Origin of the sequence: Stenotrophomonas sp. TWI1183 (assembly GCF_039673115.1) — a bacterium.
Lineage (GTDB): Bacteria > Pseudomonadota > Gammaproteobacteria > Xanthomonadales > Xanthomonadaceae > Stenotrophomonas > Stenotrophomonas maltophilia_AA.
This window is the reverse complement of record NZ_JBDJKZ010000009.1, coordinates 1-168338: the sequence shown is the minus strand read 5'-3', so window position 1 is coordinate 168338 and position 168338 is coordinate 1. Positions and strand designations below refer to the sequence as shown.

Sequence of the window (168338 nt, the reverse complement as noted above, 5' to 3'; positions counted from 1 at the left end):
GCTCTACTGCGGAGCCACTGCGGAGCCGGCCAGCGGCCGGCACTACCGGAGCCGGCCAGCGGCCGGCACTACCGGAGCCGGCCAGCGGCCGGCACTACCGGAGCCGGCCAGCGGCCGGCACTACCGGCTCACGACCCAACCTGCGCTCACGACCAGCGGTCGTGAGCTACCGGGTGGAGGCGGGCCGGCGAGGGATCAGGCTTCGCCATCCAGCTCCGGGTAGTGCCGGAAGATGCCGTTGGTGTTGAAGGCCAGGCGCCGTTCCGAGGCCAGGTAGGCGGCGATGTTGGGCCGGGTTTCCACGCGGTCCTTCAACGCGCGCAGCTGCGGCAGCGTCGGCCACAGCGCCTGCATGCGGCGCGGGAACATGTACTCCAGCCCGCTCAGCAGCTGGAACAGCGACAGATCGACGTAGGAATGCTCGCGCAGGGGATGCCGGCCGCCGTTGTGCTTGAGCACGTTCTCGAAATACCCCAGGAACTTCGGCATGCGCTCGCCGCGCATCGATTCGGCGCGCGCCTTGGCTTCGCGCTTCTGGTCGTCGTAGTACTTCGAGGCAGCGATCGGGTGGTGGGTGTCGTGCACTTCGGCGACCAGATCGGCGATGGTCAGCTGCAGCTGCAGCGCCTGCTGTCGCCGCGAGCTGGCATCGGGAACGAGGCCCAGTTCCGGGCCCAGATGATCCAGGATCGCACCGACCTGGGCGATCACCTGCCGCCCGGTGCGCAGAAACGGCGGGGCAAACGGCTGCAGGCCTTCGACCTTGCCATCCAGGTACGGCTGCATCACCGCATCACCATGGACGCGCGCCATGTCCGTGTAGCCTGCACCAGCGTCTTCCAGCGCCAGCCGCACGAACTCGCCGCGGCCCTGGATGCCGGTCCAGTAATACAGTTCGTAATGCATGCAGTCACTCCGTGCGGAACCGGCCCCCAGCATCGCCCTCGCCGACGAAAGCAGGCGTGAGCGCAGCGTGGTTCCCGTGCTAGGGTCGAGCGGGGACGTCGACGGGAGTACGGGATGCGGATGTGGGTACTGGGCGCGTGCGTGGCGATGCTGCCGGTCACCGTGGCGGCCGATCCGGTGGCGCTCCACGATGGGTTCGGCTACAGCGATGCGGTGCTGCGCGCGGAGCTGATGACGCTGCGCGACATGAGCGGGGCGTCCGGCCCGCGCCGCCATCTCGGCGCGGCGGGCTACCACCGCGTCCGTGGAGAGCTGGATGCCTCCAACCGTGCCGCACGCCAGTGCCTGGCCGAAACCGCCGATGCACCGCCGGCGCTACAGGGCCTGGCCTTCCTGTGCGAATCCACCCTGGCCGGCAATGCGCTGATCGAGGGCGACATCGCGCAGTGGGCGAGGCTGATGCTGCGTGTGCGCGAGGACTACCAGCGCACCATCGTGCCGATGCTCGCGCCCGGTGATGAAGTGCCCGATGTCACCCGGCCCGCGTTCGCGGCGTTCACCGCCTGGCCGCGCAGCGCGCTGCCGGTGGCCGGGCGCGCGCAGGACGTGGAGGTCCCGATCCAGTTCAGCAATGAGCTGCCCTCGGTGACGGTGACGCTGCATGGCAGGCGCGATGGCGCTGTCGTCGCCCACGAAGCCCCTTTCATCATCGACACCGGTGCGCCGCGCTCGCATATCAGCCGCGCCTTGGCCGAATCGCTGGGACTGGTGGTTACCGGCAACTTCGTGGTGTCGCGCATCGTCGGGGACGAGATCCAGCAGGCGGGGCTGGCCGCGCCGATCGATATCGAACTCGGTGGCCAGCGCGTGCGCGATGTGTCGTTCAACAGCGAAGCCGCGCGCGAGATCAACCTGATCGGCCTGGACGTGCTGCGCGCGCTGGGACCGGTCCGGCTGTCCCGCGAAACGTTGACGCTGCTGGGGTCGCACACGCCGGCTGCCTGCACGCGCCGGATGGTCTACACCTCGTCGCTGTGGGGGCCGTTCCAGCAGGCCCGCTATCCGATCCGGGGCCGCGAGCACCACCTGATGCTGGTCGATACCGGCTTCCACGGGGCCTTCCAGATGCGCGGCGCGCCGCGCTCGTCGGTGCCGGCCGCGGCGATCCAGCGCCGGAACGTGATCACCACGCGCGGCGCCGAGGACATCGAGTACGCCCCGGCCAGCACGCCGCTGCAGATCACCGACACGGTGGCGGCGATTCCGGTGGATATCGCCTTCCAGCCGCCGGACCTGTTCCCGTCGTCGTGGCGGATCGGCTACGGCGTCACCGGGGGCTATGACGTAGTGCTGGACCTGCCCGCCAGCCTTGGCTGCCTGGTGCCGCGCGCGGCCGCGCCGCCTGTGCTGGAGCGGCCGCCCAGCGCGTGAAGGCCCGCGCGGGCGGGGGCGGAAAGGCTGTGCGAAGGCCGACGATGGCTGAATCGGCATCTCATCCACCCTTGAAACACGCCCGCGTAACCGCATCTGACAGAGAGTGCTGGCAAGGCCAGCTCCCGTTTACATCGAGGACAAGAATCATGCGGATGGACAAGCTCACCTCGCGTTTCCAGCAGGCGCTGGCCGACGCGCAGTCGCTGGCCGTGGGCCGCGACCACAACATCATCGAACCGGTACATGTGTTCAGCGCGCTGCTGGACCAGCAGGGCGGCAGCACGCGCCCGCTGCTCGCCCAGGCCGGCGTCAACGTGCCGGTACTGCGCGAACGTTTGAACGAAACCATGGAGGCCCTGCCCAAGGTCTCCGGGCAGGAAGGCAACCTGTCGATCGGCAACGATCTGAACCGGCTGCTCAACAACACCGACAAGCTGGCCCAGCAGCACGGCGATGCCTTCATCGCCAGCGAGTGGTTCGTGCTGGCCGCGGTCGACGATGGCGGCACCCTGGGCATGGCGCTGCGCGCCGCCGGTGCCGACAAGAAGAAGATCGAAACCGCCATCGAAAAGGTGCGCGGTGGCGAGACCGTGCAGTCGGAAAATGCGGAAGACCAGCGCCAGGCGCTGGAGAAATACACCATCGACCTGACCGCGCGCGCCGAGAGTGGCAAGCTGGATCCGGTGATCGGCCGCGACGAGGAAATCCGTCGCACCATCCAGGTCCTGCAGCGCCGCACCAAGAACAACCCGGTGCTGATCGGCGAACCCGGCGTGGGCAAGACCGCGATCGTGGAAGGCCTGGCCCAGCGCATCATCAACGACGAAGTGCCCGAAGGCCTGCGCGGCAAGCGCGTGCTCTCGCTGGACATGGGCGCGCTGATCGCCGGCGCCAAGTTCCGCGGTGAGTTCGAGGAACGCCTGAAGGGCGTGCTCAACGACCTGGCCAAGAGCGAGGGGCAGGTGATCCTGTTCATCGACGAGCTGCACACCATGGTCGGCGCAGGCAAGGCCGATGGCGCGATGGATGCGGGCAACATGCTCAAGCCGGCCCTGGCGCGTGGTGAGCTGCACTGCGTCGGTGCGACCACGCTGGACGAGTACCGCAAGTACATCGAGAAGGACGCCGCGCTCGAGCGCCGCTTCCAGAAGGTGCTGGTGGGCGAGCCGAGCGTGGAAGACACCATCGCGATCCTGCGCGGGCTGAAGGAAAAGTACGCCGTGCACCATGGCGTGGAGATCACCGACCCGGCGATCGTCGCGGCGGCCACGCTGTCGCACCGCTACATCGCCGATCGCCAGCTGCCGGACAAGGCCATCGACCTGATGGACGAAGCCGCGTCGCGCATCCGCATGGAGATCGATTCCAAGCCGGAAGAACTGGACCGCCTGGAGCGGCGCGTGATCCAGCTCAAGATCCAGCGCGAAATGCTCAAGAAGGAAAAGGATGACGCGTCGCGCCAGCGCCTGGCCGATCTGGAAACCGACATCGATGCGCTGGAGCGCGAGTTCTCCGATCTCAACGAGATCTGGAAGTCGGAGAAGGCCACGCTGCAGGGCGCGACCCGGATCAAGGAGCAGATCGAGCAGGCCAAGCTGGAGCTGGAGTCGGCGCAGCGCCGCCAGGACTTCGGCCGCATGAGCGAAATCCAGTACGGGCAGTTGCCGCAGCTGGAAAAGCAGCTGGCTGCCGCGCAGGAAGTGGAAACCAGCGAGTTCAAGCTGGTCCAGGACCGGGTCACCGCCGAGGAAATCGCCGAGGTGGTGTCGCGGTGGACCGGGATTCCGGTCAACCGCATGCTGGAAGGCGAGCGCGACAAGCTGCTGCGCATGGAAGAGGTGCTGCACAACCGCGTGGTCGGCCAGGAAGAGGCGATCAAGGTGGTCTCCGATGCGGTGCGGCGCTCGCGTGCGGGCCTGTCCGATCCGGATCGCCCGAGCGGCTCGTTCCTGTTCCTTGGCCCGACGGGCGTGGGCAAGACCGAGCTGTGCAAATCGCTGGCCGAGTTCCTGTTCGACAGCAGCGACGCGATGATCCGCATCGACATGAGCGAGTTCATGGAGAAGCACAGCGTCGCGCGCCTGATCGGTGCGCCCCCGGGTTATGTGGGCTACGAGGAAGGGGGCTACCTGACCGAGGCGGTGCGTCGTCGCCCGTATTCGCTGATCCTGCTGGATGAAGTGGAGAAGGCACATCCGGATGTGTTCAACATCCTGCTGCAGGTGCTCGACGACGGTCGCCTGACCGATGGCCAGGGCCGCACGGTGGACTTCCGCAATACCGTCATCGTGATGACCTCCAACCTGGGCTCGCACCAGATCCAGGACATGAGCAGCGATGACAGTCCGGAGGCCTATACGCAGATGAAGGCGGCGGTGATGGGCGTGGTGCAGGCGCATTTCCGCCCGGAATTCATCAACCGCCTGGACGACATCGTCGTGTTCCATCCGCTGGACAAGGTGCAGATCAAGCAGATCGCCCGCATCCAGATGCAGGGCCTGGAGAAGCGCCTGGCCGAGCGTGGCCTGCGCATCGAGGTCAGCGACGCCGCCTTCGAGCTGCTGGGCAACGTCGGCTTCGATCCGGTGTACGGCGCCCGCCCGCTCAAGCGTGCGATCCAGTCGCAGCTGGAGAATCCGCTGGCGCAGAAAATCCTGTCCGGCGAGTTCCTCAACGGCGATGTGATCCGCGTCGATGCGGCCGAGGGCAAGCTGGTGTTCGTGAAGGGCTGAGCCCCGCACGCGCCGGCGGCCTGATAACCGTTGCGCCTCAGACCATGCTGGTTTGGCATGAACCCCCGCCTCGGCGGGGGTTTTTTGTTCGGTATCGTCGGCATTCACCTGGAGACGATGCGATGTCCGAACACGGCAGTCCCGAATCACAGTGGCGCGCGGAGACCATCGCCGTGCATGGCGGCTACCGGCCCGACCCGACCACGCGCGCGGTGGCGGTGCCGATCTACCAGACCGTGGCCTACGCCTTCGATGACACCCAGCACGGCGCGGACCTGTTCGACCTGAAGGTGCCGGGCAACATCTACACCCGCATCATGAATCCGACCACGGACGTGCTGGAGCAGCGCATCGCCGCGCTCGAGGGCGGCATCGGCGCGCTGGCGCTGGCCTCGGGACAGGCGGCGATCACCTACGCGATCCAGACCATCGCCGAAGCGGGCGACAACATCGTCTCGGCCAGCGCGCTGTATGGCGGCACCTACAACCTGTTCGCGCATACGCTGCCGCAGTTCGGCATTGAGACGCGCTTTGCCGACTACCGCGATCCGCAGGCGTTCGGTGCGTTGATCGATGACCGCACCAAGGCGGTGTTCGTCGAGTCGATCGGCAACCCGCGCGGCAACATCACCGACATCGAGGCGGTGGCGAAGATCGCGCATGCGCATGGCGTGCCGCTGATCGTCGACAACACGGTGGCCACGCCGTACCTGCAGCGCTCGTTCGACTTCGGCGCGGACATCGTGGTGCATTCGTTGACCAAGTACCTCGGCGGGCATGGCACCAGCCTGGGTGGCGCCATCGTCGACTCCGGGCGCTTCCCATGGGCCGAGCACAAGCAGCGCTTCCGTCGTTTGAACGAGCCGGACGTGAGCTACCACGGCGTGGTCTACACCGAAGCCCTCGGCCCGGCTGCCTACATCGGTCGGGCGCGGGTGGTGCCGCTGCGCAATACCGGCGCGGCGATCTCGCCGTTCAATTCCTTCCTGATCCTGCAGGGCATCGAGACGCTGGCGCTGCGGCTGGACCGGATCAACGCGAATACCCTGGCCGTGGCCAACCATCTGCAGGGGCATCCCAAGGTCGCCTGGGTGAACTACGCCGCATTGCCCGACCACCCCGAACATGCGCTGGTGCAGAAGTACCTGCGCGGCCACGGCTCCGGCGTGCTGACATTCGGCCTGCCCGGTGGTCGCGCGGCAGGCGCGCGTTTCCTGGATGCGCTGCAGCTGTTCACCCGCCTGGTGAACCTGGGCGATGCCAAATCCCTGGCCACGCACCCTGCCTCGACCACCCACCGGCAGCTGGATGCGGCCGAGCTGGAAAAGGCGGGCGTCAGCGAAGACACGGTACGGCTGTCGGTGGGCATCGAGCACATCGATGACCTGCTGGCGGACCTGGAGCAGGCGTTGGCCAAGGCGTAGAGGCAGGACCCACGGCGGCCGGTGCGGGCCGGCTGCCGTGGGGTTTTTTGGCGTGGCTCTACCGGCAGGGTTAGGATCGGCTGACGATTCCCCAACTGCGCAAGATCGGCCACGCGCCGGGGTGGGGCACGACGCACGCTGAGCGTCACCCCGAGATGGAGCCCGCCATGAGCCGCATTGCCCAGGTACGCCAGCGCCACGGTATCGACCGCGTCATCGCCCATCTGCAGGCGTGCCTGCGCGCTGGCGATCCTTTGCCCGATCTGGAGGCACTGGCCGCGATTGCGCACCAGTCCCCGTTCCACTTCCATCGTCTGTACCGCGCGCTGACCGGCGAAACCCCCGGGCGTACCGTGGCCCGCCTGCGCCTGCTGCAGGCGCTGACGCTGCTGGGCCAGGCGGACAGCCGGGTCACCGAGGTCGCCTTGCATGTCGGTTATGAGAGTCCGCAGGCGCTGGCCCGTGCCTGCCGCCAGGCGCTGGATGCCACGCCGAGTACCCTGCGCGAGGATGCCGGGCTGCGCAGCCACTGGCAGCAGCAGCTGTCGCTGCCGGCCGGCGATCACAGCGGCGACGCGGTACCCCTGCAGGTGACAGTGACTACACTGGAACCCTTCGACGTGGTCGCGCTGCGCAGGGAAGGCGCCTTCGATGATCTCGACCAGGCGTTCGGCGAGATCTTTACCTGGGCGGCCGAGCAGGGCTGGGCCGAGCAGTTGCAGCAGCTGGTCGGCATCGCACGCACCGATCACCGCGATGTCCCGGTGCGCGAGTGCGTGTTCGACTGCGGCATGGGGTTCGGTCGCACGCCGCACGCGCTGCCGGCGCCGCTGCGTGCGCTGACGCTGGGCGGAGGCGCGTATGCGGTGCTGCGCCATGTGGGCAGCTATGCAGGGCTGGAGGCCGCCACCGACGTGCTGCTGCGGGACTGGCTGCCCGAGAGCGGCCACACGCTGCGCGATGCCGAGCTGTATTACCACTACCTCGACGATCCGGAAGAGGTCCCTGAGGCGATCCTGCGTGCGGATATCTGCGTGCCGGTCGCGTAGCGTCCCTCACACCACCGGAATGCTGTGCTGCTGCCTCATCGTGCGGTACGGCGGGGTGGACATCACCATCTCGGCCAGCGAATAGGCCAGCTCGCGCTCGGCCATCACCGTGCCATCGGCGCCGTGGGCGAGCAGGTGTTTCACCTCGGCATCGCTGTGCGCACGTGCCAGCAGGGTCAGGCCGGGATTGAGCGCGCGCAGCTTGGCCAGGGTTTCACCGGCTTCCAGCGGCTGCGGGATCGCCAGCACGGCGATCTTGGCGCGCTCGGGATGTGCTTCGGCCAATACGCGGTCGGAGGCGGCGCTGCCACGGATGCCGGGCAGGCCGGCCGCATGCGCTTCGGCGACGTGTTCCTTGTTGTCGTCGATGATCATCACCGGCACGCCACGGTCGCGCAGCACCTGCGCCAGCGCGCTGCCGACGCGGCCGTAGCCGATCACGATGGCATGGTCGTGCAGGTCCAGCGAGGGGCCGGGTGGGAGCTCGGTCTCCACCGTGGTCGGGGCGGTTTCCTGGTGCTTGAGCAGCCAGCGGTCGAGCAGGCCGAACACCAGCGGGTTGAGCATGATCGAGATCAACGCACCGGCCAGCACCAGCGCCTGCCCGGTCGGCGGCAGGATCTTCAGGGTCACGCCGAGGCCGGCGATGATGAAGGCGAATTCGCCGATCTGCGCCAGGCTGGCCGAAATGGTCAGCGCGGTACCGGTCGGGTGGCCGAAGGCACGCACGATCACGAACGCAGCGGCGGACTTGCCGAACATGATGATCGCCGCGGTGGCCAGGACCTGCCACGGGTGCTCGATCAGGATGGCCGGATTGAACAGCATGCCGACCGAGACGAAGAACAGCACCGCGAATGCATCGCGCAGCGGCAGCGAATCGTTGGCGGCCTTGTGGCTGAGTTCCGATTCGTTGAGCAGCATGCCGGCGAAGAACGCGCCCAGCGCGAACGACACGCCGAACAGCATCGCCGAGCCGAACGCCACGCCCAGCGCGATCGCCAGCACGGCCAGGGTGAACAGCTCGCGCGAACCGGTGCCGGCGATGCGCTCCAGGATCCACGGGATCACGCGGCGCCCGACCACCAGCATCACCGCCACGAACAGGCCCAGCTGCACGAAGGTCCAGCCGATGCTGGCCAGCACGCTGCCGACGGTATGGGTTTCATTGGCCGCGTCCGGGCCGAACACGCCGGCCAGGACCGGCATCATCACCAGCGCCAGGACGCAGGCCAGGTCTTCCACGATCAGCCAGCCAATGGCGATCTTGCCGCGCGTGGTCTCCAGCAGGCGCCGTTCTTCCATCGCGCGCAGCAGCACCACGGTACTGGCCGTGGCCAGCGAGAAACCGAACACCACGCCGTAGATCACCGGCCAGCCCATCAGGGCAGCCAGGCCCCAGCCGAGCAGGGTGGCGACCAGGATCTGGCCGATCGCACCCGGGATGGCGATCGCTTTGACTTCCATCAGGTCTTTCAGCGAGAAGTGCAGGCCGACCCCGAACATCAGCAGCATCACGCCGATCTCGGCCAGCTGGTTGGCCAGCGCCTGGTCGGCGACGAAGCCGGGGGTGAACGGGCCTACGCAGATGCCAGCAACCAGGTAACCGACCAGCGGGGACAAACGCAGCTTGTTGGCCAGCGCGCCAAGGATGAAGGCGAGCCCAAGGCCAACGGCCACGATGTTGATCAGGTCGGTGTCATGGTGCATCGGGGCTCGCAATGTGGGGAATGCCCCGATTTTCACCGATGCGGCCGGTCCGGGCAAACATCGGCGAGTGCAATGCTGCTATGTCCCCGTGGTCAGGTCATGTGCTGTCCGGGACAGCCCGTGCGTTGAACGGTGAATGCGCGGAATCCCGGTTTCCTGCGGCCAAAACGCACATGCCCCGGCGAACCGGGGCATGGGGTTTATCAGGCGGTTGCCGGCCAGCGGCCGGCACTACCTTGGGTTACCACTTGTAGGTCACGCGGCCATAGACGTACGCACCATTGAACCCGTACGGCGAGTAGTTGCTGTACGGCAACATGCCCCAGGTGGAGTTCTGCAGGTCCACGGTGCGGTCCGGGTATTCGTCCAGGATGTTGTCCGCGCCCAGGGTCAGGGTCCAGTTCTCGCTCGGCTTGTAGCTGGCCGAGGCATCCAGCACCCACGAGGCGTCGTAGGTCTGGTCACGCAGGGCGGTCGCCGAATTGCGCACGGTGAATGAGCCATAGCGGGTGGCCGCCAGGTTCAGGTCCCAGCGGTCCGAACGCCAGGTACCGCTGAGGATGGTCTTGTCGCGCGGGTAGCTGTCCTCGATGCGGCCGATCTCATCGCGGCCGATCAGCGACTGGGTGATGCCCAGCGTGCCGAACACCGGCGGCGAGCCGATGAACTTCTTCACCTCGGTTTCGTTGTAGCTGTAGGCAGCGGTCAGCTCCAGCGAGCTGGCGGCGAAGGGAATCGTGTAGCTGGAGACCGCATCCACGCCGCGGGTACGGGTGTCCACGCCGTTGGTGAAGTAGGAGAACGCAGTGACGCCCGGCAGCCCCAGTCCGCCCAGCAGCGCATTGGCCGCGGCATTGGTGGTGATGTTGGTGGAGAGCACGATGCGGTCATCGATGTCGATCTGGTACGCATCCACGGTCAGGTACAGCCGATCGACCGGCTGCAGCACCAGGCCCAGGCTGTAGGAGGTCGAGCTCTCGGCCTTCAGCGGGCTGGCACCCAGCGCCTGCGCGGCAGGGCTGGTGGTCGGGAAGGTGCCGCGTTCGACGAACACGCCGTTGACGATCGTGCTGGTCACCGCCTGGTAGCTCTGCTGGGCCAGCGACGGAGCGCGGAAACCGCTGGAGGCGGTGGCGCGCAGGGCGACCTTGTCGGTGAAGGCGTAGCGTGCGGAGAGCTTGCCGGAGAACTTGTCGCCGAAGTCCGAGTAGTCCTCGTAGCGGCCGGTCACGCCGGCGGAGAACTTGTCGGTAAGGTCGGCTTCCAGTCCGGCATAGACAGCGTAGTTGTCGCGGTCGGCGTCGACGGCGTTGAGCGGGGTGAAGCCGCCGAAGCCCTGCGCACCGCTGCCGGTGTAGGAGTTCAGTTCACCGGCCGACTGCTCCCACTTCTCCTTGCGGTACTCACCGCCGAAGGACAGCGTGACCGGGTAGGCCAGGCCCCAATCCAGGGTCTTGGTCACATCGGCGTTGACGATGTTCTGGGTGTACTCCAGCGCGCCGTCGTAGAACGAGCGCGGGCTGTTCACGCCGAGCGCGTAGTTGATGCTGTTGCGGGTGTGGAAATCGATCTTGTTGGCGCCGTAGTTGTAGCTGACGTCCCAGTTCCAGCCGCTGTCCGTATCGCCCTTGACCCCGGCGACCAGCGAGCGGTCCTTGGAGTACTGGTTGATCTCCGGCACGAAGCCGTCCGGGTAGGTCTGGGCCAGCAGCGGGCCCTGGTTGCTGTTGTTGCGCGAGCGGTAGAACGCGAACGAGGTGATGTCGCGGTTGCTGGCCATCGCGGTGGCGTAGGCCGAGACGTGGTCGCTGAACTGGAAGCTGGCGTTGGCCGACGCGGCGGTCGCATCCACCTGCGGGTCGCCGACCACGAAGGTGGTCTGGCCGATGTTGGGGAAGTTGCCGGTGTTCGGCGCGGTGCCCTGGTACGGGCCGGCCCGGTTGCTCTCGTCCTGCTGGACGATCTGGCCGGCCACATGGACGCTGCCGCGGCCGTCGGCGAAGCCGATGCCGGTATCGCCGGAGAGCTGGTACTTGTTGCCGTCACCGGCCGAGTACTGGCCGGCGTCCAGCGCCAGGCTGCCGCCGGAGGACGAGCCCTTGAGCACGATGTTGATGACACCGGCGATGGCGTCCGAACCGTACTGCGCCGAGGCGCCGTCGCGCAGCACTTCCACGCGCTCGATCGAGGCGATCGGGATCGCGTTGATGTCCACCGCCGAGGAGCCACGGCCGATGCTGCCGTTGACGTTGATCTGCGCCGAGGTGTGGCGGCGCTTGCCGTTGACCAGCACCAGCACCTGGTCCGGGGAGAGGCCGCGCAGCTGCGCCGGGCGGATGCCGCTGGTGCCATCGGTCAGCGCCGGGCGCGGGAAATTCAGCGAGGGCAGGGCGCGGGCCAGCGCGGTGGCCAGCTCGGTGGTGCCGGTGGACTGCAGCGCCTCGGGGGTGATGATGTCGATCGGCGACTGCGACTCGGCCACGGTACGGTCGGCTACGCGGGTACCGGTGACGATGATGGTGTCCAGGGTGTTGGCCGTCGTGCGGGCGGGTGCCTCCTGGGCGGTGGCGGCGAAGCTGGACATACCGAGCGCGACAGCTACGGCGGCGGCGAGCGTACTGGTCTTGCGGTTCATCAGGATGTGGCTCCGGTAGGGGCGGTGCTGCACCAAAGCGACATCACGACATCGAGGATCGGGTCTGCGAAGGCGGTTGTTGCGGTGCGCAAGAGACGGATTAACGGGATATTCATCGCTTGTCAAATATTTGCCATGTTCGTAAAAAACGTTGCAGCAGCAACCATTTACGTGAGGTCGAGGATCTGACAGGAGGGTCCCGGGGGAGCGCAGGCAGGGTCGTGGGAGAGAGAAACGAGGCCTGCCGCGCATCCCGGGGCCCGTCAAGTATTCGTTAACGCTAGAATTACGTCGCAGGAAAGGTGCTCACGAGCACATTCCATTCCGTTATATGGACCCCCAAGATGATTTCCCTTCGTAACTTCGCCTTGCGCCGTGGCGAGCGGCTGCTGTTGTCCAACGTCGACCTGACCCTGCACGCGGGGTACCGCGTCGGCGTGGTCGGCCGCAATGGCGCTGGCAAGTCCAGCCTGTTCGCCGCCGTGAAGGGCGAGCTGGAGGCGGACAAGGGCGACGTCGATCTGCCCGGCAAGATCCGCATCGCCAGCGTGGCCCAGGAAACCCCGTCGCTGCCCGACCCGGCGCTGCAGTTCGTGCTGGAGGGCGACACCGAGGTGGCCGCTGTCATGCGCGAGGAAGCCGCCGCCGCCGCGCGTGAAGACTGGGAAGCGGTCGCCACCGCCCACCAGCGCATGGCCGAGATCGGCGCCTATGACGCCGAAGCGCGTGCCGGCAAGCTGCTGCACGGCCTGGGCTTCCCGGCCGAGACGCACTCGCGCGCGGTCTCCTCGTTCTCCGGCGGCTGGCGTGTGCGCCTGAACCTGGCGCGCGCGCTGATGATGCCCAGCGACCTGCTGCTGCTCGATGAACCGACCAACCATCTGGATCTGGACGCGGTGTTCTGGCTGGAACAGTGGCTGCTCAAGTACCCGGGGACCCTGCTGCTGATCTCGCATGACCGCGAGTTCCTCGACAACGTGGCCACCCACACCCTGCATCTGCACGGTGGCGGCGCCAAGCTGTACGTCGGTGGCTACACCGATTTCGAGCGCCAGCGTGCCGAACAGCTGCGCCAGCAGCAGCTCGCCCACGACAAGGAACAGGCCGAGCGCGCGCATCTGCAGAGCTTCATCGACCGCTTCAAGGCACAGGCCAGCAAGGCCGCGCAGGCGCAGAGCCGCATGAAGCGCCTGGCCAAGCTGGCCGGCACCGAAGCCGTGCGCGCCGAGCGCGAGTTCCGCATCGAATTCGCCCCGCCGGCCAAACTGCCGTTCTCGCTGATCCGCCTGAACCATGTCGAGGCCGGTTACGGCGCCGATTCGGTGATCCTGCACAACGTGGGCTTCGGCCTGGAAGCCGGCCAGCGCATCGGCCTGCTTGGTCCGAACGGCGCCGGCAAGACCACCCTGGTGAAGACCCTGGTGGGCGAACTGGACCCGATCAGCGGCGAGCGCGCCGCGCATCCGGACCTGCGCATCGGTTACTTTGCCCAGCACACCGTGGAGTCGCTGCACGAAGGGCAGTCGCCGATGGAGCACTTCCGCGACCTGGCGCCGGATGCACCGAACCAGTCCTTCCGCGATTTCCTCGGCAAGTGGAACTTCGCCGGCGACCGTGCCTTCGAACCGGTGGACGGCTTCTCCGGTGGCGAACGCGCGCGCCTGGCGCTGGCGCTGATCGCCTACCAGCAGCCGAACGTGCTGCTGCTCGACGAACCGACCAACCACCTGGACCTGGAAATGCGCGAAGCGCTGGCCGAAGCATTGGCCGACTTCGAGGGCGCGATCGTGATGGTCTCGCATGACCGCCATCTGATCGGCCTGGTCTGTGACACGTTCTGGCGCGTCGCCGATGGCGTGGTCGAGCCGTTCGACGGCGATCTGGATGCCTACGCCGCCTGGCTGCGTTCGCGTCCCGCCGCGCAGGGCACCAAGCAGAAGATGGCCGCGGCTGCCCCGGAGCCGGTACCGCCGACCCCGCCGCTGCCGCCGAAGAAGCCGGTCAATCCCCACAAGCTGGCTGCTGCCGAAGCCAAGGTGGGCGAACTGGAGGCGCTGCTGGCCGACCTGGACCGCGAGCTGGCCAACCCGGCCAACTACGCCGATGCGACCCGCATGGCAGTCCTCGGCCGCGATCGTGAAGCCACCGCGACCCTGCTCAGCAAGGCCGAGCAGACGTGGATGGAATTGCTGGACGCGTAAACGGCATGCCGACCAACGGTCGGCATCTACCTGGCACCCTCAGGCAGCCGGTAGGTGCCGACCGTTGGTCGGCACATCGTCCTGCGCCTCCAGCCATTCCCGGAACCTGCGCGCCGCATCGCTTTCGGCGCGCGAGCGCAGCCGCGTCAGCCAGTACCGCCCCAGGTCCAGCGTCTGTGCAAACGGCTGGATCAGGCGCCCCTGGGCCAGGTCCTGCTCGAACATCTTCAACGGCAGCAGCGCCACGCCGGCGCCCGCGGCGGCGGCACTGGCCAGCGTCAGGGACGAATCGAACACCGGCCCGCGCGCTTCCAGCTCCGGTGCCCCGGCCGCCTGCAGCCAGCGTGGCCACTCGTCGCTTCGGTAGGAGCGTAGCAACGCCACATTGGCCAGATCGCGCGGCTGCCGCAGCGTACGTGCCAGTGCCGGCGCGCACAGTGGCGCGAACGGTGCCTCCAGTACGGCATCGCTGACCTGCCCCTGCCAATCGCCGTCGCCGAACCGGATCGCCAGGTCCAGCCCTTCACCGGCCAGATCGATGCGGTTGTTGTGGGTCTGCAGGCGCAGCTCGATATCCGGATGCCGCGCGTTGAAATCGCCCAGGCGTGGCAGCAGCCAGCCGGTGGCGAAAGTGCCGACCACGCCCACGCTCAGTACCTCGCGGAAGTGCCCGCCGACGAAACGGTCCAGGCTTACCGCGATGCGGTCGAAGGCCTCATTGAGCACCGGATACAGACGGGCTCCTTCATCGGTCAGGGCGACCCCGCGCGGCAACCGGGTGAATAGCGACACACCCAGCCGGTCCTCCAGCGCCCGGATCTGATGGCTCAGCGCGGCTTGGCTGACGCACAGCTCCAACGCGGCGCGGGTGAAATTCTGGTGCCGTGCAGCGGCCTCGAAGGCGCGCAGGGCATTGAGCGGCAACTGGGGGCGGAGCATGGGCCGAGCCGTGAGCAGGAGTGATGCATCTTCGCACTGAGGGGGCTGCTGCGGGGAGCAGCTGGCAGGGATGAGGGCAATTCCTGCGTTCATTCCCAGAGGTTGGTCCCCGTAGACGTGAGGGCAGGTAATGGCTCCCGCTGAAAATCCTCGCTGGTGGCGGCGCCGCAACCTGCCAATACTCAGGCCTTCGCCACGGAGAACCGCATGATCGCTCGACGACAGTTCCTGCAATGGACCGGCGCGGCCGCCGCCTCGGCATTGGCCGCTACCGCCTTTGCCAAGACCCCGCTGCCCTCGCCGACATCCGTCGCCGCGGCGAAGGACTTCGCGGCGTTGGAAGCCGCGAGCGGCGGGCGCCTGGGCGTGACCCTGCTCAACACCGATACCGGCTGGCGCACCGGCAATCGGCAGGACGAACGCTTCCCGATGTGCAGCACGTTCAAGTTCGTGTTGTCCGCGGCTGTCCTGCATCTGGCCGACCAGGGCAGGCTCTCGCTGGACCGGCGCGTGGCCGTGCGCCAGCAGGACATGCTCTCGCATGCCCCGGTAACCACGCGGCATATCGGCAAGGACGTGACGGTGCGTGACCTGTGCCGGGCGACCGTGATCACCAGCGACAATCCTGCGGCGAACCTGCTGCTGGGCGTGGTTGGCGGGCCGGCCGGCGTGACCGCGTTCCTGCGCGCGAATGGCGACGCGGTGACCCGCAATGATCGGCTCGAGCCGGAGATGAACCGCTTCGCCCCGGGCGACCCGCGCGACACCACCAGCCCGGCCGCGATGGCGGCCAGCCTGCAGCGTTTCGTGCTCGGCGACGTCCTCAAGCCCGCCTCGAAACAGCAGCTGGCCGATTGGCTGATCGACAACGAAACCGGCGATGCGCGCCTGCGCGCCGGGCTGTCCAAGGCGTGGCGGGTCGGAGACAAGACCGGCAGCAATGGCGAGGACACCACCAACGACATCGCGATCCTGTGGCCGCTCGCCGGCGGCGCTCCGTGGGTGCTGACCAGCTACCTGCAGGGCGCGACGGTCGATGATGCCGGCCGCAACGATGTGCTGCGCCAGGTCGCGGTGATCGCCGAAGGCATCATGCAGCACGCCGGGTAGACCACGCCGCCCGGTAGGCACCGACCGTTGGCCGGCGCACGAAAGGTAGGCGCCGACCGTTCGGCAATGCAGACCCGGTAGGCACCGACGGTTCGGCAATGCAGACCCGGTAGGCACCGACCGTTGGTCGGTGCGCACTGAGGGTAGTGCCGGCCGCTGGCCGGCTCCCCATGAAGCCGTCACCGTCCACGGCCGTGATCGCTCGCCGCCGGCACCGCCTGGAGCCGGCCAGCGGCCGGCACTACCCATGAACCGGCACCGCCTGGAGCCGGCCCGCCGCCGGCACCACCGTTCCCGCGTCAGCCTTCGGGGTGGCTGTTGCGTACCGCCTCCAGGAAATCCCGGCCCCAGCGGTCCACGTCGTAGTACTCCACGCTGCCGAACAACTGCCGCATGCGGCCGGTCGCTTCGTCGTCGGGCATCGACAACGCCTGCAGCAGCCCGGCCGTCAGATCGGCCGGATCATGCGGGTTGGTCAGCACTGCGCCCTTCAGCTCAGCGGCCGCACCGGCGAACTCGCTGAGCACCAGCACGCCGTTGCTGCCTTCGATGCCCTGCGTGGCCACGAACTCCTTGGACACCAGGTTCAAACCATCGCGCAGCGGAGTGATCCACATCACCTGCGCGGCCGCGTAATGCGCCACCACTTCCTCGAACGGCAACGCCTGCGCGAAGAAGCGTACCGGGGTCCAGTCCAGCCGCGAGAAGCGCCCGTTGATCCGCCCGACCGCCTGTTCGATCTGGTTCTGCAGCGTGCGGTAGATGGTCATCTCGCGCGCGGCGGGGACGCAGATCATCAGCAGGGTGACCTTGCCTTGGCGATCCGGATGCTGTTCCAGCAGCCGTTCGAAGGCTTCCAGTTTGGCCAGCGTGCCCTTGGTGTAGTCCAGCCGCTCCACCGACAGCACCAGCTTGCGCGCGCCGATCTCGCGGCGCAGCTTGAAGATGTCGTTGCGCACGTCGCTGCGCGCGAGCACGTTGTGGATGCGGCGCAGATCGGTGCCGACCGGATGCGCACCGAGCGCGACTTCGCGATCGCCCACGCGCAGGCGCGTGGTCATGGTGTCCAGGCCGACGGCACACCCGTAGGTGAGGAAGCGCGGCGCGCAGCTTTCCCAGGCCAGCCGCTCGGCCGGCATGGCGCCGCGGACCACGTCCACGAAGTTCTCCACCTGGCGCGGAATGTGGAAGCCGATGTAGTCGCAGCTGAGCAGGCTGCCGATGATCTCGCGGCGCCACGGCACCACGTTGAACACATCGGCCGAGGGGAAGTAGGTGTGGTGGAAGAACGCGATCTTCAGGTCCGGGCGCAGCTCGCGCAGCGTGGCCGGCACCATCCACAGGTTGTAGTCGTGGATCCACACGGTCGCGCCATGCGCGGCTTCGGCAGCGGTGGCCTCGGCGAACTTGCGGTTGACCTTCAGGAATACCTGCCAGTCATCTTCGCGGAACTTCGCGCGCTCCCAGAACACATGCAGCATCGGCCAGAACGCTTCCTTGGAGAAGCGCTTGTAGAAGATGTCCACCTCCTGCTTGCTCAGCGGCACGCGCGCGGCGGTCAGGGTGGGGTAGCGCTCGGCATCCACCGCCAGATGGGTCTGGAACGGGCCGCGCTTGGGCTCGTCGATGCCCCAGGCCACCCACGACCCTTTCTGGCCGCCTTCGAAGAAACTCAGCAGCGAGGGAATGATGCCGTTCGGCGAACGTGGTGGGCGCTGCACCAGCACGCCGTCTTCCATCACTTCATCGAAGGGCAGGCGGTGGTAGACCATCACCAGGTCCGCACCGTCGGCGCGCGCCTGTGCCGGCGGGCGCAGGAAGGGATCGTCATCGGCGAGCAGGCCGAACTGTTCGATCGCCTCGAGGATGCCGCCGCAGCCGGGCGCCTGCGCGTGGTAGGTGTGCTTCAGGTCGGCGGTGGCGGCGGTCAGTGCCGGCTCGGAATCGCCGACGCACACCCCGCGGAAACCGGAGGTGTACATCGACAGGTCATTGAGGGTGTCACCGGCCACCAGGATGCGGTCGCGCGGGAGTTCCAGCAGGCGCGCAAGCGCGGCCAGGGTACGGCCCTTGTCGGTGTCGGGCGGCAGGATGTCCAGGTAGCGGTCGGCCGAGTACAGCACGTCGCAGCCCAGCGCCTGTGCGGCAGCCTGGATCTGCGCGCGCAGCGGCGCCAGCGTGTCGGGATCGCAGAAGTACGAGCAGCGGCGTTCCTGCGGAACGTCCTGGCGCTGCAGCGCGGTGAACGGGCGCATCGCTGCGGCGACCACCTGCTCGCCCGGCCAGTGCGCATCGATCATCGATTGCAGGGGCTGCAGCGGCTGCAGGGTGTGGCCGTCGACGACGGTGGCGCCGACATCGCAGACCACGTAATCCGGACGCGGGATGGCCGGATCGGAGAGCAGGGGCATCACCGCTTCCAGGCCGCGGCCGGTGATGAAGATCAGGCGGATGCCGGGGTGCTGGTCGACCAGCCGGTAGAGCCGATGGCGCGCGGCGGGATCGCCGGCGAGGAAGGTGCCATCCAGATCGGTGGCGAGGATCAGTTGCGGTGCCGGCGGGGCCGGCGGTGTACGGGTTGGAGTGAGGGAGGTCGGTGTCGAAACAGTCAATGCACTTCCTTATCGGAGTCAGAGGGGAGGGGGGAATCGGAATCCGGCGGCGCGGTGTCGGTCTCGGGCATCAGCTCCAGCGCCGACGGCGTGGTGCGCAGCATCAGCCGGAACCCGACCGGATGCGTGCGCAGGCGCTGGAAGCTGAGCAGGCGCGCGGTGGTGAACAGCGCAAGCAGCATCAGCACCACCGCGAAGTACAGCGGCAGTGCCGGCGCACCGAAACGCTGCATGGCTGCACCGGCCAGCGCGGGGCCGAGCGCCGCGCCGACACCATGCACCAGCAGCAGGCTGGAGCAGCCGGACAGCAGGTCCTCGCGCGGCAGGTAATCCAGCATGTGCGCGACCGCGAAGGGATACAGCGCGAAGGCCAGCCCGCCGTAGAAGAAGAACAGCCCGAACAGCAGATGGGTCTGCAGCTGGATCATCGGCAAGGAGGCCACCACGGCGATTCCGGCCGCGGCCAGGCTCAGTGCGACCAGTCCGCTGCGGCGGTCATGTCCATCGCTGATGTGGCCCAAGGGCCATTGCAGCAAGGCACCCCCGGCGATGGCGGTGAGCATGAACAGAGCGACGCCGTTGCCATCCAGGCCGACCTCGCCGGCGTAGACCGGCAGCAGGCCCCAGAACGCGCCCATCGCCAGGCCGGAGAGGCCGGCGGCAACCGTCGCCACCGGTGCCATCGCATACAGCCGCGCCAGCTTCAGGCGCGGCACCGAGGGAATTTCCGGCGGGCGCAGGCGCGTAGCGGTGACCGGCAATACCGCCGCGCAGACCAGGATCGCAGTGAGCATGAACATCGATGTCGCGCCGGCGTCGCCGAGCATCAGCAGCACCTGGCCGAGCGCCAGGGCCGAGAGGTTGACCACCATGTAAAGCGAGAAAGCGCGGCTGCGCAGGCGCGGGTCGGGCTCGGCGTTGAGCCAGCTCTCGATCACCGTGTAAAGGCCGACCAGTGCGATGCCGGTGAGGATGCGCAGCACGCCCCAACCCACGGGATTGATCCACAGAGGGTGCAGCAGCACCGCGATGGCGGCGAGGGCGGCAAAGAAGGCAAACGCACGGATATGGCCGATGCGGCCGATCAGCGAGGGGGCGAAGAAGGTGCCGATGAAAAAACCGGCGAAATAGCCGGACATCACCAACCCCAACGTACCGGCACCGAAGCCGGCCTCACCACCGCGCACCGCCAGCAGAGTGCCGAGCAGGCCGCTGCCGGTCAGCAACAGCGCCACGCCGGCGAGCAGGGCGGTCAACCGCAACATGCGTGCGTCCTTCGTGGGGAAGAAGGCGAACGAGTCACGTGACCGACCATAACACAGGGGGGATGAAGCCCTGGTTGCAGCGCTGCGGGTGCGCGTGCGCGCGTCGCGGTGGGGCTGGACGCATGGTTTGCGCTGGTCGTTCGCGCCCGTTAGGGTGGGGCCATGAATGTAGTCAAACTTCTTCCCTTGGCGGCTGCACTGGCGATCACCGCCTGCAGTGGCTCCAACGATACCGTCGGCCATGAAGTCTCCATGGCGCCGTCCGATGCCTTCATGGCTGCCGTCGCTGCGCATTGCGGCAAGGCGTTCGAAGGCCGCATCGCGGTCAACGAGCCGCGCACCGATGCACCCGATCCCTTCGAGGGCAAACGGCTGGTCATGCATGTGCGTGGCTGTGAGGATCCGGCACATGAGCTGCGGATTCCCTTCCATGTCGGCGACGACCACTCGCGCACCTGGGTGTTGAGCCGCACCGAAAATGGGCTGCGGCTCAAGCACGATCACCGCCACGAAGACGGCAGTCCGGATGCGGTCACGCTGTATGGCGGCGACAGCAAGCCGCCAGGCACCGCGCAACGTCAGTCATTCCCGGTGGATTCGGACTCGGTGGCGATGTTCCGCAAGGCCGACATGCTCGCCTCGGTGCAGAACACGTGGGCGATGGAGGTCGAGCCGGACCAGCGTTTCGTCTACGAATTGACCCGTCCCGGCGGGCGCCACTTCCAAGTGGTGTTCGATCTGAGCAAGCCGGTGGCCTTGCCGCCGGCGCCGTGGGGCAGCGAGACCCCTGCGCCGTAATTCCGTCCGGTAGCACCGGAGCCTGTTCTCCGGCGCCGTGAGGGGAGGGTGCCGACCAACGGTCGGCACCACCGCGAGGGGGCGTTCAGCGCGCGCCGAAGCGGGCGCGGCAGCCGCCGCTGACCCACAGGCTGCCGTTGCTGTAGCCCCAGCTGCGGCCTTCCACGCACGCCGTGCCGGACAGTTGCTGGACCAGTGCCGGACGTCCCTGGCGGTCGTCCCAGGCGCAGGTCTGCTGGCGCTTGTCGTTGCTGCTGCAGGTCACGCTGTAATTGCTGTTGCCGCCGCCACCGCCCCAGTTGCCGCCGCTGTTGCCGCGTGCTTCCGCGAACTCGCCGCGGCAGCCGCGGTTGACCCAGACCGCACCATTGCGCACGCCCCAGGTCTGGCCCTCGACACAGGCCGTACCGGAGATCTGGCGGACCAGGGTCGCATTGCGCCAGCCGGTGTTGCAGCTCCGTTCGCGGTTGTCCTGGCTCTCGCAGCGGATCGTCGCGCCGGTGCCACCGCCGCCGCCGCCCCAGTTGCCGCCGTTGCCGCGGCCCTCGACGAACTCGGCGCGGCAGCCGCCGCTGACCCACACCGTCCCGTTGCGCGAGCCCCAGTTGCGGCCCTCGGTACAGGTGGTGCCGGAGATCTGGCGCGACAGCCGGGCGCTGCGCCAGCCGGTGTTGCAGACCCGCTCGCGGTTGTCCTGGCTTTCGCAGCGGACCGTGCCGCTGTTGCCCGGGCCGTTGCCGCCGCCATTCCAGCCGCCCCCGCTGCCATTGCCGCGCAGCGACGTGGCAATGTCCTGCTTGATCCGCGAGAAGTTCCAGCCCGAATTGACCTGGGCCAGGTAGAAGCGCAGCTGGTCGTCCGGAATCCTGCGGCCATTGGACTGGTCGGCGTATTCCTGGGTGATGACCCGGCTGCGGTCGCTGCTGGACAGCTGCGACAGGTTTTCCGGGGCGTAGGCGCGGGTGCTCATCTGGGCCTGGGCGGCCGGGGCGGTACAGGCCAGTGCGGCGGCCAGGCAGGCAACGGTCAGACGTCTGTTCATGGCGGCATCCCTTGCGGTCGTTGGTGCGCGGACTATAGGAAGAGTCGGGGTTCAAAAGGCGTGATGCCGCCCGGACGGGCCATCCGGGGCCCCCGGGCCGGGACATGGCGCAGGGGATTTGCCCCGGCCGGGCCGACGCCGCAGAATAAAGGGCTGTCCGGCGCAACCTGGTGCCGGCATTCTCCTGCGGAGCTTTACCCCCATGCGTACCCACTTCTGTGGCCTGGTCGACGAGACCCTGATTGGCCAAACCGTTACCCTCGCCGGCTGGACCGACGTCGCCCGCAACCAGGGCGGCGTGTGCTTCATCGATCTGCGCGATCATGAAGGCATCGTGCAGGTGACGGTGGAAGTCGACAACGCGGCCGTGTTCGCCGTGGCCGCCAGCCTGGGCTACGAGGACGTGCTGCAGGTGGAAGGCGTGGTGCGCGCGCGCCATGCAGCCAACGACAAGCTCCGCACCGGCAAGGTGGAAGTGATCGCCACGGCCATCACCATCCTCAACAAGGCCGAGCCGCTGCCGTTCCACGCGCACGAGAACCCGGGCGAGGAAACCCGCCTGAAGTACCGTTACCTGGACCTGCGCCGCCCGGAAATGCAGCGCATGCAGCGCACCCGCATCAAGCTGGTGCAGGCCCTGCGCCGCCACCTGGACGCCACCGGCTTCCAGGACATCGAAACCCCGATCCTGACCAAGGCCACCCCGGAAGGCGCCCGCGACTTCCTGGTGCCGGCGCGCATGCACCCGGGCGAGTTCTACGCCCTGCCGCAGAGCCCGCAGCTGTTCAAGCAGATCCTGATGGTGGCCGGCTTCGACCGCTACTACCAGATCGCGCGCTGCTTCCGCGACGAGGCCCTGCGCGCCGACCGCCAGCTGGAGTTCACCCAGCTGGACATGGAGTTCGCCTTCGTGCGCGAGCAGGATGTGCAGGACTTCGTCGAGAACATGATCCGCGCCATCTTCAAGGAAGTGGTGGACGTGGAACTGGCCGCCAGCTTCCCGCGCATGACCTGGGCCGAGGCGATGCGTCGCTATGGCTCGGACAAGCCGGACCTGCGCATCGCGCTGGAGCTGGTGGACGTGGCCGAGCTGGTCAAGACCAGCGAGTTCCCGGTGTTCACCGCCGCCGCCAACGATGCCGATGGCCGCGTGGCTGCGCTGCGCGTTCCGGGCGGTGCCAGCCTGTCGCGCAAGCAGATCGACGAATACGCCGCGCATGCCGCCAAGTACGGCGCCAAGGGCCTGGCCTACATCAAGATCAGCGACAGTGGTGAAGTCAGCTCGCCGATCGCCAAATTCTTCAGCGAAGAGGCCTTCGCCGCGCTGGTCGCCCACGTCGGTGCCGGCAACGGCGACATCGTGTTCTTCGGCGCCGGTGGCTACAACAAGGTCTCCGACTTCATGGGCGCCCTGCGCCTGAAGGCCGGCAAGGACTTCAACCTGGTCACCGCCGGCTGGGCACCGCTGTGGGTCACCGACTTCCCGATGTTCGAATACGACGACGAAGCCCAGCGCTACGTCGCCCTGCATCATCCCTTCACCGCACCGGCGGTGGACGACATCGCCGACCTGCGCGCCAACGCCAAAACCGCCGTGTCGCGCGGCTATGACATGGTGCTCAACGGCAACGAGATCGGCGGTGGCTCGATCCGTATCCACCGTTCGGACATGCAGAGCGCGGTGTTCGAGCTGCTGGGCATCGGCGCCGAAGAGGCCGAGGGCAAGTTCGGCTTCCTGCTCGATGCGCTGCGTTTCGGCGCGCCGCCGCACGGCGGCATCGCGTTCGGCATCGACCGTATCGCCGCGCTGATGGCCGGTACCGAATCGATCCGCGACGTCATCCCGTTCCCGAAGACCACCGGCGCGCAGTGCCTGATGACCGGCGCGCCGTCGCCGATCCCGGACGAGCAGCTGGCCGAAGTGCACGTGCAGGTCCGCCCGCGCGCCGTCAAGGAATAAGCCGGGACGCGCCGGCCCCTGGTCGGCGTCGACACGTGGCAGGTACCGACCGGTGGTCGGTGCCTGCTGCGGATCCTGGCCCGCCATGATCGACAGGTTCGCGGGTCGTGGGGCGCCATCGCCGCCACGTTCAGGTAAATTGGCGGTTCTCGCCGATGCCGATGCTCCCGCCGTGACCCCAGGCCGCTACACCATCCGCCGCGCCACCCCGGACGACGCCCAGACCCTGTCGGTGCTGGCCACGCGCACGTTCGTGGAAACCTTCGGCCATCTGTACCCGGCGGAGGACCTGCAGGCCTTCCTCGATGAGGCTTACCCGGCGCAGCGCCAGCGCATCATTCTTGAACACCCCGATTACGCGGTCTGGCTGCTGGAGCTGGACGGTGTTGCCGTGGGCCATGCCGCCGCCGGTCCCTGTGGCCTGCCGCATGCCGAGGTGCAGCCCGGCGATGGCGAGCTCAAGCGCCTGTACCTGATCAAGGACCAGCAGAGCTGTGGCTGGGGCAGCCGACTGTTCGAAACCGCGCTGGCCTGGCTGGAACGCGAGGGACCGCGCACGCTGTGGCTGGGCGTGTGGTCGGAGAACTTCGGCGCGCAGCGTTTCTACGCCCGCTACGGCTTCAGCAAGGTCGGTACCTATGAGTTCCCGGTTGGCAAGGTGCTCGACCTGGAGTTCATCCTGCGCCGCCCGCCCACGGCGGCCTGAGCGTGACACTTTCACGGCCTGCAGCGGCTTCACCTGCCGTTGTCCGGTCCATTCGTCTAATGACGCTGTTTCCTTCTGCAGGCGCCCCGCCCATCGGGCTAGGCTGACACCATGAATCCCCCTGTTTTATTGCTGCACGGCATCTGGAACGCACGCGCCTGGGTCGGCCCCCTGGCCTGGCGCCTGCGCGCCCGTGGCTTCGCCGTGGACACCTTCGGCTATTCGAGCGTGTTCGGTGGCCCGGACGTGGCCGTGCCCCAGCTGCTGGAGCGGCTCCAGGGCAGTGGCCCGATTTCCCTGGTCGGCCACAGCCTGGGCGGGCTGGTCGCGCTGGAGGCCCTGCGGCGGGCGCCCGACCTGCCGGTGTCGCGGGTGGTCTGCCTGGGTTCGCCGCTGCGCGGCAGCGTGACCGCGCGCTCGTTGAGCGATCACGGCTGGTCGCTGGCGCTCGGCCGCAGCTCGGAACTGCTGCTGGATGGCCTGCCGGCGTGGGAGGGCAGGGCGCAGGTCGGGCTGATCGCCGGCTCGGTTCCGCACGGGCTGGGCAGCCTGCTCGGCGCCTGTGGCGATGCCTCCGATGGCACCGTGGCGCTGGATGAGACGCAGTTGCCGGGCCTGGCCGACCACTGCGTGATCCCGGCCAGCCACAGCGGGCTGGTGTTCTCGCCGGATGCCGCGCGCCAGACCGCCGCGTTCCTGCGCGATGGCCGGTTCCGGCGTGATGATGCGGCCCACGCCGCCTGAGCGGGCTGGGCAGTGACACGGGCCGGCCGGCGGATCAGGTAGAATTCGCGCCCTGTTCCTGACAGAAACACGAGAGTCACCCCATGGGTAGAGGCCCCTCCATCGAGAACCGCAAAAACGCGTCTGACGCGAAGCGCGGCAAGATTTTCACCAAGATCATCCGCGAGATCGGCGTAGCCGCGCGCGGCGGTGGAGGCGACCCCAACAACAACCCGCGCCTGCGCGTGGCCATGGACAAGGGTCTGTCCTCGAACATGTCCAAGGACGTGATCGAGCGCGCCATCAAGAAGGCGACCGGTGAGCTGGAAGGCGTCGAGTACGAAGAGATCCGCTACGAGGGCTATGCCCCCGGTGGCGTGGCCGTGATCGTGGACTGCCTGACCGACAACCGCGTGCGCACCGTGGCCGATGTCCGCCATGCGTTCAGCAAGTGCGGCGGCAACATGGGCACGGAAGGCTCGGTGTCGTTCATGTTCAAGCGCCTGGGCGTGCTGCACTTCGCCGCCGGTGCGGACGAAGAAGCCGTCACCGAAGCGGCGATCGACGCCGGCGCGGACGACATCGTGGTCTACCCGGAAGACGGGGCGATCGACGTGGTCACCGCCGCCGACAGCTACCACGCGGTCAAGGATGCGATGGCAGCCGCCGGGTTCACGCCCGACCACGCCGAAATCACCTACCGCGCCGACAACGACATCAAGGTCGAGGGCGACACCGCCCTGCAGGTCAAGAAGCTGCTGGACATGCTCGAAGACCTGGACGACGTGCAGGACGTGTTCTCCAACGCCGACCTCGGCGCGGACGCCTACGCCTGAGCGGGCGCTTCACCGGTCGCTTTGCGCGACCGGTGAGCGGACAATGCGGACCATGATGACCCCAGGCGTTCCCCGTTATCCCCGCCGCATGTGTCCCTCCCGGGCCGCGGGCGGCCGTGTGCGTGCCGCATGACGCGCATTCTTGGCATCGACCCCGGTTCGCAGCGCACCGGGGTGGGCATCATTGATGTGGACGCCGCCGGCAAGGTGGTGCACGTGCATCATCTGCCGCTGGTCCTGCTGGGCGCCGACGACTTCCCGCAGCGGATGAAGCTGCTGGTGGTCGGCCTGACCGCCCTGGTCGAGGAATACCGCCCCGACGAAGTGGCCATCGAAAAGGTGTTCATGGCGCGCAATCCGGATTCGGCCCTGAAACTGGGCCAGGCGCGCGGCGCGGCGATCTCGGCCGTAGTGATGCGCGACCTGCCGGTCAGCGAGTACGCCGCCACCGAGATCAAGCTGGCCGTGGTCGGCCGCGGTGGCGCGGAAAAACAACAGGTCCAACACATGGTCGGGCTCATGCTCAACCTGAAAACCAAGCTGCAGGCCGACGCTGCCGATGCGTTGGCCGTGGCCATCACCCACGCCCATGTCCGGGCCACGGCGCTGCGCCTGGGCGTCAATGCGCGCCAGGCCTGGAGCCGGAAATGAGGAACACTGCATGATTGGTCGTCTGCGCGGGATCGTGGCCTACAAGGCGCCGCCGTGGCTCATGGTCGACGTCAATGGCGTCGGTTACGAACTGGAGGCGCCGATGAGCACCTTCTACGACCTGCCCGAGCTGGGCCGCGAGGTCACCCTGTTCACCCATTACGCGCAGAAGGAAGACAGCGTGTCGCTGTACGGCTTCCTGCGCGAGGGCGAGCGCCGCCTGTTCCGCGATGTGCAGAAGGTCAGCGGGATCGGCGCCAAGATCGCGCTGGCGGTGCTGTCCGGCGTGAGCGTGGACGAATTCGCCCGCATGCTGCAGGCCGGTGACATCACCGCGCTGACCCGCATCCCGGGCATCGGCAAGAAGACCGCCGAGCGCATGGTGCTGGAACTGCGCGACCGCGCGGCCCATTTCGGCGGTGGCGGTGCGCCGATCGCCGGCGCCGCCCCGGCGACCGATCCGGTCTCCGAGGCGACCGTGGCCCTGCAGCAGCTGGGCTACAAGCCGACCGAGGCCGCACGCATGGCGCGTGACGCCAATGCCGAGGGTGACGACGTCGCCACCGTCATCCGCAAGGCCCTGCAGGCCGCGCTGCGCTGAGCCGCGCGCCTGTCTTTCCCTAGCCAACGACACCAACGACCGCGTCCGCCCGGAGCCCCATGTCCACCACTTCCCCCCAGCACAGCGACGGCCAGGCCCCGCACGGCCACGCGCCGGCGGCCGGCGGCATGGCGCTGATGATCGGCGCCATCGGCGTGGTGTTCGGCGATATCGGCACCAGCCCGCTGTACACGCTGAAAGAGGCCTTTTCTCCGCACTACGGCCTCAACAGCGACCATGACACCGTCCTGGGCGTGCTGTCGCTGGCGTTCTGGGCGCTGAACATCGTGGTCACGCTCAAGTACGTCACCATCATCATGCGCGCCGACAACGAGGGCGAGGGCGGGATCATGGCGCTGATGGCGCTGACCCAGCGCACTCTGCGGCACGGCTCGCGCTCGGCCTACGTGGTGGGCATCCTGGGCATCTTCGGGGCCTCGCTGTTCTTCGGCGACGGGGTGATCACCCCGGCCATCTCGGTGCTGGGTGCGGTCGAAGGCCTGGAGGTCGCCGCGCCCGGGCTGCATGCGTTCATCGTGCCGATCACGGTGGTGGTGCTGCTGGCGGTGTTCGCGGTGCAGCGCTTTGGCACCGAGAAGATCGGCAAACTGTTCGGGCCGATCACCTCGATCTGGTTCATCTCGCTGGCCGCGATCGGCATCTGGAACATCGTCGATGCGCCGGAAGTGCTCAAGGCCTTCAACCCGATGTGGGCGCTGCGCTTCTTCATGGAGCACGGCTGGCATGGCATCTTCATCCTCGGCGCGGTGGTGCTGGCCGTCACCGGTGGCGAGGCGCTGTATGCGGACATGGGCCATTTCGGCGCCAAGCCGATCCGCCATGCCTGGTACTTCTTCGTGCTGCCGTGCCTGGTGCTGAACTATCTGGGGCAGGGCGCGCTGGTGCTCAACAACCCCGAGGCGGTGAAGAACCCGTTCTTCGAAGCGGTGCCCGACTGGGCGCTGTACCCGATGATCATCCTGGCCACCATGGCCGCGGTGATCGCCTCGCAGTCGGTGATCACCGGCGCCTTCTCGGTCTCGCGCCAGGCCATGCAGCTGGGCTACATCCCGCGCATGCGCATCACCCATACCTCGCACGACACCATCGGCCAGATCTACATCCCGGGCATCAACTGGGGCATCGCGGTCATGGTGATCGGGCTGGTGCTGGCCTTCCGCAGCTCGTCCAACCTGGCGGTGGCCTACGGCATCTCGGTGTCGGCGACCATGCTGATCGATACCCTGCTGCTGGCCCTGGTGGCCCGCGCGCTGTGGCCGACCTCGCGCTACTGGATCATCCCGCTGTGCGTGATTTTCTTCGTCATCGACCTGGGCTTCGTGATCGCCAACGGCGCCAAGCTGCTGCAGGGCGCGTGGTTCCCGGTGGTGCTGGGCATCGTACTGTTCACCATGATGCGCACCTGGCGGCGTGGGCGCGAGCTGCTGCGCGATGAGATCCGCAAGGACGGCATCCGCATCGACACCTTCCTGCCGGGCCTGATGCTGGCCCCGCCGGTGCGGGTGCCGGGCACCGCCGTGTTCCTGACCGCCGACCCCTCGGTGGCCCCGCATGCGCTGATGCACAACCTCAAGCACAACAAGGTGCTGCACGAGCGCAACGTGTTCCTGCACGTGGTGACGCTGCCGGTGCCGTACGCGCCCTCGGGCCAGCGCCTGAAGATCGAATCGGTGGGCGATGAGTTCTACCGGATCTACGTGCGCTTCGGCTTCATGGAGACCCCGGACGTGCCGCTGGCGCTGATGCGCTCGTGCGACCACGGCGGGATCTACTTCGACCCGATGGACACCACGTTCTTCGCCAGCCGCGAGACCATCGTGGCCACCGCCAACCGCGGCATGCCGATCTGGCGCGACAAGCTGTTCGCGCTGATGCACCGGAACGCGGCCCCGGCGACCGGATTCTTCCGGATTCCGGGTAACCGGCTGGTCGAACTCGGGGCGCAGGTGGAGATCTGACCGGACGGCCGACCAACGGTCGGCCGCTACCCCACGGGTTGCGATGCAACCCGTGGGCCCCGGCGGCATTCCCCCTTATCCCCGCGCCTTCGGCGCGCCCCCTTGAGCGACAAGGGGGCTCTTCCTCCGATGCGATCCCGGTAGTGCCCGCCGCTGGCCGGCTCCTCATGGCATCTGCATCGCGCGGCGCCGGCCAGCGGCCGGCACTACCGGACGCGGATCGCGCTGCTTTTGCCGCATAATTGCCGAATGACCGACGACCGCATCATCGCCGCCGGTGCCACCCGCGAAGACGAGGGCACCGACGCCAGCATCCGCCCCAAGCGCATGGCCGATTACCTGGGCCAGGCGCCGGTGCGCGAGCAGCTGTCGATCTACATCGAGGCGACCAAGGCCCGTGGCGACGCGCTCGACCACGTGCTGATCTTCGGGCCGCCGGGCCTGGGCAAGACCACCCTGAGCCATGTGATCGCCAACGAGCTGGGGGTCGCGTTGCGCGTCACCTCCGGCCCGGTGATCGAAAAAGCCGGTGACCTGGCCGCGTTGCTGACCAATCTGCAGCCGCACGACGTGCTGTTCATCGATGAGATCCACCGCCTCTCGCCGGTCGTGGAAGAAGTGCTGTATCCGGCGATGGAAGATTTCCAGATCGACATCATGATCGGCGAGGGCCCCGCGGCCCGCTCGATCAAGATCGATCTGCCGCCGTTCACCCTGATCGGCGCGACCACCCGTGCAGGCCTGCTGACCGCGCCGCTGCGCGACCGCTTCGGGATCGTGCACCGGCTGGAGTTCTATACGCCCGAAGAACTGACGAAGATCGTCCGGCGCTCGGCCAGCATCCTCAACATCGACTGCACCGCCGAAGGCGCGGCCGAGATCGCACGGCGTTCGCGCGGTACCCCGCGTATCGCCAACCGGCTGCTGCGCCGCGTGCGCGACTTCGCCCAGGTGAAGGCCGCCGGCCACATCGACCAGGAGGTCGCCCAGGCCGCGATGCAGATGCTCAAGGTGGACCCGGAAGGCTTCGACGAGCTGGATCGGCGCCTGCTGCGGACCATGGTCGACTACTTCGACGGTGGCCCGGTCGGCATCGAATCGCTGGCCGCCGCCCTGTCCGAAGAACGCGGCACGCTGGAAGACGTGGTCGAGCCGTACCTGATCCAGCAGGGGTTCCTGATCCGGACCGCGCGGGGCCGCATGTGCACGCACAAGGCCTACCGGCACATGGGCCTGAAGCCGAAAAACCCGCCGGCCGACCTGTTCGCGGAGGTCCCGGATGTCGGTTGATCCCCGGGTTGAGCCGCGATTCAGTTGGCCGACACGCATTTACTGGGAAGATACCGACGCTGGCGGGGTCGTGTACCACGCCCGCTACGTGGCCTTCATGGAACGGGCGCGCACGGAATGGATGCGTGCACTGGGGTATGGTCAGGAGCGCATGCGCTGCGACCACGGCCTGGTGTTCGCGGTGCGCAGCATGACCATGGATTTCCTCAAGCCGGCGCGCCTGGATGACGCGCTGGATGTCACCGCCACGCTGGTGCAGTGCAAGCGCGCCAGCATGGTGTTCGCCCAGGCCGTGTGCCGGGGCGACCAGACATTGCTGACCGCGCAGGTGAAGATCGCCGCGCTCGATGCAACCACCTTCAAGCCGCGTGGCATGGACGATGCACTGCATGCCGCGCTGAAACACCTCGAATTTCCAGAATCCGCACACTGAGGAACAACGGATGATCGCAATGCTCCTGGCCCTGCAGGCCACGGTGACCGAAGCGCTGCCGCAGGAAGTCACCAGCGCCGCGGCGCAGACTGTCGCCCAAGCCGCGCATGGCGGTGGCATCAATTACCTGGACCTGATGATCAAGGCCAGCATCCCGGTGAAGATCATCGTGCTGCTGCTGTTGGCCGGCTCGTTTATCAGCTGGGTGATCATCTTCCGCAAGGCGCGCGTGTTCAATGCCGCCAACCGTGAGGCCGACGAGTTCGAAAGCCGCTTCTGGTCCGGTGCGGACCTGGGCAAGCTGTACAGCTCGGCGACCGACCGCAACCGCAAGGTCGGCGGCCTGGAAGCGATCTTCGAAGCCGGTTTCCGCGAGTTCACCCGCCTGCGCGACAAGCGTCGCCTGGATGGCCGGGCCCAGCTCGAGGGCGCCCAGCGCGCCATGCGCACCACCTATACGCGTGAAGTGGACCAGATGGAGCGCAGCCTGGAGCTGCTGGCCAACATCGGCTCGACCGCCCCGTACGTGGGCCTGGTCGGTACCGTGTTCGGCATCATGGTGACCATGCACGACATGATCAACAGCGGTGAGCAGGCCGGCATCGCCTCGGTTGCCCCGGGTATCTCCGAAGCCCTGTTCGCCACCGCGATCGGCCTGTTCGTGGCGATCCCGGCCGTGTGGGCCTACAACCGCTTCACCACCCGCGTGGAGCGCATGTCGGTGCGCTTTGAAACCTTCGCAGAAGAGTTCAGCTCGATCCTGCAGCGCCAGACCGCGGGCGACGAGTAAGCGCCCAGCACAGGAGTCCTGCCATGACCGCAGCCATTGGCCGCCGCAAGCGCCGAAAGCTCAAATCCGAAATCAACGTCGTGCCGTATATCGACGTCATGCTGGTGCTGCTCATCATCTTCATGGTGACCGCGCCGCTGCTCACGCTGAGCTTTGAAGTGGATCTGCCGACCTCCCAGGCCAAGGCGCTGGAGAGCAAGCAGGATCCGGTCGTTGTGTCCGTCCGCCTGGATGGCCAGCTCAGCCTGAAGCTGCCCGAGGCCAAGGACCCGGAGCCGATGGATGCGGCCCGCCTGCAGGCCCAGCTGTCCGCGCTTTCCTCGCAGGACAAGAACCTGCGCGTGATCGTCGCCGCCGACCGGGCCGTGGCCTATGAAAAGGTGGTCGCGGCCATGGACGTGATCAAGCGCGCCAACGTGGAAAAGGTGGGCCTGGCGACCGATGCACACTGAAGCCCTGCCACCGCAGCGCGCACGGGATGAGGAGTGGGGCCTGCCGATCGCGCTGGCGCTCGGCGTCCATCTGCTGCTGGCACTGATCTTCATCGCCGCCTGGTTGTGGTCGCCGCAGCGCACCACCGAAGCGGCCGCCGGCGATCCGGCCATCGAAGCCAGCCTGCAGTTGTCCGCGTCCGAAGCCTCGGCCGCGCGCCAGGCCCTGCGCGCCTCCGAATCGCTGCCGGACCTGCCCGAGCCGGTTGCCGAGCCCGAGCCGATTCCGGAAGACACCGTGCCGCCGCCGCAGCCGTTGCCCGAGCCGCGCCCGCAGGACGCGCCCACCCCGCAGCAGTCGCAGGCGCAGGAGCGCATCGCCCAGCCCGACACGGTCGACCAGGAAGCGGTCAACGCACTGGCGATCTCGGCTGAAAAGGCCAAGCAGGAGCAGGAAGCCAAGCGCCGCCAGGAACAGATCGACCTGACCGAGCGCAAGCGCCAGGAACAGGCCGAGCAGAAGCTGCGCCTGGCCAAGCAGCAGGAAGAGGCGGAAAAGAAGAAGCTGGCCGAGCAGGAACAGAAGGCCAACGACGCCAAGGCCGACGCCGAACGCGACAAGAAGCTGGCCGAAATCCGCCGCAAGCGGGCCCAGGCCGAGAACGAAGCCAAACTGGCCGAGCAGAAGCTGCGCCAGGTCACCGCCGCGCGGGCCGCCAATGCCTCGGCCTCGACTGCCGGTGCCACCGGTGCGGCCAAGCCGGCGGCCGGGGCAGGGGGCACCAGCGACGACCTCAGCGCCAAGTACGCCGCCGCGATCCAGCAGAAGGTCTCCGCCCAGTGGACCCGTCCGGACTCGGTCCCGTTGGGCCAGCGCTGCCAGGTCTCGATCACCCAGATCCCCGGCGGGCAGGTCATCCAGGCCAAGGTCAGCGGCAACTGCCCGTTCGACGAGGCCGGCCGCCGCTCGATCGAGGCCGCCGTGCTGAACGCCCAGCCGTTGCCGTACCGCGGTTTCGAGTCGGTGTTCGCACGCACGATCAATTTCACCTTCACCGCCCAGGATTGATCCCGGGCGGTGCCCTGTCGTTAACGGCTCGTGAGATTTGTGCGCCCGGTGACTCGGAATTCACACGGCCTTGGTTCATGATTGCGAAACTGTTCACCGCCGTCCTGTTATCCCTCGTTCTGGTTTCTCCCCTATTGAGCGCTCCATGAAAAAGATGCCTCGCTGGTTTGCCGTTGTTGCGGCCCTGTTGTTGCCCTTTGCTGCCATGGCGCAGCAGAAGGGGCTGGATATCGACATCATCGGCGGCAACGCCTCCGCCACCCCGATCACGGTCGTCCCGATGCCCTACCAGGGTTCGGCAGGTGCGCCCCAGACCGACGTCGCCGCGGTCGTGCGCGCCGATCTGGACCGTTCGGGCCAGTTCCGCAACCTGCCTGAAGCGCAGATCGTCGAAAAGCCGACCCGCGGCAGCGAGATCCAGTTCGCTACCTGGCGGGCGCTGAAGCAGAACTACATTGTGGTCGGCCGCGTCATGGACGCCGGCGCCGGCGCCTATCGCGTCGAGTACGAGCTGTACGACGTGCCCAAGGGCGAGCGCCTGCTCGGCCTGGCGATGACCGCCCGTGGCAACGCCATGCGCGATGTCGCCCACCAGATGGCCGATGCCATCTATGAAAAGATCACCGGCGTGCGCGGCGCCTTCTGGACCCGCATCGCCTATGTCACCGCCAGCGGCAAGGGCGATGCCATGCGCTATGCGCTGATGGTGGCCGATTCGGACGGCTTCAATCCGCAGACCATCGTGCGCTCGGCCGAGCCGCTGCTCTCGCCCAGCTGGAGCCCGGACGGCAACAAGCTGGCCTACGTGAGCTTCGAGCGCGGCAACTCGGCGATCTACATCCAGAACATCTCCAGCGGCGCCCGTGAGCTGGTCACCAGCTTCCGCGGCATCAACAGCGCCCCGTCGTTCTCCCCGGACGGCCGTCGCTTGGCCCTGTCGCTGTCGCGCAGTGGCAATCCGGAGATTTACGTGATGGACCTGGGCAGCAAGCAGCTGACCCAGCTGACCAACCACTTCGCCATCGATACCGAGCCGACCTGGAGCCCGGACGGCAGCAGCGTCTACTTCACCTCCGACCGTGGCGGCCGCCCGCAGATCTACCAGGTGGCCTCCAGCGGCGGCAGCGCCTCGCGCGTGACCTTCCAGGGCAACTACAACGCCACCCCGAGCCTGTCCTACGACGGCAAGAAGCTGGTGGTCGCCCAGGGCAGCGGCAACACCTACAAGATCGCGATGATGGACAGCAGCACGGGCTCGGCCCGCTGGAACACGCTGTCGCCGGGGTCGCTGGATGAATCGCCGAGCTTTGCGCCCAACGCGAGCATGGTGTTGTACGCCGCCCGCGAGGGTGGTCGTGGAGTGTTGTACGCCGTTTCGGCCGATGCGCGCGTGCGCCAGCGGCTGGTTCTGGCTGACGGTGATGTTCGTGAGCCTTCTTGGTCGCCATACCGTACAAAGCGCTAACAGAGTGTTAAGATTTCGCCGTATTCATCCCTCATCCGGCTTTAGGAGCCTCAAAGGTATCGCCATGAACAAGACCACCCGCGTTCTGCTTGTCTCCCTGTTGTCCGTGGCCGCCCTGGCCGGTTGTTCCAAGAAGGTCAAGGAAGTGCCGGCTGCCCCGGTTGATACCGGCAGCACCACCGCTCCGACCGGCCCGTCGACCTCGGGCCTGTACGGTCCGGGTGATCTGGATACCGATTCCTGCCTGCGCCAGCGCGTGGTGTACTTCGACCTGGACAAGGAAGAAGTGAAGCCGGAGTTCCAGGCCATCATGGCGTGCCACGCCAAGTACCTGCGTGACCGTCCGTCCTCGCGCATGACCCTGCAGGGCCACACCGATGAGCGCGGTTCGCGCGCTTACAACCAGGCCCTGGGCGAGCGTCGTGGCAACGGCGTGTCCTCGGCACTGCAGGCCAATGGTGGCTCGGCTTCGCAGCTGACCGTCGTGTCCTACGGTGAAGAGCGTCCGGTCTGCACCGAGTCGGGCGAGTCCTGCTGGTCGCAGAACCGTCGCGTCGAGATCGTGTACACGGCTCAGTAATAGATGCGCTTTCGATTTCTATCGATGATCGTTGCGGCAGCCCTCGTGGCTGCCGCACCGGCCAATGCGCAGCGCCAGAGTCTGGCCGACCGCGTCGGCGCGCTTGAGCAGCAGGCGAACAACAACCAGTCCAACATGGACATGCTCAATCAGCTGAATCAGCTGCGTACCCAGTTGCAGGCCCTGCAGTCGCAGGTCGAGCAGCTGCAGCACGACAATGAGCAGCTCAAGCAGTCCGCCAAGGACCAGTATCTGGACCTGGACAGCCGCCTGAACCGCCTGGAAGGTGGGGCCCCCGTGCTTCCCGCCGCCCCGGCCGCAGCCGCACCCGCTGCCTCCCCGAAACCGGCAACGGCCGCTTCCGAGCGGCCGCCCTCCGTGCACGGCGATGCCGGCAGCCTGGCTGCCAGTGGCGACGAGCGCACGGCCTACAATGTCGCCTTCGATTCGCTCAAGGCCGGCAAGTACGATGACTCGGCGCAGCTGTTCATGAGCTTCCTCGAGCTGTATCCCAACGGCGTCTATACCCCCAACGCGTTGTACTGGTTGGGCGAAAGCTATTACGCCACCCGCAATTTCCCGCTGGCTGAGGCGCAGTTCCGCGACCTCCTCTCGCGCTACCCGACCCATGACAAGGCGTCCGGTGGCCTGCTCAAGATCGGCCTCTCGCAGTATGGCGAAGGCAAGGTCGACCAGGCCCAGGCGACCCTCGAACAGGTCGTGTCCACGTATCCCGGCTCGGACGCCGCGCGCACCGCGCAGGACCGTCTGCAGTCGATCCGGCTGGGTCAGCAGATCCGCTGAACCCGCCCCGGGCCGCTGGAGCGGCCGGGCCCGGTATAATGTCTGATCGCCAACCGGGCGCTGCCCGGTCCTCCGTGCCGGGCCATGCCCGGCTGTTGTCGTTTCCGAAGCCGTCCCCCAAGAATCACCGCCATGACCACGACCCTGTCCGCTGCCGCCGCTCTCCCCAGTGAGATCGTGCAGTCCCCGCTGCCGCGACTGAAGATCACCGAGATCTTCCTGTCCCTGCAGGGCGAAGCCGATACCGCCGGTTGGCCGACCGTGTTCGTGCGCCTGACCGGCTGCCCGCTGCGCTGCACCTATTGCGATACCGCCTACGCCTTCCATGGCGGCACCTGGTGGGACATCGACGCGATCGTGGAAGAAGTGCTGGCCCAGGGCGTCCACCACGTCTGCGTGACCGGTGGCGAGCCGCTGGCGCAGAAGCGCTGCCTGGTGCTGCTGGAGAAGCTCTGCGACGCCGGCCTGGACGTCTCGCTGGAGACCTCCGGTGCGCTGGATGTCAGCGGCGTGGATCCGCGCGTCTCGCGGGTGGTCGACCTGAAAACCCCCGGCTCCGGCGAGATGGCCCGCAACCGCCTGGAGAATCTGCCGCTGCTGACCAGGCGCGACCAGATCAAGTTCGTCCTGTGCAGCCGCGAGGATTACGAATGGGCCCGCGGCATGGTCCGCGAGCACCGGCTCAACGAGCGCAGCATGGTGCTGTTCTCGCCGAGCAAGAGCGAGGTCAGCCCGCGCGAACTGGCCGACTGGATCGTCGCCGACCGCCTGCCGGTCCGCTTCCAGATGCAGCTGCACAAGCTGCTTTGGGACGACGAGCCCGGAAGGTAACTCCGTCTCGACGTACCCTGATGTACCCGGCGCGGGACAGCGTGCTGGTCCCCCGCAAACCACCGGAAACACCCCATGAAAAAAGCAGTCGTCCTCCTGTCCGGCGGCATGGACTCCGCCGCCGTCGTCGCCATGGCCCGCGAACAGGGCTTCGCCGTCCACGCCCTCAGCGTGCGCTACGGCCAGCGCCACACCTCCGAGCTCGATGCCGCCGCGGCGGTCGCCAGCGCGCTGGGCGTGGTCGCCCACAAGACCGTCAACATCGATCTGCGCAGCATCGGCGGTTCCGCGCTGACCGACGACATCGACGTCCCCGAAGCGGGCGGCGAGGGCATCCCGGTCACCTACGTGCCGGCGCGCAACACCATCATGTTGTCCGTCGCGCTGGGCTGGGCCGAAGTGCTGGGCGCCAATGACATCTTCTGCGGCGTCAATGCGGTGGATTACTCCGGTTACCCGGATTGCCGCCCCGAATTCATCCAGGCGTTCCAGGCGCTGGCCAACCTGGCCACCAAGGCGGGCGTGGAAGGTGCCGGCATCCAGGTCCACGCCCCGCTGCAGTTCCTGAGCAAGGCCGACATCGTGCGTGAAGGCGTCCGCCTGGGCGTGGATTTCGGCTTGACCGTGTCCTGCTACAACGCCGACGACCAGGGCCGCGCCTGTGGTCACTGCGACGCCTGCCGCCTGCGTGCGCAGGGGTTCACGGAGGCCGGCGTGCCGGACCCGACCCACTACGCGTGATGCCGGACGGGTACGCATGAGCGCCAAGATGCGTTAGAATGCGCACCCCCGGCGTCACGTCGGGGATGCAATGGGCCGTTAGCTCAGTTGGTAGAGCAGAAGACTTTTAATCTTTTGGTCGATGGTTCGAATCCATCACGGCCCACCACTGCATCAACAACTTAGGCGCCCGATGGGCGCCTTTTTTGTGTCTCCTGAAAACCTGTCGCTGGGCTGATGCGCGTCAGGGTGGCGAAGGACTTCCTCGTGGCCGTGGCGACCCGCGCGGACGCGTGGCCGGCGTGCCGGCGGGTTGCTCGCGCGCTGCGCCTCGATCCCACGGTGACGCTCGAGCACGACGAGTCCGCTGACCGTTGGCGCGCGTGTTTTGTGATCCATGACGCAGTGCGAGGCCTCTTGTGGCCGGAACGGAAGGTGTCTACCGCGCTGGCCGCAAAGTCCGCTCGATTGCGCAAGGGCGACTACCTGCGTGTCCGCCGGTCTTCCTACAGCACGCTACTGAACGCCCAGGAAAACGGCACGGCGAATTTCGCACCAGGCTCTTCTCAAGCTATGAGGCGTGACTCTTTTCAGTAGATTAGACGTCTGAGCAGACAGGCCTGGAAGACAGTGACAAGAGATGGAATGCAGCGACGGAGAATTCGCGAAGGTAAGCTGCGCCCCCCTGATGGACTCAGCTCCAGTGTTTGAAGAGTGGGTATATTCTGACAAGAATGCCGGCTTTATCTTGCATCGGCGACGCTGGATATGATCCACGATCAGTTACCCCCACATCTCGTTACCGGTGCTAGCGGTGGAGCTTGTCAATCGCGAAATGCCTGGTATTACTTGATCTTGGTAGAGAACTATTGGGCCTCTGTATGCAATGGCGAACGCTCGTGTTGTCTTTGCTATTCCCTCTGCTCTCAGCCTGCGGTTCGCAACCTCGAAGCGTGCCTCCACAGGTGTCACCAGCCGGCTTTACAGCCCTCACATCTTGGAAATCTGGCGGTTGGATCTATCTGGAAAACGAAACGTATGTTCCCGGTGCGATTGCTGTATCAAAAAAGCCGGTCATCACGAAATGCAGATCTGTGTCGCATGACATTAGGGTCGAACACTACGGCGCTTCCATCTCCGACCTTGAAAGCACATGCCTTAACGTCAGCTCTGCAGCCAGAGAGGCAGAGCATTGGTTTCCAGGGCGCAGCGCCAAGTATTCCATCATTGTCGTCCCGGAAGGGCACTCGATATACGTAAAGAGGCGTAGCCTCGTGATCAACTCGATTCACGTAACATTAGCGACAGCTGACTTCAGCGCGCGCAATAGATACGACGGTAACTTGGTGGATTTGGTCGCGCATGAGTCTTATCACGCGCTTGGCATCCTGGCGAATGACCCGCGGGGCGGAGATGAGTACACTGCCTACTACGCTGGGTTATGTGCACAGCTTGAGGTGATCGGATCAATTCCGGCATCCGCCTTACCCGGCGCCCCGTTGATGGACGGCGCGGACGAGGCGACGCGAAAATCCTCAGAGACTGCGTACTTGGTAAGACGCGAGGTTTTTCCTCTGCTGCATGACGGCTCCATCACTTCAGATAGTGACGGAGGCAGGATTTTGGCTAAACGTTGTCAGGAACTCAGGAGTGGCATTCATAACTCCGACGACTAGCTGCAGCCATGGATGCCTCACGCGTTGAAAAGTATCCGTACCTGTCCCGCATGCGGAAGAAATCAAACGCATGCGGAATGCAATTGCCCTGGGAACCTGCTTTGTGCCCTGATCCCTACCGTGAGCTTGCTGCTGCGGTAGTACGCCAGCATGCGGCGGGCGGAAGACACTCGGGTCGGCAAGTCGAACTGGCAGCGCGGGCTGCCGTTGACCGTGGCCAGGAAGGGCACTACGGAGCTGTATCACATCGCGTTGCGCGTTTCACCGAGGCGCAGCAGGGCAAGGACCGATGCCTGTCCATCGCCCGGACGTGCACGCTATACCTCCCGACCTTAAGCACGACATGCCGCCTCCCGGAGAACGCGTGCATGCCGGCGGTCGATCCGGAGCACCGCAATGGCACTGGTGATCGATGTCCTGCAGACCGCCGCCGTCTTTGCGACGGTGCTGTCCCTGTTTGGCGTGCTGCTGCGCGCTCGGCATTGGCACGCCGGCAGGTCGGACGGCCTGGCCGGTTCCACACCTGTGACCGACACCGACGCAGTGCCTCCCAAGCGTCGGTCAGGTGCGGGTGGGCATCCGCGCAACGGTGCGCAGCGAGCGCAACAGGCACATCGCCGAGACCAGGCAGGCCGCGATCACCGTCATCGACAACGGCAGGTGGAAAGTGCGGTGGCCGAACATGGCGAAGCCGAGGTGGATGAGGAACGTCGCGATGCCCAGCACCGCGCAGACCATCGCAAAGCCACGCGCCTTGCGGGTCTGCAGCAGCACGTGGCGGTAGCCGAGCAGTACCACGCCGACGGCCAGCAGGTTGAAGACCAGAAAGCCCTGCACGCCACCGGGCAGCAGGAACATCTCCCACTCACGCCAGAACGCGGCGTCGATCTGATGAAGGATCAGGGCGAGCAGGGTGGCGAAGTAGCTTCTTTCCATGGGACAGGCGATGCCGAAGGCTGCGGATCCTGCAGCGTGCACAGTGTAGCGGCGCTCCATCGTGTGCCTGCCTATGCGCCCGCTTCGCCGCGGTCCGGGCTCAATGCAGCGCGCTGTCGGCGCTGTCGGCGATGAGCGTATCGATCAGGCGCTGCGCGCGGGACCGTGCGCCTTCGCCACGACGCGGCGCGACCGGCAGGTCCGGGCGGATGCCGGCCACCTCGTCACTGCCATCGGCACGCAGGCGCACGCAGTTCGGAACGCGCAGGCGCAGATGCGAATGGGGTAGTTCAGGCATCGCCTGCGCACTCATGAAGCCGCAGCCGTACCCTCCGCTGTGCGTCCCGACGATGCGGGCGATGTGGTTGTCCTGCATCCGCGCTGCGAACATCTCGGCGGAGGACGCCGTCTTCGCATTGGTGAGTACATATACCGGGCCTTTCCAGGCGCTCCAGTGCTCGCGCACATCCTGTGACCAATCCAGGCGGTGCGCGATGAGGAAATCATCGAGGGTGTCCACGGCAGCGCTCGGCAACGGGCCGCCGGAGGTACCTGCAGGCACCAGGCGCCGGCATGTTGGGCCGTTCCAGTCGTGCTGCACCCGCCAGGCCCAGGACAGATCGCAGGCCGGCAGTGCCGCGGCCTGCCGCGACGCCTGGAATGCTTGCCGCTCTGTAGTGAGCAGCCTGCGCGCCACGGCGTTGGGGCGGTGATTGCGCAGTGCGTCGTCCAGCCGCGCGTATTGTTCGTCCAGATAGGGCTTCCCGGCCGGGGACTGGCTGACCTGGAGCACGGCCGAGGCAACCGGCCGCGGGGTGAACAGCCGCGCCAGCGTATCGCCACTGTCGTCGCCGCCCGGGTTGTCGCCGACGTCCACCAGCACGGCGTCCACCCCGTCCTGTTGGAAACGCCGCAGGCTGGCGGCGATCACCGCGACCCAGCCACGGGCCAGGGTGCCGCGCATGTCGTCGGTGGAGTCCGCATGCCGCAGTTGTGGCCACAGCGCGTGGCAGAGGCCCGGATAGCGCAGGGCATCGAACTCATGCAGGCGCAGCAGCCCGATCGTGTGCCCATCCGGCAGCGCGAGAATGCCGGCGCGCAGCACAGGATCGGCGTCGTCGTTGAGGGGGTGGTAACCGGCCAGCGTTTCCAGCGGCAGGCTGAAATCGTGCCGGCCTTCATCGGCCATGCCGAGCGCGGCACACCCTGCGCTCGCGCCCAGCGTGCGGGGGTCGACGACAGTGGGCGAGGCCGCGTCGGGCGCCTGTTCAAGCGGGTCGAGCAGGCTGAGGTGACCATCCTGGAACCCGGCCAGGAAAGTGCGCAGGGCTTGGCGCGCCTGCGTATCCGTACGTGCTTCAGCGAGCGCACGCCGCGCCGCGGCATCCAGTGCGGGAAGGTCCACGCCGCTTTGTGGCGAGGCGGCCCATGCCAGATGCGCGTAGTCCTGCTCCAAGGCGCGCTTGAGCGCCACATGGTCGCCCTGCCAGGCACTGCGATCGAATGCCGGCGCGGCAACGGATGCCCCCGGTGCGGCGACACCCAGCATCGCGAGCATGAATACAGTGCCCCTCATCCCTGCCATACAGCCTCCTTGCGACCCCGGCATGCCCGTACGGGGCAAGGGTGACGGGATCGTGTGTGCGATCGACTCCGGTCGATCGTAGCCAATGCGCGTGGCCGCCGGAAGCCCCGGTGTCGCATCACGCCACCGTCCCCACGACGCGCGCACGATCAGGCCATACCCGGCCACAGTGGGCCCACGATCCCACGGAGCGGTGTGATGAGTACCGTCCAATCCGGCCACGCGATACGCGAACTCAACCAGATCATCGGCATCGCGCGCGATGGCCACGACATCTACGCCAGAGCCGTCGCCGACGGGACGCAGGATCCGCAGTTGAACGCGTTGATGATGCGGATGGCCGCAGCGAAAATGCAGGTCATCGATGGGGTCACGCGGCTGGTGCGCGACGCCGGTGGCCATCCCGCACGCCACGGTACCTTGGCTGGCAGCCTCCGTGGCGGCTTCGGCAGGTTGGGTACCGTACTTGGGGATGCGGGCATCCAGTACGCCAGCGAGAGCCAGGCAGCTGAAGCGCGTCTGGTAAGGGCACTGGAAGTGGCCGCGCGCGATGGCGCACTGACGGCACATGCGCGACGAACGCTCAACGGCATGCTGCTGGAGACGCGGCTCGGTTGGGACGACATGCGCCAAGAGGTAGATGACCTGCGGGGCCGGGATGTGTAGTAACACACACCGAAATCCACACCGAAACCAACACCTTCAAAGAAGCACGCTCATGCGCAGCGTCGCGAATCGACAGCGTCGCGAATGAGCTTCGTAGTGAAGGATGCAAGAGAGTGAAGGGCGCTAGAAGTTGAAGGGTGCGAGGGCGCGCCGAGTGCGCCAGCTCGCCGCCTGCATGTGAGGGCTGCGCGGATGCGCAGCCCCACCATGCGGCAGACGAACTACTTCTGCTGCGGCTTGTTGCCCGCGTCAGGGGCGTTCTTGGTGTCCTGTTCCTGCTTCTGCTGCTTGGCTTGCGCGTCCTTGCGATCCTGTTCGGATTGCGGGCCTTTCTGCGCTGCAGCGGCATTCTTGACGTTGTTTTCGTTGTTCTGCATGTTGGACATGGTGTGACTCCAAGGCGACGTGATGTCGCAACCCCAGCGTGGACCTGGCGCTGTTACGCGGGGGTCGCACTGGGATGAGCATCGGGTCAGGGTCGTCTCATGTCGAAATGGAACACCACACGGAGGCAGTTGCCGAGGGCGTTCCGGGTCTACATCAGGGCTCTACCTTGGACGTGTCTGGAAATGCTCTCCCTTCCTGTACTCATATCCCGTCAGGCTCCATCCGCCTCCGTGACCCGTACGAGGCTGAACCCACCTGTAGGTCCAGGACTGGAGCGTGCCATCGGGAAGCGTGTTTTCGACCTTGTACTCCTCTCCCGGGATGCCTCTCTCCGGGAGCCTGCCGGGCGGCTGGGGCGTGCTGGAGAGGGTGTTAGACAGCCCATCAGCGAACAGTTGCATTCTCTCGGTGGTGACCGTTCCCCGCCCCATGGGAGCGTGGTCCGGAGAGACCGTCGCAATCCAGTCGAGTAGCTCCGCGGCGTGTGCGTCCTCACTGGCGTATGTCCGCGTCGAGACAACGACTGTAGACAGGTGGGGCGACGATCCGGCGGCCGACGCCGTCGATGATGTCCCTGTTGAAGAGAGCAGGGCGATCAGTAAAGTGACAAGTGCGGATTTCATGTGCGTTCCCGTTTTTAATGTCCAAGGCTGGCGACTTGGATGATTCCGCAGAACATCGTCGATGTTCATCAGGGAATGCCGTCGTCTTCGGGTGTGAAATCCACATTTTCGTATACCACCAGCGCGGGCCGGATCCAGCGTGCGGAGGTGACGCTGATCGACAGGCCGCTACGTTGCCGCGATGAGTGCACGGTGTGCGGTCGGGAACGTATGTCAGCGCACGTCGTTGACCGAGAGGCGGTGTCTGATCGCCGCTGGCCGTATCAGGATCGGCAGAGTGTGCCGCAACGGTCGCCGCTGAACCCGGCAATGGCCTGCTGCAGGAGCGGAACGTCGCTTGGGTCCACCTGTTCCAGCGCGTCCTTCAACGCGTCACGCACTGGCTGCCGTTGCTCAAGCTGCAGCATCTGCGCGTAAGGCGCCGCCGTTTCCGCCAGCGCGCGGACCAGGGTCCGCTTCAGCGTGCTGCCCGCCGGCTGGGCACGCATCACCTCCAGCATCTCCAGATACTGGCGTTGCGCATTGCGGCGAAGGGTGTCGGTGCCGCCCGGTCCCAAACCGGCGAGCTCTTCGGGCGTTGCAACGGTCAGCCACGTATCCACCAGTGGCTGCATCCGTGCACCGCACTGCAGCAGGTACGGCAGCAGCAGGCCCAGCTGTGCCTGGAAGCGCTCGGCGTTGCGGTTGCCTTGGCGGGCCTGCTCGCCGGAATGGAGGAGCACGGCTGCTGGCATCGCACCCATGCCGAACTGCATCAACCGGGTGGACAGCGTTACGCCGTACTGGCACGCGTTGGTCAGCAGACCCAGGTCCGCCGTCGCGTAGTCCGGCGCCAGGACGTCGGTCTTGTTGGTCACCGCCGCCAGCAGCTGCATGGCGCGTGGGCTGTCGAGCTGCTCCGGTGCGTTGTCGGCGTCGGCTTGCTGCAGCAGTTGCAGGTAGTCGCGCGTGGCTTCGTACTGCGCCATGAACTGCGGCGGTATGTCATCGGCACGTGCGGGTGAGGCGACCAGCAACATCACGAGGAGGGCCGCGCCCAGCGGTGTCCGTGCAGGCGCACGCGCCGGCCATGCCAGTCGTCGCGTGAGAGAAGAAAACGGGCTGCCACTCATCCGGGGCATGGTCCTTGGATCGATTCGGGCATGGAGCGTAGGTGACTCGGGGCAGGGCGGCAACCCGGTGCGCAACATGCGTTGCCCGGGCATCCTGTGGGTGCCCGGCATTCGGTTGTCCTCGAATGACGGTGAACAGAGATCCAGGCGTGGGCCGTGAGCGGTCTGCCTGTGCACACCGCAGAACCGGTTACGGGGGCACAATAGCCAGTCATTCGTTGATCGTTGTTGGAGGTGCCATGAACCGTTTCGTCCTGCTGGGTGTGGGGGCGCTTGCGCTCGCGGCCTGTTCCAAGCCGGCGCCGTCCGATACCGCGACGCCGGCAGAGCCTTCCGCGCCGGCCACGTCGGCCGCCGCTGCCAGCGCGCCCACCGCACCCGCCAGCCCGACCCTGCAGCCGCCGTCGTTCGATTGTGCCAAGGCGCAGTCCGAGGCCGAGCAGCAGGTGTGTGGCGACGCACGCCTGGCCGCGCTGGACCGCCAGCTGGCCGCGCTCTACAAGCGCGTGCAGACCAGCCCGGATGAGCTGGACATCGCGGCCGAGCAGCGTGGCTGGATCAAAGGCCGCGATGCCTGTTCGCGTGCGGTGGATCCGCACCGTTGCCTGGTGGAGTCCTACCAGACGCGTCTGGTCGAGCTGACCATCAACGGCGGCGGCATCCAGGTGCCGGCCAAAGTCGAGTACCGCTGCGATGACAACAGCAAGCCGGTGACCGCGGTGTTCTACAACGACATCGATCCCACTGCGGCCGTGATCAGCTGGGGCAATGACCAGGCCATCGTGTTCCCGGTGCCGGTCACCCGCGAGGAAAACAATGGCGGTCGCTGGGGGCGCGAAGGCGTGGACCTGCGGACCCACAACGACCAGACCACGCTGGAGTTCTACGGCACCACGCTGCAGTGCCAGGTTGCCAGGTAGGGGCGGGCGCCGCCGTGTTGCTCAGCGCACGCGGCGGTAGCGCACCTCGTTCTGCCGGTCGCCCACTTCGGTGGTGACGAAGCCGTCGCGGCTCTGGCTGATGTCGAACACGCTGCTGCCGACGTTGAGCTGGCCGCCATTGACCCAGCCGTTCAACGACTGCCCGCGTGTCTGTGCGCTCATGCGGCCGTCGCTGTCGATGCGCATGCGGATGTCGGCGTTGAAGGTCGGGTTGTAGCCCTCGAACTCGCCGACCATCCAGTCGGGCACATAGGACGTGTGGCGGGCGCCCTGGTAGTTTTCGTCGTCGTAGCGCGCGTCATCCTTGTTGGCGTTGTGGGCCAACGCGCCGAGAATCGCCGCGCCGATCAGCACGCCGGCGGCGACCTTGGCGTCGTGGTTGTCATCGTCATGGCGGTCATCGCGATCGCTGCCGCCATGCACCCGGAACGAGGCGCGGCAGCCATCATCGACCCAGACCTCGCGGCGGTCGTAGTCCCAGGTGCGGCCCTGGCGGCAGTCCGCACCGGACAGCTTGCGGTCCAGGGTGACGTAGCCCGCGCGGGGCAGGGTGCAGGACTGATAGCGGTTGTCGCGGCTCTCGCAGGTGACGAAGTCGTCCGCGCGCGCGTTTTCCAACGGCAGCATCAACAGCAGGGGCGTGGCCAGCAGCATGCGGAAGAGCATGTCGTCGATTCCGGCAGGGAAAAGGAGCGCGTCGCATCGTATGGGAAGCGGGAAACCCCCGTTCCCTGGTACCGACGATGGGCACGCGCACATGAAATCCGGATGAAGGTCGCCCCGCAGGTAGGTCGCCTCAGGCGCAGGCCGCCAACGGGTGCTGGAAGCAGGCACGGATCGCGTCGAGCAGTTCGCTCATGGTGTAGGGCTTGGGCAGGAAATGCATGCCTGGGCCGAGCTGCGGCACCACGACGGAGGGCTCCAGGCCCGAGGTGACCAGCACCGGCAGACCGGGCTGTTCCTGCTTGACCCGATGCGCCGCCTCGATGCCGCTCACTTCGCCCAGGCAGACATCGGTGAACACCAGATCGAAGCGCTCGCCGGCCTGCAGCAGGCCGAGGGCGGCTTCGGCGGAGCTGACCGCAACGACCTCGCAGGCCTGGCTTTCCAGCGCCATGCGGCTCAGTTCGCGGGTGTCTTCGGTGTCTTCGATCAACAGCACGCGCGGTTCGGGATGGTGCTTGGACAACAACATGGAGCGTGGTTCCTGCTTACCCCCGGAGAGGGGCGCGCAAGTATCGCGGGCCGCCGGTGAGGAGACCGTCGACGGCGACCAAATGCCGGGTGAATCGAGGGCGGGATCGTACCGCCCGTAGCGCCCACGGCGCTCAGGCAACGGCCGCCGACCGCCGGCGTCGACGGTGCCAGGCCCACACCAGCCCGACCGCCAACCCCGCCGCCGACAGGCGCAGCACCGTCGCCGGCCAACCGACCGCAGTGGCCTCGCTGATCACGAATACGTTCCAGGCCAGGTTGAGCGAGACATGCAGGGCCAGCCCGCTCCACAGCGTGTAGTCGTCCAGGGTGTTGAGCCAGGCGAATACCAGCCCGCCGATGCCGGTGATGGCGAACACCTGCAGCGCCATGCCCCCGCCGCCGCCGAACGACCACCAGTGGATCGCACCGAAGATCACCGCCTGTACCAGCGAGGCGGCCAGCCACGGCCAGCGCTGCTGGCGATGGGCGAAGATGAAGCCGAAGCCACGGAAGATGATTTCCTCGGCGAAGGGGAACAGCACGCTGAGCATCAGCAGCGCGAGGACATCCTGGCTGGGATTCACTCCGCCCAGCCACCACAGGCCGAGCCAGCAGGGCAGCGTGGCCAGCAGCGCCAGCCCCGGCCCCTGCCAGCCATTCCAGCGCAACCCGAGCAGTGCGTGCAGGCGTTGCCCGGGGCGCAGCAGCAGCGCAGCCACGGCCAGCACCAACAGCACGCCCAGGCCGTTGTCGAGGATGGCGCCGCCATAGGGGATCGGCAGCTTGGGAATCGGCGTGCCCAGCCACGCGGCGAGGTCGCGCAGATTGATCGACACGGCCAGGGTCAGCACCACCACGCAGGCGGCCAGCCAGGTCGGCAGGCGAAGGGACGGCATGGGACGCTCCATATCCAGGGACGGCGTGGATTGTTCGTGATTCCCTCGCCAGCAGCATGGGGCATAGGTCGGGGGGTCATCGGTCATGGCCGCGTTGCACCACGGTCAGGTATGACCGGCTAGAGTGCGGCTTTGCCCCTTGGATTACCGCCCATGCAATGCCCCGTATGCAAAACCCAAGCGCTGCAGATGTCCGAGCGCCAGGGCATCGAGATCGACTACTGCCCGCAGTGCCGTGGCGTGTGGCTGGACCGTGGCGAACTGGACAAGATCATCGAGCGCTCCGCCGGTGCCGCCGCGCCTGCATCCGCTCCGGTACGCGCTGCCGCACCGCCGCCGCCGGCTGCCGTGCAGCACCGTGATACCCGCCACCTGGGCCAACAGCCGTACGGCGATCAGCACGGCTACCGCAAGAAGAAGAAAGAGAGCTTCCTGTCGGACCTGTTCGACTTCTGATGCACGCGTGCGCGGCGCTCAGGCGCGGCGCAGGATGAACTCCCGGTCGACGCTGTCGCCGACCGGGAAATGGTATTCGCCCACCTTGCTGCAGCCATAGCGCGCATAGAAGCGCTGCGCACCCAGGTTCTCGGACCACACGCCAACCCACAGCGTGCGCCGCCGTGGTTGATCGAGCCAGGCCAGGAACGCGTCCATCAGGCGCGTGCCGTGGCCGCCACTCTGGTGGCTGGCGAGCAGGTAGAGGCGTTTGAGCTCGATATCGCCCTCGCTGGCCTCGGCATGTGGCAGCCCGTTCGGCCCCGCCGCGAGATAGCCCACCGCGCGGCCGCCATCCTCGAGCAGCCATGCTGCGTTGCGCGGATCGGCCAGTTCGCGGCGTTGCGGTTCGACCGCGTAGTGACGGTCCAGAAATTCGCGCAGATCCTGCGGCGGGTAGGAATCGCCGAAGGTTTCGGTATAGGTGGCGATGGCGATCGCCGAGAGCGCATCGGCATCGGCAAGCGTGGCGCGGCGGAGGGTCAACGTCATGGCGCAAGGCAGGCAGATCGGGCCGGCAGCTTACGCCATCGCTCCAACCGGCAGGAGGTCCGGGTACCTGCGGCACCCGGAACCTGTCACGGCTGCGGGATCAGAACCAGACCCGCACGCCCGCCACCCAGCGGGTATCGCGTGCGCGCTCGCCGGCCGCCTCGTGGTAATCAGCGGTATCGCCGAACAGCCGCTCATGGCTGATGCCGATGTAAGGCGCGAAGCGGCGGCTGAACTCGTAGCGCAGGCGCAGCCCGGCTTCGACCTTGTTGAGGCCCGAACCGTTGCCATACTCCGGCTCGTCCTTGGCCGAGAAACTGGCTTCCACCAGCGGCTGCAGGATCAGGCGGTTGGTCAGCAGCAGCTCGTACTCCACTTCCACCGTGGCCGCGAACTGGCCGCTTTCGCCGACATAGGCCATGGCCGAGGTCTCGAACTTGTACGGCGCCAATCCCTGGATGCCGAACGCCGCCCAGGTGCGTGAATCGGCCGGACGGAAATCCTGCTTCACGCCGACCAGCACGTCCCACCACGGCGACACGCTGCGGCCGTACATCACTTCCAGATCGGCCGATTCGGTGCGGCCGTCGCTGCGCTCGCCTTCGCTGCGCAGCCATAGCCTGTTGATGTTGCCGCCCACCCAGCCGCTGGCTTCCCAGGCCTGGCCGGTGCCGTGCTGACCGTCCCAGTGTTCGAGGCGGTTGAGCAGCAGCATGCTGTGGATCTCCGGCGCATGCTCCATCGCGCCGTGGTCGATCGGCGGGAACGCGGCGAGGCGGTCCGCGGCCGTCACGGCCGGAATCGGCTCGAGCGGCGCGGTGGGCGCAGGCGCCTTCGGCACGCCATGACCCATCGCGGCGTGGTCCATCTTCGAATGGTCCATCTTGCCGTGATCGGTCGTGCCGTGGTCCATCGTGGGATGGTCCATCTGGCTGTGATCAGTGCTGCCATGGTCCATCGTCGAATGATCCATCTGGCTATGATCAGTGCTGCCATGGTCCATCTTCGAATGATCCATCTGGCTGTGATCGACGTTGCCGCCATCTGCCGGTGGTGTGTCGGCCGTGGTTGCGGTCGGCGTCGTGGCATGGCCAGCATGCGACTGCGCCCAGGCCGGTGCCGACAATGCCAGCAGCAGGGCGGTGCTCAAGGCCGACGTCGCGGTGAGAGGAGAGCGGCTCATTCTTCGATCCTCACTTCGCGCATCATGCCCGCTTCCATGTGGTACAGCAGGTGGCAGTGGTAGGCCCAACGGCCGAGCGCGTCGGCACGCACGCGATACGTGCGGCGGGTGCCCGGTGGCATGTCGATGGTGTGCTTGCGCAGGTGGAATTCGCCGTCCGCATTTTCCAGATCGCTCCACACGCCGTGCAGATGGATCGGGTGCTGCATCATGGTGTCGTTGACCAGCACGATGCGCATGCGCTCACCGTAGTTCAGGCGTAGCGGTTCGGCGCTGGCAAAGGGAATGCCATCGAAGGACCAGCTGAATTTCTCCATGTGGCCGGTCAGGTGGAGCTCGACCTCGCGGCCGGGTTCGCGGCCATCGGGATCGTCGAACAGGCTGCGCATCGCGCCGTAGGTGAGCACGTCGCGGCCGTTGTCGCGCAGGCCGATGCCGGGGTCATCCAGTTTCGGCTCGGTCGCCATGCTCTGCATGTCCACCAGCGGATTGCCCGTTTCGCTGGCCGGGTGACGCGGTGCCTTGGGATCGGCGCCGTGCGCGCCGTGGCCCATGCTGGCGCCGCAGCCGCCTTCCATGCCCTTCATGTCGTGGCCCGCCATCCCGTTCGAGGCATGGCCCATGTCATGTCCCATGTCGCTCATGGTCAGCAGCGGGCGCGCGTCGCGCTCGGGAATCGGCGCCTGCAGGCCGTGGCGGACCGCCAGCGTGCCGGCGGCATAGCCGGTGCGGCCCATGTCCTGGCAGAAGATCGTGTACGCGTCCTGGCCGCTGGGTTCGACGATCACGTCGAAGGTTTCAGCCGGGGCGATGCGGAATTCATCGATGCTGACCGGGTGGATGTACTGGCCATCGGCGGCGACCACGGTCATTTTCAGCCCGGGGATGCGCACGTCGAAGTAGGTCATCGAACCGCCGTTGATGAAGCGCAGCAGCACCTTCTCGCCACTGCGGAACAGCCCGGTCCAGTTGCCGGCCGGGGCGGTGCCGTTGAGCAGGTAGGTGTAGGTGTGGGCGTTGATGTCGGAGATGTCGGTCGGCGTCATCCGCATCCGGCCCCACATGCCGCGATCGGCGGTGGCCGCGGCCCAGCCGTCCCTGCGCACATCGCGCAGGAAGTCGGGCAGGGTGCGCTTGTAGTAGTTGTCGTACTCGGCGAGTTTCTTCATGCGCCGGAACAGCGCACCGGGGTCCATGTCGGTCCAGTCCGAGAGCAGGATCACGTGCTCGCGGTCGAAGTGGTACGGCGCCGGCTCGAGCGGATCGATGATCAGCGCGCCGTACAGGCCGGCCTGTTCCTGGAACATGGAATGGCTGTGGTACCAGTACGTACCCGACTGCTTGAGGGTGAAGCGGTACTGATAAGCCTCGCCGGGGGCGATGCCGTTGAAGCTCAGGCCGGGCACGCCATCCATGTTGGCCGGGAGCAGCAGGCCGTGCCAGTGGATGGAGGTGGGATGGCCCTGCAGCGTATTGGCCACCCGGATGCTGACGGTCTGGCCCTCGCGCCAGCGCAGGATCGGTGCCGGCAGGCTGCCGTTGACGGTGATCGCCGGGCGGGTGCGGCCGGTGAAGTTGGCCAGCGATTCGCCGATGCTCAGCTGCACGTTCTGGCTGCTGAGCACCTGCGGGGCGCCGACCAGGCCGGGGCCGGCGGCGGCGAACGCCCGCGGGCTCAGGCCGGTGGCGGCGATTCCGGCGACCACGCCGCCGGCAGCCACGCCCTGCACGAACAGGCGACGTGACGGCATGGGCGGGGTGCCCGTGCCGGGTGTTTTGGGGAAAGACATTGCAACTCCGAATCCGGTTCGAATGGCACACGCGGTGCCGTCAACGCCCGCACACCGGGGCGCGCGGGCAGAGCTCAGGCGGGCGCTCGCAGAGCGCGGCGGATCAGGCGATCGGAGGGCGGGTGATGCGGTCCAGCGGCGGGGTCGGCAGCGTGGGATGCGCGGCCATCAGCGGGGCCATCGACACCGGCGGCGGCGTGGCCAGCCAGGCGACCTGGACGGTCAGGCTGGGCTGCTGGGCGCAGCTGCGCAGGCAGTCCTTGATCTTGCAGTGGTCGCCATCGTGCGGCGCCTGTACGTCGGCATCGGCGGCCGCCATCGCGTGGTGGTCGTGTGCGGCGGGGGGCGGCGCGTCGCCGTGGCAGGGCGGTGCCGCACTGCTGGCGGGGGTCGGCTCTGCCAGGGCCAGCGCCATCGGGCCGGCCATGGCCACGTTCAGCCCGTTGAGCAACAGGCTGAGCATCAAGACCACTCGCAGGAGAAGGCCACTGGCGGACATGGGGCTCACCTTACTGCCAAAGCCCGGCGACCGCACCTGCGGCTGAACGCCTGGTTCAACTCTGGAGCCGGGTCTGCCTGGACGTGCCGGGGCATCACCCTTCCTCACGGACGATCTCGACCAGGCGGTCGCCGTAGCGGGCCAGCTTGGTGCCACCGATGCCACCGACCCGCCCCAGCGCATCGACGCTGGTGGGGCGCTGTTCGGCGATGTTGCGCAGGGTGCTGTCGTGGAAAATGACGAAGGCCGGGACGTTCTGTTCGCGGGCGAGTTCGGCGCGCAGGCCGCGCAGTGCGTTGAACAGGGCCAGGTCCTGCGGCAGCACCGACAGGCCGGTGCGCTGGCCGCTGCGGTCGCGCTCGCGGGCTGCCTTGGGGGTCTCGCGGCGCATCATGACCTTGCGCTGGCCTTTGAGCACTTCACGGCTGCCATCTGTCAGGCGCAGGCCGCCATAGGCGCTGCTGTCCACTTCGAGCAGGCTGGAGGCGACCAGCTGGCGGAACACGCTGCGCCAGGTGCGGGCGTCGAGATCCTTGCCGATGCCGTAGGTGCTCAGTTCGGTATGCCCGAACTGGCGCACCTTCTCGTTGTCGCCGCCGCGCAGGATGTCGATCAGATGACCGACGCCGAAGCGCTGGCCACTGCGGTAGACGCAGCTCAGCGCCTTCTGGGCGGCGACGCTGGCATCCCAGGCATCCGGCGGCAGCAGGCAGTTGTCGCAGTTGCCGCAGGGCTGGGGGTAGGTCTCCCCGAACCCGGCCAGCAGGACCTGGCGGCGGCACTGCATGGATTCGCAGTAGCCGAGCAGGTGATCGAGCTTGGACCGTTCCAGCGTTTTGCGGTCTTCGCCGGCTTCGGACTGTTCGATCATCTGCTTGAGCAGCACGACATCGCCCAGCCCGTAGCAGAGCCAGGCTTCGGCAGGCTCGCCATCGCGGCCGGCGCGGCCGGTTTCCTGGTAGTAGCCTTCCATCGATTTGGGCAGGTCGGTATGCGCGACGAAGCGCACGTCCGGTTTGTCGATGCCCATGCCGAAGGCGATGGTGGCGCACATGACGATGCCATCCTCGCGCAGGAAGCGGCGCTGGTTGGCGGCACGCACCTCGGCGGGCAGGCCGGCGTGGTAGGGCAGGGCGTTCATGCCCTCCTTGCACAGGAACTCGGCGGTTTCTTCGACCTTGCGCCGCGACATGCAGTAGACGATGCCGGCTTCCTGGCGGTGGACCTTGAGGAAGTCCAGCAGCTGGCGCTTGGCGTTGTCTTTCTGGACGACGGTGTAGCGGATGTTGGGGCGGTCGAAGGAGCTGACGAAGTGCTGGGCGTTGGTCAGGTCCAGGCGTTCGGCGATTTCGCGCTGGGTGGGCGGATCGGCGGTGGCGGTCAGCGCGATGCGCGGGACGTCGGGCCAGCGTTCGTGCAGGACGGTGAGCTGGCGGTATTCCGGGCGGAAGTCATGACCCCACTGCGAGACGCAATGGGCTTCGTCGATGGCGAACAGGGCGATCCTGCTGCGCGAGAGCAGGGAGAGGAAGCGGCCGGTAAGCAGGCGCTCGGGGGCGACATAGAGCATGTCCAGTTCGCCGGCGAGGAGTTCGCGCTCGACCCGTGCGGCGGTGTCGCCATCGAGGGTGGAGTTGAGGTATTCGGCGCGGACGCCGAGCTGGCGCAGGGCTTCGACCTGGTCCTGCATGAGGGCGATCAGCGGCGAGATGACGATGCCGGTGCCGTCGCGGAGCAGGGAGGGCACCTGGTAGCAGAGCGATTTGCCGCCGCCGGTGGGCATGAGGACGAGCGCGTCATTGCCGGCGGCGACATGTTCGACGATCGCCTGCTGCGGACCGCGGAATTCGTCGTAACCAAAGATGCGGCTGAGCAGGTCGTGCGCGGGGCGGGAAGACATCGCGCTAGTTTACCTTGCCCGGGCTACGGGCCGTGTCCTCTGATGCCGGGTCGGCGTGTAGGGATGCCAGGAGCCAGGGGCTTAAAGCCTCAGAGCCTCAAAGCCAGAGCTTCAAAGCGCCGGACGTTCCGTCTTACGGGTTTGGCGCGGTGTGGGTGGGTTTGCTGGACCCGCCGTGAACCCATCCATGGGGGCTCGTAGTGCGCCATCCATGGCGCCCAACGGTCCTGCAAACCCACCCACACCGCGCCTCCGACACTTGGCTGGTGTCCGGAGGAGAGCCAGTCGAGAGGCAGTCGAGAGGCAGTCAGAGCCAGTCGAGCGCGGGTCAAACGCACACAGGCGCCAATCGGCGCCTGTGGGTTGTTGCCTGTTGCATCTCGACGTCGTATCTCGACGGGGCGACGTGGCTACTTGCGGCGGGTTGCTTTGGCTTGCCCCACCGTCCATCCAGATCTGTCTGGCGAGTGGGGGCCAGGCCCTGACGGGACCGTCGGGGCGCCAAGGATGGCGCCCACGAGCCCCCAGGGATGGGTTTACGGCGCGTCCCGGCAGGGCCTGGCCCCCGCTCGCCAACACGGAGACCCCGGCAGCCAATGCCTTTGACTTTGCTTTCAGTCAGCAAAGCCCGCCAAAAAACAAACGCTTACTGCAGCAGCGAACGCAGCATCCAGGCGTACTTTTCGTGGGTCTGCAGGCGCTGGGTCATCAGATCCTCGGTCGGTGCGTCGTCCGCATCGTCGGCCACGTCCAGCACTTTGCGCGCCGTCCGGCACACCGCCTCGTTGGCGGTGACCAACTGGCGTACCATTTCACGCCAGTCCGCGCTGTCGGTCAGGCCCGGCTCCTCGGCGATCGAGGTCAGGGCCGCGAACTCGCGGTAGGAGCCCGGGGCGTTGAAGCCCAGTGCACGGATGCGTTCAGCCACGTCATCCAGGGCCGCCCACTGTTCGGTGTACTGGGTCTCGAACATGGTGTGCAGCGAGTTGAACATCGACCCGGTCACGTTCCAATGGAAGTTGTGGGTCTTCAGGTAGAGCGTGAACGCATCTGCCTGGAACGCCGACAGTCCATCGGCGATCTTCTTGCGATCGCCCTCCTTGATCCCGATATCGATGTTCGGGGCCGATGGGGCCGCCGCGCCGAGCTTCTGCTTGGCCGTCTTGGTCTTTGCCGGGGTCTTGGTCGTCTTCGCCATGGGAGAACTCCTTATGGATGGGATGAATCGGATGGCCTCCACAATAGATCAGACTACCCTTTCAGTAGTAAACAAAAGTTCTAAACGAATCGATTGATGAGCGCTATCGAAAAACCACAAGCAGCACGCCTGGCCCAGCAGCAGGCCGCGATCAACGGGGCCATGAGCCGCGACCGCGGTCGTTTGCTGGGGATGCTCTCGCGTTGGCGGGCCAAACCGGCGGATGCGGGTCTGGCGGCGGCGTTCGAGCAGGCGTTGCGGGCATCCGTGCAGCGCCGCGAAGCGCGCGCGCTGAATCAGCCGGCCATCACTCTGGACGAGCAACTGCCGATTGCGCGTGAAGCCGAGGCCATCACCGCGCTGATCCGCGACCATCAGGTCGTGGTGATCGCCGGTGAGACCGGCTCGGGCAAGACCACCCAGCTGCCCAAACTGTGCCTGGCCGCCGGCCGCGGCACGGCCGGCATGATCGGCTGCACCCAGCCGCGACGGATTGCCGCACGTGCGGTGGCGACCCGCGTCGCGCAGGAGCTGCAGTCCGAACTCGGGACGACGGTCGGCTACCAGGTGCGCTTCACCGATCGCGTCGGTGACGATACCCGCATCAAGTTCATGACCGACGGCATCCTGCTGGCCGAGATCAGCAGTGATCGCTGGCTGTCCAGCTACGACACGATCATCGTCGACGAGGCGCACGAACGCAGCCTCAACATCGATTTCCTGCTCGGCTATCTCAAGCAGCTGCTGAACAAGCGCCCGGACCTGAAGCTGATCGTCACCTCTGCCACCATCGACACCTCGCGCTTCGCCCAGCATTTCGACGATGCGCCGGTGATCAGCGTCGAAGGCCGCACCTTCCCGGTGGAGGTGCGTTACCGCCCGCTGGAAGGCGAGGGCGGTGGCGAGGCCGAGGGCGGCCGCGATGGCGAGCGCACCGTGAATGATGCGGTGGTCGCGGCGGTGGATGAAATCACCCGCATCGACCCGCGTGGCGACATCCTGCTGTTCTTCCCGGGCGAGCGCGAAATCCGCGATGCGCACCAGTCGCTGGAGCGGCGCAAATACCGTGGGACCGACGTGCTGCCGCTGTATGCGCGGCTGTCGGTGAAGGACCAGGACCTGGTCTTCAACCCGGGTGCGAACCGTCGCATCGTGCTGGCCACCAACGTCGCGGAGACCTCGCTGACAGTGCCGCGCATCCGCTATGTGATCGACCCCGGTTTTGCGCGCATCAAGCGGTACAGCCCGCGGCAGAAGCTGGATCGGCTGCACATCGAAGCGGTCTCGCAGGCCAGCGCCAACCAGCGCAAGGGCCGTTGCGGCCGTGTGTCCGAGGGCATCTGCTACCGGCTGTATTCCGAGGCGGATTTCCAGTCACGCCCGGAATTCACCGATCCGGAAATCCGCCGCTCCAGCCTGTCCGGGGTGATCCTGCGGATGCTGCAGCTCGGCCTCGGCAGGATCGAGGATTTTCCGTTCCTGGAAGCACCGGATGAGCGCGCCATCGCCGATGGCTGGCAGCAGCTGGGTGAGCTGGGCGCGGTCGATGCGGAGCGCCGCCTGACCCCGATCGGCCGCCAGATGGCGCGCCTGCCGGTGGACGTCAAACTGGCCCGCATGCTGGTTGCCGCGCAGGCCCAGGGCTGCCTCCGGCCGATGCTGGTGATCGCCTCGTTCCTGGGCATCCAGGACCCGCGCGAGCGCCCGCCGGAAGCGCGCGCCGCCGCCGACAACGCGCACGCGCTGTTCGCCGATGGCCGCTCGGAGTTCGTCGGCGTGCTGCGCCTGTGGGACGGCTACCGCCAGGCCCACGAAGACCTGACCCAGTCCAAGCTCCGCGACTGGTGCGGGCGGCATTTCCTCGGCTTCCTGCGCATGCGCGAGTGGCGCGAACTGCATCGCCAACTGCGCGTGCTGTGCGAGGAGCTGGGCTGGACGGAAGAAGCGGCCGAGACCTCCCTGGCACCGCTGCTGGCCGGTTCGTCCGCGCCTGCACCGGCGCGCGATGACGAGGCGAAGATCAAGGCGACGCGCGGTCAGCAGCACCGTGCCGCACGCCTTGCCCGCGAAGGGAAATCCGAGCCGGCGCCCGTGGAGAGCACGGCATCGGTCAAGGGTGCCGACACCGAGGCGCGCAACGCCTTCAGCGACAAAGTCCGCGCCGCCGCCTACCAGACCCTGCACCGCGCGCTGATCGCCGGCCTGCCCACGCAGATCGGCCACCGCAGCGAGAAGGGCGACTTCCTGGCACCGCGCCAGCGCCGTTTCCTGCCGTTCCCGGGCTCGACCCTGGCCAAGCGGCCGCCGCCGTGGCTGCTGACCGCGACGCTGCTGGACACCCAGAAAATCTGGGGCCTGACCAATGCCGCGATCGAGCCGGACTGGGTGATCAACGAACTGCCGCACCTGCTGCTGCGCAAGCACTTCGACCCGCACTGGTCGCGCGCGCAGGGCCAGGTGCTGGCCTCGGAGCAGATCAGCCTGTTCGGTCTGGTGCTGGCACCGAAGAAGCCGGTGCACTACGGCCGCATCGCGCCGGGCGAGGCGCACGACATCTTCGTGCGCCAGGCCCTGGTGACCGGCGAAATCAACACCCGCGCCGGCTTCGTTGCCGACAACCTCAAGGTACTGGAGCAGGCGCGCGAAGAAGAAGCCAAACTGCGCCGCGCCGGCATCGTCGCCGATGAGAGCTGGCAGGCGCGCTGGTACCTGGACCGGATTCCGGCCGAGATCCATTCGGCGATGGGCCTGGATACCTGGTGGAAGGCACTGGCGCCGGAGAAACGCCGCGCGTTGTCGTGGACGCTGGCCGATCTGCTGCCGGGCGAAGGCAGCGACGCCGAGCGTTATCCCACGTACCTGCCGCTGGGCGACGCACGGTTGCCGCTGCACTACACCTTCGAGCCGGGCGCCGACGAAGATGGCGTGACCCTGGAGGTGCCGCTGCACCTGCTCAACGCGCTGGACCCGGCGCGCCTGTCGTGGCTGGCCCCCGGCTTCGTCGCGGACAAGGCCGCCGCGTTGATCCGCAGCCTGCCCAAGGCGATGCGACGCAACTACGTGCCGGCACCGGATTTCGGTCGTGCGTTTGCCGAAGCGTTCGCCGAACCCACCGCCGATGACATCCGGGGCGAACTGGCGCGGTTCCTGTCGCGCGCCACCGGTGCCAAGTTGGCCGCGACGGATTTCGACGACGCCTCGCTGGAGCCGCACCTGCGCATGAACCTGCGCCTGCGCGATGCGGATGGCAAGGTGCTGGCGACCTCGCGCGATCTGGACGCGCTGCGTGCGCGCTTCGGGGCGAAGGCCGGTGATGCCTTTGCCGCACGCGCCGGGCGCGCGCTGGCGGCGGAGGGACTGCGCGATTTCCCCGCCAGCCCCATCCCGCTGCAGGTGCCCGGCGAAGCCGGCGTGCCGGCCTACCCGGCGCTGGTGGACCAGGGCGAAACCGCCGCGTTGAAGATATTCGCCGACCGCAACGAGGCGCTGGAACAGCATCCGCGCGGCGTGCGTCGCCTGCTGGAGATCGCGCTGGCCGACAAGGCCAAACACGCGCGCAAGCAGTTGCCGGTGCCGCCCAAGACCGGCCTGCTGTATGCCGCGATCGAATCGCAGGAGCGCCTGCGTGGCGATCTGGTCGATGCGGCGATGAATGCCGTGCTCGCCGAGGGCCTGGGCGATATCCGCGATCCGGCCGCGTTCGCCAAGCGCAGTGCGGAGGCGGGCAAGGCGTTGTTCAGCGAGGCGATGGCGCGCCTGAAACTGGCCGAGAACATCCTGGCGCACGTGGCTGAACTGAAGCCGCAGCTGGAAGCGCCGCTGATGGGCTGGGCGCGTGGCAACCTGGACGACATGGAGCAGCAGCTTGCCGCCCTGGTCCATCCCGGGTTCCTGCGTGAGACGCCGGCCGATGCACTGGCGCAGTACCCGCGCTATCTGCGCGCGATGATCCTGCGCACCGAGCGCGCCAAGCGCGATCCGCCGCGCGATCAGGCGCGGATGCTGGAACTGCGCCCGTTCGTCGATGCCCTGGCGCAGGCCGATGCACGTGGACTGCGCGCGCGGCCGCAGTGGCAGGACCTGCGTTGGGATCTGGAAGAGCTGCGGGTCTCGCTGTTTGCCCAGGAGCTGGGTGCCAGGACCGGCATATCGGCCAAGAAACTGGCCCAGCGCGTGGCTGCGCTGCAGGCCGCCTGATCCGGCCAACGCCCCGTGCCGATGTGGCACGGGGCGCAGGGATTACTTGACGCGGCGGACCTTGGCGCGGGTGTTGATGCCTTCCACGCGCAGATACCACACACTGGAAATGCCCGGAATGACCGAGACGTTCGCGTCGGTCTTGCGCACGCCGCCCACGGTCACCGCATCGGTCTGCTCCCACACCTGTCCATTGGCGAGGGTATACGTGCGCCCTTTGCCGAAGCCCGTGAACTCGCCAGGCAGCGTGCTGTTGATGGGGTCCTTGCTGCCGAAGTCGAAGAAGCCACGGTTCTTGACGATCACCTCCTGGCGGCCTTCTTCGCGGGCCTGCTCGCGCACCTGCTCGCGTGCATCGGCGGCTGCCGCGGCCACCTTGCCCTGCAGCCAGTTGTTGAGCGAGGCCATTTCCTGCGGGCTCAGCTTGTCCAGTCCGGCCGCCTTGAATTCGGCCGGCGACATCTGCTGCTGGAGATCGCCGTCGACCACGCGCTGGGCCAGGGCCGGCAGCGAAAGACTCATCAGAACGGCCGCACAGGCCAACAACCGCAGACGGGAATAGCGCATGGCAGGGTTTCTCCTAGGGATGGCCGCAGTGTAGTGCCAGCGCCCCGGCATGTGCACATGCCGGCGACGGCGATTGTCGGTTGGGCGCCGCGGCGCTAGTGTAGGTGGCCTCTGTCTTGTCTGTACGATGCTGTGAACCGCGCTTCTGCCCCCGGCCTGGATGCCTTGTTGAACCGACCCTCGGTGGCCTCGCTGCCGGCTGAACTGCGCGACGCGTTGCTGCAGCGCTGGCAACAGCCCGAGGCCGATCTGGACATGCGTGCAGGCTGGTCGGTGCTGGCCGACACCCTGGATGCGCTGTCGTTGCTGTCGGCCGACGAGTCGGCATTGCTGGCCACGCTGTTGTTCGATCTGCCCTGGCTGCGCGCCGGACTGGACGCGTTGCCGGTCGGCGCGCTCAAGCCGGTGGTGGTCGGCCTGCTCGACGGCCTGGACGCCGCCGACCAGGTGTGGGCGCTGCACGCCGGGCGTGAGGCCGGGCGCAACAGCGAAGGCCTGCGTCGCCTGCTGCTGTCCATCATCCGCGATCTGCGCGTGGTGCCGATCCTGCTGGCCCGCCAGTTGGCCCGCATGCGCGGTGCCGATCGGCTGCCCGCGGAAGAGCGGCGCGCACTCGCCCAGCTCACCCGCGACATCCACGCGCCGCTGGCCAACCGGCTCGGCATCTGGCAGCTGAAGTGGGAACTGGAAGACCTGGCGTTCCGCCACCTGGAACCGGACACCTACCGCCGCATCGCCCGCGAGGTCGACGAAACCCGGTTGGCCCGCGAGCGGTATGTCGAGGGCGTCAAGAAAGCGCTGTCGCGTGAGCTGATGGCCCAGGGCATCCGCGCCGAGGTCAGCGGTCGCCCGAAGCACATCTACAGCATCTGGCGGAAGATGCAGAAGAAGCGGCTGGCCTTCGAGCAGCTCTACGACATCCGCGCCGTCCGCGTGATGGTCGACGACGTGGCCGCCTGCTACGCCGCGCTGGGCGTGGTGCATGCCCTGTGGGCCCCGGTACCGAGCGAGTTCGACGATTACATCGCCCGCCCCAAGGCCAACGACTACCGCTCGCTGCATACGGCAGTGGTCGGCCCGGAAGGGCGCACCATCGAAGTGCAGATCCGTACCCACGACATGCACGCGCAGGCCGAGCTCGGCGTGGCCGCGCACTGGCGCTACAAGGAAGGCAGCAAGGGTGCGGAGAAGGCCTTCGACCGCAAGATCACCTGGATGCGCCAGCTGCTGGAGCACTCCCAGGAAGGACATGGCGGCGAACTGGCCGGCGCGCTCGACGCCGAGCTGACCGAGGACCGGGTCTACGCGCTCAGTCCCAAGGACGAGGTGATGGACCTGCCGCAGGGCGCCACGCCGCTGGATTTCGCCTACCACGTGCACACCATGGTCGGGCACCGCTGCCGTGGCGCGAAGGTCAATGGCCGCATCGTGCCGTTGACCTACCGCCTGCGCAGCGGCGACCGGGTCGAGATCCTGACCGGCAAGGAAGCCGATCCCCGGCGCGACTGGCTGCTGGCCTCCAGCGGCTTCCTGGCCAGCAACCGCTCGCGCGAGAAGGTGCGTGGCTGGTTCCACAAGCTGGACCGCGCGCGCAACGTGCTGGCCGGCCGCGAGCTGCTCGAGCGCGAACTCAAGCGCCTCGGCCTGCAGCACGCCGACCTGGCCATCGCGGTGAAGAAGTTCCACGCCGACAGCGTCGATGATCTGTACATCCAGGTGGCGCTGGGCGATACCGGGCCGAACCAGGTCAGCCGCACGCTGCTGGAAGCCGAGCGCGCCGCCAGCCAGCCGGCGGCGCCGGTCCTGCCACGCCCGACCGCGCGGCGCGACAGCGTGCGCAGTGCCGACTTCACTGTCCAGGGTGTGGGCAATCTGCTGGTGCAGCTGGCGCGCTGCTGCCAGCCGGTGGCCGGTGAGCCGATCGTGGGCTACCTCACGCGTGCGCGCGGCGTGACCGTGCACCGCACCGACTGCGCCGCGCTGGCGCGGCTGGCGGCCGCCAGTCCGCAGCGCATCCTGCCGGTGGAGTGGGGCCAGGCCGGTGGTGGCTACGAAGTGGACGTGGTGGTCGATGCGGTCGACCGGCGCTGGCTGCTCAAGGACATCACCAACCTGATCGCACAGGAAGATGCGTACGTGCTGGACATCCACAGTGACAACGTCCGCAACAGCGGCCGTGCGCACCTGCGCCTGCGTTTGAAGGTCAGCGACTACGGGCAGCTCTCCACCCTGCTGGGCAAGCTCGATGCACTGCCCGGCGTCAGCGAAGCCCGGCGTCTAGGCTGAGCTCACGTGCCCCACGCTAGGCTCGCGCCATGAGCCGGGACGATGACAGGCATGAGGCCGCCCACGAGGCGTTGCGACGCGTGCGCCGCGAGGGCCGCTGGTGGTGGGTGCAGGCGCGTCATGCGCGGCGGATCTGGCGCTGGGCGCTGCTGGTCGCGGTGCTGCTCTTCGTCGGCCTGGCATTGCTGCGCCGGCCGCTGGCCAACTGGTTCTGGAACGAGCCGCAGATCGAACAGCTGCTCGACCAGGGCGATCGCGCGCTGGCCGCGGGCCGATTGAGTGCTGCCGATGGCAGCGGCGCACGCGAGTCCTTCGAGGCGGCGCTGGCGCTGGACAACGACCGCCTGCAGGCGCGCAGCGGCCTGGCCCGTACCGGCCAGGCCGCCCTCCAGCAGGCCCGTGATGCGCTGGAGCGTGGCGACGTCCCGGCTGCGACGGCTGCGCTCGCGCTGGCGCGCGCGTTGCAGGTGCCGCAGCGCGACGCCGACGCGGTGGCGCAGCAACTGCACGCACACGACCAGGCACGCGCGGGGATCGGTGCCTTGCTCGGCCGTGCCGAAGCGGCCCTGCAGGCGCAACGGCTCGATGGCAGCCCGGACAGCGCGTTGCCACTGTTCCAGCAGGTGCTCACCCTGTCGCCCAACCAGCTCCGCGCGCTGGAAGGGCGCGAGGATGCCCTCTCGGACCTGTTGCAGCAGGCACGCACCGCCGCCGATCGCGGCGATGTCGCACGCGCGGCGGCTCTGGTGCGCAGTGCCCGGGGGTTCGATGCCGGGCATGTCGATCTGCCCGCCACCCAGGAGGCGGTGAACAATGCGCTGGAGCGCCGCCAGCGGGACGGCGAAGCCGCGGTCCGTCGGCAGAAGCTGGACGTCGCGGCGGAGGCCTTCGCCGCGGTGCTCTCGGCGTTGCCTGACGATCCTGCCGCGCGCCGTGGCCAGCTGCAGGTGGCCGATGCGCAACTGGCACGCGCGACGCGGCTGGCCGGCAACTTCCGCTTCGACGAGGCCGCGCAGGCCGTGCAGGCGGCTGAAACAGTGGGTGCGTCCACGCGTGCGCTGGAGGCGACGCGGCATGCGATCGAGCAGGCCCGCCGTTCCCAGGCGGCACTGACGACCCCGGCAGTGCCGCGCGCGCAGCGCGAGCGCACGCTGCAGCGCCTGCTCGCACGCCTGGAGGAAGCGGAACGCGGTGGCCAGTTCCTCGAGCCGCCCGGACGCAGTGCCTATGACGCCCTGCGTGAAGCCCAGGGCGTGGCGCCGCAGGATCCGCGGGTGCGTGCCGCGGCCAGGCGTCTGCTGCCGGCAAGCCGGCAGTGCTTCGAGGATCGCCTGCGCGAGAACCGTGTGCTGGCCGCCGGTGCCTGCCTGGACGCCTGGCAGACGCTGTCGAACAACGAGGCGGGCCAGGCGGCCGCACGGCGTCGGCTGGCACAGCGCTGGCTGGCCATCGGCAGCGAGCGCCTCGGCTCGGGGGACATCGCCTTCGCGCAGCAGGCGCTGCTGCAGGCCCGCCGTTGGCAGCCGGACCTGCCCGAGCTGCCGGCGTTCGCCGAGCGCCTGCGCAGTGCCGGCGGTGGCGCAGGCAGTTAGTCCCCGAACACCCGCTGCACGGTGGCGCGGGCGGCATCGAGCGAGAAGTGGTCCACGATGTTCTGCAGACCGGCGGTCGAAAGCCGGCGCCACAGCGCCTCGTCCTGATAGAGCCGGATCACGGCCTGCGCGAACGCCTCGGCATCATCGGCAACCAGCACATCCTCGCCATCGCGCAGGTGCATGCCTTCCACGCCGCAGGTCGTGGCGACCACCGGCTGGCCATGCGCCATGCTCAGGTTGACCTTGCCCTTGACACCGGCGCCGAAGCGCAGCGGTGCGACCGCGATGCGGACGCCATCCATGTACGGCACCACGTCCGGCACGAAGCCATGGATCTCCACGCCCGGCTGGGTCGCGGCGAGGTCGCGCAGCGTGTCCGGCACCGCCGCGCCGATGCAGTGGAAACGGATGTCGGGGAGCTGTGCGCGGATCCGCGCGAACACGTCGCCGATGAACCACTGCATCGCATCCAGGTTCGGCGGATGGCGGAAGCCGCCGACGAACACCAGGTCGCGCCGCTCGGCCCAGTCCGGGCCCGCCCCCGCCACTTCATGCAGGTTGGAAATCAGTTCGACCATGGCGGTCGGTGCATCGATACGCAGTTGTTCGCGCTCGGCCGCGCTGACCAGCACGGTCACATCCACCTGCTCCATCACCGCCAGCTCGCGCGCACGGGTGCGCTCGGCGTTGCGCAGCAGGCCGGCGTCGCCGGCGATCTCGGCCCCGCGACGCTCGCGCAGGTAATGCAGGTCGACCGTGTCGAACACGGTGCGGGCCTGCGGCGCGAAGCTGCGCAGCAGCGGCAGGCACTCGTGGGCGACGTGGTAGCGCACCATCATCGCCACGTCGAAGCGGGCACCGTTGGCGCGCAGCCACGGCGCCACGCCGGCCAGATAGGGGGCGTACCAGACTTCCACGCCGAGCGCCTGCAGCGCCTCGGTCGCCGCGCCGCCATGCTCGCGCCGGGTCGGCACGAACACCACGTGGATGCCGTCGTCGAGCAGCATCCGGATCAGGTTGTACTGGCGCAGCGAGGCCGAGTCGCGGTCCGGCTGCGGCACTTCCTCATCCAGGATCAGGACCTGGCGCTGGGTGCGGTGCAGCAGCGCCGGCGAGGGCACGCTGCCCACCGCGGGCTGCGCCTGCAGTGCCTCGGCCCATTTCGCCGCGAACACACTGCGGTTGCGGACCTGGTACGCCTTGATCCCGCTGCCGGTGTCGGTGCCGTTGCTGGTGCCTTCGTCATGCACCACGCGGCTGGCCGGCTGCACCAGCACGCGGTGGCCACGGGCGCGGACCGCGAACGCCAGGTCGGTATCTTCGTAGTAGGCCGGCTTGTAGCGCAGATCGAAGCCGCCGAGTTCGTCCCACAGGGCGCGCGGGATCATCAGTGCCGCGCCGGAGCAGTAGTCGGCATCGCGCAGCGCGCTGTAGCGGGGATCCTCGGGCGACTCGAAGCGGCCATAACTCCAGCCGCTGCCGTCCTGGAAGATCACCCCGCCCGATTCCTGCAGGCGGCCGTCGGGATAAAGCAGCTGTGCGCCGACCAGGCCTGCGCGCGGCACCCGTGCGAAGGTGGCGAGCAGGGCATCGAGCCAGCCCGGTTGCGGCACGGTGTCGTTGTTGAGCAGCACCACATACTGGCCGCGGGAACGCGCGACGCCGTCGTTGCAGGCCTCGATGAAGCCGCCGTTGCTCGCGCGCACTTCATAGCGCAGGCCGCCGATCCGTGGCATCCAGGTCGTGGTCTCGTCGCTGCTGCCGTCATCCACCACCAGGATCTCGCAGTCGACCTGCGGCGGATGCGAGGCCAGCGCCCGCAGGCAGGCGAGGGTGTGCGCGGCGTGGTTGTAGACCGGAATCACGATGCTGACCACCGGGCGTTCGCTGGTCGGGACCGTGAAGGGCTCGAACGGCGTCGCCGCGGGCAGGTACAGCGGCGCGCCGCGCGGGGCCGGCACGGCCTGGGTGTGGACACGGATCCGCTGCCAGGTAGCGCGCCAGCCCCGGGTGCGCAGGCTGGCCAGACTGCGACGGAACAGGCCGAGCATGCGGTTCAGGAAATAGCGAGCATCGGCCAAGGACATCGACATCCCGTTGCAACTCCAGCTTAAGCGGGGGAACCCGGGAGAACGCGCCGCTCGCGGTGGCTGCGTTAGACTCGCCGGAATCCATATTCTCGCATCCCCGTGCCCCGACGCTACGATTCCGACGACATCGACGAGTTCGACGACGACACCGAAAGCCGCGGCCCGCTGTGGCGGCGCCGGCTGATCACCTGGAGCATGGCGGCTGTCGCGCTCGGGCTGGGCTTCCTGATCCCCTATACGGTGTACCTGAACCAACAGGTCACCCAGCGCTTCGGTGAGCTGCGCTGGCAGATTCCCACGCGTGTCTATGCGCGCCCGCTGCCGCTGGCGCCCGGCGTGGCGATGGATGCGGCCACGCTCAAGACCGAGCTGGCGGCCTCGGCCTACCGCGATGACGGGATCGGCAAATCGCCGGCCACCTATTCGCAGGAAGGCGGCCGCTTCGTCATCTCCAGCCGCGGCTACAACGACGTCGACGGCCGGGTCGCCCCGCGCCGGGTCGAGCTGAGCCTGTCCGGCGGGTCGATCGCTTCGCTGCGTGACCCCGACAGCCGCAAGGCGCTGAAGGCCGCGCGCCTGGATCCGGCCCGTATCGCCACGCTGTACGGTCAGAAGCAGGAAGAGCGTCGGCTGGTCCGGATCGAAGAGACCCCCGAACTGCTGGTCACCGGCCTGCAGGCGGTGGAGGACAAGGACTTCAACCGCCATCACGGCATCGATCTGAGCGGCATCGCCCGCGCGATCTGGGTGACCGTGCGCTCCGGTGGCCAGAGCCGCCAGGGCGCCTCGACCCTGACCCAGCAGCTGGCCCGCAGCGGCCTGCTCGGGATCGGCAAAGAGCAGACCGTCACCCGCAAGTTCAACGAGGTGCTGTACGCGCTGATCATGGAGGCGCGCTACGACAAGCGCACCATCCTGGAGGCTTACCTCAACCAGGTGTACCTGGGCCAGCGCGGCAGCCAGGCGATCCATGGCATGTCCTCGGGCGCGGAGTTCTGGTTCGGTCGCGACCTCGCCTCGCTCAATACCGAACACGTCGCGCTGTTGATCGGCCTGGTCAAGGGGCCGTCCTATTACGACCCGCGCCGCAACCCCGAACGCGCGCTGGACCGGCGCAACTTCGTGCTGGGCAAGCTGCGCGAAGCCAACCTGATCGACGATGCCGAATACAAGCGTGCGGTCGATGCGCCGCTGGGCGTGCCCAAGACCCCGGGCCTGATCGCGGCCAACCGTTTCCCGGCGTACGTGGATCTGGTCCGTCGCCAGCTCGGCCACGATTACCCCGAGTCGGTGCTGCAGGGCGCGGGCCTGAGCGTCATGACCGGCATGGCGCCGTCGGCGCAGGCGTATGCCGAAGGCGCGGTCACCAAGACCATCAAATCGCTGGAGAGCAAGCGTCGTCCCGCACTGCAGGCCGGCCTGGTGCTGACCGACGTGCACAACGGCGACGTGCTGGCCGTGGTCGGCAGCCGCGATGTCTCCGAACCCGGTTTCAACCGCGCCATCGAGGCCCAGCGTCCGGTCGGTTCGCTGCTCAAGCCGTTCGTCTACCTGCTGGCGCTGGCGCAGCCGGACCGCTATTCGCTGTCCAGCTGGGTCGACGATTCACCGGTGACGGTGCAGCTGAGCCGCGGCAAGCAGTGGTCGCCCGGCAATGCGGACAACCGCAGCCACGGCACCGTCCGCCTGATCGATGCGCTGGCCCATTCCTACAACCAGGCCACGGTACGGGTCGGGATGCAGGTCGGTCCGGAGCGGGTCACCCAGTTGATCCATGTCCTTGCCGGTCTCAAGGCCGATCCCAATCCGGCGGTGATCCTGGGTTCCACGGACCAGAGCCCCTACGCGATGGCCCAGCTGTACCAGTTCCTGGCCTCCGGTGGCGAAATCCAGCCGCTGCATGCGGTGCGCGGCGTGCTCGACCCGCAGGGCAAGCTGATGAAGCGCTATGACAAGACGCCGGCGCCGGCGCAGGAAGGCGACTCGATCGCCGCCAACCTGATCAGCATCGGCCTGCAGCAGGTCGTGGCCAGTGGTACCGCACAGCGCCTCAATGCCGACGGCCTGGGCCGCCTGCAGCCGGCCGGCAAGACCGGCACCACCAACGACGGCCGCGACAGCTGGTACGCCGGCTACACCGGTGACCATCTGGCAGTGATCTGGATGGGCAACGACCAGAACGAACAGGCGGGGCTGTATGGCGCCACCGGCTCGATGCGGGTCTGGTCGGGCATCTTCCAGCGCCTGCCGAGCTCGCCGCTGAAGGTGAGCAACAAGGGCCTGGACTGGCAGTATGTGGAAGCCAGCGGCACGGCCACCACCGATGAAAGCTGCCCGGGCGCGCGTCGCTTCCCGTTCGTGGTCGGCTACACCCCGGCCTACGTACCGTGTACCGCGCCGAGCGCGTTGCCGGAAGGCGAGGGCGGCGAACAGAGTGAAGGCGGTGGCTGGCGCAGCTGGTTCGGCCTGGAGAAAAAGCCCGAGCCCGCCCCCGAACCGGCGCAGAATGCACCGGCCGCCACCCCCGCGCGTCAACCCTGATCGAGGCCTGCCTGCATGACCACCCGATTCCTGATCCGTTCCGCTTCGCTTGCCATGCTGTGCCTGGCCCTGGCGGCCTGCGTCACGCCGCCCCCGGTCGTGAAGGCCCCGGTCGACACCACCACGCCGGCCCAGCGCCTGGCCGCCGTGGATGCCGCTGCCGGCAATGACGACAAGGAACTGGCCGTGCAGCCGCTGCGCGACAGCGAAGTGGAGGACCTGCGCCAGGCCGCGCACGCCCGCCGCCAGGCCAATGATCTGGCCGGCGCCGCGGTCGCGCTGGATCAGGCGCTGGCGATCATGGCCTCGGATCCGTCGGTGCTGCAGGATCGCGCCGAGATCGCGCTGCTGCAGGGCGACTGGGCGGCAGCGGAAACGTTCGCGCGCAAGTCCATCGAACTGGGCTCGAAGACCGGCCCGCTGTGCCGTCGCCATTGGGCGACCATCGAGCAGTCGCGTCTGGCCCGTGGTGAAAAGGAAAACGCGGCGTCGGCGCATGCCCAGCTGGAAGGCTGCACGGTGCCGGGGATCATGCGGTATTGAGGTAGCGCCGGTCGGCCAACGGCCGGCACTACACTGTCGTCATGTCCCAACTTGCCCACGCCAGCCGCGATGCCCTCAGTGAGGGCGGGGCGCTCGCCAGCCAGCTCGATGCCTTCGTTCCGCGCCCGGCCCAGCTGCGCCTGACCGCGGCGATCGCCGAAGCGTTCGACCAGCGCGACGTCCTGCTGGCCGAAGCCGGCACCGGCACCGGCAAGACCTATGCCTATCTGGTGCCCGCACTGCTGTCCGGGCTCAAGACCATCATCTCCACCGGTACCCGCGCGCTGCAGGACCAGCTGTATCACCGCGATCTGCCGCGCGTGCGTGCCGCGCTCGGCGTGGGCCACAGCAGCGCCCTGTTGAAGGGGCGCGCCAACTACCTGTGCCGCTATCGGCTGCAGCAGGCGCGCGGCGAACCGCGCTTCAGTTCGCCGGAGCAGGTCGCGCAGTTCCAGCGCATCCTCGCCTGGTCCGGGCGCACGAAGTTCGGCGACATGGCCGAGTTGGAGGCCCTGCCGGAAGACTCGCCGCTGTACCCGATGGTCACCTCCACGGTCGACAACTGCCTCGGCACCGAGTGCCCGTTCTGGGACGACTGCTTTGTCGTGCAGGCCCGGCAGCGGGCGCAGGCCGCCGACGTGGTGGTGGTCAACCATCATCTGCTGCTGGCCGACCTGGCGCTCAAACAGGAAGGCTTCGGCGAAATCCTGCCCGGCGCCCAGGCGTTCGTGATCGACGAGGCGCATCAGTTGCCGGAGCTGGCCGCGAACTTCTTCGGCGAAGGCTTCGGCATGCGCCCGTGGCAGGAGCTGGCACGCGACTGCCTGGCCGAGAGCCGCAGCGTGGCCGGTGCACAGGCCGCGTTGCAGGAGCCGGCTGCCGCACTCGAACAGACCCTGCGCGACCTGCGCGTGGCGATGGATGGCCTGCCGCCGCGCGGTACCCAGTGGCGTGCGCTGACCGTACCGCAGGTACGCGATGGCTTCGATGCGGCGATGAGCACGCTGGTGCAGCTGCGCGATGCGCTGGCGGGCGTGCGTGAAGCATCGCCCGGCCTGGATGCCTGCCATGCGCGTGCGATGGAAGCCGTATCGCGCCTGTCGCGCTGGCTCGGCGACGACGCACCGATGCTGGACTTCGACACCGATCCGGACGAGGCGCCGGCGCCGGCCGAGGTGCTCTGGTATGAACTGACCCCGCGTGGCTTCCGTTGCCAGCGCACGCCGATGGATGTGTCCGGCCCGCTGCGCGAGCACCGGCAGCGCTCGATGGCGGCCTGGGTATTCACCTCGGCCACGCTGACCGTGGACGGTGGGTTCGAGCACATTTCCCAGCGGCTGGGCCTGGACGATCCGGTCAGCCTGCTGCAGCCCAGCCCGTTTGACTGGGCCCGGCAGGCGCTGTGCTATCTGCCGACCGATCTGCCCGATCCGGCCGCACGCGGCTTCGGCACCGCGTTGATCCGCGCGCTGACGCCGGTGCTGGAGGCCTCGCATGGCCGGGCGTTCCTGCTGTTCGCTTCGCATCGCGCGCTGCGCGAAGCGGCCGAGGCGCTGCGCGATGCCCCGTGGCCGCTGTTCGTGCAGGGCGAGGCCCCGCGCGCGACCCTGCTGCAGCGTTTCCGCGAGTCCGGCAACGGGGTGCTGCTGGGCTCGGCCAGTTTCCGCGAAGGCGTGGACGTGGTCGGTGATGCGCTGAGCGTGGTGGTGATCGACAAATTGCCATTCGCCGCGCCGGACGATCCGGTGTTCGAAGCGCGGCTGGATGCGATCCGCCGGGACGGCGGGAATCCGTTCCGCGACGAGCAGCTGCCGCAGGCGGTAATCGCGCTCAAGCAGGGCGTGGGCCGCTTGATCCGCAGCGAGACCGATCGCGGCGTGCTGGTGCTGTGCGACCCGCGCCTGCTCAGCCGCGGCTACGGGCGGATCTTCCTGGATTCGCTGCCCCCCTTCCGCCGCACCCGCTCGCTGGGCGATGTGCAGGCCTTCTTTGCGCCACAATGGCCCGTCGCTGGACCCGCGCCCGCACCTGCGCCTGCGGCTGCGCAGCCGGTGCAGGCCGTGCAGGCCACCGATGACTTTCCCACTTCCCTGTTCTGACCGCCATGAAACTGCTCGCCTTTGAAACCGCCACCGAAGCCTGCTCCGTTGCCCTGTATGTGGATGGGCAGGTCAGTGAGCGCTTCGAAATCGCTCCGCGTCGCCACGCCGAACTGAGCCTGCCCTGGGCCGAGGCGCTGCTGGCCGAGGCGGGCGTGGCGCGTTCGCAGCTGGACGCGATCGCGCTGGGGCGTGGCCCGGGCGCGTTCACCGGCGTGCGGCTGGCGATCGCCATCGCGCAGGGCATCGCGCTCGCGCTGGATCGCCCGTTGATCCCGGTCTCCACGCTGCAGGCGCTGGCACTGCGCGCGCCGGCCGAGGCCGATCACGTGTTGGCCAGCATCGATGCGCGGATGGGCGAGGTGTACGCGGCGCGCCACATCCGGGTGGACGGGCAGTGGCAGCTGCAGGGCGAGGAAATCGTCTGTGCGCCGGAGGCCGTGGCGCTGCCCGATGGCACGCGCTGGTTCGGCGTCGGCACCGGCTTCGGCGCGGCCGAGGGCGTACTGGCCACGCGGCTGGCCGATCAGCTGACCGGCGTGGATGCGCTGGCACTGCCGCGTGCGTCCGATGTGCTGGCGCTGGCGGTACCGGCCTTCCAGCGCGGCGAGGGCATGGCGCCGGAGCGGGTGGAGCCGGCCTATCTGCGCGACAACGTGGCGCTGACCCTGGTGGAACAGCAGGCCGCGCGGGCCGCGAAGCTGGCCGCCTCGTGAAGCAGGTCACCTCGTAAGGCTCCAGCCACGCATGGCGTGACTCTACCTGCGCCCTCCGCCCGATCAGCGGTCGTCGCGCAGCTCACCACCCGGCAGGAACACCCAGGTGCGGGTCACCTGCAGGATGTCGATCGCATCCTCGGTCCTGGGCAGCGGCGGGAACGGCTGGGCCAGGGTGATCACCCGCAGCGCGGTTTCATCCAGCAACGGCGTGCCGCTGGACTGCAGGATGCGCGCGCTCTCCACCGTGCCATCGCGGCGCACCCCGACCGTGATCACGACCTGGCCGCCGAGCCGGCGGGCGCGGGCCTCATCGGGGTAGTTCAGATTGCCGACCCGCTCGGCGCGGTCGACCCATGCGCGCAGATAGTTGGCGTAGGCATATTCGCGGGTGCTGGCCGAGACGAACTTGCGGTTCGGGCGCTTGGCGTACTGCGCCGAGCGCAGATGTACTTCGGCCGCCAGCCGCGCCATCTCCACGTCACGCTGCTCGCGCGCGGTCATCGGCGCGTCCGGGCGGGGCTGCTCCGGCAGCGGCTGTGGCTGCGCCTCGGCGATGGTGTCGGTGCCATTGCGGCTGTGGACCACGCGGGTCTGCGGCGGCGGCACGCTGGCGGCCTCCTGGCGCTGCTGCGGCACCGGCGACAACCCGGCCTGCGCCTGCGGCACGATCCCGGCCTGGTTGTCGCGCGGGCGCTGCGCCTTGTCGTGGTCGCCACCGCCCTGCTGGTTGGCCTGGGCCAGGAAATCGGCCTGCTTGGGCGTCAGCGGGGTCTGGGTCTGGCTGAAGATCACATCCAGGGTCGGCACCAGCGGCGCGCTGTCGCTGACCGCGAAACCGACGCCGAGGATCAGCAGCGCATGCACGAGCACCGACAGCGTCAGGGTCGCGCCCAGCCGCTGGGATTCGCGCGCCTGCCACGTCGGCACCGGGACGACGCTGGCGCTCATCGCGGCAGGCCGGCCTCGATCGCGTCGAACAGGGTGCCGGCGATGTTCAGCCCGAACTGGGCATCCAGCTCGCGCACGCAGGTGGGGCTGGTGACGTTGACTTCGGTCAGGTAGTCACCGATCACGTCCAGGCCGACGAAGCGCATGCCGCGGCGCTTCATTTCCGGCCCGACCTGGGCGGCGATCCAGCGGTCGCGCTCGCTCAGCGGGCGGCCTTCGCCGCGGCCGCCGGCGGCCAGGTTGCCGCGGAACTCATCGCCCTGCGGAATCCGTGCCAGGCAGTAGTCGACCGGCTCGCCATCGACCAGCAGGATGCGCTTGTCGCCGGCGGTGATGTCCGGGATGAACTTCTGCGCCAGGGCCAGCGTGCGCTCGCCGTTGGTCAGGGTTTCCAGGATCACGTTGAGGTTCGGGTCGCCGGTGCCGCTGCGGAAGATCGAGCGCCCGCCCATGCCGTCCAGCGGCTTGAGCACGGCCTGGCCATGTTCGAGCACGAAGGCCTTCAGGTCGGCGTTGCGGCGGCTGACCAGGGTCGGCGGGCAGCACTGCGGGAACAGCAGGGCAGCCAGCTTCTCGTTGTAGTCGCGCAGGCCCTGCGGGTCGTTGACCACCATCGCACCGGCCTGCTGGGCGACGCTGAGCACGTGGGTGTCGTAGATGAATTCGGCATCGACCGGCGGGTCCTTGCGCATCAGCACGACCTGGCCGGGGCCGAAGACCGTCTGGCTGAACTCGCCCAGGGTGAACCAGTCGTTCTTGTCCTCGCGCACCTGCAGCGGGGCGGTGCGGGCGATGGCCTGGCCGTCGCGCAGGGCCAGCCCGCCGGGGCTGACGTAGTGCAGGGCATGGCCGCGGCGCTGGGCTTCCAGCAGCATCGCGAAGGTGGTGTCCTTGGCAATCTTGATATGGGCGATGGGGTCCATCACCACGATGACATTCAACGGCATGGTCGCAACCTGGCGGGCAGGCCGATGATGGTAGCGACAAAGGCCCGGCAATGCCCGCCCCGGGGGCCGGAACGCAGTGTCCGGCCGGCCCGGGTTTGCGCAAACGGCGCGGGGCGGGCGCCGCCCGGGCCGCTGGCGGCGGGGCCGCGGTGGGTCTGCTTGAAGCGCGCGCCGGTATTGGGATATAGATACGCTTTCGCAGCGACGCCGGGGATCTGGCAAGCGTCGCGCGCTTGGGGAAAGGTAATGACTGAATACATGGCTGCGGGTGGGGAACTCGCAGGGCTGCGCGTGATGGTCATCGATGATTCGAAGACCATCCGCAGGACTGCGGAAACCCTGCTGAAGCGGGAAGGCTGCGAGGTGGTGACCGCGACCGATGGTTTCGAGGCCTTGGCCAAGATCGCCGACCAACAGCCGCAGATCATCTTCGTGGACATCATGATGCCGCGGCTGGACGGGTATCAGACCTGTGCGCTGATCAAGGGCAACCAGCTGTTCAAGTCGACGCCGGTGATCATGCTGTCCTCCAAGGACGGCCTGTTCGACAAGGCGCGCGGCCGCATCGTCGGCTCGGAGCAGTACCTGACCAAGCCATTCACGCGTGAAGAACTGCTGGGTGCCATCCGCACATACGTCAACGCCTGACCAGGGGGGAAAGGCACAATGGCTCGAATCGTACTGATCGAGGATTCACCGACCGACCGTGCGGTGTTCACGCAGTGGTTGACCAAGGCCGGTCATGAAGTCCTGGAAGCGGACAACGCCGAGGACGGGCTCAAGCTCGTGCGCGAGCAGTCGCCGCAGCTGGTACTGATGGACGTGGTCCTGCCCGGCATGAGTGGCTTCCAGGCCACCCGTGCGATGGCGCGCGACGCGGCCATCAAGCACATCCCGGTGGTCATCGTCAGCACCAAGGCGATGGAAACCGACAAGGCGTGGGGGCTGCGCCAGGGGGCGGCCGACTACATCGTCAAGCCGCCGCGCGAGGAGGAACTGATCGCGCGGATCAACCAGTTGGTGGTCTGATGCGCTCTCCTTTCGACATCCTCCAGGCTTACGAACGGCGCAGCCTGGCCCATGCCGTGCAGCTGCCCGAGCGGCAGTTCTCGCAGGACCTGTGGCGTGGCGTCGGCTACCGGGTCGGCAAGCGCCGGCTGGTCTCGGACTTCCGCGAGGTGGTGGAAATCGTGCCGATGCCGCCGATCACCCCGGTGCCCGGCGCACAGCCGTGGCTGCTGGGCGTCGGCAACCTGCGCGGCAACCTGTTCCCGGTGGTGGACCTGAAGTTCTTCCTGGAAGGCGAGCGCACCGTGCAGCAGGAGGGCCAGCGCGTGCTGATCATGCGCCAGGCCGGCGGCGACGTGGCGCTGACCATCGATGAACTGTTCGGCCAGCGCAGCTTCGAGCTGGACCAGGACATCGTCGCGGGCGATCTGGCCACCGGCCGCTATGCACATTTCATCGACCGCGCCTTCCACGGCGATGGCCATGACTGGGGCGTGTTCTCGCTGTCGCTGCTGTCGCGTACCCCCGAATTCAGGCAGGCCGCGGCCTGACCGCAGGCGCCTGTCTCTCCGTATTGAAGATCGAGGTTGAACGATGAGTACTGCTTCGGAATCCGCCAAGGCCGGCAAGTTCGGTTCGGTGGGCACCAATTTCTGGCTCGGCCTGCTGGCCGTGTCGTTGATCGTGTTCGGCGTGAACACCGGTGTGGCGACCTGGCAGGGCAGTCGCCTGGCCAGTGCCAGCACCGATGCCGCGAACCTGCAGGTGCTCTCGCAGCAGCTGGCCAACCAGGGCCGTGAAGCGGTCTCGGGCAACGCCCAGGCGTTCACCGCGTTCAAGCTGACCAAGAGCGACATCGAAAGCACCGTCAGCGCCCTGCAGGGCCGCTACGGTGCCGAGACCAATGTCGCCGGCCCGCTCAACGCGCTGATCAAGACCTGGGAGCCGCTAGGCAAGAGCGCCGGCCAGCTGGTCGCCAGCGAACCTGCGGTGCTGGCGCTCGCCGGCAATGCCAACAACTTCGTCAACGGCGTGCCCGCACTGCAGGCACAGCTGAACGAAGTGGTCCGGGCGATGTCGGCCAGTGGCGCGCCGTCTTCGCAGCTCTACAACGCCCTGCAGCAGGTCGTGGTGGTCGGCTCGATGGCCCGCCGCGTGACCGAAATGCGCGCCGGTGGCGCCAATGCCGCGGCCGCGGGTGATGCGCTGGCACGCGACTCGGTGGTGTTCACCCAGGTGCTCGACGCGCTGCGCAACGGCAACGAGGAACTGGGCATCGCCGCGGTCCGCAACGGCCCGGCGCTGGCCGCACTGGAACAGTCGCAGAAGCAGTGGGACACGATGAAGCAGGACGCCGATGCGATCCTGGCCAGCTCGCGCCAGCTGTTCTCGGCGCAGTCCTCGGCCGCGGCCCTGACCGGTGGCTCGGCGGACATGCTCCGCGACAGCAAGAAGCTCTTCGAGGCGTTCTCCTCGTTCGGCTCGCTGCGCGACACCCGCCTGTTCCCGAATTTCTGGCTGGGCGTGGTGTCCGGCGCGCTCTCGCTGATCGCCATCGTCGGCTTCGTCGGCAGCACCGTGCGCAGCCGCTCGCGCGAGCAGGAGCTGCGTTACCAGACCCAGGTCGAGTTCAACAGCCGCAACCAGCAGGCGATCATGCGGCTGCTGGATGAAATCAGCTCGCTGGGTGAAGGCGACCTGACGGTGAAGGCCTCGGTCACCGAGGACATGACCGGCGCCATCGCCGACGCCATCAACTACGCCGTGGACGAACTGCGCCACCTGGTGACCACGATCAACGACACCTCGGCCAAGGTCGCCGTGTCGACCCAGGAAACCCAGGCCACCGCCATGCAGCTGGCCGAAGCGGCCGGCCACCAGGCCAACCAGATCACCTCCGCGTCGGACCGGATCGGCGAAATCGCCTCGAGCATCGAGCAGGTGTCGCGCAACTCGGCCGAGTCGGCCGAGGTGGCGCAGCGCTCGGTGATCATCGCCGCCGAAGGCGCCGGCGTGGTCCGCGAGACCATCCAGGGCATGGACCAGATCCGCGACCAGATCCAGGAAACCTCCAAGCGCATCAAGCGGCTGGGCGAGTCCTCGCAGGAAATCGGCTCGATCGTGGAACTGATCAACGACATTTCCGAGCAGACCAACATCCTGGCGTTGAACGCCGCGGTGCAGGCGGCGTCGGCCGGTGAGGCCGGCCGCGGTTTCGCCGTGGTGGCCGACGAAGTGCAGCGCCTGGCAGAACGCACGTCCGGTGCGACCCGACGGATCGAGAACCTGGTGCAGGCCATTCAGGCCGATACCAATGAAGCGGTCAGCTCGATGGAGCAGACCACCGCCGAAGTGGTCTCCGGTGCGCGCCTGGCCGAAGACGCCGGTACCGCCCTGACCGAAATCGAGCGCGTCTCCAACGCACTGAACAACCTCATCAAGAACATCTCGATCGCTGCCCAGCAGCAGTCGGCCGCGGCATCGGACATCACCCGCACCATGGGCGTGATCCGTCAGATTACCGGCCAGACCTCGCAGGGCGCGGGACAGACCGCCGAGTCGATCGGCCACCTGGCACAGCTGGCGGCCGACCTGCGCCGCTCGGTTGCCGACTTCAAGCTGCCGGCGTGAGCCGCTGGCAGGGCGGAGAGGGAAGGAACAAGCAGATGATGCATCGCGAGAAATCACCGCACGCCATGTGCGCCGAGCTGCCGGGAGACCTGGCATGAGCACGCTGCGCGATGCCATGAGCCATGCTGCGCTGGGCTGGGTCAAGCCGGAGCTGGACGAGACCCTGCGCCAGGTGCGCAACGAGGTCGAGTACTACGTGGAAGACCCTGCCGATGGCAGCCGCATGCGCTTCTGCGCCGGCTACCTGCACCAGGTGCAGGGGACCCTGCGCATGGTCGAGCTGTACGCCCCGGCGATGGTGGCCGAGGAGCTGGAGCAGCTGGCCAACGCGATCGGTGCCGGCGAAGTGCCGGACCGTGACGAAGCCTGCGCCACGCTGATGCGCGGCAGCGTGCTGCTGCCCGACTACCTGGAGCGCCTGCAGAACGGCCATCGGGACATTCCGATCGTGCTGCTGCCGCTGCTGAATGACATCCGTTCGGCGCGCGCCCTGCCGGGCATCAATGAAAGCGTGCTGTTCGCCTTCGCCCCGGACAGCGCCAGCGCCACCGAGGCCGAGCTGGACCATGCGCGCGGCAGCCTGAGCGGGCGCAACCGCGAACTGCTGGATACCGTGGGCAACGCGGTCAAGGAAGAGCTGCTGCGGATCAAGGACGCGCTGGACCTGCACCTGCGTACCGGTGGCGAGCCGGTGCAGCTGCAGACCCAGGTCAACGAGCTGGGCGCGGTCGCCGATACCCTGGGCATGATGGGCCTGGGCGTGGCCCGCGGCGTGGTCGTGCAGCAGCGCGACGCACTGCGCGAGGTGGTGGACGGGCAGCAGCAGATCGACGAGAGCCTGCTGCTGGACATCGCCGGTGCACTGCTCTACGTGGATGCCTCGCTGGACGACCAGGTCGCCCACCTGGGCGCCGGCGGCAGTGGCGAAGACGATCCCAGCGCGGTGGAAAACCGGCGCACGGTGGAGGTGCTGGCGCATGAAGCCATCGCCAACTTCGCCGCCGCGCGCGAGCATTTCGTCGCCTTCATCGAAACCAACTGGAACCACCAGGAACTGCAGGAAGTCCCGCGCCTGCTCGGCGAGGTTGCCGGTGCGCTGCGCATGCTCAATCTGTCGGAGCCGGCCGATTACCTGCAGGGCGTGCGCCAGTACATCGCGGTGGAACTGCTGGACAAGCAGCGCGTGCCGAGCGGTCGCCAGCTGGACACGCTGGCCGATGCCATGGCCAGCCTGGAGTACTACCTCGAGGCGCTGCGCGAGCGCCGGCCGGGGCGCGAGGAGATTCTCGACATCACCCGCAGCAGCCTGGAAACCCTGCGTTACTGGCCGCTGCCCAACGCGAACCAGCCGAGTGCCGAGACCGGTCCGGAATCGCTGCCGGTCGCGCCGGAACCCATCGAGCTGACGCCGTGGGACGCACCTGCGCCCGAGCCGATCGCGCTTGGCGTGACGGCCGAGGTTCCGCGCCCGGCCAACCTGCCGCCGCCGCTGCCGGACTTCACGTTCGATCCGCCGCCGACGGTCGCCGCGCCGGCGGCGCTGGTGTTCGATGCCTCCACCGCCCCGATCGCCGCCGATGCACCGCAGTGGACCCTGGCGGGCGGCGACGACGTGGAGACGCTGCCGACCTTTGCCCATTTCGACCCGGTCATTGCCGAAGCACCGGCCGGTGCCACCTGGGACGTGTCGCCGCTGGCGTCCGCCCCGCAGGCCGATAGCGCAGGGGAAGACGCTGCGCGCGACGATGCCGCCGTTGCGTCAGCGGAACGTGCCGACATCGACGACGTACGCGCGTCCGAGGCGTTGCCGGCCTTCGTGGCGACGGGCGACGGATTCGATCCGGTCGCCGCCGAGCACGACACCCTGGAGCTGAGCGACGAGCCGATCGAATTCACCTTCGATGAGGATCTGCACAATGCCGACGATGTGCTGTCGCTGCAGATCGACGACACCGATGCGGGTGCCGCCGGGGGCGGGGATTCCGCTCCCTTCGCGCAGGGCGAGGTGGATGTAGAAGCACTGCCGACCTTCCTGCAGGAGATTCCGGTCGCCGCCGCGGAAGACAGCGCCGAAGCACCCCCCAGCACGTTTGCGACGGATCTCGACGCTGCCCCCGACGCCGTCGAGGCGACGCTGCCGGCGCCAGCCGTGCAGGACGCGGTGATCCGCCGTATCGAACTGGACGATGCCTCGACCCGCTTCCTGGCCGAGCTGGATGCGGCGGCCGCGCAGTTCCGCCCGGAAGGGGCGCCGATCGATGCCCCGGTGACCGCGGCTGCGGCGGTCAACCCGCCTGCCGCCACGATCGCCGGAGACACCAGCATCGAGGCCGGCTTCGAAGACGATGGCGAGAACATCGACCAGGACATCCGCGAGGTCTTCATCGAAGAGTTCGACGAAGAACTGGTGAACCTGGGCAATCTGCTCCCGGCCTGGCGCATCGCGCCGGAAAACCTGGACCGCCTGCGCCCGATCCGCCGCGTGTTCCATACCCTCAAGGGCAGTGGCCGCCTGGTCGGTGCGCGTACGCTGGGTGAGTTCAGCTGGAAGATCGAGGGCATGCTCAACCGCGTGCTCGACGGCAGCCGCCCGGCCTCGCCGGCCGTGGTCGCGCTGGTCGGCCAGGCCTATGACGTGCTGCCGCAGCTCAATGCCGCGCTGCGCGATGGCAGCCGTGTCACCGCCGATCTTCAGGCCATGCAGGGCATCGCCGATCGCGTGTCCGCGGGCGAAGAAACCTTCCATGTGCCGTTGCCGCGCGCTGCCGCGGTCGCTGTATCGACGCCGGCAGAGGAGGTCGCTGCGACCGAGGCTGCGCTGGTTGTCGAGAGCACCCCCGCCAATATCGACAGCGTCCTGCGCGAGATCCTGGAAGCCGAGGTCGAGGTGCACCAGGCGACGCTGCAGGCGTGGCTGGATGCTGCGACCGATGGCCCGCAGCCGGTCACCGATGGCCTGCTGCGCGCCGTGCACACGATGAATGGCGCGTTCGCGATGACCGACGTGCCCGAGATCACGGCCGTCACCGGCGCCGCGGAAAGCTACATCAAGCGCTCGCTGGCCGCCGATGCGCTGCCGGGTGCGGCCGGGATGGCTGCGCTGGCCGACACCTGCGCAGCGATCACCACCACGATGGCGGCGCTGCAGGACGAGGCACCGCGCGTGCCCGTGCAGAACGCCCTGGCTGCCCGCCTGGTCGCCCTGGCGGATACCCTGCCCGAAGCGCGCTGGCCGGCCTTGGTCGAGGACGATCTGGACCTGCTCGACGAAGCTCTGTACGCCGAAGAGGCGGAGGCCGAACAGGCTGACGAAACGGAGCAGGCCGAACAGGCTGACGAAACGGAGCAGGCCGAACAGGCTGACGAAACGGAGCAGGCCGAACTTGCCCAACTGGCCGACGAAGCCACCGCGACGGACGATGCTGCGCCCGTCCTCGCCACCGCCGACGATGCCGCCGGGACCGACGTGCAGCAGGCCGAACTCGAGGCCGACGGACTGAGCGTGATCGCGCCGGATCACGCGACCACGCAGGCTGACGACGAGGATGCCCTGGTCGCCATGGAGCTGACCGGCACCGATGACCTGTCGGCCTATTTCGACGCAGACCTGCCCGATGCAGGGCTGCCCGATGCAGGGCTGCCCGACGCAGGGCTGCCCGACGCAGTGCGTGCGGGCGACGCGCCGCAGACGCTGGATGCGGTGACTGACGAGCGCGAGGACGCCGATCTGGCGTCGGTCCATGCGGGCCTGGAGTCGGTCGAGCTGACCTCCGCCGAGGATCTCTCGCGCTACTTCGATCATCTCGCCGAACCGGCTGCACCGGTGGTGTCCGATACGGGTACCGAAGCCGAAGCCGAAACCGAAGCCGAAGCAACGCGCGAGGCCGAGTTCGCGACCGACACCCACACCGACACCGTCCGTGAACCGGACAGCGCCTACGCGGTCTCCGTGGATGACGCCGCCAACGACAGCTGGAGCGACACCGGGCAGGACGACGACGAGGACGCACGGGCACTGGACGAGGTCCTGCCGCCCCCACCGACGTTTGGCGAGGTAGTAGACGCGCAGCAGGCCGTGGACGATGGTCTGACCGTCGTCGATGCGCCGGATGCCTCCGATACCGGCGTGCTGGGTCTGGACGCCACCGACGACAACACCGGCGAAGCCGATGCGTTCGCCGAGGCGATCGAGGCCACCGCGCCCGACGCGTCGACCGCTGATACCGCCCCGTCCCGCTTCTTCGAGCTGGAAGACGCGCCGGCCGCATCGCTCACCCAGGCGTCCGCGCACGACGACGCCCCCGCCGGCGATGTCATCGACAACGACAACGACGACGCAGCGCCGGGCGACGCGCTCGATTTCACCCAGCTGGACCAGGAGCTGGTCGATATCTTCGTGGAGGAGGGCAAGGATCTGCTCGATCACTGCGATGGCCTGATCAGCGAGCTGCGCGCCGCGCCGCAGGACCGCGAAGTGATCGCCGGCCTGCAGCGGGATCTGCACACCCTCAAGGGCGGTGCGCGCATGGCCGGGATCAACCCGATCGGCGACCTGGGCCACGGCATCGAGTCGCTGCTGGAGGCCGTTGCGGCCAACCGGACCGATATCGACCGCAGCGACGTGCACCTGCTGGAACGCGGCTTCGATCGCCTGCACCAGCTGCTGACCCGTACCGGCCAGCACCGCACCGTGGCGATGCCGGACGACCTGATCGCGGCGTTCGAGCAGCGCACCCAGGGTCGGGCCGCGCCCGAGCCGGACGAGACCGTGGGCACCGCGCTGCCGTCCGGTGATGCCCAGGTCGAAGCGGCGATTGCCGCGCTGGTGGCGGCGCCGCTGTCGGCGCCGGTGCCACTGGAAACCGTCAGCGAAGACGATGGTCTGCCGCGGCCGCAGCAGGAACAGGTGCGCGTGCGCGCCGATCTGCTCGACCGCCTGGTCAATCACGCCGGTGAAGTGGCGATCTACCGCTCGCGCCTGGAACAGCAGCTCGGTGCCTTCCGCGGCGCCATGGGCGAACTGGACCGCACCAATGCCCGTCTGCGCGATCAGCTGCGCCGACTGGACCTGGAAACCGAAGCGCAGATCGTGGCCCGTTACCAGCGCGAGCAGGAACAGGTCGACCACAAGTTCGATCCGCTGGAACTGGACCGCTTCTCCACGCTGCAGCAGCTCAGCCGCGCGCTGAACGAGTCCGCGGCTGACTTGGGCGGCCTGCAGGGCGTGCTGGACGATCTGTCGCGCCAGTACGACGTGCTGCTGCAACAGCAGTCGCGTGTCAGTTCGGAACTGCAGGACGGCCTGATGCGCGCGCGCATGGTGCCGTTCGATGGCCTCGTGCCGCGCCTGCGCCGGGTCGTGCGCCAGGCCGGCCAGGACACCGGCAAGCAGGTCCACGTCATCCTCGAAGGTACCCACGGCGAACTGGACCGCAACGTGCTCGACCGCATGGTCGCGCCGCTGGAACACATGCTGCGCAACTCGGTCGCGCACGGTCTGGAAACCCCGGAACAGCGTCGTGCCGCCGGCAAGCCGGAGGAGGGCGAGATCGCCATCCGCCTGCGCCGCGAAGGCTCGGAAATCGTGCTGGAAGTGGCCGACGATGGCGCCGGGCTGGATCGCGAGGCGATCCGTCGCCGCGCCGAACAGCGTGGCCTGATCGCCGCCGATGCCGTGCTGGGCGATGCCGAGCTGGATGCGATGATCTTCTCGCCCGGCTTCAGCACCGCCGACCAGGTCAGCCAGCTGGCTGGCCGCGGCGTGGGCATGGACGTGGTGCACAACGAAGTGCGCCAGCTGGGCGGCTCGGTGGACATCCACTCGGTCAGCGGCCAGGGCGTCACCTTCACCCTGCGCCTGCCGCAGACGCTGGCGGTCACCCAGGCCGTGTTCGTGCAGATCGGCGAGACCACGTTCGCGGTGCCGGTCGCCTCGGTCAGTGGTATCGGCCGGATCTCGCGCGAGCGCTTCGAAACCGCCAACGGCGGCTACCACTACGGTGGCGAGGAATTCGCGCTGCACGATCTGGGCACGCTGATCGGCCAGGCCCAGGCCCGCGCCGAAGGGCAGGCCCAGGTGCCGTTGCTGCTGGTCCGCGCCGGCGACCTGCGCGTGGCCGTGGCGATCGACCAGGTGCTGGGCAACCGCGAAATCGTGGTCAAGCCGGTGGGCCTGCAGATCGCCTCGGTGCCGGGCATCTACGGTGCAACCATCACCGGCGATGGCCGCGTGGTGGTGATCCTGGACGTCGCCCCGCTGGTGCGCCGTTACCTGGCCAACCCGCACAAGCCGATCACCGCCGCCGCCAAGGTCAGCGATCGCGATGTGCCGCTGGTGATGGTGGTCGACGATTCGCTGACCATGCGCAAGGTCACCGGCCGCATCCTGGAGCGCCACAACTTCGAGGTGACGGTCGCCCGCGACGGCATCGAAGCGCTGGAACGGCTGGAGGAGCGCGTGCCGGACCTGATGCTGCTGGATATCGAAATGCCGCGCATGGACGGCTACGAGCTGGCCAGCGTCATGCGCGCCGATCCGCGCTACCAGGGCGTGCCGATCGTGATGATCACCTCGCGCAGCGGTGACAAGCACCGTCAACGGGCCTTCGAACTCGGTGTCCAGCGCTACCTGGGCAAGCCTTACCAGGAACTGGATCTGATGCGTAACGTGTATGACCTGCTGGGGATCGCCCGTGCACGCGAGTGACGCCCCTACGTTGTTGTCGGTGGCCCTGCTGGCCCGCCCCGGGCCGGCGCGCGACCGCCTGCGCGAGGCGCTCGCCCATGCCGGCGCGCGCGTAGTGCTGGAGGACGATCCCAACACGCTCGACCTGCAGTCCCTGCGCGATGCCGATCCGGGCGCGGTGCTGATCGCCCTGGAACCGGCGATCGAAGACGCACTGGAACGGCTGGATCCGGTCCTGAGCTCGCCTTCGCTTACCCTGATCTTCGACGAAGCCGAGCTGGCCGCCCGCCGCGACGGCTGGGAAGCGCAGCGCTGGGCGCGGCATCTGGTGGCCAAGCTGCACGGTCACCAGGACGTGCTGCCGCCGGGCTCGGAACAGGATCAGCAACTGCAGCCCGAACCGGGCCTGCCGGTCACCCCGGCGCAGCTGCACGCCGATGCGCCGCTGGAGTTCCATCTGCGCGAAGCGGAGGATGCGGCGTCCGACGTGCCTGCCGATGGCCTTTACCAGGTGCCGGCGGAGCTGAGCGAGCCGGTCTCGCTGGAAGAGGCATTGGCCGCGCTGCAGCCCGTGGACGCCGATCCGGTCGGCGTACCGATTCCACCGATCCCTGCCTCGGCGCCGCCGGCTGCGGCTGCCGTGTCGATCGGCGATCACAGCCGCTGGTCGCTGGTCGAGGAGGATGCCGTCGTCGCCACCGCATCGTCGGCCAGCGGGCCGGCGCTGGAGCCGGAGCGTTTCGACACCGAGCGTCTGTCACTGGTCGAGCTTGAACCCGAGGCCGGTCCCGACGGTGGCTGTCCCGGCGCGGTGCTGGTATTGGCCGGTATCGGGGGGCCGGATGCGCTGCGCCGCCTCCTGGCCGCGCTGCCCGCGACGCTGACGACCGCGGTCCTGGTGCATATGCGCCTGGACGGTGGCCGTTACGGCAATCTGGTCAAGCAGATGGCACGCGTTTCCGCGCTGCCGGTGCTGCTGGCCGAGGATGCCCAGGCCGTGGCGGCGGGGCAGGCCTATATCCTGCCCGACGACATCGGCATCGCCGTGCGCCAGGGCGGCCTGCACTTCATCGCCGACCCGGCCGGCATCCAGATCGCGGCACTGCCGGCCCAGCACAGTGGCGTGGTCCTGCTCAGTGGTGCGGACGCCGCCCAGGTCGATGCGGTCCTTGCCCTGGCGGCCGCTGGTGCGTGGGTCGCCGGCCAGGTGGGTGAAGGCTGCTATGACCCGACCGCCGCCAGTGCGGTGGTGGTCGCCGGGCAGGATGCCGGTGAACCGCCGCAGCTCGCTGCCACCATCGCCGAACGCTGGGGCGTGGACGCGTAAGCGCGCCGCGGACCCTTGAAGGAATCTCCATGAGTTACGCCAGCAACGACGAAATCCGCGGTGTCCTGATCCAGGCCGGGCACGAACGCGTGCTGCTGCCCAACGCCACCGTGGCCGAAATGATGTCCAAGGTGCCGGTCGAAACCGTCCCCGATGCACCGGCCTGGCTGGTCGGGCAGATCGCCTGGCACGGCTGGGACGTCCCGCTGCTGTCGTTCGCCCGGTTGTCCGGTCAGGGCGACGAGCCGGTGGTGGCCAACAACAAGGTGGTGGTGCTCAAGGCGCTGGGGGGCAATCCCCGCCGGCCGTACTTCGCCCTGCTGACCCAGACCTTCCCGCAGCTGATCGCGGTTCCGCGCGACGGCCTGCTCGCCGATGCCTCCGAGGACACCCTGCCGCAGGGCGTGCACATGCGCGTGCTGCTGGGCGAGCAGAGCGCGCTGCTGCCCGACCTCGATGCGCTGGAAGCGGCGCTGGACGAAGCCTTCCCCGTCGCGGGGTGAGGAAAAAACCCGTTTCTGCTTCAGCCCAGATCGCCCAATCGGGCCTGCACGGCGGCGATGGCGGCCAGACCCGCGGTCTCGGTGCGCAGCACGCGCGGGCCCAGCTGCAAGCCCTGGAAGCCCGCTGCGGCCAGCGCCTGGCGGTCACGCGGCGACCAGCCGCCTTCCGGGCCGATCGCGATCACCACGCCGCCCGGTGCGGCTGACAGGGTGGACAAGCGGTGCTCGCCCTGCGGATCCAGGGTCAACTTCAATGCCTCGGCCGCGACCCCGTTGGCGGCGTCCGGGAGCGATTGCGGCGCGGCCACGCTGGGCACGCGGGCGCGTCCGGATTGGCCGCAGGCCGAGACCACCACGCTGTGCCAATGCGCCAGGCGCTTCTCGGCGCGGGCCGCATCCAGCTTCACTTCGGTGCGCTCGGCATTGACCGGCACGAAGGCCTGCACGCCCAGCTCCGTGGCCTTCTGCAGGATCAGGTCCATCTTCTCGCCGCGGGCGATGCCCTGCAGCAGGGTGATGTGCAGCGGCGATTCGTTGTCCAGCGCGGTGGCGCTCTCGATCCGCACCTGCGCATCGCGCTTGCCCACGGTGACCAGGGTGGCGCTGTAGTCCTGCCCATCGCCGTTGAACAGCACGCAGCCGTCGCCTTCGCGCAGGCGCATCACGCGGACCAGATGGTTGGCGGCGTCCTCGGGCAGCGCCAGGGTCTGGCCGACCGCCAGCGGATGATCGATATGGCTGCGGGTCACGCGCATGCGACGGCCTCGTCGATGGCGGCCAGGGTGGTCAGGGCAAGCAGCTCCAAGTGTTCATCCTCCACGCAGTACGGCGGCATCCAATACAGCACATTGCCCAGCGGGCGCAGCACCACCCCGCGCTTGAGCGCGGCCTTGTAGGCGTGCAGCCCGACGCGGGCCTCGGCCGGGAACGGCGTGTGCTTGTCGCCATTGCGGGTCAGTTCGAAGGCCACCACCATCCCGGCCTGGCGCACATCGGCGACGTGCGCGTGGTCGGCGAACGGCGCGGCCAGGGTGCGCATCACCTCGGCGGTGCTGCGATTGCGCGCGATCACGTCCTCCCCGGCGAAGATGTCCAGGGTCTCCAGCGCGGCGGCACAGGCCAGCGGATTGCCGGTGTAGCTGTGCGAATGCAGGAAAGCGCGCTCGCGCGAATCATCGAGGAAGGCGTCATACAGGGCCTGCGTGGCCAGCACCGCCGACAGCGGCAGGAACCCGCCGGTCAGGCCCTTGGACAGGCACAGCAGGTCCGGCATCACCCCGGCCTGCTCGCAGGCGAACATCGTGCCGGTGCGGCCGAAACCGGTGGCGATCTCATCGGCGATCAGGAACGCGCCGTTGGCATCGCACAGCGCGCGCGCACGCTGCAGATAGACCGGGTCGTACATGCGCATGCCACCGGCGCACTGCAGGCGCGGCTCCAGGATCACCGCGCAGATCTCGCCCGGGTGCTGGTCGAACAGCGTGGCCAGCGCATCGGCGGCCTGGTGCGCGCGCTGCGCGGCGCTCTGGCCCGGCTCGGCCAGGTAGGCATCGGGCGAGGGGGCGAACAGCGCCTCGGTCAGCAACGGCGCATACACGCGTCGGTAGAGCGGGATGTCACCGACCGACAGCGCGCCCAGGGTTTCGCCGTGGTAGCCGTTCTCCAGCGCGACGAAGCGGGTGCGGTGGTTCTCGCCGCGGTTGCGGAAGTAGTGGAACGCCATCTTCAGCGCCACCTCGACCCCGGCCGAGCCGTTGTCGGCATAGAAGACCTTGGCCAGCGGATCGCGCCCGGCCTGGCGCGGGGCAATGGCCAGCAGGCGCTCGGCCAGCCGTACCGCCGGCTCGTGGCTGAAGCCAGCCAGCATCACCTGTTCCAGCTGGGTGGCCTGCTGGGCGATGGCCGCACCGATGCGGGGTTGCGCATGGCCGAACAGATTGGTCCACCAACTGCTCACCGCATCCAGATAGCGATGGCCATCGTGGTCGATCAGCCACGGGCCTTCGCCGCGGGCGATCGGCAGCAGGGGCAGGGTGTCGGGGTGCTCGCGCATCTGCGTGCACGGGTGCCACAGCACGGCCAGATCGCGTTGCCGCCACTGATCGGCCAGCGTGAGGGGGGCTGGGTCTGCTAGCATTTCGGGCTCATGAACACGTTTTCACCAGTACCCATTCTAGAGATGCTCGCATGAGCCGTCGCCTGCCCATCATCCACCAGATCACGGACGAGGAAAGCGGGCCGTTCCAGCGCCAGCATCTGGATCTGGAGTTTTCCAACGGCGAACGCCGCCGCTTCGAGCGGCTGGTGACCCGCGGCCACGGTGCCGTGGTGGTGGTCCCGATGCTCGATGACGAGACCGTGCTGCTGGTGCGTGAATACGCCGCCGGCATGCACCGTTACGAGCTGGGCCTGGTGAAAGGCCGCATCGACGCCGGCGAAACGCCCGAACAGGCCGCCGACCGCGAATTGAAGGAAGAGGCCGGTTACGGTGCCCGGCGGGTCGACGTGCTGCGCGCGATGACCCTGGCCCCGACCTACATGAGCCACCAGTCGTGGCTGGTGGTGGCGCGCGATCTGTACCCTGAGCGCCTGGTCGGCGATGAGCCGGAGGAGCTGGAGGTCGTGCCGTGGAAGCTGGCCGATCTGGACCAGCTGATGCTGCGCGAGGATTTCTCCGAAGGCCGATCGCTGGCGGCGCTGTTCATCGCCCGCGAGTGGCTGGGACGGAAGGAATGATCAAACTCACGACGGATCTGCGCGAAACCGTCATCGCCATCGCCCAGGACGCAGCGGCCGCCATCATGGCGGTGTACGCCACGCCGTTCGATGTGGAGATCAAATCCGACCACAGTCCGGTCACCGCCGCGGATCTCGGTGCCAACCAGGTGATCGAGCGCGGGCTGGCGCAGCTGACCCCGGAGCTGCCGATCCTCTCCGAAGAATCGGCGCAGGTGCCGTGGGAGATCCGCCAGCACTGGGGCGCCTACTGGCTGGTCGACCCGCTGGATGGCACCCGCGAATTCGTCAAACGCAATGACGAGTTCAGCGTCAACATCGCGCTGATCTACCAGGGCGCGCCCGCGTTCGGCGTGGTGCTGGCCCCGGCCACCGGCCAGGTCTGGCACGCCATGCGCGGCGAGCTCGCCTACCGCCGCGACGGCATGCGCGATTCGGTGCTGCGCACCCGCACGCCGGCTTCGGCACCGCTGCGGGTGGCGGCCAGCCGCTCGCATCGCAGCGCGCAGACGCAGGCCCTGCTGGACCGCATGGGCGATATCGAGGTGCTCGCCCAGGGCTCCTCGCTGAAGTTCTGCCGGCTGGCCGAAGGCACGCTCGACGTCTACCCGCGGCTGGGCCCGACCTCCGAATGGGATACCGCGGCCGGCCAGTGCGTATTGCACGCGGCCGGTGGCGCAGTGCTCTCGGCCGAGACCGGCAAGCCGTTCCGCTACAACCGCCGCGACACCCTGTTGAACGGCGATTTCATCGCGCTGGGCGATACCCGCCTGCCGTGGCGCGCGTGGCTGCCCGCCTGACCTGACTGGAGCAACGATGCCTGCCACCCCTGAACTGGACCGCCTGCTGGGCATCATGGCGCGCCTGCGCGATCCGTTGCAGGGCTGCCCCTGGGACCTGCAGCAGGACTTCGCCAGCATCGCGCCCTACACCATCGAGGAAGCCTACGAGGTCGCCGATGCGATCGACCGCGGCGACCTGGACGATCTCAAGGACGAACTCGGCGACCTGCTGCTGCAGGTGGTCTTTCACGCGCAGATGGCGCAGGAGCAGGGCGCCTTCGCGTTCGCCGACGTCGCCCGCGCGATCAGCGACAAGATGGAACGTCGCCATCCGCACGTGTTCGCCCAGGTCCAGGTCGAGGGGGCCGAGGACGTCAACAGCAACTGGGAGGCGATCAAGCGCGCCGAGCGTGCCGCCAAGGGCCATACCGATACCTCCGCGCTGGCCGGCATCTCGCGCGGGCTGCCGGAATGGCAGCGGGCGGTGAAGCTGCAGGCGCGCGCGGCACGGGTCGGTTTCGACTGGCCGGGCCCGGCGCCGGTCATGGACAAGGTGCGCGAGGAGCTGGACGAGGTCGCCGCGGAATTCGCGCGCGGCCCGGTCGAGGAGAATCACGCGCGCCTGCAGGAAGAGCTCGGAGACCTGCTGTTCGTCTGCGCCAATCTGGCCCGTCACGCCAAGGTGGACGTGGGCGCCGCCCTGCGCCTGGCCAACCACAAGTTCGAACGCCGCTTCCGGGCGATGGAAGCGCAGGCCGAGGCCGCGGGGCGGTCGATGGCCGCGCTCGACCTGGACGCGCAGGAAGCGCTCTGGCAGCAGGCCAAGGCGGACGAGCCCAAGCCGTGAAGACGCTGCTGCTGTTCGTCCTGACCGCAGTGGCCGAGATCGTCGGCTGCTACCTGCCGTGGCTGTGGCTGCGCAGGGACGGCAGCGCGTGGCTGCTGCTGCCGGCCGCCGCCAGCCTGGCGTTGTTCGCCTGGCTGCTGACCCTGCACCCGACCGCCAGCGGGCGCGTCTATGCCGCCTATGGCGGGGTCTACATCGGTACCGCGCTGCTGTGGCTGTGGCTGGTCGACGGCATCCGCCCCGGCCGGTGGGACCTGCTCGGCGTCGGCCTGTGCCTGGCCGGCATGATGGTCATCATGTTCGCCCCGCGCACCGCCTGATCCGGATCGGCACCGGTCCGCGGAAAACCCCTACGGTCGCGTGAAGACGGCGTGGCTATACTCGGACCTACGATTCCGGGGAAAGGGAGTGACCTGATGTTTCCGACCATGCTGTTCTCGCTGGTACTGGCCTTCGTGGCCGTCGTCATCCTGTTCAAGGCCGTGCGGATGGTGCCGCAGGGCTACGAATGGACCGTGGAGCGCTTCGGCCGCTACACCCACACCATGTCGCCCGGCCTGCATTTCCTGATCCCGATCGTGTACGGGGTGGGCCGCAAGGTGAACATGATGGAGCAGGTGCTGGACGTGCCCAGCCAGGAAGTGATCACCAAGGACAACGCTGCGGTGCGCGTGGATGGCGTGGTGTTCTTCCAGGTGCTCGATGCCGCCAAGGCCGCCTACGAGGTTGCCAACCTGGAAGTGGCGATGATCGCCCTGGTGCAGACCAACATCCGCACCGTGATCGGCTCGATGGACCTGGATGAATCGCTCAGCCAGCGCGAGGTGATCAACGCCCAGCTGCTGAGCGTCGTCGACCATGCCACCAACCCTTGGGGCGTAAAGGTCAACCGCATCGAGATCCGCGACATCCAGCCGCCGCGCGACCTGCTCGACGCGATGGCGCGGCAGATGAAGGCCGAGCGCGAGAAGCGCGCGCAGATCCTGGAAGCCGAAGGCTCGCGCCAATCCGAGATCCTGCGCGCCGAGGGCGAAAAGCAGGCCACCGTGCTGGAGGCCGAGGGCCGCAAGGAAGCCGCTTTCCGCGATGCCGAAGCGCGCGAGCGCCTGGCCGAGGCGGAAGCCAAGGCGACCACGATGGTCTCCGAGGCGATCGCCCAGGGCGACGTGCAGGCGATCAATTACTTCATCGCGCAGAAGTATGTGGAAGCATTCAAGGAACTGGCGACCTCGCCGAACCAGAAGCTGGTGCTGATGCCGATGGAGGCCAGCGGCGTGATCGGCTCGATCGCCGGTGTCGCCGAACTGGCACGCGAGGCGTTCGCCAAGCAGGAAGAAAAGAAAGCCACGCGCGGCGTCCCGCCGCGGATCGGAGGCTGACATGCGCTGGGAAGTCGTGGCCTGGGGCGCGCTGGCACTGGTGCTGTTCGCCGCCGAGGCGCTCGCGCCCGGCGCCTTCATGTTGTGGATCGGGATCGGCGCGGCGGCGGTGTTCGTGCTGGTCGCGGTGTTCGCCGACATCCCGCTGCTGTGGCAGGTGGTCGCCTTCGTGGTGCTCAGCGTCGTCTCGATCCAGTGCTACCGGCGTTGGGGGCGATCGCATGATCGCCAGAGCGACCAGCCGCTGTTGAACCGGCGCGCCGAGCAGCTGATCGGACGGGTGGTCGTGCTCGACCAGGCCATCGTGGCCGGCAAGGGCCGGGCCAAGATCGACGATGCGTTCTGGGTGGTGGCCGGGCCGGATCTGCCGGCCGGCAGCCCGGTGCGGGTGGTGGCGGTGGAGGGCATGACGCTGAAGGTGCAGCAGGCCTGATCCGCGCTTTTCCCGCACCGCCGCAGGCGTTGTGAAGGCGGTTCTGGGATAATGCTTTCTTGCCTTCATTCCCCCGGAACCGGTCATGACCCAGAAGACGCTTCTCAACGATACCCACCGCGCACTCGGCGCCAAGATGGTCGATTTCGGTGGCTGGGACATGCCGATTCACTACGGTTCGCAGCTCGACGAGCACCACCTGGTGCGCAGCGATGCCGGCATGTTCGACGTCAGCCACATGACCGTGGTGGACCTGCGCGGTGATCAGGTCAAGCCGTTCCTGCGCACCCTGCTGGCCAACTCGGTGGACAAGCTGAAGGCGACCGGCAAGGCGCTGTACTCGTGCATGCTCAATGCCCGCGGCGGCGTGATCGACGACCTGATCGTCTATTACATGGCCGATGATTTCTTCCGCATGGTGGTCAACGCCTCGACCCGCGAAAAGGACCTGGCCTGGATCCGTGAGCAGGCAGCCGCCTTCAACGTGGAGGTCATCGAGCGCGAAGACCTGGCCATCATCGCGGTGCAGGGCCCGACGGCACGCGAGCGGGTGATCGGCCTGCTGGGCGAGAGCGATCGCGCCGCGCTGGAAAAGCTCGGCCGGTTCGCCGCGCTGGAAACCACCACCGCCGACGGCACCCCGCTGTTCCTGGCGCGTACCGGCTACACCGGTGAAGACGGTTTCGAAATCCTGCTGCCGCAGACCGCCGTGGTCGCGTTCTGGACGGCACTGACCGCCGCCGGCGTGCGCCCGGCCGGCCTGGGCGCGCGCGACACGCTGCGCCTGGAAGCGGGCATGAATCTCTATGGCCAGGACATGGACGAAGAGATCACCCCGTACGAAGCCGGCCTGGCCTGGACCGTGGCATTGGACGAAGGTCGTGACTTCATCGGGCGCGACGTGCTCGAGGCGCAGAAGGCGGCCGGCAACGCCCGCCAGCTGATCGGCCTGGTGATGGACGAAAAGGGCGTGCTGCGCCACGGCCAGGTCGTGCTGACCGCCAGCGGCGAAGGCGAGATCCTGTCCGGCACCTTCTCGCCGACGCTGGGCAAGGGCATCGCGTTCGCGCGCGTGCCGGGCGGCGACCTGGGCGACGTCCGCGTCGACATCCGCGGCAAGCAGGTCCCGGTGCGCGTGGTGAAGTTCCCGTTCGTGCGCGAAGGCCAGGCCCAGCCCGGCGTGTTGATCGACGGCTGATGCCGTGATGTACCCGGTGCGGACGCATGCGCATCCGCGCCGGTTGGTTACACTACCCCCGTTTCTTGACCCCCCCTGATATTCCTCGGAGCAGTCCCATGAGCGAGATCCCCGGCGACCTCAAATTCCTCAAGTCCCACGAGTGGGCACGCGTTGAAGGCAACGGCCGCGTCACCGTCGGTATTTCCGACCACGCCCAGGGCCTGCTTGGCGACCTGGTCTACGTTGAACTGCCGGAGGTTGGCCAGGAGGTCAAGGCCGGCGAACAGGCGGCGGTGGTCGAGTCGGTCAAGGCCGCTTCGGACGTGTACAGCCCGATCACCGGCACGGTCGTCGAGGTCAATGAGGCCCTGAGCGACAAGCCGGAAACCATCAACGAAGACGCCTACGGCGACGGCTGGATCTATGTCGTCGAAGTGGCCGGCCTGGACGAAGTCAACGAACTGCTGGGTCCGGACGACTACGCCGAGCTGCTGGAAAACGAAGATCACTGATCGCGTTTCCGGCAGGAAGAACGGCCGCCTGGTGCGGCCGTTTTTTTTTGCCCGCGCGCCGGGTGCGTGTCGATGCCGTTAGCAGTGCGTGAGGGTCGTGCGTGTTGCGGACCTCCATTGCGCGCGAACCAACCGCCTCATGACGATCGGTCCGGTGTCGATGCGTGCCGGTGATCTGGCCCGCGTCGACGACCGACGGCATGCCGATGCGGGATCGATGCGGATGCGTCGGCGACGTTCGAGCGCCGATGCCAGGCGCGAACGCGTCGGTGCCGGACGGTCAAAAGTTTGCGCAGTTACGCGAATCGGGTCGAAAAAAGCGTGGGCGGATGTGAAAAGTTTTTCGGTCCGTTTAAGGTCCGCACGGGCAGTCCCGCAGCGGCTGTGATCGAACCCGCTGCGCGTCCACGGCGGTGGCACAGAACACGGCGATGTTGCGATGTCGCGACACGAAAGTGCTTCTTTTAAGTGTTTTTCTTTTCGGCGGTGTCAGCGCCTGCTCGCATGCGGTGCCCGCGCTGGCGATGGCATGGCGCGCCTGCGGGGTGATCACAGGGCGCGGCAAGGGCGTCGCGGCAAGGCGCCGGTGTGAAAATTTTTCGCCGGGGTTGTTGACAGTGAAAAAAAGCGTGATTAGGTTTCGCCTCAGCAGACCTTGCCTGCGAACAGAGTGAGCAGAATCGACATCAAGTCGCGAAGCACAACCTGGACATCCACCTCGCGTCCGATGACGGTGGAGATGGCTTCGCTTCCTTCAGCGAACCGCAAGACCCTTCCTGATCCGATATCTGCCTGGCCGCACATGGCAGGTGTCCCCGTATCCGTCACGACGCGCATGACGCGACGGCGGTCCCCGCGACGCAGCAACGGCGGGTTTGCTTTACCTGGGCGTTTCCACTCCATAGATCACTGACGAGGAGCCATCCCATGGCAACCAAGAAAGCTGCGAAGAAAAAGCCGGCCGCCAAAAAGGCAGCCAAGAAGGTCGCTAAGAAGGCGACTGCCAAGAAGACCGTGAAGAAGGTAGCCAAGAAGGCGGCTGCCAAGAAGACGGTGAAGAAGGCGGCCAAGAAGGCGACCGCCCGCAAGGCAGCCGTGAAGAAGACGGCGAAGAAGGCCGTGAAGAAGACGGCAAAGAAGGCCGCGACCAAGAAGACCGCGAAGAAGGCAGTGAAGAAGACGGCGAAGAAGGCCGTCAAGAAGACTGCGAAGAAGGCAGCCACCAAGAAGACCGCGAAAAAGGCGGTAAAGAAGACGGCCAAGAAGGCGACCCGCAAGGTAGCCAAGAAAGCCGCTCCGAAGAAGGCTGCCAAGAAGACCGCCAAGAAGGCCACCCGCAAGGTAGCCAAGAAGGCCACCGCCAAGAAGGCGACCGCCCGCAAGGCTCCGGCCAAGAAGGCGTCGGCGAAGAAGGCAGTGAAGAAGGTCGCAAAGCGCAAGCCGGCCGTTCGCAAGAAGAAGGCCGCTCCGGTCGCTCTGCCGGCAACCCCGGCACCGCTGATCTAAGTTTTTCCCGATAGCCGTACCTGAGACTCCTTCCCTGGCAGCCCAGCGGGGAAGGAGTTTTTTTATGGGCGACGCCAAAAGAACGCACAAAAAAGGCGGCCCTCAGGCCGCCTTTTTCGATGCCGCTCGCGGGCGGGATCAGCGCGGCGAGGCGACCGCACGGTTCGACGAAACGCCTTTGCGCTTGCCCTGCGGGGCGGCGTCTTCGGCCATCAGGTTGTCGCTGCCGAAGTCGGTGTCCACGTCCAGCCAACGCTGGGTGGGCAGGCCCATCGCCTGGTCGAGCACGGTCGGCAGCAGGCCGCTGGGCAGGCTGCTTTCGCCGTTCCACATGATGGCGATGCCGAGGTCGCGCTCGGGGATCAGCGCGACCAGGCCGCGATAGCCCTGGACGGCGCCGGCGTGGAAGATCACTTCGTGGCCGGCGTAATCGAAGGTGCGCCAGCCGAGGGCATAGCCGGCCGAGTTGAGGCGTTCGCGGCGCCAGCCCGAACGCAATTCGCCCGGGGTGCTGATCAGGCTGGCGTGCAGCGTGGCCAGCAGCGGGGCGGGCAGCACGTCGGGGCGGTGACCGGTGTGGGCCAGCAGCCACTGCGCCATGTCACTGGCGCTGGCGTTGACGCCGGCGGCCGGGGCGAGGCGATAGTAGGTCGGCTTGGGTGTCAGTGCGACCCAGCCGTTGCGGCTGCGCACGTGCGGGCGTGCCCAGCGCGAGCTGGCCTGGATACCGGCGAGGCCGAGGCTGGCGTCGTCCATGCCCAGCGGCTTGAACAGGCGGCGCTCGACCGATTGCTCGTAGAAGCTGCCCGAGGCGGCGTAGACCACGTCGCCGATCAGGCTGAAGGCCACGTTCTGGTACGCATAGCAGTCGCCGGGCAGGCACTTGAGCGAGGTGGCGGCCAGCTTGTGGGTGAGCGTGTAGTACTCGGCGTTGGCTTCGACGTCGCGGTCGTAGGCGTTGTAGGGCAGGCCGACGCGATGGCTGAGCAGGTCGGCCACGGTCAGGCGTTCGGTCGCTTCGGGCGTGCTCAGCTGGAAGCCGGGCACATAGTCGGTGACCTTGCTGTCCCAGCGCAGCGTGCCGTCGTTGACCAGCAGGCCGGCCATGGTGCCGGCGAAAGCTTTGGACAGCGAGGCCAGGCGGAACACGGTGTGGGCGTCGACCTGCTGCGGGTTGTTGACGTCGGTGACGCCGTAACCGCGCGCGCTGAGCACGCGTCCGCCCTGGACGATCGCCACGGCCATACCGGGCACGCGTTCGCCATAGGTAAGCTGCTGCGCCATCGATTCGATCGCGGCGACGTTGAAGCCCTGCGCAGGCGGCTGCACCTTCAGGCCGGCGGCCGTGGTGCGGTATGCGGCAGGCTGGGTGTGCGGGGCGGCGCTGGGCGCCGACTCCTCGATGTTGACCGGGAACGCGGCGGGCGCCGTGGCGGGCGTCTGCGCGGTGGAAGACATGGCGATGGGCATCAACATGCCCAACAACCCGGTGGCCGCCGAACGGATCGGTCGGCGCCTGTTGTTCTGGTTCATCGTGTGGGTGCCCGTGCGCGACTGCTGGGACCGATTCTAGCGCCGCTTTTCGCCATTGCACAAACGAATCGAAGATGAATGCGTATCACATTGAAAACACGCGGGTTTTGCCGATCACGACAGGGTGAGGTCGCCCATCTCCAAGGGGCGCTCAGCGCACCCCTGTTCAGCCAGCCGCGGCCGCCCGGATCCAGTGGGCGGCGCGTTCGGCGATCATCAGGGTCGGCGCGTTGGTATTGCCACTGACCAGGCGCGGCATCACCGAGGCATCCACCACCCGCAGCCGCTCGGTGCCGTGCACGCGCAGGGTCGGGTCGACCACGGCCTCGGGGTGCCGGCCCATCGCGCAGGTGCCCACCGGGTGGTAGATGGTCTCGGCCTTGGCCCGGACGAAGGCGTCCAGTGCGGCGTCGTCCAGATCGGTGCCGGAGGGAAACACCGGCGCGCCGCGCCAGCGATCGAAGGCGGGTTGGCGCAGGATCTCCGCGGACAGGTGCGCACATTCGCGCATCATCTTCAGGTCATGGCCGTCGGCATCGCCCAGGTAGTTGGCCTGGATACGCGGCGGCGAGCGTGCATCGGCATCGCGCAGGCGCAGCTGGCCACGGCTGCGCGGGTGCAGGGGGCAGGCATGCAGGGTGTAGCCATCACCGGGCAGGCGATGGCGCCCGTGGTTGTCGAGCATCGCCGGGACGAAATGGAACTGCACGTCGGCGCGCGCATCGGTGGCCAGCGACGAGCGGGCGAAGCCGCCAGCCTCGGCCAGGTTGCTGGTGCCGGCACCCCGGTGGCCGCGCAGGAAGTAATCGACCACGATGCGCAGCTCGCTGCTGCGGTCGTAGCTGACACCCGGCCCGGTGTGCACGACGGTGCAGATGTCGAGGTGGTCCTGCAGGTTGCGGCCGACCCCGGGCAGGTCCACGCGCGGGGTGATGCCATGGCAGCGGAGCGCATCTGCTTCGCCGATGCCGGACAGCATCAGCAGGTGGGGGGAGTGGATGGCGCCGGCGCTGAGGATCACCTCCGCTGCCGCGCGCGCATGCAGGTGGCGACCCGCGCGTCGATAGTGCACACCGGTCGCCGTCGTGCCCTCGAAGCTCAGCGCGGTCGCCTGCGCGCCGGTGAGCACGGTCAGGTTGCGCCGCTGGCGCGCGGGGCGCAGATAGGCATCGGCGCTCGAACACCGTGCACCGTCGCGCTGGGTGACCTGGTACAGGCCCACGCCGAGCTGCTGTTCGCCGTTGAAGTCGGGATTGTGCGCGTGGCCGGCTTCCCGTGCGGCGGCGATGAAGGCAGCCGAGAGGGGATTGTGGTGGCGCAGGTCGGAGACCGACAGCGGGCCGGCATCGCCGTGCAGCGCGCTGGCCCCACGACTGTTGCGCTCGCTGTGCAGGAACCACGGCAGCACCTGCTCCCAGCCCCAACCGGTGGCGCCGCCGGCTGCCCAGCCCTCGTAGTCGTCAGGCACGCCGCGCACGTAGCACATCGCGTTGATCGAACTCGATCCCCCCAACACCTTGCCGCGTGGCCACCACAGGCGCCGGCCGCCGAGCGCGGGCTCCGGCTCGGTCTCCAGGTTCCAGTTGATGCGGCGGTTGTTGACCAGCCGCGCCAGCCCGGCCGGCATGTGGATGAAGGGGTTGGTATCGCGCGGGCCGGCTTCCAGCAGCAGCACCCGGCAGGCCGGGTCTTCGCTGAGCCGGTTGGCCAGCACGCAGCCGGCCGAGCCGGCCCCAATCACGATGTAGTCGTACATGCCGCTCCTTGCCGGGGTGCCCGCCGAGCATAAGACAGGTTGGGGCAGGCCGGGGCTGCGCCATGGGCCACGCAGCGTTGCGCCGATGGCCGCGCCGGACGCTGGCGATGTTGCGGTGCATCGTTTACCTTGCGCGCTTCGACGCCCGGAGTTCCCCACATGCTGCCGTTGCAACGCCCCTTGTCCGCGGAGAGCGGGCAATGACCGCGACGGCCGGGACCGGCGCGGCCGCCAGTGGCATGCTGGGTGCCTGGCGCCGATCGCCCCCGCTGATCTGGGCCTCGTTGTACTTCTTCTGCCTGCTCAGCGGCTACTACGTGCTGCGCCCGGTGCGCGAAGCGATGGCGGCCTCCTCCGATCTGCAGACGGTGTTCCCGCTGCCGCTGATCGCGTGGTTCGCCGAGCATGGGATCGCCCTGCAGGACTACGTGCTGCAGTTCCTGTTCACCTGCGTGTTCTTCATCATGCTGGTGCTGCAGCCGCTGTACGGGGTGCTGGTGAGCCGCTATCCGCGCCGGGTCTTCCTGCCGGTGGTGTACGGGTTCTTCATCGTCACCCTGCTCGGGTTCTACGTGATGTTCGAGACCGGCACGCCCGGGCGCGGCATGGCGTTCTTCTTCTGGATCACGGTCTTCAACCTGTTCGCGGTGGCGGTGTTCTGGAGCTTCATGGCCGACGTGTTCTCCAACGTGGAGGCGCGCGCGTATTACGGCTACCTCGGCGCCGCCGGCACGATCGGGGCGTTCCTGGGGCCGATCATCACCTCCGCGCTGGTACAGAAGGTCGGCATCGCCAACCTGATGCTGGTCTCGGCCGGCTTCCTGCTGATCTGCCTGGGCTGCATCTGGCGGCTGCGGCTGTGGGCGGTGGCACGCGAACAGGAGCGGCAGCTGGTGTCCGGCGAAACGCCGATGGGCGGCAGCGTGTTCGATGGCCTGAAGCTGATCGTGCGCGAGCCGCTGCTGCGCTGGCTGGCGCTGATGGTGCTGTTCGGCGTGGGCGTGGGCACGCTGCTGTACAACGAGCAGGCCTCGATCGTGCGTCGGTTGTACACCGACCCGGCCGCCAGCACCGCGTTCTTCTCGCGCGTGGACCTGGCGGTGAACGCGCTGACCCTGATCATCCAGCTCGGGGCGACGCGCTGGCTGCTGTCGCGGTACGGGATCGCCCCGGCGCTGTTGATTCCAGGTGTGGCGATCATCATCGGGTTCTCGGTGTTGGCTGCCTCGCCGCTGCCGCTGATGGTCGCGATCGTGCAGGTGATGACCCGCGCCAGTGAATTCTCACTGGCCAAGCCGGCGCGCGAGACCCTCTACACCCGTGTGGACCGCCAGTGGCGCTACAAGGCCGGCGCGGCGATCGACACCGTGGTCTACCGCGGTGCGGACCTGAGCTTCGCCTGGCTGCACAAGGGGCTGTCCCTGTTCGGTTCGCACATCGTGTTCGTCGGTGGCCTGGTCGTTGCCGGTGCGATGACCGTTGCAGCGCTGGGCCTGCTGCGCGAAGAAAAGAAGCTGCCGGGCGAGCGCCCGGAGTAAGCTCTCTGCATTACGTTCTGGAAGCCTGCCCATGTATTGGATCGCGCTGTCGTTGACCCTGCTGGTCGCCCTGCTGCACGTGTATTTCCTGGTCCTGGAAATGTTCCTGTGGACCAAGCCGCTGGGCCTGAAGACCTTCCGCAATACGCCGGAGAAGGCGGAGACCACGCGGGTGCTGGCGGCCAACCAGGGCCTGTACAACGGCTTCCTCGCCGCCGGCCTGTTCTGGGGCCTGTTCGATCACCTGCCGATGCTGGTCAACTTCATGCTGGGCTGCGTGATCGTGGCTGGCTGCTATGGCGCGTACAGCGTCAACAAGCGGATCTTCTTCATCCAGGCGGTGCCGGCGATCCTGGCCGTGGCGGCGTGGTGGATGGTGCCGGCCTGACAGGCGGCGGCCACGCGTGGCGTGGCTCTACCCTGCGACACACGGATCGGATGTAGAGCCACCCCATGGGTGGCTGCGCGCCAACGATCAACGTTTGACCGGCGATACCCACATCGCGATCTGCGCCTCGAACACCGCCGTGCCGGCGTCATCGCGGACCTGCACCTTCACCGGCAGCGCGTAGCCGGCCTCCGCAGCGACGATCGGCTGCTCCGGTGTCGCCACGGCATGCTGGGTACCGGTCGCCTTGGCCAGGTACTGCACCTCCATCCCCTTCGGGATCCAGCGCATGCCCTTGGGCAATGACGCATCCACCATCAGCCCGGCAGTGAGTTCGGCCAGGTTGCACAGCGCGATCGCGTGCACGGTGCCGATGTGGTTGGTGACCCTGCGCCGGTGCGCGATGCGCCCTTCGCAGCGGGCCGGTTCAAGCACGGTGATGCGCGGGGCGATGCTGGCGAAGTAGGGTGCCTTCAAACACACCGCACGCGAGAACAGCCAGGGGCCGGCGGGCCAGCGCTGCATGCGCCGGTAAAGATTCAACAGTGGAGCGGACATCCAGGATCTCCCTGTAAAAACGGCGGACCGAAGTCCGCCGTTTTCGTTCACATGATTGCCAGGATCGGGATCAGGCGGCTTCGGACTGCGCGTCCTGCTGGGCGCGCTTGTAGTAGCCCGCCGAGCGCAGCTCTTCCGGATCGAAGTCGTCCACGGTGATCGTTTCCAGGGTGAGCGTACGCAGCTCCTCGAGCAGGGTGCGCTCGTCCTGGGTGATCACGCCCTCGGCCACGGCCTCGTCCAGCTGCGTGACGAAGTCCAGTGCCTCGATGCCCTTGGTCTTGAGCGCCTTGATGAACTTGCGCTCCACCGGCTCGGCCATGATCGCCTTGGACAGGTAGCTGTTGATGCGGCCGCCCGGGTTGTTCTCGCACGGGGTCAGGAACACACCACCGGCCAGACGGTCACGGGCTTCGTTGGGCGCCATCAGCAGCGCGGCGACGCGGTGGCCCAGGCGGTCACCCGGGGCTTCGGCACGGCGGCCGAACGGGAAGATCAGCGCCCACATCAGCCAGCCGATCGGACGCACCGGGAAGTTGCGCAGCGCGGCCGACAGCGACAATTCGATCTTGTGCACGCTGTCATGGAAGGCCCAGGCCAGCAGCGGCTGGTCGGCGGTCGGTGCGCCTTCGTCGTGGTAACGCTTGAGCATCGCGCTGGTCATGTAGATGTGGCTCAGCACATCGCCCAGGCGGCCGGACAGCGATTCCTTGAACTTCAGCTTGCCGCCCAGCGTCATCATCGAGATGTCGGCCATCAGCGCCAGGTTGGCCGAGTAGCGGTCCAGCTTGCGGAAGTAGCGGCGGGTGTAGGCATCGCCCGGGGCGGCACCGAAACGCGCGCCGGTCAGGCCGAACCAGAACGAACGCACGGCGTTGGAAATGCCGTAGCGGATATGCCCGAACAGGCTGCGGTCGAATTCCTGCAGGCCGGCACGGGTGTCCGGGTCCTGCGCGGCCTTCATTTCCTTCAGCACCCACGGGTGGCAGAGGATCGCACCCTGGCCGAAGATCAGCAGGCTGCGGGTCATGATATTGGCGCCTTCGACCGTGATCGCGATCGGCGCGGCCTGCCAGCTGCGGCCGGCGAAGTTGCGCGGCCCCAGGATGATGCCCTTGCCGCCGATCACATCCATCACGTCCGAGATCACTTCACGGCTCATGGTGGTGCAGTGGTACTTGGCGATGGCCGACGGCACCGACGGCACGTCGCCGCGGTCCACCGCAGCGGCCGTGGCCTGGCACAGCGCACTGATCGCGTAGGCCTTGCCACCGATGCGGGCCAGCGCTTCTTCCACGCCCTCGAAGCGGCCGACCGACAGGCCGAACTGCTTGCGGATGCGCGCATAGGCACCGGTCACCACGGCACCCGCCTTGGCACCGCCACTGGCGGTGGAGGGCAGGGTGATCGAGCGGCCGACGGCCAGGCACTCGTTGAGCATGTTCCAGCCCTTACCGGCCTTCTCGGCGCCGCCGATCAGCTGGGTCAGCGGGATGAAGACATCCTTGCCGCGGATCGGGCCGTTCTGGAAGGTCGAGTTGAGCGGGAAGTGGCGACGGCCGATTTCCACGCCGGCGGTATCACGCGGCAGCAGCGCCAGGGTGATGCCGATATCGCGGGTGCTGCCGATCAGGCCATCCGGGTCGTACATGCGGAAGGCCAGGCCGATCAGCGTGGCCACCGGGGCCAGGGTGATGTAGCGCTTGTCGAAGGTGAGCTTGACGCCGAGCACCTGCTCGCCGTTCCACTCGCCCTTGCAGACGATGCCGTAATCGGGAATCGAGGTCGCATCCGAGCCGGCAAACGGACCGGTCAGGCCGAAGCAGGGCACTTCACGGCCATCGGCCAGGCGCGGCAGGTACTGGTCCTTCTGTTCCTGGGTGCCGTAATGGTTGAGCAGTTCACCCGGGCCCAGTGAGTTCGGCACGCCGACGGTGGAGCTGACCACGCTCGACACCGAGGCCAGCTTCTGGATCACCTTGTGGTGGGCCAGCGCGCTGAAGCCCAGGCCGCCGTATTCCTTCGGAATGATCATGCCGAAGAACTTGTTCTTCTTGATGAAGCTCCACAGCTCCGGCGGCAGGTCGGCGTAGACGTGGGTGATTTCCCAGTCGTTGACCATCCTGCACAGCTCTTCGACCGGGCCATCCAGGAAGGCCTGTTCCTCGGCGGTGAGCTGCGGCTTGGGGTAGTTGAGCAGGATGTTCCAGTCCGGGTCACCGGTGAACAGCTCGCCTTCGAAACCGACCGAGCCGGTTTCCAGCGCGATGCGCTCGGTCTGCGACAGCGGCGGCAGTACCTTGCGGAACACCTTCATCATCGGCGCGGTCAGCAGCGGCTTGCGGATGAAGGGCAGCAGCAGCGGCACGGCGATCACGGCGACGATGGCCGCGGCCACGATCGTGGCGGTCTGGTTGACGTACGGGATGAACCAGCAGGCGGCCAGCAGCACGAGGCTGATGATCGTCCAGGTGATCAGGCGCATCCGGTGGTAGGCGACGAACGCACCTGCCAACAGGACGACGAGGAAGGGAACGACAATGCTCATGAGCGTGCTCCGGTGACGTGCTCGGTAATGGCGGACGATGCGACGGCGGAGGCCGAGGGCAACACGTCCAGATAGTCCAACACAGTAGCGGTAAAGGCGTTGTTGTCGTCACCGGCGACCATGTGGGTGGCCTCCGGCAGCTGCACGTGGCGTGCATGTGGCACCAACGCAAGGAACTCGGCCACCGTCTGCGGGGTGACCAGGGTGCTGCGGCCACCGCTGACCAGCAGCAGGGGGCATTTCACCTGGCGCGCCGCCTCGGCAAGCGCGTCCTGGTGTTGTTCGCTGTCACGCGCCAGCTCGGCGACCAGGCGCGGATCCCAGTGCCAGCGCCAGCGACCGTGACCGTCCTCGCGCAGCAGGGCACGCAGGGCGTCGTCGGACTTGCGCGGGCGGTGCGGCATGTAGGAAGAGATCACGTCGGCGGCCTGCGACAGCGACGCGAAACCCTCCGGGTGCGCGGTCATGAACATCAGGATCTTTTCGACACCGGCGGTATCCCAGCGTGGGGTGATGTCCACCAGCACCATCGCCGAGAACAGGCCCGGCCAGCGCGACTCGGCGAGCAGGCCGAACAGGCCGCCCATCGACGCGGCGATCAGGATCGGCGGCTGCGGCTGTTCGCCCGCCAGCACGATCAGGTCATCGGCGAACTGTTCGCCGTGGTAGGCAAGGTCGGCCGCGTTCCAGTCGGAATCGCCGTGGCCGCGCGCGTCGTAGGCGAGGGTCTGGTAGCCGGCCTCGACCAGCGCGTTCGCGGTGGCGTTCCAAGCATGCCGGGTCTGGCCGAAGCCGTGGGCGAACAGGACGGTGCCGCGGCGCCCCGGGCCCGAACGGGTGGCGGCGAGCACGGCGTCATGCGCGCCGGTCAGTCGCTCATCGTCAAAGCGGGGCAGGGTAGAAGAAGGAGTGACCATACTCGCTAGTATGGACCTGCCCTGTGCGATGTCAATACTTCGGAGTATGGTGGTCTCATCCCTTGTGCCAGCAGGCGTGAAGCGGACGTTCACCGATTCACATACTGCAACCAACCCCGGCGTATGGTTAAATCCACCTATGAATGAACCCGAAGCTTCCGCCGGCGAGCCACGTGCCGGCCGCAACAGCCGCCTCAGTGCCGAAGACTGGGCCCAGGCCGCACTGGATCTGATTGCCGAACAAGGCGTGGGCGCGGTCGCGGTGGAGCCGCTGGCGCGACGTCTTGGTGTCACCAAGGGCAGCTTCTACTGGCACTTCCCCTCTCGCGACGCGTTGCTGCAGGCGGCGCTGGAACGTTGGGAACTGTTCGAGCAGGAGCAGGTCTTCGGCAGCCTGGCCGATGTCACCGATCCGCGCGTGCGCCTGCGCCAGCTGTTCCAGGTGGTCGCGCATGAAGTGCAGCCGCACATCATCTACAGCGAGCTGCTCAAGGCGCTCGATCACCCGATGGTGCGCCCGGTCATCGACCGTGTTTCGCACCGGCGCCTGGAGTATCTGGTCGCCTCGTTCCGGCAGGCCGGCCTGAGCCGCACCGATGCGCAGCACCGTGCGCGGTTGGCCTACGCGGCCTATGTCGGTTTCCTGCAGTTGTCGCTGCAGCTGCAGCAGCCCAAGCAGGCCCGCGAGGATTTCGAAGCCTACGTGGAGCACGTGATCGAGACACTGATTCCGCTCGGTTGATCGGTTCACCGTGCATATGCAGAAGGCCGCGGAGACGCGGCCTTTTTTGTGCGCGGCGGATGCCGGGCCTGCAACGGTGGCACAAAAAACAACGGCCCCTTGCGGGGCCGTTGCTGCATCAGGTGCTGATCAGTGCAGCGATCAGAACTTCTGCTTGTACTGCATGTACATGTAGCGGCCCGGCAGATCGTATTGCGGGTCGAACATGTTGTAGGCAACGGCGTAGGACTGCGGCGGATCCTTGTCCCACACGTTGTTCAGACCCACCATGACGGTGCCGTTCCACGGGGTGTTGTAGCGGAACTGGATGTCGTGGTACGTGGTCGAACTGATGTGGTTCTCACGGTTGGGGGCGTCCGAGCAGTACGCGCGGGTCGCGGCACCCAACAGGCAGGCCTCGGTCAGGCCGGACTTGTAACGCAGGCCGTAGTTGACACCGAAGTCACCGATGGACCAGTCGACGTACAGGTTGGAACGGATGCGCCAGTACGGATCCTGGTTCAGGTACGTACCCTGGCGGCCGTCGACGGGGGCGTCGTCGGTGACCTTGGTTTCCCACTTGCTCAGGTAGGTGCTGTCCCAGGTAACGGTGAACTGACCGATCGAGGTTTCCGGCAGGCGGTATGCCAGGCCCAGATCCCAACCTTCCACCGTGTACGAGGACAGGTTCAGCAGCGGCATGTTGACGTTGGTGATCGCGTAGCGTTCGCTTGCGGTGCCGTAGTTCGGGTCACGCGTGATCAGGCCACAGTAGGTGGCCTGCTGCTGCGCGGTGCCGCCGTAACAGGCATCCATGATGTCGCCGATCGCCGGGCGGGTGATGGCGTCTTCGATCTCGATCTTCCACCAGTCCAGGGTCACGTTCAGGCCGGTCACGAAGCTCGGGCTCCACACCAGGCCCAGCGTCTTGCTGGTCGAGGTTTCCGGCTTCAGGTTCGGGTTGGACTGCCAGGTGAACGGCTCAACGGTCTGCAGCGGACCTGCATCACCGTCGGTACCCGGCTGCACCAGACCAGCCGGCACACCCTGTGCGCGGCACTGCGCCAGGATCGCACCGGACGGGCCATTGGCGGCGGCGCACGGATCGGCGTAGGTTTCGAACGAGTCGGTGTCGCCGCGGTACAGATCGTTGATGCTCGGCGCGCGGAAGCCTTCGGAGTAGTTGCCGCGGACCATCAGGTCGTCGATCGGCTTCCAGCGGAAGCCGAACTTGTTGTTGGTCGTGTTGCCGAAGTTGCTGAACTTCGAGTAGCGGGTAGCCACGCTGAAGTCGAGCAGCTTGGCACCCGGCAGGTCAGCCAGCACCGGGATCGACAGTTCCAGGAACATTTCGTCCAGATCGTAGGCACCCTTGGTCGGGCTGGCGCCGTTGCCGGTGCTCAGGCCCGACGCGATGAAGGCGTCCGGGTCGAACTGGCCGCTTTCCTTGCGGTACTCGTAACCGGCTGCGAAGGCCAGGGCGCCGGCCGGCAGCTGCACGATTTCACCGGAGATGTTGGCGTAGTAACCCTTCGAGATCTGGGTGGCCGAATCATGCGCGGTGAACGAGGTGTAGTCCAAGGCATCCTGGGAAATCGAACCCAGGCCACCCAGCGGGTTGATCGGCGTACAGCCGGCGATCACATCGCCAGCGCCGTTGAGGCAGACCGGCACGCCACCACGCAGCGCGGACGGGCCATAGGCTTCGTCGAGGCGCGAGATGTTGAACAGACCGTAGGTCAGGTCGTTCTGGTCGGTCTTGTCGTAGCGATAGCCGACGTCCCAGTCGAAGGTGCGGTCGGCGAACTCGAAGAAGCCTTCGAAGCCACCGTAGAAGTGCCAGTTCTTGACGTTCTGGTTGAACGAACGACCACCGGTTTCATTGAAACGACGGTTCACGCCGGTCAGGTCGACGCCGTACGGGTTGTACATGCTGTCGGCGCTGAGGGTCATGCCCGTCACCGGCATGGCAGCCAGCAGCTGCTCGGACTTGCGCTCGTTGTACATCGCCTCGGTACGGAAGGTGACGTTGTCGGTGATGTTGAACGAGCCGGACGCGAACAGCGAGGTGCGCTCGTTCGGGGTCAGCAGGTAGTTGTCCGGCGAGGTGTTGTAGCCGTGGACGTTGCTGACGAACGGGGTCTCGACGCCGTTGATGATGATGTAGCGCTGGTCATTGCGGACGTAGGAGCCCGGGATACCGGTGCCGCTCTGGCCGCTGAAGAACGGCGGGCCACCGGCGGAGATCTTGCGATCGCCGGCCATGACTTCGCGCTCATTGACGTACGACGCACCCAGAATCAGGCTGGCGCGGTCGGTCGTGGTGCCGATGGTGAAGTCATAGGCTTCGCGCTCGCCGTCGCCGGCGCTGTACTGGCCCTTGTAGACGTTGGCTTCGGCGCCGTCGAAGTTCTGCTTGGTGACGATGTTCACCACGCCGGCAATGGCGTCCGAGCCATAGATCGTCGAAGCGCCATCCTTCAGCACGTCGATGCGTTCGACCATCGCGACCGGGATGGTGTTCAGGTCGACGCTGCCGTCCAGGCCGGTGGTCCAGCGACGGCCGTTGACCAGCACCAGCGTACGCTGGCTGCCCAGGTTACGCAGGCTGATGCCGGCCGAGCCGTCACCGCCGTTGTTGAACGTGCGGTTCAGCGCGGCGCCGTTGGCGGAGATGCGCTGCAGGATGTCGGCGACCGAGGTCACGCCCTGCTTTTCAATGTCGGCGCGGGTCAGGCTCAGGACCGGCTGGGAGGTCTCGACGTCGGTGCTCTTGATGCGCGAGCCGGTGACCGAGATGCGGTCCAGGTTGGTGGTGCCAGTCGCTTCCTGAGCGACGGCGCTGCCGGTGCCGGCAGCGCTGGCGATCAGCGCGAGGACGACGGCGTCGCGCAGTTTGTTGCTGTTGCGGTTCATTGGGCTCTCTCTCCAAGTTGACTTGGGTGCAACGTATCGGGATGGGCTTCAGCGCGGAAACGAAAGGCGTCTCCAAGCCGCGAAGCTGACTCGATAGTAACCACGTATTCGGAGAAATTAAAGACCCGTTAATACTTCATGTGATTCAGGTGAAATTCGGCAAAGTCGTTGTGCCGCAGGGCTTGCGGGGCATTACCCGGCGGCACGGCCCATTGGCCAAGGCTAAGAAGTGATGACTTTTGGCACATTTTTTATGTCGATTTGTATCTTTTCTACCTGAATACGGGTCAGGGTTCGCACCCGGTGCGCAGCGCCCGCAGCCTCCGACCTGTCGCGATTGTCCCGCCAACGAGTATTCAGGCACGCCTTATGCTAGGCGGACGCACGCGCGTGCATGCAATCGGCGGCGGCTGACGCATACAGAAACGCCGCTACGGGCGAGCGGCGTGGATCAGGGAAACGGGGGAGGCGCCTGCTGCGCGGTAGGGCATCGCGAAGCGGGGCAGGGATGCCTGGCTTACAGGTCCTGCTCGTAGCGGACGTAGGGCACGGTGCCTTCGTCGGTGCTCTCGTTGCGCGGGGCGAACGGATTCTTGCCACGGGTGACCACGTTCTCGGCGCCAACGGTGAGCTGGCCGCTCCACGGCGTGCGCCAGGTCAGGCCGACGCCCAGACCTTCCCACTTGCCGGGCTGGCCGGGGACATCGACCACGCGGCCGATGATGTTGCCGCTGAAGTTGCCATAGCCGGCGCCGATGGTGAGGCTCTTGCTGTCCCAGCGGTCGACGATCGCCGGGGAGGCGTCCGCGATCGGGACCAGACGCGCCTTCGCATAGGTGCCGCCGATCGACACGAAGCCCTCGCGACCGATGTTCTTCTGCCCGAACACGGTCAGATCGTTCTGTTCGGCGCGCAGCGACGGCGATTTGTTCGGGCCGGCCAGCCAGGCCGGCAGGGTGTCACGGCCACTACCGGCGGTGAGGCCGACGCGACCGCCGGGGCGGTTGAACGCGGCAGTGCCGCTGACCCTGCGGCTGAGCGTGCTGTCGTCTTCATCGCCGAGCGTGGCCAGCATGCAATGGCTGGCCAATCCGCTGATGCTGGTGCCGCGGCTGCTGTTGCAGAGCAGGCCCAGCGAGTCACCCGACGACAGCCCGAAGGCCGCATCCAGCGAGCTGCGCCCGAAATGCCAGCGGGCCCCGACGGCCTGCTCGCCGGTCGGTTCCAGGTACAGCAGGGCCTCGACCTTGCCGCTGCCCTTGTTCCAGACCGGCAACACGGTGCCGTCCTGCTTGCCCTTGGCCTGCGCATGCGCGCCCGGGATCGCGCCTAGGGCGATCATCAGGGCAAGCGGTAGACGCAGAAGGGGATGCATGGGAACTCTCAGACAAGCGCAGTGAACACAAGTTCCCGCCGAAGCGGGACATTGATCCTAGGGCGTTTATGATTTCTTAACAAGTCTTCGTTCTCCCCAGAACAAAACTCGCGTCGAGATTACTGAAGCCGTTCAGGTTCCGGCGAGGAAACATCCATTCCGCGGAACAGTATGTCGAATTCCGTCAACGGAAAGTGATACTCCTGCCCGCAGAATTCGCAGCGCACCTCGACCGCGCCGCTGGGCTCGGCGGCGGCACGGGCCTCTTCCTCGCCGATGGACTGCAGCATGCCTTCCACCCGCTCGCGCGAGCACGAGCAGGCAAAGCGCAGCGCCTTGTCGCCCAGCAGTTCCGGCGTCTCTTCATGGAACAGGCGGTGCAGCAGATCGTGGCCCGGCACGTCCAGCAGTTCCTGCTTGCCCAGGGTCTCGAACAGGGCGCTGGCCCGCGACCAGCCATCCTGGTCGCCTTCGTCGCCGGGCAGCTTCTGCAGCAGCAGGCCCGCGGCGCGGGTGCCATCGGCGGCCAGCAGCAAGCGGGTCGGCAGCTGTTCGGACTGGCGGAAATAATCTTCGAAGGCTTCGTCCAGGCCGGCCGCGGTCAGGCCGACCAGGCTCTGGTACCGCTGCGGTTCGCGCGGGTCCAGGCCAGGGTTTTCGATGGTGATCGCCAGCAGCGCATCCTCGCCCAGCGCGGTCAGGTCGCGCGGCGCGTCGCCGCCACCGTCGGTCAGCTGGACGATGCCGCGCAGGGTGCCGGCCGCGGTGCATTCGGCGAACAGGGTGCGCATGGCGGTGTTGCTGCGCAGCTGGATCGACAGGCGGCCATCGACCTTGGTGTGCCCGGTGAACAGCGCAGAGGCGACGCTCGCCTCACCGAGAAGCTCAGCGGCGCCCGGCGGATAGACCGCATGGGAGAGAATTTCCCGCCAGGTGTCATCGAGGTGCACGTGCACGCCGCGGACGCCGGCATCGGGAAGCAGGAAACGGACAAGGGAGTCGGATTGGGCGGTCATCGGTTCGGTGGCTGCGCGAAAGGAGTGCCGGTTGCCGGATAATGCGCCGACCACCGTGCAAGTAAAGGATGCACCAGTAATGGGGGCAGAGCGCAGCAACCTCAAGGTCGAACCGGACCTGGAACCATCACGTCCACGCCGCTGGCACTGGAAGCGCCTGCTGTGGCTGCCGGTCCTGTTCGTCGGGTTCAGCGTGCTGCAGGTACTGGCCCTGCGCGTCATCGATCCGCCCGTCTCCAGCGTGATGCTGTGGCGTTACGGCGAGGCGCTGGGGCAGGGCGACTGGAGCTACCGCCTGCACTACCAGTGGCGCGACCTGGAGCAGATGGCGCCGAGCCTGCCCATTTCGCTGGTGGCCGCCGAGGACCAGCGCTTCCCGGAACACAACGGCTTCGACCTGCAGGCGATCGAGAAGGCGCGCGACCACAATGCGCGCGGCGGTCGCCTGCGCGGCGCCAGCACGATCAGCCAGCAGGTCGCCAAGAACCTGTTCCTGTGGCAGGGACGCAGCTGGATCCGCAAGGGACTGGAGGTCTGGTACACGGTGTTGATCGAAGCGCTGTGGCCCAAGTCCCGCATCCTGGAGATGTACGCCAACATCGCCGAGTTCGGCGATGGCATCTATGGCGCGCAGGCCGCGTCGCGGCAGTACTGGAACAAGGACGCGTCCCGGCTGAGCCCGGCCGAAAGCGCGCGGCTGGCGGCGGTGCTGCCATCGCCCCGGCGTTACAGCGCGGCCAAGCCCGGACCGTACGTGCAGCGCCGCGCGGCATGGATCCAGCGACAGGCGCGGCAGCTGGGCGGGGATGCCTACCTCGACCGGGACTGAGCATTCATGTACGTGATTGCCTGACGCTACAATCGCCGCATGAACAGCCCTCGCCTGACCGTCGTCGTCGCCGCCCACAACGAAGCACTGGCCCTGCCGATGCTGCACCCGCGGCTGCGCGCGGTGCTCGATGGGCTGGAGGGCATCGACGGCCGCGTGCTGTACGTGGATGACGGCAGCACCGATACCACCTGGGCGGTGATGCAGGGCTTGGCCGACGCCGATGCCTGCGTCGGCGTTCTGCGGCTGTCGCGCAACTTCGGCAAGGAGGCCGCGCTCACGGCCGGGCTGGATCTGGTCGACGAGGGCGCGGTGATGATCCTCGACGCCGACGGCCAGGATCCGCCCGAACTGATTCCCGAGTTCGTCGCGTTGTGGCAGCAGGGCTACGACAACGTGTATGGCACGCGCCTGGTGCGCGATGGCGAAAGCTGGCTCAAACGGTCGACGGCCAAGGTCTTCTACCGGGTGATCGGGCGCCTGTCCAAGACTCCGATCCCGGCCGATACCGGCGATTTCCGGCTGTTGTCGCCGCGCGCGCTGCAGGCGCTGGGCCAGCTGCGTGAGCGTCACCGGTTCATGAAAGGGCTGTTCGGCTGGGTCGGCTTCCGCCGCAGGGCCTTGCCCTACCATCGCCACGCGCGGCTGGTCGGCGAGAGCAAGTTCGGTTTCTGGCGGCTGTGGAACTTCGCCCTGGAAGGCATCACCGGATTCTCGACCGCGCCGCTGCGCGTGACCACTTACCTGGGGCTGGCGGCGGCGACGTTCGCGTTCCTCTTCGCGTTGGTGGTCGTGTCCAAGGCGGCCCTGTACGGCGACCGCGTCGCCGGCTGGCCGACGATGATGGCGGTGATCCTGTTCCTGGGCGGCATCCAGCTGATCGCGCTGGGCCTGATCGGTGAATACCTGGGCCGGCTGTATGAGGAATCCAAGCAGCGCCCGCTGTACCTGATTGACACCTGGCAACCACCGTTCGTGGCAGACTCGGCCGTGCATCCCATCGGTGGAGAGCAGCGAGATGACCACGGTACGACAGCTGTTGGAAGGCAAGTCCCCTGAGGTATTCGCCGTCGCGCCGACGTCGGCGGTGATCGACGCGATCCGGCTGATGGCCGAAAAAGGCATCGGCGCGGTGCTGGTGATGGAGGGCCGGCAGCTGGTCGGCATCCTTTCCGAGCGCGATTACGCGCGGAAGATCGTGCTGCACGAGCGCTCCTCAAGGACGACCGAAGTGCGCGAGATCATGACGCCCAAGGTAGTGACCGTCGCCCCTGGCGAACAGGTGGAACACTGCCTGCAACTGGTGACCGATTACCGCATCCGCCACCTGCCGGTGGTCGATGGCACGGGCGTGCTCGGCGTGATTTCGATCGGCGATCTGGTCAAGTCGGTGATCGACGAACAGGCGCAGAAACTGGATCAGCTGCAGCAGTACATCGTCGCTGGGTGAGCGGGCCTCCGTGCGGCAGGGCAGGCCGACCCTGCGTCGGTCCCTGCCCGTGCGTCCACGCTTACTTGGCGTAGCGGCCGCCGCAGTTGCTGTCCTCCCCCGGGCCGGTTTCGATCGTGGCCAGCAGCGCCGCCGGCGGCGCGATGCTGCCCAGCGCCAGGGCGATCGCCCCGCGGATGCCCAAGGCCTTGAAGTCCGGGCGGAACGCGGGATCCTTGAAGGTGCCGCCGATGCGCAGCGGCGAGCGCAGTGCCAGGATGCTCATGTCCTTCGGGCGCGGACGCAGCAGCAGGTCCAGCTGTTCCTGTTTCAGATCCACTTTGCCCTCGCCGAGGATCAGGGTATCGGTGGTATCGAAGGCGAGCGACCGCGATTGCATCACCCCGTTCTCCACGCCGAAGTCGCCCCACGCGCAGCGCAGCGGAATCTGCTTGTCGCCGGTGAACAGGAACTTCACCGATTCGGCGACATCCAGGCCGGCCAGTTCCATGATCAGATTGCCGACGTGCCCGCGGCCGATGCCGACCGCCACCGTGCCATCGGAACTGCCCAGCATCGCGGCGATCGAGTTGCCCTGGCCCATCAGTTTGACATCCCCACTGATGCCGCCCGATGCCTGCTCGGCCAGCTTCGCATCCGGGAACAGTCTGCCCAGCTGCACCTTGCGGATGGTCGCCTGCAGCTGCGTGGAGATCGCCTGTTTGCGCGCATCCATCCGGATCGTGCTGCGGATATCGCCACCGGCCACGCCGAAGTTCAGCGGCTCCAGAAGCAGCAGGCCATCGTCGAGCTTGAGGTGGGCATCCATGTCATCCAGCGGCAGCGTCGGCGAATTGATCCGCTGCGCCTTCCAGCGCACATCGGCATCCATCGCGCGCAGCTTGGAGAGGTTGTACGGCGTATCCGGCAGCACCTTGGTGCGCGCGGCCAGCTCGGCGGCCTTCGCTTTCTGCTCGGCATTGGCCGACTCCCCGGCGCCGGTCTTCGGTGGCGCGCCGATGAAGCCGGCCAGATCGTCGAAGTCCAACCGCTTGGACACCAGATCCGCCTTCAGGAACGGCCGTTCGCCACTCACGTCGATCTGCGCGGTACCGCCCAGATCGCTGTCGCCGGCCGTGCCGGTGAAATTCTCGTAGCGCCAGATCGCGTTGTCCCGCTTCAACCGCCCCTTGAGCCGGTACGGCGGCGTCGACGGAATCGCGATCCCGATCAGCGGGAACAGATCCTCCATGTCCTGGCCGCTGAGCATCAGCTCCAGATCGAACACCCGCAGCTGGAACGGATTGGTCAGCGTGCCGCTCGCGATCGCATGCGTATTCCCGGCGCGCCCATCCAGATGGATGCGGAACGGATGCCCGGTATTGGTCAGCTCCAGCGGTGACTCGGTATTGCCATCCAGCGAGAACGCATTGCCCTGCCAGCGCCCTTTGCCCTTCACGAACAGCGGCGGACCACTGTCGCGATCACGCGGCTTGCCGCTGTTGAGCGAGACCAGCACATCCGTCCTGCCTGCCGCGTCCTGGAACTGCAGGCGGCCATCCTCGATCAGCAACCGCTGCAGCACCGGCGGATCGCCATCGCTGGGGCCAAGGAAATCCCAGTTGCCCGGCTGATTCTTGTCCGGCGCCGTCTCCAGCAGCAGGTCCGGCCGCGTCAGCCGGATTTCCGGAATCCGCACTTGCCCCCGCAGCAGCGGCCACACCCGCAGATCGATCTCCGCACGATCCGCCGTCGCCATCTGCGGCTGCTTGGCCCACGTCGCATTGGCAAACGTCAGCCCATCACCGCGCACCGTCGTGACCCGACCGAGATCGACATCCAGATCGCCGGTGATATGGAACTCACGCCCGGTCTTCGCCTGCACCGCCCGCTCCACCGGCCCCTTGAACCAATTCCAATCCCACAGCGCGATCAGGATCAACAGCGCCGCAAACAGGAACACCAGAATGGCCAACCACCGCTGCCCCCGCTTGCCGGGACGACGCCAGCGCCAGCGGGAACGGGAAGGAGCATCGGACGGAGCAGGGGACGGGACAGTATTCACATCCCCATGGTTGTCCTTGCATCGTGCAGACAACGCGAAGCATTGGTAAGCGTAGTGTCAGGGCGGCCGGAGGATTGCCCGCTCCCACCCCGGCGTGGCATGGATCGGACACCGCCGGACCAGACAGGCAATGCCGTTGATCTTTCCATGCGCACCAGCCAACCGAGAGCGGGGCGGTGCGGGTGGGTTGGCGGGACCATGAGCGCCATGGATGGCGCGACATGAGCCTCCATGGACGGATTCACGGCGTGTCCCGCCAACCCACCCGTGCCGACCCAGCCTGGCGCATCCCTGAAGCCCGAGCCGCTCTTGCTGCTGCTGTTGCTGCCGCTGCCGTTGCCGTTGCCGTCGCCGCTGCCTTACCGGCAAGAAAACAGCACTCAAAGAATCTGCGCAGTCACCGCAACGAAGTGGCACACACTCCCGCCGATCACGAACAGATGCCAGATCGCATGCGAATACGGCACCGACTCCCGGTGATAGAACACCGTCCCCAACGTATAGAACACCCCGCCGGCCAACAACCAGCCCAGCGTCCACGCATCCAGCGAATGCCACATCGGCTTGATCGCCACCATCACCATCCAGCCCATCGCGATATAGATGATCGTCGACAACAGCTTGAAACGGCCCGTATAGAACAACTTGAACACCACCCCGAACAACGCCAGCGCCCAGATCGCCGTGAACATCCCCCAGCCCCACGGACCCCCGCGCAGCCCGATCAGCGTGAACGGCGTATACGTACCGGCGATCAACAGATAGATCGCACAGTGATCGAACACCTTCAGCCGGCCCTTCGCGACCGGATGCTGGATCGCGTGATAGAGCGTCGAGGCGGTATACAACAGCAGCAGGGCCACCCCGAACACGATCGCGCTGGCCAACTGCCAGCCGTCGCCATAGATGGCGGCCAACGTGATCAACACAGCGCTGCCAGCCAGGGCAGCGACGGCGCCAAGCCCGTGGGTCAAGGCGCTGGCGATTTCTTCTCGAACGGAAACGACAGAGGTCATGGCGATGATCGGATGTGCGGGGAGGGGGAGCCCGCTCCCCCCTATCATCGCCAAGATGGGCCGCGCATGCACGCGCGGCCGTTCAGCCGACAGATCGGCGAAGGATCAGCTGACCGACACGCTGTGCGCGGCTTCGCGCGTGGCCGCGAAGCGCACGTCCGGCGCGCGTTCCTGCGCCAGCTGCAGATTGACCCGCGTCGGTGCCAGGTACACCAGCTGGCCGGCGGCATCGATGCTGAGGTTGCCCGCGTTCTTCTCGCGGAACTCCTCCAGCTTCTTCTCGTTGCTGCAGGTCACCCAGCGTGCCGTGGTCACGCTGACCGGCTCGAAGGTCGCTTCCACGCCGTACTCGTCCTTCAGGCGGTAGGCGGCCACGTCGAACTGCAGCACACCCACGGCGCCCAGGATCAGGTCGTTGCTCATCAACGGGCGGAAGAACTGCGTCGCGCCTTCTTCGGACAGCTGTGCCAGGCCCTTCTGCAGCTGCTTGAGCTTCAGCGGATCGCGCAGGCGTGCGCGGCGGAACAGTTCCGGCGCGAAGTTCGGAATGCCGGTGAAGCTGACGGCTTCGCCCTCGGTGAAGGTGTCACCGATGGAGATCGTGCCGTGGTTGTGGATGCCGATCACATCGCCCGGCCACGCTTCGGCGGCGATCTCGCGATCGCTGGCCATGAAGGTCAGCGCATTGGCCAGCTTCATTTCCTTGCCGGTGCGCACATGGAAGGTCTTCATGCCGGCCACGAAACGGCCCGAGCACACCCGCATGAACGCCACGCGGTCGCGGTGCTGCGGGTCCATGTTCGCCTGGATCTTGAACACGAAGCCGGTCAGCTTGTTTTCCTGCGGCGCGATGACGCGGCCGGTGGTCGCACGCGGCTGCGGCGACGGCGCATGCTCGACGAAGAAGTCCAGCAGCGGCTGCACGCCGAAGTTGTTCACGCCCGAGCCGAAGAACACCGGGGTCTGCTTGCCGGCCAGGTAGGCCTCCACGTCGAACGGATGACTGGCGCCCTGCACCAGTTCCAGCTCGTCGCGCAGGTCGGCCAGCATGCGCTCGCCGATCTTCTCGGCCAGCCCCGGCGAATCGATCGACGGGAAGATGGTCGAATCCTGGCGGGTGAAGTTGCGGCCCTGCTCGTACAGGTGCACCTCACCGCTGATCAGATGCACCACGCCCTTCAGGCGTTGGCCCATGCCGATCGGCCAGGTGACGGGCGCGCACTGGATGCCGAGCACGCTTTCCACTTCATCCAGCAGGTCGATGGGCTCCTTGCCCTCGCGATCGAGCTTGTTGATGAAGGTCATGATCGGGGTGTCGCGCAGGCGGCACACTTCCATCAGCTTGATGGTGCGCTCTTCCACGCCCTTGGCCACGTCGATCACCATCAGCGCCGAGTCCACCGCGGTGAGCACGCGGTAGGTGTCCTCGCCGAAGTCGGCGTGGCCGGGGGTGTCGAGCAGGTTGACGATCTTGCCTTCGTACGGGAACTGCATCACCGAGGAGGTGACCGAGATCCCGCGCTCCTTTTCCAGCGCCATCCAGTCGGAGGTCGCATGACGCGCGGCCTTGCGACCCTTGACCGAACCGGCCATCTGGATCGCACCGCCGAACAGCAGCAGCTTTTCGGTCAGCGTGGTCTTGCCGGCGTCAGGATGGGAAATGATGGCGAAGGTGCGGCGGCGCGCAGCTTCGGTAGCGACTTCGGACATGGCGTGACGCGCCCGCCCGGGGCGCTTTTCATGGAGATAAGCCGCTCAGTATAGCGGGGGCGGGCGTGGCCGGGGTCAGGGCAGGGCGGATGCGCCAGCCTCGTCCATGGTCCGGGCGAAGCGCAGCTCGCCCTGCGGGCTGACGATGCGGGCCGGGATCGAGCGCAGCCGCATGCCCGCATTGACCTGGACCGCGAAGTGCAGATGCGGGGCCGCGCTGTAGCCGGTATTGCCCGACAGCCCGATGCGTTGCCCCGCCTGGACCTGCTCGCCCGGGCGCACCAGCACGCCGTTGTGCTGCAGATGGGCGTACACGGCCATGCTGCCGTCCTCATGCAGCACCCGCACCAGGTTGGCCCGGCCCAGATCGTGGTCGCGGTCCTGGCCATTGCCCTGGTACCCGTCCTGGACCTGCATGACGGTGCCGGCCCGCGCCGCGAGCACGGGGCTGCCTTCGGGCAGCGCGAAGTCGATGGCGTCGCGGTTCTCCGGGTCGGTGTGGCTGTATTGCCCTTGCGGCGCCTGGCTGACCTGGATGCGGGCGGCATCGAAGGGGAGCAGATAGGCCACATCGCGTGGGCGCGCGGCCGGATCCCCCGGGACGGCGATCATGTCCAGCCGGATCGCGGTCGCACCGGCGGGTGGCTGCAGGCGGGTGACCACCACGCTGGCCGCGCCGGCGATCACTGTCTGCAGGGGCAGACCCGGCATCGCCGGGGTGCCTGCGGCGGGCCGCACCGAGACCTGGACCGGACCGGCCAGACGGTTGTCGACCCGCGCCTGCCAGCGCTCGCCGGCGCCTTCCAGGGTCAGCACGGCGAGGCCGGGCGCTGCCGCCACCGGGGCGGGACGGGCAGGGCTGGTTTTCGCCGGGCGGTCGATCCGCCAGCCGTTGCGCCAGTCACTGGCCGGCGCGGCACCGGCGTTCAGCGCCGGGGCCAGGACGAGGATCAGGGTGGGCAGACGTAGGCAGCGCAAGGCTCTGGCCGATTGGGAAGGTGCCCCGAGTATGCGTGACTGATGATCATCTGGAATATATATCGCTTCATGCCGATGAAGGGATTGACATGACCCGGAAGCACTGGCATCGTGGCTCCACCATCGAGACCGGCAGAGGGACAGGCCCTTTGAAGCCGGGGCAGCCCGCAGACGCGAAAGCGACCTGCGTAGGTGCCAAATCCTGCGGAGACCGTTGGTGTCTTCCGAAAGATGGTTCGAACCGTGCACCGTGCGTGCGCTTCGAACGCGAGCTCCGCGAAAGCTCGATGGCCGACTCCTACTTTTGGATACCGCCATGCGTTTCGCCACCGCCGCCCCTGTCGCCACCGACTCTTTCGCACCGCTCAGCGTCCCCGTCGACGCCGGGCTGAACGCCGTGCGCGGCGATATCGCGGCGGTGCTGTCGATGCGTCACGGCGGGCCGCGGCCGGTGCGCCTGCGCTACGAATGCGTCGGTCGCGCCGATGCGCCGGTGGTGGTGCTGGCCGGCGGCATCTCCGCGCATCGCCACGTGGCGGCCAATGCCGAATTCCCCGAAAAGGGCTGGGCCGAAGGCCTGGTCGCCGCGGGCCGCGCGCTGGATCCGGCCTCGCTGCGCATCCTGGCGTTCGATTTCATCGGCGCCGACGGCGCGCTCGACCTGCCGATCGATACCGCCGACCAGGCCGATGCGCTGGCCCTGCTGCTGGATCATCTCGGCATCGCCCGCCTGCAGTGCTTCGTCGGCTACTCCTACGGCGCGCTGGTCGGCCAGCAGTTCGCGATCCGTCACCGCCAGCGCGTGCAGAAGCTGATCGCGGTGAGCGGTGCGCATCGCCCGCATCCGTATGCCGCGGCTTGGCGTGCGCTGCAGCGCCGTGCGGTTGCGCTCGGCCAGCTTCAGTGCGCCGAGAGCCACGGGCTGTCGCTGGCGCGCCAGTTCGCCATGCTCAGCTACCGCACGCCGGAAGAATTCGGCGAACGCTTCGACGCCGCGCCGGAAGTGGTCAACGGCCGCGTGCGCGTTGCCGCCGAAGACTATCTGGATGCCGCCGGTGCGCAGTACGTCGCCCGCACCCCGGTCGATGCCTACCTGCGCCTGTCCGAATCGATCGACCTGCATCGCATCGACCCGGCCGCCATCCCGGTGCCGACCGTCGTCGTTGCCGTGGAGGGTGACCGCCTGGTCCCGCTGGCTGACTGTGTCGGCCTGGTCGAAGGGCTGGGCCCGCGCGGCAGCCTGCGCGTGCTGCGCTCGCCGTATGGCCACGACGCCTTCCTGAAAGAAACCGATCGCATCGACGCGATCCTCGCCACCGCTTTTCGATCCCCCGGAGAAACCGCATGAGCCGTTCCGCTGGTACCGAGCCGTCCTGTAGCCGCGTCACCGCCGCCGTGCGTGCCGGCATCGACCGTGACACCGCCCACGGCGCGGTGACCCCGCCGATCGTGCTGTCCTCGAACTTCAGCTTCGATGGCTTCGGCAACAAACGCCAGTACGACTACACGCGCAGCGGCAACCCGACCCGGGACCTGCTCGGTGAAGCGCTGGCCGAACTGGAAGGCGGCGCGGGCGGGGTAATCACCTCCACCGGCATGGGCGCGATCAACCTGGTGCTCAATGCGCTGCTGGAGCCCGGCGATACGCTGGTGGTGCCGCACGATGCGTACGGCGGCAGCTGGCGCCTGTTCAACGCACTGGCCAAGAAGGGTCACTTCGGCCTGATCACCGCCGACCTGACCGACCCGCGCTCGCTGGCCGACGCGCTGGCGCAGTCGCCCACGCTGGTGTTGATCGAAACCCCGTCCAACCCGCTGCTGCGCATCACCGACCTGCGCTTCGTCATCGATGCCGCGCACAAGGCCGGTGCCAAGGTGGTGGTCGACAACACCTTCCTGTCACCGGCGCTGCAGCAGCCGATCAGCTTTGGTGCCGATCTGGTGCTGCACTCCACCACCAAGTACATCAACGGCCACAGCGATGTGGTCGGCGGGGCGGTGATCGCGCGCGATCCGGCAGTGCACGAACAGCTGGTGTGGTGGGCCAACGCGCTCGGCCTGACCGGTTCGCCGTTCGATGCGTTCCTGACGTTGCGCGGCCTGCGTACGCTCGGTGCGCGCCTGCGTGCGCACCAGGAAAATACAGCGGCCGTGGTCGAGCTGCTGGCCGCCAGCGATGCGGTCGCCAGCGTGTACTACCCCGGCCTGGCCGATCATCCCGGCCATGCCATCGCGGCCCGCCAGCAGAGCGGTTTCGGCGCGATGCTCTCGTTCGAACTGGCCTCGTGCCCGGGCGAGGATCCGCATGCGGCGGTGCGCGCGTTCGTGGATGGCCTGCGCTGCTTCACCCTGGCCGAGTCGCTGGGCGGCGTCGAGAGCCTGGTCGCGCATCCGGCGACCATGACCCACGCTGCGATGACCCCGGAAGCGCGTGCGCATGCCGGAATCAGCGAAGGGCTGCTGCGCCTCTCGGTCGGCATCGAGTCGCCGGAAGATCTGGTGGCCGATCTGCAGGGCGGGCTGGAGCGCGCGCAGGTGGTGATCGATCAGCATCGTGACGTGCAGCGGCGCAAACAGGTGGATGCATGAGCGCGGTCCTGACCCTGCCATTGGCCGCCCATCGAAAGCTGGCGCTGCTCGGCACCGGGACGGTCGGCACCGCCTTCGTCCAGCGCTATGCCTCGCTGCAGGACCGCGGCGTCACCCTGCCGTCGTTCTCGTGGCTGGCCAATTCGCGTACGGCGCGGGCCTGCGAACAGACCCCCGCACACGAGCTTGCACAGGCCAACCTGGCGAAGCGCGGCGCGGTGGCGCTGCAGCCCTGGGCGGAAGCCGAAGGCCTGCAGCGCGGCGACGTGGTGGTCGATGCGACCGCCAGTGACGACGTAGCCAATTGGCACGAACAGTGGCTGGCGCGTGGCGTCCACGTGGTGACCGCCAACAAGCTCGGCCAGGGCGCGCAGCTGGCCCGTGCCCAGGCCATCGCCGACAGCGGACAGCAGGGTGCCGCGCATTACGGCGACAGTGCAACGGTGGGTGCAGGCCTGCCGCTGCTGAGCAGCCTGCGCGCGCTGGTCGCCGGTGGCGACCGCATCCATCGCGTGGAGGGCGTACTGTCCGGTTCGCTGGCCTGGCTGTTCCATCACTACGATGGCCAGCGCCCGTTTTCGGCGTGGGTGCGCGAGGCCGCCGAGGCCGGCTACACCGAGCCGGATCCGCGCGTGGATCTCTCCGGCGAGGACGTGCGTCGCAAACTGCTGATCCTGGCGCGGGCCAGCGGCATCGCGCTGCGCGCCGAGCAGGTACAGGTGGCCTCGCTGGTACCGGAGGCGCTCGCCGCGCAGTCACCGGCGGATGCGTTGGGCCAGCTTTCACTGCTGGACGCACCGTTGCAGGCGTACTGGCAGCAGGCGCAGGAACAAGCAGGGTGTCTACGTTTCGTCGGTGGTTTCGATCACGACGGGGCCTCCGTCGGGCTGCGTGTACTGCCGCGCGACCATCCGCTGGCCGGCGGCGCGCAGACCGACAACCGGGTGGCGATCCACAGCGACCGGTATCACGCCCAGCCGCTGCTGATCCAGGGGCCGGGCGCCGGGGCGGACGTCACCGCCGCCGCGTTGCTGGACGACGTGCTGGCGATCGTGCGGCGCTGATTGCCGCGCGATCCCACCCAGGCACACGGTAGCGCCAGGGTGGGCTGGCTGCGTCGGCGGAGAACGCTGAGGACGGCCGCTGCCACGCATGGCGTGGCACTACCGGGGTGTCGGCTCAGTCGTGTTGTGAGAGCGCCTTGAGCAATGCCGCATTGAACCGGGCCGGATCCTGCACCTGCGGCGAGTGGCCGAGGTCTTCGAAGGTCACCAGGGTGGCGCCCGGAATCGCCGCGGCGGCCGCCTTGCCCAGCGCCGGGTAATTGCCCAGCGTCGCTTTCAGCGCCGGTGGCGCCAGATCACGGCCGATCGCGGTGCGGTCGGTCTGGCCGATGAACAACGTGGTCGGCACGGCCAGCGTCGGCAACTCATAAACGACCGGCTGGTTGAACACCATGTCCGAGGTCAGCGCCTGGCTCCACGCCACCGCCTGTTTGCCGGGGCCGTCGTACATGCGCGACTGCATGCGCACCCACTGCTCGTACTCGGGCTTCCACTGTCCGTTGTAATAGACGTCGAGCTGGTACTTCCTGATGCTGTCGAAGCTGGTCTTCAGCTCGCCCGCGTACCAGGTATCGATGCTGCGCCACGGCACGCCCTTGGCCTTCCAGTCTTCCAGGCCGATCGGGTTGACCAGCGACAGGCTGAGCAATCGCTGGGGATACATCAGCGCGAAGCGCGCCGCCAACATGCCGCCCATTGAATGGCCGACGATGTGCAGCTTGCCTTCGCCATAGCCCAGGTGCTCCAGCAGCGCTTCCGTATTGGCCGCCAGCTGGCCGAACGAGTACTGGTAGCGCTCGGGCTTGCTCGATTTGCAGAAGCCGACCTGGTCCGGCGCGATCACCCGGTAGCTGGCCGCGCTCAGTGCCGCGATGGTGTCCTTCCAGGTGGCCGCGCAGAAGTTCTTGCCATGCAGCAGCACGACCGTCCCGGCGAAGCCTTTGCCACCGGCAGGAACGTCGATGTAGGCCATCTCCAGCGGCTGGCGCTGGGACTCGAAGCGGAAGATCTTGACCGGGTATGGGTAATCGAAGCCTTCCAGCCGCGGGCCGTACGTCTCGGCGGCGAGAGTGGTCAGCGGCAGGCAGGCGAGCAGGGCGGCGGCCAGGATGCGCATGGCAGTCTCCGGAACAGGGAAGACCTGACTGTACCGGAGCGGCCGTGCAGGCGGGCCGATGATGCGAACGACAGCGGCCGACCCGAGGTCGGCTCTACCGTCGGGGGCGGTCGATCAGCACTCGATGACGTTGACCGCCAGCCCGCCGCGGCTGGTTTCCTTGTACTTGTCCTGCATGTCGCGGCCGGTGTCGCGCATGGTCTTGATGACCTTATCCAGCGACACCTTGTGCTTGCCATCGCCGCGCATCGCCATGCGCGAGGCGTTGATCGCCTTGACCGCGCCCATCGCATTGCGCTCGATGCAGGGGATCTGGACCAGGCCACCGATCGGGTCGCAGGTCAGGCCGAGGTTGTGTTCCATGCCGATCTCGGCGGCGTTCTCGATCTGGCTCGGGTTGCCGCCCAGCGCGGCGACCAGGCCGCCGGCCGCCATCGAGCAGGCCACGCCCACTTCGCCCTGGCAGCCGACTTCGGCACCGGAGATCGAGGCGTTTTCCTTGTACAGAATGCCGATCGCCGCCGAGGTCAGCAGGAAATCGAACACGCGCTGTTCGTTGGCGCCGGGGCAGAAGCGGTCGAAATAGTGCAGCACCGCCGGCAGTACGCCGGCTGCGCCGTTGGTCGGCGCGGTGACCACGCGGCCGCCGGCGGCGTTTTCTTCGTTCACCGCCAGCGCGTACAGGTTGACCCAGTCCAGCGTGGTCAACGGATCGCGCATCGCCGCTTCCGGCTTGGAGGACAGTTCGCGGTACAACGCCGGTGCGCGGCGCGAGACATGCAGGCCGCCGGGCAGGGTGCCTTCCTGGCGGATCCCGCGCTCCACGCAGGCCTGCATGGCGCTCCAGATTTCGCGCAGGCTGTCGCGGATATCATCCTCGGTGCGCCAGCACTTCTCGTTCTCGAACATCATCTGGGCGATGCTCAGACCGCTGCGTGCAGTCTGCGCGAGCAGTTCGTCGCCGCTCTTGAAGGGGTAGGGCAGCGGGGTTTCATCGGGCACGATGCGGTCATCGGCCGCATCGTCCTGGTTGACCACGAAGCCGCCGCCGACGGAGTAGTAGTCGCGCGTGGCGATCACCTGCTCATCGGCGCCATAGGCGGTGAAGCGCATGCCGTTGGTGTGGTACGGCAGCTTCTGGCGCTTGTTCAGGCCCAGGTCGCGCTTTTCGTCGAAGGCGATCTCGTGCTGCCCCATCAGGCGGATGCGCTTGCTGCTGCGGATGCGCTCGAGCGTCTCCGGGATGATGTCGGGGTCGATCAGGTTCGGGCGCTGGCCCTCCAGCCCGAGCAGCACGGCCTTGTCGGTGCCATGGCCGCGGCCGGTCAGCGCCAGCGAGCCGTAGACATCCGCGCGGATGCGCACCACGTCCTGCAGGTGGCCCGGATCGAGCAGCCAGCGGTGCACGAAACGTTCGGCAGCCTTCATCGGTCCCACGGTGTGCGAAGAACTCGGGCCAATGCCGATCTTGAAAACGTCGAACGTGCTGACAGCCATGATTGCCAAACTGCGGGTATCGGATGGAGCGCTATTCTATGCGCTTCGCGCCGCCGGCTCTGGCTGCGGCGCAACATTTCCCAAGGCGGGTGGGCCGGTGTTTACCTTGTACCAGCGTGATGACTGCCATTTGTGCGACCAGGCCCTGGCGGTACTGGCCCAGGCCCGGGTGGGCGATCTGGACAGTGTGTTCATCGATGACGATGCCGCGCTGGAGGCCCGCTACGGGTTGCGGGTGCCGGTAGTGCGCGATGCGCAGGGGCGGGAACTGGACTGGCCGTTCGATGTGGCGGGACTGCGGGCCTGGATCGGCTGACACCGGGCGTGCCAACGGGCGCTTGACTCGGTCGTCGGTGCCCATGCCGCTGGGCGGTGCCTGATGCGGTTCGCGGTGCCTGATGTCGCTCGGCGGTGCCGGATGCGACTCGCGCTGCCTGATGCGGTAGTGGCGGGCGGGGGGGGGGGGGGGCCCGCGCGGGCGACACACCCCCGGGCGCCGCCCCGCCCCCCCCGCCCCCGAGGCACCCGCCACTACCGATGGCGTTACTTCGCTTTCAGTACCACTTTGGTGCTGATCGCGGTCTCGTTAGGGATCGTCTTGGTGTCGGCCCAGTCTCCGCCGCCCACGCCGAAGTCGAGGCGCTTGACCGTGGCCTTGCCGGCCAGCACGGGCTGCGCGCCCGGGGTCCAGGTGAAGGTCAGGGTGACCGGCTTGCTCACGCCGCGCAGTTCCAGCGTGCCGTCAGCGGCATACTGGTTGTTGCCGAGCGAGCGGAACTTGGTGGCGCTGTACTTGGCCTGGGCGAACTTGCCCACGTTGAAGAAGTCCGCGCCCTGCAGGGTCGAATCGCGGTCGCTGTTGCCGCTCTTGGCGCCCGCCAGCGGGATGGTCACTTCCAGCTTGGCATCGTCCAGCTTGGCCGGATCGAAGCTGATCTTGGTATCGAAGCCCGGGAAGGTGCCGGTGAACACTTCACCATCGTACTTGGTGGCGAAGGCCAGCACCGAGCCAGGCGCCTGCACGTAATCGGCGGCCAGGACCGGGGCGGTGGCCAGCAGGCCGGCCAGGGCGGCGGCGACCGCGGCGGGGGAGGTGAGCTTGATGTTCATGGTCAATCCTTCTGGGGGGAGGCAAGCCAGCGCTGCGGGAGCATGCGCGCAAGCGTGGCATCGCGTTGGTAAAAATGGTGATAAAGCGCGGCACCGGCATGGGCCACGACCACGGCGATCAGCAGCCAGAAGCCCCACTCATGGATGGCGTGCGAAATCTGGGTGACGCGTTCGTCCGGTGGGCTCAGCTTCGGCACATCGACCAGGCCGAACCAGCGGAACGGGCGCAGGCCGCTGGCCGAGTCGTACAGCCAGCCCGACAGCGGAATGCCGAACATCAGCACGTACAGCAGCCAATGCGTGGCCGAGGCGATGCGCTCCTGCCAGGTCGGCGTGCCCGGCACCGGATGGGGTGCGCCGGCGTACAGGCGCCACAGCAGGCGGGTCACGACCAGCGCCAGCACGGTGATGCCGATTGATTTGTGCATGGTGTAGACCCAGAAGTACTTCGGGGTCTTGGGCAGTTCGCCCATGGTCAGCCCGACGATGCCCAGGGCGAGGATCAGCACGGCGATCAGCCAGTGCAGGGTCTGGCTGACGCCGCCCCAGCGGGTTGGAGTGTTCTTGGCGGTCATGGCGTGGTCTCCTGGACCGGCTGTGGGGTATCTGAGTTGATGGGCGCGGCGGGAGTTCCCGGCGCATCGGTGGGCGCGGCGTCGGCCGGATCGTCGGCGTTGCGATCACGCACGGCTTCGGCCTCGATCCGCAGCTGCACCTCGTCGCCGATCATCGAGGCCCAGCCATCCACGCCGAAAGCACTGCGGCTGAGCGTAGCGGTGGCCGAGAAGCCGGCGGTACGGCGGAACGGTGGCAGCGGGTGGCGTTTGAGCGCATTGAGGGTCACCGCCAGGGTGACTTCGCGGGTGACGCCACGCACGGTGAGCTGGCCGATGACGTTGGCGTGGGTCGGATCGATCGGTTCGACCCGGGTCGAGACGAACCGCGCTTCGGGGAAGCGCTCGCCATCGAGCAGGTTGCGCGCGAGCGTGGCCGTGTTCCATTTGGCGTCGCCGAGGTCCAGGCGCTGGATCGGCACGGTGACGTCCAGACGCGCCGTGCGCCAGTCGTCCGGATCGAACACCAGCAGGCCTTCGCTGCCGGACACGGTGCCGAGTGCATGCGAGAAGCCGGCATGTTCGACCGCGAACAGCACGCGGGTGTGCACCGGATCGAGTCGATAGCGGTCTGGGGCGGCGATGGCCAGCAGCGGGGTGGCCGCCAGCAGCAGGGCAAGGGTCAGGCGCGTGAGCAAGGCGCTGGCTCCGTCAGGGTCTGGGGCGATCATACGCACAGCCGTGTGCCGGGATGCAGCGCATGGCTGCAACAGATCGTGGTGCGGCCGACAACAGCCGTTCCATCCACGACAGCCCGCCCAGAATGCGGACACCGTCCTGATCGCTGTGTGACAATCCGCACCAACAGGGAGACCGGATCGATGAGCACGCGCCGCTGGGGTGCAGGCATCGTGCTGTTGGGGCTGTGGTTGTGCGCAGTGCCGTCAGTGTTGGAAGCCGCAGGGACATCGGCAGAAACGCCACGCTTGCGCCGCCTCGGCGCGGCCGAGGGCATGCCCTCGCGCATGGTGCTGGCCTTGGCCCAGGACCGGCAGGGGTATATCTGGGCCGGGACCGATGATGGCCTGGCCCGCGTGGATGGCGTGGGCCTGCGGGTCTGGCGGAATGATCCGGCCGACCCGGGTTCGCTGCCCGGCAACGAGGTGGAAACGCTGCTGATCGATCCACTGGATCGCGTCTGGGTGGGCAGCAACGGGGTCGGCCTGAGCATGCTCGGTCCCGACCGCACCGCGTTCACCCGCTTTCCTGCGTTGGGCGAGGCCTGCGAAGGCCAGTTCTGGTCGCTGGCATATGCCTCGCAATCGTTGTGGATCGGCACCAATCAGCACGGGATCTGCCGGCGCGGCGAGGACGGCACCCTGGTCAGGTACCAGGCCGTCCCGGATGATCCGCGCAGCCTGCCCGACAACACCATCTACAGTCTGTTGGCCGATCCGCAGGGACGGGTCTGGGTGGGCACCTCCAACGGCGTGGCCCGCTGGGATGGCGATGGCTTCACCCGCATCGCGCCGGCGCTGCTCGGCGGCAAGAGCGTGTTCCGCCTCACCCGGGAGCCCGACGGCACGGTCTGGGCGGGAACCGAAGGCGGCCTGTTCCGGATCGGTGCCGATGACCAGGTCCGGCCCGCGCCCTGGACGCTCAGCGCCGACGTGCGCGCGGCCACCGTCATCCACGATCGCAACGGCGGCTACTGGCTGGGGACGGCCGATGGCCTGTACCGCGGGGATGCGCGCACCGCACGCTTGCTTGCGGGCGATGCCGGCAGTGGCTTCCTGACCGCCCGCAGCGGCGTGCTGGACATGCTGCAGGACCACGAAGGCGGCCTGTGGGTGGCGATGCTGACCCAGGGGCTGGCGTATCTGCCACCGGACTGGAAGCGCTTCTCCAGCTGGTACCAGCTCGACGGCAAACCGCTGGACAGCGTCTATCTGCTCGGCGCGGCAGCGCTCGGCGACACCTATTACATCTCCGGTGCGCACGGCCTGTACACGTTGGATGCGCAGGGCCAGCTGCGGCAGATCGCCGACGACACGCAGATCGGGGTGGGCGCGACGTGGTCGCTGCTGCCCCGCGAGGACGGCGCGGTATGGCTCGGTCGCGCCGGTCGGTTGAGCCTGTACCAGCCCGCGACACGCACGCTGCGCGACTGGAAGATCGGGGGCGGCGCCGATGTGCGCCAGCGCATCGACCTGATCCGCCAGGCGCCCAACGGCGAGCTGTGGCTGTCGGTGATGAACTTCGGCATCCAGCGCCGCGATGCACAGGGCAACGTGCTCGATACCATCCGCAACGACCAGAACCGCGGATTGACCGAGAATCCGGTCGAGCAGATGGTGTTCGACCCGCGCGGGCAGCTCTGGGTGATGGGCGACGCGATGGGCCTGATGCGATGGCGCAACGACCGCTTTGAACAGGTGCCGGGCATTTCCCGCGGCAGCATCTACGATGCGGCGTGGACCGGCCAGGATGAACTGTGGCTGGCACGCCAGGGCGCGCTGGAGCGTTATCGCTGGGATGGCCTGAGCATGAGCCTGCGCGAACGCGTCGGGGCGGCCGAGGGACTGCCCGCGGTTTCGATGGGCGGCTTGGCGCTGGGCAGCAATGGGCAGGTATGGGCGACCACGCCACGCGGCCTGATCCGCTGGAACAGTGCCGAGCGGCGGCTGCGCCTGTATGGCGAGCGCGATGGCTTGCCGGACGTGGAGTTCAGCAATCGCCCGCCGGTGCAGGCGCGCGACGGGCGCGTTCTGGCGGTGACCGCGACCGGGCTGGTCGGCTTCGATCCGGATGCGGCGGACAGGGTGCTGCCGCCCTCGCAGCTGGTGATCGACAGCGTGCAGGTGCGCCGCGACGATGCCGAAGGCCAGCAGATGCTGCCGACCCAGGCGCCCATCGTGCTGGGACCGCAGGACCGCGACCTGATCGTGTCCGCCCGCCTGCTGTCCTTCGCCAATCCGCAGGGCAACCGCTACCGCTACCGGGTATCCGGCTACGACCAGAACTGGGTGATGCAGGCCGCCGATGGGGAGCGGATGCTGTCGCGCCTGCCGGCGGGGCATTACCGCATCGAGGTGCAGGCGGCCACGTCGCAGGGCGCGTGGACGCCGCCGAGCACGCTGGAGCTAGAGGTGCGCCCGCCGTGGTGGCGCAGTGGCTGGGCGATCGTGGGCTACGTGCTGCTCGGCCTGGTCGGCATCGCGGCGCTGGCCTACGTGGCGCGTGCGCGCCTGCGCCGTCGCCAGCAATGGCAGTTGACGGTGCACAAGCAGCAGTTGGCCGAGCAGGCCTCGCAGGCGAAGAGCCGGTTCCTGGCCACGCTGGGGCACGAAGTGCGCACGCCGATGACCGGGGTGCTGGGCATGAGCGAACTGCTGCTGTCCACGTCGCTGGACGAGGTGCAGCGCGGCTATGCCGGCTCGATCCAGCACGCCGGCAAACACCTGCTGCGGCTGGTCAACGATGCGCTGGATCTGGCCCGGATCGAGGCGGGGCGGCTGGAGCTGGATCTGCGGCCGTTCGATCTGATGTCCCTGCTCGACCAGGTCGAGGCGCTGATGGAACCGATGGCCCATCACCGTGGGCTGGCCTTCGAACGCAGCTTCAATCTGCCCGGTCCGGTGCAGGTCAGTGGCGACGAGATGCGCGTACGCCAGATCCTGATGAACCTGCTCGGCAACGCGATCAAGTTCACCGACCACGGCCATGTCGGGCTCGGTGTCGAGCTGGCCGACGACGGCCGCACGATCATCTTCGAGGTCTCCGACACCGGGCCGGGGATCAACCAGGACCAGCAGGAGAGGCTGTTCCATCGCTTTGAACAGGCCGACGGTCCGCGGACCGCCTCGCGTTATGGCGGCAGCGGCCTGGGCCTGGCGATCTGCCAGGAACTGGCGGTGGCGATGGGCGGCCGCATCCAGATCGACAGCCGGCTGGGCGATGGCGCCCGCTTCACGGTATCGCTGCCGCTGCCCTGGACCGTGCAGCCGCTCGGCACGCCGCGTGATCCGGGTCAGGAAACGCGCACGCAGCTGCCGCCGCTGCGGATCCTGCTGGTCGAGGACGATGCCACCGTGGCCGATGTCATCGCCGGACTGCTGCGCTCGCGCGGGCACGAAGTGGTGCATGTGCTGCACGGCCTGGCGGCATTGTCGGAGGTGGCGGCCGGCAGCTTCGATGTGGGTCTGCTCGATCTGGACCTGCCGGCGCTGGATGGCCTCGCGATTGCCGGGCAGCTGCGCGCCATGGGCTATGAGCTGCCCTTGATCGCGGTGACCGCACGCTCGGATGCCTACGCCGAGCAGCAGGTGCTGGCGGCCGGATTCAATGGCTTCCTGCGCAAGCCGGTGACCGGCGACATGCTGGTCGACGCGATCGCACAGGCGCGCGCGGGAAAGTCAGCGCGGTATTGAAACGCCGCGCGCTGTTGCGATTGCCGATTCGTCTCGAATCTTCATTGTTGATCTGAAAGTTCATTGATCAGGTTGTGACGTGGTCCCGGTCTGGGCAGCCACGTTCGCGCGACATCGACGTACCGTGCTGTTCAAGCAACGGAGGCGGTCGGGGTGCGCGTGGCAGGAGGCCGATCCGAACCGGTGGGCAGTCGCTGGGTGGGGGTAATGCTGGGGGTCATGCTCTGGCTGCCGACGCTCGCCGCCGCCAGCGCCCTGGTCACGTTGCCGTGGCCGCGGCCGATGGGCCCTGCAGACGCGCTGCCGACCTCGGCCATCCGTGCGATCGGCGAAGACCGCGTCGGCTACCTGTGGTTCGCCAGCGATGACGGCCTGCTGCGCTTCGATGGCCATCGCTTCCGCGCGTGGCGCCGTGAGCAGGGCTTGCCGGACGTGGACCTGCGCGCGCTGCATGTCGATGCACAGGATCGACTCTGGCTGGCGACGGCCTCGGAGGGCCTGGTCATGGTCTCCGCCGATCGGCGCGTGATCCAGCCTGTGCCGGGCGACGGGAGCGTGCTGTTGCCGCGCACCGGGATCGTGCAGATCACCAGCACGCCGGAGGGGATGCTGTGGGTCGGTACCCGCGACGCTGGGTTGTTCGCGCGGCACGCCGATGGTCGTTGGCAGGTCGTGCCGCTGCAGCTGCAGGGCGTCCCGGTCGCCCGGGTGAATGCCCTGGTCACCGATCGCGATGGCCGGCTCTGGGTCGGCACGCCCGAGGGCGTCCTGCGGCGCGAGGGCAATCGCTTCGTGGCCGTGGCGTTGCCGCCCGGTGTACGCGGCGACATTCAATCGCTGTGGCCCGATCCCGACGGCGGCGTGTGGGCGAAAACACGGCGGGCCGTGCACCGCTGGACCGCCGACGGTGCAGTGCTGCCCTCGCCGGCGCAACCCGACATGCCGCTGCTGCGCAGTGCGGCGGGAGAACTGTGGACCAGCGGACCTGAGGGCCTGCTGCGTCATGCGCGCGGCCACGCGGCGCAGCCCGTGCCATTGCGCGGGCATGACGGCACCACGCTCAAGACCGCTGCGGTCGTTCATGCCCTGGAAGACCGGGTCGGCGGCCTGTGGTGGATCGGTCGCCGCCAGGGTCTGTGGCATCTGCCCGCGCGCTGGCACCAGTTCACGCTGCTGCCGGGCGCACGCGACGGCGGACCGGGACTGGACGGCGACCATGTCCTTGCGCTGGCACCCGCCGGCGACGCGCAGGTGTGGGTGGCCAGCGAGAGCGGCAGCGTGCAGCGCGTGGACCTGCGTACCGGGCGCGCCGACCGTGGCTTCGACTACCGCCCCGCGCGGCTGCGCACGGGTGCCGTCGGCATTGCTGAAGATCGCCGCGGCCAGGTATGGGTCACCAGCGGCAACACCTTGTCCCGATACGCGCCCGGCACCGGCCGGTTGCGGCACTGGCTGCTGGGGTGGGAGGGCGGTACGGGCGCGGTGGACCTGCAGGCCTGCGGCGACGGTTCGCTCTGGCTGGCCCGTTCCGACCGCATCCAGCGACGCGATGCCGAGGGCGCGCTGCAGTTGTCCGCCGTGCCACAGACCCTTGGCCTGGTGCCGCCGGCGCACGGCCCGCAATTGCTGTGTACCGACGATGGCGAGGTGTGGGCGGTGGATCGCAGCGGCGTGAAGCGCTGGCTGCCCGCACAGGAACGTTTCGCCTCCGTTGAAGGCGCACCCCGTGACGCGGTGGGTGCGATCGCACGCGGCGGGGACGGCCATGTTTGGGTCAGCAGTCCGGGCATGCTGCGCCGCTATCGGTGGGATGGGCAGCAGCTGAGCATGACGCACGGTTTTGGCCAGGCGCAGGGCTACCCGCAGCTGCTCGCGCGCGCGCTGGTGATCGACGCGCGCGGCGTGGCGTGGGCCGGCGACACCCGTGGGCTGGTCCGCGTCGATCCGCATGCGGGCGGTGTACGCCGCTTCGGCAGCGACGATGGCCTGCCGGCGCATGATGTGTTGCCACGTCGGCTGGTGCGGACCGCCGGCGACCATGTGGTCGCAGCGGTGCATGAGGGTGGTCTTCTGCTGTTCGACCCGGTGGCCGTGCTGCGTCCCGCGCGAACGCCGGGCCTGGTGATACACGCCATTACCGCCCGTCGCGGCAACGCGCAGATCAGCGTGCCGGTCGGCACCGGGCCCGTGCCGCTGTCGGGGGCGGACCGGCATATCCGCGTCGCCGCGCGCCTGCTCAGCGGCGGCGATCAGGCCCATGTGCGCTACCGGTTCCGGCTGCAGGGGCATGATCCGGAGTGGCAGGAAAGCGGTGCCGCCGGGCTGCGCGTGTTCGAACGTCTCCCGGCAGGTCTGCAGACGCTGGAGGTACAGGCCCGCCAGGGCGACGGAAGCTGGTCGCCGTCTCGCCGGGTCACCTTGCAGGTCGCGCCGGCGTGGTGGCAGACGCCGCCGGCGCGGTGGGCCGCCGCGGCCAGCGTGATCGGCGTGGCGTGGCTGGGAGGCTGCGGCTGTCAGGCGCGTCGCCGACGGCAGCGACGCTGGCGCTGGCTGCGCGCCCGGCAACAACATGCCGACCGCGCGTCCGTGCAGCGCACCCGCTTTCTCGCCGCGCTCGGCGAGCGCATCCGCGTGCCGATGACCGCCGTGCTGGGCTGGAGCGAACTGCTGCTGCGCGTGCCGCTGGCTGCGGAGGAGCGCAACCGGATCAACAGCCTCCATTACGCCGGCGAACACCTGTTGCGGCTGATGGATGATGCGCTGGACATGGCCAGCATCGAGTCCGGGCAGCTGCAGCTGCAGCCGGCACCGTTCGTGCTGCAGGATATGATCGAAGAACTGCATGCGCTGTTGTTGCCGGTGGCGCAGGGCAAGGCGCTGGTGCTGGAGTGGTCCAGCACGTTGCCGGCGTCGGCCTGCTTCATCGGCGATGCACGACGCCTGCGCCAGATCCTGCTCAACCTGGTGGGCAATGCGCTGAAGTTCACCGCGCAGGGCGCGGTCCGGCTGGAAGCGCGGTGGGCGGACGGGCGTGATGGCGTGCTGCTGCGGGTGCTCGATACGGGGCCCGGCATGACGTCCGCGCAATGCCAGCGCCTGTTCCAGCGCTTCGAACAGGCCGACGGTGCACGGACGGCCGCAGGCCATGGCGGCAGTGGCCTGGGGTTGTCCATCTCCCGCGATCTGGCGCTGGCCATGGGCGGCGACATCACCGTCAGCAGCCGTCCCGGCGAGGGCGCCTGCTTCGACGTCTGCCTGCCGTTGCCCTGCGTCGACGCCGGTGAGGCAGGCACGCCGTTGTACGCGCGTGCCGAACCGATCGGTGGCGGACAGCTGCAGGTGCTGGTCGTGCATCCGTTGCCGGTGGTCGGTCAGGTGCTGCCGGCAGTGCTGGCATCGCTGGGGCATTCGGCGCGGTATGTGCCGGGGCTCGATGACGTGCCGACCGCAGCAGGCGAGGGCATGGGCTGGGATGTGATCATGGTCGACCCCGACCTGCGCGTGGGCGGTGAACGGGCGGGTGCGCGATTGTCGCGCTGCTGGCCGGGGGTGCCACGGATCGCCTTGACCCCGCGCGCGGATGCCGGGGCCCAGCGTGAGGCCATGGCAGCAGGTTTCGATGTGTTCCTGCGGCTGCCGGTAAGCCGGGCGGCGCTGGCCGATGGCCTGGCGCGCTGCAGGCGCGTCGCATGAAGCACGGGCTGCGGCGGCGATGGGTCGGTGTGCTGCTCGGCGGGCTGCTGCCGGCGGTGTCGGCACTGGCGCTGCCGAGCCACGGCGCGCGCGTCACCACCGTGGACGGCCTGCCGTCCAATGTGGTGCATCAGATCGTCGAGGACCGGCAGGGTTACCTCTGGTTCGCGACCGGTGATGGCCTGGCCCGCTACGACGGGGGCGGTTTCCGGGTGTGGCGCATGGAGCATGGTCTGGCCGACAACGAAGTGCGCAGCATGGCGCTCGATGCCCGCGACCAGCTCTGGATCGGGACCGCGAATGGCTACCTGCAGCGACTGTCGGTCGATCGCCAGCGGTTCGAGCGGTGGGCGAGACCGCCTGCGTCGGCGGCCGCGCCCAGCCCGGTACTGGCGATCCAGCCGATGGACGCGGGCGACGTCTGGTTTGGCACCCGCGACGCGGGGCTGTTCCGGCTGGGACGCGACCGCCGGCTGCGCCAGTACCTGCCGGGCGCTGGCGGCGGCCTGCCGTCGGCACGGGTAGACCACCTCGCGGCCGATCCGCAGGGCGGGGTATGGATCGGCAGTGCGGCGGGTCTGGCGCGGTGGCATGACGATCGGTTCCAGACGCCGGCGATGCTGGGCGCCTCCCTGCTGCCGGTGACGGCGCTGGGGCGGGATGCGCAGGGCGCGATGCGCTCGAGTACCGCCGATGGCACCGAGGTGCGGTACCTGCCGGCGTTGCAGCCGGCACCACGGCCGCGCGAACCGGCACGGTGGCTCGGCTCCAGCCGTGCCGGCGGAGACTGGTTTGCCGACGGCGCGCAGCTGTGGTGGCAGGATCGGCATGGGCTGGACCGCCACGCGATCACGCTGCCCCACCTGCACGGTCGCAGCATGCCGCGCATTGTGCGGGTGGTCGAAGACCGGCAGGGACGGGTCTGGTTGCTGGGCAGTCATCAGGGGGTGTGGAGGCTCGGCGCGCAGTGGCGACACCTCGAGCGTTTCAGGGCACCGGGCGATCCACCGGCCGCTGCGTCGGGCGGGCTGGCCGCCGCGACCGATGGGCAGGCGTGGTGGGCGCGGGGCGGGTGGCTGGGCAAGGTCTCGCCGGTACACGGGTTTTCGCGGGCCCGGTGGTCCTACACGCAGGATCCTCTGCGTCCCGATCGCCACGCGGTGGTCGAAGACGCACAGGGCAGGGTGTGGGTGTTCGCGGCCCCGTGGTTGACCCGGATCGATCCGCCGCGGGGGCTGCGGCGGCGCTGGCGGGTAGGTGCGGACGATGCCGGGTCGTCGGTGTCGACACAGACCGCCCTGCTGGCCTGCGATGGCCGGATATGGCTGGCCGGAAACGGGCGGCTGCAACAGTGGGCGGACGACGGCCGGGTCCTGGTCGAGCGCACATATGACGCGGCGCGACTGCGCCCGGGCGGCACGGCCTTCGTCCTGCAATGCGACCCTGCCGGGCAGCTGTGGCTGGGTGACAGCGAGGGGCTGAAGCAGTGGCAACCGGCACACGCTCGTTTCGATCCCGTGCCGGCCAGCCCGCGCCGCGCGGTCGGGGCGTTGCATCTGGCCGCCGACGGCCAGCTGTGGGCGGCCGATCCGGACGGCTGGACCGTCTACCGGCGCGCACCGGTTGGCCTGCACCGGTCCACGCGGGTCGACACGGCGCAGGGGCTGCCGGCGGCGGTACCGCGTGGATTGGCCGATGCGGACGACGGGGCGCTGTGGGCCACCACCGCGCGTGGTGTGGTGCGGTTGGCACCTGACCGCCGCAGCGCCAGGTTGTACACGGTCGATGATGGCCTGCCGCCGATGGTGTTCGACCTCGGCCTGCTCGCGGTCGGCGCTCATCTGCTGGCGATGGATCTGGCCGGCGACGTGCTGGCACTGGATCCGGCCGGCATGATCGCGACCACCGTCCCCCCGCTGCTGGTCATCGATCGTGTGCAGGTGCGTCGACAGCGGCGATGGATCGAACTGCCTGTGGGCGATCCGCTACGGCTCAACGCCGACGATCGCGACATCCAGCTGTCGGCGAGGCTGCTGTCTGGTGGGCAGCGCGGCATGACCGACTACCGGTTCCGGTTGCGTGGGCAGGATCCGGCGTGGGTCCGCGCCGGACAACGCGGGACGCGTGGCTTTCCACGCCTGCCGGCCGGTGCCCATGTGCTCGAGTTCCAGGCGCGTGGCGTGGACGGCGAGTGGACGCCGCTGCAGCAGGTGCGCCTGCAGGTGGACTACAGCGGCTGGGCCCATCCCGGTGCATGGGCGTTGTCCTGCCTGGTCGCCATGGGCGGCGCGGTGCTGCTGGCAGGGGCCGTACGGCGTCACCAGCGGCGGGCGAACGCGCGGCGCGCGGCGGCACGCCGGCAGGCGCGCGCCGAACGGGCAGCGCAGGCCAAGCAGCAGTATCTCGCCACGCTCGGCCACGAAGTGCGGACGCCGCTGACCGGCGTGCTGGGCATGAGCGAATTGCTGTTGGCCGGGCCGCTGTCTGCGGACGCGCGGGAGCAGATACTGCACATCGAGCAGGGAGGGCGCGCCTTGCTGCAGGTGGTCGATGAAGCGCTGGAGGACGCCCGGCTGCAGGCCGGAAAAGTACGTGTCCAGCCCCGCCGTTTCGCCATCGGGCCCTGGAGAACGGACATGGAGGCGGCGCTGGCGGCCTGCCTGGACCTGCACGGTTGCCGGCTGTCGCTCGGTCCGCCGCTCCCAGCCGGTGCCTGTCGCATCGGCGATCCGGACCGGCTGCGACAGGCCGTCCACCTGCTCGTGCGGGGGCTCGCCCTGCAGGTCGGGGCGACCCGCGTGACCCTGCGCATGGCCTGGCTGCCGGGCGGCGCCGGCCTGCTGCTGGATGTCATCGCGGTGCCCGGTGCGCTTCCATCGCCTGCGCTGGCCGCAGTGCGCGAGATGCTGGCCGACGTGGACGTGCTGGCCGCTGCGATGCAGGGAAAGCTGCGGGTGCTGCAGCTGCCCGATCATCGGTGGCAGGCCGTGTTGAGCCTGCCGCTGGGCGGTTGCGGCACGCAGCTGCCCGATCCCCAGGTGACGGTGACTGACCACGATGGCCTGCAGGTCCTGCTGGTGGAAGACGATCCTCTCGTGGCCGAGGTCGTCACCGGTCTGCTGCGCATGCGGGGTCACGCGGTGGTTGCCGCCGGGCATGCGCTGGCGGCGTTGACTGCCCTGGCCCGGCCCGGCACGCAGCTGATGCTGCTCGATCTGGATCTGCCGGGCATGGACGGACTGTCGCTGCTGCGGCTGCTGCGCCAGCGCGACCAGCGCCTGCCTGTAATGATACTCACGGCCCGCCGCGAGCCGGAGCTGGAGGCCTCGGTCACCGCTGCCGGGGCCGACGGTCTGCTGCACAAGCCGCTGCAGGGCGATGCACTGCATGCGGCGATGCAGCGGGTCATGGCAAGGAACGTGGATCGTGCGGGCCTGGGGAACGGTTTACTATGCGGGGCGTTGCCCGATGACCGGGGTGGTCGGGGGTGACAGGCCCGTTCCGGGCGACGGCAGTGAATCCACGGACAGACCCGGGAGAGCCATCAGGTGTTGCGTGTGCTGTGGCCGTTGTTGATCGGCCTGTGTGTGCTCTGGCCGGCGGTCGCGTCGGCCCAGCCGGTACCGCCGACGCCGCGGCAGCTGACCGTGTTCGATGGTCTGCCGTCCAACACCGTCAACCGCATGGCCGAGGATCGCTACGGCTACCTGTGGATCGCCACCAACGATGGCCTGGCCCGTTACGACGGCCGCAACTACCGGATCTGGCGCGCCGAGGATGGACTGCGCGACAACCATGTCTGGAGCGTGCACGTGGATGCGCGCAACCAGTTGTGGATCGGCACGGAGAATGCCGGCCTGGCGATGATGTCGGCCGATCGGCGCGACATCCGCTTCTACGACCGCAACAGCCATCCCGGGATCGGCAGCAACACGATCTGGAGCGTGGCCTCCACGCCGGATGGCGCGATCTGGTTTGGTACCTACCAGGGCGGGCTGCATCGGCTCGAGCGCGACGGGACGCTGACCCGCTTCATGCCCGAGCCCGGCAATCCGCGCAGCCTGCCGGCCGCCTCGGTCGGCTATCTGACCACCACGCTCGATGGCACGTTGTGGATCGGATCGCAGGCGGGCCTGGCGCGCTGGACCGGGCACGATTTCGAACCGGTGCCGAGCGCGCAGTTGTCGGCGCGCGTCATCACCGGGCTCACCGCCGAGCCGGACGGCAGCCTGTGGATCAACAGCAATGCCGGGGTCACCGTGCGCCGCCCGGACGGTCGCTTCGCGCCGGCGCCGTGGACGGTTGCCGAAGGCGATCAGATCCTGGGAATGATGCTGCGCGACGAGCAGGGCGGGTACTGGCTCGACACGCGCTCCGGGTTGGGTCGCGCCATCAACGGTCAGTTCCAGCAGGTGCCGCTGTACAGCGCGATCGCCCGTGGGCAGGTGCGGCCGAACTGGACCGGCGCCTACGAAGATCGCGAGGGGGGCATCTGGTTGGCCAGCACCAACGGCGGCCTGTGGCACCTGCTGCCGCGCTGGTGGCAGTTCTCGGTGCTCTCGCGGCTGGAAGACGATCCAGCGTCGCTGCGCAACGCATACGTGCTGGGCATGGGCGCGGCGGCGGACGGAGGCGTGTGGACGGTGGGCACGCATGGCGCGCTGGACAAGCTCGACCCGGCGAGCGGGAAGATCGAGCAGCACCGGACCTGGGTGGATGGCACGCAGTGGCTGCAGTCGGTGCTCGAGGATCCGCACGGGCAGGTCTGGATCGGTTCCTGGGATGCGCTGCTGCGCTACGACCCCCGTCAGAAGCAGATCCGGCGCTGGGGGCGCGATGCGGCCGTCGATGCGGCCATGGAGGGCCCGGTCGAATCCCTGGCGCTGTGCGATGGCCAGCGCCTGTGGACAGCGTCGGCCAACGGACTGCAGCAACGTGATCTCGACGGGCGCGTGCTGCACCGGGTCGCCCTGGGCCATGCCGGGCTGAAGATCGGCCAGAGCGTGCTGGACATCCAGTGTGGACCGCAGGATCGGTTGTGGGTCGCCACCGGACAGGGTCTGCTGGAGTGGGTGGCGGCGGAATCGCGTTTCGCGCCCCTGCCCGGCGGTCCCGCGGCAGGCGTGTATGCCATGGCGCTGGCCGGCGATGACAGTGTGTGGCTGTCCGAAGAAGGCAAACTGTCGCACTACGGCTGGCAGGGCGATCGGCTGACCCTGCAGGAAGTGATCGGCAGTGGTGCGGGCTATCCGGCGATCACCGCGACCGGCCTGGTGGTCGACCGGCAGGGCGTGGCGTGGGCGGCCAACGCACGGGGGCTGGTGCGGGTGGATCCGCAGGCCGCCAGCGTGCGCCAGTATGGCGTGCACGATGGCCTGCCCAGCCAGGAATTCCGTCGCCGCACGTTGACCCTGACCGCGAGCGGGCGCATCGTCGGCGGCACGCCGGCCGGGGTGGTGATATTCGATCCCGCGCAGGTCAAGCCGGCCACGCGCCGTGCGCCGCTGGTGATCGAGCGGGTCGAGGTGCGCCGCGGCGAGCGCGTGCTGGACCTGACCCATGCGGTGCCGCTGGACATCGCCGATGGCGACCGCGACCTGAGGATCGTGGCGCGGCTGCTGTCGTTCGCCGATTCCACATCCAACAACTACCGCTACCGCCTGGCCGGCTACGATCCCGATTGGGTTGAAGTGGGGCCCGGGGGCGAGCGTCTGTTCTCCCGCCTGCCGCCGGGCCGGTATCGCCTGGAGGTGCAGGCACGCTCGGCCGACCAGATCTGGTCGCGTGTGCAGGTGCTGGAGTTCCGGGTGCTGCCGCCGTGGTGGCGGAGCCTGTCGGGGCTGTTGCTGCTGACCTCCGTCGTGCTGCTGCTGCTCAGTCTGTTCGCCTGGCTTTACCGGCGCCGGCTGCAGCGCCGGCATGCCTACCAGCTGGCGCTGCAGAAGCAGGAGCTGGCCGAGCAGGCCTCGATGGCCAAGACGCGTTTCCTGGCGAACCTGGGCCACGAAGTTCGGACGCCGATGACCGGGGTGCTGGGCATGAGCGAACTGCTGCTGTCCTCGCCGTTGAACGCGCAGCAGCGCGGTTATACCGAATCGATCCGGCATGCCGGTGAGCACCTGCTGCACCTGGTCAACGATGCGCTGGACCTGGCGCGGATCGAATCGGGCCGGCTGGAACTGCAGGCGCAGCCGTTCCAGCTGCAGCGGCCGATCGACGATGTCTGCGCGCTGATGGCCGCACTGGCGGGGCAGAAGGGGCTGCGGTTCGTGGTCGACAACACGGTGGCGCCTGGTACCCGCACCATCGGCGATGAACTACGCGTGCGCCAGATCCTGCTCAATCTGCTCGGCAATGCCGTCAAGTTCACCAGCCACGGCGAAGTGCGTCTGACGCTGCGCGCGATCACGCCCGGCCGCGGGCTGCATATCGAAGTGTCCGACACCGGGCCGGGCATCAGTGCCGATCAGCAGGAGCGGCTGTTCCGTCGCTTCGAGCAGGCCGATGGCGCGCGCACCGCGGCGCAGTACGGCGGCAGTGGGCTGGGACTGGCGATCTGTCGCGAACTGGCGCTGGCGATGCAGGGACAGATCGGCGTGCAGAGCCAGCTCGGCGTGGGGACCCGCTTCACAGTGACGCTGCCGTTGCCGCTGGAGCCGGGCACGACTGGCGCGCCCGGCGCCGCCGAGGGCGCGCAATGGGTGTTGCCGCCGCTGCGGATTCTGCTGGTGGAGGACGATCTGACGGTGGCGGAAGTGGTCAGCGGATTGTTGTCCGCGCGCGGGCATGAGGTGGTGCATGCCGAGCACGCATTGTCGGCGTTGCGCGAGGTCAGCGAGGCGCCGTTCGATGTGGCGCTGATGGACCTGGACCTGCCGGGCCTCGGCGGCATCGCGTTGGCCGGGCATCTGCGCAGCCAGGGCTTCGAGATGCCTCTGATCGCGGTGACCGCGCGGACGGATCCGTCGATAGAGCAGCAGGCCCGTGATGCCGGCTTCGATGCGTTCCTGCGCAAGCCGGTGACCGGCGACCTGCTGGTGGAGGCGATCGCGCGGGTCCTGCACGCCCCCCGGTAACAGCGGACCGCTGGTCCGCCGAGGGTGACCAATCGCTGATCGCCAACCGCCAACCGCCAACCGCCAACAGCAAACTGCAGACCGCTGAACGTCTGCCCGCGGCTACTCGGCGACTTCTTCGACGTCGCGCGGCGAGGGCCGCGTATCCGGCAGCTGCCAGAAGATCAGCGTGGAGGTCAGGGTGATGGCGCCGACACACACGAAGGTCGCGTGCAGCGCGGCGGTCGCGCCGTGCGAGGCATCGAGGTGATTGAAGGCGGCCAGCAGGCTGCCGGCGGCGGCCGCACCGAACCCGGTGGCGAGCATCATCACCATCGAGAGCAGGCTGTTGCCGGCGCTGGCGAAGTCGCGGTCGAGATCGCGCAGGGTGACGGTGTTCATGACGGTGAACTGCAACGAGTTGACGGCCCCGAACAACGCCAGCTGGACGATGCGGATCCACAGGGGCTGGCCCGGTGTCATGAAGATGAAGCTCGCCATCGCCAAGCCGACCAGCACGGTGTTGACCATCAGCACGCGGCGATAGCCGAAGCGTTCGACCAGTTTGACTGCGTAGCGTTTGGAGACCATGCCGGCGGCCGCGACGGGGATCATCAACAGGCCGGCATTCATCGGGCTCATGCCCATGCCGACCTGCAGCAGCAGCGGGATGAGCAGGGGCATGGCGCTGCTGCCGATGCGCGAGAACAGGTTGCCGAGGATGCCGATGCGGTAGCTGGGGACGTGGAAGAGGGCGAGCGAGAACAGCGGCGCCGTCGAGTTGGCGGCGTGCAGCCAATAGCCGACCAGGGCGGCGAGGCCGGCGACGGTCATCAGCATGACCAGGGCATGCGGGGTGGCCATGCCGGAGATGCCGTCCAGCGCGAGCGAGAGCACGACCATGCCGAAGGCGAGCATCAGATAACCGGCGATGTCGAAGCGGGTGCGGTGTTCGGCGTAGTGGTCGGGCATGATTTTCATGGCCGCGACGTAGCCGATGATGCCGATCGGGAGGTTGATCAGGAACACCCAGTGCCAGGAGGCGACTTCGACCAGCCAGCCGCCGAGCGTGGGCCCGATGAGCGGGCCGATCAGGGCGGGGATGGCGATGAAGCTCATGGCGCGGAGGAATTCTTCGCGGGAGACAGAGCGCATGACGGCGAGGCGGCCGACCGGCAGCAGCATGGCGCCGCCGATGCCCTGCAGGACGCGGGCGCCGACCAGCTGGTGCAGGGTCTGGGCGAGGGCGCAGGCGAGCGAGCCGAGGGTGAACAGGATGATGGCGACGAGGAAGGTGCGTCGTGTGCCGAAGCGGTCGGCGATCCAGCCGGAGGCGGGGATGAAGGTGGCGACGGCAAGGGCGTAGCTGAAGACGACGGACTGCATCTGCAGGGGGCTTTCGCCGAGGCTGCGGGCCATGGCCGGGAGGGCGGTGTTGACGATGGTGGAGTCCAGCATCTGCATGAAGATGGCCAGCGATACGAGCCACAACAGGGGCCGGATCGAGGCGTAGCTGCTGGTGGTCATGGTGCGGGCCTTCGTCAACGAGGGCGATATGATCGCCGATGTGGGATCAGGGTGTGGTCAAGAGCTGGAGCTGGAGCCGAAGCCGAAGCCGAAGCCGAAGCCGAAGCCGAAGCGTTGGGTCGGTCGGCGTCGAGGAGAGGGTGCGGCACGGGTGGGTTGGCGGGACACGCCGTGAATCCCGCTCCGCGGCCCGGCCCAGCCGCTGGCGGCTGGGCGTTCAGTCGCATGCGAGGCAGTGCCTCGCAAGCAATGCGCCTTCACCCATGGAGGCTCATGTCGCGCCATCCATGGCGCTCATGGTCCCGCCAACCCACCCGTGCCACACCCATGACAGTGAGCTGGCTGCCAGGGAAAGTGCGGTAGATGCAGGAAATCAGACGCTCGTCTTGATGCCGGGATGAACGTGATGCTGGCAATGAACGTGCTGGCAAGGGAATGCCATGGGTAGATCCACGCCATGCGTGGATGGCCGCGCGCAGCGCGGCAATGATCGGGGCCGATCAGCTGCGGACGGCGTGCTCCGTCCGTCTCGAGGGTGCAGGCGAGCGCAGGCGTTTCTGGATGCAGATCGCCCGCGTCGGTCATGCCCGGGTAGTGCCGGCCGCTGGCCGGCTACCTGCCGACGCCGATCAGCGTCGGCTCAAGCGATGCACTGCTTCCACCAGGACCTGCACGTGCTCGGGATTCATGTCCGGGGACATGCCGTGGCCGAGGTTGAAGACGTGGCCTTCGCGGGAGCCGCCGTTGCCTTGGGCGTAGCTGTCGAGTACTTGCCCGGCGGCGCGTTCGATGGCGGCCGGGTTGCCGTAGAGGGTGGTGGGGTCGAGGTTGCCCTGCAGGGCGACGCGGCCGCCGGTGCGCGCGACGGCGTCGGCGAGGTCAAGGGTCCAGTCGACGCCGAGGGCGTCGGCGCCCGTGTCCGCCAGGGCGCCGAGGTGCAGGCCGGTGCCTTTGCCGAACAGGATCAGCGGGGTGCGCTCGGCACCTTCGCCGCGCTCGAGTTCCTGCGCGATGCGGGTCAGGTAGCGCAGGGAGAATTCGCGGTACATGGTGGGGCTGAGTACGCCACCCCAGGTGTCGAAGACCTGCAGGACCTGGGCGCCGGCCGCGCGTTGGGCGGCGAGGTAGGCGATCACGGCGTCGGTGACGACCGAGAGCAGCTGGTGCAGGGCGGCCGGTTCGTTCAGGGCCATGGCCTTGATGCGGGCGAAGTCCTTGCTGCCGCCGCCTTCAACCATGTAGCAGGCCAGCGTCCACGGGCTGCCGGAGAAGCCGATCAGGGGCACGCTGCCGTCGAGTTCGCGGCGGATCACGCGGACGGCGTCCATCACGTAGCGCAGCTCGGTTTCCATGTCCGGCACGGCCAGTCTGGCGATGGCGGCGGCGTCGCGCACCGGATGGCGGAACTTCGGGCCTTCGCCTTCGACGAAGTACAGCTCCAGGCCCATCGCGTCGGGGATGGTGAGGATGTCCGAGAACAGGATCGCGGCGTCGAGGTCGAAGCGGCGCAGCGGCTGCAGGGTGACTTCGCAGGCGATGTCCGGGTTCTTTGCCATGGCCAGGAAGCTGCCGGCCTTGGCGCGGGTGGCGCGGTATTCGGGCAGGTAACGACCGGCCTGGCGCATCAGCCAGACGGGGGTGCAGTCCACCGGTTCGCGGCGCAGGGCGCGCAGCAGGCGATCATGGCGGGAGGGGCTGGTCACGGAACGCTTCCTTGGGATCTGGTGGCGCAGGGCCGGAGGGGGTGGGGCGGCGGTGGCCGCTCAGGGCGGCGCATCGCCGCTGGTGTAGGTCACGTCGTAGCCGCGATGCAGGTGTGCGTCGCGCGCTTTCTCGAATGCAGCCAGCGCCAGGTCTTCCTGCAGGTACAGCTCGCGGCGCAGTTGCCCGCGCCCGCCGATCGGGCCGGACTCGTGCAGCAGCTCCCAGCCCCCGAACAGGTCCGGTTGCAGGGTGAGCTGGAGATAGCGGGCCGGATCGGCACCGCGGGCGTGTTGGTGCAGGAAGACGCGCATGCCCCGATTGTAGCCGTGAACGCCGGACGCGGCCGTCAGCGACGGCGCGGGTGCGGCGTAACGTCGCAGGCTCAGCCGGCGGCGAGCACGCGCAGGACGTCGGCCTCGTCGACGTCGGCGACGACCTCCGCGCGGCCGATGCCACGCCACAGCACCAGGCGGAGCCGGCCGGCGACGTTTTTCTTGTCCAGCCGCATCCGGGCCAGCAGCGCTTCGGGCTGCAGGCCGGTGGGAATGGCGACCGGCAGTTCGTAGCGTAGCAGCAGTTCGCGCAGCTGCGCGGTGTCGGCATCCCCGCTCATGCCCAGCTGCGCGGACAGCCGTGCGGCCAGCACCATGCCGACGGCGACGGCTTCACCGTGGTTGAGGTTGTCGTTGCCCGGTGCGCCGTAGCCCTGTTCGGTCTCGATGGCGTGGCCGAAGGTGTGGCCAAGGTTGAGCAGGGCGCGCTCGCCTTTTTCCAGCGGATCGCGCGCGACGATCTCGGCCTTGTGCTCGCAGCTGCGCGCGATCGCCTGGGCCAGCGCCGTGTCATCACCCGCCAGCAGCGCGCTGTGTTCGGCCTGCAGCCACCGGAAGAACAACGGGTCGCGGATCGCGCCGTACTTGATCACCTCGGCCAGGCCGGCACGCAGCTCGCGCGGCGGCAGGGTGCGCAGCGCGGCGGTATCGGCGATCACGGCACGCGGCGGGTGGAACGCACCGACCAGGTTCTTGCCTTCGGGAATGTCCACTGCGGTCTTGCCGCCGACCGAAGAGTCGACCATCGCCAGCAGCGAGGTCGGCAGCTGCACGCAGTCCACGCCGCGCATCCAGCAGGCGGCTGCGAAGCCGGCCAGGTCGCCGGCAACGCCGCCACCGAGGGCCATCACGCAGGCATCGCGGGTGGCGCCGAGGGCGGCCAGCGCGGTGATCGCGTCGCCGAAGTGGGCCAGCGTCTTGGAGGCTTCACCGGCGGGCAGCACCAGCTCACCGATCAGCAGATCCGGGCGCACGGCCAGCAGCGCCGACTTCACTCCGGCCAGATACAGCGGGGCGACCGACGAATCGCTGAGCAGCAGCACATGGCGGCCGCGCACGTGGCAGGCCAGCAGCTCGCCTTGGCCGAGCAGGCCCGGGCCGATGTGGATGGTGTAGGGGGTGTCGCCGCTGACGGCAACGGTACGCGGGGAGGCGGTCATTCGGGTGTTTCCTGTCGCTGCCACTGCGCGGCCAGGCGCAGCACCAGCTGCGCGGTGGCCTCGGCGGGCGTGTAGAGATCGGTATCCAGGGTGAGATCGGCCAGGCCTTGGTAGAGCGGGTCGCGGGCAGCAGCCATCTCGTGCAGGACCTGCTCGCGGTCCGGGCGCTGCAGCAGCGGGCGGCCGCGGTCGCGGGCCAGCCGCTCCAGCTGGGCCGGCACGCTGACCCGCAGGTAGACCACGAAACCGCGCCGCGCGATCGCCGCGCGGTTGTCCGGGTCCAGCACGGCGCCACCGCCGGTGGAGACCAGCTGGCCGTGCCCGTCCAGCAGCGCGTGCAGGACCTCGCGCTCGTGCTGGCGGAAGCCGGCCTCCCCGGAGTGCTCGAAGATCGCCGGGATGCTGGCGCCGGTGCTGTCCACGATGGCCTGGTCGGCATCCACGAAGTCCAGCGTGAAGCGCTCGGCCAGCCGGCGCCCGATGCAGGTTTTGCCGGCGCCCATCGGGCCAATCAGGATGAGGTTCGGAGCGGGATTCATTACCCTCGATCCTAACATCTCCGTGCCATCGCCTTTACGCGGCGGCCCCCATGGTGGGGCGGCGCGGAGTGTCCCGCGCGCCACTGGAGCGACCCATGTCCGTAGCCAAAATCATCGAGATCAACGCCTCCTCCAAGACCAGCGTCGAGGACGCGGTGCGCAGCGGCCTGAAGAAGGTGTCCGAGACGGTCAAGGGCATCCAGGGCGCCTGGATCAATGAAACCAAGGTCGTCACCGATGGCGAGGGCAACATCACCGAGTGGCGGGTGAATCTGCGGGTGACCTTCCTGGTCGGCTGAGTGCTGCGTTTCCGTCGATGCCGCGGTCAGCGCGGCGCGACGATCCGGCGCTGTTCGTCCAGGGCGATCACCGTATCGGCCAGCGCCGGCAACGTACGCAGCGCCTGCCGGCTGACCCGTTCGTAGTACTGCACGAAGCGCTCAAGCTGGGCGCGGCTCATGCTGCTGCGGTCGGGTTGGGCGGCCTGCAGGCTCTGCTCCTGCTGCCAGCGCCAGCGCGGGATCACCGAGAAGTCCGGCGGCTGCAGGAACCACAGCCGGTCGCAACGCTGCCACAGCGCGGGGTAGTCCTGCGCGAGCGCGTGATTGCACCAGCGGCGCCAGTGGCCGTCGGCATCGGCGTCGCGCTCGAGTGCGTTGAGGGGAGGATCCAGGTCGGCCTCGTCCTGTGCCGGCGTGCCCAGGAACCAGCCTTCGAACACCAGCAGGTCGAGCGGGCGGTCGATGCGCGGCCAGTCCTTCTCAGGCTGGCGCTCGTCGGCCAGTTTGTCGAAACGGGGCAGGGCGACCGGGCCGCCGGCCGCGACCGCGTCCAGGGTGGCATGGGCCAGGGCCAGATCGTGGGTGCCCGGCGGGCCGCGGGTCAGCAGCAGCGGGTGTACCTGCCGCGCCAGGCGCTGGCGCTGGGCGCGGGTCAGGTAGACATCATCGATGGAAAGCATCGCCGCGTGCAGGCCGCGCGATTCGGCCAGTGCCACTACCTGGGCGGCCAGCGTCGATTTGCCGCTCCCCTGCAGGCCGCTGATCGCCAATACTGGGATGGCCGCACCACAGCTCAGTGCGTCGTCCAGCGCCTGTGCCACCAGTGCATCCGGAAAACCTTTCGTCGGGGGCATGTACGCAGGTGCAGGCATGCAGCGACAATAAACCCAAACCGCGTGACAAGAAAACCGCCATGACCGATCTGTATGCCGAAGCGTTGTCCACCTTTGCCGGGCTGTTCGAAGAAGCCAAGGCAAGCCGCGAAGTCGAACCGAATGCGATGACGGTGGCCACGGCCGACCCGAACGGCCAGCCCTCCGCGAGGACCGTGTTGCTGAAGGCCTTCGACGAACGCGGCTTCGTCTTCTACACCCACCTGGACAGCCACAAGGGGCGTGAACTGCAGGCCAATCCACGGGCCGCGCTGCTGTTCCTGTGGCGCAGCCTGCGCGAAGCCGGCATCCAGGTGCGGATCGAAGGCGGGGTGGAGAAGGTCAGCGACGCCGAGGCCGATGCGTACTTCGCCTCGCGCCCGCGCATGAGTCAGATCGGTGCCTGGGCGTCACTGCAATCGAAGACGTTGGCCTCGCGCGAAGAATTCGACGCGCGCGTGGCGGCCACCGAGGCCAGCTTCGAGGGCCGCGACGTGCCGCGTCCGGAAGGCTGGAGCGGCCTGCGCGTGGTGCCGCAGCGGATCGAGTTCTGGTACGGCGCGCAGTTCCGCCTGCACGAGCGCTGGTGCTATGAGACCGGTGTTGACGGGCAGTGGAGCAAGCGGATGTTGTTCCCGTAATCAGGCCGGCGGAAGCTCGCGCAGCCACCGCCACAGCGTCGTCCGCGATACGCCCAGCTGCGCGCACGCCTGCTCGCGGTTGCCGCCGCAGTCGGCCAGCAGCCGCCGCAGCGCGGCCGCATCCGGCCGCGCCGCCGAGGCAGCGGTGAGGGCTGCCGGGGCGCCGGCGCCTGGAACCGCCAGTGGCTGCTGCGCCGCGTGCAGTTCCGGCAACCACTGCAGCATCTGCGGCAACGTCAGCTCGCCCGGCTGTTGCTGCCAGTGGATGCGCAGGCGATCGACCATGTTGCGCAGCTCACGCACGTTGCCCGGCCACGCGTAGTCGCGCAGCCGTGCCATCGCCTCGGCGGACAACGGTGCGTCCGTACCGGCGAGCTGCCGGAAGAAGTGGCTCACCAGCAAGGGGACATCCTCGCGCCGTTCGTGCAGCGTCGGCAGCGCGATGCGCAGCGCGGCCAGGCGGTAATACAGGTCGCGGCGGAAACGTTGCGTGTCCACCAGCGATTCCAGCGTCTGCAGCGTGGCCGCGACCACGCGTACGTCCACCGGCGTCGGCTCGGTGGCGCCCACGCGCAGCACTTCGCGCTCTTCCAGTACCCGCAGCAGCCGGGTCTGCAACGGCAGCGGCAGTTCGCCGATTTCATCCAGGAACAGGGTGCCGCCCTCGGCGGCTTCGACCAGACCGACACGACCGCCGCGCCGCGCGCCGGTGAACGCGCCTTCGTTGTAGCCGAACAGCTCGGCCTCCAGCAGCGATTCGCTGATCGCCCCGCAGTTCAGCGCGACGAAGCGGCCGCGTCGTCCGCTGGCGGCGTGCAGTTGCCGCGCCACCAGTTCCTTGCCGGTACCGGTGGCGCCGGTCACCAGCACGGTGCTGTCGTAAGGCGCATACAACGCGATGTTCCCGCGCACCTGCTGCATCGGCGCGCTGTCCCCGAGCAGGGCGTGATCGGCGTCGCGTGGCCTGGCCGGTGTGCGCCGCCGCGGTGACGGCGCACCGGAGCGCGCCAGGGTCTGGGTCAGCTCCAGTGCGTGTTCGAACGCCTGTCGCACCGAATCGGCCGAGTACAGCAGGACGCCGGGCAGCCCGACCTGTTCGGCATGGTCGATCGCCATGCCGGTGCCGACGATCACCTCGATGCCGTTGGCGCGCAGGTCGGCGATGCAGTCGCGCGCATCTTCGCGGGTGACGAAGCGGCGGTGCTCGATATCCAGCCCGAAGCTGTGCTGGAAGCTGCCGAACGTCGGCACGTCGGTGGCGTGCGTGACCAGACCGATCCGCGGGGCGATCCGGCGCGCGCGCGCCAGCGCTTCCATCAGGTCGAAGCCATTGGCCTGGATCGGGACCAGCGGCACCTCCAGCCGGCTGCGCAGGTAGGCCGCGTTCGAGCCGCCGGCAATCACCACATCGCAGTGTTCGCGGCGCAGGCGCTGGCCGATGACATCCACTGCCTCCTCGAAACCGAGGTTGATCGGCACGATGCGGGCGCGGCGGTCGAACTCGGGGATCACGTCCCCCAGCAGGCCGGTCAGGCGCGACACGCTGACAGTCCAGATCACCGGCAGTTGGCCGGCATCGGGATCGGACAGGCGGGCGCGGTGGCGGGGCAGGCTGATCGACATGGTCGTGTTTCAATGTTTCAGTTGCAGCCATGTTACAGATGTTTCAATGTTTCAAGGTGAAACGTCGCAGTCACCTCGCTGCCTCAATGAAATCAGACACTTGCCACCTGGCACGGCCCTTGCGCTTATCAACCGGTCAATCACGATGGAATGCCGCATGAGCACCCCCGTTTCTTCCGCTGGCGCGCGTTTCCGCGCCGCACTGGCCGCCGAATCGCCGTTGCAGGTGATCGGCGCGATCAACGCCAACCACGCGCTGCTGGCCAAGCGCGCCGGCTACCGGGCGATCTACCTCTCCGGCGGCGGCGTCGCGGCCGGCTCGCTGGGCCTGCCGGACCTGGGCATCAACACCCTGGAAGACGTGCTGATCGACGTGCGCCGCATCACCGATGTGTGCGACCTGCCGCTGATGGTGGATATCGACACCGGTTTCGGCCCGAGCGCGTTCAACATCGCGCGGACGGTGAAGTCGCTGATCAAGGCCGGCGCGGCTGCCTGCCATATCGAAGACCAGGTCGGCGCCAAGCGCTGCGGTCACCGCCCGGGCAAGGAGATCGTGTCGCAGGGGGAGATGGTGGACCGGGTCAAGGCCGCTGCCGATGCGAAGACCGATCCGGACTTCTTCCTGATCGCGCGCACCGATGCCATCCAGGTCGATGGCGTGGAGGCCGCGATCGAACGCGCCATCGCCTGCGTCGAGGCCGGTGCCGATGGCATCTTCGCCGAGGCCGCCTACGATCTGGAGACCTATCGCCGCTTCGTCGATGCGGTGAAGGTGCCGGTGCTGGCCAACATCACCGAGTTCGGCGCCACGCCGCTGTTCAGCCGCGATGAGCTGGCCTCGGCCGGCGTCGCCATCCAGCTGTTCCCGCTGTCCGCGTTCCGCGCTGCCAACAAGGCGGCCGAGAACGTGTATGAGACCATCCGCCGCGAGGGCCACCAGCGTAATGTGCTGGAGGCGATGCAGACCCGCGAGGAACTCTACGACCGTATCGGTTACCACGCCTTCGAGCAGCAGCTCGATGCGTTGTTCGCCGCCAAGAAGTAAGACCGCACACTGTTTTCTGGAGGGATCATGAGCGACACCACTACCGCCCCCGGCTTCAAGCCGAAGAAATCCGTCGCCCTGTCGGGCACCGCCGCCGGCAACACCGCGCTGTGCACCGTCGGCCGCAGCGGCAACGACCTGCATTACCGCGGGTATGACATCGCCGATCTGGCCAACACCAGCGAGTTCGAGGAAATCGCGCATCTGCTGGTCCATGGCAAGCTGCCGACCCGCGCCGAGCTGGTCGCCTACAAGACCAAGCTGAAGTCGCTGCGTGGCATCCCGGCCGCGGTCAAGGCCGCGCTGGAAGAACTGCCGCCGTCCGCGCACCCGATGGACGTGATGCGCACCGGCGTGTCCGTGCTCGGCTGCGTGTCGCCGGAGAAGGACGACCACAACCATCCGGGCGCGCGCGACATCGCCGACAAGCTGATGGCCTGCCTGGGTTCGATGCTGCTGTACTGGTACCACTGGAGCCACAACGGTCGTGCGATCGACGTGGAAACCGACGACGACTCCATCGGTGGCCATTTCCTGCACCTGCTGCACGGCGAGAAGCCGCAGGATTCGTGGGTCAAGGCGATGCACACCTCGCTGATCCTGTACGCCGAGCACGAGTTCAACGCCTCGACCTTCGCCTGCCGCGTCATCGCCGGCACCGGCAGTGACATGTACAGCGCGATCACCGGTGGCATCGGTGCGCTGCGCGGTCCCAAGCACGGCGGCGCCAATGAAGTGGCCTTCGAAGTGCAGAAGCGCTACGACAGCCCTGACGATGCCGAGGCTGACATCAAGGCCCGCGTCGAGCGCAAGGAGGTCGTGATCGGTTTCGGCCACCCGGTCTACACCGTCAGCGATCCGCGCAACAACATCATCAAGGAGGTGGCGCGCGACCTGTCCGCCGAGCAGCAGAACGTCAAGATGTACGACATCGCCGAGCGCCTGGAATCGGTGATGTGGGACATCAAGAAGATGTTCCCGAACCTGGACTGGTTCAGCGCGGTCAGCTACCACATGATGGGCGTGCCGACGGCGATGTTCACCCCGTTGTTCGTGATTGCCCGCACCTCCGGTTGGAGCGCGCACATCATCGAGCAGCGCATCGACGGCAAGATCATCCGCCCGAGCGCGAACTACACCGGCCCGGAAGACCAGGCCTTCGTGCCGATCGACCAGCGCAAGTAAGACAGACGTACCGCACCCGTTCGCGGGTGCTTTGCGGAACAGGCCGGCGCGATGCCGGTCTGCTCCGTTGCGGCGTCGCTACTCCTTCTTCGCCGGTGTCACGACGCCCCGGCCCGCCAACAAGCAGCTATCGCCAGCCATGAATACTCAGTACCGCAAGAACCTCCCCGGCACCGCGCTGGACTATTTCGATACCCGTGCCGCCGTCGACGCGTTGCAGCCCGGTGCCTATGCCACGCTGCCGTATACCTCGCGCGTGCTGGCCGAAAACCTGGTGCGCCGCTGCGACCCGGCCACGCTGGAGCCCTCGCTGCGCCAGCTGATCGAACGCCGCCAGGACCTGGATTTCCCGTGGTTCCCGGCCCGCGTGGTCTGCCATGACATTCTCGGCCAGACCGCCCTGGTCGATCTGGCCGGCCTGCGCGATGCCATCGCCGATGCAGGCGGTGATCCGGCGCAGATCAATCCGGTGGTCCCGACCCAGCTGATCGTCGATCACTCGCTGGCGGTGGAATTCCCGGGCTTCGACAAGGCTGCGTTCGAGAAGAACCGCGCCGTCGAAGACCGCCGCAATGAAGACCGGTTCCACTTCATCAACTGGACCAAGAAGGCGTTCAAGAACGTCGACGTGATTCCGCCGGGCAACGGGATCATGCACCAGATCAATCTGGAGAAGATGTCGCCGGTCGTGCAGGTGCGCGATGGCGTGGCCTTCCCGGATACCTGCGTAGGCACCGACAGCCACACCCCGCACGTGGACGCGCTGGGCGTGATCGCGATCGGCGTCGGCGGCTTGGAGGCGGAGAGCGTGATGCTCGGCCGTGCCTCCTGGATGCGGCTGCCCGACATCATCGGCGTGGAGCTGACCGGCCGCCCGCAGCCCGGCATCACCTGCACCGACGTGGTGCTGGCGCTGACCGAATTCCTGCGCAAGGAGCGCGTGGTCGGTGCGTGGATCGAGTTCTACGGGGAGGGCGCCAACGCGCTGACCATCGGTGACCGCGCCACGATATCCAACATGACGCCGGAATTCGGTGCCACCGCGGCGATGTTCTACATCGACCAGCAGACCCTGGACTACCTGCGCCTGACCGGCCGCGAAGATGCCCAGGTCGCGCTGGTGGAAACCTACGCCAAGGCCACCGGCCTGTGGGCCGACGATCTGGTCACCGCGCAGTACGAGCGCGTGCTGCAGTTCGACCTGTCCACCGTGGTGCGCAACATGGCCGGCCCGTCCAACCCGCACAAGCGCGTGGCGACCACCGACCTGGCCGCCCGCGGCATCGCCGATGAAGGCAAGCTGGCCTCGGGCAAACTGGAACAGGCCGAGGGCCTGATGCCCGATGGCGCGGTGATCATTGCCGCGATCACCAGCTGCACCAACACCAGCAACCCGCGCAACGTGATCTCCGCGGCGTTGCTGGCGCGCAACGCCAACCGTGCCGGCCTGACCCGCAAGCCGTGGGTGAAGAGCTCGCTGGCGCCGGGGTCCAAGGCCGTGCAGCTGTATCTGGAAGAAGCCGGCCTGCTGACCGAGCTGGAACAGATGGGCTTTGGCATCGTCGCCTTCGCGTGCACCACCTGCAACGGCATGAGTGGCGCGCTGGACCCGAAAATCCAGCAGGAAGTGATCGACCGCGACCTGTATGCCACCGCCGTGCTCTCGGGCAACCGCAACTTCGATGGCCGCATCCACCCGTACGCGAAGCAGGCCTTCCTGGCCTCGCCGCCGCTGGTGGTGGCGTATGCGATCGCCGGTACGGTGCGCTTCGATATCGAGAAGGACGCGCTCGGCCATGACGCCGACGGCAACCCGATCACGCTGAAGGACCTGTGGCCCAGCGATGCCGAGATCGACGCGGTGGTCAAGGCCAGCGTCAAGCCGGAACAGTTCCGCAAGGTCTACGACCCGATGTTCACCTTCAAGGTGGAACACGGCGCCCCGATCAGCCCGCTGTACGACTGGCGCCCGCAGAGCACCTATATCCGCCGCCCGCCGTACTGGGAAGGCGCGTTGGCCGGTGCGCGCAGCCTGACCGGCATGCGACCGCTGGCGGTACTCGGCGACAACATCACCACCGACCACCTGTCGCCGTCCAACGCGATCATGGCCAGCAGCGCGGCCGGTGAATACCTGGCGAAGATGGGCCTGCCCGAGGAAGACTTCAATTCCTACGCGACCCACCGCGGCGATCACCTCACCGCGCAGCGTGCCACCTTCGCCAACCCGAAGCTGATCAATGAAATGGCCGTGATCGACGGCCAGGTCACGCAGGGCTCGCTGGCGCGCGTGGAGCCGGAAGGCCAGGTCACCCGCATGTGGGAGGCCATCGAAACCTACATGTCGCGCAAGCAGCCGCTGATCATCATCGCCGGTGCCGACTACGGCCAGGGCAGCTCGCGCGACTGGGCCGCCAAGGGCGTGCGCCTGGCCGGCGTGGAGGCGATCGCCGCCGAAGGCTTCGAGCGCATCCACCGTACCAACCTGATCGGCATGGGCGTGCTGCCGCTGGAGTTCAAGGAAGGCGTCAACCGCAGGACGCTGGGCATCGACGGCACTGAAACCTTCGATGTGCTCGGCGACCGCGTGCCGCGCGCCGAGCTGACCCTGGTCGTCCACCGCCGCAACGGTGAACAGCTGCGGGTGCCGGTCACCTGCCGGCTGGATACCGCCGAAGAAGTCTCGATCTACGAGGCCGGTGGCGTGCTGCAGCGGTTCGCCCAGGACTTCCTGGAATCGGCGCAGGTCGCCTGATTCCACCCGCATCACGACGGCCCGGCAACGGGCCGTCCTTCCCTCAGGACTTCGATATGGCGTTTCTCCCCCAGCTCCGCATTCCCGCCACCTACATGCGCGGTGGCACCAGCAAGGGTGTGTTCTTCAAGCTGACCGATCTGCCTGCCGCGGCGCAGGTGCCTGGCCCGGCGCGCGATGCGCTGCTGATGCGCGTGATCGGCTCGCCCGACCCATACGCGAAGCACACCGATGGCATGGGCGGCGCGACCTCCAGCACCAGCAAGTGCGTGATCCTCTCCGCACCGTCGGTGCCGGAGCATGACGTGGATTATCTGTACGGCCAGATTTCGATCGAGACCGCGTTCGTGGACTGGAGCGGCAACTGCGGCAATCTCAGCACGGCGGTGGGCCCGTTCGCGATCAGCAATGGCCTGATCGATCCGGCGCGGATCCCGCACAACGGCGTCTGCACCGTGCGCATCTGGCAGGCCAACATCGGCAAGACCATCCTGGCGCACGTGCCGATCGTGGACGGACAGGTGCAGGAAGACGGCGATTTCGAGCTGGATGGCGTGACCTTCCCGGCCGCGGAGATCCAGCTGGAGTTCCTGGATCCCTCCGATGACGGCGAGGGCGGGGCGATGTTCCCGACCGGCAACCTGGTCGACACGCTCGACGTGCCCGGCGTGGGCAGCTTCCAGGTCACGATGATCACCGCCGGCATTCCGACCATCTTCCTCAATGCCGCGGACTTGGGTTACACCGGCACCGAACTGCAGCCGGCGATCAATGAGGACAAGGCCGCTTTGGCGCGTTTCGAAGCGATCCGCGCGCACGGCGCGGTGCGAATGGGCCTGATCGAGACGATCGAACAGGCGGCGACCCGCCAGCACACGCCCAAGGTCGCCTTCGTCGCGCCGGCGCAGGACTACGTGTCGTCCAGCGGCAGGCAGATCGCCGCCGGCGAGATCGACCTGCATGCGCGCGCGCTGTCCATGGGCAAGCTGCACCACGCGATGATGGGTACGGCCGCGGTCGCCATCGGCACTGCCGCCGCGATTCCGGGCACGCTGGTGAATCTCGCCGCCGGCGGTGGTGAGCGTGAATCGGTGAGCTTCGGTCATCCCTCCGGCACCTTGCGCGTGGGTGCACAGGCGATGCACGTTGACGGTCAGTGGACGGTCACCAAGGCCATCATGAGCCGCAGCGCCCGCGTATTGATGGACGGTGCGGTAAGGGTGCCAAGAAGCGCGGTGCTGTAGCTCAGGGACCGCTTTGTTCCGGCCGGTCCCCCTCTCACACCACCGTCTTTGAGGCTGATGATTCCCTTCTCTCGCTGAGGTGCTCATGCTTGTGGCAGCTTCCTGCGGATACGGCCGCGCGTTGCAATCGCTCTTGCGAGGACGTCTCCCACATCGCGCGCTCGGTGTTGATTGAGCTCGGAAATCGCGTAGACCAATTTTGACAACAGTCCTCCGCGAGTCTGCATCCTCTCAAACAGTGCGCGCCTTTCTATTTCGCCGACTTCATTGAGTTTGAGCCACTTTATGGTTCTGCCGCCCTCGCGCGTCTTGCTGCGAAATATCCATCCGCGGCCCAAATCGATGTGATTGGAGTAGTTATGCACATATGGATTAACCCATCTGAAGTCCTTGGCCTCGGTGGGGTACGGAGTGCCCGGAGGTAGTTGAGTGTTGATGACAGGGCAGTGGTGGCTATTAATCCCAAGTGATGGAATCCTTGAGCGCCTATTCCATCTCTTGAAGTATCCGGCCTTCTTGATGTTGCAGGTTCCGCAAGACAGTGCAAGATTTCTAATTTCAAATCTGTAGTCGGGGAACGAACTCTTATCAATAAAGTGTTCGATGTGTGTGGCGTAATTATCATATAGCACGCGCCTGCAGTAGCAGCATCGTCCAACTTGAGCTACCCTGAGTGCGCGACTGAGCGATGTTTTGAATGCCAGCGCAGCCTTGGTTTGGGATGACCAGTCGACTGTAAGTAGATCTGCGGGGGCGATTCCCGGAGGTAGCGTTGGCTCAGGGTGGATGTACTCAAATCCAATGTGCATTACTGTTCAGCCTCGATCATTAATGCGTCAATCACCTGAATTAATGGGTCTTCTTGGGTGAGTGAATCTCTAACCGCACGAAGTTCGGGTAGTAGTGTCTTGAACTCTTCGCTATCCAGCTTGTCATCCTCAAACAAAGATACAGCTGACTGTACGATGTTAACGACGGTGCGATTCCTGCTGGATCCTACCCCAAATTGAGCTAATAGCAGCTCGTCCGACGAAGCGCCGTACGACGCAGTCTCTATGCTGAATCCGTCACGAGAAAGATCTACGATGGTGCTTCCATCCTTGGCAGATCCGACGATTAGAGGCGAGTGAGTGCTAACGATGATCTGTCCGTTCGTCATTGCTGTATCGCAAATATCGAACAATGAGCTCATTAGGGATCGTTGCCATTGTGGGTGGAGGCTATTCTCGGGCTCGTCAATGAGAAGTACTGAGTATTCCTCAAGCGCAAAGCCTATGGAAAGTAGGGTTGAGTACATTTGGAACTCGCCAGAGCTCAGTTCAAACGCCGATAGCTTATAGCTGTCGGCCTTCTGAACATTTACTTCATTTATGGTTAAAAGGTCTGTGAGGAACCCAAGTCGGATGACGTTGGGGTCGATGGCTTCTGACTCGCTCCCGGTAGGTGTAAGTCTCACTCTAAGATTGCCAAATCTCTTTTCGCGCAATAAATGGTCGAGATCTCTGAACTCATCATAGGTGAACTCGTCAAGAAGCCAATTGGCAGTGAGTTCGGAAACTAAGGGGCGAGGATGAGGCTTCGTCGTCGTCACCCCTTGAGATGCAGATTGCACTCGTTTGAGGGTGTCTATGTTCTCATCTTTGTTTTTCGGTCTTCGAATTGAGATGTCCGCGCCAGCTCGTATGCCCGCAAACTCATGCGCCTGAGAAAAGAAGTTCCACTGGAATCGATGTGCCCTAGCTGGATCCAAGGCGAACAGAAGCATTTGTTCGATGGGTGCCTTTTTGCTTAGAAGATTGGACATAACCCTCTGTCCAATATATGTGTATCGGGGCGTGTCGTAGGTAGTAATTCTTCCGCCTGGTCCCTGTTTTTGAGGGAAACGGTCGGCGGCAGAGCCTGATACGCACAACACCTGTGGGTTGCTCTGTGGGATATGGTCGTTGTTTTCAGTGTTCGGTGATGGGTTGACGAGATGCTCAGCGATGGCCCTTAGTGCCGAGCTTTTGTGTGAGCCGTTCTGGCCGGTGATGACTGTAGTCGAGTACTTTTGCCTTAGTGTAGTTTGATCCGATTGGGTAAGCGGGATGGTTCGGGTGGAGTTGTCCCAAGTCTTAAGTCTGATTGAGTCAATGATGCTCATGGGTGCCTGTATATCTCGGGGTTGCGCTACGGGTAGTGGCGTTTCTCTGTCAATTCTTCTCAGTATGGATCGGTAGTCGGCCTTGCCGTTCTCGGTGCGTGCCCTGTCAGGTGGGGGGTGGCAGAATATACTGTCGGCTGGTCGCGGGTGAAGCTGATCAGTTCATTCCGATATTTCGCTACTGGTGATTTTTAATGAAGCTCTCTGTCACTGCTGAGGGATGTGGAGGATTTCCCTCGGGGCCCGATTAGGCGCGCTGGTGGTTGGCAGAGTTTGGTGAAGTCTGATGGTCAGCTAGATCTCGTTCAATTGCAGATAGCCGGAATTGGGGTCGTTGACGGTCAGTGGACGGTCACCAAGGCCATCATGAGCCGCAGCGCCCGCGTATTGATGGACGGTGCGGTACGGGTGCCTGCCACTACCTTGTAATACCCAACAGGAGAATCGCGATGTCCGGTCACGACAGCCACAGCAGCCAGCGCCCGCCATGGGACACGGTCCTGACCGACATCGTCGATTACGTCCGCGACTACCAGGTCAGCTCGCCGCAGGCGTACACCACCGCGCGGCACTGCCTGATCGATACGCTGGGCTGCGGGCTGGCGGCGCTCTCGTTCCCGGCCTGCAGCAAGCTGCTCGGGCCGCTGGTGCCCGGCATGCGGGTGATCAATGGCGCGCGCGTGCCCGGCACCCGCTTCGAGCTCGATCCGGTGCAGGGCGCCTTCAACATCGGCGCGATGATCCGCTGGCTGGATTTCAACGACACCTGGTTGGCGGCGGAGTGGGGCCATCCCTCCGACAACCTCGGCGGCATCCTCGCCACCGCCGACTGGCTCAGCCGCAATGCCGAGGCGCTGCGCCGGGCGCCGCTGACCATGCGCGATGTGCTGGTCGCGATGGTCAAGGCGCATGAGATCCAGGGTTGCCTGGCGCTGGAGAATGCGTTCAACCGGGTCGGGCTGGACCACGTGGTGCTGGTCAAGGTCGCCTCCACCGCAGTGGTCTCGCACATGCTGGGCCTGGATCGCGAGCGCATGCTCAATGCGCTGTCGCTGGCCTGGGTCGATGGGCAGTCGCTGCGCACCTACCGGCACGCGCCCAACACCGGCTCGCGCAAGAGCTGGGCGGCCGGTGATGCCACCAGCCGTGCAGTGCGCCTGTCGCTGATGGCCGCGGCCGGGGAGATGGGCTATCCCAGTGCGCTGACCGCGCCGACCTGGGGCTTCTACGATGTGTCCTTCGGCGGGCAGCCATTCCGCTTCCAGCGGCCTTACGGCAGTTACGTGATGGAGAACGTACTGTTCAAGATCAGCTATCCGGCCGAGTTCCATGGCCAGACCGCGGTCGAGGCGGCGATGCAGTTGCACGCGCAGATGCGCGCCAGCGGCAAACGCAGCGAAGACATCGCGCAGATCACCCTGCGCACCCAGCAGGCCTGCCTGCGCATCATCGACAAGCCCGGCCCGCTGCATAACCCGGCCGACCGCGACCACTGCGTGCAGTACATGGTGGCGATCGGCCTGATCTTCGGCCGCCTGGTCGCCGAGGACTACGAGGACGACGTGGCGGCCGATCCGCGCATCGATGCGCTGCGGGCGAAGATCACCTGCGTGGAAGATCCACGGTTCACCGCGGATTACATGGACCCGGACAAGCGCAGCATCGCCAACGCGCTGCAGGTGACCTTCACCGATGGCAGCACGATGGACGCGGTGGTCGAGTACCCGCTGGGCCATGCCCGCCGCCGCGCCGAGGGGATCCCGCTGCTGGAGGACAAGTTCCGCCGGCACCTGGCCGGGGTGTTCCCGACCGTGCAGCAGCGCCGGATCCTGGAGGCGTCGCTGGACCCGGTGGCGCTGGAGGCGATGCCGGTGCACGAGTATGTGGACCTCTACGTGGCCGGGTAGACGCCGACCGTTGGTCGGCTGCCCTTCGCCGTGGCCCCGCCCGCCGCCCATGACGCCCGGATCGCCCGGGGTCGCCCGCGAACGAGCGGGGACGGCCCGTATACTGGCGGCCTTGTTCAAGGAGTGACGTCATGGCTAGCCGCAGTCGGTTCGGGCAGTGGAGCTGGAAGGGAATCGCGGGCCTGGCGCTGGTCGCCGGCCTGGCCATCGGCGTCGGGGGCTGCAAGCGCAACGACAGCGGCCAGCTGCCGGCACCGTCCGGCGCGCCGATCACGGCCAAGGCCGAGGCGGTCACCGAGTTCACTCTGGTCCGGGCCTACCCCGATCAGAAGAGCGACGGCCTGTCGCTGGCGCTGGAGTTTTCGCGCCCGCTGGTCGGCACCCAGGACTTCGACACGCTGGTCCGTTTCGCCGAGAAGGTCGGGACCGAGGACAGCAGCTGGTCGCTGTCCGATGACGGCAAGACCCTGCGCTACCCGTTCGTGGAGGCGGCCAAGGAATACTCGCTGATCGTCTCGCCCGACCTGCTTGCCGCCGATGGCAGCCGGATCGGCAAGGAGCTGCGCCAGAAAGTCTTCACCGGTGAGCTCAAGCCGGTGGCCGGGTTCGCCTCGCAGGGCAGCGTGCTGCCGGCCAAGGACAGCCGCGGCCTGCCGGTGGTGTCGGTCAACGTGCCGGAAGTGGACGTGGAGTTCCTGCGCGTGCGCGAGAAGGAACTGCCGAACTTCTTCAGCCAGTACCAGCGTGGCGGCCGCCGCGGCAGCTGGGAGCTGGACAGCGATTACGGCGACAAGACGCCGATGTCGCAGCTGGCCGAGCCGGTCTACGTGAACCGCTTCGTGATCGGCGGCAAGCAGAACGAGCGCGTGCTCACCTACCTGCCGACGCAGGACATCAAGGAGCTGCAGCAGCCCGGCCTGTATTTCGCGGTGATGAAGCGCAGCGGTTCGTTCGAAGGTGAGTACGACACCGCCTTCTTCACCGTCAGCGACATCGGCCTGCATACGCGCGCCTACAAGGACAAGCTGTTCGTGCACACGGCCTCGCTGCAGAGCGGGGCGTCGCTGAAGAAGATCGAGCTGCGCATCCTGGATGGCAAGGGCGAGGTGGTGCTCAAGGGCGCGACCGACGGCAACGGCAATGCGCTGCTCAATTACACGCTGGATGCCAGCCATGTGCTGATCGCCAGCAGTGGCGGCGATACCTCGATGCTGCCGTTCAACCAGCCCGCGCTGGACCTGAGCGAGTTCGCCGTGGCCGGGCGCGACAATGCCTGGTTCGACGTGTTCACCTGGTCGGGCCGCGACCTGTACCGTCCCGGCGAGACCGTGCGCATTTCCGCGCTGCTGCGCGACAACGACGGCAAGCCGGTGAAGCCACAGCCCGTCTTCCTGCGCCTGAAGCAGCCGGACGGCAAGACCTTCCGCGAGACCCGCCTGACCCCGGGCGAGCAGGGCTACTTCAGCTTCGAGCAGCTGATTCCGGCCGAGGCGCCGACCGGGCGCTGGCAGGTGGAGTTCCGCACCAATCCGGCCAGCAAGGAAGCGATCCAGGGCATGACCCTGCGCATCGAGGAGTTCCTGCCCGAGCGCATGAAGCTGGACCTGGACAGCGCACAGAAGACGCTCAAGCCGGGCGAGCCGCTCAAGCTGCAGGCCGATGCCGCGTATCTGTACGGCGCGCCGGCCGACGGCAACCGCTTTACCGCACGCCTGGTCGTGGCGGCCGAGCAGTCGCCGGTGGAGTCGCTGCCGGGCTATTTCTTCGGCGATCCGACCACCGCGCTGCCGCGCGAGGCGCGCGACGTCATCGATACCGAATTCCCGGCCGACGGCAAGCTGCGCCAGGACGTGGAACTGCCGGCCGAGGTCAAGCCGACCGCGCCGATCGCCGTGGTGCTGTCCGGCAGCGTGTATGAAACCGGTGGCCGCACCGTGACCCGCACCCTGAAGCGGGTGATGTGGCCGGCCGCGGCCCTGGTCGGCGTGCGCCCGCTGTTCGATCCCAAGGATGGCGCGGATGCCAACAGCAACGCGCGCTTCGAACTGATGCGCGTGGACGCGGCGGGCAAGCCGCAGCCGGCCAAGGGCCTGAAGGTCACGCTGGTGCGCGAGCTGCGCGATTACCACTGGACCTTCAACGACAACCGCTGGGATTACGATTTCACCCGCCGCTTCGAGAACAAGGACACCCGCACCGTCGATGCCGGCAGCGCGGCGGTCGGTGTTGATTTCCCGGTAGAGTGGGGTGAGTACCGGCTGGACGTGTTCGACCCGGCCACCGGGCTGACCAGCCGCTATCCGTTCAACGCCGGCTGGAGCTGGAACGACGACAACCGCGGCCTGGATGCGCGCCCGGACAAGGTCAAGCTGGCGCTGGACAAGACCGGCTACAAGGCCGGCGATACCGTGCGCGTCACCGTGACCCCGCCGCATGCCGGCAAGGGCGTGCTGATGGTCGAGAGCGACAAGATGCTCTACGTCCAGGACATCGACGCCAAGCCGGGCAGCACCTACGACATTCCGGTCACGGCCGAGTGGGAACGCCACGACGTCTACATCACCGCGCTGGTGTTCCGTGGTGGCAGTGCGCCGAGCAAGATCACCCCGGCCCGTGCGGTCGGCGTGGTGCATGTGCCGATGGACCGCAAGGCCCGCCAGATCGCGGTCGGCCTGGTGGCACCGAAGCAGATGCGCCCGGAGCAGACGCTGCCGGTCACCGTCAGTGCCCCGCAGCTGGCTGGCAAGGTCGCGCATGTGACGGTCTCGGCAGTGGATGTGGGCATCCTCAACATTACCCGCTTCCCGGTCCCCGATGCCGCCGCGCACTTCTTCGCGCAGCGCCGCCTGGGCGTGGATGCGTATGACATCTACAGCCGCGTGATCGAAAGCTTCGATGGCAGCAGCGGCAAGCTGAAGTTCGGTGGCGACATGGCCCTGGCCGCGATGCCCCAGGCCAAGCGTCCGACCGCGCGCGTGCAGACGGTGGATCTGTTCTCCGGCCCGGTGAAGCTCGATGCCAAGGGCATCGCGCGGATCGCGCTGAAGGTGCCGGATTTCAACGGCACCCTGCGCGTCTCGGCGCTGGTGTACGCCGATGACCAGTACGGCAAGCGCGATGTGGAGACCGTGGTGCGCGCGCCGATCCTGGCCGAAGCCAGCATGCCGCGCGTGATGGCGCCCGGGGATACCAGCACGGTCACCCTGGACGTGCAGAACTTCACCGGCACGCCGGGCGAGTTCAAGGTGCAGGTGGATGGCATCGGGCCGCTGACCCTGGGCGACTCCAGTCGCACGCTCAAGCTCAACGCCGACGCCAAGAGCACGCTGAGCTTCCCGCTGACTGCGCGCGAGGGTTACACGGTAGCCAAGGTCCGCGTACGCGTGGACGGCAACGGTTTCAAGGTCGATCGCCGCTATGACCTGCCGGTGCGCGCGGCGTGGCCGCAGGTGCTGCGCGCACAGACCCGCACGCTGGATCCGCTGGCCGCGGTCACGATGGAAGCCGGGCTGGCCGATGGCCTGATGAACGACTCGGTGACCGCACGCATGCTGGTCAGCGCACTGCCGCCGATTCCGTTCGCCAGTGCTTTGAACGGCGCGCTCAACTATCCGTATGGCTGCGCCGAGCAGACCACCAGCAAGGGCTATGCCGCGCTGATGCTGGATGAAGCGACCTCGGCCATGCTGGGTGCGGACGGGCTGGATGCCAAGACCCGCCGCGAGCGCATGGAAGGTGCGTTCGGCCGCCTGGCCTCGATGCAGGTAGCCAACGGCAACTTCTCGATGTGGGGCGACGACGGCTACATCAATCCGTGGCTGACGCCGTACATCGCCGAGTTCCTGCTCGACGCCAAGGACGCCGGCTTCGCGGTACCGGACAACGTGCTGCAGAAGGTGCTGAACCGCCTGAGCGAAGACCTGCTGTCCGGCGGCAACCAGTTCTATGGCGAGGACCGCCGCGAGAACCTGAAGTTCGCCAACCAGGCCTATTCGGGCTACGTGCTGGCCCGGGTCAACCGCGCGCCGCTGGGTACCCTGCGTGCGCTGTATGACAACGAGCGCAGCAAGTCGCTGACTGGCCTGTCGCTGGTGCACCTGGGCATCGCGCTGTCCCTGCAGGGCGACCACAAGCGCGGTGATGCAGCCATTGCCGCCGGCTTTGCCAAGAGCGCGGACGACCGTCCGGCCTACTTCGGCGATTACGGCAGCGCGGTGCGCGATGACGCGTTGATGATCGCGCTGCTGCACGAACGCAAGCTGTCCAAGCCGGCCTACGATGCACGCGCGGTCGATCTCGGCCGCGCGCTGGACGCCCGCCGCAACAGCGGCTGGATGTGGTTGAGCACCCAGGAACAGGTGGCGCTGGCGCGCATGGGCAAGGCGCTGTCGGCCAACCAGAAGAAGCTGGTGTCCGGCGAGCTGGTGGTCGGTGGCGAGAGCGAGAGCATCTCGGCGCGCCGCATGTTCGGCCGCAGCTTCGACTACGCCGCGCTGGCCAAGGGCGTGCGCTTCACCCCGCAGGGGGAGCCGCCGATGTTCGCCAGCCTGGAAGTGGCCGGCATTCCGCGCAACCCGCCGGAACCGGACAGCCGCACGCTCGGCGTGGAGCGCAGCTGGTACACCACCGACGGCAAGCCGTGGACGCCGCGTCCGCTGAAGGAAGGCGAGGCCCTGATCGTGCGGGTCAGCGTCACCCCGAACGTGGACATGCCCGATGCACTGCTGACCGATCTGCTGCCGGCGGGGTTGGAGATCGAGAACTTCAACCTGGGCGATGCCAAGCAGTGGGCCGATGTCGTTGTCGACGGGTTGAGCGTCAACGATCGTGGCGATGCGGCCAACATCAAGCACGAAGAGTTCCGCGACGACCGCTATGTGGCCGCGCTGAAACTCTCGCGTGGCAGCACCGCCAAGGTGTTCTACCTGGTGCGTGCGGTCACGCCAGGCACGTATCGCGTGCCGCCGCCGCTGGTGGAGGACATGTACCGTCCCGACCTGCGCGGCGTGGGGCGCAGTCTCCCGGCCTCGCTGACCGTGGTGCAGCCCTGATCGCAGGGCGGGCCGTCGCGATGACGGCCCGCCTGCCTCGCTGCTGAATGGACATGACGTCTCTTTTTTCCAAGCGGTCGTGGGCCTCCGTACGACGCAACGTGCTGCCCTGCCTGCGTTGGGGCACGGCGGCGGTGCTCGCGCTGCTGCTGGTGATGGATCTTGCGTTCCCGCCACCGCTGCCCAGGCAGCGCGACACCAGCACCCTGGTCGTCGCGCGCGATGGCACGCCACTGCGCGCCTTCGCCGATGCCGACGGGGTGTGGCGCTACCCGGCCTCCGCCGACAGCGTCTCGCCGCTGTACCTGCAGGCGCTGCTGAACTACGAAGACCGCTGGTTCTGGCGGCATCCGGGCATCAATCCGTGGGGCCTGCTGCGCGCCGGCACGCAATGGCTGTTCGAACAGCGGATCGTCTCCGGCGGCTCGACCCTGACCATGCAGGTCGCCCGCATCCTCGATCCGCATACGCGCACGCCATGGGGCAAGACCAAGCAGCTGCTGCGCGCGGTGCAGCTGGAGTTGCACCTGAGCAAGGCGCAGATCCTGGCGCTGTATCTGGAACGCGCGCCCTACGGCGGCACCATTGAAGGCGTGGAGGCGGCGAGCTGGGCCTATCTGGGCAAGCCGGCCTCGCAGCTGTCGCATGCCGAGGCGGCGTTGCTGGCGGTATTGCCGCAGTCGCCGAGCCGGCTGCGTCCGGACCGGCACCCGGAAGCGGCGCAACGTGCGCGCGACAAGGTGCTGGAACGGATGGTGTCGCTCGGCGTGTGGTCACGCGAGGAGGTCGATGATGCGCGCATCGAGCCGGTGGTCACGCGTGCCCTGCAGCCCCCGCTGCATGCAGCGTTGCTGGCCCAGCGCCTGCGCTCGGCGCAGCCCCGGGTGGCGCGGATCGAGAGCACGCTGGATATCGGCCTGCAGCGCACGCTGGAAGAGCGTGTGTCGTCGTACTTCTCGCAGTTGCCCGAGCGCACCTCGGCCGCGCTGCTGGTGGTGGACAACCGCACGCTGGAGGCGCGTGCCTATGTCGGCTCGGTCGCCTTCGGCGACAAGCAACGGCTCGGCCATGTGGACATGGTGCAGGCCTGGCGCTCGCCGGGCTCCACGCTGAAACCGTTCCTGTACGGCATGGCACTGGATGATGGCCTGATCCATTCGGAAAGCCTGATGGTGGATGCGCCACAGAGTTTCGGCGGTTACCGGCCGGGCAACTTCGATGCGGCCTTCAACGGGCCCGTCAGTGTGGCCACGGCGCTGCGGTTGTCGCTGAACGTGCCGGCCGTGGACCTGCTGGACCGGGTCGGCTCGGCGCGCTTCGCGGCACGCCTCTCGCATGCGGGCATCAACCTGCGCTTTCCGCACGGCAGTGCACCGAACCTGTCGCTGATACTGGGCGGTACCGGCGCGCGGCTGGAGGACCTGGTCGGTACCTTTGCCGCGTTCAATCGCAACGGCATCGCCGGGCGGGTGCGTTACACCGCCGAGGATGCGGTGATCGAGCGTCGCCTGATGTCACCGGGCGCGGCCTGGATCACCCGCGAGATGCTCGAATCCAATCCCCGCCCGGGGTATGGCGCGGGCACCTTCGACGTCACCGGCCGCCCGCGCGTGGCCTGGAAGACCGGCACCAGCTACGGCTACCGCGATGCCTGGGCGATCGGCACGACGCGGCATTACACGGTGGGCGTCTGGGTCGGGCGTCCGGATGGCACGCCGCTGCCTGGGCAGTACGGCGCGGTGACCGCGTTGCCGCTGATGTTCGAGGTGATCGACAGTCTGCCGCGCCAGGCCGGCGATGCCAGTGCGGCGCCGATGCCGGCGAGCGTGGCGCAGGCCGATATCTGCTGGCCGACCGGTGGTCTGGCGGAGCAGACAGCGCCCGCGCTGTGCCAGCGGCGGATGCCGGCGTTCGTGCTGGACGGCGCGGTACCGCCGACCTTCGCCGAGCGCGATGCGCGGCTGTGGCAGCCGGGCCTGCAGCGCTTCCAGGTGGATGCGCGCACGGGGCTGCGGCTGTCGCCGGAGTGCAGCCGGCCGCATGAGGCGGAGTCGCGTGAGATCGCACGCTGGCCGGCGTTGTTGTCGCCGTGGCTGCCGCAGGCGCAGCGCCAGGCCTCGCAACTGCCGGTGCTGTCGCCGGATTGCAGCGCGGACGGCCGCGACAGTGGCGGCACCCTGCACATCGAGGGGCTGAACGACCGCGCGACCCTCGCACGCGCGCCGAATGCCGAACACGGCGTGCGCCTGCAACTGCGTGCGCTGGGCAATGAGACCACGGTGGACTGGCTGCTGGATGACCGCTGGATCGCCCGCACCGAAGGCGCGCGGCTGTTCCAGCGCGATTTCGATGAGGTGGGCGAGCACACGCTGACCGCATTGGCCGCGGATGGTGCGTGGACGCAGGTCCGGTTCCGGATCCTGCGCTGACGTCGCGCTAAGCAGACGCTGGTAGTACCGGCCGCTGGCCGGCATCACACCATGAGCGGTAGTGCCGGCCGTTGGCCGGCAGGACACCATCAACGGTAGTGCCGGCCGCTGGCCGGCAGGACACCTTGGAGC

Annotated in this window: 125 protein-coding genes, 1 tRNA gene, 1 pseudogene and 1 riboswitch; of the genes and pseudogenes, 75 read left to right on the top strand and 52 right to left on the bottom strand. The window is 67.7% G+C overall.

What is annotated here, in order from left to right; all coding sequences use genetic code 11:
- Positions 1-195: 195 nt before the first annotated feature.
- Positions 196-906, bottom strand: coding sequence for a glutathione S-transferase (locus tag ABE434_RS10935; RefSeq protein ID WP_346478844.1), 711 nt, complete (start codon positions 904-906; stop codon positions 196-198).
- Between the two features lie 114 nt (positions 907-1020).
- On the opposite strand from ABE434_RS10935, the gene ABE434_RS10930 reads away from it, so the two are divergent.
- The 4 genes from ABE434_RS10930 (at position 1021) to ABE434_RS10915 (ending at position 7545) form a co-directional block, all read left to right on the top strand.
- Positions 1021-2337: a retropepsin-like aspartic protease gene (locus ABE434_RS10930; RefSeq protein WP_346478843.1), complete on the top strand. Its 1317-nt coding sequence runs from the start codon at positions 1021-1023 to the stop codon at positions 2335-2337.
- A gap of 149 nt (positions 2338-2486) precedes the next feature.
- Positions 2487-5072 (top strand): ATP-dependent chaperone ClpB, encoded by a 2586-nt coding sequence (gene clpB / locus ABE434_RS10925; protein ID WP_346478842.1) that lies wholly within the window; start codon positions 2487-2489, stop codon positions 5070-5072.
- A gap of 122 nt (positions 5073-5194) precedes the next feature.
- Entirely contained in the window at positions 5195-6496 is a 1302-nt protein-coding gene (locus tag ABE434_RS10920) for an aminotransferase class I/II-fold pyridoxal phosphate-dependent enzyme (RefSeq protein WP_346478841.1), read from the top strand.
- 167 nt (positions 6497-6663) lie between these two features.
- Entirely contained in the window at positions 6664-7545 is an 882-nt protein-coding gene (locus tag ABE434_RS10915) for an AraC family transcriptional regulator (RefSeq protein ID WP_346478840.1), read from the top strand.
- Positions 7546-7551: 6 nt separating this feature from the next.
- Here the strand turns inward: ABE434_RS10915 and ybaL are convergent, their stop codons facing one another.
- Both ybaL and ABE434_RS10905 read right to left on the bottom strand, forming a co-directional pair.
- Positions 7552-9255, bottom strand: a complete 1704-nt coding sequence (ybaL, locus tag ABE434_RS10910) for a YbaL family putative K(+) efflux transporter (RefSeq protein WP_346478839.1) — start codon at positions 9253-9255, stop codon at positions 7552-7554.
- Positions 9256-9496: 241 nt separating this feature from the next.
- Positions 9497-11890: a TonB-dependent receptor gene (locus tag ABE434_RS10905; RefSeq protein WP_346478838.1), complete on the bottom strand. Its 2394-nt coding sequence runs from the start codon at positions 11888-11890 to the stop codon at positions 9497-9499.
- Positions 11891-12234: 344 nt separating this feature from the next.
- Between ABE434_RS10905 and ABE434_RS10900 the strand changes: the two genes are divergently transcribed.
- Positions 12235-14091, top strand: a complete 1857-nt coding sequence (locus ABE434_RS10900; protein WP_346478837.1) for an ABC-F family ATP-binding cassette domain-containing protein — start codon at positions 12235-12237, stop codon at positions 14089-14091.
- 39 nt (positions 14092-14130) lie between these two features.
- Here the strand turns inward: ABE434_RS10900 and ABE434_RS10895 are convergent, their stop codons facing one another.
- Positions 14131-15030 carry a LysR family transcriptional regulator gene (locus tag ABE434_RS10895; RefSeq protein WP_346478836.1) on the bottom strand — a complete coding sequence of 300 codons (900 nt, stop codon included), beginning with the start codon at positions 15028-15030 and terminating at the stop codon, positions 14131-14133.
- 207 nt (positions 15031-15237) lie between these two features.
- Here ABE434_RS10895 and blaL2 point away from each other — a divergent pair, with 207 nt between their 5' ends.
- A complete protein-coding gene (gene blaL2, locus ABE434_RS10890) occupies positions 15238-16140 on the top strand; it encodes a L2 family extended-spectrum class A beta-lactamase (RefSeq protein ID WP_346478835.1) in 903 nt (300 codons plus the stop codon).
- A gap of 299 nt (positions 16141-16439) precedes the next feature.
- Here the strand turns inward: blaL2 and ggpS are convergent, their stop codons facing one another.
- Positions 16440-18686, bottom strand: a complete 2247-nt coding sequence (gene ggpS, locus ABE434_RS10885; RefSeq protein WP_346478847.1) for a glucosylglycerol-phosphate synthase — start codon at positions 18684-18686, stop codon at positions 16440-16442.
- A 62-nt stretch (positions 18687-18748) separates the two neighbouring features.
- Positions 18749-20017 carry an MFS transporter gene (locus tag ABE434_RS10880; RefSeq protein ID WP_346478834.1) on the bottom strand — a complete coding sequence of 423 codons (1269 nt, stop codon included), beginning with the start codon at positions 20015-20017 and terminating at the stop codon, positions 18749-18751.
- A gap of 162 nt (positions 20018-20179) precedes the next feature.
- Between ABE434_RS10880 and ABE434_RS10875 the strand changes: the two genes are divergently transcribed.
- Complete coding sequence (locus ABE434_RS10875) at positions 20180-20815, top strand: hypothetical protein (RefSeq protein WP_346478833.1); 636 nt, start codon at positions 20180-20182, stop codon at positions 20813-20815.
- Between the two features lie 85 nt (positions 20816-20900).
- On the opposite strand, the gene ABE434_RS10870 is transcribed toward ABE434_RS10875, so the two are convergent.
- Positions 20901-21857, bottom strand: a complete 957-nt coding sequence (locus ABE434_RS10870; protein ID WP_346478832.1) for a DUF3011 domain-containing protein — start codon at positions 21855-21857, stop codon at positions 20901-20903.
- A 202-nt stretch (positions 21858-22059) separates the two neighbouring features.
- Between ABE434_RS10870 and aspS the strand changes: the two genes are divergently transcribed.
- The 18 genes from aspS to ABE434_RS10780 all read left to right on the top strand — a co-directional run bounded on the left by aspS (position 22060) and on the right by ABE434_RS10780 (position 37895).
- Positions 22060-23817, top strand: coding sequence for an aspartate--tRNA ligase (gene aspS / locus ABE434_RS10865; RefSeq protein WP_346478831.1), 1758 nt, complete (start codon positions 22060-22062; stop codon positions 23815-23817).
- A 172-nt stretch (positions 23818-23989) separates the two neighbouring features.
- Positions 23990-24523 carry a GNAT family N-acetyltransferase gene (locus tag ABE434_RS10860; RefSeq protein ID WP_346478830.1) on the top strand — a complete coding sequence of 178 codons (534 nt, stop codon included), beginning with the start codon at positions 23990-23992 and terminating at the stop codon, positions 24521-24523.
- A 111-nt stretch (positions 24524-24634) separates the two neighbouring features.
- Positions 24635-25267, top strand: a complete 633-nt coding sequence (locus ABE434_RS10855) for an alpha/beta fold hydrolase (protein WP_346478829.1) — start codon at positions 24635-24637, stop codon at positions 25265-25267.
- A gap of 83 nt (positions 25268-25350) precedes the next feature.
- Positions 25351-26082 (top strand): YebC/PmpR family DNA-binding transcriptional regulator, encoded by a 732-nt coding sequence (locus tag ABE434_RS10850; RefSeq protein ID WP_176988417.1) that lies wholly within the window; start codon positions 25351-25353, stop codon positions 26080-26082.
- Between the two features lie 129 nt (positions 26083-26211).
- A complete protein-coding gene (gene ruvC / locus ABE434_RS10845) occupies positions 26212-26733 on the top strand; it encodes a crossover junction endodeoxyribonuclease RuvC (RefSeq protein ID WP_121039160.1) in 522 nt (173 codons plus the stop codon).
- Between the two features lie 10 nt (positions 26734-26743).
- Positions 26744-27334, top strand: coding sequence for a Holliday junction branch migration protein RuvA (ruvA, locus tag ABE434_RS10840; protein ID WP_313210410.1), 591 nt, complete (start codon positions 26744-26746; stop codon positions 27332-27334).
- A 128-nt stretch (positions 27335-27462) separates the two neighbouring features.
- Entirely contained in the window at positions 27463-29313 is a 1851-nt protein-coding gene (locus ABE434_RS10835; protein WP_346478846.1) for a potassium transporter Kup, read from the top strand.
- Between the two features lie 249 nt (positions 29314-29562).
- A complete protein-coding gene (ruvB, locus tag ABE434_RS10830) occupies positions 29563-30603 on the top strand; it encodes a Holliday junction branch migration DNA helicase RuvB (RefSeq protein WP_346478828.1) in 1041 nt (346 codons plus the stop codon).
- The gene (gene ybgC, locus ABE434_RS10825) at positions 30593-31036 is read left to right on the top strand and encodes a tol-pal system-associated acyl-CoA thioesterase (protein ID WP_176988418.1); all 444 of its coding nucleotides are present in this window, start codon (positions 30593-30595) and stop codon (positions 31034-31036) included. Before ruvB ends, ybgC begins: the two co-directional genes overlap by 11 nt.
- Positions 31037-31046: 10 nt before the next feature.
- Positions 31047-31826 carry a protein TolQ gene (tolQ, locus tag ABE434_RS10820; RefSeq protein WP_121039143.1) on the top strand — a complete coding sequence of 260 codons (780 nt, stop codon included), beginning with the start codon at positions 31047-31049 and terminating at the stop codon, positions 31824-31826.
- A 23-nt stretch (positions 31827-31849) separates the two neighbouring features.
- Positions 31850-32278 (top strand): protein TolR, encoded by a 429-nt coding sequence (gene tolR, locus ABE434_RS10815; protein ID WP_121039140.1) that lies wholly within the window; start codon positions 31850-31852, stop codon positions 32276-32278.
- Positions 32268-33326: a cell envelope integrity protein TolA gene (tolA, locus tag ABE434_RS10810; RefSeq protein WP_176988419.1), complete on the top strand. Its 1059-nt coding sequence runs from the start codon at positions 32268-32270 to the stop codon at positions 33324-33326. Before tolR ends, tolA begins: the two co-directional genes overlap by 11 nt.
- A 145-nt stretch (positions 33327-33471) precedes the next feature.
- Complete coding sequence (gene tolB, locus ABE434_RS10805; protein WP_176988420.1) at positions 33472-34791, top strand: Tol-Pal system beta propeller repeat protein TolB; 1320 nt, start codon at positions 33472-33474, stop codon at positions 34789-34791.
- Between the two features lie 64 nt (positions 34792-34855).
- Positions 34856-35371: a peptidoglycan-associated lipoprotein Pal gene (gene pal, locus ABE434_RS10800; protein WP_176988421.1), complete on the top strand. Its 516-nt coding sequence runs from the start codon at positions 34856-34858 to the stop codon at positions 35369-35371.
- A 3-nt stretch (positions 35372-35374) separates the two neighbouring features.
- Positions 35375-36175, top strand: a complete 801-nt coding sequence (gene ybgF, locus ABE434_RS10795) for a tol-pal system protein YbgF (RefSeq protein ID WP_346478827.1) — start codon at positions 35375-35377, stop codon at positions 36173-36175.
- A 132-nt stretch (positions 36176-36307) separates the two neighbouring features.
- Positions 36308-37006, top strand: a complete 699-nt coding sequence (gene queE / locus ABE434_RS10790) for a 7-carboxy-7-deazaguanine synthase QueE (RefSeq protein WP_176988423.1) — start codon at positions 36308-36310, stop codon at positions 37004-37006.
- Positions 37007-37081: 75 nt separating this feature from the next.
- On the top strand, positions 37082-37747 hold the full coding sequence (gene queC / locus ABE434_RS10785; RefSeq protein WP_176988424.1) for a 7-cyano-7-deazaguanine synthase QueC: 666 nt from the start codon (positions 37082-37084) through the stop codon (positions 37745-37747).
- A 72-nt stretch (positions 37748-37819) separates the two neighbouring features.
- Positions 37820-37895 (top strand) — tRNA-Lys (locus tag ABE434_RS10780).
- Between the two features lie 2068 nt (positions 37896-39963).
- Here ABE434_RS10780 and ABE434_RS10775 read toward each other — a convergent pair.
- On the bottom strand, positions 39964-40338 hold the full coding sequence (locus tag ABE434_RS10775) for a DUF6713 family protein (RefSeq protein ID WP_346478826.1): 375 nt from the start codon (positions 40336-40338) through the stop codon (positions 39964-39966).
- Between the two features lie 100 nt (positions 40339-40438).
- A complete protein-coding gene (locus tag ABE434_RS10770) occupies positions 40439-41914 on the bottom strand; it encodes a S41 family peptidase (RefSeq protein ID WP_346478825.1) in 1476 nt (491 codons plus the stop codon).
- 207 nt (positions 41915-42121) lie between these two features.
- Here ABE434_RS10770 and ABE434_RS10765 point away from each other — a divergent pair, with 207 nt between their 5' ends.
- Positions 42122-42589: a PA2169 family four-helix-bundle protein gene (locus ABE434_RS10765; protein ID WP_346478824.1), complete on the top strand. Its 468-nt coding sequence runs from the start codon at positions 42122-42124 to the stop codon at positions 42587-42589.
- Between the two features lie 221 nt (positions 42590-42810).
- Here ABE434_RS10765 and ABE434_RS10760 read toward each other — a convergent pair whose 3' ends face one another.
- The 3 genes from ABE434_RS10760 to ABE434_RS10750 form a co-directional block, all read right to left on the bottom strand.
- A complete protein-coding gene (locus ABE434_RS10760) occupies positions 42811-42975 on the bottom strand; it encodes a hypothetical protein (protein ID WP_183073690.1) in 165 nt (54 codons plus the stop codon).
- A gap of 162 nt (positions 42976-43137) precedes the next feature.
- Positions 43138-43599, bottom strand: a complete 462-nt coding sequence (locus ABE434_RS10755; RefSeq protein WP_346478823.1) for a hypothetical protein — start codon at positions 43597-43599, stop codon at positions 43138-43140.
- Between the two features lie 263 nt (positions 43600-43862).
- Entirely contained in the window at positions 43863-44711 is an 849-nt protein-coding gene (locus ABE434_RS10750) for a hypothetical protein (RefSeq protein ID WP_346478822.1), read from the bottom strand.
- Between the two features lie 239 nt (positions 44712-44950).
- Here ABE434_RS10750 and ABE434_RS10745 point away from each other — a divergent pair, with 239 nt between their 5' ends.
- Positions 44951-45631 carry a lysozyme inhibitor LprI family protein gene (locus tag ABE434_RS10745; RefSeq protein ID WP_346478821.1) on the top strand — a complete coding sequence of 227 codons (681 nt, stop codon included), beginning with the start codon at positions 44951-44953 and terminating at the stop codon, positions 45629-45631.
- Positions 45632-45652: 21 nt separating this feature from the next.
- Here the strand turns inward: ABE434_RS10745 and ABE434_RS10740 are convergent, their stop codons facing one another.
- The 3 genes from ABE434_RS10740 to ABE434_RS10730 form a co-directional block, all read right to left on the bottom strand.
- Positions 45653-46318: a DUF3011 domain-containing protein gene (locus ABE434_RS10740; RefSeq protein ID WP_346478820.1), complete on the bottom strand. Its 666-nt coding sequence runs from the start codon at positions 46316-46318 to the stop codon at positions 45653-45655.
- Between the two features lie 130 nt (positions 46319-46448).
- Entirely contained in the window at positions 46449-46847 is a 399-nt protein-coding gene (locus tag ABE434_RS10735; RefSeq protein WP_176988434.1) for a response regulator, read from the bottom strand.
- A gap of 133 nt (positions 46848-46980) precedes the next feature.
- Entirely contained in the window at positions 46981-47745 is a 765-nt protein-coding gene (locus tag ABE434_RS10730; protein WP_346478819.1) for a CPBP family intramembrane glutamic endopeptidase, read from the bottom strand.
- A gap of 153 nt (positions 47746-47898) precedes the next feature.
- Between ABE434_RS10730 and ABE434_RS10725 the strand changes: the two genes are divergently transcribed.
- Positions 47899-48201, top strand: coding sequence for a zf-TFIIB domain-containing protein (locus tag ABE434_RS10725; RefSeq protein ID WP_179460279.1), 303 nt, complete (start codon positions 47899-47901; stop codon positions 48199-48201).
- A gap of 18 nt (positions 48202-48219) precedes the next feature.
- Here the strand turns inward: ABE434_RS10725 and ABE434_RS10720 are convergent, their stop codons facing one another.
- The 6 genes from ABE434_RS10720 to ABE434_RS10695 all read right to left on the bottom strand — a co-directional run bounded on the left by ABE434_RS10720 (position 48220) and on the right by ABE434_RS10695 (position 55302).
- Entirely contained in the window at positions 48220-48732 is a 513-nt protein-coding gene (locus ABE434_RS10720) for a GNAT family N-acetyltransferase (protein WP_346478818.1), read from the bottom strand.
- Positions 48733-48832: 100 nt separating this feature from the next.
- A complete protein-coding gene (locus ABE434_RS10715; RefSeq protein WP_346478817.1) occupies positions 48833-49915 on the bottom strand; it encodes a copper resistance protein B in 1083 nt (360 codons plus the stop codon).
- The gene (locus ABE434_RS10710) at positions 49912-51705 is read right to left on the bottom strand and encodes a copper resistance system multicopper oxidase (RefSeq protein WP_346478816.1); all 1794 of its coding nucleotides are present in this window, start codon (positions 51703-51705) and stop codon (positions 49912-49914) included. The genes ABE434_RS10715 and ABE434_RS10710 overlap by 4 nt, the downstream gene beginning before the upstream one ends.
- A 103-nt stretch (positions 51706-51808) precedes the next feature.
- On the bottom strand, positions 51809-52204 hold the full coding sequence (locus tag ABE434_RS10705) for a CopL family metal-binding regulatory protein (protein ID WP_346478815.1): 396 nt from the start codon (positions 52202-52204) through the stop codon (positions 51809-51811).
- 94 nt (positions 52205-52298) lie between these two features.
- Positions 52299-54104, bottom strand: a complete 1806-nt coding sequence (recQ, locus tag ABE434_RS10700; protein WP_176988441.1) for a DNA helicase RecQ — start codon at positions 54102-54104, stop codon at positions 52299-52301.
- Positions 54105-54750: 646 nt separating this feature from the next.
- On the bottom strand, positions 54751-55302 hold the full coding sequence (locus ABE434_RS10695) for a Dps family protein (RefSeq protein WP_176988442.1): 552 nt from the start codon (positions 55300-55302) through the stop codon (positions 54751-54753).
- Between the two features lie 96 nt (positions 55303-55398).
- Here ABE434_RS10695 and hrpA point away from each other — a divergent pair, with 96 nt between their 5' ends.
- Positions 55399-59499: an ATP-dependent RNA helicase HrpA gene (gene hrpA / locus ABE434_RS10690; RefSeq protein ID WP_346478814.1), complete on the top strand. Its 4101-nt coding sequence runs from the start codon at positions 55399-55401 to the stop codon at positions 59497-59499.
- Between the two features lie 42 nt (positions 59500-59541).
- On the opposite strand, the gene ABE434_RS10685 is transcribed toward hrpA, so the two are convergent.
- Positions 59542-60066, bottom strand: coding sequence for a hypothetical protein (locus ABE434_RS10685; RefSeq protein WP_346478813.1), 525 nt, complete (start codon positions 60064-60066; stop codon positions 59542-59544).
- A gap of 132 nt (positions 60067-60198) precedes the next feature.
- Between ABE434_RS10685 and ABE434_RS10680 the strand changes: the two genes are divergently transcribed.
- Both ABE434_RS10680 and ABE434_RS10675 read left to right on the top strand, forming a co-directional pair.
- Complete coding sequence (locus tag ABE434_RS10680) at positions 60199-62352, top strand: bifunctional (p)ppGpp synthetase/guanosine-3',5'-bis(diphosphate) 3'-pyrophosphohydrolase (protein WP_346478812.1); 2154 nt, start codon at positions 60199-60201, stop codon at positions 62350-62352.
- Positions 62353-62381: 29 nt separating this feature from the next.
- Positions 62382-63944, top strand: a complete 1563-nt coding sequence (locus ABE434_RS10675) for a hypothetical protein (RefSeq protein ID WP_346478811.1) — start codon at positions 62382-62384, stop codon at positions 63942-63944.
- Here ABE434_RS10675 and ABE434_RS10670 read toward each other — a convergent pair.
- On the bottom strand, positions 63941-66040 hold the full coding sequence (locus tag ABE434_RS10670; RefSeq protein ID WP_346478810.1) for a glycosyltransferase: 2100 nt from the start codon (positions 66038-66040) through the stop codon (positions 63941-63943). The two genes, ABE434_RS10675 and ABE434_RS10670, sit on opposite strands and share 4 nt — an antisense overlap.
- 96 nt (positions 66041-66136) lie before the next feature.
- On the opposite strand from ABE434_RS10670, the gene mrcB reads away from it, so the two are divergent.
- From mrcB to tsaB, 4 genes are read left to right on the top strand one after another with little or no spacing between them, the layout of a single operon-like run.
- Entirely contained in the window at positions 66137-68578 is a 2442-nt protein-coding gene (gene mrcB / locus ABE434_RS10665; protein ID WP_346478809.1) for a penicillin-binding protein 1B, read from the top strand.
- 15 nt (positions 68579-68593) lie between these two features.
- On the top strand, positions 68594-69121 hold the full coding sequence (locus ABE434_RS10660) for a hypothetical protein (protein ID WP_346478808.1): 528 nt from the start codon (positions 68594-68596) through the stop codon (positions 69119-69121).
- 41 nt (positions 69122-69162) lie between these two features.
- Positions 69163-71220 carry an ATP-dependent DNA helicase gene (locus ABE434_RS10655; RefSeq protein ID WP_346478807.1) on the top strand — a complete coding sequence of 686 codons (2058 nt, stop codon included), beginning with the start codon at positions 69163-69165 and terminating at the stop codon, positions 71218-71220.
- Positions 71221-71225: 5 nt separating this feature from the next.
- The gene (tsaB, locus tag ABE434_RS10650; protein WP_346478806.1) at positions 71226-71936 is read left to right on the top strand and encodes a tRNA (adenosine(37)-N6)-threonylcarbamoyltransferase complex dimerization subunit type 1 TsaB; all 711 of its coding nucleotides are present in this window, start codon (positions 71226-71228) and stop codon (positions 71934-71936) included.
- Positions 71937-71999: 63 nt separating this feature from the next.
- Here tsaB and ABE434_RS10645 read toward each other — a convergent pair whose 3' ends face one another.
- Complete coding sequence (locus ABE434_RS10645) at positions 72000-72887, bottom strand: energy transducer TonB (protein WP_346478805.1); 888 nt, start codon at positions 72885-72887, stop codon at positions 72000-72002.
- Positions 72884-73834 (bottom strand): glutathione synthase, encoded by a 951-nt coding sequence (gshB, locus tag ABE434_RS10640; RefSeq protein WP_346478804.1) that lies wholly within the window; start codon positions 73832-73834, stop codon positions 72884-72886. Before gshB ends, ABE434_RS10645 begins: the two co-directional genes overlap by 4 nt.
- Before the next feature lie 246 nt (positions 73835-74080).
- Between gshB and pilG the strand changes: the two genes are divergently transcribed.
- The 7 genes from pilG to ABE434_RS10605 all read left to right on the top strand — a co-directional run bounded on the left by pilG (position 74081) and on the right by ABE434_RS10605 (position 85988).
- A complete protein-coding gene (gene pilG, locus ABE434_RS10635; RefSeq protein ID WP_121039045.1) occupies positions 74081-74482 on the top strand; it encodes a twitching motility response regulator PilG in 402 nt (133 codons plus the stop codon).
- An 18-nt stretch (positions 74483-74500) separates the two neighbouring features.
- Entirely contained in the window at positions 74501-74863 is a 363-nt protein-coding gene (locus ABE434_RS10630; RefSeq protein ID WP_123730426.1) for a response regulator, read from the top strand.
- Positions 74863-75393, top strand: coding sequence for a chemotaxis protein CheW (locus ABE434_RS10625; RefSeq protein ID WP_088432919.1), 531 nt, complete (start codon positions 74863-74865; stop codon positions 75391-75393). The genes ABE434_RS10630 and ABE434_RS10625 overlap by 1 nt, the downstream gene beginning before the upstream one ends.
- A 43-nt stretch (positions 75394-75436) precedes the next feature.
- A complete protein-coding gene (locus ABE434_RS10620) occupies positions 75437-77473 on the top strand; it encodes a methyl-accepting chemotaxis protein (protein ID WP_346478803.1) in 2037 nt (678 codons plus the stop codon).
- A 94-nt stretch (positions 77474-77567) separates the two neighbouring features.
- Positions 77568-84179, top strand: coding sequence for an Hpt domain-containing protein (locus tag ABE434_RS10615; protein WP_346478802.1), 6612 nt, complete (start codon positions 77568-77570; stop codon positions 84177-84179).
- A complete protein-coding gene (locus ABE434_RS10610) occupies positions 84145-85485 on the top strand; it encodes a chemotaxis protein CheB (RefSeq protein ID WP_346478801.1) in 1341 nt (446 codons plus the stop codon). The genes ABE434_RS10615 and ABE434_RS10610 overlap by 35 nt, the downstream gene beginning before the upstream one ends.
- A 29-nt stretch (positions 85486-85514) precedes the next feature.
- Positions 85515-85988 (top strand): chemotaxis protein CheW, encoded by a 474-nt coding sequence (locus ABE434_RS10605; protein ID WP_176990619.1) that lies wholly within the window; start codon positions 85515-85517, stop codon positions 85986-85988.
- 20 nt (positions 85989-86008) lie between these two features.
- Here the strand turns inward: ABE434_RS10605 and ABE434_RS10600 are convergent, their stop codons facing one another.
- Together ABE434_RS10600 and bioA are read right to left on the bottom strand one after the other, a co-directional pair.
- Positions 86009-86743: a 16S rRNA (uracil(1498)-N(3))-methyltransferase gene (locus tag ABE434_RS10600; protein ID WP_346478800.1), complete on the bottom strand. Its 735-nt coding sequence runs from the start codon at positions 86741-86743 to the stop codon at positions 86009-86011.
- A complete protein-coding gene (bioA, locus tag ABE434_RS10595; RefSeq protein ID WP_346478799.1) occupies positions 86734-88125 on the bottom strand; it encodes an adenosylmethionine--8-amino-7-oxononanoate transaminase in 1392 nt (463 codons plus the stop codon). Before bioA ends, ABE434_RS10600 begins: the two co-directional genes overlap by 10 nt.
- Before the next feature lie 50 nt (positions 88126-88175).
- On the opposite strand from bioA, the gene nudE reads away from it, so the two are divergent.
- The 9 genes from nudE to ABE434_RS10550 all read left to right on the top strand — a co-directional run bounded on the left by nudE (position 88176) and on the right by ABE434_RS10550 (position 95363).
- Positions 88176-88724, top strand: coding sequence for an ADP compounds hydrolase NudE (nudE, locus tag ABE434_RS10590; protein ID WP_121039027.1), 549 nt, complete (start codon positions 88176-88178; stop codon positions 88722-88724).
- Positions 88721-89524 carry a 3'(2'),5'-bisphosphate nucleotidase CysQ gene (gene cysQ, locus ABE434_RS10585; protein WP_346478798.1) on the top strand — a complete coding sequence of 268 codons (804 nt, stop codon included), beginning with the start codon at positions 88721-88723 and terminating at the stop codon, positions 89522-89524. Before nudE ends, cysQ begins: the two co-directional genes overlap by 4 nt.
- Before the next feature lie 16 nt (positions 89525-89540).
- On the top strand, positions 89541-90353 hold the full coding sequence (gene mazG / locus ABE434_RS10580; protein ID WP_346478797.1) for a nucleoside triphosphate pyrophosphohydrolase: 813 nt from the start codon (positions 89541-89543) through the stop codon (positions 90351-90353).
- Positions 90350-90673 carry a YnfA family protein gene (locus tag ABE434_RS10575; protein WP_346478796.1) on the top strand — a complete coding sequence of 108 codons (324 nt, stop codon included), beginning with the start codon at positions 90350-90352 and terminating at the stop codon, positions 90671-90673. Before mazG ends, ABE434_RS10575 begins: the two co-directional genes overlap by 4 nt.
- Before the next feature lie 96 nt (positions 90674-90769).
- On the top strand, positions 90770-91732 hold the full coding sequence (locus ABE434_RS10570) for an SPFH domain-containing protein (RefSeq protein WP_046272684.1): 963 nt from the start codon (positions 90770-90772) through the stop codon (positions 91730-91732).
- A gap of 1 nt (position 91733) precedes the next feature.
- Positions 91734-92165, top strand: coding sequence for an NfeD family protein (locus ABE434_RS10565; RefSeq protein ID WP_346478795.1), 432 nt, complete (start codon positions 91734-91736; stop codon positions 92163-92165).
- A gap of 85 nt (positions 92166-92250) precedes the next feature.
- Positions 92251-93363: a glycine cleavage system aminomethyltransferase GcvT gene (gcvT, locus tag ABE434_RS10560; protein ID WP_346478794.1), complete on the top strand. Its 1113-nt coding sequence runs from the start codon at positions 92251-92253 to the stop codon at positions 93361-93363.
- Between the two features lie 98 nt (positions 93364-93461).
- Positions 93462-93857, top strand: a complete 396-nt coding sequence (gcvH, locus tag ABE434_RS10555) for a glycine cleavage system protein GcvH (protein WP_176990611.1) — start codon at positions 93462-93464, stop codon at positions 93855-93857.
- A 927-nt stretch (positions 93858-94784) separates the two neighbouring features.
- A complete protein-coding gene (locus ABE434_RS10550; RefSeq protein WP_176990610.1) occupies positions 94785-95363 on the top strand; it encodes a hypothetical protein in 579 nt (192 codons plus the stop codon).
- 138 nt (positions 95364-95501) lie between these two features.
- On the opposite strand, the gene ABE434_RS10545 is transcribed toward ABE434_RS10550, so the two are convergent.
- Both ABE434_RS10545 and ABE434_RS10540 read right to left on the bottom strand, forming a co-directional pair.
- Positions 95502-96839 carry a serine hydrolase domain-containing protein gene (locus tag ABE434_RS10545; protein WP_346478793.1) on the bottom strand — a complete coding sequence of 446 codons (1338 nt, stop codon included), beginning with the start codon at positions 96837-96839 and terminating at the stop codon, positions 95502-95504.
- Between the two features lie 223 nt (positions 96840-97062).
- Positions 97063-98652: a choline dehydrogenase gene (locus ABE434_RS10540; RefSeq protein ID WP_346478792.1), complete on the bottom strand. Its 1590-nt coding sequence runs from the start codon at positions 98650-98652 to the stop codon at positions 97063-97065.
- 200 nt (positions 98653-98852) lie between these two features.
- On the opposite strand from ABE434_RS10540, the gene ABE434_RS10535 reads away from it, so the two are divergent.
- Together ABE434_RS10535 and ABE434_RS10530 are read left to right on the top strand one after the other, a co-directional pair.
- A complete protein-coding gene (locus tag ABE434_RS10535) occupies positions 98853-100190 on the top strand; it encodes an MFS transporter (RefSeq protein WP_346478791.1) in 1338 nt (445 codons plus the stop codon).
- 31 nt (positions 100191-100221) lie between these two features.
- The gene (locus ABE434_RS10530) at positions 100222-100578 is read left to right on the top strand and encodes a DUF1304 domain-containing protein (protein WP_176990606.1); all 357 of its coding nucleotides are present in this window, start codon (positions 100222-100224) and stop codon (positions 100576-100578) included.
- 87 nt (positions 100579-100665) lie between these two features.
- Here the strand turns inward: ABE434_RS10530 and ABE434_RS10525 are convergent, their stop codons facing one another.
- From ABE434_RS10525 to ABE434_RS10515, 3 genes are all read right to left on the bottom strand, one after another.
- Positions 100666-101136 (bottom strand): hotdog fold domain-containing protein, encoded by a 471-nt coding sequence (locus ABE434_RS10525; RefSeq protein ID WP_346478790.1) that lies wholly within the window; start codon positions 101134-101136, stop codon positions 100666-100668.
- A 70-nt stretch (positions 101137-101206) separates the two neighbouring features.
- The gene (locus ABE434_RS10520) at positions 101207-103684 is read right to left on the bottom strand and encodes an acyl-CoA dehydrogenase (RefSeq protein ID WP_346478789.1); all 2478 of its coding nucleotides are present in this window, start codon (positions 103682-103684) and stop codon (positions 101207-101209) included.
- Positions 103681-104601 carry an alpha/beta hydrolase gene (locus tag ABE434_RS10515; protein WP_346478788.1) on the bottom strand — a complete coding sequence of 307 codons (921 nt, stop codon included), beginning with the start codon at positions 104599-104601 and terminating at the stop codon, positions 103681-103683. Before ABE434_RS10515 ends, ABE434_RS10520 begins: the two co-directional genes overlap by 4 nt.
- A 139-nt stretch (positions 104602-104740) precedes the next feature.
- On the opposite strand from ABE434_RS10515, the gene ABE434_RS10510 reads away from it, so the two are divergent.
- Positions 104741-105343, top strand: a complete 603-nt coding sequence (locus ABE434_RS10510) for a TetR/AcrR family transcriptional regulator (protein WP_019185113.1) — start codon at positions 104741-104743, stop codon at positions 105341-105343.
- Between the two features lie 141 nt (positions 105344-105484).
- On the opposite strand, the gene ABE434_RS10505 is transcribed toward ABE434_RS10510, so the two are convergent.
- The 3 genes from ABE434_RS10505 to ABE434_RS10495 form a co-directional block, all read right to left on the bottom strand.
- Positions 105485-108238 carry a TonB-dependent receptor gene (locus ABE434_RS10505; protein WP_346478787.1) on the bottom strand — a complete coding sequence of 918 codons (2754 nt, stop codon included), beginning with the start codon at positions 108236-108238 and terminating at the stop codon, positions 105485-105487.
- Between the two features lie 517 nt (positions 108239-108755).
- Positions 108756-109580, bottom strand: coding sequence for a hypothetical protein (locus tag ABE434_RS10500; protein ID WP_346478786.1), 825 nt, complete (start codon positions 109578-109580; stop codon positions 108756-108758).
- 152 nt (positions 109581-109732) lie between these two features.
- The gene (locus tag ABE434_RS10495; protein WP_346478785.1) at positions 109733-110629 is read right to left on the bottom strand and encodes an Hsp33 family molecular chaperone HslO; all 897 of its coding nucleotides are present in this window, start codon (positions 110627-110629) and stop codon (positions 109733-109735) included.
- 79 nt (positions 110630-110708) lie between these two features.
- Between ABE434_RS10495 and mtgA the strand changes: the two genes are divergently transcribed.
- From mtgA to ABE434_RS10480, 3 genes are read left to right on the top strand one after another with little or no spacing between them, the layout of a single operon-like run.
- Positions 110709-111458: a monofunctional biosynthetic peptidoglycan transglycosylase gene (mtgA, locus tag ABE434_RS10490; protein ID WP_346478784.1), complete on the top strand. Its 750-nt coding sequence runs from the start codon at positions 110709-110711 to the stop codon at positions 111456-111458.
- A gap of 39 nt (positions 111459-111497) precedes the next feature.
- On the top strand, positions 111498-112517 hold the full coding sequence (locus ABE434_RS10485) for a glycosyltransferase family 2 protein (protein WP_346478783.1): 1020 nt from the start codon (positions 111498-111500) through the stop codon (positions 112515-112517).
- A complete protein-coding gene (locus ABE434_RS10480) occupies positions 112477-112908 on the top strand; it encodes a CBS domain-containing protein (RefSeq protein ID WP_123730455.1) in 432 nt (143 codons plus the stop codon). The genes ABE434_RS10485 and ABE434_RS10480 overlap by 41 nt, the downstream gene beginning before the upstream one ends.
- 61 nt (positions 112909-112969) lie before the next feature.
- Here ABE434_RS10480 and ABE434_RS10475 read toward each other — a convergent pair whose 3' ends face one another.
- The 4 genes from ABE434_RS10475 to ABE434_RS10460 form a co-directional block, all read right to left on the bottom strand.
- Positions 112970-114952 carry an AsmA family protein gene (locus ABE434_RS10475; RefSeq protein WP_346478782.1) on the bottom strand — a complete coding sequence of 661 codons (1983 nt, stop codon included), beginning with the start codon at positions 114950-114952 and terminating at the stop codon, positions 112970-112972.
- A gap of 380 nt (positions 114953-115332) precedes the next feature.
- Positions 115333-115974 (bottom strand): hemolysin III family protein, encoded by a 642-nt coding sequence (locus tag ABE434_RS10470; protein WP_172407499.1) that lies wholly within the window; start codon positions 115972-115974, stop codon positions 115333-115335.
- Between the two features lie 99 nt (positions 115975-116073).
- Entirely contained in the window at positions 116074-117678 is a 1605-nt protein-coding gene (locus ABE434_RS10465; RefSeq protein WP_123730457.1) for a peptide chain release factor 3, read from the bottom strand.
- A 75-nt stretch (positions 117679-117753) separates the two neighbouring features.
- The gene (locus tag ABE434_RS10460) at positions 117754-118656 is read right to left on the bottom strand and encodes a M23 family metallopeptidase (protein WP_346478781.1); all 903 of its coding nucleotides are present in this window, start codon (positions 118654-118656) and stop codon (positions 117754-117756) included.
- 117 nt (positions 118657-118773) lie between these two features.
- A riboswitch (SAM riboswitch) is annotated at positions 118774-118894 on the top strand.
- Positions 118895-118972: 78 nt separating this feature from the next.
- Between ABE434_RS10460 and ABE434_RS10455 the strand changes: the two genes are divergently transcribed.
- The 3 genes from ABE434_RS10455 to ABE434_RS10445 are packed head-to-tail and all read left to right on the top strand — an operon-like array spanning position 118973 to position 122309.
- Positions 118973-120004: a homoserine O-succinyltransferase gene (locus ABE434_RS10455; RefSeq protein ID WP_346478780.1), complete on the top strand. Its 1032-nt coding sequence runs from the start codon at positions 118973-118975 to the stop codon at positions 120002-120004.
- A complete protein-coding gene (locus ABE434_RS10450; RefSeq protein ID WP_346478779.1) occupies positions 120001-121245 on the top strand; it encodes an O-succinylhomoserine (thiol)-lyase in 1245 nt (414 codons plus the stop codon). The genes ABE434_RS10455 and ABE434_RS10450 overlap by 4 nt, the downstream gene beginning before the upstream one ends.
- Positions 121242-122309 carry a homoserine dehydrogenase gene (locus ABE434_RS10445; protein WP_346478778.1) on the top strand — a complete coding sequence of 356 codons (1068 nt, stop codon included), beginning with the start codon at positions 121242-121244 and terminating at the stop codon, positions 122307-122309. The genes ABE434_RS10450 and ABE434_RS10445 overlap by 4 nt, the downstream gene beginning before the upstream one ends.
- 115 nt (positions 122310-122424) lie before the next feature.
- Here ABE434_RS10445 and ABE434_RS10440 read toward each other — a convergent pair whose 3' ends face one another.
- The gene (locus tag ABE434_RS10440; RefSeq protein WP_346478777.1) at positions 122425-123426 is read right to left on the bottom strand and encodes an alpha/beta hydrolase; all 1002 of its coding nucleotides are present in this window, start codon (positions 123424-123426) and stop codon (positions 122425-122427) included.
- A gap of 114 nt (positions 123427-123540) precedes the next feature.
- Positions 123541-124923 (bottom strand): L-serine ammonia-lyase, encoded by a 1383-nt coding sequence (locus ABE434_RS10435; RefSeq protein ID WP_346478776.1) that lies wholly within the window; start codon positions 124921-124923, stop codon positions 123541-123543.
- A 97-nt stretch (positions 124924-125020) separates the two neighbouring features.
- Here ABE434_RS10435 and ABE434_RS10430 point away from each other — a divergent pair, with 97 nt between their 5' ends.
- Positions 125021-125239, top strand: coding sequence for a glutaredoxin family protein (locus tag ABE434_RS10430; RefSeq protein ID WP_346478845.1), 219 nt, complete (start codon positions 125021-125023; stop codon positions 125237-125239).
- Positions 125240-125466: 227 nt separating this feature from the next.
- On the opposite strand, the gene ABE434_RS10425 is transcribed toward ABE434_RS10430, so the two are convergent.
- Genes ABE434_RS10425 through ABE434_RS10415 form a run of 3 tightly spaced genes read right to left on the bottom strand, consistent with a single transcriptional unit; the run spans position 125467 to position 127318 of the window.
- Complete coding sequence (locus ABE434_RS10425) at positions 125467-126033, bottom strand: YceI family protein (protein ID WP_176990591.1); 567 nt, start codon at positions 126031-126033, stop codon at positions 125467-125469.
- A gap of 2 nt (positions 126034-126035) precedes the next feature.
- Positions 126036-126608: a cytochrome b gene (locus ABE434_RS10420; RefSeq protein ID WP_176990590.1), complete on the bottom strand. Its 573-nt coding sequence runs from the start codon at positions 126606-126608 to the stop codon at positions 126036-126038.
- Positions 126605-127318, bottom strand: a complete 714-nt coding sequence (locus ABE434_RS10415) for a YceI family protein (protein WP_346478775.1) — start codon at positions 127316-127318, stop codon at positions 126605-126607. Before ABE434_RS10415 ends, ABE434_RS10420 begins: the two co-directional genes overlap by 4 nt.
- A 150-nt stretch (positions 127319-127468) precedes the next feature.
- Between ABE434_RS10415 and ABE434_RS10410 the strand changes: the two genes are divergently transcribed.
- From ABE434_RS10410 to ABE434_RS10395, 4 genes are all read left to right on the top strand, one after another.
- Positions 127469-131017 carry an ATP-binding protein gene (locus ABE434_RS10410; protein WP_346478774.1) on the top strand — a complete coding sequence of 1183 codons (3549 nt, stop codon included), beginning with the start codon at positions 127469-127471 and terminating at the stop codon, positions 131015-131017.
- 219 nt (positions 131018-131236) lie between these two features.
- Positions 131237-134710 (top strand): ATP-binding protein, encoded by a 3474-nt coding sequence (locus ABE434_RS10405; protein WP_346478773.1) that lies wholly within the window; start codon positions 131237-131239, stop codon positions 134708-134710.
- The gene (locus tag ABE434_RS10400) at positions 134707-138201 is read left to right on the top strand and encodes a two-component regulator propeller domain-containing protein (RefSeq protein WP_346478772.1); all 3495 of its coding nucleotides are present in this window, start codon (positions 134707-134709) and stop codon (positions 138199-138201) included. Before ABE434_RS10405 ends, ABE434_RS10400 begins: the two co-directional genes overlap by 4 nt.
- Positions 138202-138258: 57 nt before the next feature.
- A complete protein-coding gene (locus ABE434_RS10395; protein ID WP_346478771.1) occupies positions 138259-141786 on the top strand; it encodes an ATP-binding protein in 3528 nt (1175 codons plus the stop codon).
- Between the two features lie 102 nt (positions 141787-141888).
- Here ABE434_RS10395 and mdtD read toward each other — a convergent pair whose 3' ends face one another.
- From mdtD to ABE434_RS10370, 5 genes are all read right to left on the bottom strand, one after another.
- Positions 141889-143292 carry a multidrug transporter subunit MdtD gene (gene mdtD, locus ABE434_RS10390; protein ID WP_179460333.1) on the bottom strand — a complete coding sequence of 468 codons (1404 nt, stop codon included), beginning with the start codon at positions 143290-143292 and terminating at the stop codon, positions 141889-141891.
- Between the two features lie 629 nt (positions 143293-143921).
- Positions 143922-144995, bottom strand: coding sequence for a uroporphyrinogen decarboxylase (hemE, locus tag ABE434_RS10385; protein ID WP_346478770.1), 1074 nt, complete (start codon positions 144993-144995; stop codon positions 143922-143924).
- 60 nt (positions 144996-145055) lie between these two features.
- A complete protein-coding gene (locus ABE434_RS10380) occupies positions 145056-145307 on the bottom strand; it encodes a WGR domain-containing protein (protein WP_346478769.1) in 252 nt (83 codons plus the stop codon).
- Between the two features lie 71 nt (positions 145308-145378).
- Positions 145379-146488 (bottom strand): 3-dehydroquinate synthase, encoded by a 1110-nt coding sequence (gene aroB, locus ABE434_RS10375; protein WP_346478768.1) that lies wholly within the window; start codon positions 146486-146488, stop codon positions 145379-145381.
- Positions 146485-147027 carry a shikimate kinase gene (locus ABE434_RS10370; protein ID WP_176990581.1) on the bottom strand — a complete coding sequence of 181 codons (543 nt, stop codon included), beginning with the start codon at positions 147025-147027 and terminating at the stop codon, positions 146485-146487. The genes aroB and ABE434_RS10370 overlap by 4 nt, the downstream gene beginning before the upstream one ends.
- Before the next feature lie 95 nt (positions 147028-147122).
- Here ABE434_RS10370 and ABE434_RS10365 point away from each other — a divergent pair, with 95 nt between their 5' ends.
- Complete coding sequence (locus ABE434_RS10365) at positions 147123-147326, top strand: dodecin family protein (protein WP_121038908.1); 204 nt, start codon at positions 147123-147125, stop codon at positions 147324-147326.
- Positions 147327-147352: 26 nt separating this feature from the next.
- Here ABE434_RS10365 and ABE434_RS10360 read toward each other — a convergent pair whose 3' ends face one another.
- Positions 147353-148180, bottom strand: a complete 828-nt coding sequence (locus ABE434_RS10360) for a kinase (protein ID WP_346478767.1) — start codon at positions 148178-148180, stop codon at positions 147353-147355.
- A gap of 41 nt (positions 148181-148221) precedes the next feature.
- On the opposite strand from ABE434_RS10360, the gene pdxH reads away from it, so the two are divergent.
- Positions 148222-148821: a pyridoxamine 5'-phosphate oxidase gene (pdxH, locus tag ABE434_RS10355; protein WP_346478766.1), complete on the top strand. Its 600-nt coding sequence runs from the start codon at positions 148222-148224 to the stop codon at positions 148819-148821.
- Here pdxH and prpR read toward each other — a convergent pair whose 3' ends face one another.
- The gene (gene prpR / locus ABE434_RS10350; protein WP_346478765.1) at positions 148822-150444 is read right to left on the bottom strand and encodes a propionate catabolism operon regulatory protein PrpR; all 1623 of its coding nucleotides are present in this window, start codon (positions 150442-150444) and stop codon (positions 148822-148824) included.
- 157 nt (positions 150445-150601) lie between these two features.
- Between prpR and prpB the strand changes: the two genes are divergently transcribed.
- From prpB to prpF, 4 genes are all read left to right on the top strand, one after another.
- A complete protein-coding gene (gene prpB / locus ABE434_RS10345; protein WP_346478764.1) occupies positions 150602-151492 on the top strand; it encodes a methylisocitrate lyase in 891 nt (296 codons plus the stop codon).
- Between the two features lie 27 nt (positions 151493-151519).
- The gene (gene prpC, locus ABE434_RS10340; protein ID WP_123730477.1) at positions 151520-152677 is read left to right on the top strand and encodes a 2-methylcitrate synthase; all 1158 of its coding nucleotides are present in this window, start codon (positions 151520-151522) and stop codon (positions 152675-152677) included.
- A 139-nt stretch (positions 152678-152816) separates the two neighbouring features.
- Entirely contained in the window at positions 152817-155432 is a 2616-nt protein-coding gene (acnD, locus tag ABE434_RS10335; RefSeq protein WP_176990576.1) for a Fe/S-dependent 2-methylisocitrate dehydratase AcnD, read from the top strand.
- Positions 155433-155488: 56 nt separating this feature from the next.
- Complete coding sequence (prpF, locus tag ABE434_RS10330) at positions 155489-156676, top strand: 2-methylaconitate cis-trans isomerase PrpF (protein WP_346478763.1); 1188 nt, start codon at positions 155489-155491, stop codon at positions 156674-156676.
- An 808-nt stretch (positions 156677-157484) separates the two neighbouring features.
- Here prpF and ABE434_RS10325 read toward each other — a convergent pair.
- Complete coding sequence (locus ABE434_RS10325; RefSeq protein ID WP_179460348.1) at positions 157485-158819, bottom strand: ATP-binding protein; 1335 nt, start codon at positions 158817-158819, stop codon at positions 157485-157487.
- A 327-nt stretch (positions 158820-159146) separates the two neighbouring features.
- Here ABE434_RS10325 and ABE434_RS10320 point away from each other — a divergent pair.
- The 4 genes and pseudogenes from ABE434_RS10320 to pbpC form a co-directional block, all read left to right on the top strand.
- Positions 159147-159248 (top strand): annotated as a pseudogene (locus ABE434_RS10320) (PrpF domain-containing protein); the annotation flags it as partial.
- 20 nt (positions 159249-159268) lie between these two features.
- On the top strand, positions 159269-160726 hold the full coding sequence (locus ABE434_RS10315; protein ID WP_346478762.1) for a bifunctional 2-methylcitrate dehydratase/aconitate hydratase: 1458 nt from the start codon (positions 159269-159271) through the stop codon (positions 160724-160726).
- Between the two features lie 131 nt (positions 160727-160857).
- Entirely contained in the window at positions 160858-165777 is a 4920-nt protein-coding gene (locus tag ABE434_RS10310; protein ID WP_346478761.1) for an alpha-2-macroglobulin, read from the top strand.
- Between the two features lie 53 nt (positions 165778-165830).
- On the top strand, positions 165831-168206 hold the full coding sequence (pbpC, locus tag ABE434_RS10305) for a penicillin-binding protein 1C (RefSeq protein ID WP_346478760.1): 2376 nt from the start codon (positions 165831-165833) through the stop codon (positions 168204-168206).
- Positions 168207-168338: the final 132 nt, after the last annotated feature.

Coding starts and splice junctions, on each gene's coding strand:
- aspS (WP_346478831.1), top strand. CDS start 22,060: ATGCGTACCCACTTCTGTGGCCTGGTCGACGAGACCCTGATTGGCCAA.
- acnD (WP_176990576.1), top strand. CDS start 152,817: ATGAATACTCAGTACCGCAAGAACCTCCCCGGCACCGCGCTGGACTAT.
- tolB (WP_176988420.1), top strand. CDS start 33,472: ATGAAAAAGATGCCTCGCTGGTTTGCCGTTGTTGCGGCCCTGTTGTTG.
- ABE434_RS10695 (WP_176988442.1), bottom strand. CDS start 55,302: ATGGCGAAGACGACCAAGACCCCGGCAAAGACCAAGACGGCCAAGCAG.
- ABE434_RS10525 (WP_346478790.1), bottom strand. CDS start 101,136: ATGTCCGCTCCACTGTTGAATCTTTACCGGCGCATGCAGCGCTGGCCC.
- pdxH (WP_346478766.1), top strand. CDS start 148,222: ATGACCGATCTGTATGCCGAAGCGTTGTCCACCTTTGCCGGGCTGTTC.
- prpC (WP_123730477.1), top strand. CDS start 151,520: ATGAGCGACACCACTACCGCCCCCGGCTTCAAGCCGAAGAAATCCGTC.
- queC (WP_176988424.1), top strand. CDS start 37,082: ATGAAAAAAGCAGTCGTCCTCCTGTCCGGCGGCATGGACTCCGCCGCC.
- ABE434_RS10850 (WP_176988417.1), top strand. CDS start 25,351: ATGGGTAGAGGCCCCTCCATCGAGAACCGCAAAAACGCGTCTGACGCG.
- ABE434_RS10410 (WP_346478774.1), top strand. CDS start 127,469: ATGAGCACGCGCCGCTGGGGTGCAGGCATCGTGCTGTTGGGGCTGTGG.
- ABE434_RS10540 (WP_346478792.1), bottom strand. CDS start 98,652: ATGTACGACTACATCGTGATTGGGGCCGGCTCGGCCGGCTGCGTGCTG.
- gcvH (WP_176990611.1), top strand. CDS start 93,462: ATGAGCGAGATCCCCGGCGACCTCAAATTCCTCAAGTCCCACGAGTGG.
- ABE434_RS10450 (WP_346478779.1), top strand. CDS start 120,001: ATGAGCCGTTCCGCTGGTACCGAGCCGTCCTGTAGCCGCGTCACCGCC.
- ABE434_RS10465 (WP_123730457.1), bottom strand. CDS start 117,678: ATGTCCGAAGTCGCTACCGAAGCTGCGCGCCGCCGCACCTTCGCCATC.
- ABE434_RS10485 (WP_346478783.1), top strand. CDS start 111,498: ATGAACAGCCCTCGCCTGACCGTCGTCGTCGCCGCCCACAACGAAGCA.
- ABE434_RS10735 (WP_176988434.1), bottom strand. CDS start 46,847: ATGTTGTTGTCCAAGCACCATCCCGAACCGCGCGTGCTGTTGATCGAA.
- bioA (WP_346478799.1), bottom strand. CDS start 88,125: ATGCTAGCAGACCCAGCCCCCCTCACGCTGGCCGATCAGTGGCGGCAA.
- ABE434_RS10720 (WP_346478818.1), bottom strand. CDS start 48,732: ATGACGTTGACCCTCCGCCGCGCCACGCTTGCCGATGCCGATGCGCTC.
- ABE434_RS10655 (WP_346478807.1), top strand. CDS start 69,163: ATGTCCCAACTTGCCCACGCCAGCCGCGATGCCCTCAGTGAGGGCGGG.
- ybgC (WP_176988418.1), top strand. CDS start 30,593: ATGTCGGTTGATCCCCGGGTTGAGCCGCGATTCAGTTGGCCGACACGC.
- ABE434_RS10765 (WP_346478824.1), top strand. CDS start 42,122: ATGAGTACCGTCCAATCCGGCCACGCGATACGCGAACTCAACCAGATC.
- ABE434_RS10670 (WP_346478810.1), bottom strand. CDS start 66,040: ATGTCGATGTCCTTGGCCGATGCTCGCTATTTCCTGAACCGCATGCTC.
- ABE434_RS10565 (WP_346478795.1), top strand. CDS start 91,734: ATGCGCTGGGAAGTCGTGGCCTGGGGCGCGCTGGCACTGGTGCTGTTC.
- gshB (WP_346478804.1), bottom strand. CDS start 73,834: ATGCCGTTGAATGTCATCGTGGTGATGGACCCCATCGCCCATATCAAG.
- gcvT (WP_346478794.1), top strand. CDS start 92,251: ATGACCCAGAAGACGCTTCTCAACGATACCCACCGCGCACTCGGCGCC.
- ABE434_RS10400 (WP_346478772.1), top strand. CDS start 134,707: ATGAAGCACGGGCTGCGGCGGCGATGGGTCGGTGTGCTGCTCGGCGGG.
- ABE434_RS10710 (WP_346478816.1), bottom strand. CDS start 51,705: ATGTCTTTCCCCAAAACACCCGGCACGGGCACCCCGCCCATGCCGTCA.
- ABE434_RS10835 (WP_346478846.1), top strand. CDS start 27,463: ATGGCGCTGATGATCGGCGCCATCGGCGTGGTGTTCGGCGATATCGGC.
- blaL2 (WP_346478835.1), top strand. CDS start 15,238: ATGATCGCTCGACGACAGTTCCTGCAATGGACCGGCGCGGCCGCCGCC.
- ABE434_RS10870 (WP_346478832.1), bottom strand. CDS start 21,857: ATGAACAGACGTCTGACCGTTGCCTGCCTGGCCGCCGCACTGGCCTGT.
- ABE434_RS10905 (WP_346478838.1), bottom strand. CDS start 11,890: ATGAACCGCAAGACCAGTACGCTCGCCGCCGCCGTAGCTGTCGCGCTC.
- ABE434_RS10685 (WP_346478813.1), bottom strand. CDS start 60,066: ATGCGCTATTCCCGTCTGCGGTTGTTGGCCTGTGCGGCCGTTCTGATG.
- ABE434_RS10310 (WP_346478761.1), top strand. CDS start 160,858: ATGGCTAGCCGCAGTCGGTTCGGGCAGTGGAGCTGGAAGGGAATCGCG.
- ABE434_RS10535 (WP_346478791.1), top strand. CDS start 98,853: ATGACCGCGACGGCCGGGACCGGCGCGGCCGCCAGTGGCATGCTGGGT.
- ABE434_RS10755 (WP_346478823.1), bottom strand. CDS start 43,599: ATGAAATCCGCACTTGTCACTTTACTGATCGCCCTGCTCTCTTCAACA.
- ABE434_RS10370 (WP_176990581.1), bottom strand. CDS start 147,027: ATGAATCCCGCTCCGAACCTCATCCTGATTGGCCCGATGGGCGCCGGC.
- ABE434_RS10615 (WP_346478802.1), top strand. CDS start 77,568: ATGAGCACGCTGCGCGATGCCATGAGCCATGCTGCGCTGGGCTGGGTC.
- ABE434_RS10935 (WP_346478844.1), bottom strand. CDS start 906: ATGCATTACGAACTGTATTACTGGACCGGCATCCAGGGCCGCGGCGAG.
- ABE434_RS10425 (WP_176990591.1), bottom strand. CDS start 126,033: ATGAACATCAAGCTCACCTCCCCCGCCGCGGTCGCCGCCGCCCTGGCC.
- ABE434_RS10880 (WP_346478834.1), bottom strand. CDS start 20,017: ATGTTGCGGTTGACCGCCCTGCTCGCCGGCGTGGCGCTGTTGCTGACC.
- ABE434_RS10405 (WP_346478773.1), top strand. CDS start 131,237: ATGCTCTGGCTGCCGACGCTCGCCGCCGCCAGCGCCCTGGTCACGTTG.
- ABE434_RS10750 (WP_346478822.1), bottom strand. CDS start 44,711: ATGAGTGGCAGCCCGTTTTCTTCTCTCACGCGACGACTGGCATGGCCG.
- ABE434_RS10705 (WP_346478815.1), bottom strand. CDS start 52,204: ATGTCCGCCAGTGGCCTTCTCCTGCGAGTGGTCTTGATGCTCAGCCTG.
- pal (WP_176988421.1), top strand. CDS start 34,856: ATGAACAAGACCACCCGCGTTCTGCTTGTCTCCCTGTTGTCCGTGGCC.
- tolQ (WP_121039143.1), top strand. CDS start 31,047: ATGATCGCAATGCTCCTGGCCCTGCAGGCCACGGTGACCGAAGCGCTG.
- clpB (WP_346478842.1), top strand. CDS start 2,487: ATGCGGATGGACAAGCTCACCTCGCGTTTCCAGCAGGCGCTGGCCGAC.
- ABE434_RS10770 (WP_346478825.1), bottom strand. CDS start 41,914: ATGAGGGGCACTGTATTCATGCTCGCGATGCTGGGTGTCGCCGCACCG.
- ABE434_RS10550 (WP_176990610.1), top strand. CDS start 94,785: ATGGCAACCAAGAAAGCTGCGAAGAAAAAGCCGGCCGCCAAAAAGGCA.
- mazG (WP_346478797.1), top strand. CDS start 89,541: ATGCCTGCCACCCCTGAACTGGACCGCCTGCTGGGCATCATGGCGCGC.
- ABE434_RS10775 (WP_346478826.1), bottom strand. CDS start 40,338: ATGGAAAGAAGCTACTTCGCCACCCTGCTCGCCCTGATCCTTCATCAG.
- ABE434_RS10760 (WP_183073690.1), bottom strand. CDS start 42,975: ATGTCCAACATGCAGAACAACGAAAACAACGTCAAGAATGCCGCTGCA.
- ABE434_RS10900 (WP_346478837.1), top strand. CDS start 12,235: ATGATTTCCCTTCGTAACTTCGCCTTGCGCCGTGGCGAGCGGCTGCTG.
- nudE (WP_121039027.1), top strand. CDS start 88,176: ATGAGCCGTCGCCTGCCCATCATCCACCAGATCACGGACGAGGAAAGC.
- recQ (WP_176988441.1), bottom strand. CDS start 54,104: ATGTCTTCCCGCCCCGCGCACGACCTGCTCAGCCGCATCTTTGGTTAC.
- pbpC (WP_346478760.1), top strand. CDS start 165,831: ATGACGTCTCTTTTTTCCAAGCGGTCGTGGGCCTCCGTACGACGCAAC.
- ABE434_RS10930 (WP_346478843.1), top strand. CDS start 1,021: ATGCGGATGTGGGTACTGGGCGCGTGCGTGGCGATGCTGCCGGTCACC.
- queE (WP_176988423.1), top strand. CDS start 36,308: ATGACCACGACCCTGTCCGCTGCCGCCGCTCTCCCCAGTGAGATCGTG.
- ABE434_RS10420 (WP_176990590.1), bottom strand. CDS start 126,608: ATGACCGCCAAGAACACTCCAACCCGCTGGGGCGGCGTCAGCCAGACC.
- ABE434_RS10895 (WP_346478836.1), bottom strand. CDS start 15,030: ATGCTCCGCCCCCAGTTGCCGCTCAATGCCCTGCGCGCCTTCGAGGCC.
- ABE434_RS10855 (WP_346478829.1), top strand. CDS start 24,635: ATGAATCCCCCTGTTTTATTGCTGCACGGCATCTGGAACGCACGCGCC.
- ABE434_RS10495 (WP_346478785.1), bottom strand. CDS start 110,629: ATGACCGCCCAATCCGACTCCCTTGTCCGTTTCCTGCTTCCCGATGCC.
- ABE434_RS10570 (WP_046272684.1), top strand. CDS start 90,770: ATGTTTCCGACCATGCTGTTCTCGCTGGTACTGGCCTTCGTGGCCGTC.
- ruvA (WP_313210410.1), top strand. CDS start 26,744: ATGATTGGTCGTCTGCGCGGGATCGTGGCCTACAAGGCGCCGCCGTGG.
- ABE434_RS10510 (WP_019185113.1), top strand. CDS start 104,741: ATGAATGAACCCGAAGCTTCCGCCGGCGAGCCACGTGCCGGCCGCAAC.
- ABE434_RS10715 (WP_346478817.1), bottom strand. CDS start 49,915: ATGAGCCGCTCTCCTCTCACCGCGACGTCGGCCTTGAGCACCGCCCTG.
- ABE434_RS10380 (WP_346478769.1), bottom strand. CDS start 145,307: ATGCGCGTCTTCCTGCACCAACACGCCCGCGGTGCCGATCCGGCCCGC.
- ABE434_RS10660 (WP_346478808.1), top strand. CDS start 68,594: ATGACCACCCGATTCCTGATCCGTTCCGCTTCGCTTGCCATGCTGTGC.
- ABE434_RS10365 (WP_121038908.1), top strand. CDS start 147,123: ATGTCCGTAGCCAAAATCATCGAGATCAACGCCTCCTCCAAGACCAGC.
- ruvC (WP_121039160.1), top strand. CDS start 26,212: ATGACGCGCATTCTTGGCATCGACCCCGGTTCGCAGCGCACCGGGGTG.
- ABE434_RS10360 (WP_346478767.1), bottom strand. CDS start 148,180: ATGCCTGCACCTGCGTACATGCCCCCGACGAAAGGTTTTCCGGATGCA.
- cysQ (WP_346478798.1), top strand. CDS start 88,721: ATGATCAAACTCACGACGGATCTGCGCGAAACCGTCATCGCCATCGCC.
- ABE434_RS10610 (WP_346478801.1), top strand. CDS start 84,145: ATGACCTGCTGGGGATCGCCCGTGCACGCGAGTGACGCCCCTACGTTG.
- ABE434_RS10730 (WP_346478819.1), bottom strand. CDS start 47,745: ATGCCGTCCCTTCGCCTGCCGACCTGGCTGGCCGCCTGCGTGGTGGTG.
- ABE434_RS10605 (WP_176990619.1), top strand. CDS start 85,515: ATGAGTTACGCCAGCAACGACGAAATCCGCGGTGTCCTGATCCAGGCC.
- tolR (WP_121039140.1), top strand. CDS start 31,850: ATGACCGCAGCCATTGGCCGCCGCAAGCGCCGAAAGCTCAAATCCGAA.
- hrpA (WP_346478814.1), top strand. CDS start 55,399: ATGAGCGCTATCGAAAAACCACAAGCAGCACGCCTGGCCCAGCAGCAG.
- ABE434_RS10435 (WP_346478776.1), bottom strand. CDS start 124,923: ATGGCTGTCAGCACGTTCGACGTTTTCAAGATCGGCATTGGCCCGAGT.
- ABE434_RS10415 (WP_346478775.1), bottom strand. CDS start 127,318: ATGATCGCCCCAGACCCTGACGGAGCCAGCGCCTTGCTCACGCGCCTG.
- ABE434_RS10745 (WP_346478821.1), top strand. CDS start 44,951: ATGAACCGTTTCGTCCTGCTGGGTGTGGGGGCGCTTGCGCTCGCGGCC.
- tsaB (WP_346478806.1), top strand. CDS start 71,226: ATGAAACTGCTCGCCTTTGAAACCGCCACCGAAGCCTGCTCCGTTGCC.
- prpB (WP_346478764.1), top strand. CDS start 150,602: ATGAGCACCCCCGTTTCTTCCGCTGGCGCGCGTTTCCGCGCCGCACTG.
- tolA (WP_176988419.1), top strand. CDS start 32,268: ATGCACACTGAAGCCCTGCCACCGCAGCGCGCACGGGATGAGGAGTGG.
- ABE434_RS10455 (WP_346478780.1), top strand. CDS start 118,973: ATGCGTTTCGCCACCGCCGCCCCTGTCGCCACCGACTCTTTCGCACCG.
- ABE434_RS10530 (WP_176990606.1), top strand. CDS start 100,222: ATGTATTGGATCGCGCTGTCGTTGACCCTGCTGGTCGCCCTGCTGCAC.
- ABE434_RS10630 (WP_123730426.1), top strand. CDS start 74,501: ATGGCTCGAATCGTACTGATCGAGGATTCACCGACCGACCGTGCGGTG.
- ABE434_RS10915 (WP_346478840.1), top strand. CDS start 6,664: ATGAGCCGCATTGCCCAGGTACGCCAGCGCCACGGTATCGACCGCGTC.
- ybaL (WP_346478839.1), bottom strand. CDS start 9,255: ATGCACCATGACACCGACCTGATCAACATCGTGGCCGTTGGCCTTGGG.
- ABE434_RS10545 (WP_346478793.1), bottom strand. CDS start 96,839: ATGTTGATGCCCATCGCCATGTCTTCCACCGCGCAGACGCCCGCCACG.
- ABE434_RS10500 (WP_346478786.1), bottom strand. CDS start 109,580: ATGATCGCCCTAGGCGCGATCCCGGGCGCGCATGCGCAGGCCAAGGGC.
- aroB (WP_346478768.1), bottom strand. CDS start 146,488: ATGACCGCCTCCCCGCGTACCGTTGCCGTCAGCGGCGACACCCCCTAC.
- pilG (WP_121039045.1), top strand. CDS start 74,081: ATGACTGAATACATGGCTGCGGGTGGGGAACTCGCAGGGCTGCGCGTG.
- ABE434_RS10445 (WP_346478778.1), top strand. CDS start 121,242: ATGAGCGCGGTCCTGACCCTGCCATTGGCCGCCCATCGAAAGCTGGCG.
- ABE434_RS10675 (WP_346478811.1), top strand. CDS start 62,382: ATGAGCCGGGACGATGACAGGCATGAGGCCGCCCACGAGGCGTTGCGA.
- ybgF (WP_346478827.1), top strand. CDS start 35,375: ATGCGCTTTCGATTTCTATCGATGATCGTTGCGGCAGCCCTCGTGGCT.
- ABE434_RS10520 (WP_346478789.1), bottom strand. CDS start 103,684: ATGAGCATTGTCGTTCCCTTCCTCGTCGTCCTGTTGGCAGGTGCGTTC.
- ABE434_RS10325 (WP_179460348.1), bottom strand. CDS start 158,819: ATGAGCATCATTGACTCAATCAGACTTAAGACTTGGGACAACTCCACC.
- mtgA (WP_346478784.1), top strand. CDS start 110,709: ATGGGGGCAGAGCGCAGCAACCTCAAGGTCGAACCGGACCTGGAACCA.
- ABE434_RS10920 (WP_346478841.1), top strand. CDS start 5,195: ATGTCCGAACACGGCAGTCCCGAATCACAGTGGCGCGCGGAGACCATC.
- ABE434_RS10480 (WP_123730455.1), top strand. CDS start 112,477: ATGACCACGGTACGACAGCTGTTGGAAGGCAAGTCCCCTGAGGTATTC.
- ABE434_RS10625 (WP_088432919.1), top strand. CDS start 74,863: ATGCGCTCTCCTTTCGACATCCTCCAGGCTTACGAACGGCGCAGCCTG.
- ABE434_RS10740 (WP_346478820.1), bottom strand. CDS start 46,318: ATGCTCTTCCGCATGCTGCTGGCCACGCCCCTGCTGTTGATGCTGCCG.
- ABE434_RS10620 (WP_346478803.1), top strand. CDS start 75,437: ATGAGTACTGCTTCGGAATCCGCCAAGGCCGGCAAGTTCGGTTCGGTG.
- ABE434_RS10515 (WP_346478788.1), bottom strand. CDS start 104,601: ATGGTCACTCCTTCTTCTACCCTGCCCCGCTTTGACGATGAGCGACTG.
- ruvB (WP_346478828.1), top strand. CDS start 29,563: ATGACCGACGACCGCATCATCGCCGCCGGTGCCACCCGCGAAGACGAG.
- mdtD (WP_179460333.1), bottom strand. CDS start 143,292: ATGACCACCAGCAGCTACGCCTCGATCCGGCCCCTGTTGTGGCTCGTA.
- ABE434_RS10315 (WP_346478762.1), top strand. CDS start 159,269: ATGTCCGGTCACGACAGCCACAGCAGCCAGCGCCCGCCATGGGACACG.
- ABE434_RS10645 (WP_346478805.1), bottom strand. CDS start 72,887: ATGAGCGCCAGCGTCGTCCCGGTGCCGACGTGGCAGGCGCGCGAATCC.
- ABE434_RS10875 (WP_346478833.1), top strand. CDS start 20,180: ATGAATGTAGTCAAACTTCTTCCCTTGGCGGCTGCACTGGCGATCACC.
- ABE434_RS10600 (WP_346478800.1), bottom strand. CDS start 86,743: ATGCGCGTGACCCGCAGCCATATCGATCATCCGCTGGCGGTCGGCCAG.
- ABE434_RS10440 (WP_346478777.1), bottom strand. CDS start 123,426: ATGCGCATCCTGGCCGCCGCCCTGCTCGCCTGCCTGCCGCTGACCACT.
- ABE434_RS10725 (WP_179460279.1), top strand. CDS start 47,899: ATGCAATGCCCCGTATGCAAAACCCAAGCGCTGCAGATGTCCGAGCGC.
- ABE434_RS10505 (WP_346478787.1), bottom strand. CDS start 108,238: ATGAACCGCAACAGCAACAAACTGCGCGACGCCGTCGTCCTCGCGCTG.
- prpR (WP_346478765.1), bottom strand. CDS start 150,444: ATGTCGATCAGCCTGCCCCGCCACCGCGCCCGCCTGTCCGATCCCGAT.
- prpF (WP_346478763.1), top strand. CDS start 155,489: ATGGCGTTTCTCCCCCAGCTCCGCATTCCCGCCACCTACATGCGCGGT.